We start from the raw sequence: 230,686 nt of genomic DNA on the forward strand, positions 1-230,686 counted from the left end.
GGCCATCGGGAAATATTTTGACTTTTAAAGTTCCTCCAGATTTTTGTTCTAATGATTTCTGAAATTCAAGTATTCCTTTATGTACAGGATGTGTTTGAGGTAAGGTATGCCCTAAATACAAAACCTTTGTTCCATCATATTTTTTACATGAACTTAAACTTGCAACAAATACAGCTAAAAGAATTAATTTATATTTCATTTTTTTGTTCAATTATATTTATGAACTCATCTTGACTTTTTATATCTAAACTTAAAATAGAAATAATAAAAGTCCTGTTCCGAATTGGTCTTTATTTTCTAACTGCTTTTATAATAGCCAAAGCCTTTTTTACATCTTGCTCTAATTTGGGGTAATCTTTACTGGCAATAATATCTTTTGAAATCAATTGCGACCCCATACCAACACAGGTAACACCTGCATCAAACCAGCCTTTTAAATTTTCCGCTGTAGGCGAAACTCCCCCTGTGGGCATAATGCTTGTCCATGGTTGTGGCCCTTTAATGCCTTTTACAAATTTTGGTCCGTACAGATCGCCTGGAAATAATTTGACGATCTCACAGCCTAATTCCTCGGCTCTTGCTATTTCAGTTAAACTACCACAGCCCGGAGACCATAATACTTTTCTACGGTTACAAGCAATAGCAATATCTTCCCTTAATACTGGGGTGACTATAAAATTTGCTCCCAAGGCCATATATAATGAAGCTGCTGCCCCATCGGTTACCGAGCCTACGCCCATGATCATACCCGGTAATTCTTTAATGGCATACTTGGTGAGTTCTCCAAAAACTTCATGAGCGAAATCACCACGTGCCGTGAACTCCATTAAACGTGCCCCACCGTCATAACAGGCTTTTAAAACATTTTTGCTCAGTTCTATATCACTATGGAAAAACAAAGGAATCATCCCTGTGTCTTTCATAGTTTGTGCCACTTCCATTCTTGAAAATTGTGCCATTTTTCTAATTCTTTAATCGTTGATTTGTGTAGTTGCTAAACTGTTAAACCCATAAACGATTCAACAGATCAACATTAATCATATATATTATCTCGCTACGCGTCCTGAAGCATCGCCTCCCATGAGCTTTTCTACTTCTGATACCGTTACTAAATTTGCATCGCCTTTTATCGTGTGTTTTAAACATGAGGCTGCTACCGCAAAATCCAAAGCGTTTTGATCATCTTCCGGATATTTTAACAAGCCATAGATCAAACCTCCCATAAAAGAGTCTCCTCCCCCAACGCGGTCTACAATGTCTGTAATTTGATATTGTCGTGTTTCATACATATCTTTTCCATCGTATAAAACGCCTGCCCAAGTATTGTGTGATGCCGAAATAGAGCCTCTCAAGGTGGTAATGACTTTTTTGGCCCTTGGGAATTTTTCCATCATTTGCTTACAAACCGAAAGAAACGCTTCGGCTTTTACATCATGACCATGTTTGTGAACGTCCAATCCTTCAGGATGAATACCAAAATGCTTTTCGGCGTCTTCTTCATTTCCTAAAATAATATCACAATAAGACGTTATTTCAGTCATTATCTTTTCCCTGTGAGCATCATCACAATATTTCCATAATTTTGCACGATAATTTAAATCTGTAGAAATAGTAATACCTTTTGCGCTTGCGGCTTTAACAGCTTCTAAACAAACATCGGCAGCACCTTGAGAGATCGCAGGAGTAATACCTGTCCAATGAAACCATTCTACACCTTCAAATACAGCATCCCAATCTATCATGCCCGATTCAATTTCTGCTATTGCAGAATGGACCCTATCATATACCACTTTAGACCCTCTAGATACGGCTCCCGTTTCTAAAAAATAGATACCTAAACGGTCTCCACCCCAAACAATTTTATCAACACCAACCCCTCGCTTACGCATTTCCATCATGGCACATTCTCCAATATCATTTTTTGGTAAACGTGTTATAAAATCTACATCAACACCGTAATTTGCTAATGATACTGCTACGTTAGATTCGCCTCCTCCATAAATAACATCAAAATTATTTGCTTGCGAAAATCTTAAAAATCCTTGTGGAGCTAATCTTAACATGATTTCTCCAAACGTGACTACTTTACTCATTTTTATATTTATTAATTTGAAAATTTGAAATATGCTTTTGCATTATTATAGCAAATGTCCTGAACCATTTTTCCTAAAAACTCTATATCATTTGGCACAAGACCTTGATTTACATCTTCAGCTAATAGATTACATAAAATACGCCTAAAATACTCGTGTCTTGGGAATGATAAAAAACTTCTACTGTCTGTTAACATACCAACAAACCGACTTAATAGCCCCATGTTTGATAAGGTATTAAGCTGTTTTTCCATACCATCCCTTTGGTCTAAAAACCACCACCCAGAACCCCATTGCATCTTTCCAGGAATTCCAACTTCACTATAATTTCCCATCATAGTAGCAAAAACTTCATTTTGTGATGGATTTAAATTATACGTAATGGTTTTACTTAAGGCATTATTTAAGGTTAATTTGTTGAATAATTTTGACATCGATTCTGCCTGTGAAAAATCACCAATAGAATCAACTCCCGCATCTAAGCCAATAGTTTCCATTAACTTGCTATTGTTATTTCGCAAAGCGCCTAAATGAAACTGTTGAACCCAACCTTTTTCATGATACATTTTACATAATTTGTACAAAATACATGATGCAAACACATTAGATTCGTCTTTGGAAATAGCTTTATCATTCAACCGCTTTTTGAAAATTGAATTAGCTTCATCTTCAGTAAAATCAAAGGCATAAATTTGCTCTAAACCATAATCTGAAAGTCGGCAACCTAAATCGTTAAAATAATCGACTCTACTTTGAATGGCATTAAATAATTCAGATACATTTGAAATTTTAAACCCAACACATTTTGCTAGTTTCTCAATATAATTTGAAAAGCTTTCCTTTTCAATTAAGATTAAAGCATCAGGGCGAAACGTGGGCAATACTTTAGTGAAAATATTTTGTTTTGCAATTGTCTTATGATGCTCTAAAGAATCGATTGGACCATCAGTTGTACAAATAACTTCCACCTTCATTTGCTCTAATAACTGGGCAGGTGTTTTATCCTTTAAAATAGTATTTGCTTTTTTATAAATAGCTTCGGCTGTATTTGGACTAAGCATATCATCTATATTAAAATAGCGTTTTAACTCTAAGTGTGTCCAATGAAACAAAGGATTTCTTAAAGTATACGGTACTGTTTCTGCCCACTTAAAAAACTTTTCTTTTTCTGATGTTTCGGATCCTGTAATATACATTTCATCTATCCCATTGGCTCGCATTGCTCTCCACTTATAATGATCACCATTAAGCCATGCTTTGGTTATGTTTTGAATAGGTAAACCTTCAGCTATTTGTTTTGCTGATAAATGATTATGATAATCTATTATAGGTAAATTTTTTGCATAGCTATGATATAGCGTTTCCGCAATTTCAGATTGCAATAAAAAATTATCGTTTATGAAATGTATTGAATTCATAAATATGCCTTAATTAAAAGTAATTGTTAGTGGTGTATTAGCTTTTAAAATGAAATTATTTAAGTAATTTTCCCATACCTCTTTTGTTGTAAACTCTCCAGCCTCTTTCCATCCAAAACCTGAGTAAAATGTAGCTATTCCATTTTCAACCTCGACTTCTGCATATAAATTGCTTCTGTCTTTTAAGGTTGTTATATATAATTCAGAACTTAGCATATTATGGTTTGGAACTATAATAGCTGTACCTAATTCTGATTTGCCGTGAGGTTGCCAATATGAAATCCAACCGGCTTCTTTATTCTGATTAGTTTCACCATCATTTTCGTGTAATGTTAATCCAGTATATATAGAATTTACTCCCGAAACTTCTATATCGAACTTAGATAAATTGCTGCCATAATCTAATGTAATATGTTTCTTTTCTGAAATAATTTGACCGTTAGCATCCCAATCACCATAATCTAAAACAAAACTAGTTCTAATAGGCCCTGTAGTTATCGTTTTCCAATTTATAAAATTCTTAGAAATATAAAACGTGGTATCTTGCTTTATAGCTATTCCTCCAATACCTCTACTAGAGCCTACATGAAAATTATCAAGACCTTCACCAGTATCCTCATGATAAGTTCCTGTTTTTTCTGTATATTTTTTATACCATGAATTAATAATAGAATAATCCACTCTTTTCAACCAGGCATCAATTCCACTAGAAAGTGTTCCTTCTTTAAGGTTGTTTTCAAATCTATATTGCGCATTTGGCCCGTAAGTTCTAAACCCTACTTTATTATTTTCCCAAGCGTAATCATCGGTTCTTTCTGGCACAAATCTGGAGTAACAATATTCGATGACTTCTGGCTCAGTAACTTCTTCTGAAAAAACCAACTCAAATTCCTTTGTTGATTTTGCACCTATTTCTGGTTGAAATAATAATACATCTACTTCTCCATCTAAATCTTCATCAACAAATTGCGATACTAAAACTGTTTTCGTCTTTATATCTCTAACAGCAAAGTTCTCAAAAGGTTCACCTTCCTTTAATTTTAAGTCTGATTTATGTATTTCTACAGTTTCAAAAGCACGTGGCACGTCAAGTGAATTTTCAATTGTTAGTCTGTAATTTGGTTTTTGTGCACAACTTAATGTTAGGAAAAAGACTGCTAAAACAAATGGCAATAGTGCATTTTTCATATTAATTTTCGTTAGATGGTTTTCCTATAGTTGCTAAAATTCCGCCATCAACATATAAAATATGTCCATTAACAAAATCACTAGCTTTTGATGATAAGAATATCGCTGCACCAGCTAAATCATTTGGATCACCCCATTTAGCTGCGGGTGTTCTATTAACTATAAAATCGTTAAACGGATGCCCTTCAACTCGTATTGGTGCCGTTTGAGACGTTGCAAAATACCCTGGTCCAATACCGTTAACTTGAATATTATGCTTTGCCCATTCGGTAGCCATGTTTTGGGTTAGCATTTTTAATCCGCCTTTTGCTGCGGCATAAGCCCCAACGCTATTTCTCCCCAACTCACTCATCATAGAGCAGATATTAATCACCTTCCCTTCTTTTCTGGAAATCATGCCTTTTACAACATGCTTAGATACTATAAACGGACTTACTAAATCGATATCAATTACTTCTTTAAAATCTGCAACTTCCATCTCTATTAAAGGCGTTCGTTTTATGATGCCTGCGTTGTTAATCAAAATATCAATTTGACCAACTTCAGCTTCAATCTTAGTAATAGCAGCAATAACATCCACTTCATTGGCTACATTAAATTTATAACCTACGGCGCTGATACCTTCTTTTTGATATTCTGTGACAGCCTTATCAATTTTTTCTTGTGAAGAATTACCGTTAACAATAATGGTTGCTCCTGCAAGACCTAAACCTCTTGCCATAGCCATTCCCAAACCATGGGTACTTCCTGTTACTAAAGCGTTTTTACCTTTTATATCAAACAATGATGCACTCATAGCTTATCTTAATTCTGTTATTTTAGCGACATCCATATCGCCGTAATCTAAATTCTCACCTGCCATTCCCCAAATAAAAGTGTAACTAGATGTACCAGAACCTGAATGAATTGACCATGGCGGAGAAATAACGGCCTGATCATTTTGCATCCAAATATGACGCGTTTCTTGCGGTTGCCCCATAAAGTGACATACAGCTTGGTCTTGTGGAATGTCTAAATAGTAGTAAATTTCCATTCTACGGTCGTGTACGTGTGCTGGCATGGTATTCCAAACACTACCCGTTTTAAGCTCTGTCATTCCCATTTGAAGTTGACATGTATCAACAATACCGCCAATTATCATTTGGTTAACCGTACGATGGTTAGCAGTTTCTAATGATCCTAATTCTATTTTATTAGCTCCAGCCTTACTTACTTTTTTTGTTGGATACGTTTTATGTGCTGGTGCTGAGTTTAAATAAAATTTTGCTGGATTATTTTTATCATCACTTTTAAAAACAACATCCTTACTTCCACTACCTATGTATAATGCATCTTTTAGTGTTAATTGGTATACTTTACCATCAACTTCTACAGTGCCATCGCCTCCTACGTTGATGATTCCTATTTCTCTTCTTTCTAAAAAATAACTTGATTTTAAAGGATCAATGGTTTCTAATTTTATATGCGCTAAAGGCACCGCTGAACCAGCCATATATCTATCATAATGTGTATAAACCAAGACTAACTGGTCTTCTTGCATTAAATTCTCAATTAAAAATTCTTCTCTTAATTGAGTTGTATCGTATGCTTTTACTGCTTTTGGACTTGACGCATATCGTGTTTCATAACTTGTTTTCATATCTAATTAATACTTTAAATTTATATACTTTGTTTAATACCGTACTCTAAACCTCGTAATTCTGCTAAACCTCTTAATCTACCAATACCCGAATACCCTGGGTTTGTTTTTTTATTTAAATCGTCAAGCATTTGGTGTCCGTGATCTGGTCTTACAGGAATAGCAAAATCTGCATAACCTTTTGCTCTTCTTCTTTTTTCTTCTTCTAAAACTGCTTTAACAACGCTATACATATCTACATCGCCTTCTAGATGATTGGCTTCATAAAAATTACCATCTTCATCTCGCTTGGTACTCCTTAAATGTAAAAAGTGCACTCTATCTGCAAAACGTTTAAATATTTGAACCAAATTATTATCAGCTCTAACCCCTAATGAACCAGTGCAAAACGTAATACCATTAGAACGATTTGGAACATTATCAAATAAATACGCATAATCAGCCTCTGTACTAACCACCCTAGGCAAACCTAAGATAGGATAAGGCGGATCATCTGGGTGAATACACATCAACGCCTTATTTTGGGATGCTACAGGAATAATTTCCTTCAAGAATGACACAAGGTTTTCTCTTAATACCGAAGCATCAACATTCTTATAAGTATCTAAAATAGTTTGAAATTGCTCTAAAGTGTAACCTTCTTCAGCACCTGGCAAACCTGCAATAATATTATTTATAAGTTGTGTTTTATTATCTTCTGAAAGATTATTAATATAAATTTTAGCTGCTTTTTGTTGCGACTTCGAATAGCTATTTTCTGCACCAGGGCGTTTTAATAAATAGAGTTCGAAGGCTGCAAAAGCAATGACATCAAAACGTAAGGCTTTGGAGCCATCTTCTACTTGAAACCCTAAATCGGTACGTGTCCAATCTAAAACTGGCATAAAATTATAACAAACAATGCTGATGTTGCATTTTGCCAAATTCTCTATACTTTGCTTATATCTTTCAATATAAGTTTGAAAATTACCAGAACGGGTTTTTATATTTTCATGAACAGGGATGCTTTCCACTACACTCCAAGTTAATCCAGCACTTTCAATAGTGTTTTTCCGTTTCTGAATTTCTTCAACAGTCCATACTTCCCCATTAGGAATATGATGTAAAGCAGAAACAACTCCTGTTGCACCTGCTTGCTTTATATCTGATAAGGATACTGGGTCATTTGGTCCGTACCATCGCCATGTCTGTTCCATAAAATAAGTTATAATATTAAACGCCGCTATATGCGCTAAATCCACCATCGATAGGAATAACTACTCCTGTAACAAATGATGCGCCTTCTCCACACAACCACAATGTTGTTCCTACTAAATCTTCAGGTTCTCCAAATTTACCCATAGGAGTTTGTTCTATAATTTGATTTCCTCGTGGTGTTAAACTTCCATCAGATTTAGTTAACAAACTTCTATTCTGGTCAGTTAAGAAAAACCCAGGCGCTAATGCATTAACACGAATACCTACTTTAGAAAAGTGTACAGCCAACCATTGTGTAAAGTTTGACACAGCAGCTTTAGCGCCACTATATGCCGGTATTTTTGTTAAGGGTGTAAAGGCATTCATGGATGAAATATTTAAAATACTACAACCTTCTCTACCTACCATATCCATTGCAAAAACTTGTGTTGGCAACAACGTTCCAATAAAATTTAAGTTGAATGTAAATTGAATTCCATTGACATCTAAATCAAAAAATGTTTTAAACCCTTCTGTTTTATTTACTAAATCTGAAGCTTCTAAATATGGGTTGCTAGTTGTTCCAAGAGGGTGATTTCCTCCTGCTCCATTTACTAAGATGTCGCATTTACCTAGTTGGCTATTTACAATCCCTTTTGCTGAATCTAAAGATTCTTTTTCTAAAACATTAGCAGCAACACCAATGGCTGTTCCTCCTGTTGCGTTTATTTCATCGGCAACTTTATCAGCAGCTTCTTTTCTTAAATCTAATACCGCAATTTTGTAACCCTCTTTAGCTAAAGCCATTGCTAATGTGCTACACAAAACCCCGCCTGCACCTGTTAAAACTACTACTTTACTCATTTTTTAGTTTCTTACTTAATTATAATAATTTAAAAATAATAGCGTTTTCGTGTACGCACACACAAATATAACAAAAAATATAGTGTACGCACACAAAAAACCCAAAAATAATTATTAAATTGCTTGAAATTATTAGTTACATCAAATCTATATGATTACAATAAAAGATATTGCTAAAGAGGCCAAAGTATCTGAAGGCACTGTAGATAGAGTTTTACATAATCGAGGTGGTGTCTCAAAAAAAACAGAAGCAAAAATTAAAGCAATTCTTGAGTATCATAACTTTAGCGTAAACCCAGTTGCAAGTGCTCTTGCAATGAAAAACAAATACTGCATAGCAGCTTTAATTCCAGAATACAATGAATCAGATTTATTTTGGAAATCTCCTTATTTAGGAATTTTAAAAGGTGCGGATGATCTAAAAACCTTTGGTATTCAAGTAAATAGTTTCTCTTTTAATCAATATAACCCAGATTCTTATTTAAATACGTTTAAAACTTTATTAAAGACAAAACCTGCAGCAGTTATAATGGTGCCCAATTTCTCAAAAGAAACTAAAAAAATTGTTAGTGAACTGGAGGCTCTTAATATTCCCTATTTATTTTTGAACATTGACATAAAAGGCTTCAACAATACTGCTTTTGTAGGACAAGACTCGTATATGGCTGGTTATATTGCCGGCAAACTTATGCACTTAAGTTTACCTAAACCATCCTCCTTTTTAATTATACAAGCTCGATATAATATCACAAAAAATAATGCGGTTTCAAAAAGAATTAAAGGTTTCAATGATTATTTTAATAAAAATAATATTAACTCAAAAACCCAAACTTTAAAAATTGAAAACTTAAATAACTCGTCTGAAACAAAAGCAAAAATAAGTTTATATTTAAAGGAAAATCCAGAAATTAAAGGTGTTTTTGTTCCTTCAAGTAGAATTTATATTGTTGTTGATTGCTTAGAAAACAAGTACATAAAAAATCTAGAACTGATTGGTTTTGATAATACACCACAAAACATTGCGTGTTTGCTAAACGATTCAGTTTCGTTTTTAATATCTCAAAAACCGTTTGATCAAGGGTACGAAGCCATAAGATTATTGGCCGATTATTTACTACAAAATAAAATCCCAAACCAAAAAAATTACCTTCCTATAGATATTCTGACAAAAGAAAATGTAAAGTATAATGAGCGCAAATAAGATCAGTGTTTCTTGAAGTTTAATTTGAAACAAAAAATTACTAATTAAATGTAACTATAATTATATCAAATGGGTTTAAATAATATTAATTGAACTAAAACTTTATTCTTTTAATATTGAAATAAAAAAAGCTTCCAATTCTTTGGAAGCCCTTTCTTTACTAATATCGGGAATTGGAATCAAACCAGTGAGTTATGAGCTTGACGATTATTTATTGAAGCAATTCATTGTATTTATACATTCAGAATATTTTTTATGTATTAATATATTAAAACTAAAAGTTAATAACCTTATCTAGTAAGCATCCGAGCAACTACATCTTTCTTAACTTTAGCCTCTGACATACCTTTGTTGCAAACAAATATATTGTTATGACAAAAAAAGATACGGCATCACGGATGCGCAAGTAACAATTACAGCTTCTGATGTCAATGATGGAAGTAGTGTTGGAAATTTATCAATTGATATTTCTAGTTTTACCTGTGCAAACCTTGGAACAAACAATGTAACTTTAACGGCTACAGATCCAAGTGATGCTGGAAATACTGATACTTGCGTTGCTGTAGTAACAGTTATTGATAACACGCCTCCTGTGGCAGATGTGGCTACTTTAGCGGATATCACAGCGCAATGTCAAGTAACAGCCTTAACGACTCCAACAGCTACAGTCAACTGTGGTGGATCGGTAACCGTAACAAAAGATGCAACACTTCCAATCTCAGCTCAAGGAACAACAGAAGTAACTTGGACTTATGATGACGGTAACGGAAACACATCAACGCAAACCCAAAACGTTATGATTGATGATACGATCTCGCCTGTTGCTATATGCCAAAATATTACAATACTACTTGATGCTACAAATAATGCAAGTATTATAGCTAGTGATATTGATACTGGTTCTAATGATAATTGCGGTTCTGTTAGTTTAAATGCTAGCCAAACAACTTTCACAACAAGTGACATTGGAGATGTAACAGTAACACTTACTGCTACAGACGTTAATGGAAGCATAAACACTTGCGATGCCATTGTTACAGTGGAGGATAATAACTTAGCGATTGATGATTTCAGCCTTACAAATGTTACGATTACACCGAACCCTTTTAACGATATCATTCATATTAAACTTCCACTAAGTTTTAATAATAGTACGTTTGATATAAAAATATTTGATTTAAATGGACGGTTAGTTTTTGAAAAACAATACTCGAGCATTGGTAGCGCTATAAACGTATCTGATTTAAATAAACTAGAACAAGCTACATATCTGCTTAAAATTACGAGTAGAAAAACTGGATATAATCTCATGAAAAGATTGATAAAATTCTAAAGCTTTACTGATTTAATCAATCCAACCAACAACTAAGAGTTGAGTTATTTAATAACTCAACTCTTAGTTGTTTAAACAAATTCAAAAAACTATCTGTAACTCATATTAAATCATCTAATTAGTCATAATAAAAAAAAAACTAAAAGGTAAGCGTATACAATAATTATTGTGCATTTCATCGATTTTATTTGCATTTCATGGAGTTATGATTTACATTTGATGATTAAAGAATTAGTCCCAAACTAAACTTAACCTCTTATGAAAAAAATTACTTTTTTATTAAGGTCTAGTATACTTATTTTAGGTGTATTACTCTCTACAAATATGTTTTCAATTCAAGATCTACCTCCATCATATACTGCTTACTATGAAAATTTTGATTCTAGTAATGGTGGCTGGTCTTTAATAACTTCAACTAATGGATCATGGGCATGGACTAATAGTTTTACAACAACTGATGAAATGGGTGAAGGAAGTTTTTGGAGAAATACTAATTATAATTCTTATAATAGTAACACCAATATTGTTATAGAAAGCCCTCAATTAGATCTTACAGGCTTACAAAATTTAAAACTTAGCTTAGATATAAAATATAATACTGAAAATGACACAGATGGGATGCGTATTTTATATTCTGTTGCCGGAGGGGCTTACACGCTTCTGGGGGCAAGCGGATCCGGCACCAATTGGTACGAAGATACTGTAAGTGCATTAGGTTCTGATGGATGGAATGATGATGGACACTCGTCTTCTCCATCCTTTACACCACATAGTCAATTTAGAAGATCTTCATTAAATTTATCTGATGCTACGTTCTCAAATCAAAGTAATGTAAAATTTAGAATTGAATTCAGTTCAAATAGTTCTACTGAACAAGAAGGCGTTGCTTTCGATAATTTTCTACTGGAAGCAGATCCAACTACGGTATTAAATGATGCTACAACGGCACCTGCAAATATTACAAGTAATCTTAGACTTTGGCTAAAAGCGAATACTGGAATTGCGGTTGCAGATGGTGCTGCTTTAACTAATTGGGAAGATCAGGCTTATGATACAACGCTAGATAAAGAAGATGCCTATGCGGCTTCTTCTCTAGCTCCAACCTATAGAGATAATGCTACTAGAAACATAAACTTTAATCCCGTTGTGGATTTTGACCATAATAATACGGAATACATGAACGGTAAAGGGGGATATTATGCTAAAGAATATTTTGTAGTTATGCATAGTGATGATGTGGTTGATACACAAACAGGAAGTATGAGTCCTGGAAGACAATTTGGTATTGGTGGTCGGTATTCTGATGATTCATTCCACGAAGATCCAACAGGTCTAGGTTTAGGTAGTACATCTTCTAGATATTCAAACGAAATTATATCTCATAACATTAGTTCTTTTCCTAATGGTAATGCTCCTAATGCTGAATCTTGGGGTAAAGCATACACAACCACTACAGATTCCTATCAAAATCATCCATTAATTATAAATGTAAAAACCAACTCTGTTGGAAACTCCACTGAAATATACAAGAATGGAAAACGTATTGACAATACGACGGCATCAACTAGTTTCAATGGTGGTACAGATTTAAATTTTAATGAATTTAGTAATCTTCAATATTTAATTGGTGCAGGACGAAGTGGTATTGCAGGTCGTACTACCTCGCAAATGAATGGTATGATTACAGAGGTTATTTCTTATTCATCACCTAATTCAACTATTAATCAACAAAAAATTCATTCTTATTTAGGTATAAAATATGGAACAACATTGCAAGATCCTGCATCAGCTTTAACAGATCATAGATTAAACGATGTTGATTATATTGATTCCCAAGGCACTGTTATTTGGGATACAAGCGCTGATTTTTCTACCTATAATTATGATATAGCAGGTATTGGTCGTGATGACGCCTCTGTTTTAAATCAAAAACAATCAAAAAGTCAAAATATAGAATCAGATGGAACAGATCCTGTTTTTGGTGGTCCAACTTTAACAAGTGGTTTTCTAACTATTGGTTTAACCAATATTTATGATACCAATAATGATAACATCAGTACAAACCCTACTACATTTAGTGATAGAGCGTTTTTAACTTGGGGAAATAATGGTGCTGATATAAATTTAGCTGCGACCTCAGTAGCGGTTAATATGAGTGCAGGTATTACTTTACCAGCACCTTTGTCAACATCTGTATCATTTGTAGCAATGCAGCGTATATGGAAAGTAGTTGAAACTGGTGGAGATGTACCTTCTGCCAAAGTAAGAATCCCACAAAATGCCATTCGTAATATTACACCTCCAGGTAGCTATTTAATGTTTATTTCGGACACCGGTGTTTTTGATCCTACCGCAGATTATAGAGTTATGACTCCTGATGGCAGTGGAAATTTAGAAGCAGATTATAATTTTAATGCGACCAAATATATAACCTTTGGATACGCCCCACAAATTATTGCAGAACGTTCTGTTTATTTTGATGGCATGGTAGATTATATTGATGTAGAAGATAATTTAGATTTAAACACTACAGAATTTACAATATCTGCATGGATAAAAAGAGATACAGGCACAACTAATGCTTCAGTACTTTCAAAAAGAAATTTCACCAATACCGAAGGCTATGATTTTAGAATTAACAGTACTGGAAGAATACAGTTTGTTATAAACGGTGGGGCAGCGACAATAACATCATCAGTAGCCATCCCAGAAAATGAATGGCATCAAGTGTCTATTATTTATAGTAGTGGAAACGCCACATTATATATTGATGGTGTAGCAGATACATCTGCTACATTACCAGCTCCAGTAGCTACATCTCAAAAATTCTTAATAGCAGCTGCAGATGGTTTTGACCCTAATACAACCGATTATTTTGCAGGTAATATTGATGAAGTACGCGTATGGGACATAGCACTTACTGGTGATCAATTACGTTACATTATGAATCAAGAAATTGTAGATAAAAGTATTACTACCGGATTATCACCTTTACCACTAATACAAGGCTATATACTTCCTACAACAATTACCAATAATGAAATAAGTGCCATTCCTTGGACTGATTTAGCAGGCTACTACCCACTTTCTGTATTCACCTATACCAATACGAACGATATGTCTGGTAATGGTAATCAAGGTGCTTTAAGGAATCTGGATACTGTTGATTACCAAACAGCTCCATTACCTTATGAATCTCAAGGAGCTGGTTCTTGGGATGAAGATGCTACTTGGTTAAATAATACGGTACAAACGCTACCAAACGATTTTTCCATTATCGATGGCACCACACCTATCGATTGGAATATAGTTGAAATTAATAACGATGTTTATTTAGGCGCATCACCAACTGGTGTGAGAGCAAGAGGTTGTTCGCTACAAGGTTTAATAATAAACAGTGGCGATTTACAAGTTAATGGAGACACAGCATTAAATGATGGTATTGGTTTAACAGTAACACATTATTTAAAGCTTGATGGCACCATTGATTTAGAAGGAGAGTCACAATTAATTCAAACAGATCTAAGTGATTTTGACCCTACAAGTTCAGGTACTGTGCAACGCGATCAACAAGGTACGCCGAACACTTATATTTACAACTATTGGTCCTCGCCTGTTGGGCAAACAAATGCTTTAACAAATAATAACGATTATACACTTCCAGATGTGGTTAGCGGCGTTAGCTTTTTAACCTCAGGATATAACGGAACCTCTGCTCCTGCTGTGGCAGATTACTGGATATGGAAATATGCCAATAAAATTGGAGATACCTATTCACAATGGGAACATGTGAGAAGTACCGGTACTTTACTACCGGGCGAAGGGTTTACCATGAAAGGTCCTGGCACGGTTAATCCAAATCAAAATTATGTTTTAACAGGTAAGCCTAATAATGGTGATATCACATTACCTCTTGCCCCTGGAAACGAGTATTTAGTTGGTAATCCTTATGCTTCAGCTTTAGATGCCGATAAATTTATTCTAGATAATATAAGTGTTAACGACGGTGGTACCAATCCCAATACTACGGGTAATGTTATTAACGGTGCCCTTTATTTTTGGGATCATTTTTCCGATAATACCCATGTATTGGCTGAATACCAAGGTGGTTATGCGACCTATACCTTAATAGGTGGCACAAAAGCCATTTCTAACGACTCAAGAATAAATGCAACCGGAGTAGAAGGCACCAAAATTCCTGAGCGCTATATACCCGTAGGCCAAGGCTTCTTTGTGTCGTCCATTATTGATCCAAGCTTGGTTGATGACGGTATTACCCTGCCAGTAGTTGGTGGCGATATCCTATTCAAAAATAGTCAACGGGTATTCAAGAAAGAAAATGTGTCTGGTTCAAATACGGGTTCTGTGTTTGTGAAAAATGGATCTAAAACCAAATCAAAAAATAATAATACCGATGTAGATGCAAGACCAAGAATACGTTTAATGTTTGACTCACCTGATGGTTATCATAGAGAATTATTAGTTGGTGCAGATGTGAAGGCAACAGAAGGTTTTGATTTAGGCTATGATGCGCCTATAGCGGAATCTAATAAAGAAGATATGTATTGGCAATTTGAAAACACTAATTTTATCATTCAAGCCATAGATAATTTTAATCCAGAAAAAGTATTGCCTTTAGGTGTTAAAATCAATAAAGAAGGTATGGCGACAATTAAGATTGAAGCCTTAGAAAACATCGAAGATAATTTTAAGATATATCTTCATGATAAAGCGCTTAACATTTATCAGGATTTGAGAGCATATAATTACGATGTGTATTTAAATGCTGGTGAATTCACGGATCGATTTGAAATCACGTTTAGCAAAGGACTTTCATTGGACACCGAAACCCAGAATTATCTGGGCTTAGAAGTCTATTTTTCAAATGAAAAGAATAGTATCATTATCCACAATAAAGAGTTTAAAACTATTGAATCTGTAGAATTACTGAATATTTTAGGACAGTCTCTTTACAGGTCTGATAAAGACACGTCTATAGATTATATAGAATATCAACTAGACCAGATTAAAACTGGCGCCTATATTATTAGTATAAAAACCAATACTGGAGAAGTGTCTAAAAAGGTATTAATAAATTAGTTAGTTTTAGTTAGTTTGTAGAATCCCAAATCTACATGTTTATTAGCTATGCTTTGAGGAGGTCCCGAATATAATTCGGGACTTTTTTATAATTTTAAATAATTTAAACAACCGGTTATTAAATTATTATGATGATTTTTAAAGAAGAGACGAAGAAATTTAGGATACTTTTTTTATATGCTTTACCAAGGTCTCAAAGTTCACTTTAAACTGGTCGCCAGTAAGCATTTCTTTTAAACTGTAGGTATTTGAAAATAGTTCCTCTTCCCCAACTAAAACCACATAAGGTATCTTCCGCCTATTGGCATGGTTCATTTGTTTTTTCATTTTAGCCGAATCCGGATACAACTCGGCATGGACACCTTGGGCACGTAATTGCTTAATAGCTTTTAGACAGAATAAAGCTTCCTTATCACCAAAATTAATAAACAATACATCCACGGTTTTAGTCACGGTTTTTGGGAATAATCCCAAAGCCTCCAACACGATATAAATCCGGTCCAAACCAAAGCTAATCCCCACGCCACTCATATCCTTCATGCCAAAAACACCCGTTAAATCATCGTATCGCCCACCACCACCAATAGATCCCATGGGTACGGTTTCTGGTGCGGACACTTCAAAAATAGCGCCTGTATAATAGTTTAAACCTCTGGCAAGAGTCACATCCAATTGCAATGAGGCCGTTTGCAAACCAAGTTCTTTAACTGCGGCATCGATGAATTGTAATTCTTCTATGCCTTTTAATCCATCTTTGGATATATTTAAAATACTCTTCAAACTGTCAATTTGAGATTCAAATGAGCCAGATAGCGTAAATAATGGTTGTAGTTTATCAATACCCGATTGTGAGATCCCTTTACTTAGCATCTCTTCTTTAACTTTAGCCTCACCTATTTTATCCAGCTTATCAAGGGCTACGGTGAAGTCAATCAACTTATCACTGGCACCAATAACTTCTGCAATTCCAGAAAGGATTTTTCGGTTATTGATTTTGATGGTAACGCCTTCTAATTTCAATGTCGAAAAAACGGCATCATAAAGTTGAATAAACTCGACTTCCTGCCATAATGAAGCACTCCCCACCACATCGGCATCACATTGGTAAAACTCTCTAAAACGCCCTTTCTGTGGCCTATCTGCTCGCCAAACAGGTTGTATTTGGTAACGTTTAAACGGGAATTCTATTTCGTTTTGGTGTTGTACGACATAACGTGCGAAAGGGACGGTTAAGTCGTAACGGAGGGCTTTTTCCGAGATACTTGAAGTTAATTTATTAGAATCTTTATTATCATAAGCAGCATGATCTGCTTTGGATAAATAATCCCCAGAATTCAAAATCTTAAAAATCAAGCGATCCCCTTCATCACCATATTTTCCCATTAGGGTGTCAGAGTTCTCAAAACTTGGAGTTTCGATCGGTTGAAATCCGAATGATTGAAAAGATGCTTTTATAACTGAAAATATATAATTACGCTTCGCAACTTCTTCTGGATTAAAATCTCTGGTGCCTTTTGGAATACTTGGTTTTTGAGCCATATCAACTACCTGCGGAAGCAGGTATCTTTTTAAGGATTATTAATTCTTTTTTACAGATTCCATATCATGCCATTTAAAACGTGATTGTACAATGCGGAATAACAAAAATAATTAATGCAATCGTCATAGTGAGGGTTTTCATTAGAAAAAAGTGTGACCATCTTTAAATTGCAACTTTATAGTTTAAATATAGTTTTTAAATTTAAGTTTAGGTGGATTATTAACAGATTGCCACGTCCTACGTCCTCGCAATGACGTTTAAAATAGAGTCTAAAAGTTAAAATTATATAGTTAAGTAAAATTCAGATTCGTCATGGCAAGGTACGAAGCAATCTTTTGAATTGAAACTGAATTAAAAACCATTGTTGTCCGATTAAAAATAGTTCGTTTAAAAAAAACCTTTGCGAACACAGGGTTTTCAAGGCTTATAAAAAAGATGGGCTTGCTTTTTGCTATTACTGAAAAATTTTATTTTTTAGAAAGTTACGAATTTAAAGATTACTGTTTATCAATTAGTTACAATCAAGTCTTTGTTCTTGGTTCTAACAGCAAAGCGGTCTTGATTCTTTAATCGGACAATAATGATTAAAAACAGTAAATAAACGAACAGATTACCATGACTTACCAAACCAACCAACAGATTGCCGCGTCCTACGTCCTCGCAATAACCTTAGTTAATCAACTTTTCAAAATACCTGAACAAATCGCCTTTGGTAATGACAGCGCCTTGTTCGATCATTTTAAATTTATCTAGATTTTTGTCATCACTATACGCTTTATCTGCTTGTAAAAACTCCACTTGGTCATCCATTAGGTTTTCACGTAACCAAGCATAGCCTTCATCAGTAGTAATATCTACATCATTTTTTAAATTCAATATGATGGCTTGCATGTTGTTTTCTCCAAGAAAAAACAAATACATGTGTTGCGGTGAGATATGTTCCAAATATTCAGCTTTATTTAAGACACCTTCCCAAATTAAATCACTAAAAACATCCAGCTCCATTTCTGCTAAGTCGGGCTTGTTCTCTTTTAAGTTTGTCCATTCCTCAGCCGTTACAGATTGCGTAGCTAAAAAATTTATAAACTCTTGGTGTAATTCTTCAAATTGCTCTTTGGTAAGTCTACTGTACTTCATAATATTAAATAAAAAATGCGCCCCTTTATTAGGAGCGCAAATTTAAGAATATATCTTGTTTTATCTTAGAACTCATCTTAGAAAATATAACGTAATCCAAACTGCATTTGCCATCTTGATGCTAAACTAGAATCAAAACCAAAAGTTTTGGCATCTGGTCCACCGTTAAAGGTATAAACTGGTTCGCTACCCGAAGTATCGACACCAATTGGAGATAAGTTATTCGGCTGCTCTACCACGCCCCAATCAGAATTGATTAGGTTTCCTATGTTTAAAATATCTAAGCTTAATTGCAAAGTGTTTGTTTTATCGCCACTCACTTTAAAGTTGAAATCTTGTAGAATTTTAACGTCCCAACGACTTCTCCATGGTGCCAAAGCACCGTAACGATCCATATATTGTCCTCTATTCTCACTCAAATAATCGTCTTGTTGAATGTAGCTTTCAAAATCGTTTGCCATAGCCGCACCTCCTGAAAACTGCATTTGTGTAACTTCTGAAGGCGTAGGAATATAAATAAGATCGTTATTTTGGAATGAGCTATCGCCATTTATATTACCTGCATAGGTATAGTTAAAACGACCGCCTTGAGCATATTCAAAAAACGTAGAAATCGTAGTTGCCCACTTATCACTGCCATAAGTCCATTTTTTACTTCCTATCCCAATAAATCTGTGTGTATCACCATATTTAGAATATGAAAGTACATCATTATTAGCATTACCAGAAACGGGATTGAAATCAAATGCATCTCCTGTAATTTCAGCTTCGATGGAGTTGACATCTTTCGCATTTAAATAATTATATGCTAAACTTGTATAAAACCCGTTATTAAACGTTTTTTGAGCTTTTAGGGTTGCATTCCAGATTCTACCTTTATCAGAATTTGTAAATACATAAGCATTTGTAGGTTCGCCAAACTGGTTTAACGATCGGTCTCCTGCGGTATATACCGGCCTGTTATCGCCTGGTGCATTAAGTGTTCCAGAGGGTGCGTTTAAACCCCAGTTTTGCACGTGTGCCCCATTAATATCTTTAGTGTAAGACAGGTCTCCCGTTAATATAAGTCCGCTATCAAATTTGTGGTCTGCTCCAATATTTGTGCGCCATACTTGAGGCCATTTAAAATCTGGATCAACAACTTGATAAAAGAAGAAATCTACACCTTGTACTTGATTTCCTAACCAAACAAAAGGAAAACGTCCTGTAAAAACACCTGTACCTCCTCTAATTTGTGTTTTCGATTCGCCATTTACATCCCAGTTAAATCCAATTCTTGGAGATACTAGAATATCATTTGATGGTAAATTTTCTGAATCTAGCATGGTTGGTTCTCCAGTTGCTGGATCGTAATAGGTAATGCTTGGGGTGTATGTTCCACCAGAAAAATCACTCGTGTTAAACACACCTCCTTTACGTTGAATATTTTCTCTAATTTTATCCTTCGTATCAAAATAAAGCGGTTTATCAAATCGAACGCCGTACGTTAATTTAAAGTCTTCAGTCACATTCCATTCATCCTGTAAGTAGAATGCGAGTTGCCCAACGTTAGTTTCGGCTAAGCCAAACCCTCCTGGATTTCCAGTTCCAGCGCTGCCTAGACTAGCATTTGCTGAAATGGCATCATTAAATAAGCCTTGATAGAAGGCGACTAGGTCTGCTTCTCCTGTAGCGTCCAAATCTCTAAAAGAAGAAATGTCTCCTGTCGGGAAAAACACCCCTTGTGCGCCATAAACCCCTAAGTTAAAAGAGTTATCGAATTCGAATTTTTCAAAAGAAAAACCAACCGTAAAATTATGGTCACCATGTAGGAAGTTCAAATTATTCGTGAACTGAAACACCTTCTGATCTAGTCTGTTATTAATAGAAAAAGGCTCATGTCCAGCAATAATATAATTTTGACCAGCATCTTGAATAGTTATAGATGGTGCTGGTGTTGATAGTGGATTTCTAAAATCGTCAAAATGTGTAAATCCTACCTGAAGTTTGTTAGTAACCGCATCTGATAATTTAGAATTAAGCTCTAATTGAATGGAATTCAATTTATTATTAATTTCATATCCTGCATTTTCAAATTGCAAGGTATTGAAATTTGGACCTCTTACACCTAATGCCGTTGGATGTGCAGGTTTCTCTTTTGAAGCGTTTAAAAAATTATAAATAACCGCTAGACGGTTATTATCGTTAATATTCCAATCCAATTTAAAAATACCTTTTGTCGATTCAGAACCATAAGTAAACCCTTGAATTCGTCCAGGATTATAAGTTTGACCGTCACCAATATTAACCTGTCTTAAAATTCTATCCACGGCATTAAAGTCTGATAACAGTACGTTACTTTCATTCACTGATCCTGTTCCGGTATTAGGAACAAAACCATTAGAACCTAAATCGGTACGATCATCTTTTTCAAAATTCGCAAAGAAAAATAACTTATCCTTTACAATAGGCCCACCAATACTCAAACCATATTGTGTTTGCTCTAATTTTGGCTTCACAACATCTTCACCGTTCACTTTTCCGCCAGTTAAATCTTCATTTCTAAAAAAGCCGTATACAGTTCCATGAAACTCATTCGTTCCACTTTTTGTAACAGCGTTTATCGAAGCGCCTGTAAATCCAGACTGCGTAACATCGTAAGGCGCATTAGATACTGAAATTTGGTCTATCGCATCTAACGAAATGGGTTGTGCATCGGTTTGTCCTCCAACTGTTGGAGCATCTAACCCGAAGGGATTATTAAATATGGCACCATCCAGTGAGAAGTTATTATATTGATCATTTCTACCACCAAAGGAGTTGCCACTTGCCGAAGGTTCTAATCTTGTAAAGTCTGCGGCTGATCTTGAAATGGATGGTAAGCGCGTAAGCTCTCTTCTACCAACACTAGTTTCAGACCCTGTTCTATCACTACCAAAAGTACCCGTTCCGCCAGAACCTTGAATAACGATAGCATCAAGTTGCTCACTATCGGAAATTAAAGTGACATCTAAATTAAATGTTTTACCTAGTGTTAAATAGACATCATTGAATGTTTGCGTTTGGTAACCTACGTAACTAATGGTAATTGTGTAAGGTCCTCCAACGCGAAGGTTTAACATGTTATAACGTCCGTCAATGTTCGACGCAGCACCATCTTTGGTTCCCGTTGGTGTATGAACGGCCACAACGTTTGCTCCAGGTAAAGGAACAGACGCATCATCTAAAATAAGCCCTTTAATGTTTGACGTAGTCACTTGTGAAAAAGCAAGCAATCCGAAAAACAGAAAAAGCATGGAAAGTGTAGTTTTTTTCATTTTTGAGTTAGTTTATAGTTGTTTTAAATCGTGTTATTATGCAAGCATAATATAGTTTAGGTAAAAATAGCACAAAAAAAAGCCACTCTCGAGGAGTGGCTTCAATTAAATTTAAGCTTTTATTAACTATTTGTTAATACTTTAGTTTGCTTGTGCGATAACTTCGAAAGGTAAATCTACAGATACCTCTCTATGTAAACGTACTACGGCTTCGTATTTACCTGTGCGTTTTACATTACCACCAATTACCGTGATGTATTTTTTATCAATAGTCTGACCTTCTTTTTCTAGAGCTGCTGCCAAATCGATATTATTAACAGATCCGAAAAGTTTATCACCTGAACCTACTTTAGATGGTATTTTAATTTCTAAAGCTTTTAATGCTTCAGCTGTTTTATTAGCCTCGTCAACTATTTTCTTTTCTTTATAAGCACGTTGCTTTAAATTTTCTGCTAATACTTTCTTTGCAGAAATTGTAGCTAAAACAGCTTGCTTTTGAGGAATTAAAAAATTTCTACCATAACCGTTCTTAACTGTTACAACATCGTCTTTAAATCCTAAATTTTCAACGTCTTGTTTTAATATAAGTTCCATTGTTATCGGTATTTTTTATTTTAATAAATCTGCTACATAAGGCATCAATGCTAAGTGACGTGCTCTTTTAACTGCAACAGACACTTTTCTTTGATACTTTAATGAAGTTCCTGTTAAACGTCTTGGTAAAATTTTACCTTGTTCGTTTACAAATCTTAATAACCAATCTGCATCTTTATAATCTACATATTTGATTCCAGATTTCTTGAAGCGACAATACTTCTTAGCTTTGTTAGTTTCAATATTAAGCGGAGTTAAATATCTAATTTCTCCGTCTTTTTTTCCTTTAGACTGTTGTTCTATAGATGTTGCCATGATTACGCTTTTTGTTTTAGTTTAGCTCTTCTTCGCTCTGCCCAAGAAATAGCATGTTTGTCCAATGTCACAGTTAAATAACGCATAAAACGCTCATCACGTCTAAATTCTACTTCTAGAGGGTTGATCACTTCACCATCTACAGTGTATTCAAATAAGTGATAAAAACCACTTTTCTTGTTTTGAATAGGGTAAGCTAATTTTTTTAGCCCCCAATCTTCTTTAGCTATCATCTTAGCGCCGTTAGAAACAAGAAAATCTTCGTATTTCTGTACTGTTTCCTTTATCTGATCTTCAGATAAAACGGGATTTAAGATGAAAACAGTTTCATAATGATTCATAAAAATCTATTTTATTGTTAAAAATTGGGTGCAAAAATAATTAAATTTTATGTATATTACAACATTATTCCCTCTCTTATTTAGCATAAAAGGATATTGTTAATATTATGTTAAAACAAACACTTTACCGATGATTTTTGGTTTTTAGCGGAAATTTTCGTACTATTGTCGATATCTTAACCGAAATAATATAAATGTTATGACTTTAAATTGTGTAGTAGTAGACGACTCAGCGATACAAAGGCTCTCCATTGTTAAATTAGTAGAGAATCACCCCTCTCTCAATTTAATTGCAGAGTACAGTAGCGCACTTGAGACTAAAAATGGTCTAAATTCACATCAAGTTGACCTCATCTTTTTAGACATTGAAATGCCAGTGTTAAATGGATTTGAACTATTAGATGTATTAAACAACAAACCCCAAATTATTTTTGTAACCGGTAAAACCGAATATGCTTTTAAGGCATTTAATTACGATGCCACCGATTACTTACACAAACCCATTACCAGAGAACGTTTCAACACTTCTGTAGATAAAGCTTTAGAGCAACACAAGTTGACTTTAGACTTTAATGAAGAAGAAGGTGAACACATCTTTGTAAAAAGTAATCTTAAAAAACGTAAAGTTTATATTAAGGACATTAAATGGATTGAAGCCCTTGGGGATTATGTAAAATTAGTTACAGAAGAGAATAGCTTAGTAGTCTTATCTACTATGAAATCTTTTGAAGCCGAATTACCAGAAGGTAAATTTTTAAGAATTCACAAATCGTACATTGTAAATCTTGATAAAATTGACAGATTTAATAGTAAAAATGTTGAAGTTGGGGCTTATGAGATTCCTTTAAGTAGAAATAAAAAGACCCAGTTGGTTGATGCTTTAAATAATATATAACTAAGCTAAAAACTAATAGTTATCGACATTTAAAACAACTTTAACCGACCGAAAATCTTTAATACTCATGAAGCTATTATTAATTCTAATAATAGCTTCTTTTGTTTTTGATAAGGATTGCTTCTTTGGAATTTTTACCAAAATATTTTTATAAAATTGGTTTCTAATCCTAGAAATAGGGGGTGACTCAGGCCCTAAAACATGTTCTGAAAACATTAATCTCAACGATTTTGCATACCAAATAGATGCAGATTCCACGCGGTTATACTCTTTATGCTTCAACGTGATTTTTATCTGCTTGTAAATAGGTGGATATTTATAATTATAGCGATCGTTCATCTGCTCACTATACATCCCTTCATAATTATTAGTAGATACCTGTTGTAAAATATTATGATATGGGTTATAGGTTTGAATCAACACCTTACCCCTTACATCTGTCCGTCCTGCCCTACCCGAGACCTGAAGCATGAGTTGAAAACTGCGTTCATGTGCTCTAAAGTCTGGAAAATTAAGCATATTATCGGCATTCATAATACCCACCAGTTTTACATGCCTGAAATCCAATCCTTTGGTTACCATCTGTGTACCAATCAAAATATCAATCTCTTGCTGCTCTAAGGCCGTAATTATCTTTTCGTAACCATATTTACCACGCGTGGTATCTAAGTCCATGCGAGCTACCTTAACGTCTGGAAATAGCAGCTTAACTTCTTGTTCAATCTGTTCTGTTCCAAAGCCTTTATTGTCTAACTCAGAACTTCCACATGCTAAACAGTTGCGCAACATGACCATATGATAGCCACAGTAATGACAGCGCAATTCATTTTTATATTTATGGTGTGTCAAGCTCACATCGCAATTGGGGCACTGTGGTGAATTACCACAGGTATTACATTCTATGATAGGTGAAAAACCACGTCTATTTTGAAACAGGATAATTTGATACCCTTCCTGCAAAGTTTCGGTCATTTCTACAATCAGTCGATCGCTAAAATGCCCTTTCATTCGTTTCTTTTTGAGCTGCTCCTTAATATCTACCAGCTCAATATCTGGCATTAAAACATCATTGAACCGCTTGGTTATCTCAACCAAACCATACTTCTTTTCATTTGTGTTAAAATAACTTTCTAAACTTGGAGTGGCCGATCCTAAAAGTGTTTTGGCCTGATGCAAATTAGCAAGTACCACAGCGGTATCTCTGGCGTGGTATCGCGGGGCTGGATCAAACTGTTTAAAGGATTGCTCGTGCTCCTCATCAACAATAATTAATCCTAAATTGTTAAACGGTAAAAATATGGAGGAACGCGCCCCTAAAACGATTCGCGCTTTGGCGGAATTCTGCAACACATTATTCCAAACCTCAACCCGTTCATGTGCCGAATACTTGGAATGAAATACAGCGACTTGTTCTCCAAAATAATTCTGTAAACGTGTTATTAGTTGAGCCGTCAAAGCAATTTCAGGGAGTAAATACAAAACTTGTTCTCCTTTAGCAATGCAATCCTCTATCAATTTAACATACACCTCTGTTTTCCCTGATGAGGTGACCCCGTGCAATAGAGTGACTTGATGGGTTTTAAAAGACACTTTAATGTCCGCTAATGCAGTTAATTGATATGTGTTTAATTTTTTTGTTGATTCATTATCGGCTCCAGAATATTGTACACGGTCCGTTTGAATATGATACTCTTCAAGCAACCCTTTGTCAATTAACGTTTTTATTATAGAAACAGATGCTTTGCTTTGTTGAGATAGATCGGCAACTTTTACAGGTTTTTTCGTGGTGGCCGATATGGAAAACAAGGTCATAATTACCTCACGTTGTTTTGGCGCCCTACTCAAATCATTCAAAAGGTTTTCTAATGCTGTTTCGGAAGCATACTGATTATGTAATTTCACATAGCGAACTAATTTCGGCTTATATTTTTCATACACTTCTTCTTCAACAGAAATCGCATTTTTATCAATTAAATGTTTAATTACTGGGAGTACATTTTTTTTGTCGAGAATGTTTACTAGATCGTTTATTTTTAGTGAAGACTGATGCTGTAAGGCCTCGTAAATTAAAAACTCATCATCTCTTAAAACAGATTCGTCTAAAGAACCATTTGATGATTTGGTTATAACCGTTTCACTTTCTAAGATAAAAGCATTAGGTAATGCCGCTCGCATAACATCACCCAATGTGCACATATAATAGCTAGCAATCCATTGCCACAGTTCCAGCTGTTTGCCATTCACTATTGGCGCTTCATCTAAAATTTGATGAATCTCCTTAGCCTCATAAGCTGTTGGTGCATCACTATGAATAGAAAAGACAATGCCTGTATAGATTTTTGACTTTCCAAAAGGTACCGCAACGCGCATGCCTGCATTTAAAAAATCAGCCTCTGCTAAGGTTACGGAATAGGTAAATAACTTTTGAAGTGGAATTGGAATGATGACGTCTATAAAATGTTGACCCATTACTTTTTACTTGAAGTCGATTTTCTTTTGATACGGTTCATCGCTACATTCAATTCGTAACCTAGCAACAAAATATTTGCATTCAACCAGAAGGATAATAACAAAATAAGTAATGCGCCAATAGAACCATAGAGTTCATTATATCTTGCAAAATATTCAATATATATCCCGAATAAATAGGTGGTAATCAATACAAGGATGGTTGTAAACAAAGCACCTGTTGAAAAAAACCGAGAATGCTTGCCTTCCTTTGTTCCAAAATAATACAAGGTTGCACTTGCCATATAAATCATTATTGACACAAACACAAATTTGCCAATCTTCGTCCAAATAGCACCATAATATTCATCAATTAATCCACTTCTTTCCAGATTATGAACAATATAGATTTGAAAATAACCAAGAACCGCAACGGTTAATATTAATATGAATGCTAAAATTATGGCTACCCCAAAGGCATGTGTGTATTTTGCTAAAATGTTTCGTGACAACTGTTCATGATAGGAGTTTTGAAAACCAGAAAACACAGATGCCACGGCACTTGTCATCAATAACAAGGATAAGATAAAAATGTACGATATGGTATTACTATCTACGGTTGAGCTTATATTTTGAAAGATATTTTCAAAAAAGAATTCTGCTGTATTTGGTGGTAAAAATGATTCTAGAAAACTTTGAAACTGGCTCTTGAATTTATCTCCAGGTATATAGGGAATCACTTTTAAAATGAATAGTAAAAACGGAAATATAGATATAAACAATGAAAAGGCAATGGCACTTGCTCTAATTGAAACTGCCCCACGTACTATACCTAAGGTATATAATTCTAATAAATCATAAACGGAAAGCCCTTGAAAAGCTCTAGGTTTTATTCGCTTTAAAAAAGCTACAATTTTATTTACAATAGGTATTTTTTTTAAAAACCTTTCAACATTGTCATACATATTTAAACTGCCTTCAAACTTAAATCCATATTATGAACAGAGTGTGTGAGCGCACCGCTTGAAATATAATCCACACCACATTCCGCATAATGCCTTATGGTGGTTTCATTTATATTTCCAGAGGATTCAGTAAGACATTTATCTCCTATCATTTTGACTGCTTTTCTAGTGTCTTCGTAATCAAAATTATCAAGCAATATTCTGTATACCCCATCACTCATCAATATCTCTTCAACTTCATGTAAATTACGTGCTTCCACCATTATTTTTAAATTCTTTCCAGTATCTGCTAAATACTGTTTCGTCATCTCAATAGCCTTGGTAATCCCACCTGCAAAATCAATATGGTTATCTTTTAACATAATCATATCATACAAGGCGAACCTATGATTCTCCCCGCCTCCAATAACAACTGCCCATTTTTCTAAAACCCGAATTCCCGGTGTCGTTTTACGGGTATCTAGCACCCTTGTTTTTGTACCTTTTAATAAATCGACAAATTTTTTGGTTTTGGTGGCAATAGCACTCATGCGCTGCATAGCGTTTAGCACTGTTCGTTCGGCCTTTAAAATAGATTGGGAAGATCCTTCTACATACATAACAATATCGCCAAACGTGACCTCTGAGCCATCTTCAATAAGTACATCTAACTTTAAATTCTTATCCACATAGGCAAATACCTTTTTAGCGAAGTTTACACCGCCAATAATACCTTTATCTTTAACCAAAAGTTTAGCTTTTCCTTTGGCATTGTCTGGGATACAGGCCAACGAGCTATGATCTCCATCGCCTACATCTTCCCTAATGGCGTTAGATATTATATATTTTAATTCGGCATCAAATTGCTCTTGTGTAATCATGGTTTAGTATTGTTTCTGCTAAAATAAGAAATACATTTTATTTTAGTTTATGGTTTGTAACAAGATTGTGACTCAATCGTTGCATATAAAATAACGCGTTATGAATTTTATTGAAAAATTTCACGCTTTCATCTATCAAAAAAAAATTTCAACCTGTTCACTTGGAGTACACGTCTCATTCTCGCTGTGGCTTTCATCCCTTCTGGTTTAACCAAATTATCAGGAAATAGATTTACGCTTCTAGACGTCAACAATCCTGTAGGCTTCTTTTTTGAGGCACTTTATAGTACTGGTTTTTATTGGAAATTCCTAGGATTATCACAACTTTTAGCAGCGGTTTGTATTGTTATACCTAGAATAATTTTTTTTGGGCACTGTTGTTTTACCTATTATTATCTGTTAAAAGAATTAAGACCGCTGCGCTGCTAGAATATAGAATCAAGACATGATTTTAACTAATAGATAATCATCGTATAATATATTTATCATTTCAACAAAAATATAATTTTTTATTTCTTATAAAAGACTAAGGTGCAAATCTTAAAAAAACCTTTTGACACATGCCCAATCTATTATTTGGGCTGTTTTACAAATTTCAATCGGACACTATTGATTTTTACCCATTATTATAAATATTAATGTCATTTTATTATAAATATTAATGTCATTATGTTTTCTATTGGTCTTAAGGGGACTCCAAATAATTACCAGCCTCATACTTCTTGCCAATCTCTATTTATTATTTTGGGATTTAGACAAGCTCAAAAAAATTATTGCCCTCATTTTTAAAAAACCTTCTAATAAATAGTAATTTTGATTTATGACGATTAAGCTGATAGCCATAGGAAAAACCGATAACAAATCACTCAATGCCTTGATGGATGATTACATCAAGCGTTTGGGATTTTATATAAAATTTAACTTAGAGATTATTCCTGATTTAAAAAATTCGAAAAACTTAAGTCAAGAACAGCAAAAGCAAAAAGAGGGTGCCCTTATATTATCGAAATTAAAACATGGAGACGTTTTGATTTTATTAGATGAACAAGGCAAAGCACTCGATTCTGTTTCATTTTCAAATTACCTTCAAAAACATATGAATTCTGGCATCAAACAACTCGTATTTGTTATTGGTGGGCCTTATGGTTTTTCGAAAGAGATATATGATAAAGCAAATGGGAAACTGTCCTTATCAAAAATGACATTTTCCCATCAAATGATTCGTTTGTTTTTTATTGAGCAACTTTACAGAGGGTTCACTATTTTAAGGAACGAACCGTATCATCATCAATAATATACATCAAATTAACTAGTGTGTATTATATATCTGTTTGCGTTTTTTAAGCTGGCGCTCTAAATCACTAATCGTTTCTCTCACTGCCACTTCATAATTGTGCTCATTGGAGTTTGCGAAAATACGCGGTCCCGGTAAGCTTAGTTCGATACTACAAATTTTGCCAGAATCATGCTGATTATCATCTTGTTTAAAATAAACGTGCGCACTAATCAAAAATTCATATCTAGTGAAAAGTTTCTCTAATTTATTTTCCGTGAACGTTGTAAGGCTCTCACTTGCATCTACGTTTACATACTGAATATTTACTGTCATATAATTTTTATTTTAATCAAATTTACAAGACTTAAATTTATTTGAACCTGATTTTAATCATTTTTTAACTTAAAGGTTTTTATAACTTCCTTAGCATTTTCCATTGTTATTTCATGACCTTTCTCATTAAAATGAATACGGTCATCCATAAAATAATCTGCTATCATATCTTTTGAGAAATCAATATAATCAAATTCCTTTTCAATACAATAGGCTTTTAATCGTTTCTGAAAACCTTCAATTCTATTCGCGTAATTTTCACCTATAAAATTTATTTCAGTGCTATTAAAACACGGTGAAGGGATACCCACTATAAATTCAATATCATAATGCTTAGCCTGTTTACACATCGCATAGATGTTTGAGATGATAAACTCGTCATTTAGTCCAAACCACAAGTCGTTGGTACCTCCAAAAATTAATATGTGCGTGGGTTTATAATCTGTTAGTGCCGCAGCAAACCGAGATAACATTCCAGTAGTGGTATCCCCATTAATACCCAAATTAACAATGGGAACATTCAAGTTTTTTTCAAGTAAGGTCGTCCATCGCTTAGATGTAGCAACTTCATATCCGTAGGTTAAACTGTCCCCCACGCAAACTAATTTCATAGGCTTCATTTATTCAAAAATAACAGATTCAGAACTAGCAAACCAATCTTTATAAAATTCCTGATGGATTTTTTCAATACGGTTTCTTTTTATTTTTAGCGTGGGCATTACCAATCCGTTATCAACCGACCAATCTTCTTTCATAATGACCACTTTTTCAATGCGTTCATGCTTTTCTAAAGATTTGTTTACGTTTTTGACCGATTCCCTTAAACTCTGGGAAAGCTCATCTTTCGCTGTATTTTTTGAAGATTCCGATAATGTTATTAGAGCAATAGGCTGTGGGATTCCGGTGCCTACAATAAAAATTTGCTCTATTAATGAATTTTCAGAAATCTTCATTTCAATGGGTGTTGGTGAAATGTATTTTCCTTTATCTGTTTTAAACTGATTCTTACCACGCCCTGTAATACTTAAATAGCCCTCATGGTCATATTCCCCAATATCGCCAGTTTTAAGGTAGCCATCTTCAAAAACAGATGCGGTTAATTCTGGTGATTTATAATACCCTGTCATTAAGCATGTATTCTTTACAAGAATTTCACCCTCGCCCGATAATTTAGCCTGGACGCTCATTAATGGTTTACCCACAGTGCCTATTTTATTGGCTCCGGGCAAATTGAAATATGAAACAATGCAGTCTTCAGTCATCCCATAACCTTGCAAAACAGTGATGTCAATTTTTTGAAACCAGCGCATTAAAAAATTCTTGAAACCGACTATCCTCGTGAGTTAAAATAAAACATAAAAACTTAAATTTTACTTAATTCTAAATCTAGGTTTTCTAAAACTTTAGTATCTCCAAGCATGGATGCCGATCTTTTAATGCCCTCTAAAGCCACTAAGCGCTTAGTCCCTTTTTTTAATGATTTTTTATATAATGCTATCGCTTCTTGAGGTCTATTTTGAGCCAACAAAAATTCGGCGTAAAGTTCCGGGGTTGGTTTTAAAATAAAAGGCGGACCATAACTGTAACTTAACTCATCTTGAAGGTGCACCGATTCTTTCAATAGGGCTTCAGCCTCAATCAAATCATTAACCATCCACGATTGCAAGGCTTTTAATTGGACTTTCATAATATTGGACTGATTAATATCAGATTGATCGGGAATGACCCTCGAAGTTGATGCGCATACTGTAAACCCACTATTTATATTATCCACCAATAATGTCTCCTTACTAATCCCTTTTTCCATATCTGCAATAAGGGCATCCAATGCGTTTTTATTACCAGCTTTAAATGCCTGCATACCATCTAAGAAATAATTTTGGGCTCTAACGGCGATGTTTAAATCTGAAACATCAACCTCAATATCAGAAATAGGATGCTCCCAAAGATTTGTTTCCGCTAAGAACGTGCCCTTTAAAAACAGCAGATACATCCTAGCTCGTTTTGATGGGTTTTTATTTTCATAATGTAGCATATCAAAAACCATTTTTTCGGCTTCTTCAATGTGCTTATTTTGAAGATAACCATATTCCAGCCAATGGTACGCATGATAACCTCGGGCATCATTACCCAAATCTCTTAAATTCATTCTATTCACACTGGCCTGATAAGAGTCAATATTAGAAGAAATCACTTTATCCCACATACCTAATGCGACATAAATATGCGACGGCATATGCAACGCATGACTAGCATCTGGAGCTACTTTAGCATACGAATCGGCAACGTTTAAAGCCAAATGGGCATGATCTGGATCATCATATGAATGAATGAGATAATGCAGTGCTCCAGGGTGTTGGGCATTCTCTGATAAGATCTTATTAGCAATATTTGCCCCTAAACCGTATATCGAATCGTTTCTCCCTTCAGACACAGAACCTAAGAGCGATAAAGAATAAAACGCGGCTATTTCATGGTTATTGGGATGCTTTTTATAGAGCGCTTCCATATAATGCATATAATCCTGGTCCCTTTCTTTTTTGGCTGTTTTTGGTTTATATAGTTTTTCTGCCGCATGTGCCAGATCCCGCTCTAATTCTGTTAATTGATTGGTTTTATTTATAGCCTTCATCTTCTTAACCGCAGCAAACCCATTTTCGTAATTTTGATTTTTCCACAGCGGATGATTATACGTCATCGCCTCTCCCCAATACGCCATAACCATAGTGGAATCAATGTCCTGAGCTTTTAAAAATGCCTCTCGTGCATCTTGATACTCAAAACTATGTAATAATAACAGACCTTTTTCAAATTCTGGTATCGCTTCAGTTTTACCAGAAACTTCTAAATTAACTATACCCAAGTAATCTATTTCTGTTTCTTGCTTTTTACAAGCGCTTAGCATAATAATCATTAATAGAACTATCGATTGTCTCATGGCATAATAATATATTTGTTCATTATTAAAACAGCAGGTTTTACTTTAAAGAGAAACTAATTGTTTTTCATAAAGATAAATAAAATAAAACCCAAAATAATACATGTCTATGGAAATCGTTTTTGCCACCAATAATTTGAATAAACTCAAAGAGGTTCAATCTATAATGCCGACACATATTAAATTATTAAGTTTAAAAGACATTGGTTGCTTTGAGGATGTGCCTGAAACTCAAAATACCATAGAAGGCAATGCGATTCAAAAGGCAGAATATGTAAAAACACAATTTGGGCACGATTGTTTTGCAGACGATACGGGGTTAGAGGTAGCTGTGTTAGATGGCTCCCCCGGAGTATATTCTGCAAGATATGCTGGTGCACAAAGAAGCGCCGAAGATAACATGACCAAACTCTTATCAGAACTCCAGAATAAACCAAATCGTTCGGCGCAATTTAAAACCGTCATAGCCTTATCTTTAAATAATGAGCTGCACACATTTACAGGTATTTGTAAAGGGGCCATTATTGAAGAAAAATTAGGAGAGAAAGGTTTTGGTTACGACCCTGTTTTTCTTCCAGATGGTCATAATCAAACATTTGCTGAAATGGATTTGGCCTTAAAAAACACGATCGGTCATCGCGGTAAAGCGATATCGCAACTCATTCATTTTTTAAATAGAGACATCACATAATTTAAATCACAAAAAATTAAAATCCTGTTGGTGGTTAATATTCTTTATGCTACTTTTAATTTATGACAGAGGAATTCATTGCGAAAGAAAATGCAGCCATTGCAAAAGCCTACAAACAGCTATTAAAGGTAAGCTATAGGACACTTAGTGCTGATGATAAAAAACTCATCAGAAGCGCTTTTGAAGTCGCCATAGACGCGCATAGCGATCAGCGTAGAAAATCTGGTGAAGCTTACATTTTCCATCCATTGGCCGTAGCCAAAATTGTAGCCCAAGAAATTGGTTTGGATGCCACATCTATTGCCGCCGCATTGCTACATGATGTTGTTGAGGACAGTGAAACATATACTATTGATGATATTGAGCATTTATTTGGTGAAACCGTTGCCAAAATCGTAAACGGTCTCACCAAAATATCATCGCTTAAAAAGAGTATGGATGTCTCCATGCAGGCAGAGAATTTCAGAAAGATGCTGCTCACTTTAAATGATGACGTACGTGTTATTATCATCAAAATTGCAGATAGGCTCCACAATATGCAAACCATGGATGCCATGCGAAGCGACAAACAGGTTAAAATTGCTTCTGAAACCCTTTATATATATGCCCCTTTAGCCCACAGGATCGGACTGTATAATATTAAAACCGAGCTTGAAGATCTAGCCTTAAAATACACAGAACCTGATGTGTACTTAGATATTTTAAACAAAATAAAAGACAGCAAAGAAGAACAGGATTTATATATTAAAGCATTTAGTAGTGTTATAAAAAACTCCTTAGATAAAGAACAATTTAACTATACCATAAAAGGAAGACCAAAATCTATTTTCTCCATCAGAAAAAAAATGGTAAAACAGGGTGTTTCTTTTGATGAGGTCTATGACAAATTTGCCATTAGGATAATTTATGAAAGTGATGAGGAAAACGAAAAGTTTTTAGCATGGAAAATCTACTCTATAGTTACCGATCATTTTAGACCAAACCCCATACGGTTAAGAGATTGGATCTCTTCACCCAAAACCACTGGCTATGAAGCCTTACATATTACCGTGATGGGTCCCAAAGGACGTTGGGTAGAAGTGCAAATTAGAAGTGAGCGCATGAATGAAATAGCCGAAAAAGGCTATGCGGCACATTATAAATATAAGGAAGAGTCAGAAAAAGAAGATAATTTAGAAAATTGGATCCACAAATTACAAGAAGTTCTTGAAAATCCAGACACGAATGCCGTCGATTTTGTTGAGCAATTTAAACTCAACCTTTATTCAAAAGAGATTTTTGTATTCACACCTGCTGGCGAATTAAAATCATTGCCCAAGGGTGCTACATCTTTGGATTTTGCATTCAGCATTCATACGGAAGTAGGCATGAAAACAAGGGGAGCCAAAGTCAATGGTAAATTAGTGCCGCTAAGCCATGAATTACAAAGTGGTGACCAAGTCGATGTGCTAACCTCTGAAAACGCCAAACCTAACGCCAACTGGTTAGAATATGCTACCACAGCACGGGCACGTAGTAAAATCAAATCAGCCTTAAGAGAAGATAAAAGACTTATTGGTGAAGAGGGGAAAGAAATATTAAGGCGAAAATTAAAGCAACTTAAAATCACACTTAACGAAGAATCCATTAATGAGATGGTGAACTTCTTTAAGTTAAAAACAAGTTTAGACTTATTCTATAGGATTGGTATTGGCACTATAGACAATACGATGCTAAAGGATTATGCCTCTTCTAGAAGTAATGTTTTAATGAGCTTTATTAAAAATAAAATCTCAAGAAAATCACCTATAAAAAAAGAAGATCTAGATAAAGATGAGGTCACAGCAAAATATGACTCTCTGGTTTTTGGAAAAGAAGAAGATAAACTAGATTATAAATTATCTAACTGCTGCAATCCTATTCCTGGAGATGCTGTCTTTGGGTTTTTAACGGTAACAGAAGGCATCAAGGTGCATAAGAAAAACTGTCCCAATGCTGTGAGTCTGCAATCTAATTATGCTTACAGAATTATGACTGCTAAATGGGTAGACTCTACACAGCAAGAGTTTTCTTCACAAATCATTTTAACCGGGATTGACCACATTGGATTAGTTAACGATATAACCAAAATCATTTCTGAAAATATGCATGTTAACATGAATAGCATCAGTTTTGAAAGCAATGACGGTATCTTTTCGGGTAAGATTAATGTGGTGGTTAAAAACAAAACTATGCTGACTAGACTTTTATATAAACTTCAAAAAATTAATGGTATTGATAAGGTTACAAGAGTGTAAAAAAGTGTAAATTTGACACGACATTATGAATGCAAAAGCAGACACGAAAAACCAAGACATAGTAAAAAGCGTATTTACTAGCTTTTTAGAAGGAAATGGTCACCGAAAAACTCCGGAACGCTATGCTATACTTCAAGAAATTTATAATAATACTGAACACTTCGATATAGAATCACTATATCTAAGTATGAAAAACAAAAAATACAGAGTATCACGGGCGACACTTTATAACACTATAGAATTACTTTTAGATTGTGGCTTGGTCAGAAAACATCAATTTGGTCAAAATCAAGCACACTACGAAAAGTCATATTTTGATAGACAGCACGACCATGTTATTCTTACAGATACTGGGGAAGTTATAGAATTCTGCGACCCAAGAATACAATCCATAAAAAAGACGATTGAAGAGGTATTCAACATCGAAATTAATAATCATTCACTCTATTTCTACGGAAATAGAAAATCTCCTGATACTGATCAGGACAAATAACTAATTTTTACAATGGCAGTAGATTTACTACTAGGATTACAATGGGGAGACGAAGGCAAAGGAAAAATTGTTGACGTACTAACATCCAACTACAACATTATTGCTCGTTTTCAAGGCGGCCCAAATGCAGGGCATACCTTGGTATTTAACGGACGTAAACACGTTCTTCACACCATTCCTTCTGGGATTTTTCATGAAGATGCAACAAATTTAGTAGGAAACGGCGTTGTTATTGATCCTGTGATTTTTAAGGGCGAACTTGACAAACTAGAAGAACAGGATGTAGATTACAGAAAATCCCTGGTTATCTCGCGTAAAGCACATATCATTTTACCAACACATCGCTTATTGGATGCAGCAAGTGAAGCATCCAAAGGCAAAGCCAAAATTGGGTCGACACTTAAAGGTATTGGTCCCACCTATATGGACAAAACAGGCAGAAATGGTATTCGTGTCGGTGATTTGGAGTTAAGCGATTGGAAGGAAAAATATAGAGCATTGGCTAATAAGCACGAATCGATGATTGCGTTTTATGATGTGGATATTCAATATAATTTATCTGAACTTGAAAAAGAATTTTTTGATGCGATTGATGTTTTAAAATCTCTAAAATTTATTGATTCAGAAGAATATATCTACCAAGCTCAAAAATCAGGAAAAACAATTTTAGCCGAAGGTGCACAAGGGTCTTTATTAGATATTGATTTTGGAACCTATCCATTTGTAACATCAAGTAACACAACTGCTGCCGGTGCTTGTACTGGTTTAGGGGTTTCTCCTGGACAAATTGGAGATGTCTTTGGTATTTTTAAAGCTTATACCACGCGTGTTGGTTCTGGTCCATTCCCTACAGAATTATTTGATGAAGATGGCGAAACTATGGGACGCATTGGTCAAGAATTTGGTGCTACAACAGGTAGGGCGAGACGTTGTGGCTGGTTAGATTTAATTGCTTTAAAGTATGCTTGTCAAGTAAATGGTGTTACGCAACTCATGATGATGAAAGGCGATGTACTTTCAGGATTTAAAACTCTAAAAGTATGTACTGCCTATAAATATAAAGGTGAGGTTATTCATCATTTTCCATATAATATCGAACCAGAGAATGTAGAACCTATCTATACTGAGCTTGATGGTTGGAAAGAAGATTTAACAGGCATGTCTGAAGCTTCACAGTTACCAAAAGCACTTAATGCCTATATTGAGTTTTTAGAAAAAGCATTGGAAATCCCGATTACCATTGTTTCGGTAGGTCCTGATAGAAAGCAGACTATTTTTAGGCAATAACACTTAAAAATGTATTTTTAAATAAATAATTGAAACGCTCCAACTAATTTTGGAGCGTTTTTTGTTTGGTCATACTCAAGCCATTTTATAATCGTTATTTTTGCACAAACATTTTTTATTTTGAACAAAAACGTATTTCTGTTTTCTATATGTTTTATAGGACTCCTTTCTATATCTAGCTTATTTGCACAAGGGAAAAAGAAAATCCAAATCCCCTATTCTGGATTTTTAACTTTTGATGAAGAAAATTATCCGGGAGCAAAAATATTGACTCGTGATGATTCTCAACAAGTTCATATAGCACATGAAAATATTAATGTATGGTGCGATCGCGCCATTCATTACAGTCAGGAAAACTTCATTGAAGCCTTTGGTAATGTGAAAATGGTGCAAGGCGACACCATAAATATGACCTCTAAATATGTAGAGTACAGTGGTAAAACACAACTTGCTTTTGCCAGTGGCGATGTGGTATTAACAGATCCCAATTCAATAATTACATCAGACACCTTGTATTATGATCGTATGAAACAGCAGGCGTTTTATAATTCGGGTGGCACCGTGGTAAAAGATTCCTCGGGAACTATTACAAGTAGAATTGGCAGGTACTATATGGATCAAAAAAAATACCAATTTGTAAATGATGTTGTTTTAGTGAATAAAGACGCCACCATCCTATCTAATTTTTTTGATTTCTATTCAAATTCCGGTCATGCCTATTTGTATGGCCCTTCAACCATTACAACCTCTGAAAGTGTCACGTATTGTGAAAAAGGGTTTTATGACACTGAAACCAAAACGGGTTACGCTGTTAAAAATTCCAAAATTAATTACGACAACAGAATTATAGAAGGCGATAGTCTGTATTTTGATAATAACCGCAGTTTTGCATCAGCAACCAATAATATTACGGTTACTGATACCATCAATAAAAGTATTATAAAAGGCCATTATGCCGAGGTTTTTAAGGAGAAAGATTCCGTATTTATAACCAAGCGTGCCTTAGCCATAACCATTCAGGAAAATGATTCGGTTTATGTTCATGCAGATAAAATTATGGTGACCGGTAAACCCGAAAATCGTATTGTAAGGGCTTATTATAATGCTAAGATTTACAAATCAGATTTAAGCGGTAAAGCCGATTCCATCCATACCAATCAAAAAACCGGTTTAACACAGTTAATTAATTTAGGACGACTGTCTTCGGGTGATAATTTCTCAATCGCGCGAAAACCTATTTTATGGAATTTTGACAATCAAATGACAGGCGATACCATTCATCTTATTTCTAATCCGAAAACAGAAAAACTGGATTCACTCTTGGTTTTTAATAGTGCTTTCATCATTAGCAAAGACACCATTAGCGAAAATGGATATAATCAAATTTATGGGCAGCGTCTCGTGGGTACCTTCAATGAAGAAAATGCGTTGAGACAAGTAGATATTACAAAGAATGCCGAGTCTATCTTTTATGCACGCAATGACTTGCAGGAGCTCATTGGCATAGATAAGGCAAAATCAGGAAGTATCTCCATCCTATTTGCCGATGGTGATATTGAAGAGTATAGCAGATTTAATCAAATAGATGGAAATACCTATCCCGAATCTGAATTCCCCGAAAGAGAACGACAGTTAAGAGGCTTCGACTGGCGAGATAATGAGCGACCGAATAGTGTTGAAGATTTGTTTAAAGATGATCCACCTCTAGAATTACCAAAAATACAAGGCATCGAAGATTATGTTCCGCAGGAGAATTTCTTCGACGAGGAGTTGATGGCCCGTATCGAGAAAGCCGATGATGAAGCAAAAGATAAAACAGACACTAAACCTAAGGCTTCCAGAAACATTCCCGATCCGGCAACACAATTAAAACAAGATTCATTAAGCCCTAAAAAGGTTATCCCGAAAAAGAAACTTTTAAGACCTAAAAAAGTTAAAAAAGCGCTTGAATAATGCAATCAGATTTCTTTAAATATCAGGCGCAAACGACCCCGCATCCGCTTGCCATGGAAATTTCCCATGCCAAAGGATCTTATATTTACGATACCAATAATAAAGCGTATCTAGATTTTGTGGCTGGCGTATCAGCATGTACGTTGGGTCATAATCATCCAAAAGTGGTCAATGCCATAAAAGCCCAAGTCGATCAATATTTACACGTTATGGTGTATGGTGAGTATATCCAAAAACCTGCCGTAGAACTCACCAAATTATTAGCCACACATTTGCCAGATAGTTTACAGACCACCTATTTAACCAATTCTGGGACTGAAGCTATAGAAGGTGCTCTAAAATTGGCAAAACGAGCCACTGGCAGAAGTGAAATAATTTCCGCACATAAAGCCTATCATGGTAGCACTGCTGGCGCTTTAAGTGTGATGGGATTTGAAACTCGAAAACAAGCCTTCAGGCCCTTAATTCCTGACGTTCGTTTTATTAATTTTAATGCTGAAGCCGATTTAGAACACATCACAGAAAAAACAGCCTGTGTGATTTTAGAAACTATTCAAGGTGGCGCTGGCTTTATAACGCCTCATGAGGATTATCTTGAAAAGGTAAGATTACGATGCACAGAAGTTGGAGCACTTTTAATTTTAGACGAAATCCAATCAGGAATCGGTCGCACTGGTAAATTGTTCGGCTTTGAGCATTACCATTGTGTTCCAGATATATTGGTTATGGGCAAAGGTTTGGGAGGCGGTATGCCCATAGGCGCCTTTACAGCATCCAAGTCATTAATGGATTTACTTCAAGACCATCCTAAATTAGGTCATATTACTACTTTTGGTGGTCATCCCTTAATAGCCGCTTCGGCATTAGCAACATTAAAGGAAGTCATTGAAAGTAATACAATGACAGATACAAAAGAAAAGGAAGCGATATTTCGCAGACAATTAGTGCACCCTTTAATTCAAGAAATACGAGGAAAAGGTCTCATGTTAGCCTTAATTTTACCCTCTGAAACGCTTACTAATGCCCTGATTTTAAAATGTCAAGATGCTGGATTAATATTATTTTGGTTACTTTTTGAACCGAAAGCCGCACGAATCACACCGCCTTTAACCATTTCTAAAGCGGAAATTATAAAAGGATGTGATATAATTATCGATATTTTAAATGAACTCAACCACGAATAAATAACCTAAACCCCTATAAATCAAATTATAAGGACAACCATTTAATAAAATTGCTCTTACTGTTCATTACTTTGTTAAAAACATTTAGCGTTTCAGCAACAAAAACACAAATAGTACCTTAAATTTATTGAGGTACAACACTTACACCCTGCTTATGGAGTTTAGTCATAACGACAACAACAACTTACCACTTACAAAATTTGAATCGATGTTAAAAACAAACCATGTGTTGTTTTTCGATTCAGAAGAATTTGAAAACATTATTCACCATTACCTCAACCAAGGTAAAATTGCCTTAGCTAAAAAAGCTATTAAAATGGGTATGGACCAACATCCTACATCTATTAATTTAAGACTTTTTAGAGTTGAAGTTTATGTGTTTGAAGATAAGTTAATTGAAGCTGAAAACTTGCTCAATGACCTCTATGTTATAGATCCTTTGAATGAAGAAATTTATATTCAGAAAGCTAATATTCTTTCTAAAAAGGATGAGCATCAAAAAGCTATAGATGTCCTAAAGAAAGCTTTAGATATGACAGATGATGTGGTGGATTTGTATTCTTTAATTGGCATGGAATATTTGTTTTTAGATAATTTCAAGGAGGCCAAAGTTTATTTCATGAAGTGCTTAGAAGTAGATTTAGAAGATTACTCGGCGCTATATAACATTATTTATTGTTTCGATTTTTTAAAAGAGCACCAAGAAGCCATTGCATATTTAAACATATTTTTAGATAAAAATCCGTATAGTGAAGTGGCGTGGCATCAACTGGGCAAACAGTTCATGTCCTTAAAAAAGTACAAAAAAGCGCTGGCAGCATTCGATTTTGCCATAATTTCAGACGATACATTTGTAGGTGCTTATTTGGAGCGAGGTAAAGTATTTGAAAAATTAAAGCGTTATGAAGAAGCCATTGAAAATTACACCATAACCTTAACTTTAGATGACCCTACAACTTTTGCTTTATTAAGAATAGGTGCGTGTTATGAAAAACTAAACAATGACGAGCTCACATTACATTACTATGAAAAAGCGGTAAATGAAGACCCTATAATGGATAAAGGCTGGATAGCCATTACAAAATTTTATATTCGTAAAAAAAATTACCAAAAAGCCTTATATCAAATCAATAAAGCGATTAATATCGATACTGAGAACGTTGTATATTGGAAGCTCTATTCGCAAATAAACCAACGTCTAAATTTTTATGAAGAGGCAGAGCGTGGTTTTAAAAAAACCTTAGAACTCGGTAATTACGAATTAAATACCTGGTTGTCCCGTGGTGATTTACTCATCAAGCTTGGAGAACCAGAGGCTGCTATATATAATTTTGAACAGGCCGTAGAATTTTACCCAGACTATGCGGAATTAGAATATAGATTAGCAGGACTTTATTTTACCTTGAATGAGAATGATAAAGGCGCCTTTCATTTAAAAAATGGTTTACGCTGTAACGAAGACTATACCTTTATTATAGACGAACTTTTCCCGGAAGTTCTCAATAAAGTCATGGTAAAAAATCTACTAAGAACAAATCTTTAAGGAAACGTCTTTTTAAAATGTTACCTTTGATTTTTCGATTTAAAATCAAAATATGCAAAGACGTTTTAAAGACTATTTGGTTATTTCCTTTAAGGGATTAGCTATGGGAGCTGCAGATGCAGTTCCAGGAGTTTCAGGTGGTACGATCGCCTTTATTTCAGGTATTTATGAAGAGCTAATTTCTACCATTAGCAACGTGGACATTTCACTTTTTAAAACACTTTTAAAAGACGGTTTCAAAGCCTTTTGGAAACAACTAAATGGCAACTTTCTTTTTGCGCTTTTAACGGGCATCATCGTCAGTTTTGTCTCTTTTATGAGGCTGGCTAAATATTTATTAGAATATCATCCACTACTCATTTGGTCTTTCTTTTTTGGACTGATTATAGCGAGTATTTATTTTGTTGGAAAACAAATTAAAAAATGGACTATCACTACGGTCATCTTCTTAATTATTGGAGCTGCAATTGCCTTCTATATTTCAACACTTCCTGTACTTTCTACTAATAGCAGTCCGTTCTTTTTATTCTTTGCAGGGGCCATCGCCATTTGTGCCATGATTTTACCAGGTATTTCGGGTTCTTTCATTTTAATTATTTTAGGGGCCTATAAGGCTTTAAGCGATGCGCTACATGATTTTGACATCCAGAAACTACTCATATTTATTGGAGGCGCTATTATTGGTTTGCTCAGTTTTAGTAGAATTTTAAAATGGCTATTTAAAAACTATCACGACCTTACACTTGCCTTATTAACTGGTTTTATTTTTGGTTCGCTTAACAAAGTTTGGCCCTGGAAAAAAACCCTCACATGGCACATCAATTCAGAAGGGATTAAAAGACCAATATTACAGGAAAGCGTTTCTCCATTTACATTCGAAGGAGAAAATCAAATCGTTTTTGCCCTTATATTAATGCTACTGGGATTTTTAACTATTTTTATGCTTGAAAAGCTAGGCTCCGAAAATCAATAATGCAAAACACTAGAACGCTTACCGATAAAATTTTTCTGATTCTTAAAGGATTGGGCATGGGAGCTGCAAATAAAGTACCTGGTGTTTCTGGTGGCGTTGTAGCCTTTGTAGCTGGTTTCTATGAAGAATTTATTTATTCGCTGCAAAAATTTAATGGGAAAGCATTCAAACTTTTTATTAATGGCCGTTTCAAGAGTTTCTATACCTACGTAAACGGCCGATTTTTAAGTTTACTGTTTTTAGGAATGATTATAAGCTATTTTAGTGTTTCTAAAGTTTTAGACTATCTCATCCGTCACTATGAGCTGTATGTTTGGAGTGTGTTCTTTGGAATGATTATTGGATCCATTTATTATATCCATAAAGATTTTAAAGAGTGGAACTATAAAACTATTATAGCTATGACTTTAGGTATTATACTTGGTCTCAGTATTAGTTTTCTTAGTCCCGCAACCGAAAATGACAACCTTTGGTTTGTCTTTTTTTGCGGCATGATCAGTGTTTCTGGAATGACGCTTCCTGGTTTCTCTGGGTCCTTTATCTTGATCCTCCTTGGTAATTATGTGCTTTTATTAGTGGATTCGGTCAATGCTTTATATGATACGATTTTTGATGTTTTTGAGGGTAATTTTACTTTTTTCATGGATGTTGAACGTATGCGTTTGCTTAAAGTGTTAGCTGTTTTTACTTTGGGCTCTATTGCAGGACTAGTCACCTTTTCACACCTTTTAAGCTACATTTTAAAAAGACACAAGAACGTCACGCTTTCTGCTATCATCGGTTTTATTATTGGCTCTTTAGGCGTGGTTTGGCCATGGAAAGAGACCATTTATAAAATAAATAGCGATGGGGGTTATTTATATGATTCTGCAGGAGAACGCATTATTAAGAACTACGAACGTTTTATGCCTCAGTTACATACCGAAACTTATTATGCCGTTGCCCTTATTATTTTAGGAATTGGCATTGTTTTAGCACTTGAATGGTATCGTCAAAAAACTAGAAAAGTATGAGAAATTTAGGATTATTGGGCAAGCAGATTTCGTATTCCTTTTCAAGAACATATTTCAAGCAAAAATTTGAAGATGAACAAATAACCGATGTTTCCTATGAAAATTTTGATATTGAAAATATCTCCATGTTTCCTGAGGTTATAAAAAACACCCCTTCGTTAAAAGGGCTAAATGTCACCATTCCTTATAAAGAAGCTGTTATACCCTATTTGGATAAAATTGACAAAAAAGCACGAAAAATTGGTGCAGTAAACACCATAAAAATATCAAAAAAAGGCAAACTTAAGGGCTATAATACAGATTGCTATGGTTTCACCAAATCTATTGAACCCCTATTAAAACCCAGTCATAAAGAAGCCTTGATTTTAGGTACTGGCGGTGCCAGTAAAGCGGTTGCCTACAGTTTAGAACAATTGGGCATTCCTTATAAATATGTATCTCGATCATTAGGCAATACCGATCGTTATACCTACCACACGCTCACAGATTCCATTATTGCCAACGCTCAAATTATTATTAATTGCACGCCATTGGGAACTTTTCCCAATATTAATGAGTGTCCAGATATTCCTTATAAGGCTATCACTGCAAACCATATTCTTTTTGATTTAATTTATAATCCGCAAGAAACCACCTTTTTAAGACTAGGTAAAGCACAAGGTGCGATAACCTGCAATGGTTTAAAAATGCTCAAACTGCAAGCAGAAAAAGCTTGGGCAATCTGGAATTTGCAATAATTTCCCCATTTGAGTTATTAAAAGCCTTTCTTACCTTTTGTAAATACTAGACTTGTTAGTATCTTTAAAGTCTTAAGTACTTTTACGAACCTAAACATTTTTTAAAATGTCTGAAATAAATAAGCCGCAAGAAGAAGAATTTAAAGCTATAGATGAACCAGCTTTGGAATCATTATCTAATGATGAAAAAACGGCATCTTCAGATAGTTCTGAAAATAAAGGGGAATCCATATCTAATGAGAGTGAAGAGAAAGTTATTGAAGATGCGCCTAAAGATGTCGAAAATGAGCAAGTGGTTGATTCTGAAAATAAAGTAGTTGAAGAAGAAAAAGAAGCGGATGCAGATTCAAAAGAGCCCGTAGCCATTGGAAAAGACGAAGCGCATGATGAAGTCATTAATGAAATAGACGATTCCAACGCGGAAGACGCAGAAGATGCTGGCAATAGGGACAGGCATGCTATTCCGGATCAGGACTATGATAAAATGTCTTTGGAAGCCCTCGCTATAGAATTGGAAAAATTGCTTAAAAACGAAAAGGTTCAGGCTATTAAAAAGCAGGTTGATGCCATCAATAGTGAGTTTAAAACAAAATTCCAAGCACTTTTAGATGAGAAGAAAGAAGCGTTTTTAAGTGATGGTGGTAATGCGATTGACTTCTACTATTCATCTCCTGTACAAAAACGATTCAAGGACGCATACAAATCCTATCGAGCAAAGCTAAACGAGCATTACAAGGGTTTAGAGCAAAATTTGAAGCAAAATTTAAGTGATAAACTAGAGATTATCGAGGAATTAAAAGGGCTTATCAATGTTGAAGAAAACATAAATACCACCTACCGGCACTTTAAAGAACTCCAGGAACGCTGGCGCAATACCGGTCCAATTCCTAGAGACAAATACAATAATGCTTGGAACAGTTACCACCATCACGTGGAAATGTTTTATGACTTTTTACACCTTAATAGAGATTTAAGAGATCTCGACTTTAAGCATAATTTAGAGAAAAAGATAAAAATTATTGAACGTGCCGAAGAATTGGCAGAAGATGATAATGTCATGCGTGCCTTTAGGGAATTGCAAGAGCTTCATAAAATGTGGAAAGAAGAATTAGGACCCGTTGGAAAAGAACACCGCGAAGTGATCTGGCAGCGTTTTAAAGCAGCTACTAAGATTATCAATGATAAAAGACAGGTTCATTACCAAAAACAAGATAAAGTATATGAAAAAAATCTTGAAGAGAAGCTTTTAATTATTGACGGTATAAACGAAATAAACGCTCAAGAAATAAAAACACATAGTGCCTGGCAAAAAAGAATTAAAGATATTGAAGCCTTAAGGAATGCTTTTTTTAATGCCGGTAAAGTTCCCATAAAAGTCAATGAAGATACCTGGGCTAAATTTAAAGGTGCTGTTCGGGTTTTTAACAGGCAGAAAAATGCTTTCTATAAAGGGCTTAAAAAAAATCAATACGATAATCTTAACAAAAAGCTAGAGTTAATCAAAATAGCTGAAGATAATAAAGATAGTGACGATTTTGAAGTGACTACACCGCTTATGAAGAAAATTCAAAGCGATTGGAAAAAAATTGGCCATGTACCAAGAAAGGATAGCGACAAAATTTGGAAACAATTTAAAGCAGCCTGTAATCATTACTTTGATAAATTACACGCGAAAAAGAATGCTGCTAGTCAGGAACAATTGGATGCCTATAACAAAAAGAATGAACTTCTGGAGACCTTAAATAACTTTGAACCATCAGGTAAAAAAGAAGCCGATATTGATACCGTTAAGGCAACTATTGGTGAATGGAAACAAATTGGCCGTGTACCACACGATAAACGATACATTGAGAGTAAATTCCATAAGACCATCGATACACTTTTAACCCAATTAAAGTTAGAGAAGAATGAGGTCGAAATGATTAAGTTTGAAAGCAAACTGGATACTATGAATACCGAAGCAGATACCAAACATTTAGACAATGAAAGGTTTTTTATTCGGAAAAAAATCGATGAAGTTAAAGGTCAAATTAATCAGTTGGAAAACAACCTCCAGTTTTTTACCAATGTAAAAGATGATAATCCACTGGTAAAAGAAGTACATAACAATATTAAGACACACAAAGACGCTCTAAAGCTTTGGAAAAGTAAACTATCAAAAATCAAGGAATTATACTAAGTCTTTGATTTTTATTATTTAATAAGGGCATCAATTGTGGCCCTAACGGATTTACTGTTCCAATTAGCTGCCCCACTTTTATCTATAATAATTCGCCCACTTTGATCCATTAAAAAAGTCCTCGGAATACTGTTTACATCAAAGGTGTTTGGGTATTCAGAAAATGGTATATACGTTTCAAATGTATAGCCCTTTTTCAACATAAATTGTTGAGTCACCTCAAAGGTTTCATTGGATACAAAAACAAATTCGATTTGACTACTATAATCATCATAAAGGGCTTGCATACTTGGCATTTCGGCAATACAGGGCGGACACCATGTCGCCCAAAAATTGATTAAAACCACTTTTCCTTTTGTTTCTGAAAAATTAAAGGTTTTACCATTGCTGTCTTTGAGAGTCCAATCGTAATCTGTTATCAATCGCTGTTCCTTTTCTTCAATAGTAGATGGACTTAGCAAAGCTAAACCTTTATGAATAAAAACCTGTATGGGCTTGCGCGTTTGTGGTATGAGTAATAACCCTATGATCACAAAAAATATGATGTTACTTAGTTTAATGTTTTTCTTCTTCATAATATATTAAATAAATACTCCCTGATAGTCGGATTTGAATTAAGGAGCTAACAGCTACATTGGATATCTATTAGATTCAACTATAATAAATCCTTCAAAGCACTTTTCAATTGGTAAAATTTAAAATAGTAGCCTTGTTCTTCTATCTTTTTTGAACTCACCCGCTGACTTTCAAATAACAACACATGCATCTCCCCTAAAATAAGTTTCATAAAAATCTTTGGAATATTAGGCAAAATCAAAGGCTTATTTAATGTATTTGCTATGGATTGCGTTAACTCCTTATTGGTGACCGGGTTTGGTGCTACCCCATTATAAACACCATCCAATCTATGCTGTACCACATAAACGAAAATACACGATAAATCTTCTATATGAATCCACGATTGCCATTGCTGCCCACTACCAAAAGCAGCACCAACACCAAACTTTATAGGTTTTACCATTTGAGGAAGTGCTCCGCCATTATTTGATAATACCAAGCCTATTCTAACTTTAGATACCAAAATCCCTAGCTCCGAAAATCCACCAACAACAGTTTCCCAAGCCGTGACCACCTCCGCAAGAAAAGAATCTCCATTGCCATTATAATTCTCATCGTAAAAATTAATAAGTGAATCTGGATATAACCCAATTGCACTTGCAGAAACCACCTGTTTTACATTATGGTCGATAGATTTTAAAGACTTAACCAATAAATTTGTGGAATCAATTCTACTCGATAGAATCTCTTTTTTATATTCTGGCGTCCATCGTTTGGAAACGGTAGCACCAGCTAGATGAATAATGGCATCAACGCCACTAAAACACTGTTCATCTATGTCGTTGTTATTCGGACTCCAATAAAAAGCCTGATACTTTTCTGAAATCTCGATTTTTGATTTACTCGTGGTTAAATAATTAACCGCGATATCCAATTCATGGCATCTTTTTACTATCTCTTGACCAATGATTCCCGTAGCGCCCGTTATTAAAATTTTCATTTTCAATTTTTGATTAAAGTTACAAAAGGCACTTCCCTTAAACTAAGATTTTAAATAAGGTTTAACATTAGAAAATATATTTTTCAAGGTTTTGACGCTCTCAACATTTCACGCTTCCCTGGAGGACCTTCAAGTCGTTCTACTTTAAAGCCTACACTTTGCATTGCTCTTCGTACGCTACCTTTTGCAGAATAGGTGACTAGCATACCGCCAGGTTTTAAAGCCTTAAACATGTTCTTAAAAATAGCTTCTGTCCATAATTCAGGCTGAACGCGCGCTCCAAATGCATCAAAATAGATAACATTATATAGTGCAACATCTTTAATTTCTGAAAAGAATTTTTGCTGTTTAATCAATGAAAACTTTGGTGTGACCATATATGATTCATCCCAAGGGGATTTATGTATTTTTTTAAAAAGCGTTCTATTGTCTTCAGCATTTAACTCCTTAGCATAGTTTAATTGCTCGATTTCTTCCATTGAAACGGGATAACCTTCTACGCCAACATAATTGATATTCAAATTAAATTTCTCGCTTTCCAGTAGTGTGATATAAGCATTTAAAGCCGTACCAAAACCAATTTCCAAAATCGAAATTTCAGAACTCTTGGTTTTCTCCTTTTCATTTTCGCCAATACAAAAATGATGCAAGCCATGTTTTATAAATACATGATATGCTTCTTGTATAGCGCCATGTTTGGAGTGGTATTGCTCATTCCATTCTGGTAGGTGAATCGTTGAAGAGCCATCACCTGTTATTACAATTTTCCGAATCAAAATTATTGTTTTATTAAAACCCCATCAGCTTCAAATGAATAGGTTTTTTTGGGCAAGGTTATAGCTGCTATTTCTTCAGAACCCTTACCGGCATCTTCGGCATAATGACGCTGTTCATCAACCGAAACTTCTTTAACATATGCTTTTCCGTTAATTATAATGTCTTTTCCAGCGATATCCTTAGGAACAAAAAAACCGTAATCCTTAAACTTAACCATCACCTCATCACCTTCTTCTAAATCTAAAGTCATCCAACAGCCTTTTGCTTGACAAACCTCTTTAACTTTAGCCCGTATTTTAGAATTGATGCTGTCTCCTACAGCCATGGTTTTATAATGTGTAGCCATGGATGCGGCTTCAATAGCATCATCTGGAATAATCTCATTTCCATAAGCTTGATATTCTACTTTGGCAACTTCAATTTCCGTTGGTGTCTCGTCTTTCGTTTTGTCCTTACAAGCATTTAATAATAGAAAACAGGTTAAAACTACTAAAACATTTTTCATTTTATAAGAATTTTAATTTTATAGAATTTGTGTAAATATACCCTTTTTTAAAGACGTTTTTGTGTAAATTTGTAGCACAAAACTACAAACCTATGAATTCTATAATCAATGATATAGAAGTTATTAAATCGGAAACCACTAAAATTAACACGGTTGATTTTAGTAATTTAAAGTTCGGAAAAACGTTTTCTGATCACATGTTAGAGTGTGATTATAAAGATGGTAAATGGCAAGCACCAAAAGTGGTTCCATATGCAGGGATTACTCTACAACCATCTGCCAAGATTTTCCATTACGGACAGTCTGTTTTTGAAGGAATGAAAGCTTATAAGGATGTTGATGGACAGGTGTGGTTATTTAGACCCTTAGAAAATTTTAAGCGATTAAATATTTCATCAAAACGCCTGGCGATTCCAGAATTGCCAGAGTCTTATTTTATGGAAGGTTTAAAAGCACTTTTAGAAGTGGATAAAGATTGGATTCCCAAAAGTGAAGGCAGTTCGCTTTATATTAGACCTTATATATTTGCTACAGGTGAAGGTTTTCACGCCTCCCCTGCCGATGCCTATAAATTTTTAATTTGTACAGCACCCTCTGGATCCTATTTTTCTGGAAAAGTGAAGGTTTTAATTGAAGAAAAATATTCGCGTTCGGCCAATGGTGGTGTTGGTTTTGCAAAAGCTGGAGGAAATTATGCAGGACAATTTTACCCAACACAATTAGCCATTGACAAAGGCTATCAGCAAGTTATTTGGACAGACGATAATACGCACGAGTATATAGAAGAAGCCGGTGCGATGAACATTTTTATTAGAATTAACGATACCTTAATTACTGCACCAACCAGTGACAGGATTTTAGATGGTATCACGCGTAAAAGTATTATTGATCTTGCAAAATCTGAAAACATCCCTGTTGAAGTTAGAAAAATATCAGTTCACGAGGTGGTTGAAGCTGCTAAAAATGGTACCTTAAAAGAAATGTTTGGTGCTGGAACAGCCGCTGTGATCTCTCCTATTTCTGGTTTCGGATATAAAGATGAAGATTTTGATTTACCAGAATTAGAAGATACGTATGCTGATCATTTGAAAAAACGCATTACGGATATTCAAACCAATAAAACGGAAGATCCCTTTGGATGGCGTTATAAAATTTAAACAAAGTTGAAATATAAATAAAAAAAGAGCCGGTTGGCTCTTTTTTTATTGGTCTAAAATGGATTGGATGTTAGGCTTAAAGTAATTTGGTCCTTTTAAAACCTTACCGTCTTCTCTATAAATGGGACGCCCATCTTCGCCTAACTTACTCATATTACTGCGGTGTATTTCTTCAAATACTTCTTCAATTTTATATTGCATACCGTGTTCTATAATAGTGCCGCATAAAATATATAACATATCGCCAAGTGCATCAGCAACCTCAACCAAATTATTGTTATTTGCTGCATCTAAATATTCCTCGTTTTCCTCACGCATCAACTTATAACGCAACATATTTTTAGCTAAGCCTAAATCTGCTTTTGGCGTTTCTCTATGCCCTATTTTAAATGCGGTATGAAATAATTTTACGGCTTCAATTTTATTTTTCATCTACTTCTAATTCATTAAATTTGCATAAAAATAACCATATGTTCAGTAACGGTCAAATCATTTTTGGAGTTTTATTCGCTATCGTCTTCGCCATTGTGATTGGATATGCCTATAGAAAGGATTTAAAACTTCATAAACGCTTTTACTCGGGTAGTATATGGGTTCTCATGGCTTTTATTGCTTTCATATTATTTATTTCGGCTATCAAGTTTTTCTTTAAATAATAGATATCCATGAGTTTCACTAATGAAACTTTACCACTTTTTTTAAGATCTAAAATAAAAAGCTAAATAATTCGAAGCTTTTACTTACATTAGTATGCGTAAATTAGTATTAAACAATTTATATACAAATCAACTTACTTATGAAAATTTTTAAAATTACTTTTTTGATGACTGTTCTTGCATGTTTAACCCTCTCATGTAGCAAAAGCGATGATAGCTCATCAAACGTCGATGAGAATTTAGCTGAACAACAAAATGAAACTGAGAACAGAACTATTCCAACTGCTGAATTGCAAAGTGGTATTCGAATTAAAGATGCAATTTCTAAAACAGGGACGCCGCCATCTCCTAGTGGAAATTTAGATTTTCAAATAAGCACAGATAAACAAGAGGCTTTCCAAGAAGCTGGATTCGATATTAAGTTTTCTACTCTCGATAATATTCAAGGGGTTTATATTTTATTTCAAGATTCAGATGGCAACAAACTAGAAAACTATTTAGACGTTCCCTTATCTGCTCTACAAACTGGAAAATTTGTTCGTACAAAGGAAAAGAAGTCCAATAAACATTATAAATCATCAAAACAACAAAAAACATTAACAGGTGATGATTACACCATTGATGTTGACTTTGACAATATTGCACCAGGTAATTTTTGTTATGAAATTTGCCTTTATGATGGAAATAACAACATTAGCGCTATCCAAACTATCTGTGTAGAGGTAGAAGCTTGGGGAGGAAACTCCGAAATTAGTGGAGAATGGGTTTTTGATAGATCCGCTGATGGTGATGATGAATCAGATTACGAAGTTACATGTCAAAATGGAGGAACTGTAACGGTTACCTACAATGATGATGAAACCTGGACATTAGTACTAAACGCTGATGGAAGTTACTATGAAACATACAAAGGTTTTTATGAAGAGTTAGATTATGAAGCAACAGCATCTACCTGTACAGTTGTTACCAATAAAGTAGACGTTGACGATAAATACACCGGAAACTGGGCATACAATGAAGATAAAGAAACATTAACTATAATTGATTTTAAATACGAGAATTTCCTTGATGCTTCAGAGAATGAAACTTATGCAGATGGTGAAGTTTATTTTGATGGCAATAACACAACAGCAAAAATTATATCTAGTGAATTGGTTATTGTTGACACTTACTTTGACGGCATCGAGACTTATACAGAGACTCTTATTTTCAAAATAAAATAATCTACATTTTACTACTCATTTTAAAAAATCCCCGCATGGGGATTTTTTTTGAGTTCATCTTAATTAAAAATTTTCCCTCTTCAACTTAGGAAAGACACGTTTTCAATTGTTTCATAATAAAATGTTAATTTTTAACGCAACCTTTTAATAACAACTGCATCTAATAGACAACGAACCAAAATAAACAATGAAAATCATTCTAATCATTTCAGTGCTAATACTCATCAATTTGATTTTATTAGCATTCAGCACAAATAAGAAAACAGAATCTTAGTATTTAAGGTTCTGTTTTCTTATTAAATGGAAACTATTGTTTTAATTTACTTCGGGTAAGAAGTTATAGTGTTTACTATAATCTAACATCTGTCCTACAAATGTCTCCGGCTGAGTCACTTTTACTGCAGTAATTTCTCCCTCATCATCTGTCTCAGCTACCAATACAGGATTTACAAAACCACTATAAGGCGCAGATGTAAATTGCTTATTACGTTCTAAAACCTCAGCATGAACTGCCTGATCTACTTTTACACCATACCCCTCAACCAAAGCTTCAACAGCAGCATAATCACCTTCAGATTTAATACGTTGCGTTTCACGTAATAAGTCCCCAAAAAGGGCGTGTAACTTTTCATAATCGGTAATATTGAAATAGGTTTTGCCATCACGGGTTACTTTTTCAATAACATTATCGGCCTTTCCTTTTTCAAATGCCCAAGCAGAAACCCATTGGCGATTGCGCATATGCGCTTCCTCAACATCATCTCCTAGATTCAAACGAATTAACTGAGTCATCAAACCATTACGGATGTAGCCATCATACGCTGCCTGCCCTACCTTTTTCCAATCCTCCACCAGACCTAGCTCTTGCAATTTCGGATTGTATAAATAGTAAAGCCCTACCAAATCGGCACGTCCCTCTTCTAATGTAGATGCGTAATTTCTCAACGTTTCCTTGGTCTCACCGACATCTGGATTTAGTTGTCCGGAGGCATGACCTATAACTTCATGTAAAGCGGTGTGTAACTTATCAGCTAGTTGACCATGTTCTTCTTCCAACTTCAATTCCTCGTCATCATGTACAAACTCTTTTAATCTGCCTGTACTTCCTGCATTATTATAAGCATGGATAATATTCCCTAACGACACGGATTTGCTTCCCACCGCAGCGCGAATCCAATTGGCATTTGGCAAATTAACTCCAATTGGCGTACTTGGTGAAGCGTCCCCAGCTTCTCCAGCAACGTTTACTACCTTGTACGTTACCCCAACAACGTTCTTCTTTTTATGTGCGTCCATCAAAGGCGAACTATCTTCAAACCATTGGGCATTTTCAGATAAAACAGCCATTTTTTTAGACATATCAAAATCCTTCACCTGTACGATAGTTTCGTAAGACCCTCTATACCCTAATGGATCGTTATACACTTCTATAAAGCTGTTTATGTAATCTATATTGCCATCTGTGGCTGCTGTCCATGCCACGTTGTAATCATCCCAAGTTTGCAAATCACCCGTTTTGTAATAATCGATTAATAAACCCAAAGCCTTCGCTTGCGATTCATTTTCAGCAACACCTTCTGCTAATGCTAACCATTTTATAATTTCATCTATAGCAGCACCATAAAGTCCTCCAGATCTATAGACACGTTCTTTTAATGTGCCGTTTTCTTTGATTAACTGCGAATTCAAACCAAATGATAGCGGCTTATCTGGATTGGGAGATTGCTTTCCTTTGTAAAAACGTTCCACATCCTTATTTGTAACATTAGATCCGTAAAAGTTTACTGCCGAAAGTGCTACATTATCAACACCTTTTCCTTGGTTCACTTTTTTAGAGTCTTTAGCGTTGAAAATAACGTCGAAGGCTTCACCTTCTAAAGAGGTATTCGTAGCTGTTAATAATTCTTTAAGATAATCTGACGAAAATTCAGGCTTTAATTTATCATTTGAATAATGATGATGAATACCGTTACTAAACCAAACCCGTTTTAAATAGACTTCAAAAGCCTTCCAGTCTTCTGAATTTTTATCGCCTTGGTAATTGGAATAGATATTCTCAAGCGCTTTTCTTATGGTAAGATTATGCCTGTAGTTCTGGTCCCACATAATATCACGTCCTGCCAATCCGGCCTGCGTTAAATAATAAACCAGTTTTTGTTCTTTTAAAGTTAAATTTTCCCAACCAGGGATTTGATATCTTAATATTTTAATATCGGAAAATTGCTCGACATTATAATCAAATGCCTCGGATTGCTCAACCGTTGCTAATTCTGGTTTCGCTTCAGACATTTTATTGTTACAGGATGTAAAACCCAAGGCTATTACTGCCAATCCAAAAATAAATCTTAGTTTCATGAAATTGCTATTTTAAATTATTCTTAAAAAAATATGATTAATGTGATTTAAATTATTATAAAGATTTTATTAGAAGATAATCAATGAACTCATCTTGACTTTTTGTTTTTAACCGAAAACGAGATAAAATTTGTACAGATGAGATACTTTTTGAAAGGCATAGCATCGCTACGAATAAAAAAAGTAACGAAATATGAGCGAATTTTAGCCGTTTTTTAGGAAACAGAAAAAGTCAAGATGTGTTCAATATTAAATCCTTAATTTTCTAGTAACAAATGTAACAATTTATTAATGAGAATTGAAAAATGTTTATCTTTGATTAACCATTTTTTAAACAACCAACATGAAGCTTTTTAAATACATTTTATTCTTACTATTAATCGCTATAATAGGAACAGCCATTTACATTGCGGTGCAACCCAATGATTTTAGAGTGAGTAGAACGCGAACAATAAAAGCTCCTGCTGCTGTTGTTTATAATAAGGTGATTGATTTTAAGACCTGGGAATCTTGGTCGTCTTGGATTGAAGACAACCCCGATATCAAGATAACATTAGATGAAAAAACAAGTGGTGTAGGTGGGTCATATTCTTGGATTGATGGTAATAGCACTGGTACTATGAAAACCGTTAGCGCCAATCCTCACACTTCCATAACACAAGTTATGAAATTTGACGACATGCCAGCATCAGATGTGGTTTGGGAATTTGAACCCAATAAAGATCGCACTACAGATGTTACCTGCACGATGAGTGGTAACGATTTACCTTTTATGTTTAAAGCTTTTACAGCCTTTTCTGGTGGAATGGAAGCCGAAGTTGGTCCGCATTATGAACGCAACTTAGAAAAACTGGAAGATATAGTTGTAAAAGACATGCAACAGTACAGCGTGACGGTAAACGGACTCACCAATCACAGTGGTGGCTACTACTTATACAACACCACGTCCTGTAAGATAAATGAGCTTGAAACTAAAATGCAAGAGATGTTACCTCAGGTCACGAAATATGCCATGGATAATAATATTACTATGGCTGGCGCTCCTTTTGTAAATTATCTAAAATGGGATGACACTAATAATGCAGTCATCTTTTCGAGCTGTGTGCCCACTACAGAAAAAGTGATTACCACAGATAGCAATATATTAACAGGTCAACTGCTCCCATTTAAAGCCATTAAAACCACTTTAAAAGGCGATTATAGTAATTTAAAGGAAGCCTGGGACAAAGCCATGGCTTACATTCCTGCAAATGGCTTTGAATTTGCAGATAATGGCCCCATGCTGGAAATATATGGTACCAACCCGAAAGAGACACCAAACCCTGCAAATTGGATTACAGAAATCTACATTGCTGTTAAATAAAACATGAAACATCCATAACTAAAACTTGATACCCAAGTGAAATGACTAAATGGATGTCGCATGTGACCAATAAAAAACAATACATATAAACACATGAAAAATATTTTATTGGTTTTTTTTGGTGGTGGTTTTGGAAGCATTTTACGCTATATTATTGGCAAATATCTTAATAATTCTCAAACAGGTATCCCTTATGGTACCTTTGCCGCTAATATTCTAGGAAGTCTATTGATAGGTATTATTTTAGGTATGGCTGCTAAGAATAATGCACTCACCCAAAATCATACCTTACTACTTGCAACTGGTTTCTGCGGTGGTTTTACCACGTTTTCAGCTTTTGCTTATGAAAATCATGTGTTTTTAAAATCAGGGGATTTTACAAGTTTTGCATTATATACTATTGCTAGCTTCATCATTGGATTTCTAGCCGTTTTTTTTGGAATGTATTTAGTAAAATAAAAATGCGTTTTTTAGAAAAATAGGCAGATCTTTTTTTGGAAAGAAATTTTAACTGATTGATATTTAAAGGAGTTACCTTCGACAGGATATCGTTCACAACAAAATTATTGATGAAAAAACTAAAGTTCCCGACTGCCCAAACCATTCTGATTCTAATTGCCATATTGGTCACGCTGTTAACATGGTTCGTCCCTGCAGGAAAGTATGATAGTCTTGCCTATAATGCCACAAGTGATACATTTATCAAAACAAGCTTGGGAAAAACTGTTGAGTTACCAGCCATTCAGGAAACCTTAGAGCATCTCAGCATAAAAATTCCAATAGAGAAATTCACGAATGGGGATATTTATAAGCCCATTAGCATTCCCAATACGTATAACAAACTGGAATCAAAACCACAAGGATTAGCAGATTTAGCACAATCGCCAATAAAAGGAATCATTGCGGCGGCTGATATTATTTTTTTAATTCTGATTATCGGAGGCCTAATAGGTATCATGAATCTCACAGGTGCTTTTGATGCTGGAATTTCGTGGATGGCAAAAGTACTTAAAGGCAGAGAATATTTCCTAATCATAGTCGTAACGATACTTATTGCCGCTGGCGGAACCACATTTGGTCTCGCTGAAGAAACCATGGCCTTCTATCCTATTTTAATCCCCGTTTTTCTTGCTGCTAAATATGATGCTATGGTAGGACTTGCCTGTATTTTTCTAGGTTCAGGGATCGGAACCATGTGCTCTACTGTAAATCCATTTTCTACAATTATTGCTTCAGATGCCGCTGGAATAAACTGGACAACTGGTCTCACTAATCGTGTAATTATGTTTGTTTTGTGCCTTGTTATTACCATTCTATATATTCTGTATTATGCAAAACGCGTCAAAGCAGATCCTGCAAAGTCACTTATTTCTGATCAAAAAGAAGAATTAGAAATCTTATTTGGATTAAATACCATGAATACAACAACAAAATTCACGCCTAGATTGAGACTGATTATTACTGTATTCTCTTTATGTTTCGTTATTATGATTGTGGGTGTATCATTTTTGGATTGGTGGTTTGTAGAAATGACTACAACGTTTCTTGTTGGTGCCATTATTATTGGGGTTATCGCTAGAATAAAAGAAAGCATTTTTGTAGAAACTTTTGCCAAAGGTGCTGCCGAATTATTGGGTGTCGCATTTATAGTTGGTATTGCAAGAGGGGTAACTATTCTTATGGAAGATGGGCTTATTAGCGATACCATTCTATATCATGCCAGCACGGTAACCCAAGGTATGAACAAAGGCGTATTTGCAAATGTTATGCTCTTTATTTATGGAGGCTTGTCTTTTTTCATGCCATCATCATCTGGAATGGCCGTCTTGACCATGCCAATTATGTCACCCTTGGCAGATACTGTAAATATAGGCAGGGAAGTTATTGTTGACACGTATCAATATGGAATGGGTCTGTTCTACTTAATTAATCCTACAGCCTTAATTTTAGCAGCATTGGCTATTGTTAAAATTGGCTTTGATAAATGGTTAAAGTTTATAATACCTCTACTATTCATATTATTAATTACAACCATGGCCTTTTTAACATGGTCTGTTTATTATTAATGATACCGTGCGAATTTGTATAGCAAATTCCTTTAATCAATTCTTCTTAAAAACCTTAACGCCAGCCTCAATTCTAGTTTTTAAATAATTTTCTCGGGGTACAATAGGACAAGAATATGTCTCATTATAAGCGCAATATGGATTATAAGCGGTATTAAAATCAATAATGATAGTATCACTTTCGGGTATTTTGGTATCTATATATCTTCCACCGCCGTAAGTTTCCAACCCATTTGTTTCATCTGAAAAAGGCAAAAATAGATAATCTTCATAGCCTTCTTTTTCCATCAAATCTTCACCTTGATAGATATTGAGTTGATATGCGTTTCCTTTTAATGTAAACGATAGTATGCCATACACACGTTCTTTAGATAATCTATCTGTAGTGGTTTTCATATTAAACCATGGTGAATCTGGAGTTCTTTTAAGAATCGCTTGCACTACATAGGAAGAATCAAATTTAAAAAAGTCTAGGCCTTCAAAAGATTTTCTGTCCTTCTCTTTTAATGGTGATGTAGTGACATCTTTAAACTCGGCATTAATAGTTCTTTGAAAATCAGTATTACCCTTTACAGGTCGCTTATCTTGCGAACAGCTCGCTAAAGAAACCATACCTAAAAACAAGATCATCAAATATTTCATAATATTTTTTAATTCAAAAGTACAACTTATCAATATTTTATATAGATTTGACAAAGCAAAAAACAAACATGTACCATAACATCACAATTTATAGAAAGCAGTGGACTTCTTCAAACCGAAGCCGAGGGACGTGTTATTTATTGTGATGCTAAAAGATACATTTTTACAATATATAAAAGTCCGACCGCAACGTCGGACTTTTTTTGTCCTCAATCCAATTATTTAAACCTCCCATATGATTTAGAAATACACATGAAAACATTATTCACCAATTACCTGAACACCTTTAAAGGGCTCTCAAAAGAAGTTTGGTGGCTTGCGCTCATCACATTAATTAATAGAGCGGGCACTATGGTCATCCCTTTCTTGTCTTTATACTTAACCAAAAGCCTTAACTTTTCTCTAGCCGATGTTGGTTGGATTATGAGTGCGTTTGGATTAGGCTCTGTGGTTGGCTCATGGTTAGGTGGTAAACTTACTGATAAAATTGGTTATTATAAAGTCATGGTTTTTAGCTTGTTTTGCACAGGTATATTATTTGTTGCCTTACAGTTTCTCACCTCATTTGTGGCGTTTTCATTAGGCATTTTTTTAGTAATGTTGGTTGCAGATATGTTTCGTCCGGCGATGTTTGTAGCATTAAGCGCTTACAGCAAACCAGAAAATAAAACACGTTCAGTCACCTTAATAAGACTTGCTATAAATTTAGGCTTTTCTGCAGGACCTGCAATTGGCGGTATAATAATCACAACACTTGGGTATGCTGGTTTATTTTGGGTGGATGGCATTACATGTGTCATCGCGACGTTAGTACTTACCTATGTTTTAAATCCGAAGACTACAAAAACCTTGGACGATGTCAAGACAGAACACCCAAAATCTGCTTATCATGATAAGGCATTCTTAATATTTTTAGTAGCCATGGTTCTTTTTGGAGTGGTGTTTTTACAATACTTTTCAACGATGCCTTTGTATTATAAGGATGTTCACTATTTAACGGAGTTAGATATAGGTTTGCTGTTAGGGATGAATGGTTTTATCATTTTTGTATTTGAAATGCCATTGATTAAATGGCTTGAAAATACCACATTTACGAAATCGGGACTTATGCTTTTTGGAGCCATTCTTACGGGGCTGAGCTTTCTTATTTTAAACCTGAGCTCATGGATTGGGGTTTTAGTCATTGGGATGTTACTAATGACATTTGGTGAAATGATTGCTTTTCCGTTTTCAAACGCATTTGCTATGGATCGCGCTAAAAAAGGAAATCAAGGCGAATACATGGCACTCTATTCTATTGCCTTTTCAATGGCCCATATTTTTGGGCACAATGCCGGTATGCGCATGGTAGACCAATTAGGTTTTGATAACACGTGGTATATCGTTACATTGTTGGCAGGAGTTTGCGTGTTTTTGCTGTTTTTTTTAAGTCAATATTTAAATCGAAAGAAATTATTATGAATTTAAACCAAATAACTATTTCTTCTTTGGATGTTGAAAAAGCAGCTGCATTTTATAAAATATTAGGATTGCGTCTTATTGTAGATTCAGCCCCAAAATATGTTAGGTTTGAGTGTCCTGATGGTGATGCTACTTTTTCTATTCATCAAGTTAAGGAATTACCAAAAGGAAATAGAATTACTATTTATTTTGAAGATGATAACTTAGATGAATGGGTATCTCAGCTACTTGAAAAAGGAATTATATTTTTACAATTGCCAATAAATATGGATTGGTTATGGCGCGAAGCCCATTTACAAGATCCTGATGGTAATCACATAATTTTATTTCACGCTGGGAAAAACAGAAAAAACCCACCTTGGCAAATTGATTAAATAGTATTTATTGAATGGCTTTAATTTCATTTAATTTTACAACATCAGAAAGCACAATTTGGGTCTTTGTTTCACCATAAATTATGAGTTGATCAATAAAGGCTTCCAAGTGCTTCTGATTTTTTAAAACCACTTCCATCACTATATTTTCATCACCCGTGATACGGTAACAATTCAGTACCTCATTATAGGTTTTAACCTTTTCTAAAAATGGTTTTAATTTACCCATAAATGCCCGTAGCGTAATAATTGCCTTAAGTTGATAACCAACTTCTAGTGGAGAAACCATAGTTTTGTAGCCTTCTATAATGCCAAGGTCTTCCATCTTTTTTATACGTTCGGAAACCGCTGGAGAACTAACCCCAACCCTTCTGCCAATTTCCGCAGAGGATAGTCTTGCGTTTTCCTGTAAACACTTTAAAATCTTCCAATTGAGCGTATCTATATTCATCAAAAGAAATTTAACTATAATTAATTAAAATTTAAAGTAAATATACATATTTACTTTAAAACCTAAAGTTGTATCTCATTTCTTGTGACTAATTTTGATAAAATTGCTTTTGAATCATGTCAGCTAACATCCCATCACATTTGTTTGAGATGCCTATTTATAAAAAGGCCATAGAAATTTTTGCTTTATCGCAAAACATTTCTAGATATCTCAATCATGATTTGTCCCATTTGAATTCGGATGGTTCAGAAGATGTAGACATCTATTTTTCTGGTGATATTGTACAACAATCGGTTTCTCTCTTACCAGAAATTGTTAGTGCGGAGTTGGAGCGTTATTCAGAAAGAAAACATTACCATATTGCTTCATTAAAAAGGCTTACCAATAAATTATATAGTAACTCTTATCGATTAGAAAAATCTAACAGCAATGGGAAAGATTTTTTACCCATTTTAAGAAGTGAATTAAAGAAGTTTAGAAAACTTCAGCGCAGTTGGATGTTAACCCTATAATAGCAACTTATTTCTTAGTAAATTTTTGTGCGCAACCTTCTATACATGGATACCAAAGAATTAAATGATTTCCGTCGAGATCATAATAGACCTTCGTTTCATTCAAACCACATTTTTCCGAAGTAATTTCACCATCACTAAAATCGTTGGGCATCTCGGTGTATATACCAGTATGGGTTTCGCCAACATCTGCAGTCATAAAACATAAACTACCGTTAGATTTTACACTACCATCATCAAAAAAATGAATGGTTCTACTACGTGTTAACACTTGTAAAAACACCGCTTCCGTCGCCTGGATCTGTTAATTGTTCAATAAGTTTCCACGATCCAATTAATGACACATCTTTTTTTGGATTGCTATCGTCATTAGAACAACTGACAAACATTAAAACCACAACAAATAGTAAAACAGTCTTCATTTAAAATATTTCAAACCTTATCTATTTTTGAGATGCCATAAATACAAAATGGTTGCGCGATAAATAATCATTTAAAATTACATATTTCTGCGATACTGCCCTCCTACTTCAAAAAGAGCATGTGTAATTTCCCCTAAAGAGCAGACTTTACAAACCTCCATCAGAGCTTCAAAAATATTTTCGTTATGAATCGCTTTCTGCTGAAGTTCCTTTAAAAGATCTTTGGTATCATGCGCTTGATGAAGTTGCTCTAAGGTTTTAATTTGAAACTCCTTCTCTTCTTCAGTGGCCCGAATAACCTCTTTTGGAATGACCGTTGGTGAGCCTTTAGAACTCAAAAAGGTGTTCACCCCAATAATCGGGAATTCGCCATTGTGTTTCAAGGTTTCATAATACAAGCTTTCTTCTTGAATTTTCGAACGTTGGTACATGGTTTCCATAGCACCTAAAACGCCACCACGCTCTGTAATTCTGTCAAATTCCAAAAGCACTGCTTCTTCAACAAGATCTGTTAATTCTTCAATAATGAAAGAACCTTGGATCGGGTTTTCGTTTTTGGCTAAGCCCAATTCCTTATTAATAATAAGCTGAATGGCCATGGCACGACGTACAGATTCTTCGGTTGGCGTTGTAATAGCTTCATCGTACGCATTGGTATGCAAGGAATTACAGTTGTCATAAATAGCATATAATGCCTGAAGCGTAGTACGAATATCATTAAAATCAATTTCTTGAGCATGCAAACTCCTACCCGAAGTTTGAATATGATATTTGAGCATTTGGGCTCTATCATTCGCTGCATATTTATGCTTCATCGCTTTTGCCCAAATTTTACGGGCGACTCTACCAATGACCGCATATTCTGGATCGACACCATTGGAAAAGAAAAAAGATAAATTAGGCCCGAATTTATTTATGTCCATACCTCTACTTAAATAGTACTCCACATAGGTAAATCCGTTAGATAAGGTTAGAGCCAATTGCGTTATGGGGTTGGCACCGGCTTCTGCAATATGATAGCCAGAAATGGAAACCGAATAAAAGTTTCGCACATTATTTTTAATAAAATATTCCTGCACATCGCCCATTAACCGCAAGGCAAATTCCGTAGAAAAAATACAGGTATTTTGTGCTTGATCTTCTTTTAAAATATCGGCTTGTACCGTTCCACGAACCTGTGCAATGGTTTTGATTTTGATATCCTCGTACACCACTTTTGGAAGCACGCGATCGCCTGTAATACCTAGAAGCATTAATCCTAACCCATTATTGGACTCAGGGAGTTCGCCATTATAACTTGGACGTTCTTTGCCTTTATAAAAGGCTGTGATTTTTTCCTCGACTTCATTCTCTAAGCCATTCTCTTTGATGTACAACTCACATTGCTGATCGATGGCTGCATTCATAAAAAAGCCTAACAACATAGGTGCAGGGCCATTAATGGTCATACTTACCGAAGTCATTACATCTGCCAAATTAAAGCCAGAATATAACTTTTTAGCATCGTCCAAACAACAAATAGACACTCCAGCATTTCCGATTTTACCATAAATATCAGGCCGATAATCCGGATCGTTGCCATACAGGGTCACACTATCAAACGCCGTAGACAAACGCTTAGCAGGGAGACCAGCGCTCACATAATGAAACCGTCTATTTGTACGTTCTGGTCCACCTTCGCCAGCAAACATCCTTGCAGGGTCTTCTCCAGTTCTTTTAAAGGGATACAAACCAGAGGCAAAGGGAAATTCACCCGGGACATTTTCTTGCAAACACCATTTTAAAATATCTCCCCAAGCTTGGTATTTTGGTAAAGCCACTTTAGGAATTTGTAAATGTGATAAAGACTCGGTATGCGTTTCAATTTTTATCTCTTTATCTCGAACGTTAAATGAATAGATTGGGTTCTTGTATTTGTTCACTTTTTCAGTCCAACCTGTAATTATTTCCCAGTTATAGGGATCTAAATTCAATTTTATACGATCAAATTCTCCTATAAGAAGTTTTACAAAATCATTATTCTCATTCTGTTCCGAAAGGTTTAGGGATTGTTTAAGAATGGCATCACTATTCAATCCGTGCTTATCAAGAAGCGTTTGCTTTGATTCGCTCGAAAGGATATTAAGGACAGATTCTATAGTTTTATAAATGCCATACAATCGTTGAGCGACTTCAACTTGTTCATCTGACTTTTTATCATAGGCCCGATTGCTTTCTGCAATTTCAGATAAATACCGCGTTCTTGCTGGTGGAATGACGAAAATTTTCTCGCTCATTTCATCAGAAATAGTAAAGGTTGATTTTAAATCAGTTTCCGTCTTATCAACCAACTTATCCATCACCGCTTTGTAAAGCGTATTCATCCCTGGGTCATTAAATTGTGAAGCGATGGTTCCATAAACTGGCAACTCATCTTGAGGAATATCCCAAAGATTATTGTTCCGCATGTACTGTTTTTTAACGTCACGAAGTGCATCTAATGACCCGCGTTTGTCAAATTTATTAATGGCCACTAAATCGGCAAAATCCAACATATCAATTTTTTCTAACTGCGTCGCTGCACCAAACTCTGGCGTCATTACATATAAAGAGACGTCACTATGTTCTATAATCTCGGTGTCTGATTGTCCGATTCCTGATGTTTCCAAAATGATGAGATCATATTCTGCGGCCTTTAAAACCTCAACAGCTTCATGAACATATTTAGATAATGCCAAATTAGATTGACGTGTCGCCAAACTACGCATATACACGCGCGAATTGTTGATGGAATTCATTCTAATTCTATCCCCTAAAAGGGCACCGCCCGTTTTGCGTTTAGAAGGATCTACAGACACCAGTCCTACGGTCTTTTCTGGAAAATCTATTAAAAAACGTCTCACCAATTCATCAACCAAACTTGATTTACCAGCTCCACCTGTACCCGTAATTCCTAAAACAGCCCCACCTAGCCTCCCCGAAGGGGAGGAACTCTTCTGGGAAAATACTTTTTCAAAATCTTCATGATTGTTTTCAGCAAGTGAAATTAATCTAGCAATCGTTTTTACATCTTTTTTCTTCAAATTTTCAAAGACCTTTTTACTCCCCAAACTTATTAACCAAGACGCATCTGTATTGTGATTGACAGAATTTTTTTGTTCCCCTCCTTTGGAGGGGTTGGGGGAGGCTTTTTCTACTAAATCATTAATCATCCCTTGCAATCCCATCTCTCGTCCGTCATCTGGAGAATAAATACGGGAAATCCCATAATCCATTAATTCCTTAATCTCTAATGGTAATATAACACCGCCGCCGCCGCCAAAAATCTTGATATGTTCTGCGCCTTTTTTCTTTAAAAGGTCATACATATATTTAAAATACTCATTATGTCCACCTTGGTATGAGGTTAAACAAATCGCATTAACATCTTCTTGAATAGCTGTATTCACCACTTCTTCAACACTCCTATCGTGGCCCAAATGAATGACTTCGACCCCTGTGGATTGGATGATTCTACGCATTATATTAATAGAGGCATCATGGCCATCAAAAAGAGATGCTGCCGTTACTATGCGAACTTTATGTTTTGGATGATATGGAGTTGCTTGTTTCATTCGTAATGAATCTTAATTTTTAGTGCTGCAATTTACGAAATATTCAAAAAAATATAGCATTTACAGATGATTATCTAAAATTATAAAAATGAAAAAGCAGCTATATAATTTTAGACTAAATTTAGCCTCAAGAAGCGCTTAAAATCAAATGAATACTATCACCATTTTAATTCACTGCAAGGACCAATCTAACATCATTGCCTCCGTGACCAACTTCATTTCGAACAATAACGGAAACATCGTTTATATAGATCAACATGTAGATAGAGAACAGAACATCTTTTTTATGCGATTGGAAAGTGAATTTCCAGATACTTTTGCTATAGAGCAATTTAAAATTACCTTTAAAGAAACCTTGGCCAATACTTTTAATATGAAATGGCGCATGTATTCTTCTGAAAAAAAGCCTAAAATGGCGGTGTTTGTTTCTAAATACGACCATTGTCTGTATGATTTATTGGGAAGGTATAACTCTGGCGAACTGAATTTAGAGATTCCTTTTATTATTAGTAATCACGATGATCTAAAACCCATTGCTGAGGCGTTTAACATTCCTTTTTATCATATTCCGGTAACCAAAGACACCAAAGCTCTGGCTGAAAAGAAACAACTTGACTTATTGGAAAAATTTGATATTGATTTTATTGTGCTGGCACGCTATATGCAGATTATTTCTGAACGTTTGATTGATAAATACCCAAATAAAATCATTAATATCCATCATTCTTTTTTACCGGCTTTTGTAGGTGCGAAACCGTATCATTCTGCCTTTAAGCGTGGCGTTAAAATTATTGGTGCCACAAGTCATTATGTCACGGAAGAACTTGATGCTGGTCCGATTATAGAACAAGATGTTACACGAGTGACACATGCGCATTCCATTCATGATTTAATAGCAAAAGGGCGTGATTTAGAAAAAATTGTGCTAGCCAATGCAGTGAAACTTCATGCCAACAGAAAGGTGATGGTCTATAATAACAAGACGGTTATATTTTCATAATCACCATACTCTAATTCAGATTTTATCATTAATATTTTATTAGGTGTAACCTATAAAATATATCTTTCTTATATTGACAAAAAAACCCAAAATCATGATACGAAAATTTTTAATACTCCTATTGGTAATCAATGTAACTGCTTGTGCAGAATTACAAGAAGTGGTTAGCCAACTGCCTCAAGGTGGCATAGGAAATACCGAAATTGCCTCGGGATTGAGACAAGCCTTAGACTTTGGTATTGACAAACAAGTTACAAAACTGACCCAAACTGATGGATTTTATAAAAATGAACTGGTTAAAATTCTATTACCTCAAGAGCTTCAAAAAGTGGATAAAGCCCTAAGGGATATTGGTTTAAGTAGTCTAGCAGATGAAGGCTTAAAAGTACTTAACAGAGCTGCTGAAGATGCCGTTAAAGAGGCAACGCCTATTTTTATTGATGCTGTCAAAGGCATTACATTTGCAGATGCAAAGCATATTTTACTGGGAAGCGATACGGCGGCTACCCAATATCTAACCTCTAAAACGCAAACCGCGCTGTACAATAAATTTAATCCTGTTATTAAAAACTCATTTAGTAAAGTTGGTGCAGATGAGATTTGGAGCAACTTGATTAACAGATATAATGCCATTCCATTCACATCAAATGTGAATCCAGATTTAACAGATTATGTTACCGATGAAGCGCTCAAAGGCGTTTTTACCATGATTGGTATTGAAGAAAAAGAAATTAGAACAAAAATCTCTTCACGAACCACAGATTTATTGAGGCGTGTTTTTGCTTTACAGGATAGATCTTAACTAAACCTTTATAATTATTAAAAACCAAATGACAACTCATTTGGTTTTTTTATACAAGCCATCAAAAGCTACTGTAATTTCATTGCCGCTGGTTATAGTTTCCCAATATTGCCGTACAGATCCGTCTTCATTTAAGGTCCACGTTACACGATGAATAAAAGGCTTTTGGTCTTTATTCATAGCCTCATCTGTTTTCAAAATCATCTGGTTCCCTTTCCTATTCCCTTTTAGATGCAAACTTCCGCCTTGATTATCAATCCAAATCTGTTCCCATTGCTTCGTTTTAAAATTGAAAAAGCTGTTACTCGTTCCTGTATACTTTCCTTTGGCACTTGTCCAGTTCTCCTGTAGTATGCAATTATCCTGAATTTTTACAATTTTATTTGTCCCTGCCAAAGTACTATCAGGATTAGTTACGGTCCAATTTCCTAACCAAAAGTCAAATTCTGTATGCTTTTCGGTACAGCAATTACAGGGTTTGTTTTGTGTGTTACCGCTACTTGGAAATAGGGTGATGATTAATAAATAAAAAAATATTTTCATAGAATTCGATACTTTGACGGACTCTTAAATTTATGATTTAAATTTTTAAAAATTGAATCCTTAACAATATCTTAAGACAACATCTCAATTAAGCACCATAAAAACTGAATACAGTACATTGTAATAAAAATAAATCCACTATCTTTATAAATATAACCACCTTATTATGAACCGCATAGATCGCATCAAGGACAATCAAACAAAATTAAAGGAGCGCTATAAAATTTTAATAGAAAAGGCTTACAATTTTCGACAAACTGATTCCGCACTGAGTGATATTTCGGAATACAAAGCCATCAAACTTCTTAATAAATTAAACCGCCTTAAGTATTTGTCAAGAGAAAGTCAACAGGTTTCTGCTTAATTTAATATTTCTTTAACCTTTTCGTCACATCTAAAACGCACAAAACCACGTACTTTACTTAAAACATGTTATGAGTACTCATTTTTGTAAAGTTGGAAAAATCAAGCCTAATTTGAATAAATTAATTAGCTTAAAAGAATTAGAAACCATTATTTTGAATTTCGTTGATGACGCCACTAAGGTTGACTATGATGAAGGCTTGAACCTAACGTCTTAAAATACGGAAAGGCTTTAATAAGTCTTGAACCGTACCAAGAAAACATTTCTCCATCTACTAATACTATTTTAGCATTGGGATAAACTTCCTGCAACTCCATTTGATGCTTCATTTTGAATGGATAAGGTTCGCTAGAGAGCAATACCAGTTCAACACCTTTATTAATTTCAGGCTTACTGAAATTAATTTCTGGGTAGCGCTCTAAATTTTTAAACACATTTTCAAATTTGTTTAAATGCATCATGTAATCTATGTATGTATTACTTCCCGCCACCATCCATGGGTTTTTCCAAATAAAATAAACGGTTTTAAAATTAGAATATACTTTGGCTTCATTTTCAAATACATCCTTTTCACTATTGATTCTTTTGATAATTGAATGTGCTACATGTGCTTTATTGAAAATTTTGCCATACATTTTTATAAGTTCTAAACTGTCTTCTACAGAATAAATATCGGAAACGTGAATTGGACAAATGTCTTGGCACATGTCTACAATAGCTTTTGTATTTTCCTCTTTATTGCAAAGAATAATATCTGGGTGTAAGGCTTTAATTTTTTCTAAATGAATTTGCTTCGTGCCACCAACCACGGTTGCATAGGTTCTTATATGATGAGGATGTACACAGAATTTAGTGACCCCAACTAGAGCAGATTCCAATCCTAAATCGCAAAGTAATTCGGTTTGACTGGGTACTAAAGAAACAATACGTTTTGGGATTTCCTTTAAATGGAGGGTTCTGTTTAGTTGGTCTCTCATATTACTCGTTCACAGTCGCAGTAATCAGTTTTATTCGGGGTCACCTGAAACTGGTTACTGCGACTGGTTACTCAAAATCAGTTCCATTTCTTGCTGAAGTTCCTCAGCTTTTAGGCGTGCGGCCTCAGCGAAATTGTCCTTATTAGAAGCATAAATTATGCCCCTTGAAGAATTAATAAGCAAACCAATATTTTCGCTCATTCCAAATTTACAAACGTCTTGTAAGTTTCCACCCTGGGCACCAACACCAGGTACCAATAAAAAGCTATTTGGCACAATTTTTCTAATGTCTGTAAAGTATTCTGCTTTTGTAGCGCCTACTACATACATCAAATTTTCAGAATTTGTCCATGATTTTGAAATTTCCAAAACATGTTTGTAAAGTGATTTTCCTTCGACCGTTTTTGTTTGAAAATCGAAAGCCCCTTCGTTCGAAGTTAAGGCCAACATAATAGTATGCTTATTTTTAAAAGTCAAAAAAGGCTCCACCGAATCTTTTCCCATATATGGGGCAACGGTAACCGAATCAAAGCCCAAATCATTGAAAAATGCTTCAGCGTACATGGCACTGGTGTTACCAATATCACCACGTTTAGCATCGGCAATAGTGAAAATTTCAGGATGGTTTTTATTTAAATAATTGATGGTCTTTTCTAGTGCTTTCCAACCTTTTAAACCATAGGCTTCGTAAAAGGCCGTATTGGGTTTATAGGCTACACACAAATGATGAGTGGCGTCAATAATGACCTTATTGAATTCGAAAATTGGATCTTCTTTCTTAAGAAGATGTGATGGAATTTTTCTTAAATCTACATCTAAACCAATACAAAGAAAGGATTTCTTTTTTTTAATTTGATCTATAAGTTGGGTTGTTGTCATGCCTCCTTAATCCTCCTAAGGAGGAAATTGTTATGGGATTACTCTTTTGTTTTTCTTATTATTCCGATGCTAAATTCAACCAAGCTCTAAAAAGGTTCATTTCCGGCAGCGTGTCTTTCCATTCGAAAAAGCCTCAGATTGGAGTTAAATCACTTCATCACTAGCTTTCAACTTTTCTGTGTTTTCAGCCAATTGTAATTCATCAATTATTTTTTGAATATCGCCATTTACAATATTCGATAAATCGTAAAGTGTTAATCCTATTCTATGGTCTGTGACACGGCCTTGAGAGTAGTTATAGGTTCTAATTTTTGCACTTCTATCACCCGATGATACCATACTGCCACGCTTTGCAGCATCTTCTTCATTCTTTTTAGCCAACTCCATATCGTACAAACGTGATCGCAATACTTTAAAGGCTTTTTCCTTGTTCTTGTGTTGCGATTTTTGATCTTGACATTGCGCTACCAATCCTGTTGGAATATGGGTTAATCGCACCGCAGAATATGTGGTGTTTACCGATTGTCCTCCTGGACCTGAAGAACAGAAAAAATCAATTCGAACATCTTTAGGGTTTATTTCTACATCAAATTCCTCTGCTTCTGGAAACACCATAACCGTTGCTGCACTGGTATGAACACGACCTTGAGTTTCGGTCTGGGGTACGCGCTGTACGCGGTGTACTCCAGCTTCAAATTTTAATGTCCCATAAACATCATTTCCGGTCACTTCAAACTGTATTTCTTTAAAACCACCATTGGTGCCTTCGCTAAAATCGACAGTATCCAATTTCCAACCTCTGCCTTCACAGTATTTGGTGTACATTCTAAATAAATCGCCTGCAAAAATACTCGCTTCATCACCACCAGTTCCTGCACGTAATTCTACCACCGCATTTTTAGTGTCTTCTGGATCTCTGGGAATTAAAAGAAAACGGATCTCATCTTCTAATTTCGGGATGCGGTCTTTGGCTTCATCATATTGCATTTTAGCCATATCTACCATTTCTGGATCGCTACCATCTGCAATAATTTCTTCGGCCTCAGTAATATTATCGGTGAGTTCTATATATTCTTCGCGCTTATCGATAAGCAGTTTTAAATCTTTGTATTCTTTGTTAAGCTGCACGTAACGCTTTTGGTCAGTAATAATATCTGGTTGAATTATTAAATCACTAACCTCATCAAAACGCTGCTTTATTATCTGTAATTTCTCTAACATCTGCCTTTTTTAATTGGGACTCAAAAATACGATAAATTATCAATTTTTAACAGTAAGATTGATTAGTAATCAACGGTTCTAAAAAATATTCTCGACTATTGCTCGTTATAAAAAGTATTATGCAACGATTATTTTCTGTCTTTTTGTTTTATAGACCTTTTATTATGTGGTCTTTCGGTATTAATATTTTGCTGTCATTCATGCAATACAATACGATACCGATACTACTAGTAAAACTATTACTCGTTATCTTCCTATGGTATTTTATAAACCAAACCGCATCTAAACGGAAACTGTTGTTCTATAAAAATTTAGGTGTTTCTACTTTCAAATTATTTTCGCTACTCTTTTTAATTGATCTGTTTTTAAGTGTACCTTTCCTTTTAATTCTCAAAGCATTTAGGTGACATTAGAAATAGATAATGTTGAACTATATTTCAATAACAACTGCATTTTAAATAGCGTCTATTTAAAAGCCGAAACTGGAAAAATTACAGGAATTTTGGGTAGTAATGGAAGTGGAAAAAGCTGCTTACTTCAAATTATTTTTGGAAACCTAAAATCTAAATACAAATTAGTCCGTCTTGATAATAAACCCATTTTAAAACCCTTATATCAAACTCAATTAATTAGCTACCTACCTCAGTATCATTTTATCCCAAACCGCATGCGCATTAAAAATGCTTTCATATTGTTCAAAGTATCTTGGGATAGTTTTATTATTGATTTTGACACTTTCAAAGCAACAAAAGACACAAGATTCAATCTACTTTCAGGTGGGGAGCAACGTTTAATGGAAACTTATATCATTTTAAAAAGTGACAGAAAAATTATTTTATTGGATGAACCTTTTTCTCATTTAGCGCCTTTGTATATTGAAAAAATAAAAACTTTAATTTCCGAAGAAAAAGAACATAAAGCAATCATTATAACGGACCATATGTATCGTCATATTGTGAATGTTTCAGACGCCATTTACCTTATTAAGGACGGTCATACAAAACGCATTAATAACCTGACGGAACTTGAGGATTATAAATATTTAAGCTTTGGTGCTTTAGATTAAAAAAGGAAGCCAACCGACTTCCTGTTTATAACTAAAATTTAACGACTATCCGCATTTAGAAGATCCACAATCTTTACAGGTCAAACACCCTTCTTGATATATTAAATGTTCAGATTTACAATTATCGCATTGTTGTCCTTTAGCTTGAGTTCCATCTTCCACATAACGTTTTAATGCTCGAACTACACCATTTTTCCATGTATTAATAGATTCGCTATCTAATTGTAAACTGTTTATTAAATCGACAATTTTATCTATTGGCATGCCGTGTCTAAGCGTACTGGATATGAGTTTTGCGTAGTTCCAAAATTCAGGATTGAATTTATGCGATAAGCCTTCAATAGTGGTTTTATACCCTCTTTTATTTTTATACTGAAAATCGTAACGCGATGTGCCATCGTCATTTCTATTTTTAATAATTAAACCTTCGTTAACCCAACGCGGAATTAAAATACCATCTTCATCATCCGCAAGACCAGTGAATACCTCATAAGCTTTATCATCTATCAAACCAATAAAAGCAATCCATTTTTCTTTATTATTCTGAAAACGAACTACATCCGCCTTTAAAACTTGAGGACGTTTTATAGGGAATGCCGTTAACTTATTATCTGTTTCTTCTTTCTTTTCTTCATTTGAAATTAAAACGCCTGAACGCGAGCCATCTCTATAAACCGTAACCCCTTTACAACCAACTTCCCATGCTTTTAAATATAAATCGCCAACTAAGTCTTCTGTCACATCATTTGGCAAATTAATGGTAACACTTATGGAATGGTCCACCCATTTTTGTATAGCACCTTGCATACTCACTTTACTTAACCAATCCACATCGTTTGAGGTCGCTTTATGGTATGGTGATTTTTTAATCAACTCATCTAACTCACTTTGCGAAAAGTTTTTAGAAGCATCAATGCCATTTACTTCCATCCATTGTTTAAATCGATGATGAAACACCACGTATTCTTCCCAAGAATCCCCAACTTCATCAACAAAATCTACTCGTCCGTTCTTATCGTTTGGGTTTACTTTTCTTCTACGCTTATAAACGGGCATAAATACAGGCTCAATCCCCGAAGTAGTTTGCGTCATTAAACTGGTGGTTCCTGTAGGGGCAATTGTTAACAAAGCAATATTTCGTCTACCATATTCCAGCATTTCATAATACAATTTACTATCTGCTTCTTTTAAGCGTTGTATAAACGGATTATCTTTTTCACGGTTGGCATCAAAAATTGAAAATGCACCACGTTCTTTTGCTAAGTGTACCGATGCCCTGTAAGCTTCAATAGCAATGGTTTTATGAACTTTTAAAGAAAACGCATTTCCTTTTTCGCTTCCGTACCGAATACCTAAAGCTGCCAACATATCGCCTTCTGCGGTAATGCCAACACCAGTTCTACGACCTTCTTCTGCTTTGCTCTTTATATTCACCCATAAGTTACGCTCGGTTGCTTTAACCTCATCTAATTCTGGATCTGCATCAATTTTTCGTAAAATAGTATCGATTTTTTCAAGCTCTAAATCGATAATATCATCCATAATGCGTTGTGCGTATGCCACATGTTTTTTAAATAATTCGAAATTGAATGAAGCCTTTTCCGTAAAAGGATCTTCGACATAAGAAAACAAATTTATAGCTAGTAATCTACAAGAATCATACGGACATAAAGGGATTTCGCCACAAGGGTTGGTTGATACCGTTTTATACCCTAAATCGGCATAACAATCTGGAATGGATTCTTTAATAATAGTATCCCAGAATAAAATTCCTGGCTCTGCTGATTTCCACGCATTATGTACTATTTTTTTCCAAAGCGCATTGGCTTCAATAGATTTTGATACTTTAGGGGTTGAACTAAAAACAGGGTATTTCTGAGTGTACTGCGTCTCGTTTTTAACGGCTTTCATAAATTCATCATCAATTCTAACTGACACATTTGCACCTGTAACTTTGCCTTGCTCCAACTTAGCATTGATAAAATCTTCAGAATCTGGATGATTGATAGATACCGATAACATAAGCGCTCCTCGCCTACCGTCTTGTGCCACTTCTCTTGTAGAATTTGAATAACGCTCCATAAAGGGTACAAGTCCTGTAGATGTTAATGCCGAATTTTTAACTCCAGAACCTTTAGGACGAATATGTGATAAATCATGACCAACACCACCACGACGTTTCATAAGTTGCACTTGCTCTTGATCAATTTTCATAATACCTCCATAAGAATCAGATTCTCCAGAGTTACCAATCACAAAACAATTTGATAATGAGCCTATTTGAAACGGATTGCCTATACCTGCCATTGGGCTTCCTTGAGGGACGATATATTTAAAATCTTTAATTAAGTTAAAGATGTCGTCTTCATTTATAGAGTTTTCATATTTAGCTTCCACTCTAGCAATTTCCTTTGCTATTCTGCGATGCATATCGTTAGGAGTAAGCTCATAAATATTACCTTTTGAATCTTTTAAGGCATATTTATTTAACCACACGCGAGCTGCTAAATCATCATTTTTGAAGTATTTTAAGGTGGCATTAAAGGCCTCGTCTTGAGTGTAAGTTTTAGGTACGGTTTTGGTGAGGTTTGCTTTCATAAGTTGACTTTCGGTTTTTAGTTCATGGATAGATTGTATAACAAACCATAAATAAACTAAAAATTTTCAACTTAAAACATGATAAAAATCATAAAGTTTACAAGCAAAAACATCTAAAATACTGATTTTCAATTATTTAATAATTTATCAACAGCAAAAAGTTAACAAGTTTTTTAAATAAATATAATAGCGGTTTTTTAAAAATCAACAGCAAAACCAACGCCCAAAAATTGTTTCCATTGTACTCTCGCACCAGCTTCGTCCAACTCTCCTTCAACATCAGACGGCCTTGAAGTTTTCACATCATCATCATAACGGATATGTGACCCCAAAGTAGCTCTGACATAATTATTCACAATAAAATCAAAATCCAATCGCCAATCGACATCAACGTTTCCGAAGTTGTTAAGATAATCGGTGTAAAGACTCAACTGATTTTTAAGAACAATGTTTTCAGCCATTTCCATTTCATAGCTGTTAGTAACTAATATACCAACTTCTTTTCTTATTTGTTCTCCAGAAACGAGCACATTCCCTTCTGCGTCTAATACCGCAGGAGTAACACCAAATGATCCTGCATTGGCTAAATCCTCGTCTAAAACAAAAGTAGCTTTTAAGGTTAAAGGTGAAAAATAAAATGAAAGTTCGTCAATGTGTTTACCATATTCCATGCCGCCCCCAAAAAACAAATAGCCAGGTGCCATAAATCGTGAAATTGGATTTTCTGTATTTGGATATTTAAAACCCTTGGCAAATTGGGTTCTAAAATTAAGTCGGGCCGAAAAAAACCAATGGGCTAATTCATCATTTTTATAACCCAAATTGGAGTTTATCTCAAATAAATCATCCGTTTTTCGAGTCTCTCTATCTTGTTGCTTGTTAATACCATAACGGGCAACAACATTGTTTTTCCAAGAAAAGTATTTATCTTTATAATTAGCTGAAGATTTTAGACCTAAAAGTCCAGAAATTGAATTACTACCACCAGCATTCCAGTTTACAAACGCCACTTCATTAATATCAACTGACGCTTTATTTTTTTGAGTCCACTGAGGGCCAGATACCTTGCTTTTTTTAGCTTTTATAAACAATGAATCTGGTTGCGCACTAACAATTTGGAAAAGGAGACTAAAGAGAATGACTAGCTTGAATTTCATGTTTAGTTGGTTATATTATTAGCAGATTGTAAACAGCATACTATGTCGTGACTATTAAAAATTTCAATAATTAAACTCACCATACTCGCTTTTTATTGTAAGACCTTTGGTTTTAGAAGCTTCTACCCTACCAATAATTTGAGCATTGACTTGAAATGATTTTGAAATTGCAATAATATCATCTGCAATTTCAGGAGAGACGTAAATTTCCATTCTATGCCCACAATTAAATACTTGATACATTTCTTTCCAATCTGTTTTAGATTGTTCTTGAATTAATTTGAACAAGGGCGGAACAGGAAACATGTTATCCTTAACAATATGAAATTCGTCAATAAAATGGAGGATTTTAGTCTGTGCTCCTCCTGAACAATGCACCATCCCATGAATCGTCTCATTGTTGAATTGCGATAATATTTGTTTAATGATGGGCGCATAAGTACGCGTTGGTGACAATACTAACTTTCCAGCATCAATTGGAGCATTTTCAACAGCATCTGTTAATTTCATAGATCCAGAATACACCAGTTCTTCAGGAACTGAAGCGTCAAAACTTTCGGGATATTTTTTGGCTAAATACTTATTAAAAACATCGTGACGGGCGGAAGTTAAACCATTACTTCCCATACCACCATTGTATTCTTTTTCATAGGTTGCTTGCCCAAAACTCTCTAAACCAACAATAACATCACCTGCTTTTATATTGGCGTTATCAATAACATCGCTACGCTTTAACCTCGCAGTTACCGTAGAGTCCACAATAATAGTTCTTACCAAATCACCAACGTCTGCAGTTTCACCACCAGTTGAGTGAATAGTGACACCATATGCCTTTAAATCAGCCAACAATTCTTCAGTACCATTAATTATGGCTGACAATACCTCTCCAGGAATTAAATTTTTATTACGACCAATAGTTGAAGATAGCATAATATTATCGGTGGCACCAACGCAAATTAAATCGTCAATATTCATGATTAAAGCATCTTGAGCAATGCCTTTCCAAACAGAAAGATCGCCAGTTTCTTTCCAATACATATAAGCCAAGGCAGATTTTGTTCCTGCACCATCGGCATGCATCACCAAGCAATAGGCTTCATCTTGCGTGAGATAATCAGGAACAATTTTACAAAACGCCTTAGGAAATAGTCCTTTATCTATATTCTTGATGGCATTGTGAACATCTTCTTTTGAAGCTGATACGCCTCTTTGGGCATAACGCTTACTTATTTCTTGACTCATAACCTTGTATTGATGTGCAAATTTAATTTATTGAATTAAAAAACTCCGATTTATAAAGCGGGATTTTCATGAAATACTTTTTATCTAGTAAATAGTAACTCTCTATATTTAGTAAGTGGCCAAATCTCATCATCAACGAGCAGCTCCAACTTATCACAGTGATACCGTATATCATCAAATAATGGCTTCACATGATTACAATATGCCAAGGCTTTCTTTTCAATATCTTCAATAGTATTGGCGTCTTTTCTAGCGTTGGTCATTTTAGTAACATTGGCATTAATGCCTTCTATATGACTGGAAATTTCTTTTATAAGATTTATTTGTTCCTGTGAAACGCTTTTAAATTTCTCTTCAAAAATTTCCTTTAAGCCTTTCACATTTTCAATTAAAATGTTTTGATACTTGACCGCAGTTGGCACAATATGATTGCGAGCAATATCGCCCAATACGCGACCTTCTATTTGAATGTGCATGATATACGCTTCCATTTCTATCTCATAACGCGCCTCTGTTTCAATTTTGCTCATCACTTGCATCTCTTCAAATAACGCAATTGCTTTTTTTGAAATCCTAGATTTTAAGGCCTCGGGTGTTGTTTTATTATTGCTTAAGCCTCGTTTTTCAGCTTCGTCTTCCCAGGCTTTTCCATAACCGTTCCCTTCGAATAAAATATTTTTAGAGGATTTGATATATTCTCGAAGCACATTAAAAACGGCTTCATCTTTTTTCAAGTCTTTCTTATCAATTAATTTATCAACTTCTATTTTAAAATCCTTTAATTGTTTAGCAACAATGGTATTTAACACCGTCATAGGATTGCCACAGTTTGCTAGCGAACCCACTGCCCTAAATTCGAATTTATTTCCTGTAAAGGCAAAAGGTGATGTTCGGTTTCTATCGGTATTATCCAATAACACGTCGGGTATTTTACCAACTACGTTAAGCTTTAATTCTGTTTTTTCTTTTGGCGATAACTTCCCTTTTGTAACGCCTTCTAGTTCCGAAAGCACTTTTGTTAATTGCTCTCCTATAAACACTGAAATGATTGCTGGCGGCGCTTCATTCGCACCCAATCTGTGGTCATTACTGGCTGAAGCTATAGCAGCTCTTAAAAGTGCTTCGTGTTCATGGACTGCTTTTATGGTGTTAATAAAAAAAGTTAAAAACTGTAGATTACTCATAGGCGTTTTTCCTGGAGCCAAGAGATTAACCCCAGTGTCTGTTGAAAGCGACCAGTTATTGTGCTTACCGCTACCATTAATCCCTGCAAAGGGCTTTTCATGAAACAACACTTTAAAATTATGCTTTAAAGCAACGCGCCCCATGATATCCATTAATAAGGAATTATGATCTACGGCCAAATTGGCTTCTTCAAATATAGGTGCCAACTCAAATTGATTAGGAGCCACTTCGTTATGTCTGGTTTTTACGGGAATACCCAGTAGCATACATTCGGTTTCAAGTTCACACATAAAATTGAGCGCCCTAGCGGGTATAGAACCAAAATAATGGTCATCTAACTGCTGTCCTTTCGCAGAGGTATGCCCCAATAGTGTACGACCGGTCAGCGTAATATCTGGCCTGCTTTGAGCCAAAGCCCTATCGATTAAAAAATACTCCTGCTCCCAACCGAGAGAGCATGTCACTTTTTTAACATGTTTATCAAAATACTTGCATACTGCGGTTGCTGCATCATCTACGGCATGTAAGGCACGTAATAATGGCGTTTTATAATCTAAGGCCTCACCCGTATACGCCACGAAAATAGTAGGAATACACAAGGTCGTTCCATAAATAAATGCTGGCGAGGTAGGATCCCAGGCCGTATAACCACGTGCCTCGAACGTATTTCTTATACCACCGCTAGGAAAACTTGAGGCATCTGGCTCTTGCTGAACCAACTGATCCCCACCAAATTTTTCAATGGCATTCCCACTACCAATGGTTTCGAAAAAAGCATCGTGTTTTTCTGCTGTCGTACCAGTTAATGGTTGAAACCAATGGGTATAATGCGTAACGTTTTTTGACAAAGCCCAATCTTTCATGGAAGAAGATACTTGATCCGCTATATTTCTATCTATTTTTTTTCCGTGTTGGATAGCATTCATAACCCCATTAAAAGCATCTTTGGTTAAATACTGTCGCATGGTGTTCTCGTCAAAAACATTCTCACCAAATAATTCTGAGCGTCGTTTAACCTCCTTGATATTGATGGTTTTATAAGCTAAGGATTCCTTTATGGCATGAAATCTTAAAGTGGACATATGAATAACGTTTAGTTCAATTAATCCCACAAAAATACGGGAGTACATATAGATATTTTTAATTTTAGATAATTATTATTAACAATATTTCAATAATCATATAAAAAAATGATCTTTTTTTAAATTAAACCCCTTAATTATGGGGTATGAATAAAAATATCATTCATTGTTTACAAATTACCCCTATAAAATTTCCAGTATATATATAAACATATATATTTGTAGGATTAACATCAGTATCTTATTTTAAACAATTCATTATGGCAAAATCAAAATTAGAGTATATATGGCTAGATGGTCATGAACCAACCCAAAACATGAGAAGTAAAACTAAAGTTGAAGAAGACTTTAGTGGTAAACTGGAAGATTGTTCTATTTGGTCTTTTGACGGGAGTTCAACAGAACAAGCATCTGGAGGTGCTTCAGATTGTTTATTAAAACCAGTAGCTATTTACCCAGATCCTACAAGAAAGAATGGCTATTTAATTATGGCTGAAGTTTTAAGCGCAGATGGGACGCCGCACCCTTCTAATGCAAGAGCTGCAATTGATGATGATAATGATGACTTCTGGTTTGGTTTTGAGCAAGAGTATTTCTTAATGGACGCTAAAACCGATTTACCTCTAGGTTTCCCTCGTGGTGGATTTCCTGGGCCACAAGGTAAATATTACTGTTCTGTTGGAGGAAGATATACTTGGGGTAGAGATTTTGTTGAAGAGCATGCCGATTTATGTATTGACGCTGGATTAAACTTTGAAGGTATTAATCAAGAAGTTGCTCCAGGACAATGGGAATTCCAATTATTTGCCCAAGGCGCTAAAAAAGCCGGAGATGAAATTTGGATTGCTCGATACCTATTAGATAGATTAACTGAAAAATATGGTTTTTATATTGAGTATCACCCAAAACCTGTAAAAGGCGATTGGAATGGATCTGGTATGCATGCCAATTTCTCTAATACGCTTTTAAGAACTTGTGGCTCTAAAGAAACATATGAGAAAATTTGCGAAGCGTTTAGACCTGTTACCGATGAACATATGGAAGTATATGGCGAGTTTAATGACGAGCGTTTAACTGGTTTGCATGAAACCGCTCACGTTTCTGATTTCTCTTACGGAATTTCAGATAGAGGAGCCTCAATTAGAATCCCAATTATTACAGTTGAAAAAGGCTGGAAAGGTTGGTTAGAAGACAGAAGGCCAGCGTCAAACGGTGATCCTTATAAAATTGCTGGACGTATTATAAAAACTGTTAAATCTGCCAAGGTTTAATCGTTTACATACATATTTTATTTAAAAAAAGCGCTTGGGACTTATTTCCAAGCGCTTTTTTAATACCATCTATTTTATAATCATTTACCGTTTGTAAATACTAAAAACATAAACACGCCGTAGCCTATTACCAAAAAGAAACCTTTATATCTACTTATTTCAAAGCGCTTTGGAAGAAATGCTAATGGAAAAAGTATCAGTGCAAAACCAAGCATCCACAAAATATCATTTGATAAAATTTCTTGTGCCGTTACCGGTATGGGTTTTATCATTGCTGTTAGACCCAATACAGAGGCAATATTAAAAATATTAGACCCAATTAAATTTCCTAAAGAAATGGCTTTCTCCTTTTTGGCTGCCGCAATAATTGACGCCGCTAATTCTGGCACACTGGTACCAAAAGCGATTAACGATACTCCAATTACGGCTTGACTTACCCCAATAGAAATGGCGATAGCTTTAGCGCCTTCAACCAACCATTCACTTCCAAAAAATAAGGCAACGCCCCCAATTAATAGCCAGGTTACAATTTTGAAGTTTGATACGATTGCGAGGGTTTCGTCAACCTCTTCAACCAATTGATCTTTCTTTGCTTTACGGATTAAATAAATAAGGAATAAAATTAATGCCACAAATAAAGCCCCGCCTTCTATTGAAGATAAAAGATTGTCATTTTGCAAAAAATAATATAGTGCTATAGAAAACAGCATCATTACTGGCCAGTTCATTTTAAAAAAGGATTTATCTACCACTATGGTTCCTACCATTGCAGTAATACCCAAAACAAGACCTATGTTAGCAATATTAGAACCCACCACATTATTGATAGCTATTTCTGGAGAACCGGATAATGCAGCTTGTAAGCTCACTAATAATTCTGGTGCAGAAGTGGCAAACGATACTACGGTCATACCAATGACCATTTTGGAAATATTAAATTTAAATGATAAAGCTACAGAAGAACGCACTAGATACTCACCCCCAACGACCAATAAGACAAAACCTAGAATTACCAATAACACACTCATAAAAAAAATTTGATGCGAAGATACTATAAATGAAAAGGAAAATTTAAAGTCAAAAACAAAAAACTGATACTGAAAACTTAAATTTTAGTTAAATAACTATGTATTTAGTTGTATAACTATAAAAATAGTTTTATGTTTGATAAAGCGTTAGGGATAGCAGCAGCATCCTTTTTTATTATTTGAGATAAAAAAGATATAGCGGATAGCCCGACACCACCTAAGTGGTGAAGCGCCCATATATTTAAAGAAAAGGATCATACATGGAAAAATTGACCAACAAAGAAGAAGAGATCATGCATATTTTATGGAAGCTGGAAAAGGCTTTTGTTAAAGATGTACTGGCAGAAATTAAAGATGATAAGCCCCATTATAATACACTCTCTACAATTATTAGAAATTTAGAAGAGAAAGGGTATGTTGCCTATTATGCTTACGGAAAGACCCATCAATACTACCCAATAGTTAGTAAAGAAGATTATAAAAAGCGTTTTATGACGGTGGCTATTGATAACTATTTCAATAATTCTTATAAAAACATGGTATCGTTTTTTGCTAAGGAAGAGAAGATAAGTGTGGACGAGTTAAAGGAAATTATTGCACTTATTGAAAAAACCAAATGATCATGGAATATCTATTAAAAGTTTCCGCGCTTACCATAATATTTTATACATGCTATAAAGTGTTTCTAGAAAGAGATACATTTTTTGAATCCAATCGCTGGTTTTTATTATTAGGTCTACTAAGTGCATTTGTTATTCCTTTTTATATTATTCCAAATTATATTGAATATACACCTGTAGCAACATCAAATTACAGCTTTAATGAAGTGACTGCTGAAACTAATAAAGAATCCTTTTTTAATTTTACAAATTTACTTTTAGGGATTTACATATCTGGAGTTATCGTATTTGCCATACGCTTTCTTATTCAGTTGAAATCGTTAGTAAAACTATTTTACAGAAATACAAGTATTAAACAAGACGGTTTTAAATTAATTGAAACAAGGCAAGCAGAATCTCCATTTTCGTTCTTTCATTATATAGTTTACAATCCTAAAGATTATAGCAGTACGGAACTTAATCAAATTTTAATGCATGAAAAAGTGCACGCCCAACAATATCACTCCATTGATAACTTGTTTTCTCAAATATGCTGCATCTTATTGTGGTTCAATCCGTTAATTTGGCTATACAATAATAATCTGAAACAGAATTTAGAGTTTATAGCAGATCAAACCGCTCATAATAATGCTGAGTGCAAAAAAAGCTATCAATACACCTTACTTAAATCAAGCATTCCTAATTATCAATTAGCGCTAACAAATAATTTTTACAATTCATTAATCAAAAAACGAATCGTTATGTTACACAAATCAAAATCAAAAAAGATCAATCAATTAAAGTACGCTTTAGTCCTTCCTCTTGTGGCTTTATTTTTAATGGGTTTTAATACTCAGGACATTTATGTGAAAAAAGAAAATACTGCTGGTTCTTTAAAAAGCCAACCTCCAATAGTAAAAATCGAAAGATCAAATAAATTGATTTCTGATGATGTTCCAATAATTGAAAACAGTAATGACTTTGTTCCAACTCCAATTAAAAGTCGGGTTTCAACTAAACAATCAAAAGTTATTACGCCAGTTAAAACACCATTGAAAAAAGAAATTGAAACTGTCATTATTATAAAGGGAATGACAGATGCTGAATTAGCGAACATTTCAAAAAACTTTAAAAAACTAGATGTTACTTTAACATTTAAGGGCATAAAACGTAACGGATCAGGAGATATTACGGCTATAAAAATTAATGTTCAGAGTAAATCATCTCAAACTAATTATTATTCAGATTCAGACAAGCCCATAAACCCTATTCAGATCTCTTTCAATAAAGAAAACAATAGCATTTCTATAGGCAACGGACATATATCAAAAAAACACAAATACAATTACGTCTATGCCACTAACGGTAAATTAAAATCTAAAAAAGGACACGGCATTGTCGTAACAAGTTCTGATAATCATAAAGGAGAAAACGAAGTTGAAATAGATGATGACAACGATAATGAATTTGAGTATAAAGTAGAGGTTAATGAAGACGAAGACGGTAAGGATGGTAAAGATGTGGAGGAGGATGAAGCATACGAAATCATATATGAAACAGCCACTGGAAATAACGGAACATTAATGACTGATAATGATGAGGAGGTTTATGAAACTGAAACTAAAGAAGATAATGATAAACAAATAAGATTTGTTAGTAAGACTAATGAAAAGCCTTTATACATTATTAATGGAAAAATTAGTACGAAACAAAATTTGGATGATCTGAAATCAGATGACATTAAAAGTGTTAATGTTATAAAAGGCAAATCTGCTACAGAAAAGTATGGTAAAAAAGCCAAAGATGGCGTTATTGAGATCACTACTAAACAACAGTACTAATTCAAATTAGAAATTTACAGAAAAGGTTCTCAACATACTTGTTCAGAACCTTTTCTTTTTTATCTTACTACAACTTTTTGTATCGCTTTTCCATCCCTAGAATTGAATTGAAACACGTTAACACCAAAGCAAAATTAGAATTTCAATAGAATTTACGAGTATTGAATTTGAAAGGTTGGAAATACACTATTGCTTCGCATAATAAAAAGACCAGCCATCTAAAAAACTAGTGTTATTGGATTTTAACTCCACAAATCCTATATCACAAATACTGGGTGTATCGCAATCTAATTTATTGATGGCAATCTCACCAAACTACAATTGATGTTTAACGGAAAAACAATGCATATATCACATTTTACGATTTTCGTTTTTTTTTACAAATATGCACGTTCATAATAATTAACTCAGAAATTTTGATTAACCAAACTTCTTTAATTATTAAGAAACTTGTCTTCCAATTTAATTCGTTCTATTCTAAGGTCAAGTCAAATAAAAAGATGAAAACATTAAAATAAACACTTTTCTCAAAGAATCTCCCCTTGAGATTCAAAAATTACAGAAAAAACACCCTACAAATGTTACACTTAGTATTAAATAATACGTTTTATTATAACAATTAATAACATTAATGAAGTAAATATGTTATATATTATAATTCAATCTATCTTTCAAGTTATAAATACATATTCAATTTCATAGATTTCTATATAATTGCTTGGTAGACATATCCCGAATTGTATATCTTCAAAGAACAATCAAGAAAACGAATCCTTTATTAACCTTTTAAAACCTGAAAATTATGATAACACTTGCTTTACTTATAATCAATATTCTTTTATTGTTTATATAATCCGAAAATGTAAAACTTAGTCTAGAATAAGTTTTACTATTTTTGTTAGATGCAAAAGCCGTTATTTAAATTTTTAGCAAAGGTGAACAAGATTGTCTTACCAAGTTATTCCAAAAATCAGTTGGATTTGGTCAATGCCACCAAACTACAAATGGCCATTATTGGCTGGCGATGGTTTGTCACTAAAAATGCATTGGATTAATTCGCTCTTCTACCCCTTTGAAATGACTAAGTATTGAGGACTAAGATAATTATCTAACTTTTATCGATGCCTTCAATTGCTTCACATGTATTAGTTAAATTGTTAAAAACGACATCCATAGTGATAAAAATTATCCGTTAAGAGCACATATTTTATATGAATTTAGTTACTTTTGTTTAACCCAATGAGGGATTAACTTAACGCTTTAAAACTTAATTATTATGAAAAAAATTACTTCTTTTTTATTTATGTTCTCAATTGCCTTTATTGGTAGTGCGCAAGTGACGACGTACATTGATTTTGGAGACCCAGCCTCAACCCTAACCACTCCTGGTAATTGGAACAACATCACGACAACAAATCTTTCCGAAGCTGATCTTATTGATAGTGACGGGACCTCAACCGGTGTAGCACTTACAATTGATGACGTATTTGATGATGTCAATCCTAACGGAACTAGTAGCCCAGACGCATCTCTACCGTTTCCTGCTACTGCTACTCAAGATACTTTCTTTGGAGAAAACGTTACTTTTGAAGGCGCTCTTGAGCCAACTGGAGGTTTTATCCTAACTGGCTTGGATGTTGCTAAATACTACTCGTTCCGAATTTTTGCTTCTAGAACTGGTGTTTCCGATAATCGTGAGGCATTATATACCATCACTGGTCTTGCTACGCAGACTGCAACTTTAGACGCAGCAAATAATAGAACTGATACAGCTGATATTTTAAATATCCAACCTAATGTGTCAGGTGAAATTACACTCACGGCAGCTCCTGGTCCTAATAATGATAATGCTAATGGATTTTATTATTTAGGTGCTATAGAAATGATTACCACTGTCGGTACATTTTCAACAAAAGAGAATGTTCTAAATTCTAAAATTAGTGTGTCTCCTAACCCTATACGTAATGACACTAAAATTAGATTTAATCTTAAAAATAGTGCTTTTTTAAATGTTACAATCTATGATGTAACTGGTAGGTTAGTAAGAACGCTTAAAAATGAACAAGCTCCAGCTGGTGATGTTTCAATAGATTGGAATAAATCTAGTGATTCTAATCAAGAGGTGTCTTCTGGTCTTTATTTATTACGAATTAAGGCAGACAATACTACACACACATCTAAATTAATTGTAAAATAGTCAAACCCTATTCTCATTAAACTAAAAATCGCACATAAAATAAAATTTTATTTTATGTGCAATTTTATTTATAAAAAAAACTTCTTAAAACAAAAAAAGCTTTCAAGAGATTGAAAGCTTTGTAAACATTAGTGACCTCGACTGGATTCAAACCAGTAACCTCTTGAGCCGTAATCAAGTGCGCTATTCAGTTGCGCCACGAGGCCGTTTTTGTGGGTGCAAATATACTATTTTTATTAAAACTCTACCAAATATTTTTTCCAAATTTGGATTTCATTACTTTTGAATATGATAAATCAACTATTACTAGAAAAATTTAGTCACCAACTTGATAATTCTATTATTAAAGACATCTCTGAAAACGGAATCATTCAAATATTCCTAAAAAATGATATTGTTATTGATATAGACCAAGAATTAAAGTTTATCCCCCTGTTATTGAACGGTTCAATAAAAATCCTCAGAGAAGATCAAAATGGCAATGAGCTTTTAATTTATTTTTTAGAATCTGGTGAAACCTGCACCATGTCACTCACATGCTGCATGGAAACTTCAAAGAGTAAAATTCGTGCTGTGGCGGAAAAAAGCTCAACCTTAGTCATGATTCCTGTTGAAAATATGCAACTCTGGTTTGAGGGTAATTCCAGTTGGAGGAATTTTATTTTAGAAAGTTATCAAAAGCGGTTTGATGAAATGCTTGAAACTATAGACACTCTAGCCTTCATGAAAATGGATGCCCGTTTGTATAAGTATTTAAAAAATAAAACAGTTATGCATGATTCAAACATGATTAAAATAAAGCATCAAGACATATCGGAAGATTTACATACCTCTCGTGTGGTGATTTCAAGACTTTTAAAAACTCTCGAAAATGAGGGTAAAATTGTATTGAGCAGAAATAAAATTAAAGTCTTATAAAATAGATTCCATCACTAATAATTTAGACACACATAAAAATATTTACTAGGTGTGTTTCATTTATTAATAAACATAAATAGTTGAAATTAACATTTATTACTAATTGAACATCTAAATAGAACATATATTTGCACAAAAAATTACTAGTGATGGAATTTATTTTAAATCCTTGGCCTTGGTATGTTTCTGGTCCATTAATAGCCTTAGTTATGGCTTTACTGCTTTATTTTGGAAAAACTTTTGGCATGTCTTCTAACCTAAGAACCATGTGTACCATAGCAGGTGCAGGAAAAGCATCCAATTTTTTCAAATTCAAATGGAGAGACCAAATTTGGAATTTAATTCTAGTTGTGGGAGCTGTTATTGGCGGATTCATAGCTACTCATTATTTATCAAATAATAGTATCTCAAATTTAAATCCTGAAACTATATCTGAACTTCAAGACATGGGCTTTAAGAACCCGGGTGCCACATTAGTCCCTAACGAAATGTACGGTTGGGAAGCCATAACATCAATTGAAGGTTTAGTTTTATTAATAGTTGGTGGATTATTAGTAGGTTTCGGCACGCGCTATGCAGCTGGCTGTACATCAGGCCATGCCATTACAGGATTAAGCAGTTTACAGAAACCTTCCTTGATTGCTGTTATAGGTTTTTTTATAGGTGGCTTAGTGATGACTAATTTTATTTTACCCCTAATTTTTTAATATGAAATATTTAAAGTTCTTATTGGTTGGTATTTTTTTTGGTGTCGTTTTAGTAAAATCTGAAGCTGTATCATGGTACCGAATTTATGAAATGTTTCGTTTTCAATCCTTTCACATGTATGGCATTATTGGTTCCGCAGTAATATCTGGTATATTATTTCTACAGATCACAAAGCGAGGTTATATTAAAAGCATAGCAGGGGCTGATATATTTGTTCCTAAAAAAGAAAACGGACTAATAAGATACATTTTAGGCGGAAGTATTTTCGGCTTAGGATGGGCACTTATTGGAGCTTGTCCGGGACCTATGTACATATTATTGGGTACTGGGGTTATAAGCATGCTAATAGTTATTAGCGCCGCTATTTTAGGTACATTTATTTACGGAGTATTAAGAGACAAACTGCCTCATTAATATGGATAGCATAGAAATTTTAGGTTACGTTGGTGCACTCATTGTTGGGCTTGTTTTGGGACTCATCGGTGGTGGTGGCTCAATATTAACAGTACCTTTATTGGTTTATTTATTGGGCTACAACCCCATTGTGGCTACAGCTTATTCTTTATTTGTAGTAGGGACTTCATCATTAGTAGGCACTTTTCAGAAATACAAAAAAGGCTTGGTCGATTTTAAAACAGGGCTTGCTTTTTCATTCCCTTCCTTTTTAGCTGTCTATTTGTCCCGTCGTTTTTTAGTTCCAGGAATTCCTGAAAACTTAATGAGTATTGGCAATTTCACATTGACTAAAAGCATGGGGATCATGATATTTTTCGCCTTTATTATGCTTCTTGCTTCTATTTCCATGATAAAAAGCAGGAAAGAGAACGCAGATGAAAACCAAACAAAACAGGCCTATTACAAAACATTTATTCAAGGCGTAATTATTGGTACTGTTACTGGATTAATTGGAGCTGGCGGTGGCTTTTTGTATGTTCCGGCTTTAGTGATTTGGGCAAATATTCCCATGAAAAAAGCGGTAGGCACCTCATTGGTCATCGTGGCAATTAACTCGTTAATAGGTTTCATAGGTGATGTTCAAACATTAGATATAGAATGGGTGTTTTTACTTACCTTTAGCTTAATTTCTGTCGTCGGGATTGTTATAGGCGTGTTTTTATCCAAATTTATAAGTGGTGCCAAGCTTAAAAAAAGTTTTGGTTTTTTTACACTCTTTATGGCCGTGTATATTATATACAAAGAAATTAGTCAGTAGTTTTGTGACAAAAGTCAAAAACCAAATAGTTGATATTTATTATTTTTGAATTATGAAAATAGAACAAATTTATACAGGATGTTTAGCACAAGGTGCTTATTATATAGAATCTGATGGTGAAGTAGCCATCATTGATCCCTTACGTGAAACGCAGCAATATGTTGATAAAGCCAACAGGGGAAATGCAAAAATTAAATACATTTTTGAAACGCATTTCCATGCCGATTTTGTTTCAGGTCATGTAGATTTAGCAAAAAAAACAGGAGCAATTATTGTATTTGGCCCTAATGCCGAAACAGATTATGAGGCTCACATTGCTAAGGACAATGAAATTTTTCAATTAGGTAATATTAAAATAAAGGTATTACATACGCCTGGTCATACTTTAGAATCTTCCACCTATCTATTGATTGATGAAAACGGAAAAAATCATGCTATTTTTTCTGGAGACACCCTGTTTTTAGGCGATGTAGGACGACCAGACCTAGCCATAAAATCTGATTTAACAAAAGAAGATTTAGCGAGTATGTTATACGATTCGCTAAGAAATAAAATCATGACGCTCGATGATGATGTCATCGTATATCCAGCGCATGGTGCAGGATCGGCTTGTGGTAAAAATTTAAGTAAAGAGACCGTTGGCGTTTTGGGCGAACAAAAAAAAACCAATTACGCCCTGCGCGCAAATATGACGCGCGACGATTTTGTTCAAGAAGTTTTAGATGGCATTGCACCACCGCCCCAGTATTTTGCAAAAAATGCGATGATGAATAAATCAGGGTACGATACTTTTGAAAAGGTTTTAAAGAAAGGTGATGTGGCATTAGATGCCGAAGAATTTGAAATAAAAGCAAATCAAGAAGATGCATTGGTTCTGGATGTTAGAACAGAAGGAGAGTTTGTTCAAGGCCATATTCCTAACTCCATTTTTATTGGATTAAATGGCGCATTTGCACCATGGGTTGGTGCTTTAATTACCGATTTGGAACAACCTATTTTATTAGTAGCTCCTGAAGGCAAAGAAAAAGAAACCGTTACCCGGTTGTCTCGCGTGGGTTACGACAACACCTTGGGCTATTTAAAAGGTGGCATAGCTGCTTGGAAAGCAGCTGGTAAGGATGTTGAAACGCTTGAATCCATTTCTACAGAAGTTTTTGAATCACGTTTTAAAAATGAAGATTTAAATATTCTAGATGTTAGAAAAGATGGTGAATATAAATCCATGCATTTAAAAGGTGATCATGTTCAGCATTTTTCATTGGATTATATTAATGATAATATGAATGCCATTGACCAAGACAAAACCTATTATCTGTATTGTGCTGGCGGATACCGTTCTGTTATTGCAGCCTCGATTTTGAAAGCAAGGGGATTTAAAAACTTAGTGGATATTGCTGCTGGGTTTGAAACCTTGAAAAAAACATCATTACCAACATCGAATTTTGTCTGTCCAACAACTTTATAAAATAAATACGACTCTACATATACAAAATCTAAATGTGGTGGTTGCGATATAAGGAAAATGACTAAATCATGATTTTAATGATAAAATAAAAGGCTCTGAAATCAGAGCCTTTTATTTTATACTATTTCTGCGCTTAAGCCAGCTTCGAGAAGCATAGAGCAACGCGGTTTTAAATCATCATACAAGCCTGTTTTTACCGTGCACTTCCCGTTGTGATGCACAATGATTGAACATTGCTCTGCCTGTTCTGGAGTATGCTCGCAAGCATAAATCAATGTTTCTATAACATAATCAAATGTATTGACCTCATCATTAAACAGCACTATTTCATTTTGTGTCATGACTTCTTCTTGAAGTAATAACTCTTCGGAAGATTTTTCTTTAGTACTCATTATTTTAGTATTCAGTTTGCAGTCGCAGTATACAGCAACTCTAAACTATTATAAATTTTCAGTGTGTAACACTTAAATTAAAGCTAATTTAAAAATTTTAAGGAAACCCAATTGTTTCTTTCCAATTTTTCTTCAAATTTTAACATATATTTTTCACAGGCCTCTTGAATAACAGGAATGTCCGTATTGTAGAATCCGCTAAGCAATAGCATGCCCTTTTCATTTAGGCATGTCGCATAGGTTCCTAAATCTTTTAGTAAAATGTTTCTATTGATATTCGCAATAATCACATCGTACTTCTTCCCGTTCAACAAACTGGCGTCACCTTCTAAAACGGTAATATGACTGCAATTATTTCGTTCTACATTTTCAAGACTGTTTAAATAGCACCAGTTATCAATATCTATAGCATCTAGTGGTTTAGCGCCTTTCATCTCTGCTAGTATCGCCAGAACACCTGTACCGCATCCCATATCCAAAACCGATTTATCCTTTAAATCACTATTTAAAATATGCTGAATCATCATATGAGTGGTTTCGTGATGCCCCGTACCAAAGCTCATCTTGGGTTCAATAATGATATCATATTCGGTATCGAACTTCTCATGAAAAGGCGCACGAACTGCGCATGCATTATCAACCACGATTGGATTAAAATTCTTTTCCCACTCGGCGTTCCAATTGACTTGTTCAATATCTTTGAAGCTGTAGGTAATGACAAATTCATTTGAAGTCAAAATTTGAATATCGTTTAAAATACCCTCACGCCACTCCTCTTTTTGAATGTATGCCGATACGCCATTTTCTGTTTCTACGAAACTTTCAAAACCTGCATAGCCTAGTTCTGCAATTAGAATTTCAACGCCTGGTTGCAGAGGTTTTACTTGAAATTCGTAACCTATATATATGGTATTTGACATATTTTTAATTGATATTAATCATTAGAAAGCACCTTATCCTTCACTTTCGGTTTAGCTCCGCGTTAGGGATTGAGGTATTGTTGAAGCTCCTTGCCCGACAGAAATCGGGCAAGAGCGACTACCGAAAGCGCGACCCCGATTTTTCTTCGGGGTAACGCCAAAATTATTTTAAGAGACTATGTTTTAAAACGCGTTTACTATGTCGAAAAAATCGTCGGCATTAAGTGCTGCACCACCAATAAGACCCCCATCTACATCTGGTTTAGAAAAAATCTCTTTGGCATTATTTGGTTTAACGCTGCCTCCATATAAAATAGATACGCTGTTTGCGACATCGTCACCATATTGGTTTGCCAAGGTTTTTCTAATAAACGCATGCATGTCTTGCGCTTGCTCTGGACTTGCTGTTTCGCCGGTACCAATCGCCCAAACCGGTTCGTAGGCCAATACGATATTTTTAAACGCTGCGGCATCTAAATGAAATAAAGCTTTTTTAATTTGGCTTTCTACTACGGCCTCGTGATTATTAGATTTTCTATCGGCCAATTCTTCTCCAAAACAAAAAATGATACGCATATCATTGGCTAATGCTGCATCTACTTTCTTAGCTAGCAACTCATCGGTTTCATTAAAATAAGCACGGCGTTCGCTATGACCTAAAATAACGGTTTCAATACCGATACTTTTCAACATCTTTGCGCTAATTTCTCCTGTGTAAGCACCGTTTTCTGCAAAGTGCATGTTTTGTGCAATAACCTCTACAGCGTAGGTTTTAAAAGCTTCAAACACTTGGTATAGGTTTGTAAATGTTGGCGCCACCATAACCTCGGCCGTTGACGTTTGCTTCTTCGCTTTCAACGCATCGATTAATAATTGGGTTTCTGGAAGATCGTTATTCATTTTCCAATTTCCTGCAACAATTTGTTTTCTCATAATCCTGTGTAACCTCGTAGAATTTAAATTATTCTAGTAAGGAGTTATTTTTTAAATTAGTATTTATATTTTCTATTAATTCTTTATCATCGGCCTTTACAGCATCAAATAAACTAATGTGTCCTTCTTTGTCTATAACCATGTACCTTGGTATCCAGTCTAAATCCACAAATTCTGCAAAGGGACCATCCCACCCCGATTTCATGAAATAGTGCTGACCTTTAATATCGTATTTCTTTATACCTTTTTGCCAAGCTTCAACACTTCTATCTAAAGATAAAAATAAATACGTTGCCTCTTTATATTGGTTTTGTAAGCTTTTTACTTTTGGTAAATTTTTTATACAATCACCACACCACGATGCCCAAATATCGATAACTAAAGTTTTGCCATTGTGAGTTTCTAGAATATTCTTAAAAATGATTTCAGTTCCTTCTAAATTCAGAAAAGGATCATTTAAGGCGGCTTCTGAAAACTGAACAGGATTCTCTTTTTTACAGCCTAATAACACCGTTAACGTTACTATTAAAAAAACTAATTTCTTCATATTTTAAAAATCCTGTTATCTCTTTTTATTTTTCAGAAAAGCCCACTATTCAAGTTTAACTTTAGGGTCTAACCATACGTATATAATGTCTACAAAAATATTGATAATTATGAACAATAGTGCAATAATAAGCACCGAACCCATAATGACTGGCAAATCTAATGTATTTAGCGCGTTTACAATTTCTTTTCCCAAACCATTCCATCCAAAAATATACTCTACAAAAACGGCACCTGCTAACATGGATGCAAACCAACCTGATATGGCAGTTACTACAGGATTAAGGGCGTTTTTAACAGCATGTCTTTTAATAATTTGAAACTCGTTAAGGCCTTTGGCTCGCGCTGTACGAATATAATCTTGATTAAAAACTTCTAAAAGCGAATTTCGCATTAATTGGATCACTACAGCCAATGGCCGGATGCCTAAGACTATAGCAGGGAGTATTAGGTTCTTCCATTTAATATTCATGGTGTTGCCAAAATCATCCAACTCATATAAACTGCCCGTCATTTCCAAATGCGTGTATTCATGTAGAACATACCCAAAAAACCAAGCGAAAAGAATGGCGCTGAAAAACGATGGAATACTCATCCCGAAAGTACTGAATATTTGAATGAACTTATCTATCCACCGGTCTTTATACAAGGCTGAAATAACACCAAGAACAATTCCTAAAACTATAGCAATTACAATGGCTGTTACAGCTAAAACAAAGGTATTGGGTAAAGTTTCGCCCAATACCTGACTCACCTTTTTCCCTTGTTTTGTAAAAGATTCCCGTAAATAAGGGAATTTCAAAACTAGGGTAGTTTGACCTATTGAAAATAAGCTTGTTGCGGCGTATTTATTAGGACGCAGAAAGGTATAGTCTTCACTTTTTTTTGAATGCAATGATATAGGCGATAAATCATTTAAATAATAGAAATACTGGGTGCTGATGGGTTTGTCAAATCCGTACTTTTGTTTGACTGCGGCCAATTGCCCACTATCTTCATTTTGACCTAACATCATTTGAGCTGGATCACCTGGAAGTACGTTAAACAAAAAGAATATGACCGTGACCACTCCAAATAAGGTGAGTAGCGCATAGGTTATTTTATTTATTAGATAACTAATCAAATAGTTTATTTGTTGGTGTGTTTATTTGTTTAACTGGAAACTGTGACTGCTACTGAAAACTATAAGTCCAAATCATCTATATCGTTCCAGTGCTCTTTTTGTTCTATGGTGCCCTTGCCCAATTCTAGAATACCAGGATTTGAACGCACTACGGTTTTTAACGCTTTTTCATCACATAGATACCATTCAAAATCAATATTATAAGCAGCATTTATACGCTGTTTAGTGACTTCGCCAGATGCCGTTAGACCAATGATTTTATATCCTTTTTTCTTAGCTTCTTTCTGTAATGCATTTAGTTTTAAAGCCCCCTCTTTTTCAATTTTCTCTAAACTATAAGACACCACGATAATCAGGTTTTCCTCAGCTAAAAATTGATCTGTCAGATTTTCATCTTCAGTTTCTATAGAAAAATCAACAATGGATGGCTGGTAGCCTTCTTTAATTACTTTAGTATCTACACTTATAAAATCACCTTCTACCGAAGGATATGGGCCATTATTGGTAATTGTTTTTTCTTCACCATTCACGTTAAATTTCCAATAATATTCTATTTCTGGTTTTGGAGCATCTTCTGGAACCGTCATACCTTCATTAATATTAGCGCCTATTTTATAAGCTCTAAAATCCACCGCTGGCAAATGCATTAACACATAATACCCAAACCATAAACTGAAAACAAATCCTAAAAGTGCGATAATTGTAGTTATCAATCTGTTGAAATAAGGCTTGACGTAACGGCTCCCAATTACTAATATTAAAATCAATACAAGTAAGATAACGTCTTTAGTAAAACTTTCCCAAGGGGTTAATTTTAGCGCATCTCCAAAGCATCCGCAATCTTTAACCTTGTCAAAATATGCTGAATAAAAGGTTAAAAACGTAAATAATACAATCATGACCAACAAGCTCCAAATTGTAAATTTTGGTCTATAGCCAATGATAAGGAATATGCCTAGTACAACTTCAAAAACCACTAACATGACGGCTATCATCAACGCGTATGGCTCTAGGAACGGTAGATTTAAAACATCTGCACTAAAGTATTCCTGAAGTTTATAAGAAAAACCAAGGGGGTCGTTCAATTTTATTAATCCGGAAATGATAAATAAAACTCCAACTAACAGTCTTGATATATGAACTAAATATTTCATTTATGCTTCATTTAAGTGAATCAATGCAAATACAGCGTAATTAATCATATCCTGATAATTGGCTTCGATGCCTTCGCTCACTATGGTTTTGCCTTTATTATTTTCTATTGTTTTTACCCTTAGTAACTTTTGCAATATTAAATCGGTTAAACTACTCACTCTCATATCACGCCATGCCTCACCATAATCATGGTTTTTATCTTCCATAAGGCTTTTTGTAATGGCGGCTTTTTCGGTATATAATTCAATAGCCTCTTCCGTGGACAAATCGGGTTGTTCTACAACACCTTTATCCAATTGTATGAGTGCCATAATGCAATAGTTTATAATGCCTATAAATTCACTGCGTTGGCCTTCATCTACCTTTCTTACCTCATTTTGCTGAAGCCCACGAATACGTTGCGCCTTAATAAAAATTTGATCTGTAAGTGATGGTAATCTCAATATTCTCCACGCACTTCCATAGTCTGACATTTTATCGCTAAATAAACGTTTACAGGTGTCTATAACGGCGTCGTATTGTTTTGAAGTATTTTGCATAAATAATATTGAATTTTGCGTAAATTTCGCATAAATTAATTTAAAGTTCAAAGTTTAAGGTTTAAAGTTTTAAACTTAATGCAAACACCCATTAAAACTGTATGAATGACCATAAATTGTAAAGGCCAGCTTATTGATTTATCTACACCAAAAGTCATGGGTATTTTGAATATTACTCCAGACTCTTTTTATGACGGAGGTGTGCATAATAATGAAAAAAGCATATTAACACATACTGAAAAGATGTTAAATGAGGGTGCGACCTTTATTGATGTAGGTGCTTATAGTTCAAAACCTCATGCAGATCAAGTTACTGAAGGTGAAGAATTGAAACGGATTCTCCCCATGGTGGATTCAATTTTAAGAGAATTCCCAGATGCCTTGCTCTCCATAGACACTTTTAGAAGCAAGGTAGCTGCACAATGTGTTGAGGCGGGCGCTGCTTTAATTAATGATATTTCTGCTGGAAAACTGGACAGCAATATGCTACCTACAATCGCCAATTTAAGAGTGCCATATATTATGATGCACATGAAAGGCACTCCGCAAACCATGCAGCAACATACACAGTATGATGATTTGTTAAAAGATGTTTTATTCTATTTTTCTGAACGGATAACTGCGGCCAGATCCTTAGGAGTTATAGATCTAATTGTAGACCCTGGCTTTGGCTTTGCTAAAACTTTAGAGCAAAATTATAAACTATTGAATAATGCTGAACTTTTAAAAATTTTAGATAAACCATTACTTGTTGGCATTTCAAGAAAATCGATGATTTATAAAACGCTTGAATCATCGGCACAAGAAGCCCTTAATGGCACTACCGTGCTGAATACTGTGGCTTTACAAAAAGGTGTTTCTATTTTACGTGTGCATGATGTTAAGGAAGCTGTAGAATGTATTAAATTGACTGGATTGTTAGATTGTTAGATTGTTAGATTGTTAGAAATTATGAAAAAGCTAGTTTTCTTAATTATTTTATCTGTTTTATTATCCTGCGGAAAGGAAAAAATAATTCATTTGCCTGAAATAAGTCATTCTAAAATTACAGATATCCCAGATGTTTCTGCTGCTTATTTGTTTTACGACGAAGCCCAAAAAGATAGTGTTGAATTAAATAGAAAAAACCTGATTAGCACAACAAATTGGTTGGTAAATGTTGATAAACGCTTGTCGCTAAAACAAGTTATTCCGCAAATAAAATTTTTACAGGATAAGAAAAACAATTCAAGCCATAAAAAAGAAAATACTAAAAACTATTTTACATGCAATGATACGAGCAGGAAGAATTTGGGGTTCATAGAATTTACCGATGTGGTTTATCATAAGGAATCTTCTAATGCACTTTTTAAGAATCGTCATGAAGAAATAGATTCAAAATTAGAGATAGGTATTAATTTTTATTCAAACGAAAAGATTCACATTATTAATGCATCGTCAGAGCCTTTTATAATTGAAACGGACTTCAAGGATTTGATTTCAGAATTAAAAAAAATGGATAGGCCGAATTCAAAGGCTTATTTAAACTTCAACGCATCTTTAAAATTTCAAAAATACATCCATTATAAATCTAGTATTTTGAATACGGCATTTAATCATTTAGAGATTTCAAATCATGAATTCATTTATTAACCTTATTTTATTAAATTTACCAAAACCCACCGCCATTGGAAATCTTTAACGACCTCTTAAAATTTAGTGTAGTAGACATTATAGATGTTTTTCTGGTAGCCCTTCTACTCTATTATATTTATAAACTGGTTAAGGGTACGGTAGCCATCAACATCTTTATTGGAATAATCATTATTTATTTAGTCTGGAAGCTCACAGAGTTTCTTAACATGGAATTGCTTACTGGTATTTTTGGTGGTTTTATGAAAGTGGGAATCATTGCACTAATCGTAGTATTTCAACCTGAAATTCGAAAATTTTTACTCATGGTCGGGTCTACTAATTTTAATAGACGACGAAAATTCCTATCACAGCTCAGTTTTTTAAAAACGGAAAACAGTGATGAAACCGATGTTGCCGCTATAATATCAGCAGCCAATAAAATGTCGGCATCCAGAACGGGAGCGCTCATGGTTTTCGAGCGTAACAATAATCTGGATTTTCTGTGTGCATCTGGCGATGCTATGAACATCACCGTATCGCAACCTATTATTGAAAGTATTTTTTTCAAGAATAGTCCATTACACGACGGGGCAATCATTATAAACAATAACATTGTAAAAGCCACACGCGTTATTTTACCTGTTAATAACGAAACAACAATTCCTAAACGTTTTGGTTTAAGGCACAGGGCTGCCATTGGCGTGACGGAAAAAACAGATGCTTTGGCACTTGTTGTGAGCGAAGAAACTGGAAATATTTCGTATTTTAAGGATGGTGAGTTTATTATGTTTGATGATACTCAAGAATTGGCCATGATTATTAAAGAAGATTTATCTTGATGTTGTGTAAAAATTGCGAAACACCCCTGACTACTGATAGTGATTTTCGCAAATCATGTGGAGTAAAAGTGATTCGGAATAGATTAACCGTTAAAAATCTATTTGAAAACTTTACTGAGGCTTAAAAAGCTGCGATTAATATTTAAACAATTTCTTCTTCTTTAATAAATTGTACTTCATATAAATTCCTATAATACCCATTTTCCTTTTGCAGAAGTTCACGATGCGTACCTTGCTCAACAATATATCCGGAATCCATAACAATAATATTATCTGCCTTCTTAATGGTGGCTAGACGGTGTGCGATGACAATAGAGGTTCGCCCTTTCGTAATCTTATCTGTAGCATTTTGGATAAGTTGTTCAGAATAAGAATCCACGGAAGAGGTTGCTTCATCTAAGACCAGAATACTGGGATTAGTGACATAAGCCCTTAAAAAAGATATAAGTTGTCGTTGCCCTGACGATAACATAACCCCACGCTCTTTTACATTGTAGTGATAGCCATTTGGAAGACTTAAAATGAATTCGTCAATCCCGATGTCCTTTGCTGCCTGACGCACTGTATCTTCGGTGACTTCAGGATTATTCAATGTGATGTTGTTTAAAATGGTATCAGCAAACAAAAACACATCTTGCAGTACCACGGCTATTTGCGTACGCAACGATTCTAAAGTAACCTCTTTAATGTTAATGCCATCTATAGATATATCACCTTTATCAATTTCATAAAAACGATTTAATAAATTGATAATAGTCGATTTTCCTGCTCCAGTTGCACCAACAATGGCGACTGTATCTCCAGGTTTCACTTCAAAAGAAATCTCCTTTAAAACCTGTTCATCCTCCACATAGCTGAAAGACACGTGATTAAATTCTATATGACCTTTAAAATGCTCTGCTTTATGAGTGCCCGTATCATCAATTTGCGATGTTGTGTCCAAAACTTTAAAGACACGGTTTGCAGCAACCATACCCATTTGTAGTGTATTAAATTTATCCGCAATTTGCCTTAGCGGTCTAAACAACATGGGAATAAACATGATAAACGCAATGAGATCCCCTTCTGAAACCACACCATTAAGCACGACGTTTAAACCTCCATACCAAGCTACCAAACCTATAGTGATGGATGCTGATAAATCGGCCAATGGGAAAAATATGGAATTGTACCAAACCGTTTTGACCCAGCCTTTTTTATGACGTTCATTAATAGTTTTAAAATTCTGATATTCAATAGCCTCTCGAGTAAACAGCTGCAAAATTTTCATACCTGTTAATCGTTCTTGAACAAACGAATTAAGGTTTGACACTTCGGTCCGTACTTCTTCAAAAGCCTTTTTCATATACTTCTGAAAGATTCGAGTCGCATATAAAAGCAAGGGTAACATCACGAAGACAATAAGACTCAAGCGCCAATTAATATAAGCCATGACCCCAAACACCACAGTCATAGTAAGTAAGTCTCTAAATATCATGAATAGCCCTTGTCCAAAAATATCGGCAATCCGCTCCATATCTGTCACCGCCCGCGTGATAAGGACGCCAACCGAAGAATTATCATAATACTTCATTTTAAAACGAAGTAAGTGATTAAAAAGTTTTACACGAACATCCATAACTAAATTCTGTCCCAACCATGCCGCATAATAAATAAATAGCAACTGAAAAACGGTTTGTAGAACAAGCACGCCTAACATAAGGAGTATGTAAAAAAGGAATCCTTTTTCTTCTTTACTGGCGATACTATCATCAATGGCAAACTTGGTAATATACGGAGTAGCCGCACTAAAAACTGCCAACAAAATCACCAGTATTATTAAACCATAAAACACATTTAAATACGGTTTTATGTATTCAAACAATCTTTTGAATAGTTTAACATCAAATATGTTTTCCTTGTTTTTGCTCATTTATATTTTATATCATCAGGATATTCAACATCTATTAAATATAAGCCTTTTGCTGGCACAGAGAATCCAGCTTCACGCCGATCTTTAGATTCTAATATCGCATGAAAATCTTCTAAAGAGATTTTTTTCAAACCAATATTTATGAGCGTTCCCACGATGGCTCTTACCATATTTCGTAAAAACCGATCGGCTTGAATGGTGAAATGAAGCTCATCACCTACCAGTTCCCAATCAGCTTTCATTATATTGCAATTATACGTTTTTACATCCGTTTTACTTTTTGAGAAGCATTGAAAATCTTTATACTCAAATAAGATTCTTGTAGCCACTTGCATGGCACTCAAATCTAACGGATGCTTCACATAATAAGCGGTATTAAAATTAAAAGCATTCTTTTTTAAACCCACTCGGTATAAATACGTTCTACTAATCGCATTAAACCGCGCGTGGGCATCATCGGTTGCTCTAAAAATTTTATGAATGGCAATGTCTTTTGGTAAAAAAGAGTTCATTTTAAAAACAATATCAGCTTCATCGATTAATTCATTACTGTCAAAATGCGCATACATTTGTTTGGCATGAACGCCAGTGTCCGTACGCCCCGCTCCCATTACAGAAATAGCTTCTTTCAGCAAGGTTGATAGATCCTTTTCAACCAGTTCCTGAACCGAAATAGCATTCGGTTGATTTTGCCATCCGTGATAGGCGGAACCATTATAAGAAAGTTCTATAAAATACCTCAATCTGTTTTAATACTTTTGTTGAAAGCACAAATATAGACAGATTAACGCTGCCATTGAAGTGCATAATCTTAATTAAATATTAAAAGATTTTTAATAGCAATTCATAAAATGACCAAAATCTTATTACTCTCTGACACGCACAGCTATATAGATGATGCCATACTAAAATATGTAAAACAGGTAGATGAAGTTTGGCATGCAGGGGATATTGGTGATTTAAGAATAACCGATGCCATAAAAGAACTAAAGCCCTTAAAAGCGGTATATGGAAACATTGACGATACTATTATTAGACAAGAGTTTCCCGAACATTTAAGATTTAAGTGTGAGGAGGTTGATGTGTGGATGACCCACATTGGCGGCTACCCGGGAGCTTATAATGTGCGCGTTAGGGAAACCATTAAACTAAACCCTCCCAAACTTTTTATTTGTGGCCATTCACATATTTTAAAGGTGATGCCCGATAAAAAATTACACCTGTTACACATGAACCCTGGCGCGGTTGGTAAACACGGTTTTCACAAAGCACGTACCATGTTGCGGTTTACTATTGATGGTGAAAAAATTGATAATCTAGAAGTTATTGAGTTCCCTAAGTAAAAAGACAAAAAGCAGGTATAAAAGCATAGTTTTTTAGCCAATTGAAAAAAATTAACGAGTTCTATGTTAATATTTTCTTAATCCAAGGGATTAATAAGTCAAAATAGCACCAATAGATTCATAAATTGTAGTTTTGCACCTATAATAAAACAGTAAAAATAATTATTTATGAGTTTAGTAAAAGAGAATGATACTGTGAAAGTTCATTACACAGGAAAATTAAGCAATGGTCAAGTTTTTGACAGTTCACTCGAAAGAGAACCGTTAGAAATAACATTAGGTCAAGGCATGTTGATTTCTGGTTTTGAAAAAGGCATGGTTAACATGAAGGTTAGTGAAAAAAAAACAATTAATATCCCTGTTGCAGAAGCCTATGGCGAGGTGCAAAAAGAATTGTTCCATGAAGTAAAAAAAGACCAATTACCAAAGGAAATCACTCCAGAAGTTGGTATGGGATTATCTTCTAAAAACCCAGACGGTTCAGAAGTGAAATTTCGTATTGCCGAGGTTAATGACGACCATATTATTGTAGATGCCAACCATCCTCTAGCAGGACAAGAGTTAGTATTCGATTTAGAACTTATTGAAATAAAATAACCATTTTATTTTAGTGAAAATAAAAAAGTCTGGAGTATTTCCAGACTTTTTTATGCCTTATTCTTTGAAAAATATAAAACCAACGATCCTCGAGGTAGAACCATAGAGTTTAAGTATAAACCTGAATTTGATTAATCTTCAAAATTTAACAGCCTTGATCTCAACAACAAATCATTCTTTTTCATATCCTGCAAGGTCATATTCTCACCTTGTAGGTATTAGGATTAAACAAAATAAACCTACAAGGTTTTGGCTCTAGTTTATTAGTGCCTTGATATTATTGGTTTTTGCCACGAATTACACTCATTAGCACGAATAAATGAGCTTAGCCCATTTAAAATTCGTGGAATGATTGACAAAAATGATATCACGAATAGAGAAATCTAAAGATTTTTCAAACATTAGTGATCATTAGTGTAATTTGTGGCTTAATACTTCAATTTCTTATCTATTATCCTCAGATTTACGATCGTTCCTGCAAGTAGGCTTACTTTTAATTATCTAATGTGTCAAGCATGTTTATCTTGAAGAAATATTACTAAAACAACGCACTAGTAAACTAGAGCCAAGGTTTTTAATAACTAATTGATAATTAAAAGTTTATTAATCGAAACCAGACTATAAGCCAAGTAACCGAATACATGGTTTTATATGGTTGGAGTCAAATACTTTAAAAACAAAAAAAGCCCAAGATCTTCACCTTGGGCTCACGCACTAATACTACTAAGATATTAGGTTTTATCGCAATCGATCTACAGATTTTACGAGATCTTCATCCTTCTTAATGGCTTTATTGGCTAAAGCCAAAAACACGATAGAAATGATAGGAAGAAACATCCCAATACCTTTCTCAGAAACCACAGTTTCTCCAGATACATTTAGAGATTGATACACAAAAAATCCTAGTAAAATAAAGTTTAATATGATGTTAAGTCGCCCCAAAACAAATTGAGACTTCCTATTTTTATACATAAATATAGTAATTAAAGATAAAAGCGCAGACCCTAAAAATAAGCCCAAATATAAAACGTCGTCAAAGGCATATACTTTTATATCATCATTTGTAATCCATAGATAGGAAACGAAAATGAGCCCCGCAGAAACCCCTGCAGCCATTAAAAGATATATAGTTTGAATACGTTGTAACATTTTATTTCTAAATACTAGACCGCAAAAATAATAGTTTCTTTTATAAATTTCACGTAAAAAATTAAAATAAAGTTGTATAATTGCAGTATCAATACTCAACAACCGCAATAACAGGTTGTTAATTCTTCAGATTAAAATTCATTTTTTTCAGAATAACTCAAATTATATTTACAAAATATTTTCAATCCTATATTAATGTTTGAAATTTCACAATTAAAAGAAAAGAAACTTGCTGATTTACAGGAGATTGCAAGTAAACTAAGCGTTCCTAAATACCGTTCACTTAAAAAATTAGATTTAGTTTATAAAATACTAGATATGCAAGCCGCAGATCCTAAAGCGGTAACATCTGTGGTGGATACGCCCGTTTCTTCAGAGAGCAAACCTGAGAAACGAGAAGTAAAGAAACCGAGACAGCGCGTTCAAAAACCTGCAAAAGATGCACCAGCGAAACCTGATGAGACATCACAAAAAAGCACGCCTGTAAGTGCTACGGATGCTAAAGATAATAAACCTGCTCCAGCTAAGGTTGTAAGTAGACCACCCGCACCAAGACCTAAAAAAGAGGAACAAAAGTCGGATACTAAGACGGAGCGTCGCGTTCCAAATGAACGCCCTAAAAACAGCTCACAAAAGTCACCTCAAAAAAGAGATAATAACCCCACACATAAAAATCAAAAAAACGGTAACACCCATGGTAGCAATGCCAATAACGGGAATAAAGATAGTAGAAATCGTTACCGCGAACCAGATTATGAGTTTGATGCTATTATCCAAAGTGAAGGCGTACTAGACGTTATGCAAGATGGCTATGGGTTTTTAAGATCATCCGATTATAATTACCTATCCTCTCCAGATGATATTTATGTATCGCAATCTCAAATCAGATTATTTGGTTTAAAAAAGGGAGATACTGTTTTAGGAAACGTAAGACCACCAAAAGAAGGTGAAAAATATTTTCCATTGATTAAAGTTAATTTAATTAACGGGCAAAAGCCGGAAGTGGTTAGAGACCGTGTGGCATTTGAACATTTAACGCCGCTTTTTCCACAAGAAAAATTTAACCTTGCCGATAGACAAAGTACTATTTCAACACGTATTATGGATTTGTTCTCGCCCATAGGGAAAGGACAGCGTGGTATGATTGTATCTCAACCAAAAACGGGTAAAACCATGTTATTAAAGGATGTTGCCAATGCCATTGCGGCCAACCATCCAGAGGTGTATCAAATGATTTTATTAATTGATGAGCGCCCAGAAGAGGTAACAGATATGCAACGTAATGTACGTGGCGAGGTGATTGCCTCTACCTTTGATAAAGAAGCCCATGAGCACGTAAAAATTGCAGATATCGTTCTTGAAAAAGCAAAACGATTGGTAGAATGTGGTCATGATGTGGTGATACTATTAGACTCCATTACACGTTTGGCAAGAGCCTATAACACCGTACAACCAGCCTCAGGTAAAATTTTAAGTGGTGGTGTAGATGCCAATGCATTACACAAGCCAAAACGTTTTTTCGGAGCAGCTAGAAATATCGAAAATGGTGGATCATTAACTATTATCGCCACGGCACTTACAGAAACTGGTTCTAAAATGGACGAAGTCATCTTCGAAGAATTTAAAGGAACTGGTAATATGGAACTGCAATTGGATAGAAAAATATCGAATCGTAGAATTTTCCCTGCTATCGACCTCACATCTTCAAGTACGCGTCGTGACGATATTTTACTCGATGCAAACACCATACAACGTATGTGGGTGATGCGTAAATACCTTGCAGATATGAATCCTGTAGAAGCCATGGAATTCATTAATGAGCGCTTTAAACAAACCAGAAACAACGAAGAGTTTTTAATATCCATGAACGGATAAAACACAAATCATATTGAAATAAATTAGGCCTTGAATTTTTCGAGGCTTTTTTTATGTTTAATTTTGGGCGTTACCCAAGGGTCGCGCTTTCCGTTCCAATCTTTTGTTCGTCCCTCTCAAAAGGATTTCCTCTGCAATCGCTAACGCAAATTCGCAGTTAACTTTAAACATATTTAACGCGTAACAAACTTCTTTATAAACTTGAATAATTTTATGATATTATTCAATATAAAATAATGGACTGAGGGGAAAATTAACCGACTTATAAATCATTATAATAAAAATTAAATAGACGTATTTCGACACAAAATAGAAGATAAAGAACTGAAAGCTTTGAAGAAGAAATTGATATTTTAAAAAAATAGAATCACAGGTAATATATAGCTCAGACTTAAAACTATCAAGCACCAAATATATAAACCACAAAAAAAGCCTCTCAATTATGAGAAGCTTTTAATATCTATAAATTCAATGATTTATAAAGCAGCGATATGCAATGCTAAACCAGATTTAAGGTTAGCCGCTTTATTAGCATGAATAATGTTTTTCTTAGCCAATTTATCTAACATAGAAACCACTGTAGGAAACATCGCTTCAGCTTCTTTCTTATCAGTTAACTCACGCAATTTCTTAATCGCGTTACGCGTCGTTTTATGCTGATACTTGTTTATTACTCGCTTAGATTCGTTACTTCTAATTCTTTTTAATGCTGACTTATGATTTGCCATGTGTTCTTTTTATTATTAAAATATTGTAGCCCGTAGGGGAATCGAACCCCTCTTACCAGGATGAAAACCTGGCGTCCTAGCCGATAGACGAACGGGCCATTGTTTTTTTGAGTGCGCAAATATAAATGATATGATTTAAACTTGCAAGAGTTTCAAATAACTTACAACGTTTCCATTGCGGATGCAAAAATACAACTATTTTTAAATGTCACAATAGCTACGTAATCTTTTTTTAAAAAAAATTCAATTAGTATGCTTTTGCAAATAACACTCTACCTTTTGAAGGCTTTCCAGAGTATACACAAACACCTTCTTCTGCTTTCATTTCCAACGGAATACAACGTATGGTTGCTTTTGTAAGCTCCTTGATTTTATCTTCAGTTTCATTCGTGCCATCCCAATGCGCAGAAATAAAGCCTGTTTTATTTTCTAAAACATTTTTGAATTCGTCAAAAGTATCTACTTCTGTTAAATGAGAATCTCTAAAATCCAAGGCCTTGTTAAACAATGCCTCTTGAATGTCTTTTAACAATCCTTCAATCTTATCTATTAAATCATCTAAAGCCACCACTTCTTTTGTTAGTGTATCACGTCTGGCAATTTCAACGGTGCCATTTTCTAAATCCCTAGCCCCAATAGCCAGCCTTAAAGGCACGCCTTGCAATTCATGTTGCGCAAATTTAGCACCTGGTCTGTGTGTGGTTCTATTATCAAATTTTATCGAAATGTTTTTTCCCCTTAAATCCTTTAAAATCCCATTAGCCACCTCGGTAATTGCCTCTAAATCTTCTTCACTTTTATATATAGGTACAATAACCACTTGATTTGGCGCCAAACTTGGTGGCAATACCAATCCGTGATCATCACTATGGGTCATGATCAAAGCCCCCATCAATCGCGTGGAAACACCCCATGACGTGGCCCAAACATAATCCTGTTTACCTTCTTTATTGGCAAATTTAACATCAAAGGCCTTGGCAAAATTCTGCCCAAGAAAATGTGAAGTCCCTGCTTGTAAGGCTTTTCCATCTTGCATTAAGGCTTCAATACAATAGGTTTCTTCTGCACCAGCGAATCGCTCGTTCTCGGTTTTTGTGCCTTGAATTACTGGGATAGCCATAAAATTCTCAGCAAAGGTCGCATAGACATTATTCATTAACTTGGCTTCTTCCAAAGCTTCGTTTTTTGTTTCATGTGCGGTATGGCCTTCTTGCCATAAAAACTCAGCAGTCCTTAAAAACAAGCGCGTACGCATTTCCCAACGCACGACGTTTGCCCATTGATTGATTAACAAAGGCAAATCTCTATAGGACTGAACCCATCCTCTAAATGTGTTCCAGATAATCGCTTCGGATGTCGGACGCACGATAAGTTCTTCCTCTAGCTTAGCATCTGGATCTACTCTCAGTTTTCCAGGTTTATCTGGATCGTTTTGTAATCTGTAATGGGTTACAATAGCGCACTCTTTTGCAAAACCTTCAGCATTTTTTTCTTCAGCTTCAAAGAGACTTTTAGGAACGAACAGTGGGAAATAGGCATTTTGATGCCCCGTTTCTTTAAACATTTTATCCAATTCCGCTTGCATTTTCTCCCAAATTGCATAACCATACGGCTTAATAACCATGCAGCCTCGTACAGCCGAATTTTCTGCTAGGTCTGCCTTTACCACCAATTCGTTATACCATTTGGAATAATCTTCTGCCCTACTAGTAAGTTTTTTACTCATATCAATGTTTTGGCACAAATATTGTGACTATGTTAAATGTAAAATAGTTGAGCAAAACTAACTATTTTTGTGATGTGCAACAATAAAATTCTCGAGTTATGCTATATAAAAACTACTTAAAAAGAAAATTACCCTTTTTTACTATTCTGGGCGCGCTCCTTATTTTATCTTCCTGTGGTTCATACCAATATGTAGGCGCAGATAATGATGGGATATATAGCAACACGCCACAACCCGAACCAAGAGCGGTCGCCGTGGTTGAAGTTCCTAACGAAGGCAACAGCAATTATTATAAAAATTATTTCAGAACCAAATCTTTAGAGCTTGAAACGCTTACCGAGAATGGTGACATATTTACTGATATCGATTCATACGAAAGCGAAAATTACATCGAAAATGATTCATTGATCGACAATAGCTATATAGGTTATGCCGGTTGGGGTCAAAACAGTAATGGTGTTACAATTAATTATATAGACAACGGCTTTAATAATATTTGGTGGAATGACCCGTTCATTAGTCCTTGGGGCTGGAACAATTGGGGTTGGGGCAACAGATGGAACAACTGGGGATGGAACCGATGGAACAACTGGGGTTGGAACAATTGGGGCTTTTACGATCCATTTTGGAGCGGTGGGCTTTATGGCGGCTGGGGTTTCAACGCAGGTTGGGGTTATGGCTATAACAGATATGCTTACAATAACGGCTATTACAATAACCGTTATAATAATTATTATGGAAGAAGGGCTTCTTATAGCGCTAGCAGACGCGGAAGCTATGCCAGAGTTAATTCTAACAATGTTAGGTCTGTAAATAGACGTAGCAACGCGGTTAACTCTAGAAATGTATCAAAATACAATACCTCAAGAAGACGATCCACATCTGCAATTGCAAATAGAAATTACAATAGAAGTACATCTGCAAATACGGCTAGACGCAGTAATGGAGTGACAGCAAATAGAAATTATAATCCCAATTCAAGGTCTGCAACAAACTCGGTTAGAAGAACAAGACCTACGACGCCAGCAGGCAACTCAACAACAAGGTCTTCAACAGCAAGACGTAGTAGCAGCACTACTGCACCACGTTCAAGTGGCAACAGTGTCTATAAAAGATCATCATCCTCAAGGAATTCTGGATATACGCCAAGTAGAAGTAGTAGCCCTAGCAGAAGTTCTGGTTCCACAACACGATCGTCTAGCAGCAGCAGAAGTTCTGGAGGTTCTAGATCATCTAGTGGCGGAGGTCGAAGACGCGGATAAATTATTAAATTTTAAAAAAATTCATATGAAGAAGTTAAACTTACTAGTCATAGGGATACTTTCTATGTCCACAATCTATGCACAAGATATCTCAGACGCGTTGCGTTATTCTCAAGATGACATTCATGGAACCGCTCGATTTAGAGCATTAAGTGGCGCATTTGGTGCTTTAGGAGGCGATATGAGTGCCGTAAGCATAAATCCTGCAAGTTCTGCAGTATTTAGCCAAAGTCATGCAGCCTTCACCTTGTCCAATATTGATACAGAAAATAATACCCAATATTTTGACGGTTTAGGCACCTCAAATGAATCAAACTTTGATATTAATCAAGGAGGTGCTATTTTTGTTTTTGCTAGTAAGAGCAATTCCCCATGGCGCAAGATTTCCATGGGCTTTAATTATGAACGGGCCGGTAATTTTGATGATAATTGGTTTGCATTTGGAACGAACACCAACAATCAATCTATAGATCTTTACTTTTTAGACTATGCAGATGGTCTTCGATTAGATGAAATTTCAGCATTCGATGACGAAACCCTTGGAGATGCTTATTTGGAAATTGGTAGTGCCTATGGGTTTGGAAACCAACAGGCATTCTTAGGCTTCGAATCTTTTATTATCGAACCAGATGATATTAATAATGACGCAAATACCACATACTTTTCTAATTTAGCAGATGGTACGTTTAATCAAGATTACTCATATGCATCGACTGGTTATAATGGCAAAATCAGTTTCAATATAGCATCACAATATCAAGACAACCTGTATTTGGGTTTAAATTTAAATTCTCATTTTATCAACTTTAATCGTTCAACATTATTGTTTGAAGATAATGCCAATGCAGGATCTATTATTCGCGATATTGAATTTGAAAATAATCTATCAACAACTGGTAATGGGTTTTCATTTCAACTTGGTGGTATTTTAAAATTAAGCAACGAATTTAGAGTGGGACTAACTTATGACTCACCAACTTGGTATAGTATTGAAGAAGAAACTACTCAGTATCTAGCAACTGTTAGAGATGACGGCGGTGTTAATGCCACACAAGTTATCAATCCTGATGTTGTAAATATCTACCCGAGTTATAAACTAAAAACGCCAGCTAAAGTTACAGGTAGTTTGGCCTATGTTTTTGGTCAAGGTTTATTAAGCTTTGATTATTCAAGAAAAGATTACAGCGCTACAGAATTCAGACCGACTTCTGACGCTTTCCTCGCAGATGAAAACGCAAAAATGAATGATATTTTAACCACTGCGCAAACCTACCGTTTGGGTGGTGAATATAAGCACCAGCAATTCAGTTTTAGAGGCGGCTATCGTTTTGAGGAAAGTCCATATAAAGATGGTGTCACTATTGGCGATTTAACAGGCTACTCTTTGGGACTAGGCTATAGCTTTGGAAGAACGAAATTGGATGTTACTTACGACCGGTCTAGCAGAACTTTTGAAACCCCTTTATATAATGTTGGTTTAACAGATTCTGCCTTTATTGATAGGACAAATTCAAATATCACCTTGTCTTTAAGCTTCAGCATTTAGATTAAAATAAATCCATTTTTAAAAGCCCTTACTTTTTTAGTATGGGCTTTTTTATGTCACGTGTAATTTTTCAACAACAGCAGAGACAAAGCATAAGTGATTAATTGTTTGTTAATTCAAAACATAAGAAAACGGAATTACTTATCTTTGCAGCCTAAAAATCTTGATTTTTTAAGTATGAAAATTGAAAAGAACATAGAAGATTTTGAATCGTTAGGAGATGATCATGTGGGAACCTCACAAAATACACCTATGAGACAGGATGCTTTTAAACTTTCTAATGATGAAAAAATAGATATCATCAAGGATGATATCCGCCATATCATGGAAACTCTAGGCTTAGACTTATCGGACGATAGTTTAAACGGAACGCCCAATCGCGTAGCCAAAATGTTTGTTAAAGAAATTTTTGCTGGTCTTAATCCAGATAAAAAACCAAAAGCCTCAACATTCGAAAACAAGTATAAATACGGCGAAATGTTAGTTGAAAAAAACATTACGGTCTATTCCACTTGCGAGCATCATTTATTACCTATAGTTGGAAAAGCCCATATTGCGTATATCTCCAACGGTACTGTTGTAGGATTATCCAAAATGAATAGGATTGTCGATTATTTTGCAAAACGTCCACAAGTACAAGAACGTTTAACCATTCAAATCGTTAAAGAATTGCAAGAAGTGTTAAATACGCAAGATGTAGCATGTGTTATAGATGCCAAACATTTGTGTGTCAATTCAAGAGGTATTAGAGATGTTGAAAGTAGCACCGTAACCTCTGAATTTGGTGGTAAATTTAAGGAACAGGCAACCCGTAGAGAACTTTTAGATTACATCAAATTAGATACTAAGTTTTAGTTTTACTGTTAGTTGTGAGCTGTTAAGTCGTTTAGCTGAAAACTTGTCGAATACATCCAAAACCATAAACAACTATACAACAAACGACTCAGCAACAATCACCTTATGCATATTTATTCGTTTGAAAACTAGAAGTTTGGAAAGAAGCTATTCAATTGGCTGTTACAACTTATAAAACGACAGACTTATTTCCAAAAGAAGAAAAATTCGGATTAATTTCACAAATGAGACGATGTTCAGTATCAGTATCTTCAAATATAGCTGAGAGTACTGCGAGATTAACCAATAAAGATAAAGCGTATTTTATGACCATAAGTGTATAGCTCAGCTTTAGAATTATTAAATCAAGCCATAATTTCAAAAGAACTTGGATTTATTTCCGAAGAAAACTATAAAAATATTAGATTTGAAGTTGAATCAATAACTAATAAGATTAATGCTTTAAGGAATCATTTTCTTAAAACGTAAACTTAATCGACTCAACGGCTAACGACTTAACAAATTACAATAATGCAACTTTACCAAGAGCAACCTATTAAAATATACAACACCCTTTCTGGCACAAAAGAACTATTTCAACCCATTAACGCAGGTCATGTAGGCATGTATGTTTGCGGACCTACCGTGTACAGTAATGTGCATTTAGGTAATGTAAGAACCTTTATGTCTTTTGATGTGGTGTTTCGCTATTTGAAACATTTAGGTTATAAAGTACGGTATGTTAGAAACATTACAGACGCAGGTCATCTAGAAAACGATGAAGATGCTGGTGAAGATAAGATTACAAAAAAAGCACGTTTAGAACAAATAGAACCTATGGAAGTGGTGCAACGCTACACCGTAGATTTTCATAATATCCTCAATACCTTCAACTTTTTGTCACCGAGCATAGAGCCTACAGCGACCGGACATATTATTGAGCAAATTGAATTAATTAGCACCATTATTGACAATGGATATGCTTACGAAGTCAATGGATCGGTTTATTTTGATGTGCATAAGTTTAACGAGACCCATGATTACGGAAAATTAAGCAAACGTAAATTAGAGGATTTGGTTCACAACACCCGAGAACTCGACGGTCAAAGTGATAAAAAGAACCCACAGGATTTTGCCCTTTGGAAAAAAGCAGAACCCCAACACATCATGCGTTGGCCTTCGCCATGGAGTGACGGTTTTCCTGGTTGGCATTTAGAATGCACTGCCATGAGTACGAAATATTTGGGAGAGCAATTTGATATTCATGGTGGCGGCATGGATTTAAAGTTTCCACATCACGAGTGTGAAATTGCACAAAATGAAGCGGCAAAAGGCGTATCGCCTGTAAATTATTGGATGCATGCAAATATGTTGCAACTAAACGGGCAACGCATGTCTAAATCTACAGGAAACACGATTAATCCAGACGAATTACTTTCTGGAAATAATAGCATATTTACCAAAGCCTATGCCCCTAGCGTGATTCGTTTTTTTAATGCACAATCATCTTATCGCAGTGTATTGGATTTAACAGATGATGGCTTACTAGCCAGCGAAAAAGGCTTTTATAGATTGATGGATGCGGTTAATCTGTTAGAAGAATTAAAACCTTCTGAAACCTCAACACTAGATATCAAGACTTGGAAACAGACCTGTTATGATGCCATGAATGACGATTTTAACTCGCCTATTCTTATTGCACATTTATTTGAAGCTGCCAAATATATCCATCAAATTAAAGAAGGATTGGAAACGGTATCCTCTGAAGATTTAGCCCTGTTAAAAAACACGATACATCGTTTTGTTTTTGATGTTTTAGGACTTGAAAATACTACCAAAAATGAATCTGGAACAGATAAACTTTCTGGTGCTATTTCTGTTTTAATTACTTTAAGACAAGAAGCTAGGGCGAATAAAGATTTTGCTTTATCTGATAAAATAAGAAATGAATTAGCTGCCGTTGGCATTCAGCTTAAAGATGGTAAAGATGGGACAACTTTTTCTGTAAATTAATTTGTTGCTTGTCCTTCAGTCGTTTGTTGTAAAGCTGTTCGACTTATTTTGACTTAACATCTAAACAACATACAAATAACAATAATTGAAAAAACTACTAACAGCACCTTTTTTACTCTTGATAAAAGTGTATCAAACTTTAATATCGCCGCTTATGCCTGCCAGTTGCAGATATAATCCCACCTGCTCCCAATATACTAAGGAAGCCTTACAAAAACACGGTTTATTTAAAGGCGGCTGGTTAGCGATAAAACGCATTTTTAGTTGCCACCCTTGGGGCGGCTCGGGTTATGATCCTGTGCCTTAAAGTTATTGTGAACATAGTAAAACCATCTGATGATTTTCGGTTTTCTTTATTTTGATTTTGTAAAAAATTTCAACTAACTTCGTTTAACGATGGATATAAGCAATTTAAAACACCTTTTATATGCGTTGATTATTGGCCACAAGCTGAAAACCAGCCATACATTTTAGCACTTTCGGTTTTTCCCAACACACAATTCCAATGCTCTAGATTCAAAAAGAGTTAAAAATTTCCCATGTTTTGAAATAATATATTTAAGTATTTGCTTAAATACGTAATTAATTATACATTTGCACCTGTAAAACATATCTCATGAAATTAGAAATAACCTGTACAAGAGCGGAAGCTAACCATAAGCAGTTACAAAACTGTATGGAGACATTGGATAAAATGGAAGGAAGTTTTCAAAAAATGACAAAACTTTTGTCAATTGCTGGGAACGATGTAAGGTTGAAAATTCTTTTTCTCTTAAATACGGAAAATGAATTATGTCCTTGTGATTTAGCAGATATCCTAAAAATGAGTGTACCTGCAATCTCTCAACACATACGCAAAATTAAGGATGCAGGAATTATCTCTTCAAGACGCGATGGTCAAACGCTTTACTATTCATTAAATAGAGATGAAACAGAGATATTTAATAGCATTTTTAAATCTATAGAATTAATTAGAAAAACAGCATAATAATTATTAGAAAAATGAAAACAGAAAAAACATCAAAAAATGCAGCATACACTGGTTTATTTGCTGCTGTAGCATCATCATCTTGTTGTATACCTCCTGTTATAGCATTAATTGCTGGCGTAGGTGGTAGTGCGTCTGCTCTTTCTTGGATGGAACCTTTTAGACCCTATTTAATTGGTTTAGCAATAGTCGCAATTGGCTATGCTTGGTATAATTATTTAAAACCGAAAAATGCTGATGATTGTGGTTGTGAAGTTGATGCAAAATCAAAATAGTTTCAAACCAAAAGATTTTTAGTTGGCATTACTTTGTTTGCAACGGTTTCAATTGCTTTCCCTTATTATGCTCATATTTTTTATCCTGATAATAAGAAAGAAGTGGTTGTAGTCAATCAATCCAATATTCAAACATTAAATTTTGATGTCAAAGGGATGACTTGTGCATCTTGTGAAGAACACGTTAAACACGCAGTTAATGAGTTAGAAGGTATTGTAAATATAAATGCTTCCTATGAAAAGGCAAACGCAGAAGTGGAGTTTGATAATACAAAAACTACTAAAGAGGATATAGAAAAAGCAATAAACTCAACAGGATATAAAGTAATTAATAAAGAAAAAGATGAGTAATAAAACAATAAAATTAAACATCAACGGAATGACTTGTTCAGGGTGTTCATCACATATTAAAAAAGATTTAAACGTTAAAGACGGAATTGTAAGTAGCACTGTAAATCACGAAACAGGAGAAGGGAAATTTGTATATGACACCAATAAGATAAGCCACCAAGATGTTATTAATGCGGTGAATAATGTAGGTAATTATTCAGTTGTTGAAGATGTTGAAAAAGAAGATTGCTGTGTTACAAATTCTGATGATAAAAATCAATTCGATTTAATTGTTATTGGTGGTGGTTCTGCTGCCTTTTCAGCAGCCATAAAAGCCGAAAGTTTAGGCTTAACTACGCTAATGGTTAACAGTGGTTTGGACTTTGGTGGAACGTGTGTCAATGTTGGATGCGTGCCTTCAAAAAACTTAATAAGAGCTGCCGAAATAGCGTATCACGCAACACATTCTAATTTTAAAGGAATTAAACCCAAAGGTGTTGCCATTGATTTTACTCAAATAATAAAAGACAAGAAAGCATTAGTTACCACACTACAGCAACATAAGTATATGGATGTGGTAAGTGATTTTAAATACTTAACAATGCTTAAAGGTTGGGCAGAATTTGTAAATAATAAAACCATTCTTGTAGATGGAAAAGATACATACACCGCAACTAACATCATTATAGCAACAGGAGCGACCACCAACATTCCAAACATTGAAGGCTTAAATGAGGTTGACTATTTAACCAATGTATCTTTATTCGATTTAGAAGCAAAACCAAAAAGCCTAACCATAATGGGTGCCGGCTATATTGGATTGGAAATTGCAATGGCATACAATCGTTTGGGCGTAAAAGTGCATATCATAGAATTTACCGACAGGCCATTACGCAGTCAAACCAACGATATTGCAGATATTTTAGTGGAACAAATGAAAAGTGAAGGGATAGAAATCCTACCAAATTTTAGAGCTATTAAATTTGAAAAAGATGGTGATAATACCATTATTCATTGCAAATGTCCTGATGGTTCTACCACTCAAATAATTGAAAAAGGACATATTGTCGTAGCTACAGGAACAAAACCAAATACATCTAAATTAGGTCTTGAAAATATTGACCTAAAGCTGACAGAAAAAGGACATATTTTAGTTAACGAAAAAATGGAAACTAACGTTTCCAATATTTATGCAGCTGGTGATGTCACCAATACACCGCCTTTTGTTTATACCGCAGCAAAAGAAGGAAGTACAGCAGTAAATAACGCATTTTCTTTATCAAAACATAGTGTAGATTATACATCATTACCTTGGGTAGTATTTACAGATCCTCAAATTGCGGGAGCAGGTATGGATGAAGTAGAAGCCGAAAAAGCAGGCATCCCTTTTGAAGTCTCTAAATTAGATTTAATTCACGTGCCTAGAGCATTGGCCGCTCAAGATACCAGAGGATTTATAAAATTGATTCGAAATACCGAAACGGATAAATTGATAGGTGCTAGGGTAATAGCACCAGAAGGTGGCGAACTCATTCAACAATTAAGTATGGCTATTAAGTTTGGTATAACAGTAAAAGATTTGGCTGAAAGCTTTTATCCATACTTGACACTTGGAGAAGGTATCAAATTAGCAGCAATTACGTTTGGTAAAGATGTTTCTAAATTGAGTTGTTGTTCTAGCTAAAATTTTTGATATGAAAAAAGAGCCACAAAAATTACCTGCCGATTTGATTTTAGATATTAAAATCAGGTTAAAAACCTTAAGTGGCCAAATTAATGGCATTGTTAAAATGCTTGATGATGGAAAAGACCCTGAACAAATAAACATCCAGTTCAAATCCATAGATAAAGGCATTCAAAAAGCACATTATTTACTTTTGGATGAAGTCTATCGAAAAGCATTGGCCATTGGAATTGTAAAAGCTGTGGATTCTTGCCCCGGAAACTGTGGCAATGAAGATAAAATTGAATATTTAAAAAGTGAATTCCCTAATTTGGAATTATCTGATTTGACTAACAAGTTAAAAGAAATCCAAGCCATAGAAACCAGACTTAAAGCGTACAGCGAAAAAAAAGATTAAAAAAAGTTTGGAGACCCCCTACCTCTTGTCGTCATCTTTGTGGTATTAATAATTTAAACTTCAAATAAGATGAAACGACAAATTGAGATTTTTACAGCAGGATGTCCAGTATGCGAACCTGTGGTGCTATTAGTAAAAGAAACAGCAGGAAAGGACTGCGAAATCACACTTCATAATTTAGCAGAGCAATGTGAAAGTAAAATCTGTGTTTCCAAAATGAATGAATACGGAGTAAAAAGGCTCCCTGTCATTGCTGTTAATGGACAACTTTTGGATTGTTGCAAAAATATCCAAATCACAAAAGATGATTTGGTAAATGCAGGAATAGGAAGCTGTTAGATATGGCAATCACTAAATTGAACAAAAGGGCATCAATGGGAACTGCTGTATTTTCAGCAGTTTCCTTAAAACTTTGTTGTTGGGGGCCATTGTTGCTAACGGGAGTTGCAGGAATCAGTGGAAGTTCTGTCTATTTTTCTTGGCTCAATGCCTTGAAACCTTATCTGTTGGTCATTGCATTTTTGTCATTGGGTTTAGCTTTTTATCAAGTGTATAAAAAAAAGAAGGTGGACGATTGTGACAACTGTGAAACTGATAAACCATCATTTTTTAAATCGAAATTCTATTTGTGGTTGGTCACTATGTTTGTTGTTGTGATGACATTGGTTTCTTATTATCCACAAATATTTCACCCAACAGCTACAAAAGAAATTGTTGCAACAAACAATACAGATATTCAATCTGTAAAGTTGAATGTTGAAGGGATGGTATGCTCTGGTTGTGAAGAAAATATCAATCATTCTGTGAACAAATTGGACGGGATTTTTGGAATCAAGACCTCTCACATAAAAGGAACTTCTGAAATAAAGTTTGACACGACTAAAACAACCGTAAGTGAAATAGAAGAAGTGATTAAATCAAAAGGATACACAATTAAAAACAATACTAATGAATAGATTGATTATAATAGCATTGAGTATTTTTTCTACCTTAAAAGTGTTTGCCCAAGGCCCACCAATTACAACTGAAACGCCCATTATGCTTGGACTGGAAGGAAATGGCATTAGAACTTTTGGTAAGTTCATTTCAAAAGAAAATGCGAACATTTATGTGCAACCCATAGCTATTCCTTATAATATCACATCAAAATTTCAGATTGGTGGAATATTTCCATTCAAGTTTATTACCCCTAAAGGAGCAGAAACAACAGGAGGTTTTGCGGATATGACGGTTTTTGCCAAATACCAACTTTACAAAAAGACGGCAAAGCCAAAACATTTAGAGTTTTAGGCTTGGTTAAACAAACATTCCCCACAGGAAAGACATCATCAAGTCCTGCAATTGGTTCAGGGCTTTCTCAAACCTACATTGGTATTGTAATGGGGAAATTAACAACCAAAAAAGGGCTTTATGCCGATTTTGGATATAACATGACCAACAAAGATACTTCTGATGATTTTTTGTATAATTTTTCGCTTGGTGTTCCTTTATTACCCCATAAATATCCACAAAAACAACTAAACACGTATTTAGAGTTTAACGGCAATTATGCATTTGACCCTAAAGTACATACCCTCTTTATATCACCAGGATTCCAATTTATTCCTGGTAGAAGAATTCTATTTGAAACCAGTTTTCAAATAACCGTATTGTAAAAATTGACCTTGATGGAACAATGATTGAATCATTTGATGGCTTTCAACGCCCAATGCATATTGCGATTCAAGAAGATAAAATCTATGTTCCCGAATATACATCAGATACCGTAAAAATTATTGAAAACGGAACTGTTTCAACACTTACGTTAAAAAAAAATACGGATGCAATTGCAGGAATAGCTGTTGATGGAAATACGATTGCCGTTGCTGATTTTTATAATCATAGAATCATTTTCCAACAAGATGATAAAGTAACCATTATAGGTAAAGAAGGACATAATGATGGCGAATTATATTATCCTACAGATGTTGATTTAAAAAATGATTTGATTTCTGTTGCAGATGCATACAACAACCGTGTTCAGGTCTTTGACTTAAAAGGGAACTATGTAAGAATGATCGGTTGGAATGAAAACATAAAAGTAGCCACAGGACTAAAAGTAACTGATACACAAGTCATCATTGCAGATTTTGAAGGCAATAGAGTATTGGTTTACGTATTTAAATGGTAATCTTTCACAAATTGTATCGGACAATTTCAATCAACCAACGGATATTGAAATTGTAAGTAATAAAATGTATGTGGTAAATTATAAAGGGAAAGCTATTTCCATTTTTGAAAAGCAATGACTTTAATAATGAACAAAGGAATTATATTATAGAAAAGCCATACACATTTGCAACTATTCCAAAATATAAAAAATTAGTCTCTGTGTTTATCCGAAACGAAAGTGCTTTTTAATTACCTATGTTTTATACACAAACCGTTAAACAAAACATCTACGCCTTGGGTATCTCCATCAAAATCTCCAATACAAAATTCCAATACTTTTGAACCGAAGAAATTTGTGCGCGCTCATCTGGTGAGTGTGCGCCTTTTATATTCGGACCAAAACTAATCATATCCATCTCTGGGTAATTCTGTCCTAAAATACCGCATTCTAAACCAGCATGACAAGCTGCCACGTGAGGCTTTTCACCATGTAACTTTTCGTAGAGATTTTCCATGACCTTTAAAATTGGTGAGTCCATATTTGGCGCCCAACCTGGGTAATCCCCAGAAAATTCCACCTCGCAACCCGTGAGCTCAAAAGCTGCTCGAAGCGCATTGGCCAAGTCCATTTTTGAACTCTCCACAGATGACCGCGTTAAACAGCCTATTTTAATGCTGCCGTCCTTAACAATCACACGTGCAATATTATTAGAAGTTTCAACCAAATCTAGAATATCAGCACTCATTCTATATACACCATTCCATCCTGCATAAAGTGCTCTAGTCAGTCCTTCTTGAACGCCTAAATCCATGATTTTCGCTGGTGTCTCTACTTGGGACACCACAATATTTAAATCGGGCTCCATTGTTTTTAACTCCTTTTTTAAGAGCGCTTCCATCTGTTTCATTTCTAAAAGAAAGGCATCTTCATGCATGGCATCGATAACCACCACCGCATTACTCTCTCTTGGGATCGCATTGCGCAGGCTACCGCCATCAATTTCTGAAATGCGCAAGCCAAAATTTTCAAAGCCATCAAACAATAAGCGGTTCATAATTTTATTGGCATTCCCTAAGCCTTCATGAATCTGCATGCCAGAGTGTCCGCCCTGTAAGCCCTTTACCGTAATTTTATAACCGGTTTTAAATTCTGGAGTATCTTCTTCATTATAGCTGCGCGTCGCGGTCACATCGATTCCGCCAGCGCACCCTACGCCTATTTCGTCATCTTCTTCCGTATCTAGATTTAACAAAATACGACCACTAAGCAAACCCCCTTTAAGTCCCATGGCACCCGTCATGCCCGTTTCCTCATCTATGGTAAATAAGGCTTCAATGGCTGGATGTTGGATATCGGTACTTTCTAAAATGGCCATGATAGTGGCCACACCTAGACCATTATCGGCGCCGAGTGTCGTACCCTTTGCCCGAACCCAATCGCCATCGACATACATCTCAATGCCCTGAGTATCGAAATCAAAAATAGTGTCCCCATTTTTTTGATGCACCATATCTAAATGCGATTGCATCACAATAGGCGTTCTATGTTCCATTCCAGGACTTGCCAGTTTTTTAATAATGACATTCCCAACTTCATCCTCAAGGGTTTCTAAACCTAGGTTTTTACCAAAATCCATCATAAATGCGATGACACGTGCTTCTTTTTTTGACGGTCGTGGCACGGCGTTTAGATCGGCGAATTTATTCCAAAGTAATTGGGGTTCTAGTTGTCTTATTTCTGAGCTCATAATGGGTTTATATAATTGTTTTCAAAGATAGCAAAATTGGACTGATATTAGCGGCTACTCCTGATTACCTCACTGGTATTTATTTCTATTAGATTCGATGAATGTAAACATTTGAAACGGCATCCTTTTTTGAGGCACGAAAAAAAGATACAGTGGAAAGCAGGAAGAAACCTTTATAGTTATGCCATTGCCATAGGGTACAATTTTTTATTACTTTTGGAACATGCTGAAGAACAAGAAAACGGTAATGGCGCTGTCATTACTTCCCCAATATTTACTCATTAGGCTAGCGGCCGCACATCCTGAATTTGTAGAGCAGTACTACAGTAATGGGGTTTATCAGTGGGTGTCTAAATTATTTAGATATGTTCTGGGGTGGTTGCCTTTTTCGTTTGGCGATTTGGTATATGCTTTTGGAATTCTTTATATGATCCGATGGTTTTATAAAAACAGAAAACGGTTACGTAAAGACACCAAGCGTTGGTTTGTGGATGTGCTTGCAGCAGCAGCTGTTATTTACTTTGCATTTCACATACTTTGGGGCTTTAATTACTACCGATTACCGCTGCATGCCAGTTTGGGTTTACAGGCTGATTATACGACCGAACAGCTTGTGAACGTGACCAACAAATTAATTATCAGGGCCAACAGCATGCATGCAAAAGTATCTGAAAATGACACCCTCAAAGTGGTGATACCTTACCATAAAAGAGCCATTATGCAGCGTGCGCCAAAGGGTTATGACAACTTAAAGCAAGTATTTCCGCATTTGGAATACCACCCAAAGAGTATAAAGAAATCGCTGTTTAGTTACCCGTTGACTTATATGGGTTTTAGTGGCTATTTGAATCCGTTAACGAATGAAGCTCATGTGGATGCATTAATTCCTGCGTATAAATTCCCGACGACATCATCGCATGAGATTGCACATCAATTGGGGTATGCCGCAGAAAACGAAGCTAATTTTATAGCTTTTTTAGCCGCCACAAATCATGATGATATCTATTTTAACTACTCGGGCTACGCTTTTGGTTTACGGTTTTGCCTGAATGAAATATACAATCGAGACCCCTGTTTATTTGAAGACATGGTTGCCGATGTAAATCTTGGTATCTTAAAAAACTATGATGAAGTAAGAAGCTTTTGGGTGGCGCATCAAAACCCGGTGGAGCCTTATTTTAAGTCATTTTACAGCAATTTCTTAAAGGCCAACAAGCAAGATAAAGGGATGGAAAGCTATAACTATGTGGTGGCGCTATTGGTTAATTATTTTGAATCAAAAACGTTTTAACTTTACTCCAAAAGTTCGGCACCTTCTGGAATTTCAAAAATAGCAGTGTCTAGTTGTTCTTTTGAAAGTTTAATGTTTGTAAACTTTAAATCGTTACGCTTGGTGGTTGGTAAATTATTTTCGTAGTTATACCAAGTTAAGGTTTCTGGTAATAGCAAACCTTCAACAGATTGCCAATTGCCATATTTTATAAAATGAAATTCCTTGCTCTTCGCTTTACTAAAGTAAGTGACCGTATAACCCAACCAGACCATTTTATGGGTTTCAGAATCGTAGTATACAATATATTCGTCCTCAGGCGATTCTCCTACGCCACTTTCATATGAAATTTGAATGCCAGGATATGATTGGTCTTCAAAAACTAATGGTGCTACGTCTTTGTAAATAATGCCATCATCACTTAGAATAAAAGGCATGGCGTAAAAATAGAACATCAAATTATAGTAAAACTTAGGCTTTCCTTTGTAAGCAGTGGTGTCTTTGGAATACAACCAAACGTCTTCACCATTAAAACCTATGGTATGTTTTGGCATTTCGATAAGCGATTTTCTGTTTTTTAAGTTGGTTGCAGTTACCTCATCGCCGTTTGGTTTTTCCATAGTGAACACCAAAGATTGCATTGTGTTCCAATTATCCAAACCGCCATGGGCTTCAAATACTTTTGAGATATTTTCTGGATAGATACTGGTAGTGATATCGAGATTTTCTTTGGAATAATCAGTGGGTACAACGATGTTGTTTTTCGAGTTGTTATTGCAGGAGAGTATTGAAATTGCAAAGAGTACTAGAAATATGCGTCTCATTTGTTATATGTTGAATGGTTTTATTATTTGACGAAGTTACAAGAGCATAATTACATAAAAACTATTACTTTTGTTCGATTGCCATGAAAGAAATTACCAGTACGCAAAACGCCTTTATTAAGCAACTTACTCTATTAAAAGACAAGTCGCGCGAACGTAAAAAAACAGGTCTCTTTTTAATTGAAGGGGTTCGCGAAATTTCGCTTGCTTTAAAAGGGGATTATGCTTTGGACACCATTTTGTTTTATCCTGAATTATTTTCTGAAGAACGGCTTAATGACTTTACAAATCAACAAATAACCAGTATAGAAATATCCAAAGACGTTTATCAGAAATTGGCTTACAGAGAAACCACGGAAGGGGTTTTAGCGGTTGCCAGATCCAAACGCAACCACTTAAGCGATTTAAAACTTGATAAGGAAAATCCTTTAATTTTAGTTGCCGAAGCACCCGAAAAACCTGGTAATATTGGCGCTATTTTAAGAACCGCCGATGCCGCAAAGGTAGATGCCGTAATTATTGCCAATCCAAAAACCGATTTATATAACCCGAATATTATACGATCCAGTGTGGGTTGCGTGTTTACCAACCAAATTGCCACAGCAAACACTTCTGAAATTATTGTCTTTTTAAAAACGCAAAACATAAGCGTTTTCTGTGCAGCATTGCAGGCTTCGGTGGCATATCATACCCAAGATTACACATCGGCAACCGCAATTGTCGTGGGCACCGAAGCCACAGGTTTGAGTAACGAATGGTTAGAAAACTCCAATCAGAATATTATTATCCCCATGCAGGGCGAAATAGATTCCATGAACGTGTCGGTTGCAGCAGGAATTCTTATTTTTGAGGCTAAACGTCAACGGGATTTTAAATAACGTCATATGTCAGTCTGAGCGCAGTCGAAGACCTTATTAATTATAAGCACCAATGCATTTCGACTGCGCTCAATGTAACAATTTGTATAAAGCTTTAATAAATATTACATATCGAATACCTAAACAAACTTTAAAATATGTATTTATATTATGTTTATATTCTAAAATGCTCCGATGATTCTTATTATACAGGAATTACAAATAATTTAGAGAAACGCGTAAACAAACATAAATATGGAAAATATAGAGATTGTTACACTTACAAGCGAAGACCAATAGAACTTAAGTTTTTTGAAACTTTTAATGATGTATTACAAGCTATATACTTTGAAAAGAAAATCAAAAAATGGACACGCGCCAAGAAAGAAGCTTTAATTCATGGAAATTTTGATATGCTTCAGATATTGGCTGAGTGTAGAAATGCAACTCATTACAAGTATCTTGGTAAATGAACACTTCGACTGCGCTCAGTGTGACAAATAGTTTTATTTTTGCTTTTCAATAAAATTTCCTGTTTTAAAATTAGAACGCTAAGACGCAAAGTGATTTACTGTAAACTGAAACTGCAAACTAAATACTGAATTAATGACAGCAACCACTCTTTTTTATATCATCATAGCCATAATAATCATCAATTTTATAGCTGATAAAATTTTAGATGCCTTAAATGCTAAACATTACAACGACGCCCTTCCTAAAGGTTTACAGGATGTTTATGATGACACCGAATACAAAAAATCACAGCGTTATAAAGCTACAAATTATAGGTTCGGACTGCTCACCTCAACATTTTCGTTATTGTTAACTTTGGGGTTCTTATTTTTTGACGGATTTGAATTTGTGGATAATTTGGCCAGGAGCTACAGTGACAACCTCATTATAATAGCGTTGATTTTCTTTGGGATTATTATGATTGGAAGCGATATCATTACCACACCTTTTTCATATTACAGTACCTTTGTTATTGAAGAAAAATTCGGATTTAATAAAACAACGGTTAAAACCTTCTTTTTAGACAAAATTAAAGGCTGGCTCATGATGGCGCTTGTTGGCGGTGGTATTTTAGCTATAATTATTTGGTTCTATCAAGTTACAGGAACACATTTTTGGCTATATGCTTGGGCGCTTGTATCTGCGTTTACCCTATTTATGAATATGTTTTACTCTAAACTTATTGTCCCCTTGTTCAATAAACAAACCCCTTTGGAAGCTGGAGGTTTGCGTGATAAGATTTCAGAATACGCGAAGACTGTTGGTTTTAAATTAGATAAAATATTTATAATTGACGGTTCTAAACGAAGTACCAAGGCGAATGCGTATTTTTCGGGATTTGGTAGTGAAAAACGAGTGACGCTCTATGACACCTTGATCCATGATTTGGATGAAGATGAAATTGTTGCTGTATTGGCCCATGAAGTTGGGCATTATAAAAAGAAGCATATTATTTTTAATTTGTTTGCTTCTATTTTATTGACAGGGTTGACGCTTTATGTTTTATCACTGTTTATATCCAATCCCTTATTATCAAACGCTTTGGGTGTGGAAACTCCAAGTTTTCATATTGGACTGATCGCTTTTGGGTTGCTATATGCGCCAATTTCGGAAATTACAGGATTGATTATGAACGTATTTTCCAGGAAATTTGAGTACCAAGCCGATGATTATGCCAAAAACACGTTTAAAGCAGAACCGCTTATTACCTCACTTAAAAAACTCTCAAAAAATAGTTTGAGCAATTTAACACCGCATCCGGCATATGTGTTTATGCATTATTCGCATCCTACATTGTTGGAACGGATTGTTAATTTGAGGAAGTAAGTTTGAATTCCTTTGTCATTTCGACGACTGGAGAAATCGCATCATTTAAGTGGCGCTAAAACTCAAAGTAAAATAGTTTATTGTTTTCGTTTAACTTGACTTTGTAAAAAATTTCGACTAATTTCGTTTCACGTCGGATATAAAACATTAAAACGTATTTCATATCCATAAAAGTTGCCAGTAATGCGGACGAAATCATCAAAAGTTTCCATATAATTCAACTTTTTTGTTATCTTTGCTAAAGTATAACGACAAATAAACTGAATGAAACCAAAATTTGAGGTAGTTTTTCTTGAACAAGCTATTGACTTTATGTCCAAATTGGATGTTAAAGCAAAAAAGAAAATCTATTACAATTTGGATAAAGCGAAACTCGAAAATGACCCAAAACTGTTTAAGAAACTGACAGACGAAATTTGGGAATTTAGAACACTTTATCAAGGAATTCAATACAGACTCTTTGCATTTTGGGACAAAACTGACAAAACCGAAACGCTTGTGTTATCTACACACGGAATGGTAAAAAAAGTAAGTAAAGTTCCAAAATCTGAAATTGAGAAAGCATTGAAAATTAGATCTGAATATTTTGACAAATAAACTTGAAATTATGGCAACGAAAAATAAAAAAATGAAAATGATGACACTTGACCAAATGAAGGACAAGGACATTGGAAAAGTTGGAACAACAGAACGTGACAAATACGAATTTGACCTGCGAATGGAAGTGCTTGGCGATATGATAAAGTCTGTCCGAAAAGAACGAAATTTGACCCAAGAGCAACTCGGAGAATTAATTGGGGTTCAAAAATCTCAAATCTCTAAATTGGAAAGAAATACTAAAAACGTAACTATCGAAACGATTTTAAAAGTATTTAGAGCTTTAAAAGCAAACGTTCGATTTAGTGTGGAAATGAACGAATCGGAATTTAAAGTTGCATAAAGCACTACTGGCAATTGAGTAGACGGGTGACGACTTAAAAGTCGTCACTGCGCCTCTCACACCACCGTACGTACGGGTCTCGTATACGGCGGTTCACCAAATTGAAGTTTGCGTATTATTAATGTAATCTAACAAAGGTTTATACCCTTTTCGTTTAAGTCTAGAGACTGTAATAGTAGTCTTTAGAATAGGACTTTGAGCAACTGCCCAGCCTCCCATTCTTGTTCTACTCCAAGCATAGGCTTGTCCGATTTCTATACCTAATTGAATTAGGTTTTTACGTTTCCGTTCTAGTTTCTTCCAATCGTGCCAAATACAATAGCGCAACCGATTTCTTAGCCACTCATCTAGCTTTTTACTTTTTGCATAGATGTTGGTTAAGCGGTAATTGTTCATCCAGCCTCGGCAGACTTGATTAAGTCGTTCGAGTCGTTCTAACAACGACATGGGTTTGGTTTTCTTGGTTATACTTTTTAGGTTACGTTTAAACTTTGCCCAACTTTTATTGGCTACCACTAGTACATATTGTCCTTTTACACCCTTTTTATAGATGGGTACAAAACCATGCCCGAGTAACTCAAAGTTTACAGGTCTGCGGATGCCACTTTTGGCTTTGTTTATAGGTAATTTAAGTTTATCTTTTAAGAAGACAAACAGTCTATTTCCTATTTGTTTAGCCTCGCTTTTGCTTTTGGCGTAAACGCTAAAATCATCAGCGTAGCGAACATAACGCAAGCCCATGCTTTTCATTTCTTTGTCCAAAACATCTAACATAATATTAGATAATAAGGGACTAATTGGACTGCCTTGCGGGATGCCTTTTCTGCGCTTTTGGAGTTTTCCATCTATTAATATGGGAACTCTAAGCCATTTTCGGATTAATCGCAAAGTGGTCGGACATTTTACCTTGTGGTAAATAAGTTGCAGTAAGATACAGTGGTCTACTTGGTCAAAGAATCCTTCTAAATCAATATCTACAATATCTTGATAACCAGAATTGATATACGTTTGAGCTTGTAATACTGCTTTTTGGATGTTCTTTTGTGGACGGAAACCGTAACTAACGGGTTCAAAATCATATTCAAAATGAACCATTAATTGTTGACTTACCGCTTTTTGAAGCCACCTATCGACTACAGTTGGTATTCCTAATAGTCGGGTTTTACCCTGTCCTTTTGGAATGGTTACTCCTAATATTGAATTTGGATTATAGCTGTTTGTGCGAATAGTCGATAGTATAGTCGAACGGTTTTCTAATATATAAGCGGAAAGCTCCGTTGTTTTCATACCATCTACACCGCTCGCGCCTTTATTGCGCTCCACTTGTCGTGTTGCTTTAAAAAGGTTTGTTGCTGATAATACGTTTTCAATCATAGGTTTAATAATTCGTGTACTCCTGTTGGTTTAAAACTAGGCTAGCTAGGCATCCTAATCGAATTCCAACGTAATTTAATGTTCTGTCCTTCCCTACTTGTGAGACCATCTGAGGTATTGCCTCAACTCGTTTCCCGTAGGTACTATGACCTCTGCTGACTTCTCCAAATAACCAACTCGTAGTTTTGGAGACCTCCCCAGGTAATGACATCTTCTTTCTCTCAATCACTGCCGTATCTACATATTTACCCTTTTGGTGTTCGTTGGGCGTTACAATGATGTGCTTGCTTACCCAAGTAAATATGCCTCTGTATACGATTTCTGTTCGTCAGTACCGAGTTTTGTAGTTCCGCTTCCTTCAGATAGAACCTCACGGTTTTCACCCTTGCGACTTACTAATGCTTCAAGACGTTACTCCTGTACATAAGGGACTTGCACCCTCTAGATTAATTATTTACCTTTCCGTAAATAAAAGATGCCCATGCTGGGCACACACAACGTGTATAAAAAATTGCTGGTGTTGTGCTAAAACAAAGGTCGTTGCACGTTTACTACGTCTGATTTTCCTTCGGAAAATCCTCGCACGCAAACCCGCAACTTTCCATATACAAACACGTTAAACGAACCACTGACAAAAAAACTCTTATTACAACATAAATTAGCAAACAACCGCGTTAACGATTGCAGCGGCATCCTTTTTAAAATTAGCGGCATCCTTTTTAAAATTATTAGATTGTAGACAAATTAAAACCTGAATTCAACAGATTGCCACAGTCGTTCCTCCTTCGCAATGACGCTTTAAAAAGACACAGCGGAAATATTTATATTCACGAATTCCTAAATCTATAATAAGTATGCATGAGTAAAGCGTGTTAAAACGCCCAAAATCAAACAATTACCATAATAGTAGGTAATGCCAAATAAATGATTACCTTTGCCGCTTGAAATAATTCCTCAGAGTGAGGATGTGTTGCTAGAAGTTTAAGTTAAGTATGTCGATTCGCTTCTTATGTAACACCACATAACACAATCGAATACTTATACTAAGAATGAACACATTCCAAGATTTAGGTCTTAATGAAAACCTTTTGCGCGCTATTACCGATTTAGGTTTTGAAAAACCAAGTGAAGTCCAAGATAAGGCCATCCCCATTTTATTAGAATCTGAAACCGATTTAGTGGCATTGGCCCAAACAGGAACTGGTAAAACAGCTGCTTTTGGTTTCCCTATGTTACAAAAAATTGATATTGCCAGCAGAACCACACAAGGTTTAATACTTTCGCCAACTCGCGAACTTTGTTTGCAAATTACCAACGAGATGAAACAGTACGGTAAGTATTGTAAAGGGCTTAATGTCGTGGCGGTTTATGGTGGTGCGAGCATTACGGACCAAGCGCGAGAAATAAAACGTGGTGCGCAGATTATTGTGGCAACACCGGGAAGGATGAAAGATATGATTAGCAGACGTTTGGTCGATATCTCTAAAATACAGTACAGTGTTTTAGACGAGGCTGATGAGATGCTAAATATGGGCTTTAAAGAAGATATTACCGATATTTTATCGCACACGCCCGATGATAAAAATACCTGGTTGTTTTCTGCAACCATGCCCCGTGAGGTAGCAACTATTGCTAAAAAATTCATGAACAATCCACAGGAAATTACTGTTGGAAACAAAAATGAAAGTACAAACACCGTGTCTCACGAATACTATTTGGTAAATTCTAGAGACCGTTACCAAGCATTAAAGCGTTTAGCAGATGCGAATCCAGATATATTTTCTGTAATATTTTGTAGAACAAAACGCGATACTCAAAAAGTTGCTGAAAACCTTATTGAAGATGGTTATAATGCGGGTGCGTTACACGGCGATTTAAGTCAGAACCAACGTGATTTGGTGATGAAATCGTTCAGAAATAAACAAATCCAAATGCTCGTAGCAACCGATGTTGCTGCGCGTGGGATTGATGTCGATGATATTACACACGTTATAAACTACCAATTACCTGATGAAATAGAAACCTACACCCACCGTTCTGGACGTACAGGGCGTGCCGGTAAAACTGGGATTTCTATGGTTATTGTTTCTAAAAGTGAGGTACGTAAAATAAAAAGTATTGAGCGTATTATTAAACAGCAATTTGACAAAAAGGAAATTCCTGATGGGATGGAAATTTGCGAAGTGCAGTTGATGTCGCTTGCAAACAAAATTCACAATACTGAAGTTAACCATGAGATTGATAAATACTTAACCAGTATTAATGAATTGTTCGCTGATACCGATAAAGATGAATTGATTAAAAAATTCTTCTCGGTAGAGTTTACACGTTTCTTTAACTATTATAACAAATCTAAAAACTTAAATGTTGCTGAAGGTTCTAGAGATAGAGAAGGTGGTCGCGAAGGTGGAAGAGATTTTGGTGGCAGTTCTAATTCTACACGCTATTTTATTAACGTAGGCAGTAAAGATGGTTTCGATTGGATGAAGCTTAAAGATTTCTTAAAAGAAGTTTTAGTACTAGGTAGAGATGATGTTTTTAAAGTGGAAGTAAAAGATAGCTTCTCCTTTTTTAATACCGAAAAAGAGCACCAAGAAAAAGTACTTGCTTTCTTTACGGAATATAAGCATGAGGGGCGTTTTGTAAATGTTGAAGTTTCTGAGAATCGCGGCGGCGGTAGACGTAATGATAGACGATCTGGTGGCGGAAGACGCGATGAGAGACGCAGTGGCGGAAGACGTGACGACAGAAAATCAGGATCTGGTAACCGAAGTGAGAGACGCGGTGGTGGTGATTCCTACGGCAAATCGAGACGCTCTGGAAGTGATTCGAACTCTGATAGTGATAGATCAAGACGTTCAGATTCTGGCTCGGGTCCTTCTGTGGCAAGACGTTCAAGACGTAGAGATTAAATAATATCTATAAAAAAACCTTCAAAATTATTTGAAGGTTTTTTTATGCTGTATGGTTCACCAATTTTGGTTTGTAACTTATGTTTTATAGAACTATGAACGGAGACCTGTTAATATTTAGTCAAATTTAATTGCAATAATTTCTTATCTGTGTTTTGTTTAGTACTTTTATAACCAAATTAGCGTTAACTAATTATTACATGAAGAACTACCTACTGCTTGCTTTTTTACTCATTTCTACTTTTGTTATTGCACAAGACAACAACAAAGTTAAGGGTGTAGTGGTTGATGCCTCCAATGATACCTTTTTAGAGAGCGTTAACATTGTAAATCTAAATCAGGTTATTGGTACAACTACCAATGTAGATGGCGAATTTGAAATTTACGCCAAGGTGAATGATACGCTTCACTTTTCTTATTTAGGATTTAAATCGATTCGAGTTCGCGTAACTAACGACTGGTTAAAATTCGGAAGTTCTACAATAGCACTTACCGAATTAGCCTTAGCCCTTGAAGAAGTCGTCGTCAATCAATTAACGCTTACAGGGTATCTAGAAGTGGATATTAAACAAGTGCCCGCAATTAACAACAACTACCGTTATAGTATTTCTGGACTCCCAAGTACAGGCTACGAGGCCAGTTCTCCTGGTACATTGACCAAAATAATAGGCTCTGTTTTTAATCCTGCCGATTTCTTGCACCGTATGTTTGGAAGAAAACCCAACGAATTGCGAAAGTTGAGAAAGATGAAACAGGATGATGAAATCAGGAATTTATTAGCATCCCGATTTGACAGGGAAATGCTTACTGTTTTATTACAGGTAGATCGTGTTGATTTAGATGAAATCGTGAGTCAATGTAACTATTCAAAAGGCTTTATTCAAACCGCTAACGACCTACAAATTCTTGATGCTATTAGCGAATGTTATGAAGAATATAAGTTGTTAAGTAGAGGCCGAAATAACCGATTATGATAATATTGCAGTGCTTATTTGATTATATTATTTAGCAATACCATTCATTTCGCAATAGTCTTGATCCTTTGCCTCTCAAAAACCCGAAGGCTTCTTTTAACAAATTCCATAAAAACCAAAATCTCCAAGAGTTTAAACTCTTGGAGATTTAAAGCTATGTTGTATAAACCTGTAAAGGTTATTTAAGACTTATCCTGATAGCTTCTTAGTTAATACCAATATTACCTTGTGCCACAATAGTTGCAATTTCAGCAGCACTTAAATGAACGTTTACATAACCATCCACAGCTAGGACGTCGTCATAACCAAATGAAGAGCTATCAGGTAAAGCACTAACATTCGTATGACTCATTCCAGTGTCTCCATCAACCTCATTAAAGGTAAATAAAACAGCTCCCGGTGCATTTGCCACGCTACCCATATGAATATGTGCTGGATGTAAACTACCAGCGTCAGTATTAACAATATCAAGAGTAGCAAGAGCTTCACCATTTACACGTTCGTAAAATGTAGCTGTTCCGCTAATACCAGCTCCAGCCACTTCATTTAACGTATAAACTTTGGACGTTCCTGTCAGCTCATTTTGTCCAATATCACCTTGAGCAACCAATGTTGTTGATTCAGAAGCACTTAAGTGCACATTGATATACCCATCAAAGTCTATCAAGTCATCATAAGTTACGGACGTACCATCCTCTAATTTCGAAAATGTAACGGTACTCGTGCCTGTGTTACCATCAACCGTTCCTAAAACAACCGCTACTTCACCACCTTCTGCAGCAGTATTATAGTGTATGTGTGCGGGATGCATCCCTCCTGCAGGTGTTCCCGTAAGATTTAACTCTACAGTAGTAGAACTGTCCTCATTTTCAATAAATTTTGCAGTTCCTGAAATACTTGGGTTTACTACAGATTTTAATTCAAAAGTTTGGGTAGCACCAATAAATACTGTCGCGTCATCATCGCTACTGCAACTTGTTAAAAAAAGAATAGGTAGGATAAGGGTCATTTTAATAAATAATTTTCTCATAACATTATATGTTTTAAATTTAGAGCAAAAAAAATCAAATAGTAAAATATGGATTTGCTCATACAAAATTATCATTTGCTCAATCAAATTGAATAGATATTCTTTTAGTAAATTCATTAAATTTCACTAATTATAAAAACAAAATGAAAAATCTCGTCATATTAACAGGAGCAGGAATGAGCGCCGAAAGCGGCTTAAAAACGTTTAGGGATGCCAATGGTTTATGGGAGGGTCATGATGTTTTGGAAGTAGCAACACCCCAAGGTTTTGAAGAGAATCCAGAACTGGTTTTAGAGTTTTACAACCAACGAAGAAGACAATTATTAGACGTTAAACCCAATACAGCCCATTTGGATTTGGTAAAACTAGAAGAGCGATTTAAGGTCTCCATAATCACTCAGAATGTTGATGACTTGCACGAACGTGCTGGCAGCACAAATGTGATTCACTTACATGGTGAACTGTTAAAAGTGAGAAGTATTGGTGACATACATGACGTAAAAGAATGGCATACCGATTTAAATTTTGGTGATACCTGTGCAAACGGACATCAACTAAGACCCCATATTGTATGGTTTGGAGAGGATGTCCCCATGATTGAGAAAGCCATGACGATTTGCGAAAAGACAGATCTATTATTAATTATTGGTACCTCCATGCAAGTTTATCCTGCAGCAGGTTTAATCAATTACGTTCCAAAAGACACGCCGATGTTTTTAATAGACCCTAGTCCTAATATAAATAATCATAAGAACCTTACTATTATTGCTGAAAATGTGACTATTGGCATGAAAGAATTTTTGAACTGTATTAACTAAACCACTATGGACTAAAGTGCCATAGGTTTTTAAATCTGACTAAAGTCAGCAGTACGTGATTACTCAAGTATAAAAGAATCTGTGTCATTATTTGACTTACGGTGATGCTCTAGATATTCGTTTACCATTTTATCCGTAATATTTCCTGTACTCCAACATCCAAATCCTATTGCCCAAAAGTGCCGTCCCCAATATCGTTGCTTCAATTTCGGAAACTCTTGCTGTAGATTTCTTGAACTTCTTCCCTTTAGCTTTTTTACCAAACCAATTATATTCTGTGATGGACGGTACTCAATATGCATGTGCACATGATCTTTACTAACCACTCCCTTTAATATATTTACTCCTTCCGCATCACAAACCTGTATCAATATTGCTCGACATTTTTTTTCGATATCACCTTCCAATATGGAATAGCGATATTTAGTGCTCCAAACTATATGAACCGTTAAGCGGGAAACAGTATGTCCATTTACTCTTTGTTCTAACATGAAACAAAGGTAGGTTTTTTTAGAAGCTAAAGCGAGATGCACTAAAGTGCATAGTTTTAACTAAATTTGAGACCAATAAAAAGGCTCTAGTTTATTAGTGCGTTGTTTTAGTAATATGTATTCAACATAAACATGTTTGACACATTAGATAATTAAAAGTAAGCCTACTTGCAGGAACGATCGTAAATCTGAGGATAATAGATAAGAAATTAAAGTATTAAGCCACGAATTACACTAATGATCACTAATGTTTGAAAAATCTTTAGATTTTTCTATTCGTGATATCATTTTTGTCAATCATTCCACGAATTTTAAATGAGCTAAGCTCATTTATTCGTGCTAATTAGTGTGATTCGTGGCAAAAACCAATAATATCAACGCACTAATAAACTAGAGCCAATAAAAATCATTTCCTTTTTTTTGAAATTCTAAACAAAAGACCCATTATAGTCAAGTTTTGATTCATTTGCGCTAAAGTCTACCATGTCTATATGTTTTGTATTAACTAAAACCTTATTATCTTTGATTTGCTATGAACTCGACCTTGACCTTCTTCTTGAATACTAGAAAAAAGACAGAAGACTTGTGCAGACCGCTGGAAATTGAGGATTTTACTCCCCAATCGGCTGTATTTGCAAGTCCTCCAAAATGGCATATCGCACATACCACATGGTTTTTTGAAGAAATGATCTTAAAAAAATATGTTTCTAATTACAAACCCTTTGATGATAGTTTTGGGTATTTATTCAACAGTTACTATAATAGTCTAGGAGACCGCATAGAACGCGGTCATAGAGGTTTGATTACAAGACCAAATATTGAAACTGTTTTTGAATACAGAGCCTATGTTGATAAGGCTATGACTGCTTTATTAAACATGTCTGAATCCGAAGCGATTAAAAAACTCACGATATTAGGGGTCCATCATGAACAACAGCATCAAGAACTGTTACTTACCGATTTAAAATACACCTTCTCAAAAAACCCTATCAATCCCAAATATGTCGAGACAAATTTGGTTGAAGATACCTATATTCATTCTGGATGGGTTGACGTGAATGAAGGTATTTATGAGATAGGACATGCTACAGATAACTTTGCGTTTGACAACGAATTAGGCCGTCACAGAGTGTTTTCAGAACCCTTTCAAATATCAAAATCCTTAGTAACAAATGGAGATTATATAGATTTTATTAACGACGGAGGTTATGAGAATTCTAAATATTGGCTGGATGACGGTTGGCATTGGCTTCTAGAAAATAAAATCAAGCACCCATTATATTGGAAACAAAAAAATGACCAATGGCACCATTATACCTTGTCGGGCATAGCATCGATTAAAGAGGAGGCTATACTCGCTCATATTTCATTTTATGAAGCAACCGCATTTGCCAATTGGTCTAAATGTAGACTCCCTACAGAATTTGAATGGGAAATCGCGTCAAGCCAATTAGATTGGGGCAGGCGCTGGGAATGGACAAATTCGGCGTATTTACCTTATCCTAATTTTAAAATAGCAGAAGGCGCCGTTGGCGAATACAACGGTAAATTTATGATCAATCAAATGGTTTTGCGTGGGGCTTCCGTAGCCACTGCAAAACAACATAGTAGAAACACATATAGAAACTTTTTTACCCCAAATACACAATGGCAATTCTCTGGAATCAGACTCGCGAAATAGCAATTAACGACAGTTTAAGGTTAGATGTAGATCAAGGCTTAAGTGCCCAATCAAAATTCTTATCTTCCAAGTATTTCTATAACGAAAAAGGTGATGCCTTGTTTGTTAAAATCATGAATCTCCCTGAATATTATTTAACCAGGGCAGAATTCGACATATTTCAAAATCAAACCGAAGCTTTAATCAAAGCTTTGAAAATTGATAAAGAGATTGAATTTGATCTCATAGAGTTAGGCGCTGGAGATGGTACTAAAACCAAGGAACTTTTAAAATTATTGAAAACGAAACAATTTCAGTTTACCTATATTCCCATTGATATCTCCCAGAATGCCTTAGATAAACTTGAAATTTCCATAAATACGGAACACCCTAATATTAATGTTCATCCAAAACGAGGCGATTATTTTCATGTATTAGAAGATTTAGCCACGTCTAAAAAACCAAAAGTAATTTTGTTTTTGGGTTCTAATATTGGTAACTTAAACGATGAGGAAGCGCACGTATTTATGGAAAATTTAGATCATGCTTTGCACTCTAGCGATAAATTAGTATTGGGTTTAGATCTTATAAAATCCGAAAATATAGTTCTACCGGCATATAATGATGCACAAGGTGTTACACGGGCTTTCAATATGAATCTTTTGGAACGGATAAATGAGGAACTTGATGCTGATTTTGATATAAGTTGTTTTGTGCATGAACCCGAGTACAATGAAAATGAAGGTATCGCTAGAAGTTATATTAAAAGCACAAAACCACAAACTGTTACCGTAAAAGCGCTTGATAAAACGTTCTTTTTTCGTGAAGGTGAATGCATACACACAGAAACATCTCGAAAATATAACGATGCTATATTGAATTCCATATTGAAAAACACGAGTATGGAAATTACAGATAAACTCACAGATTCCAACAACTATTTTGCAGATTACATTTTGAATAAAACTTAAATTTGGCAACAAAAACTGAACATATCGGAATTTTAGGACTTGGCAGTAGAAGCACACAGTTTTATCTGGATATGCTAAATAAAAAATATCACGAAAAATATGGTGACTATCATACATGTCCATTTATTCTCTATAATATCGATTTCAATAGTTTAAATAATTATTTACCAAATAAATTCAACAAGCTAACCCTAGCTCTAAATAAGCACTTAGATGCCCTATTCAATTTACCCATAAAAATTTGTATTATCCCTAATATCACATTGCATGAAGCTTATGACTTTGGTGGTTTTGATTATAAGATACTACACCCCATAACGCTTTGTATTAATTATTTAAAAAAACATCAAATTAAAAAAATCACCCTTTTCGGTTCGTTATACACCATGCAATCTGATTATATAACGTCTAAACTTGCAGCAAAGGGTATTCAAGTATTCATACCTATTGAAGTTCATTTAAAAGAATTGGATACATTGCGAAAAAAAGCATACAACCGTTCTGAAACGCCATCTGACATGAACAGATATCACGATCTTTTGAATAAGTATAGTAATCATTCGCATGTGCTTTTAGCCTGTACAGAATTATCTATTTTATCACATCAAATTGAAAAAATAAACGTCATAGATATGGCAACGCTTCAAATAGATAAAGCTCTCAGCTTAATTAATTAAAATTGTCAAAAAAACATTAATAAAAATTTAAATCATAAACCATGGGAACACCAGATTTTTCTAATTTAAAAGCTGTTTATGTAAACTGCACACTAAAGCAGTCACCTAATAAAAGTCATACAGCAGGCCTAATGAATGTGTCTATGGAAATCATGAAAAAGGAAGGTGTTACTGTTGAACATATTAGGTTTGTAGATCATGATATAGCTTTTGGGGTCTACCCAGATATGACTGAGCATGGCGCCTCTACAGATGAATGGCCAAAACTTTTTAAGCAGATTTTTGATGCTGATATTTTAATATTAGGCACCCCTATTTGGCTAGGAGAAAAATCATCGGTAGCTCAAAAATTTATTGAGCGCATGTACGCCATGAGCGGAAAAACAAATAACAAAGGCCAATATCTGTTTTATGATAAAGTAGCGGGCTGCGTAATTACCGGTAATGAAGATGGTATAAAACACTGTGCCATGGGTATGCTATATGCTTTGCAACATGTGGGATATTCCATTCCGCCACAAGCAGATTGCGGATGGATTGGCGAGGTTGGTCCAGGACCAAGTTATTTGGACAAAGAGAGTGATGCCGAAAATAACGAATTCACTAACCGCAACACCACGTTTATGACCTATAACTTATTACATCTTGCCAATATGATAAAACAGCATGGAGGTTATTCAGCTTACGGTAATTCCAGAAAAGATTGGGATGATGGGAAACGTTGGAACTTTGAAAACCCTGAGTATCGATAATGCTCGGTTCCTTAAAGTCAAGAGCCTTGTTGTTTAAAAGGTTTTTTTTAAGCGACATCTAGCATAATTCAATGACTCTTAATCAAAGTCGAAACGGATTTTTGTCTTTTTTTCTGTTAAACCTGAGTTCAACTCATAAATTTTTAACTGAACTCATCTTTACTTTTTGTGTTTAACCGAAAATGAGATAAAATTTGTCCAGATTAGACACTTTTTGAAAGGCATAGCATCGCTACGGATAAAAAAAGTAACGAAATATGGGCAGGTTTCGGACATTTTTTAGGAAATAGAAAAAGTCAAGATGAGTTCACTATCAATTAGTTATTAAAATCCTGCAAGGTTTGTTTTGCAATTCTAATACCTACAAGGTCAAAATAAGACCTTGCAGGATATGAAAAGAATTATTTGTTGTTGAAATACAAATTGTTAATTTTTTTGAATATGAATTGAACTCAGGTTCTAAAGTCAATTTAAAAAAACCTGCTCAAGCGTTTTATCTCTTTATCATATACTTGATACAGATATGTTTAACATATTTCGACTAAACTTGAAAATTAGTTTACAAATTTATTATTGATCATTCAGCATATTTAAAAAATGATGAAATGTTTTTTTTGTAATGCTCCAATCTGGTGGTTTAATATCTCCCCAAGCTTTAGGCGTATCTGACATGTTAAAATAATTGACTCCCAAAACTTGAGTATTTTTATTCAACACTTTAGCAGCATCTTCTAGCCATTTTGTTTGATAATCCTCAGGCCCTTTCACACCAAACTCGGTTATAAAAAGTGGTTTATCTATAAATTTTAGGCGTTTGGACTTGAGATTAAAAATAGTTGAAAATGATAATTGTTTATTGGGATCTGTAATATTTTTATCTGGTAAGCCATAAATAGCCATACTCATAATGTCAACCACATCATTCCCGGGATACCATTCAATAGAGCCCCTATCTCCAGCCGGTCCCCACACCCGCTTTATATTTGCCGGAAATGCCCCCTTAAACATCATAAAATAGCGGTAGGACTTTATATATGTAATCGGATCTTGACTCTGCCAAGGATAACGTGTAATTGGGATTTCCATTTCATGGGCATATCTTAAATACACTTTCCGTTCTGTATTTAGGATTATTGCATATAGTTTTTCGATCTCACTATCGTACATACCTTCGGTTACGTGTTGAAGGACATTTAAATCATCATCTTTTCCTGGAATTCGAAAGGGCTCAAATGTGACTATGACATCATGATTTCGTTTTATTACTTTATCAAAATCAAGTTGAAAACTTCCATTGTTCAAACTAGAAAAATCAACAAAGAGATGCTCAACAGAAACAGCTAATTCATTATTAAGTAAATTTTGTGGGTCGTATAACCCTATCTCTAATTTACTCTCAATTGTATCTTTCTTGATAATTCGCGGTCTCTTAAAATTATCGGAAGAATAGATTACTTTCCTCTCTTTTTCAATGTGCTTGCTTATGGAGGCCACTAGATTGGCATCAATAGAATCATTGAAGTTGTTATTTGAGCCAAAAACAAAGATTGGTTTATCTAAGAATCTGAGTCTATGAAGCCTTCTTATCAAATCATATTTAATAGAACGGTGTTTAGGATAAGCATCCAATTTTTCTTCAGAATCATTTTTCAATATAACCGAGGCCGCATCTACACTCTTATCGCCAGGGTAATATTCCAAAACACCAGGATACCCAGAGGGCCCCCATAGGTATTTCACTTGAGGAGCATATTTTTGGCATAACGATACTAAATATTCGGAGGCCTTAATGTACTCACTTACATAACCTTGCCAAGGATAGCGTTTGTAGGGTACTTCTATTTCTGGGTTTAGCCTAAAATATACATTCGGACGCTTATTAACTATGGTCGTGCATAATGTTTTAATAACCTCATCATATTTACCTGAATACAAGTCTGCCATTTGATTTTTTCTATATGCCAAAAACATATTGGAACCCCAAGTTTCTATAGTTATAATTAGAGGAATAGTATCATTACTAAATTTCTTCACCTCAACCTTGTCAAAAATAATTCCATTTGGTTGTGCCAATTTGAGATTATAGTGGTAATACAAATCAATTAATCGATTTTTATCCAGATCTTTAAATGAAAATACGGCTAAAACTGGAGATGATTCTGTTTTTTCGAATTTATTGCTGAATCGAATTGTGAGTAAGTCTTTTACAAGACTTTTATGCCTTATTACAAACGGTAAGGTTATAATTGTAACAATCACAATAATTATTATAACTACTTTCTTATATGAAAACGGTTTTTGAATCATAAGTCATTTCACATTGGGTTCTTATCCAATAATTTTTGTTTTACAAATTTATCTTGATATTGAATCCATGACGCGATACGTATTCTAGCTTTATTTATTTCGGCTTTTGAAATTTTTTCAAACAAGTTATTCTTTTCATATGGATCTGTTTTTAAATCAAAAACCTCGATAGATTTGGTTGTTTCATTAAAAATGTATTTGATATCGTTCTTTCTATATCCAAACAAATGATCTGACCATGGTGCAAAGAAAAATGCTTCATTAGACTCCGTTAAAGTTAAATCTCTACCTTGCCATTCTGCAGGAATATCTAGACCTAGAATGGATAGGGTTGTAGAACTCACATCTTTAATAGACGCTATATCGCTGCGCCTTTCTCCTTTAAAAATCTCTGGGTTTATATAATACAATGGAATTCTTACATTCTCCTCATGAATAGAACTGGCATGTCCATAAAAATCATGTTGCCCAAAAGCCTCTCCATGGTCGCCGACTACAACCACTAATGTTGATTCATATAAATTTTTGTCTTTCAGAATTTGTAAAATATCACCGACAAGTTTGTCATTATATTTTATAATATTTAAGTACCGATTTAATTCTATATGATTCACGCCAAAATTTTCTTCTTTATGTGAGAAAAAATATGGATAATGACCTTGAGCAGTCCATATCATCGAGAAAAAATTTTCTGATTTATTTTCATCAAGAAATACTTTGAAACGCTTTGAAAGGCAGGCGTCATCAATAGCGTCACCATCGTTGTAAGAATCTTGCTTAAATTGTTGATTGCAACTTATGGTAGAAAAGTCTTCTATGATATCAAAACCCCTAAAATTCAAATACTCAATACCACTTAGCCAATTAAAATTAGCTGAGGAAAAAAAGGACGTATGATACCCATTATTTTTTAATATTAAGGGTAAGGATGCATGATTAAAATCTGGTTTTTCTTCTGTTATACTTTTGTAAGAAACATATGGATAAATTGACCCTAACAGGGACACCATAGACTTATTTGTAGCTGGAGCATGTGCATAAGCATTATTAAAAATCAATGCTTCTTTAGCGTAACTACTAATATTAGGTGTAATATTATATTTCCCACCATAATCGTCAAAGTAATTAGATCCTGTTGATTCTAGTACTACGTATAGTACATTTTTAATATGATGATTTTTATATTTATTTTCATCAATTCCTATAGTGTCACTAAGGTTTGGAATAAACATTTTATTCTCTTCTGAAAGTTCCATCGTGAAAAATGATGTATTCTGATTGTTTGAAACTAAGGAAGTAGACATCGCTATAATTGCATTATCAGTTTTTCCTCTATTAGTAAAGTTATCCATTGTTAAAGTATTTACTAATAACAAGCCCGTAGCTAGAATTGTTATTGCAATAGCTATATATTTTAAGTAGCGATGCTTTTTAATGATAATAGAAGCATATTGTAAAATCCTAGATAACACCAATACAGATAAGCCCAAAACTATAAAGTTAAAAACTAATTTTAAAGATGAATTTTCTTGCATAAGAGTTACGGCATATTCACTTCCTAAAACATCGGAATAATAGAACCATTCGTAATTAAAAGGTCGCCCTAAGTATCTAACAGTGGTTATATTGGTAAAAGCTATAATAGTTGAAAGCACTATTAAAATAACAAAAATGATATACAGCCATTTTCTTATTATTTTTTTCTTCGCTAATAATGAAATTAATCCTGTAAACACTACAGTTATAATTGTAATGTATAATAAATCACTTAAACTAGCTTTAAACAGTTTTACAAAATTGTATGGGTTAATTAATAACGATTTAGGATTTAATCTAATAATTTCGGTACGCGCAATAACGTGGATTAAGTAAGCGCTCAATCCAATTATTAAAGTTTTATGCACTAACGGAACTTGATTAGTATCCTTAAACCAAAATACTACAACTACATAAATGATTAATAAGATAGCAAGTAATCCTAAAAAAAATAACCACCCATTTTGGACTATTATGGACTCTTTATTGTTAATAGTTTTAATATAATTAGCTACTACACGAACTGGTGTTTCATCTAAAAAAGTCAGGACTTCTCCACTTCTCCAATCCCAGATATCTTGATAAGTTCCAGATTTATTTTTAGTAATCCAAAAGCCGTAATTTACATGCGCCCCTTCGGGCATCATTATAGACACTTTAAATGTATTTTCGCTACCTAATGCCATCGTGCTTATAAGTCTACCGTCTGATAACTCTGTTTTTTCATTCCAAGAAAGTATTTCAGTATTTGAAAAATTTTCGGAATACCATATAAAATTGACAGCGCCTGATTTGGAAGCATGATAAATAATTTGCTTTGTAACCAACTTCGTTTGTGGTAAAGTGTCTGAATTGGATGGTGTTTTTTGTATAACCGAAAATGCGCTAGTAGGAGTCCCTGGAATTTTATTAGCAAAAGCAAAATTACAGCTACCAAGAATTATTAGTATGCCATAAAAATAAGAGCGTATTTTTTTAAATTGTAGCAATCGACTTCATTTAAAATTGATTCATATAGACGAATCTAATCTATTTCCTAAATAAATCAAAATCAAGACGATGAACGAAGATTTTTCTCCTCAATCCATCGGCTCATAAATTTAGTACTTTGCATACTTTGATGCTGTAACATCTGACCTATAAAATTATTTAAACGATTTTCAGTTAACTGTTTAATTCCATTTTCCTGAGCTTTTGTAAATATCTGTTGAAATTGCTTTTGTGAAAATCGATTATTCACTACTTGAAAACCATTTGATTGAGAGGCTTCCCAAACATCCGCATCTTCATATAATTTAATCGCATGATTAGCAAATTCTAATGGATTATCTTCAATAAATCCATTCGCCTCCATCTCTCCAAACATGCCTTCTGCACCAATACGCGTAGTGACGCACGGTGTGCCATTTTTCATGGCATCAATCAACTTTCCCTTTAAACCTGCTCCGAATCTTATGGGTGCTAAACATACTTTCGCCATTTGCATGACAGCATTAACATCTTCAGTAAATCCTTTTATTAAAAACCCTTCTTTGTTGTTATGAAGTTGACTCACTTTTTGTGTGGCATATGCACCATAAATATGCAACTTAGCTTGGGGTGTTTTTTTTCTGATTAATGGCCAAATGGTTTCTTTTAAATATAGAACCGCATTATAATTGGGCTCGTGCAAAAAGTTCCCTATGGTTATAAAATGTTCTCGATTTTCAAATTTTGGAAGTATCTTGATATCGTTTTTAGAAATAGAATCGATCATAAATGGTAAATAAAGCAATAGTGATTCATCCACTTTAAAATGATGCTGTAAAATTTCCATTTCGGCTTCAGAAATTATTAAACTTAAGTCACTTCGATAAATACTGGCAATTTCACGCTTTGCGGTATCACTAAACAAATACGAATTATCAAATGGCTTACCATCCTTAAAAGCTTGCTGCCTCCCTTTTCGTAATCCATGCAAATCTTCAGTATCTAAAATGCGTAAGGCCTTTGGGCAATGTTCCGCAACCCGCCATCCAAATTGTTCTTCCATCATAAACCGATCGAACACGACAACATCTGGATTTAGCACTTTTATAAAATCATCAAAGCTTGAATCATTGAGCGCAATCGACTCTTGATTTACGTTTTCACTTTCTAAATCAAAAGCATTTTGCGTTTTAGCACAAGGGCTTGCAAAGGTTATTTTATAATTTTGGGATTGAAAGACAGCAATCAACTGCATCATCCTGCTACCCGCAGCAGAACTTTTTGGCTCCGGCCATACAAAACCTATGATTAAAAGTGTTTTTGTCACTATTTTGATTTAATTTTATGATGATGATTATGCGATTCTCCCTATTACCGAAATGACTCGAAACCGAAACCGAAACTGCAAACTGAGACTGCCCACTGAATACTGCAAACTGAGACTAATACTGAAGAACTTCCTACTCAGGAACTGGCTCCAAACTATACTTCAATCTTACCATGTTTGCCCAATCCACCATCGATTTTATCTGCGCTTCACTTAGCTTCGCCTCAGAGTGCGTCCATGTATATGAATTTAAAGGCATATCTTTATGCTTAACCATATCGATAAGTTCTTCTAATTTATGATCTTTACGTTTTATGGAATTCCCTTCCCAATTAGACATGTTAAAATGCTTTTTTCCATCCTTCACATGATGTGCTAACCAATAATTTACAGGCGTTATATGGTTATACCATGGATAACGTGTGACATCACTATGGCAATCGTAGCAACTTTCTTTTAAAATAATTTGAATATCCTCTGGTGGATTGGTTTCTGCAAGAAATGCATTAATAGATTGCAAATCGCCCTCATTCCTTTCTGGTCTAAAAAATTGGGCAATTATAAACACTACAACGAGAAACCAAAACCCTTTTTTTATTATCTTCATCATGTCGTGAAACGTTTTCTGTGATAAAAATAATCAAATATTAAATGACAACAGAGGAATTCTATAAAGAGTTAAGCTACGTTGATGCCTCTCGCGCCAATAGACTAAAATATGCCCAATTGGTATTAGATGACATGAGTTTATTCCCTAAACTCATAGACATTCTATGCAGGGTAAATGATAAAGTTTCCTGTCGTGCAGCTTGGGTGCTTGAATATGTGTGTGCCGAATATATTTATGCCATAGTCCCCTATTTAGAACGTTTTACTGACAATCTTAAAACCATTCATTTAGATTCTGCTATTAGACCCGTTGCAAAAATTTGTGAAATGATAGCCAAGGCATATTTCTCTAAAAATTTCAGTGTGATAAAAAAACTACTAAAACCTCTACATAAAGAGCGTATTATTGAAGCTTGTTTTGATTGGTTGATCAATGATGGGAAAGTGGCACCAAAAGCATATGCAATGGAAACCTTGTACCTTTTCGGGTTAGACTATACATGGATTCATCCTGAATTAAAAATGATATTAGAACAAGGTTTTCAGAAGCAAAGCGCTGGTTTTAAAGCACGAGCCAAACGCACACTCAAAAAAATCAATAAGAAGTTAAAATCTTAAAGTTGCATAACTGTTTGTAATTCTGAATCAGAAATTAATAAAAGTTTACTTTTTACCAAACGTGCCGTTAGCGTTTTCCAGTTTTTATCTTCTTCAAAAATAGATTTTAATAGCGTGTGCGCTTTATTAAACTCTTTGTTATTCAATAAGTTTATACCGTACCAATATTTCATTTCTAAATTATCAGGAAATAACTTTTGGGCATTTAAATACAAGGTTTCTGCCTTTTTAGAATTGCCCGCTTCCATGGCCAAATCACCGCGATTCATAAAATCATAAGCTTTATGGATTTTTATTAGACGTTCTAATTCAGCAATTGGGTTGTCATTATCTTCAACGCGTAAATCCATAATAATATCTTCCCACGAATTTCCAGTGGCTTCACCTTTAACAATCAAAATGGCAGCCGATTGCTTTCCGCGAATATCTCCTTTTTCAGCCTCTGCAGCTTTTAATGCCTCCAAAATACGTTCACTAAGTGTTCCTTCTGTGGTTTCAAATGCATTTGCCATAGCATCCCAAACCGTATTATTGAGCATCATATTGGCTTGTACTGAAAAATATTTTCCTTGACGGTGTCCCGCTTCCTCAATACAAGAACTACCGGTGTGCGTCGCAACCTCACCTTTATTATTTAAAAAAGCCACTTGCCTATACATTTCTCCCTCATCATTAGCTAACAAAGCAGATAAGGCTTGATTAGGTGACAACCCCTCTGCCATTAAAGCCAGTCCCTTTGGTCCGTAAGCCGGATTAACAAAAGATTGTGTTGCTACAACGCCAACACCAGCCTTACCGTAAGTAACAACGCTACCCACACTAAACCAATGGCTTTGAACCGCGACACCCATATCACCAGTAATAGAATCTTTTGCTACAATAGAATACGTATGCGCAAATGGCTCTGAATTTTTATAAACCTGTGAAAAAAGAATTTGAAAACCAACTAGAGATAAAAATAGAAATGTATTTTTCATTTATGAATTTTAATCTCAAATATAATAAATTTAGATTTCAATTAAGCTTGTATAATAACACAATAACTTCGGTCTTCTAACTTTCTTTCCTATCTTTGAGACTTCAAAAACTCACAACTCATGTCATTATCATCGCTTAATGCTATATCTCCAATTGATGGTCGCTATAGAAACAAAGTCAACGAATTAGCAGCATTTTTTTCTGAAGAGGCACTTATTAAATACCGTGTACTTATAGAAATAGAGTATTTTATTGCGTTGTGTGAAATTCCTTTACCTCAGCTTGATGGCGTAGATAACAATAAATTTAAAGATTTAAGAGCCATTTATTCTAACTTTTCTACGGAAGATGCCTTAGTTATAAAAAAAATAGAAGCCGTCACCAATCATGATGTTAAGGCGGTAGAATATTTTATTAAAGAAAAATTTGATGCCTTAGGCTTGGCACCTTATAAAGAGTTTATCCATTTCGGATTAACCTCCCAAGATATTAATAATACAGCCATACCGTTAAGCATAAAGGAAGCTATTAACGAGGTTTATGTGCCTGAATATTTAAAGGTTCTCAATACACTTAAATCGTTGGCGAATGATTGGGCAGATATTTCGATGTTAGCCAGAACACATGGGCAACCGGCATCTCCTACCCGATTGGGAAAAGAAATAAACGTATTTGTGGTTCGCCTTGAAGAACAATTTAATTTATTGAATGATATCCCGAGTGCAGCAAAATTTGGTGGCGCAACTGGTAATTTCAATGCGCATCATGTGGCATATCCCGATGTGGATTGGAAAGTATTTGGTGGTCATTTTGTACAGGAAAAACTAGGACTACAACACTCGTTCCCGACTACTCAAATAGAACATTACGATCATTTAGCAGCTCTTTTTGATAGTTTAAAACGTATTAACACGATATTGATTGATTTAGACCGTGATATATGGACTTACGTTTCTATGGATTATTTTAAACAAAGAATTAAGGCCGGCGAAGTTGGTAGTTCGGCCATGCCACATAAAGTCAATCCGATTGATTTTGAAAATAGCGAAGGTAACTTAGGGATGGCAAATGCTGTTTTTGAGCATTTATCTGCCAAATTGCCTATTTCTAGATTACAACGCGATTTGACCGACAGTACTGTTTTAAGAAATGTTGGCGTGCCACTAGCACACACGATTATTGGTTTTAAAGCTACTATAAAAGGATTGGGGAAATTACTTTTAAATGAACCTAAGTTTGCTGCAGACTTGGAGAATAATTGGGCTGTGGTTGCCGAGGCCATTCAAACGATATTGCGAAGAGAAGCTTATCCTAATCCATACGAAGCTTTAAAAGGCTTAACGAGAACCAACGAAAAGATAAACCAGAATTCTATTGCAAACTTTATTGACACCCTAGAAGTTAGCAACACAATAAAAGAAGAATTGAAACGTATTACTCCAAGTAACTATACAGGTATATAAAATTTATGTTAAGCAATAAACAATCTCTAACACTATGCGGGCTAATGGCTATAGGTATTTTTGTTTGCGGAATTTTGGATATTCTGGATAATTTTATTGTATTAACGCTACTTACTATTGTATTTCTCATCATCCTTTTAAACTTACTGTATACAAAATATAAAATGAATGAAAATCATTCAGATATTAAAAATCCTGCTAACAAAAGTTAGCAGGATTTTTAATATCCAATTTTTTATATCTCTTCTTTTATTTGAAGAAATCCACGACACCCTCAAGTTGAGAGGTATCAAAATCTGCAGTCTGTAAAGCACTCACTAAAGTGGCCATTTTTTCAGGACTCATATCATCTCCTAGCACGCGCACAATAGCAAAACCTAATTCTTTTGAGCTTCCAAAAACGATGACCTCATCCGCTTCATCATCATCCCCAATATATTTAACGATGACTTTATTGCCTTTGTCGCTAAACTCCATTAAATCATTGTACTTGTCATCTTTTAAGATGGCTTTTACCTTTGATAATTCCGCATTAAAGGTTTCCGCATTAGTACTGTCTGACTTGTAACCTAGAAAATTTAGTCGGCTTACAGAATTGTAAGCTTCTTTCTGTTCTTCGGTAAATTGAGACTGGTCTAATTTTACCATAGATAATGGAATGTCCTGTGAAATAAAATTACCCGACTCCTGATTGTCTACAAAATAAGTTTGCAAACTTTCACCGCTATTGCAGCTTTCTAAAGTGAAAGCTGCAATTAGGGTTAATAGTAAATATTTGATTGTTCGTTGCATGGTTGATGATGTTATATTATATTTTTTTCTTCTCTAAATGCTTCCCACCTGGAATGTTCATTTTATCTGTAAGCTTAGAGATTTCGTTTAAATCGATGTCTCCTGTAAGTGATACGACTACCGTTTCAATATGTCTTTGTTCGCCGTTAATTTCAACACCATTGCCTTTCATAGCTTTATCGATACCGCTTACAAAGATTAAAAGTTCTTTTACGTGGTCTGCATCTTTGCCTTCCTTAACATAAAACTTAACTTCTGTTCCATCGTCCTTTACTTCCATTAATTCTTCTAATGAACTAGAACGTGATTTTACCCATTTGGTAATGTCTGCTGAAATAGTTTTGTTATCCGTAACAATAGTTCTAAAACTGGTGATGCTTTTCACCATGTCCATATAAGCTCGTGCTTCTGCATCTTCAATATCCATACCCATTTTGGCTATCATTTGAAACATTTTAGGTTTAATAGATACATACGTGACATCTGAGTTATCGCTATATTTTTCAAATATATTGCTCTGTGCCATTCCAGTTATTGGTAACAACATTATTACCATTACTAACACGATCATTTTGTTTTTCATTGTATTTAATTTATTTAAAGTTTTCATTGTTATTAGTTTTTAAAAATTATACTTGTTGCATTTTCAATTTCGTTAAGATACCCCAATGTAGAGGCACCTTTACTAACTTCATTAAGATAGCCAATGGTATTGGCACCTTTATTAAAGCTTTTGGAAATCATTTCTAAAGATTTTGACACTTCGTTAAAAGCTATTTCCGGGTCATTAATAGTACCTAAATTGTCACTAGTATTTATGGCTCCAAAATAGACACCCAACATAATTACTGCAATTGCTGCAACGGATAACCATTTGTAATTGAATTTACTTCTAGTTTTTAATGGCACCGCTTTAGTGTATTGCTCTTGTTGGCTTACTACAAAGTATTCGAACATGGGTTTGTACATTTCTAAGTGAGGCGCTACGGTTTCGTTTACAAAATAGTGTTTTAACCGTTGCTCTTCCTTTAATGAGGTTTCTCCGTTCTCGTACTTCTCAAGTAATTTTTCTATATCATTTAATACCATAATTATGTGTATTAGTTAATTTTTCTCTTATTGTTTTTCTTGCTCTAGATAAGGTTACGCGTACTGCTGTATTGTTCATATCAAGCATTTTGGCAATCTCATCGTAATCGTAATCTTCTATATCCCTTAATTGAATAACCAAGCGTTGTTGCTCTGGTAAATCTCCAATTATTTTTGACACCCAACTTACACTGTCCTTTTGTTCAATCTGTGTTTGTAAGGGTGTGTTTTTTTCTTCATAATTACTATGGACGATTTTTAAATTTTGTGCTTGTTTAGATTTTAATTTATCAAAACAAAAATTCTTTGTCATGGTCATAGAAAAAGCTTCAACATTTTTATAGCCTTGAATCTTTTTTTTATTATTCCACAATTTCAATAATATCTCCTGCGTGGCATCTTCCGCTTCTTCCGTAGATATGAGCAATCGTTTGGCTAAACGAAAGACCTTATCTTTAAAAGGCATTACAATATTTAAAAACTCTGTCTGAGTCATCTTTAATTGGTTTGGTTGCTAAAAAATAGTTAGTTAGGCTATTTGATATTACGACGAACGATAAACTGTTTTGTTACATCTGATTAAAAAAACAATTCGAAATTAAAAAAAGTATGCTTCGCAAATTACACAACATAACTAGAAATACTTGTATTAATAGAACTCTTCAGACACTTAGTTTTTCTTGATTAAAAATAAGTAAGTAAATTTACAGTTTAATAGTATAGAAATATCTAAATTGTTTCGTTTAAGAAAAATACATATGAAACGAGCATGCTAAAAGCATTATCACCCAATGGAATGATTAATAGCGAACAGCATGTGTCCTATAAAAAACAATACATATAAACACATGAAAACTTTGAAGCCCCTAATTATTCTTTTAATAGTATCCTTTATTAGTACAAGTTGCTTTAAGGATAATGATGATAATCTTATTTCTCCAAACGGTGTAAAAGATTTTGTTTGGAAAGGCATGAATTTATATTATCTATATAAAGAAAACATTCCAGAACTGTCAAATGATGCTTTTGGTATTAATACCATTAATAACAGGTATGGTGTTACTGCAAGCTATGAGAGTTTTTTAGAGGGGTTTTCTTCCCCTGAAGCCTTATTTACAAGTTTAAAATACCAACCTGAAACCGTTGACCGGTTTAGTTGGATTGTAGATGATTATTTTGAATTAGAGCGCCAATTTAACGGTATTTCTAAAACTAATGGCATGGAATTCAGTTTATATGCTTCTCCAAATACTTCCAATGGCGTTTTTGGTGTGATTAGACTGGTTCTTCCTAATACGGACGCTGATAATAAAAATTTAAAAAGAGGCCATATTTTTTATGGGGTTGATGGTATCAACCTCTATTATAACTCAGCTACAGATAATAACTTTTCATTATTTAATTCAGACACCTACACCCTAAACCTTGGTGTTGTAAATGATAATGGCACACCAGAAACCGATGACGATACTATTGATTCTAGTGGAGAAAGCATCACGATAAGTAAAGCTGAATACACCGAAAACCCAGTATATAAAACTGATATTTTAAATATTGGGGGAGAGAATATTGGTTATCTTATGTACAATGGTTTTGTTAACAATTTTGAAACAGAACTTAACAATGCTTTTGGAGAATTCAAGTCCAACAATATTCAGCAATTAGTATTGGATCTACGCTATAATCCTGGTGGGAGAGTGAGTACCGCTACCCTTTTAGCAAGTATGATTACAGGGCAATTCACTGGAGATATTTTTGAAAAATTGATCTATAATGATAACTTACAGAATAATAATACAACCTATAATTTTTCTAATAATTTTAATGGTGGAAGCTTAAACAATCTTAATCTCAATAAAGTATATGTACTTACTACTGATAGATCTGCATCTGCCAGCGAAGGTTTAATTAATGGTTTAGACCCATATATAGAGGTTATTCAAATTGGAGACAATACTACTGGAAAAACACAGGCATCCATTACTATATATGATTCAGCCGATTTTGGCAGACAAGGTGCCAACCCAAGTCATACCTACGCTATGCAACCGCTAGTTGCCATTGGTGTAAATAAGAACAATTTAGCCGTACCAAGCACGGGTTTAGTACCAGAAATTCCTTTAAAGGAAGATGCCTTTAATTTAGGTGTTTTAGGTGATGTGAATGAACCCTTATTAGCAGCGGCATTAGCAGAGATCGAAAACGGAACGGGCAAAATGCAGTCTATTACATTTAAAGTACGCACCCCTTTAAAACTATTAAAGGATAGCAATGATTTTTACCCTAATAAAGGTGGAATGATTATAGATTAACGTACTTCGAAATTTTAAATAACTTCATTTGAAAAAACACAAAACCTACTTCAATTGGAGTTCTGGCAAGGATTCTGCATTAGCACTCTACCACTTACTACAAGACGAACATTATGCCGTAGATGAATTAATCACTACGGTTAGCAGTCATTACAACCGCGTATCTATGCACGGGCTTAGAAAAGAGTTATTGATTGCGCAAACCAATGCCCTTAATATTAAAGCGAGTATTATTGAACTTCCAGAAATGCCAAGTATGGCCGTTTACGAGCAGAAAGTGACCGAAATCGTTTTGAGATTGAAAAAAGAAGGCTTTACCTATAGTGCATTTGGCGATATATTTCTTGAAGATTTAAGAAGTTATCGAGAAAATCAATTGGCAAAAGTGGGTTTGAAAACGGTTTTTCCTATTTGGAAAAGAGATACGAAGGAACTGTTAAATGAATTCTTGGACTTAGACTTTAAAACCATTATTGTGTGTGCCAATTCTAAATATTTTAATAAAGACTTTGTTGGTACTATTATCGATAAGCATTTTATTGACAATTTACCAGAAGGTGTGGATCCTTGCGGGGAAAACGGCGAGTTTCACACCTTTTGCTTTGACGGCCCTATTTTTAAAAAGCCGATCCCGTTTACTATTGGTGAGAAAGTATATCGTGAATATGACAATCCAAACACGGACGATGCTATCTGCAAAAGTGATAAATATGGAGTTTGGTATTGCGATTTAATTCCTGAATGATAAAAGACCTGTCAGGTTTTAAAAACCTGACAGGTCTAAATTTAATGAGAACCTAAAATAATTCTAGGTTTAAAGATTTATATTCAATCCTAAATTCACATTTCTACCTTTCGTTGTATATCCTAAAATTTCAAGGTAATCTTCGTTGAACACGTTAGTAAGACTTGCAAAAAGTTTCACTTTATTATTTATTAGTTTCTGACTGAAATATAAATCAACTAAAGAAAACGACTGCAATTCAACATTTTCAAACGTTTCAAAATCCAAATCTGTCCTACTTTCAACAAATTGATAGTTTAGGGATATATAGGTCTTATTAGACAAATTATATCCCAAATTGGCATTGGCTTTATGCTTTGGAACCCGCAAACGAATGCCATTTTTTAATTCTGTAAAGGTATAGTTAGCACTAAGAGAAAAATCTTTAATTACACCAACTTCTGCTTCAAATTCAAAACCTTGAACGGTAGCATCAGCGCTTGCATTTTCATAATTAGACGTGTAAATAATGGTGTTTTCCTCTTTTCTGTTAAAATAAACCCCGTTTACCCGAAATCCTTTTTTAGTGTTATATTCAAAACCGCCTTCCGTAGTTAGGTTTTCTTCAGGCTCCAAATTAGGATTGGCTCCGAAAAAACCAAACAATTGTGATAAATTAGGGGCGATAAATGAGGTCGCATAAGACCCAAAAAATTTGGCGTATCCAGATTTAACAGGAATTGTGTACGACGGATTTAGGCTATACACAAAATGTGAACCATATTCACTGTGATTGTTTAAACGTGCTCCTGCATTTAGGTTTAAACCAAAATCTGAAACATAAACAACATTCAAATATGGATCGGTATTGGTGAAACTTTCATCGGTTGTAAACAAGCTTTTATAATCGGCAAAATTTAGTCCTACTATAGTATAAAGTTTTTCATTAAAAACATATTTATTGAATGCATCCAACACCAGACTTTCAGCTTCATTAGTTGATCCAAATTCAGAAATTGTTTCTCTGTTTATTTTTGCGAATGCTGCATTCACTTGAAAGCTTCCATTGTCATATTCAAACTTAGGCGCTAAGCCAAAACGGGTTTGCTCCGATATATATTTATCATCTGTATCAGCAAATACATATGTTGGTGCAGGAAATCCATCGATATCTGTTTTAAACTTATCATAACTTCCAAATGCGGTAATTTGAAAAGCATCATTTACTTCGTAACTAATTTTTAAATTGGTATTAAACCTTGAAAACGCGTCTTTTTCAAGGTTATTGGATTTTGCTGCCGAAATTCCATCAACAAAACGGTTACCAAAACTTGCTAAATAAGTTAATTTGTTCGAAGTCCCGTTTACGGATACATTATTTGTGAAACTTGACCCATTATAATTTAAATCGTCCTGGGTTTGATTCGTCCCAACAGCAGTCAAAAAACTTCCTGAAATGGTTTTCGCTGAAGCTTTTTTAGTAGTGATATTTATTACGGCTGTGGCTGCTGCATTGCCGTAAAGTGTACTCGCAGCACCTTTAATAACCTCAATAGATTCAACGGTATTTAGATCTAACAAACGTAAATCAAAATCATTGGCAACACCTGATGGATCATTGACTTGAACACCATCAATAAGTACTAATACTTGCCTGTTGTTACCACCTCTAACAAAATAGCCTAAATTTTGACCTTCGACACTTCTACTGCCGTTAATTTCAATACCACTTTTAGTATTGATTAATTCTGAAACCGTTCGTCCTTGGTTATTCTCGATGTCCTTTTTGGAAATTTTAATAACCGTTTTTCCAGAATTTTCGCGTTTTAATTTAAAACGTGAATCAGTAACAACTACTTCTTCTAATTGTTGTACTTGCGTTGAATCGATTTGCTGTTGGGCAGCACCGATCATTGATATACCAAAACACAGTACACCAAAAATGTTTGTTTTTTTGTTCATTTAATGAATAATTACTCGAGAATCGTATAGATCTATACGCAAACTTTTATCCCGAAAGTTTAACTTATTTTGTTTTGAAAATGGCAGGTCTCCTGACTTGCGTCTTCATGCTGGTCTTCCCAAAGAATGTTCTTCAGTGACTTGAAGTTGAACATGAAGCTGAATAGCTTACAGTTGCGGGAACAGTTCTGGAATTAATAATTAATATTGCACCAGATTCCCTTTTAATTCCTTCAGTTAAAACTGAATAAAACCAAATTTCGTTGCAAAAATAAACATTCTGTTTAATCTTTCATTAAAAACATTAAATAATATTACTTTTGAAGCAATTAAAATAGCAACATTGAAAAACTCAATTCTCCTAATATTAATTTTCTTATTGGTTTCCTGTAAAAGCGAACCTAACAAGCAATTCATCGAATCAGATACAGTTCATTCATTAGCCTTAAAATATGCGAAGGGCTTTTCAGTTGTAGATTATAAAACCTTCAAGGTCTTAGAAATTAAAAATCCTTGGCCACAGGCTAAAAAAAGCTATCGCTACGTTTTGATAAGTCATGAAAATGCGGCCAAAACAAGTTTTATGAAAGATGAATACGATGCCATCATTCTTACCCCCATTGAAAAAATAGTGGTGACTTCAACGACACATCTTCCTGCTTTAGAATTATTACATGTAGAACAGACCCTAGTTGGATTTCCTGGAACAGATTTTATTTCATCTGAAAACATAAGACTTCGGGTTGAAAATAAACGGATTAGGGAACTCGGTAAAAATGAAAGCTTAAACACCGAAATTTTATTGGAATTGAACCCAAATGTCGTGATTGGTTTTGGCATTGATGGCAATAACCGCTCCTTAGAGACCATAAAAAAATCGGGGATTCCTGTTATTTTTAATGGCGATTGGGTCGAACATTCGCCACTGGCCAAAGCAGAATGGATTAAGTTTTTTGGTGCTTTATATAACAAGCAAAAAGTAGCCGATTCCATTTTTAACAGCATCGAAAAAGAATATTTAAAAGCAAAAGATATCGCTAAAAATGCAAAAATAAAACCCACTGTTTTAAGTGGTGCCATGCATAATGATATTTGGTATTTACCAAATGGGACCAGTACCGAAGCACAACTTTTAGAAGACGCGTATGTAAATTATTTATGGAATGATACAGAGGGCTCCGGGAGTTTACAACTTAACTTTGAATCGGTCTATGTAAAAGCCAAAGATGCCGATATCTGGTTAAGTCCGTCAAACTATTCCAGTATGGAAAACCTAAAAAACGCCAATGAGCATCACGCGATGTTTAAAGCTTTTCAAAATAAAAATGTCTATTCATTTACAAACACCACAGGGAATTCTGGTGGGGTTTTGTATTACGAATTAGGCATGACTAGACCCGATATGGTGCTTAAAGATCTTATAAAGATCTGCCATCCAGAATTGTTAGAACATTATGAACCCATTTTCTTTAAACGTTTAGAATAATTGTCAGATAGAAACACATATCAAGTTCCGTTTATAGTGTCCATAGCTATTTTAATTGCATGCTTCTTTGTAAACATCAGTTTAGGATCGGTCTCCATTCCCTTAGAAGACGTTTTTAATAGCCTTATTGGAAGTTCGACCCAACAAGATACGTGGCAACATATCATTATAAATTACAGATTACCAAAAGCACTAACCGCTATAATTGTGGGTTCTGGCTTAGGTATTTCAGGACTATTGATGCAAACGTTATTTAGAAACCCATTAGCTGGTCCGTTTGTGCTGGGTATTAGTTCTGGCGCCAGTTTGGGCGTGGCATTGGTTATTTTGGGCTCTGGGTTATTTGGTGGTGTTTTTGCAACATTGTTTGTATCAAAATGGGGTCTTGTTATTGCCGCCAGTTCAGGTAGTTTTTTGGTTTTATTGGCGGTATTAATGGTTTCTATAAAAATTCGGGATACCATGGCCATTCTCATTATTGGACTTATGTTTGCCAGTATCACGGCAGCTATAGTAAGTGTGCTCTCCTATTTTGGTTCCGCCGAAGAACTACAACAATATATATTTTGGGGTTTTGGCAGTCTCGGAAATTTATCATGGGAAGACCTTTTTATTCTATTTGTTATTTATAGTTTAGGTATCTTCATGAGCATCGTATCCATCAAGCCCTTAAACACCTTACTTTTAGGTGAAAATTATGCCAAAAGTTTGGGCTTGGATATTAAAACGAGTCGTTTGATCATCATTATTGCAACCAGTTTATTAGCGGGAACCATTACGGCTTTTGCAGGTCCCATAGCCTTTATAGGGTTAGCAATACCACACATCACCAGACAAGTGTTTAACACCTCTAACCATAAGGTATTATTGCCTGCTGTATTTATTTTTGGAGCTATGGTGATGCTGGTTTGTGATACCATTGCGCAATTGCCTAATAGTGATTTTACATTGCCCATTAATGCCATAACATCCTTGGTTGGTGCACCCGTTGTGATTTGGTTGTTAGTTAGAAAACGGAAAATGGTGTTTTGAAATAGAGAATAGAGAATAGAGAATAGAGAATAGAGAATAGAGAATAGAGAATAGAGAATAGAGAATAGAGAAAATTTATAAATTAGTGGCAGACAAAACACAACATATCATCTTAAAAACTGAAGATTTATCGATCGGCTATGCTTCTAAAAAAGCAAATACCATGGTTGCTTCCCATATAAATATTGAACTACAGAGAGGCGAATTAGTGGGTCTCATTGGGGCCAATGGCATTGGTAAATCGACGTTATTAAGAACCTTGACCCATGTTCAAAATCCATTGGGCGGTTCCATTAAACTCAATGATAAAGATATTTCAACATATGACGCTTTAGATCTGGCAAAAGTGATGAGTTTGGTTTTAACCGAACCCATTGCCTCTAAAAATCTGTCAGTTTTCGAGTTGGTCGCATTAGGCAGGCAGCCTTATACCAATTGGGTGGGGAATTTATCTTCTAAGGACATGGCTGTAATCACGCAAGCCCTTGAACAAACAAATATCGAGGCTTTAAAAAACAAAAAATGTTTTGAACTAAGCGACGGCCAATTGCAAAAAGTCATGATTGCAAGAGCATTAGCCCAAGACACCGATTTGATTATATTGGATGAACCGACGACGCATCTGGATATGTACCATAAGGCTTATATTTTAAAATTGCTTCAAAAATTGGCCAGAGAAACCAATAAGACCATTTTATTCTCATCACATGAAATAGACCTAGCCATCCAGTTATGTGACACGTTGATCGTGATGACTGACGATCGGGTATTTTCAGACGCACCCTGCAAGCTTATAGAGCAAGGTGTTTTTGAAACCTTATTTCCAAAGGATTTAATTGCTTTTGATGAAAAAACGGGGAGTTTTCGGGTGAAAAAGTAAAACATAGCGAGTTGTAGAGAACCGTCCAAAACTTAGTCTTCTTCTTTTTTACTTCCAACTTAAAAAATTATCTTTGATTTTATTTCTTTGATAAATGAACGACAACCTTATTCTTATTCTTGCCATACTTGTATCTGCTGGCATTGGCGCCTATTTAGGTATGCTATTCACAAAACTTAAAAGTAAGGGTGAAAAAAGTACGCTCGAAGAACGCCAAAACCAAATGCGTTTGACTATTGAGGGTTTAAAGGAAAACCTGGCTAAGGTTGAAAGTGAACGGGACGCTATGCGTGATGAAAGAGATGTGTTAAATACCGAATTAACAAGAAAAGATACAGAATACATAAACCTACAACAACAAAGCTTAAAACGCGATGCTGAAATTGAAGAGCGCCAAGAGCAACTTAGAAAGGACTTTGAGCTTTTAGCGACGAGAATTCTTGATGAAAAATCCGAAAAATTTACCCTTCAGAATAAAGAAAACATCAAAAACATTCTAAATCCGCTTCAAGAGAAAATTAAAGTTTTTGAAGAAAAAGTAGACTTAACCCAAAAAGAAAGCATCAGTATGCATTCCGCTCTAAAGGAACAGTTGTTGGGCTTAAAAGACTTAAATCAGCAAATGACCAAGGAAGCCACCAACCTAACCCGAGCTTTAAAAGGGGATAGTAAGATGCAAGGAAACTGGGGCGAATTGGTTTTAGAACGTGTCCTTGAAAAGTCTGGTCTAGAAAAAAATCGCGAGTATTTTGTACAACAAAGTTTTACCCTCGAAGATGGATCTCGCGTACTTCCCGATGTCGTGTTACATCTTCCTGATGGTAAAAAAATGGTGATTGATTCTAAGGTCTCTTTAACAGATTATGAGCGTTTGGTCAATGCAGAAGATGATGACAAGCCTTTGTTTCTAAAAGCCCACGTCAATTCTATTAAAAAACATGTCGATCAACTTTCAGAAAAAAATTATCAGGATTTGTATGATATAGAATCGCCAGATTTTGTGCTCATGTTTATACCTATTGAACCTGCTTTTGCCATTGTAGTTCATGAGGATAATGCTATATATAACAAAGCTTTTGAGAAGAATATTGTAATCGTGACACCTTCTACCCTTTTGGCTACCCTACGTACCATTGATAGTATGTGGAACAACGAGAAACAGCAGCAGAATGCCATAGAGATTGCAAGGCAGGCTGGTGCGCTGTATGATAAATTTGAAGGGCTGGTGAAGGATTTAACAGGTATTGGAAAAAAAATTGATTCGGCCAAAGTAGATTATTCTGCCGCCATGAATAAACTAGTTGAAGGTAAGGGCAACCTGATAACCAGTGTTGAAAAACTTAAAAAGATGGGAGCAAAAGCAAAAAAAGCACTTCCTGAAGCCATACTCAAACGTGCCAACGATAACGAATAATAAAAAAGCGAACCATGAAAACCCTAATTAAAATCAGTATTGCCATAGTATTTATTCTCATCGGATTTTTCAGTTTTGTCTACTTTGTGTATTACAGCGAAGGGGTTAGAGCTGGAAAGTTGGTCAAGTTCAGTAAAAAAGGCGTCCTTTTTAAAACCTGGGAAGGCGAAATTAGTCAAGGGGTTTCAGACTCTCAAATTTTTATTTTTTCTGTAGAAGAAGATGAGTCCCAGGTTATAGAAGACCTAAACGAATTTCAAGGTGACTATGTAAAACTGTATTATTTTGAGCGCTATAAAAAACTGTTTTGGTTGGGAGACACCAAATATTTTATAACCAAAGTGGAAGAAGAAAAAGACTAAATAACATGTTCAAGCACATAAAAGAATCGCAAATTACCATTTCGGAACTCATGTTGCCCTCACACTCTAATTTTAGTGGTAAAATACATGGCGGCTATATTTTAAATTTGATGGATCAAATTGCGTTCGCTTGTGCCTCCAAACACTCCAGACATTATTGCGTCACAGCGTCTGTTAATAAAGTAGACTTTTTAAACTCTATTGATGTTGGCGAATTGGTCACGCTCAAGGCCTCTATTAATTATACGGGAAGAACTTCGATGGTGGTTGGCGTGCGAGTGGAATCTGAAAACATAAGAACTGGAGAAAAGAAACATTGTAATTCGTCATACTTTACCATGGTAGCTAAAGATGAAGATGGTAAAAACGTGCCTGTTCCTGGTTTAATTTTAAATTCCGAAGAATCGGTAAGGCGTTTTTCCAGAAGCATAAAAAGACAAGAACAAATGAAAAACAGATCGAATAATTTTAAGGCTTCTGAATTTAAAATGAATGAGCATTTAAAATTACTTACAACTCAAAATGTAAACGTTGAACTTTAGGCTAAAACTTAAAAATATACCCTAAAAACAGCATTGGGTGTTATTCCTAAAGAATTTTGAACGGTCTCAACAACTTCGTCGTTATTAACACGATAAAAATTATTAATCTGGTTTTCCTTGTCTAAAACGTTCCAGATTGAAACACCTAAATTGGCCTTAGCATTACTTCCTAACTTAAAATTATAAATTGCCGAAACATCTAAACGCACATAATCCTCTAAATTTGAAGCATTTGTTGCTCCAAAATTTACCTCATTATTTATAATGTCATTACCCAAAACTGGTCGCGTTGTTGGCTTACCAGAATGCCAATTTAAGCCTGCCGAAAATTTTAAATTATTAAGCTTATAGGCTGTACCTAGTGTAAATGTTTGGGTTATATCATAATTACTTGGAAAATAATTGGCTTCTAAATCGTTAAAATAGTAACGGTTATACATATAAGAATAGCTTAGCCACGTATTAAACGTATTAAGTTGTTTTCTTAATAAAAAATCTACGCCTTTAACATCATACTTGCCTTTACTTTTAACAAATTCATATTGATTTTGAAACCCTTGACTTTGGGTGGTAATACCATTTACAACTTTATAAAAACCATCAATATCAATCAACCAGCCCTTATTGCTATAGTTTATTCCTGTAGAAATTTGTTTACTTGTAATAACAGGGATATCTTGATTATTTGATAATTGCCATCTGCGCTTTTCTATTCCTAAAAAATCATTCTGAAAATTTATGACTTGCGATGTATTTTGATGCTTATATTCACCTAAAACCTCTAGTGAAAAATACTTGAGAAATTGATGGCTGAAATTGAGTCTTGGCTCCCAAATTGATTGTTTAAATTTGCCAATATAATTATACCTAAGCCCTAGATTTAAATTGGTTTTTTTGTTAAACGATTTATAATCAAATTGATAAAATACGCCATGGGTTCTAAGAACTTCAGAAACCAAATTTCTGAATCGGGGTACATCAACATCATCTAAATTGGTTATCTCTGTCTCTACAAAATGATAACCACCTAAAAACTTGAAGTAATCATTTAATTTATAATTTGTTTTAAGTTTTATGCTCGTTTCAGACACTATATTTTCTTGTAAGAAACGTTGCGAATCCAATACGTTAACATTTACCGCTTTTAATTTATAATCGGTTTCATAAACTTCAAGCTCTGTTTTAAATTTACTGCTCCATGTCCTAATATAATGCAAGGCTCCCGCGATACTTTTTTGTATTAATTGGCTTTCACGAGACTCTAGCTCATCGTTTATTGTGGCGTTTTCATTAAACTGAAGTTGGTTATGCACGTTAATAAAATTAAGTCGAACTTCATCAGCATCACTAATCTTATAAACCCATCTCAAGGAGGTGTCATAAAAATCGAAAGTTTCATCGGTATTTGTTATGGTTGTGGCGTTGGTAGTTACTTCAGTATTTTGTGAAATTCTATCAAAAAACGCAGTATATGTTGGTGTTTCAACAAAATCGCTAATAGATTTTCTTGCGGCAATCTGTATGGATGAAGCATCATTAATTGGAATATCTACAAACCCACTAAGGTTGGTTAAATTAACTTCTGCAACGCCTTCAAATTCATTATTTATATATCTCTCGGTTTGCATAGCAATAGTTCCTGAAACACCATCGGTATAACTCACATCACTTCCGTTTTTTCTTAAAAAAACAGTTTGGGTTATATGTGGATTATACATGGAAATAAGGCCGAAAAAATGACCAGATTGATACATTTTTATGCCATCCCAAAGAATCAGATTTTGGTCATGTGTCCCTCCGCGAATATTAATATTGGAAACCGTTTCATTTATACTTTGTATGCCCGGAAAAGCCTGAACAGACTGTAAAACATCTTCATCTATTAATCCCGGGAGGATATCAAAATCAGAAAAGTTTATTTCATAGGATCCGTCACTTAACTTATCAATTCCGCTGGTGATATAATTTGAAATGATAACCTCTGATAAGGATTGAAAATTTGGTCTTAAAAAAATAGCTTCACAATCTAACCCTGTAAATTCATTTAATGTTATTGTTATGGTTTTATAACCCAAAAAACGAATGGTAATGGGCTGTGCCATATTTTCAATTTTAATTTGAAAAAAACCCTTTTCATCCGTTATGGTAGAATGGCTTAATGTTTGAATAGTTGCTGCAACAAGGGGCTGGAAGTTCGTTTTATCTTTAATATAGCCACAAAACACGAACACTTTTTTAGGTGTAACTAAAACGATGCTTTTGCTCATTATTGAAAATGATAAGCCTGTTTTTGTTTCTAGATAAGTTAGAGCTTCTGTAAAGGATATACGTTTGGAAGGTGGTATTAAAAAAATGTTTTCTATAGTATCTTCGGCATAATTAAATGGCATGTTATAGCGCTCTTGCAGTAAGTTTATAACATGTGCTAATGATTCTTGTTTATTAGTATTTTGCGCATAACTACTAAAAAAAACAAAAAGTAATAAACTAAAGAAAATTATTTTTTTTTTAATTCTACTCGCCATGAATAATTACCAGATTTGAAGTACTCATTACGTAAGTCATATTCATGGGTTGCGTAATCCCAATAAGGGCTTCTTCAAGATTATCATGAGGAAAACCTCCTGTGAACAATCTATTTACATCTATGTTTTTAAAAGTAACTTCAATGTTATATTGCCGTTCTAATTCAGATAAAACCTCTTTAATAGGAATAGCATTAAACTCGCTCATATTATTCGTCCATTTTGGTGAGGCGACCAAAGTTTTTCCGTTTGAAAACTTACCATCCAATATTAGATAGATATCACCAGCTAATAATTGTCTGACTATGGTATCTGAAACAACTTTTACTATGCCTTCAAAGCATTTCACTTCAAAATAATCCTTGCGCTGTTTTACATTAAATTGAGTCCCAACAACCGTTACAATGCCACTACTGGTCTTTACATCAAAAGTTTTTCCTTTCGCTACTTTAAAGTAGGCCTCTCCGTTTAATGTCAAAATCCTGTTTTTATCCCAGTTTCTAGTATTATATTCAATTGAAGATAGTACATTTAACTCAACTTCTGACCGGTCTGGAAGTTCCACACGCGTTTTTTGGCTAGCTAAAGTTTCCACAATTGTGGTGGTGTTGAAAAAAAAGGTAAAGTATACCCCCAATGCAACAACAATAATACTTGCTATCTTCAAAAAAGGGTTTATCCAATTTATTTTTTTCACTGCTTTTTCAGAAGACTTGTATTGCGCTTTTAATGTATTAAAATCATCCATTTTGTGAGCATGAGATGCTTTAAAATACTTTGCACTATCAATTATATATCGATTTAGAAAGGCGTCATCTAGCTTCTCGAATGCTTGTTTTTCAGCATCTGTAAGTGTTTCTTTCAGCCATTTTTTTATTAAGTACTCTTTATCCATCTATCCTTAACTTTAATATATAACAACTTCATCCTTGAATCTCCTGACTATTTTATTTTGAATCCTTGTAATTCTTTCTTTAGAATATTAAACGCACTATAAATTCTATATTCAACGACCTTTTGGGTAACTCCTAAAAGTTCTGCAATTTCACTGTGTTTTTTTCCTTCTACTTTATTTAATAAAAAGGCTACCCGTTGTTCCTCGCTTAAATTTCCTAAAATATTTTGATACTGTTGTAAAAATTGTTCTTTTTCTAAAATAAACTCTGGAGACTCGTTCGTATGATTTTTTGGCTTTTCCAAATGATATTTTAACACTACTTTTTGATGCTTAATATCGTTTAACATCATGTTATTGGCTACAGTATATAAAAACGATTTAGCTTTATTTAATGTGACCTTTTTACAATTATCCCACAGTTTTATAAAGGCATCTTGGGCTTTATCGGCAGGGTTATATTGTTCACCATATTTGTAATACAAGAAGTTTTGCAAGTCTTGTGCATAGGTATTGTAAATACGTTCGAAAACAGCGTCTTCGCAAATATTGTCGTTAAGTTCTTTTGGCAAGGTGTTTTTGGTTTTAAAATCTAAAGTTAGACAAAAAAATTATTAAAAAGTTTCAGGAGATTCAAGGATGAAGTTGTTTCATTACTAAAAGCCCTAAACAGAAAGCCTAACAATCATGAAAATACTGTTAAAAAGAATCTTGTTTTTTTATTTGGCAACATTGCTTGTATTTATTTCTTGCAGAACTGAAGAATCCGAAATTATAGAAACACCACCCGAGGATATTTTAACATCAAACGCTTTGGTAGCAAGTTTAATGCAAAAAACATCAATTAATGATGGATCAAATGATAACATTATTGATTATGCTAATTGTTTCAATGTTAAATTACCCATTACTGTAACAGTAAACGGAGAAGAAATTCCTATAAACTCTGAAGAAGACTTCAAAATAATAGAATACATTTTTGATGATTCTGATGATGATGTAGATGTTCTTACTATTACGTTCCCAATACAAATAATTCTTAACGATTTTAGTGAAGTCATTATAAATAACTATACCGAATTAGCTAGCTATTCCATTAACTGCAATGGCGAAAATGAAGCTGATGACGATATTGAATGTTTAAATTTCAAGTACCCCATAACTGCCTTTCTATATAACGCCAATGATGAAATTATTGACTCTATACAAATAAACTCTGATAGTAATCTATATAATTTTATTAAGGATTTGGATACGTTTGACCTGGTATCTATAAACTTCCCTATAACCGTAGCCCTTTTAGATGGTACTGAATTTATTATTAATAATTTAACTGAATTAGAAAACACCATTAAAGCTTATGAAGATTATTGCGATGAAGATGACGACTATGATTATAATGATGATGATTGTAATAATTGCAACACCAATGAACTGATTGATTTTTTAACCAATTGCCCCGGTTGGACTGTAGATAAATTAGAACGCTATGGTAATGATTATGATGATGCCTATGATGGCTACACATTCAATTTTTTAAATGATGGAACAATCTCCGTTTCTTGGTCAAGCACTACCGTAAATGGCACTTGGACGGCTGCGGGTACAGGAAATAATATTACAGTAACTATAAATATCCCAAGTTTACCATATTGTAATAATGATTGGGTATTACATGAAATATCTGACTATTCTAAAACCAAAATCGATTTAAGAGTTGGTGATGATGATAGGTTAAGGTATTATAACAATTGCAATTAATAAAATAAGCTAGTAGAAATACTTTAATGAAAAAGAAAAATTTCAATTATCAAATGGTTAAGCATTTGATAACTAGCTCAAACTGCTTCAGTTAATAACTGAAGCAGTTATTTAAATTAAAAAGCTATGAAAAAAAAATGGTTTATATTAATAATACTAATCCTTCTAGCTATTGTAAGCTACAATTATATTTATAAAAACCATCGTGACATAGCTAATGAAACATCTCATTTTAAACTAACAGCAGCAGATATATCAAGCGAATTTGCAATAAACCCAACAAATTCTGAAATCAAATACCTCAACAAAACCATAGAAGTAACAGGTACAATAACAAACCTAAACCCCAACAATCTTACCTTAAATAATAAGGTGTTTTGCCAATTTTCAAATCGCATTCAAAAAACACTATCAAACAATTCCCAAATCAAAGTTAAAGGACGTTTTATAGGCTATGACGATTTATTAGAAGAAATCAAATTAGACCAATGTACTATTATACAATAATTTAAAATAATTACTATGAAAACAAAATTACTAACACTATTTTTTTTAGGAATAATAAGTGTAAACGCACAAATAACGCATAATCTAGATTGGAGAATTGGTATCGGAACAAGTATAGATTTAACCATTGATACTGGGGATACTGTTATTTGGACCTGGACCGATAGCGCACCTCATACCGTAACCAATAAATCTGGTAGCGCAGAAGTTTTTGATAGTGGAACAATTACAGGAAATGAAATGACTTATTCCAAAACGTTTACAGTTGTAGGAACAAACCCATACCAATGTGACATTCACCCTGGAAGTATGGCAGGTACAATAACAGTAGAAAATGCTCTAGGAATTGATGATTTTTTATTAAACAGCTTTTCTATTTCACCTAATCCTGCACGTTCTTATATTAAGTTAGATTCACCTTCACAATTAATTATCGATAATGTAAAGGTATTTGATGTTTTGGGAAAAGAAATTTATTCAAAAAATAAATTAGAAGAGCAAATAAATATATCAAATTTTAGCAAAGGCATATATATACTAAAAGTTTCATCCCTAGGAAAAATAAAAACAATCCGTTTGATAAAAATCTAATTTATAAATATCATTTTACTATTAAAACCAATCCAATGAAATATACTTTAATAGCACTTTTTCTTATCCCAATAATAACCTTTTCCCAAAACGATTTATTAGACGAAATTGATTCAGATTCGACGGGTTCAGATTATGCAACGGCCGCCTTTAAAGGGCTAAAGATTGTTAATTTTGAATCCACAAAACTAGTCGCAAAAAAAGACTTCACCTTTATTGTATCGCATAGATTCGGTAGCCTTAAAAATGGTATAGATACCTTCTTCGGTCTTGATGAAGCCGTAACGCGCTTAAATTTTGTTTTTGGAATTACTGATGGATTAAATATTGGTGTTTCAAGAAGTTCTTTTTTAAAGATTTATGATGTTTCCTTTAAATATAGACTCCTTAGACAGAAAGAAGGCGGATTCCCATTTACAGTTGTAGGATATAATTCTATTCTAATAAATACTGCTTTAGATAAGGACAATTTACCTTTACTTGAGTTTAAACATCGCTTAGGATATACCGCGCAATTATTGATATCCAAAAAAATAGATTCTAATTTATCAGTGGAAATAGCACCTACTTTCTTCCATGATAATTATGTAGTGGTTAACGAACAAGATAATTCGCAATTTGCAGTAGGCCTTGGAGGGCGCTATAAACTTACCAAACGCTGGTCCTTAAATGCAGATTACGGTTGGCACTTAAACAGAGTGAGTAATTCCCCGTTCAAAAACCCGTTATCTGTGGGAGTAGATTTGGAAACTGGAGGGCATGTATTCCAGATGCATTTTACCAATGCCCAAGCTATGAACACCAATGGTTTTTTAGGCCAAGGAACTGGCGATTGGGGAGATGGTGATATCTATTTTGGATTTAATTTAAGCAGACAATTTTAATAATTTTAACATTAATACTATGAAAAAGACACTTTACACAGGAATTTTATTATCAGCACTACTTTTTAGCTGTAGCAGTTCTAGTAACGACGATTTAACTGATGCACCAGACCCAAATCCAAATCCTGGAGCTAAAATCACTTACAATGCAAATATTAAATCTATTATGTCTGGTAATTGTACCTCTTGTCATGGGAGTACACCAACAAATGGGGCGCCTATGTCCTTAACAACCTATTCGCAAGTAACAAATGCTGTGCAAAACAGGGGCTTGATTGCAAGGATAAATAGCGTTTCCAATCCTATGCCACAAAACGGATTAATGCCTCAGAACACAAGAGATACCGTTCAACAATGGGTTGATGATGGCCTTTTGGAAAATTAATTTGATGAGATGAGAAAGCTACTATTTTTATTTGCCCTAATACATTTAAATTGCTTTGCGCAAAATAAATACTTAACAAGAACCGGAACCGTTGGTTTTGAGGCATCTGTTGCATCATTTGAAGAAGTTAAAGCAACCAATAGTTCGGCTACGGCAATTATTAATTCTGAAAATAATGAATTTGCAGCTTTAGTTTTGGTAAAAGGCTTCCGATTTAAAAATGCGCTTATGGAAGAGCATTTTAATGAAAATTATGCCGAATCTGATAAATATCCCAAAGCGACTTTTAAAGGAAAAATAATTGGTGAATCAAACAATTATCAAATAGATGGAACCTTGTCATTTCATGGAAAATCCAAACAAATACATGCGATCCCTATAAGGTGTTTAGTCAAAAATGAAATAATTAAAATTTCTGGAGACTTTGATGTTAATGTTTCCGATTTTGATATCAAAATCCCTAAGATAGTTCAGGACAAAGTTTCTGAAAGTGTTCATGTTTCATTTGCTTTTGACCTCAAAAAGAAATGAAGAGGCTGTCTGAAAGCGTTTTTTAATGTCATTCAGAACAATCGCTAAGCATCTTAATTAGTTAATTAATAATCTGAGTTCAATTGATATTCAAAATTCAAAAACTTGAATTTCAACAACAAATAATTCTTTTTCATATCCTGCAAGGTCTTATTTTGACCTTGTAGGTATTAGAATTAAAAAATAAACCTGCAAGCTTTTGAAAACCTTGCAGGTTATTAATGTCTTATCTTTTCTTAGATGCTTCATTTTCATTCAGAATGACACTTTTTAGACAGCCTTTTTTATTTACTTAAATACATTTTCCGTCTGGAATACAAATCGTAAAAGGCATCATCCTTTAAACTATCAATAAACAAAATACTTTCCCCAGTACTTTTCATTTCTGGCCCCAATTTTTTGTTCACATTAGGAAACTTATTAAATGAAAAAACAGGTTGTTTGATAGCATAACCGTCTAATTTTGGTTTAAAGTCAAAGTCGGTTACTTTATTTACACCAAGCATGACCTTAGTAGCGTAATTTACATAAGGCTCTCCGTAGGCTTTCGCAATAAATGGCACTGTTCTAGAAGCTCTAGGATTGGCCTCAATAATGTAAACCATATCGTCTTTAATAGCGAATTGAATATTTATTAAGCCAACGGTATTTAATGCTAAGGCAATCTTATGAGTATGATCGATAATTTGTTGCATTACCAAATCTCCAAGGTTAAATGGCGGTAATAAAGAGTTACTATCGCCTGAATGAATGCCACAAGGTTCAATATGCTCCATGATACCAATAATATAAACATTCTCTCCGTCGCAAATGGCATCAGCCTCTGCTTCAATAGCCCCTTCTAGGTAATGATCCAGTAGTAATTGATTTCCTGGCATCGCACCTAACAATCCAACCACATGTTCTTCCAGCTCCTTTTTATTAATAACAATTTTCATACCCTGACCTCCAAGAACGTAAGACGGCCTCACTAAAATAGGAAAATCCAAAACATCCGCAATTGCTGCAGCTTCATCCGCCGTAGTTGCAATATCAAACTCGGGATACGGAATATTATTTTCTTTCAGTAAATTAGAGAACAGCCCTCTGTCTTCAGCTAAATCTAAGGATTCAAAACTGGTTCCAATTATTTTAACACCATACTTCGTTAATTTTTCAGCAAGTTTTAAAGCGGTTTGACCACCAAGTTGCACAATAACGCCTTCTGGTTTTTCATGCTTTATGATGTCATATATATGTTCCCAAAATACGGGTTCGAAATACAATTTATCAGCCGTGTCAAAATCTGTAGACACAGTTTCTGGGTTGCAGTTAATCATGATGGTTTCATAACCACATTCCGCAGCAGCCAAAACGCCGTGAACACAACAATAATCAAACTCAATGCCTTGACCAATTCTATTTGGTCCAGATCCTAAAACAATAATCTTCTTCTTATCGGTTACTATACTTTCATTTTGAGCAAAACGGTTTCCATCTGCCGTTTCCATATCACTTTCAAATGTTGAATAGTAGTATGGTGTTTTCGCTTCAAACTCTGCCGCACAGGTATCAACAAGTTTGTAAACCCTATTGACACCCATTTCTTCGCGCTTGTTGTAAACCTCACTTTCTAGGCATCCTAACATATGTGCAATTTGTCGATCACCATAGCCCTTTTGTTTAGCCTCTAGCAACAAATCTTTCTGAATGGTATTGATATTAAATGTAGAAATTTCAATTCTCAACTTATGTAATTCCTCATATTGCTTTAAGAACCACATATCAATCTTAGTGATTTCATGAATTCTACTTAGCGGAATTCCCATTAGGATAGCATCATAAATTATGAATACACGGTCCCAGGAGGCATTCGTTAACTTTTCAATAATTTGCTCGTAGTTTTTATTTTCTTTGCCATCTGCACCGAGCCCGTTTCTTTTAATTTCCAAAGATTGGGTCGCTTTATGAAGTGCTTCCTGAAATGAACGGCCAATGCCCATAACCTCACCAACAGACTTCATTTGTAGACCTAAAGTTCTATCGGAGCCTTCAAATTTATCAAAATTCCAACGTGGTATTTTTACGATGACATAATCTAAAGTCGGTTCAAATAAAGCCGATGTTGATTTTGTGATTTGATTTTTAAGTTCATCTAAATGATAGCCTAAGGCTAATTTCGCGGCAATTTTCGCAATAGGATAACCGGTCGCTTTACTCGCTAATGCTGAAGAACGTGATACTCGGGGATTAATTTCAATGGCAATAATATCTTCATTTTCATCAGGACTAACGGCAAACTGCACGTTGCACCCTCCTGCAAAATCACCAATACTACGCATCATGTGAATGGCCATATCGCGCATTCTTTGATACGTTCGATCACTCAATGTCATGGCCGGTGCCACAGTAATCGAATCACCGGTGTGAATCCCCATAGGATCCATATTTTCAATTGAGCAGATAATAACAACATTATCATTCGAGTCCCGTAGCAATTCCAGCTCATACTCCTTCCAACCTATTAAAGCTTTATCAATCATTACCTCATGGATTGGAGAAATCTCTAAACCACGTCTCAAAAGCTCATCAAAATCTTCTTCTTTATACACAATCGCTGCACCATCTCCTCCTAAAGTAAATGACGCTCTAATAACCAAAGGAAATCCAAACTCTTGGGCTATTTCCTTGCCTTTTAAATAAGAGGTTGCCGTAGCTTGAGGCGCCATAGGAATCCCTATTTTAAGCATTAATTCGCGAAACTGCTCTCTATCCTCGGTTATATTAATCGCATCAATATCAACCCCAATAATTTCGACACCAAAATCTTTCCAAATTCCTTTTTCGTCCGCCTCAATGCATAAATTAAGTGCCGTTTGTCCACCCATGGTTGGTAAGACTGCATCAATTTGTGGATGTTCTTTTAAAATTTGAATTAACGATTTGGTCGTGAGCGGCAACAAATAAATATGATCGGCCATGGAAGGATCGGTCATAATCGTTGCTGGATTAGAATTAATCAAAACAGTTTCTATGCCATCTTCGCGTAGCGATCTTAAGGCTTGAGACCCTGAATAATCAAATTCGCATGCTTGCCCGATAATAATAGGGCCAGAACCAATAATTAAAATAGATTTAAGTTGTGAATTTTTTGGCATTGTACGTTGAAGGATTTATATAGTTAACAATATTTTATCTGGTTAGAAGGTATAAAAAAAGGTGTTACACCTAAGCAACACCTTTAAAATATCAATAATGATCAATCATTATTTTTTATGTCTTGTTTCTGTTGAAACAGAAAGTTTTTTTCTTCCTTTAGCTCTTCTACGAGCAAGAACCTTTCTTCCGTTTGCAGAAGCCATTCTTTCTCTAAAACCGTGTTTGTTTCTTCTCTTTCTCTTTGATGGCTGAAACGTTCTTTTTGGCATTGTCTTATTTTTTAAATCTGAATTGTAATTGTTTTATTAGTTTTAGTCTTTATTTAAAACTGAGGGCAAATATACAAAGACTTTTTACTTTGGCAAATGTTATTTTAAAAAAAATCGTATATAAATTTAATGAGAAAAGAGTACAGTATATTTGGCTTAAATGCTATGTTTTTGGCTATTCATTATGAAGATATTTTAATAAAAAATTAGTTTCTTTGCACTCATATAGTAATGTGGACGAGGATACAGAATCAATTCGCGTCGAAAACACCTAAAAGACAACACACACATGTTCAATAAAATCATAAAACTTATTATAGCGGCGGGCATCATTGCCTTTGCTGTTTTTCAATTTACAGAAGGTTTTATAGGGAATGGTATTATGCTTATTCTGCTCTCTTCAATATTTATATTTCTATATTTTAAAAACGAATTTATACTATTGGCATTTTTAAGACTGCGGAAACAAGATTTTGAAGGTGCTAAAAGATGGCTGAACAAGATTAAAAACCCAGAAGCTGCTTTGGTTAAAAAACAACAAGGTTATTATAATTACCTTCATGGCATCATGGTATCTCAAAGCAATATGAACGATGCTGAAAAATATTTTAAAAAGGCTATTTCTTTAGGGCTTTCCATGGATCATGATTTGGCCATGGCTAAATTGAATTTAGCAGGTATTGCGTTTTCAAAGCGTAGAAAAGTAGAGGCCAAAAAATTACTTGCCGAAGCTCAAAAATTGGATAAACAAGGCATGTTGACCGATCAGATAAAAATGATGAAAGACAATATGAAACGTGCCCAAATGCCTAACCAGCACTATGGCACTGGCGGGTCTGCTAGATCACAACGCGGACGCATGCGCTAATATTATTTCACGGTCGTGTAATACCCGTCCTTAGGAATATCTAAGGTATACACTTTTCTGGATTTATTATTCAGATGTGGTTCACGCAACCACGGGTTGTGAAGTTTTAAGATTTTATAGTTAATCCCAAAACTTTTTGCAAGGCTTGAAAAGTCGGTAACAGCGGTATCAATTTCTACTTGATAAGTCGGCACATTACTGTACAGATCTTTTTCCCTAAAATTAAAACCGTATGTTTTGGGGTTAGACAATATTTCCTTTAGAGCCACAATTCTAAAGAGGTAGCGCCCTGTTTCCTCACCTAATAATAAATCGTAATAATCGTTCACCTGCTGCTCTTCTAAACGTCTTGCTACGCCAGTATTTCCGGCATTGTACGCAGCAGCAGCGAGTGTCCATGATCCTAATCCCTCTTTGGCTTCAAGTAAATATTTGCAAGCTACTTCGGTCGCTTTTTCAAGATGATAACGCTCATCAACATTGTCATTAACCTCTAATCCGTTTTCCTTACCCGTGGCTTTCATGATTTGCCAAACACCTCGTGCTCCAGCTGGAGAAACGGCATTACTCAATCCGCTTTCAATAACTGCCAAATACTTAAAATCGTCTGGAACACCATGCTTTTTTAAAATAGGTTCTATGACTGGAAAGTACTTTTTTGCACGCTTAAACATGAGCAAGCCATTAGATTGCCAATAAGTGTTTACTAAAAGTTCTCTATCCATACGTTCCAAAATATCTGGATTTCCAAGTGGCACGGGTTCTCCCGCAAAACTCAAATCATCTGGAACTTGAAGTGCATAGACGTTATAATCATTAATTAATTTCTTCTCGAAATTTTCATCTGTAGGTGCATCTTGTAGGGCATAAATAAATAAGGCTGATAAACTTAATAATCCTACAAATGCCAAGGCTTTCTGTACTATCTTCATCTTTAAAAAGTTTTGTTTAAAGTTATAAAAAATATCTGATTCGCAAGACCTAGTTCCCTAAAATTAACTTGGGCAAGTTTTCGTTAAACCATTTAAACTTATTGAGAATCATAATATGCGTCCCTCCTTTTACGGTTATGCACTCCCCAATGTATTTAATAGGAAACACTGGATCATTATCACCATGGATATGAATCATCTCTTGTGGAAACTCATCTTGATTCCAACACACCATCTGTTCTATGGCCCAACTTAAATACGTAGCATCACTCACTGATAAATATTTTTTGTAGAGTTCTAGACGTTTTTTTACGTTACTTCCAAAGGCATATTTCGAAAACAAATCAATATTTGACGCTAATTGCATGGGCAGTAATTTATAAGCCTTGGTCTTTTTTGCCAATAACATGCGTCTTGGTAATTCGTTGCTCGATTTAACACTAGATACAATAATGAGTTTACGGATGTTTATATGTTTATTCATTTCCTGAACCAAGATCCCTCCAAATGAAACCCCTAATAAAACCACATTATCATGCTTCACTTTTAAAGACAATCGCAAGGCATAGGCACTTAATGATTCTTTAGGTATAGGAATCAACCATTCTAGCAGGTGTAGCTCAAATTGGTTTTTTGGTAATTTGATGTTTTCAAAAATCTTAGGGCTTGCAGCCATACCAGGCATTAAATACACATGTATTATCTCTTGAATCATAAGGTTTTAAGTCCGTTTAAATTTTATAGTCCCGATATTATTTCGTAACTTTGCACTGCAAATTTATATAAATAGTTCCCACTATTTATCACCCCTAAGTAATAAAATATAAGCCATGATTGATGTAGCAGAATTAGTAGATAATGATTTTTTACGCCAGTTTGAAATCAAAGTTGATGACCATCTAGCTAAAATCGAGTACTCCTTACAAGACCGAAAGATTTTTTTAACCAAGCTTATTATTCCTGAACAAATTAAGGATGAAGATTTTAGCAAGGAATTTTTAAAGGCCGTTTTTGAACATATTGAAGCACGTAATTTAAGCGTGGTGCCAACAAGTCCGGAAATAGCAAAATTTGTTAGAGGCAATAGAAAGTACAAACGCATGTTACCTGTTGGATTACGAATCTAACTTTAAACTAAAAGATATAAAAAAATCCAAAATTTTCATTTTGGATTTTTTTGTTTACTGAACTCATTTAAACTTTCTGATTGAGGCGAAAATTAGTCATTTTGTGACCAGATGAAGGCTTTTTTGAGTTGCATAGCATCGCTACGGAACGAAAAAAAGATAAAAAGTGCGTGCAAAAGGACAATTTTTTATTTTTAGCCAAATAAAAAATTTCTTGAAACCGACTATCCTCGAGGCAGAGCCATAGAGGTATTTCGCCGGTTTCATTTTGACCTTTCGGCCAAAAACCGAAATTTTGTATTTTACCTCGCCCGGAAAACCCCGAGGCAGAGCCGTCGGGGAATTATTTAGATTAAAAAAGTTTAAATGAGCTCACTATATAGCTAAGCTTTCTACGAATTCCAATCTTACTAAACCATCATCAATGGCGGTAAGCTCAACCTCATGCAAGGTGTTTACCAATTCTGGGTTCCAAGGTGTTTTTACCTTGACATAGTTTTCAGTAAAACCATGAATATAACCGGCTTTATTTTCACTTTCAAACAAAACGGTTCGTGTACTTCCCAATTGACTTTCATAGAACGCACGCCGTTTTTTAACGGATAATCCACGCAACATTTTACTGCGCTTGGTTCTCACATTGCTTGGAACTATGCCAGCCATATCAGCCGCTTCGGTATTATCACGCTCTGAATAGGTAAACACGTGTAAATACGAAATATCCAAGTCTGTCAAAAAATTATAGGTCTCTAAAAAATGGGCATCCGTTTCACCCGGAAAACCGACAATCACATCCACACCAATACAGGCATGTGGCATGACTTCTTTTATCTTCAATACGCGATCTACATACAATTCACGCATATAACGGCGTTTCATCTTTTTAAGAATCGTATTGCTCCCACTTTGCAAAGGGATATGAAAATGTGGAACAAAAGCTCTAGAATTTGACACTAGATCTATGGTTTCGTTTTTCAGTAAATTGGGTTCTATAGAAGATATACGCAAGCGTTCAATACCTTCTACCTTATCCAATGCTTTCACTAAATCTAGAAAGGTGTGCGCGTGCTTTTTGTTTCCAAATTCCCCTTTACCGTAATCCCCAATATTTACACCGGTCAATACGATTTCCTTAATATTCTGTTTAGAGATTTTGTAGGCATTCTGTATGACATTTTCCAAAGCATCACTTCTGGAAATACCTCGTGCTAACGGAATGGTACAATAAGTACATTTATAATCGCAGCCGTCCTGTACTTTTAAAAATGCCCTTGTTCTATCGCCTATAGAATAAGAGCCTACGTAAAAATCGGCGTCTTCAATCTCGCAGGAATGCACTTCACCAAAATCATTTTTAGATAAATCATTGATATAATCAGTGATTTTAAATTTTTCGGTAGCCCCCAAAACCAAATCTACGCCATGAACATCTGCCAATTCTTGCGGTTTTAATTGGGCATAACAGCCAACCGCAGCAACAAAAGCATTAGGGTTATGCTTTTGCGCTTGTTTTACAACCGTCTTAAAACGCTTATCGGCATTCTCAGTCACAGAACAGGTATTTATGACATAGATATCGGCATATTCCGAAAAATCGACACGATCAAAATCTTCGTCATTAAAATTTCTTGCTATTGTAGAGGTTTCTGAAAAATTCAGCTTACAGCCTAAAGTATAAAACGCTACTTTTTTATTCATTTAGTATTTAAGGTTTCCAAAGAGATAGAAATCTCATTATATTTACCAGATTTCATTTAAAGACTGCAAATTTACAACTAATTACTTACATGATAAAACGCATTTCCAAAAGAACAATAAACTATATATCAGCAGTTTGTATGTCTGTAATTGTAATGTCTTGCGAAAATACGAGCGATAAAAATAATGCACATTTGGTTTTTAGATATAATGAACATAAAAATATAGGTTCATTAGATCCCGCATTCTCTAAAGATTTGGCTGATATTTGGGCCACGAACCAGTTATTTAATGGCTTAGTGCAAATGGACGACAATTTAAATATCAAGCCTTGTATTGCCAAAGATTGGACGATTTCCGAAGATGCCCTCACCTACTCTTTTACAATTCGAAATGACGTGTATTTTCACAAACATGAAGGTTTTAGAAATGATTCTACAAGACCAGTTATAGCCGACGATTTTGAGTATAGCTTCAACCGATTGATTGACAAACAATTAGCTCCCCCTGGGAGTTGGGTATTCAATAAAGTGGACAGTTTTAAGGCGGTTAACGACACCCTATTCCGGATTACTTTAAAACAGGCCTTTCCTGCATTTTTAGGACTGTTGTCAATGAAATATTGTTCCGTTGTTCCTAAAGAGATTGTGACGCTTTATGGTACAGATTTTAGAGCGCACCCTATTGGTACAGGACCGTTTTTATTTAAACGGTGGGAAGAAAACCTGAAACTCATCTTCAGAAAAAACAAGCACTATTTTGAACAGGATAGCAACGGAACAAAACTGCCATACTTAGAGGCGGTAGCCATTACATTTTTACCGGACAAGCAAAGTGAGTTCCTTCAATTTGCGCAAGGTAATATTGACTTTGTATCGGGATTGGATGCCTCCTATAAGGATGAAATATTAACAGCTACTGGCGAACTTCGTCCAAAATATGCGGAACGTGCCAAGATGATTCGTGGGCCGTATTTGAATACTGAATATTTGGCATTCTATATGGATTCTGAAATCCCAGAAATGCAATCTGAGCTTATACGACAAGCCGTAAATTATGGTTTTGACAGGAAAAAGATGATGATTTATTTACGCAACGGGGTCGGCATTCCTGCTAATGGTGGCTTTATCCCAAAGGGGCTGCCGGGTTTTAATGAGACTGTTGGTTTTACCTATCAGCCCGAAAAGGCCAAACAACTTATTGCTCAATTTAAAAATGAAACGGGTCATAATTCACCAGAAATAACGATTACGACAACCAGTAATTATTTGAGCTTTTGTGAATATATTCAACGTGAATTGCAAAAAACAGGACTTATTGTTAATGTAGATGTTATTCCTGCGGCAACCTTAAAAGATGCTAAAGCCAATGGGAAATTGGCGATGTTTAGAGCCAGTTGGATTGCCGATTATCCAGATGCCGAGAATTACCTATCACTCTACTACAGTAAAAATTTTGCACCTAACGGACCAAATTATACCCACTTTAAAAATCAACAATTTGATACTTGGTATGAACAAGCCTTTACAGAAACCGATACTAAAAAACGTGAGTTACTATATTCGAAAATGGATTCATTAATCATGGAAAAAACACCGATAGTGCCTTTATTTTATGATGAAGTGGTACGTTTTACAAGAAAGGAAGTTACTGGTTTAGGTATTAACCCCATAAACCTGTTGGATTTGAGGCGTGTTAAAAAAGCTATTCGAAAGTAACATAATAAATATCATCATCGCCTTTCCCTTTTAATCGTTTGGAAGCGATATATCCAGACTTATTGGTAGCATTCAATACAACACTAATATCATCCTTAACACTATTAATGGGTTGGGGCATTTTTTTTGCTTTTTCAAAGGTGCCGTCAGGATTCATTTTACTGGAATATAAATCAAAACCTCCAAAACCATTGGGTCTATCTGAAGAAAAATACAAGGTATGATCAGCACCCATAAACGGAAACATTTCCCGACTATACGAATTCACCTTAGCACCTAAATTTTCGGGTTTACTAAAGGTATTATCTTCTAGAACATTCACTTTAAAAATATCTGATTTGCCTTTGGTGGTCTGTTTCCCGTCTCTAATATTCGCTATAAAATATAAAGTTTTGCCATCAGCACTAAACGCCGGATGCCCATAAGAATATCGAGGGATACAAAACGGTAACACAGTAAAATCTGTCCATCCTTTTCCTTCAATATATTCACCAACTTTTATAGTAAAATTTGTGACCTTAAAACGCCCTTTGGGTTTGTCGTTGGCATTATAATGCGTCGTTAAATACAGATGTTTACCATCATTTGAAAATGTCGCACTTGTAATATGCGCAATGTCTTCCTTTGGATCAATATCTAGTAATTCTTCATTACTAATTTCACCGCTATCAGATAACAAACCTGTAAAAATGGTTAATACAGGATTCCCACCAACCCTTTTAATTTTTCCCTTTTTGTTTAATAAATAAGAGGTGTAAACCACTTTATTAGATTGATAATATTTTAAGCCATAATGTGGCCTTTCATCATTAATCTTCAAATTGTTGCAGGTATATTTTTCGATCTGGGAACCGCCTAGAAAACAACTTAGCAAACTTAAAATAACAATTAAGAACTTCATTTACAGCTATTTAATTTTGACTAAAGATAATAAAACCTATTTACTCACGTCTATATTGTTTAGTTTCTTCAAAAATGTGCTCTAAGATGGCTTTGTCTATATCTGTAAATTTTATCTTACGTCTGGACATTACAACTTCAGCTACTTCAAAGGCTTTTTTAGTAAGGTATGTTGTAAACCCGTTACTACCTCCCCAACTAAAACTTGGTATAAAATTTCTAGGAAATCCACTCCCGAAAATATTAGCACTTACGCCAACAACCGTGCCCGTATTAAACATCGTATTGATACCACATTTACTGTGATCGCCCATCATGAGTCCACAAAACTGCAAACCAGTTCTAGCAAAACCTTCAGTTTGGTAATCCCATAACCGTACTTCGGCATAATTATTTTTTAAATTAGAGTTATTCGTGTCGGCTCCTAAATTACACCATTCACCAATTACAGAATTTCCTAAATAACCTTCATGACCTTTATTAGAATTTTCGAAAATTACCGAATTAGTAATTTCTCCTCCTACTTTACTACTAGGACCTATAGTAGTTGGTCCATATATTTTAGCCCCCATTTTTATTACAGCAGCTTCACATAATGCCAATGGTCCGCGAATTAAACTGCCTTCCATAATTTCTGCGTCTTTTGCAATATATATAGGCCCTTTACTGGCGTTTAACGTAGTAAACTCTAATGTAGCACCTTCTTCTATAAAAATATTCTCAGGTGCAATACAATTATTACTTGCTGGAATATGTTGTGAACTTCTGTCCTTCGTAATGAGATTGAAATCTTCTTGAATAGCCTCTCCATTTTTTGAGAATATATCCCAAGTGTTTTCTATTTTAATGGTATCGCCCGAGAATTCTAAAGCTTCAAAGGTTTCAAAGTTAATATTGTCTTGTGCTTCTTTTGTATAGAACGCGATTACATCTTCATCTTGAAAAATCACCTGATTCTCAGCTAGATCCCTGATCATTTCTACCAATTCTAGATTAGGAAGATACGAGGCATTAATCATCACATTATCGTCCATTTCAACCATCGGGTACTTATCCAATAGATAATCTTCGGTAACTGTTGTCGTGGTTGTATCTAAAAATCTTTCCCACTTTTCCCTAATTGTTAATATCCCAACACGTATATCGGCCACAGGGCGTGTAAATGTAAAAGGCAGTAAATTATTTCGTGACGGGCCGTCAAACAATATATAATTCATAAAACAGTTAAAAGTGTTATTCTTTATCAAAAGTAGGGTAATTAGATAAAATAAAAAAGCCTTTCAATTAACTGAAAGGCTTTAAATATATTATAATCGTACTAAGCTTATTTTTTAAACTTAGCGTATTTGTTTTTAAATTTATCAATACGACCAGCAGTATCAACTAATTTAGATTTACCGGTATAATATGGATGTGATGTTCTTGAAATCTCCATTTTTATTAATGGATACTCCACACCGTCGACCTCTAAAGTTTCGTTAGTATCTGCAGTAGATTTTGTTAAAAACACATCTTCATTAGACATATCTTTAAATGCTACTAATCTATAATTTTCTGGGTGTATACCTTTTCTCATCGCTAAATGCTTTTATTCTTTTCAATTTTGGAAGTGCAAATTTAAGTATTTTTTACAAATTCACAATGCTTTTTAATAATTTTTATTTACTTCTATAATGTAACGTTTTTCTATCTTTGAATACTAACTTACAAACTAACCTTATAAAATCACATTTTATGGAAAACACTTCAAAATCTATAGCTACTAATTATGGTTTATATTTGGGTGCTTTATTAGCACTACTTACCGTTTTGGCTTATGCTGTTAACCTGGAACTCTTAACGAATACCTGGTATGGCATCTTTATTTTAATAGCAATTATTGTTTTGGGCATCATTTCCGTTGCTAAAGTTAAACAAAACAATAGTGGTTTTGCCTCCTTTAAGGAAGCCTTTACTGCTTATTTTATTACTGTAGTTATCGGTTTAGTTATTAGCACTGCGGTGTCTTATTTGTTATTCAACTTTATTGATACGGGTGCAGCAGACATTTTAAAAGAAAAAACCATTGAAAAAACGGTGCAAATGATGGAAGGCTTTGGAACTCCTACGGATGCCATTGCAGATATGGTTGATGAAATGGAAGCACAAAATCAATATTCGATCGGCAATATTTTAAAAGGTTTAGCAGGTTATCTCGTATTCTTTAGTATTATTGGTTTAATAGTTGCCGCTGCCATGAAAAAAAGTAATCCAGACACAGAATAAATTCAGTATTTTTGACTCATAAATACTTTTGAATGAATATATCTGTAGTCATACCACTACTTAACGAACAAGACTCTTTAAAAGAATTACATGATTGGATTGCAAAAGTTATGCAGTCCAATCATTTTTCTTATGAAATCATTTTTATAGATGATGGTAGCACAGATAAATCTTGGGAGGTCATCACCCAATTGGGAGCTCAAAACCCATATGTTAAAGGTATTCGCTTTCTAAAAAATTTCGGAAAATCCCAGGCGCTTCATGCAGGCTTTGAAAAAGCTAAAGGAGATGTTGTTATCACTATGGATGCCGATTTACAGGACAACCCAGACGAGATTCCAGAACTTTATGATATGATTATCAATGATGGATACGAGTTAGTTTCGGGTTGGAAAAAGAAACGCTACGATTCTGTAATCTCAAAAAATTTACCTTCAAAACTTTTTAATTGGGCTGCACGCAAAACCTCTGGCGTAATCTTAAATGATTTTAATTGCGGTTTAAAAGCGTATCAATTAGATGTTGTTAAAAATATTGATGTCAATGGTGAAATGCATCGCTACATCCCTGTACTCTCTAAGAATGCAGGTTTCACTAAAATCGGTGAAAAAATAGTACAACATCGAGCTAGAAAATATGGCGAAACCAAATTTGGAATGAACCGCTTTATACATGGCTTTTTAGATCTAATTACTATTTGGTTTTTATCCCGTTTTGGTAAACGCCCCATGCACCTATTCGGTGCTTTAGGCTTCATCATGTTTGCTATTGGATTAGGCTTTGCCCTGTATTTAGGTATTGACAAACTGTTCCTAAATCCGTTTGGTAGGCTAATTACACAACGTCCACAATTTTATATTGCTTTAGCGACCATGGTTATTGGTACACAATTTTTTGTTGCTGGTTTTTTAGGCGAAATTATTTTAAGAACAAAACAGGACAAAACACGCTATAATATTAAAGACGAACTCAATTTAGATGGAATACCTTAAAAATGCCGGCGTTTCCTTCAAAATAATAGCTTTTTAAAACATATTCTTTTTCAATTGTTTACTTTTGAAAAAACATTTCTTTTTATAATATGATTCATATAGAACCTAAAATTTTAGACCGAATAAATGCTTGGTTAACCCCAACATTTGATGACAAAACACAAGCGACTATTAAAGAAAGCATTGCTCATAACCCAAAAGATATTCAAGAAAGTTTTTACAAAGACTTAGAATTTGGAACAGGTGGCATGCGTGGCATTATGGGTGTTGGCACTAATAGAATCAATAGATATACGTTGGGAAAAAGCACGCAAGGTTTAAGTGATTATTTACATAAATCATTTCCAAATGAAACGCCAAAAGCGGTTATAGCTTATGATTGTAGACACAATAGCAAATCATTGGCCAAAGTGGTTGCCGATGTGTTTTCTGCAAATAATATTGAAGTGTTTTTATTTGAAGATTTAAGACCTACGCCAGAGCTATCATTTGCTGTAAAACACCTAAACTGTCATTGTGGTATTGTGTTAACGGCATCGCACAACCCACCAGAATATAACGGTTATAAAGTGTATTGGCAAGATGGCGGACAATTAGTACCGCCTCATGACGATGCTATTATTAAAGTTATTAACGATTTAGATTACGCCGACATAAAATTTGAAGCTAACAATAATCTTATAAAGTATATAGGAAAAGATGTTGATGAGGCCTTCATTGAAGCTTCCGTAAAAAATGGAAGCTTTAATACTTCCGCGGAAGCGAAAGATGATCTCAACATTGTGTTCACCTCGCTTCACGGAACATCAATCACCGCTGTTCCAGAAACGCTTAAAAGGGCTGGATATAAGAAAGTGCATCTTGTAAAAGAACAAGAAGTGCCAGATGGTGATTTTCCAACCGTAAAATCTCCAAACCCAGAAGAACCAGCAGCTTTAAAAATGGCTTTAGATCTAGCTAATGAGGTGCATGCTGATATTGTAATAGGGACAGATCCAGATTGTGACAGACTTGGTGTGGCAGTGCGCAATAACGAGAATGAACTCCAACTCCTTAATGGGAATCAGACCATGTTAATGATGACTGCTTTTCTGCTTAAGCATTGGAAATCTGATGGCAAAATCAAAGGCAAAGAATTTATTGCCTCAACCATAGTGTCTACGCCTATGCTCAATAATTTAGCAGCAGCTTATCAAGTAGAAAGTAAAATTGTTTTAACAGGCTTTAAGTGGATTGCAAAACTCATTAAAGATTTTTCTGAACTCGATTTTATTGGTGGTGGCGAAGAAAGTTTTGGTTTTATGGTAGGTGATTTTGTACGGGATAAAGATGCCGTAACGTCAACACTTTTGGCCTGCGAAATTGCCGCCCAAGCAAAAGCAAAAGGAAGTTCTATGTTTAAAGAGCTTATCGATTTATATGTAGAACACGGTTTTTACAAAGAACGCTTGGTATCGATAACTAAAAAGGGTATTGAAGGTGCTCAAGAAATTAAACAAATGATGGTGGATGCACGCGAGAATCCGCTTCAAATCGTTAATGGTTCTAAAGTTATTAAAATTGAAGATTATCAATTATCCATTTCAAAAAATAGAATTACGGGAGAGGAAACCGCTATTGATATTCCAAAATCCAATGTATTAATTTATTATACGGAAGATGGCAGTAAAATAGCCTTGCGCCCAAGTGGAACCGAGCCTAAGATAAAATTTTATATTAGTGTCAATACCTCTTTAGAATCGGCGAGCGCTTTTAAGGAAACCGAAGCCAAATTGGAAGCTAAAATTGATGCCATATTAAAAGATATGAAACTTAATTAATGAAGCATTTTTATAATATTTTAAAATATGCAAAGCCTTATAAAGGGTATGCCATAGGACACATTATTTCTAATGTGTTTTTTGCTTTATTTGGCGCCCTATCGTTCATTGCATTAATTCCGATGCTCGATGTCCTTTTTAAGGAACCCGTTAAAGGAACTGCCAGCATTTTAAAAAAACCTATTTACGAAGGCATTGGCCAATTAGATACGTTTTATAAGGACTTTATGGCGCATCAAATTCATTTATACGCGCAGGACGATAAATCTAAAGCGCTTCTATTAGTAATAGTTTTTATTATTATATTATTCCTACTAAAAAATGTCTTTGGCTATTTTGCCAATTACTTCATGGTATTTTTACGCAATGGTGTGGTTAGGGATATTAGAAATAACGTCTATAAAAAAACTGTCGAATTACCACTGTCTTATTTTTCAGAACAAAAAAAAGGGGATATCATGGCGCGCGTTACCGGTGATGTAGCCACCTTACAATATTCCTTATTACCTGTTTTAGAACTTATTGTAAGAGAACCATTAAGCATCATTTTTACCATTGTTATGATGCTTATAATAAGTGTCAAACTTACCATTTTTGTATTTATATTTATCCCGATTTCTGGCGCTATTATTTCAAGAATTGGAAAGAGCCTGAAGAAAAAATCCGACCGTGTTCAAGTAGAACAGGGCGTGACACTATCTACCTTAGAAGAAACATTAACCGGGCTTCGTATTATAAAAGGCTTTAATGCTCAAGATAAATTTTACAACAAATTCAATGATTCCACATCTCGGTTTTATCACTTTTCAAATAAATTACTTAACCGACAAAATTTAGCCTCACCTGCCAGCGAATTTTTAGGCATCTTGGTGATTTCAATTCTTTTATGGTATGGCGGCCAATTGGTATTGGTTGATAAATCGCTTGATTCCAGCTCCTTTATAGCCTATATGGGATTGGCATATAATATTCTGGTTCCTGCAAAAGCCATTTCGAGAGGGCTCTATAATATTAAACAAGGTAACGCTGCCGCGGAAAGAATTCAGGAAATTATTGATACTAAAAACCCACTAAAAGATAAAGAAAACGCCATTGTAAAAAACAGCTTCGATACCGAAATCGTTTTTGATAATATCTCGTTTAAGTATGAAGACGAATACGTTTTAAAGAATTTCACCTTAACTATTCCGAAAGGGCAATCGGTGGCATTGGTTGGACAATCTGGTAGCGGTAAATCGACTATCGCTAATCTAATTACTCGTTTTTACGATGTTAACCAAGGGCGGGTTTTAATTGATGGGTTAGACATTCGTGATTTAACAACAGATTCATTACGAAGTCAGTTGGGGATCGTTACTCAGGATGCTATTTTATTCAATGATAGCATCAAAAATAATTTAAAGTTAGGCAATGACCAGGCAACAGATGATGATATTATAGAAGCTCTGAAAATTGCCAATGCATGGGAGTTTGTAAAAGACTTGCCACAAGGCATTGAAACTAATATTGGTGATTCTGGCAATAAACTTTCTGGCGGACAAAAGCAACGCCTTAGTATTGCACGTGCCGTTCTTAAAAGCCCACCTATCATGATATTGGATGAAGCCACATCGGCTCTTGACACAGAGAGCGAACGTTTAGTACAAGTGGCTTTAGAGAACATGATGAAAAACAGAACCTCCATAGTAATTGCACACCGGTTATCCACCATTCAAAACGCCAATGAAATTATAGTGTTAAACAAAGGAGAAATTGCCGAACAAGGCAAACATTCGGAGCTTATAGCCAAAAACGGTATTTATAAAAAGTTGGTGGATATGCAAAGTTTCGAATAATTACAAAACCTTATAAATGCAAAAAAGGATAGAGATTTGGGCTTCTATCCTTTTTTTTTGTTCATTGTTAGATTTGGGGCAACTAACAACATAAGTAGGTTTCTGTGACAAACATAATACAAATAAGTAGTTCTCACAAGAAAAAATGTATTTTATCGTAATTAATTCACGCTTAATCGATAAAATATTATATAAATTACTCAATATCAGATTTTTACATAATCAATAAAAATATACTTTTTTTCCTTTAAACTTTTGGTACTTTTAAGTGTCTAAAATGAAAGCGTTTTTGTGAACGACGAAGCACAATTTATAGAAGATTTACAATCTAATTCCAATAAAGAACAAGCCTTTAAAGCTTTAATAAGCCTTTATAAAGAGCGGTTATACTGGCATATTCGTCATATTGTAAAATCTCATGATGATGCTGATGATGTGCTTCAAAACACCTTTATTAAGGTTTATAAAAACATTCAAAACTTTAAAGGGGATAGCAAATTATATTCCTGGATGTATCGCATTGCAACTAATGAATCAATTACCTTTATTAATAAAAATACCAAACGATTACAGGTAAGCAATGAAGATGTGCAACAATTCGCTATTAATAACTTAGCAAGTGACGTGTATTTTGAAGGCGACCAAATTCAATTAAAATTACAACAGGCCATCGCCACCTTACCTCCAAAACAGCAATTAGTATTTAATATGAAATACTTTCAGTCTATAAAATATAAGGATATGGCAGACATTCTTGAAACAAGTGAAGGTGCTTTAAAGGCATCCTACCATATTGCGGTTAAAAAAATCGAAGACTATCTAATCAATAATTAAACTATTAATGAAGATTTAAGTCTTATTGGTAAATGAAAAAGAAACGAATACATAATATCAAGCAGTCAGGATTTAAAACTCCTGAAGATTACTTTTCCAATCTGGAAGATGTGATATTACATGATATAAAACTGAAAGCTAATATTTCAGATGCCGGTTTTAAAATGCCAGAAGCTTATTTAAATTCTATAGAATCGTCAGTAATAAAGAAACTTTCACATGAAGATGGACCAAAAGTTATTCAGCTGTTAAGTAAAAGGAATCTTCTATATGTTTCAGCAATTGCTGCCACTATATTGTTGCTTTTTAATCTATCTATTTTTGAAACCAAATCAAATTGGGATTCCATAGATACAGAGACTGTCGAGAATTATATGTTGAATGAAGATATAAGTGTCTACGAACTAGCGTCATTATTTACAGAAGATGAACTTGCTGAAAACAATTTTATCCAAACTGATATAAATACAGAACAACTTGAAACGTATATTTTGAACCATTCAGATATTGAGGTTTTAATTATTGAATAGAAAACGATATGAAAAAAATAACATGTATCTTAATCTTTTTGCTCACATTCATGACTGTTTCAGGGCAAAACAGAGATAACAAAAGAAATGCTATTAAAGCATTAAAAGTGTCATTTATAACAGAACGTTTAGATTTATCTGTAAATGAAGCAGAGAAATTTTGGCCAGTTTATAATGCCTACGAAGATGAATCCTTAAAAATTAAACATGAAGACCTCAGGCATACCAGAAGAGAGATTAAAGAAACTTATCAAACGATTAACGATGAGAGAGCACAAGAACTTTTGGATAAATTAATAGCATCGGAAAATGCCTTGCATAATTTAAAGAATCAACTTATTGATGATTTGAAGCAGGTCATCTCTCCGCAGAAAATTATATTATTAAAAGTAGCCGAAGAAGAGTTTAACAGAAAGCTTTTTGAACGATTAAAGAAACGGCGTCAAGAATTTAGAAATAAAGATTAAATCGTTTCATTCTTTAAATATCAACTTAGATATTCTGCCTTGTCCAGCTGCATAAGCAATACTGTCATTTAAAAATCGAACGGTATAAAAGCCTTCGTTGCTTAAATGTCTCCAAGTGTTTCCCGCATCACTGCTAAAGTCAATCCCCTTAAAGCCAACAGCCACCAACTCTTTAGCCTTTCTGTTAGGTACATATTGGACACAACTTCTATAACCGGGAGATTTACCGTCTGCAACTACTATCCAGTTTTTACCGCCATCAACAGTCTTCATTTTGTTAGACATATTATTTTCTGGTTTGGTATAATCGCCACCAATGGTAAATCCATTGAGTTCATCATAAAAATCTATAGAGTACATCCCAGTTGTTGGCGTTCCTTGAACCATAGGCGTGTTATAAACCTGCCATGTTTCACCTTTGTCCGGTGAGTGCAAAATTCTACTGGACATGCCTCCTGTGGCAATCCAGGTTCGATTTCCAACTATAGCAATGTTACTATTGCTCGCCGCAAAAGCAGCTTCTCCACTTTTAACTTTCGGTAGTTTACCACAAGGCATTTTAGACCAAGTATTTCCGCCATTTCGTGTTATAATTATACTCATACAATCATCAGTAGGGTCGCCTATAGCAATACCTTCTTGGTCGTTCCAAAACGACATAGCATCATAAAAAACTTTAGGGTGTTTTTCTTTATACGTCAACTTCATATTCCCATCTTCACCTGTTTTATAAAGTAGCGCAGGGTTTTCAATGCTGAGCATAAAAAAATCTGAAGAAGTATGACCCACTGCTCTAAAGTGAAGATCTAAACGATCATGGGTCTGCTTAGAAAGCATCCATTTTTTAGTGTTGACATTATAAAGACCAAACGCGCCATTATTAGCAGCGAAGGCTAAACTTCCATCGTTCAGCAATTCAATCGCTCTAATGCTGAGTAATGAATCTCGTAGTATGGTTTCTATTTCAACAGAATTAATTAGTCTAGGTTTTAATGACACTTCTTTTTTACAAGATAAAATCGAAATAAACATTAAAATGAAAATACGGTACATACGTTTATAATTTGAGTAAAAATACTAAAGCTCTAATGAATTGAGATATAAACACCAAACAAATAAACTTTTAGCGTAACTTTGCACCCTTATTTAAATAAAATGCGATTACACAGAAATTTATGCTTTGCGGTTATTGATGGTCTAACCTTGATTTTTAACGAAGGAAAGTATGCAGACAAAGTCATTCAACAACTTTTAAAACGCGATAAACGCTGGGGTGCACGAGATAGGGGTTTTGTTGCAGAAACCACCTATGATATGGTGCGTTGGAAACGACTTTACGCCGAAATTGCCGAAGTTAAAGAACCCTTTGACAGAGACAACCTTTGGCGTATGTTTGCGGTTTGGGTAACTCTAAAAGGGATAAAATTACCCGATTGGAAATATTTTGAAGGCACACCGCTACGAAAAATTAAAGGCCGTTATGACGAACTTTCTAAAATCAGAAAATTCAAAGAATCCATTCCAGATTGGATGGATGACATCGGACGAAAAGAACTAGGTGATGCGGTTTGGGGCAAAGAAATTACTGCTTTAAACCAACAAGCTGATGTTATTTTAAGAGTCAACACGCTTAAGACAACTAAAGAAAAACTCCAGACTGAATTATTCGATTTAGAAATTGAAACCGAGTTTTTAGATAATCACCCAAGCGCACTAAAATTAAAAGAACGTGCCAATGTATTTCAAACCGAAGCTTTTAAAAATGGCCATTTTGAGGTACAGGATGCGTCATCGCAACTAGTGGCAGAGTTCCTAAATGTAAAACCTGGCATGCGCGTGGTAGATGCCTGTGCTGGTGCTGGCGGAAAAACATTGCATATAGCGTCTTTAATGGAAAATAAAGGACAAGTGATTGCCATGGATATTTATGAGAATAAGCTGAATGAGTTAAAACGCCGTGCCAAGCGAAATGGCGCTCATAATATAGAAAACAGGGTCATTGACTCTACCAAGCCCATCAAAAAACTTTATGACAAAGCAGATCGTGTCTTAATTGATGCGCCATGCTCTGGATTAGGTGTATTACGTAGAAACCCTGATGCTAAATGGAAACTGCAGCCCGAATTTATTGACAAAATCAAAAAGACACAACAAGAGATCTTACAGCAATATTCTAGAATGGTTAAAGTTGACGGCCAATTAGTATATGCAACCTGCTCGGTGTTGCCTTCTGAAAACCAAGAACAAGTTGATACTTTTTTAGGTTCTGAAGCTGGGACTAATTTTTCTTTAGTAAAAGACAAAAAAGTGTTAGCGCATAATTCTGGTTTTGATGGGTTTTACATGGCGCTTTTGGAGCGGAAAGCGTAGTGCCATATTAGTCTGAATTTGTTTCAAATTCTTATGTTGAACTACTAGTTGAGATTCTGAAATAAATTCAGAATGACAATAATTCATTATCTTTGAATAAAGCTCAATGCCATGGATATACAAACAAGAAAACTAGAATTTATCCAAGAGTTCCTTAAAATTCAAAGTGAAGAGGTTATTGAACGTCTTGAAAAACTTTTAAAAAAGGAAAAAAAATCATCATACAGCGATGAAGTAAACCCAATGACTTCTGAAGAGCTAAACAATAGAGTTGCAGAATCTGAAGCTGATTTTGAAAATAACCGCTACAAAAAAAGCTCTGACCTTATAACCAAATACAAATAATGTCATTTCAAATTATTTGGTCTGAATTTGCAGAAATTCAACTTGATGATATTTTTGAATACTACCAAAAATCAGCTGGTATAAATATTGCTAAAAAGCTACTTATCGAAATCATTGACGAACCCAATAAACTTATTGAAGCACCTTACATCGGCCAAAAAGAAGAATTGCTAAAAAACAGAGATATCCATTACCGATACTTAGTCTTTAAAAACTATAAATTGATTTATTCAATTGATGGAGAAAAGCGATTCATCAAAATAGCTGATGTTTTTGATACAAGACAAAATCCACCAAAAATTAAACGTGCTAAATAAATATGGTTTGTTTTAAAATAAAGTCTGACTAGTAATAACCATATCAAAAGAGACTTAAAAAATGAAATTTAATTTTGACAACTTAAAAACTAATCACCTTCTATTAGTTATATTGGTAATAATTTTTTTATTTCCTTTAATTTATAAAATACCAGCTTTTAATGATTTTTTTGATTATTCCAATTCTGGAGAAATAGGAGATACTATCGGAGGAATAACATCTCCTTTTATAAATGGACTATAAGCTATTTTAGTTTTTCTAGCTTTCAAAGCACAAATAAGAGCAAATGAAATTTTTAAAAGTCAAGAATATGCTAGAAACATATTAGAGCAAATAAAAATCATTCAAGAAGACAAAATTGAAATTGAAAAGAATATAATATCATTGACAAATCATTACAAATTTTTATCTCAACCTATTGATATGAAAATTTTAAATGTTATCAATAAAGTAATCTATTTTACATCAGAGATTCGATTAGCATATGAACTTATAGAAATGCATACAGAAGACAAAGATTTTATGTATAGAAAATTATACTATTTGTATGTTATTAGGTATAAAGATTTATTTTCGAACTTAGAAAACCAAATTGAAGAAATCCTGATACATATACACAAAGATTATGAATTTAATGTAGCAGAACTTATGATTGAAATTCAGTATTTAAATGAAAATTTAAGTGATGTAAATAAATACAAGAAATAATCAGTTCTTTTCACATGTTCAAAAATCCTTAATAACTCATAATATGCTGAATTATATTTTTGCTTAAAATTCCACTAAAAAGAAGTAAATTTGCACTTTCTTTAAATACACACAAATCAAGACCTAATGATTCATTTCTTTGGAAACGTAACCAGCAAAGTATTTGCTGTTCAAACAACAAAAGAATTATCAACTGAAACCATTTCGAAATTAACATGGCTTTTTGGCAATCAACCAAAAATAGAACAAGCATCTTTAGATACTTTTTTTGTTGGTCCTCGTGCTGCTATGATAACGCCTTGGAGTACCAATGCGGTAGAAATTACTCAAAATATGGGTATTTCAGATATCATTAGAATTGAGGAATTTGAAGCAGTTTCAGAAGATTTTAAGGATTTCGATCCCATGATTTCTGAGAAATTCAACGGATTAAATCAAGACTCATTTACCATTGATGTTAAGCCTGAACCTATTCTCAATATTGAAGATATTTCAGCTTACAACCAACAAGAAGGCTTATCATTAAGTGATGAAGAAGTTAACTATTTGGAAGGCGTTGCAACAAAAATTGGTCGCCCATTAACAGATTCTGAAGTATTTGGATTCTCACAAGTAAATTCGGAGCATTGTCGCCATAAAATATTTAACGGAACTTTTGTGATTGATGGTGAAGAAAAATCAAGCTCACTTTTTAAGCTTATTAAAGAAACATCTAAACAACATCCAAACGATATTGTTTCGGCCTATAAAGATAATGTAGCTTTTATAAAAGGTCCGAGAGTGGAACAATTTGCTCCTAAACGTGCCGATATTCCAGATTATTACACCACACAAGATTTTGAATCTGTGATTTCGCTTAAAGCGGAAACACATAACTTCCCTACTACGGTTGAGCCTTTTAATGGTGCTGCAACAGGTGCTGGTGGAGAAATTAGAGATAGACTTGCTGGAGGCAAAGGATCGCTTCCTTTAGCTGGAACTGCGGTGTATATGACATCGTATTCGCGTTTGGAAGAAAACAGACCTTGGGAAGAAAAATTTAAAGCTAGAGATTGGTTATACCAAACTCCAATGGATCTTTTGATAAAAGCCTCTAATGGTGCATCAGATTTTGGTAATAAATTTGGACAGCCACTTATTTGTGGTTCGGTATTAACTTTTGAACATAACGAAAATTCAGCTTCGAGTGAATCGGCACCAAGAAAATTGGGCTACGATAAAGTGATTATGCAAGCTGGAGGTATTGGTTATGGTAAAATTGATCAAGCTTTAAAAGACACCCCAAAAACTGGTGATAAAATCGTTATTCTTGGTGGCGAAAATTACAGAATTGGTATGGGTGGTGCTGCGGTATCAAGTGCTGATACAGGTGTATTTGCTTCGGGTATCGAGTTAAATGCGGTACAACGTTCTAATCCAGAAATGCAAAAACGTGCTGCCAATGCCGTTCGCGGCATGGTAGAAAGTGAAGAGAATTTCATTGTTTCCATTCATGATCATGGAGCTGGTGGACATTTAAATTGTTTGTCTGAACTGGTTGAAGATACTGGTGGAAAAATAGATCTAGACGCCCTTCCTGTTGGAGACCCAACATTATCTGATAAAGAAATTATTGGTAACGAATCTCAAGAACGCATGGGCTTGGTTATTGCCGAAAAGCATATAGAAACGCTTAAAAATATTGCTGACCGTGAACGTTCCCCAATGTATACTGTTGGAGAAGTTACTGGTGATAATCGTTTTACATTCGAATCTAAAACTAAAGGCAACAAACCTATGGATTTAGCCCTGGAAGATATGTTTGGCAGTTCACCTAAAACCATCATGACTGATAAAACAGTTGAGCGACATTATAAAAACCCAAGATACAAAACCAAGAATTTACAAATATATTTAGAGCAAGTTTTACAATTGGAAGCTGTAGCTTGTAAAGACTGGTTAACAAATAAGGTAGATCGTTGTGTTGGCGGTAAAGTTGCCAAACAACAATGTGTTGGTCCTTTACAAATTCCGCTAAACAATGTTGGTGTTATGGCACTAGATTATAACGGAAAGGAAGGGATTGCGACGTCGATTGGTCACTCCCCTATTTCTGGATTAATTCATCCAGGAGCTGGTAGTAGAAATTCAATTACAGAAGCTTTAACTAACATCATTTGGGCACCTTTAAAAGATAATTTAGCTTCAGTTTCGCTTTCGGCAAACTGGATGTGGCCTTGTAAAAATGAAGGTGAAGACGCTAGATTATATAAAGCTGTTCAAGCCATTTCAGAATTTTCGATAGATTTAGGAATTAACGTTCCCACAGGAAAAGATTCGCTTTCCATGAAACAGAAATATAAAGATGGTGAAGTTATTTCTCCGGGAACCGTTATTATATCAGCTGCTGGAAATTGTAATGAAATCTCTAAAGTTGTAGAACCTGTTTTACAACAAAATGGAGAAAACATCTACTATATTAATATCTCTCAGGATCATTTTAAATTAGGTGGAAGTTCTTTTAACCAAGTTTTAAATACCATTGGTAATGAAGCTCCAGATGTAAAAAATTCAACTTTTGTAAAAGACGCATTTAATACCATTCAAAATTTAATTAAAGCGGATAAAATTTCTGCTGGACACGATGTAGCTTCTGGTGGATTAATTACTACGTTGTTAGAACTATGTTTTGCTGATATTAATTTAGGTGCAGATTTTGATGTTTCTGCTTTAAATGAAGAAGATTCAATAAAAGTTTTATTCTCTGAAAATTCAGGAATTGTTTTTCAAGGTGATGCTTCAATAGAAACAGTTTTGTCAGAAAATAATATTGCCTTTTTTAATATTGGAACAGTAAATAACTCTGCAACTCTGAATATCAAAAATAATGAAGATCATTTCTCTTTTGATATCGCTAAGATGCGAGATGTTTGGTATAAAACATCCTATTTATTAGACCAAAAACAAACGGCAAACAATTTAGCTAAAGACCGGTTCGATAATTACAAAAGTCAACCTTTACAATATACATTCCCAAAACATTTTACTGGGAAGCTTAATGACGTCATTGCGAACGCAGTGAAGCAATCTCATCCTAATGAAAAGATTGCCGCGTCGCAAACTCCTCGCAATAACGGTAAGCGTCCCAAAGCAGCAATACTACGCGAAAAAGGATCTAATTCTGAGCGCGAAATGGCAAATGCGATGTATTTAGCTGGTTTTGATGTAAAGGATGTGCACATGACCGATTTAATCTCTGGTCGAGAAACTCTTGAGGACATTCAGTTTTTAGGAGCTGTTGGTGGTTTTAGTAATTCGGATGTTTTAGGCTCTGCTAAAGGTTGGGCTGGCGCTATTAAATACAATGCAAAAGCAAATAAAGTTATTAAAGATTTCTTCGCAAGAGAAGATACGTTGTCCGTTGGAATCTGTAATGGCTGTCAACTTTGGATGGAATTGGACCTCATCAATCCGGAGCATGACCTTCATGGAAAAATGCACCATAATGAGTCTCATAAGCATGAAAGTTCGTTTACTTCTGTTAAAATTCAAGATAATAAATCTGTAATGCTTTCTACTTTGGCAGGCAGCACTTTAGGGGTTTGGATTTCCCATGGTGAAGGGAAATTCAGTTTACCTTATACAGAAGACAAATATGAAATAGTGGCAAAATATGGCTATGAAGCCTATCCTCATAATCCAAATGGATCTGATTTTAATACGGCCATGCTATGTGATAAAACAGGTCGCCATTTAGTAACCATGCCACATATAGAGCGTTCAACATTCCAGTGGAACTGGGCGAACTATCCAGAACGTAGAAAGGACGAAGTATCGCCTTGGCTTGAGGCTTTTGTAAATGCCAGATTATGGATTGAAAAGTATTCATAACTAAAATAAACTTTAAGAAATATTTTAGCTTTCTTAATGGCTTCTCTTCAATTTTAAAAGTTAAATTTTATTCATAAAAAATGCGCTTTCATAAAGTGAAAACGCATTTTCGTTGACTAATTTAAATATAAATAAAACTTAAGCAAATGCTACAGTCTCATCAATCTTTTTATAAGCTTTTGTAACCGTTCTTTTCATCAATAACGAAACTATAAAAGCTATTATAAATAAACCTGCAAATACTTTTAATGTAATATCAAGAGATCCTGTGGTATCCTTAACCACATCATAAATTGTAGGGCCAACAACCCCTGCTAATCCCCAAGCCGCTAAAATCATACCGTGTATGGCACCCAACTGTTTTGTACCGAATAAATCTCCCAAAAAGGCTGGAAGTGTTGCAAAACCACCACCATACATGGTAATTACCGTAAATAGAACAATTAAGAATATGAGTTCCGTGGTCATTTGCGGTAGAAAGAAAAATGCCAGTATTTGAAAACCAAAGAAGATGATATAGGTATTGGCTCTCCCTAAATAGTCTGAAAGACTGGACCACATAATTCTACCTAGCCCATTAAACACCCCAATTAAACCAACAATACCAGCAGCTTCCATAGGTGTGTAATTTAATTTCTCTTGCATCATGGGGCTTGCAGCAGAAATAATAGCGATCCCACATGAAATATTTATAAACATCATAATCCAGATGTAATAAAAACGTGTTGTTTTTAAGGCAGCATTGGCATCAATATTTGCCATATCTGCTTTTAAAACTTTACCCTGGCCAGGTTTAAAGCCTTCGGGTATGTAACCTTCTGGAGGGCGTTCGATATATCTAGCAGAAGATAATATCAATATCATGTAAATAACACCTAAAATATAAAAGGCATTTGATACGCCAACGCTATCAAAAAGCGATTGCATCACTGGACCGAATATTAAAGCTGCAAAACCAAAACCCATAATAGCCATTCCGGTAGCTAAACCGCGTTTGTCTGGAAACCATTTTACCAAAGTGCTTACCGGTGTGATATAACCAAGCCCTAAACCAATGCCTCCAATAACGCCATAACATATATAAAAGAGTATTAATGACTCTAATTGAACGGCTAAACCTGAACCTAAAATACCAATACCATAAAACAATCCTGCTGTGGTTCCGCTTACTTTTGGCCCTACTCTTTCAACCCAACGTCCTAAAAACGCTGCTGATAGACCCAATAATAATATAGCGATTTTAAAAGCCCATTTTATAACGCTACCATCCACATCAAAAATATCCTTTACAGGGTTTGTCATTACCGAATATGCATACACCGACCCAATTGAAATGTGGATTCCAACAGCCGAAGCGGCAATTAACCAACGGTTTTTAAGTTTTTGTGTTTTCATGATTATATTTCATTATAGTGTTGTTTATGCCAACACGGCATTAATTTATTTTAACTTCCTTAAAGTAATCTTTAAGAATATTTGTAGCAGCTTGCAGTTCTTCATCGGTATTTTCGCGAGCTTCTTTTAACTGATAATCCGAGCCCAAAGCTTCCCACTTATGGATACCTAATTTATGATAAGGTTGAATTTCAATTTTCTCAATAGTTTTATAATCCTTAAAATGCTTACCCATGGCGTGCAATAACCCTGGCTTATTGGTTATTTCTGGAATTAACACATAGCGTAACCACATTTTTTTACCTGATCCTTCTCTGTGTTTTGCAAAATCGAACGCTATTTGTTTTACGGACTGTCCGGTTATATATTGATAGCCTTCCTCCGTCATGTGTTTAATATCTAACATGACCAAATCTGCATAATCATCAATCAAGCTTTTTGAAAAATGATTTAATATTCTGCCATTAGTATCAATATTGGTGTGAATACCTTCTTCTTTCAGCCTTTTAAAAAATGGAATCAATGCTTTTGATTGCAATAAAGGTTCGCCCCCAGATACGGTAACACCTCCTTTTTTTCCGAAGTAAGACTTCATCTTAATAGCCATTTGTACCAAGTCTTCAACAGGGTACTCTTTACCTCCAGAGGTTTCAATAGAGTCTGGATTATGGCAATACAAGCATTTTAATTTGCAGCCTTGCAAGAATATAACCATACGAATTCCTGGTCCATCGTGAGTCCCAAAAGATTCAATAGAATGTACTCGTAATATGTTTTCGGCAGTTTTGATATGTCAATGTTTTTAAAATAAGCATCTGAAAAAGAAGTTTCATCTTCATAATTCAGATGCTTTCAAAATATTAATATAAACTACATAGATTCGTGGAAAGATCGTGTAATAACTTCCATTTGCTGTTCTTTGGTTAATCTTACAAAGTTGACAGCATAACCAGATACACGAATGGTTAATTGCGGGTATTCTTCTGGGTGCTCCATAGCATCCAACAGCGTTTCCTTATTCAATACATTCACATTTACATGTTGTGCATTTCTTGAAAAATAGCCATCTAAAGTGCTTGCTAAATTTTCTATTTGCTCTTCACTAGTAGCACCTAATGACTTAGGTACTATAGAAAATGTATTTGAAATACCATCTAGAGAATCTTTATAATCAATTTTAGCTACTGAATTTAATGACGCAATAGCGCCATGAGAATCACGACCATGCATTGGGTTAGCCCCTGGTGCAAAAGGGATCCCTTTTGCTCTACCATCTGGTGTTGCCCCAGTTTTCTTACCGTAAGACACATTAGATGTTATGGTTAATACAGACATGGTTGGTTCTGCATTTTTGTATACTGGTAATTTTTTCAATGCGTTGTTAAAGTCGGCAACCGCATTTGCAGCTAAAGTATCTACTCTATCATCATCATTACCATAGCAAGGGAATTCACCTTCAATTTTAAAATCAACAGTTAAACCATCTTCATTTCTAATAGGTTTTACTTTGGCATATTTTATTGCTGAAAGTGAATCTGCAACAATTGATAAACCTGCAATACCATAAGCTATATTGATTTTCGGATTGGTATCAACTAAAGCCATTTGTGCTTTTTCGTAATAGTATTTATCATGCATGTAGTGGATAATGTTCATAGAATCATTATAAACACGTGCCACTTCTTTCATTGCTATTTTGAAGTTTGCCATGACTTTATCGAAATCTAAATACTCACAATTACAAGGTTCGATACCATGAACCATTTGCACTCCGGTTTCTTCACAACGCCCACCGTTAATGGCCAATAATAACGTTTTAGCTAAGTTTGTACGTGCACCGAAGAACTGAATTGATTTTCCTAATTCTTGGTAAGACACACAACATGCAATTCCGTAATCATCAGACCCTCTACTCTTTCTCATTAAGGCATCATTTTCAAACTGAATTGAAGACGTATCAATAGCTACTTTTGCACAATAATCTTTAAAGTTTTGTGGCAGATCTTCAGACCAAAGAATCGTCATATTTGGTTCTGGTGAAGCGCCTAAATTATATAAGGTTTTTAGGAAACGGTATGATGTTTTAGTGACTTTAGTTCTTCCGTCATCAAACATACCGCCGATAGCTTCGGTTACCCAAGTTGGATCTCCTGCAAATATATCATCATAAGCACCCATTCTTAAGTGGCGTACCATTCTTAATTTCATTACAAACTGATCGATATATTCTTGGGCTTCTACTTCTGTAATCAAGCCTTCTTGTAAATCGTTCTCAATATAAATATCTAAAAACGTAGACACATTCCCTAAGGACATTGCTGCACCATCTTGTTCTTTTACAGCTGCCAAATAGGCCATATACGTCCACTGTACAGCTTCTCTTGCCATTTCTGCAGGACGTCCTAAATCTAAATCATATTTAGCACCCAATACAATCATTTCTTTTAACGATCTGATTTGTTCTGAAACTTCTTCACGCAAACGGATGACAGCCTCTGTCATTTGGCCTGTAATATTTTCTAGATCTTGTTTTTTAGATTCAATTAAAAAATTGATTCCATAAAGCGCTACGCGACGATAATCTCCAATTATTCTACCTCTAGCGTAATTGTCTGGTAGGCCAGTTAAAAACCCTAAAGAACGGAATTTTTTAATCTCTGTGGTATACGCATCAAAAACACCATCGTTATGAGATTTCACATATTTTGAAAATAACTCTGTAATGGCATCGTTAGGTTTAATACCATGTTCTGATAATGCTTTTTGAACTACTTTAAAACCTCCAAAAGGCTTCATGGCCCTTTTTAAAAGTTCATCTGTTTGTAAGCCAACAATAACTTCGTTAGCTCTATCAATATAGCCAGCATTAAACGCACTAACTGTTGAAATAGTTTCTGTATCTACTGAGCGTACTCCATTATTTTGTCTTTCTTCTTTAGTAGCTTCTTTACATAAATCCCATAACTTTTGGGTTTTTTGGCTTGGGCCAACTAAAAATTCCTGTGTGCCGTGGTAGGGCGTTATGTTATTAACAACAAAATCTCTTACGTTGACATTTTCAGTCCAAATTCCGTTTTTAAATTGTTTTACTTCCATTGTTTTATCAATTAATATTTTGAAAAAAAAATTCTATGTTCACTTTTAAAAGAACAAAGGTAAATTCAGTTTACAGATAGAAATGTGACATTTGTCAGTTAAACTATGAAAGAGGAGGTTTTTGAAGAAGAAGTTTTTACGAAAACGTTTGAAAAACCAAGAGCTTATTGACAACTATTTACGTTTTAAGCCTCATCACTAAACATAATGCAAAAAGGATATGGTTTAAATTGAATTTCTACGACACTTTTCGGAATTTAATTGCAATTTTCATAAAAAACATCAAATTTCAATTTTTTTTAGGTTGAAGATTTGTATCGTATTTCAACGATGATTTGAAAGAATGCATTGCATACAAATATCTAAATTTTGAATAATGAAGAAGGGTTATGGTTTGGTTATAATCGTGGTGTAATAATACCATTTAGTTCATTATATAATGACGATTATGCAGGAAACCCCGAGAAAACTGGTTTTCTCGGGGTTTCAATAAAACAAATAATCGCTATTAATTAGTTTGTTTTATAGCTGCTTGTGCAGAAACCAATCGTGCGATAGGCACTCTATACGGTGAGCAACTTACGTAATCCATTCCTGTATTATAGCAGAATTCTACAGAACTTGGTTCACCGCCATGTTCGCCACAAATACCAACTTTTAAATTAGGTTTAACACCTCTACCAAGTTCAGTTCCCATTTTGACTAACTGTCCTACACCTTCCTGATCTAAAACTTCAAACGGATCTACTTTCAAAATACCTTTTTCTATATAGATTGGTAAAAATTTACCGGCATCATCACGAGAATATCCAAAAGTCATTTGGGTTAAATCGTTGGTTCCAAAAGAGAAGAAATCGGCCTTTTCCGCAATCAAGTCGGCCATTAAAGCTGCTCTTGGAATTTCGATCATTGTACCCACTAAATACGCAATAGTATCCTGTCGTTCTTCAAAAATTCGGCTTGCTGTATTTCGTATTATTTGCTCTTGAGATTCAAACTCTTTAACCGTTCCGACCAAAGGCACCATAATTTCTGGTTTACAGATAATGCCCCTTTCTTTTAAATTGAGTGCTGCTTCTATAATAGCACGGGATTGCATTTCCGTAATTTCAGGATAGGTAATTCCCAATCTACAACCTCTATGCCCGAGCATAGGATTGAACTCTTCCAATTCTGCCACTTTATTTTTAACCGCTTGTAACGAGATATGCATCTCTTCAGCAAGGTCTTTTTGTGTTGCCAATTGATGCGGCACGAATTCATGTAACGGTGGGTCCAGCAAACGAATAGTAACTGATAGACCTTCCATAGCTTCAAAAATACCTTCAAAATCGGCACGTTGCATGGGAAGCAACTCTTCTAAAGCCTGTTTTCTGCCTTTTACCGTATCGGCTAAAATCATTTCGCGCATTGCTTTTATTCTATCAACCTCAAAAAACATGTGTTCCGTTCTGGTTAACCCAATGCCCTGTGCTCCAAAATTACGAGCGACTTTAGCATCTTTCGGACTATCCGCATTCGTGCGTACTTTCATCACAGCATACTTGTCTGCCAACTCCATAACTTCAGCAAACTCACCACTAAGTTCGGGTTCCATGGTTGCCACTTTACCTTCAATAATATTACCTGTTGAACCGTTTAATGACATCCAATCACCTTCATGATATTCATGGTCGCCCACAGTAAGTATCCTTCTTTTATAGTTAATTTTTAAAGCACCTGCGCCAGAGATACAACATTTCCCCATACCACGGGCAACAACAGCAGCATGTGATGTCATACCACCTCGTGCCGTTAAAATACCTTTGGCAATGTTCATACCTTCCAAATCTTCAGGAGAGGTTTCAATACGAACCAAAATACTGTTTTTGTATTTATCGGCTTCATCTGCAAAAAATACAATTTTACCCGTAGCAGCACCAGGAGATGCCGGTAAGCCCTGTGCAATAACATGAGCTCTTTTTAAGGCTGATGGATCAAAAATAGGATGCAATAATTCGTCAAGCTTATTAGGTTCTAAAAGAAGTAGTGTTTCTTTTTCATCTATCATATTCTCTTTCAATAAATCCATCGCAATTTTAACCATGGCAGCTCCAGTACGTTTACCATTTCGGGTTTGCAGAATCCAAAGTTTTCCATCTTGAATGGTAAATTCCATATCCTGCATATCACGATAATGCTTTTCTAAAGTATCTTGATAAGAATCAAGTTCTTTAAAAATAGATGGCATTAACTCTTCTAAAGACGGATAATTCTCTGCTCTGTCCATTTCTTCAATTTTGGCCAATTCTGCCCATCGTTCCGAGCCTAATTTTGTTATTTGCTGTGGTGTTCTTACACCCGCAACCACATCTTCACCTTGTGCATTAATTAAATATTCGCCATTAAATACATTTTCACCTGTACCGGCATCTCTGGTAAAACATACGCCTGTACCAGAATTATCACCCATATTACCATAAACCATAGCTTGCACGTTTACAGCCGTTCCCCAATCTGCTGGATACCCATTCATGTTTCTATAATAAATGGCGCGGTCACCGTTCCAACTATTAAATACAGCTATGATAGCGCCCCAAAGTTGATCCCAAGGATCTGTTGGAAAATCATGTCCCGTACGTTTTTTAACAGCATCTTTAAAATCGTAAACTAAATCCTTTAAATCTTGAATACTAAAATCGGTATCTAAATCAATACCTCTTTTTTCTTTGAGATGTTCCATAATTTCTTCAAAAGGGTCGATATCTTCTTTTGAAGCTGGTTTCATTCCCAAAACGACACCACCGTACATTTGAATAAAACGTCGGTAAGAATCCCAGGCAAATTGTTCGTTATTGGTCTTTTTTGCTAAACCTAATACAACGTCGTCATTCATTCCTAAATTTAATACGGTATCCATCATACCAGGCATAGAAACTCTGGCTCCCGAACGCACTGAAATTAACAAAGGATTTTCCTTATCTCCATATGAAGTCCCCATTAAAGACTCAATATTTGCAATAGCGGCTTCAACTTCGTCTTTAATCATACCCACTACAGTGTCTTGACCTAATAAATTATATTCTGTACAAACTTCTGTTGTAATTGTAAATCCTGGCGGTACTGGTATACCAATGGCACTCATTTCTGCTAAATTTGCACCTTTACCGCCTAAGAGGTTTTTCATTTTGCTGTTACCATCTGCTGTTTTGTTCCCAAATTTGTAAACTCTTGTTTTTACGTCTTCTAACATGTCCATAATACTAAAATTGTGATAATTAAATCCCAAAGTTATTCCCAATAAAGACTTATTTCAATGATAAAAGTCATAAAATAATAAACATCAATTAGCGATACTATTTTAGCATATTCTCATAATAAGCACGCTATATTTAATATTTACATCTTTTTTAAGCATAATTTGATAATCTTATTTAATTTCATACTTTGCATCTCTAGAAACTTTTTAACAGCAAATGACCGAAGTAACCCGCATTTTCGATTTTCCACATTACCAACTAGAAACCTATAATTTAGAAAAATCCTTAACCACTAAATACGATGGTGAATGGCAATCCATTTCAACTAAAGACTATATAAATCAAGCCAACGCCATAAGCAGAGGCCTGTTGCGATTAGGCATCAAGAAGGACGATAAAGTTGCGGTAATCTCTTCTACAAACAGAACCGAATGGAATATTGTAGACATTGGAGTCCTTCAAACTGGCGCTCAAAATGTGCCTATTTATCCAACCATTGCTGCGGAAGACTATGAATACATCTTGAATCATGCTGAAGCTGATTATTGTTTCGTTTCAGATATTGAAGTGTTAAAAAAACTAAATAGTATTAAATCGAATACGAAACTCAAAGGCGTGTATACTTTTGATGGCATTGAAGGAGAAAATCACTGGAAGGAATTGTTAGATTTAGGTCATGATGAAAGCAATCAAAATGAAGTTGAAGCCAGAAAGGAATCCGTTAAACCTAATGACCTAGCGACCTTAATATACACTTCTGGAACCACAGGAAAACCTAAAGGCGTCATGTTGTCCCATAAAAACCTAGTATCCAATGTTTTAGATAGTGAACAACGTGTCCCTTTTCGCTATGGCGAATCTAAAGCATTGAGTTTCCTTCCAATTTGCCATGTCTTTGAACGCATGATTTTATATTTATATCAGTACTGCGGCGTCGAAATATATTTCGCAGAATCTATTGAGAAAATGAGTGATAATCTCAAGGAAATTAAGCCCAATGTGATGACTGCTGTTCCTAGATTATACGAAAAGGTTTATGATAAAATAATAGCAAAAGGGAGTGACTTAACCGGTGTAAAAAAGGCACTGTTCTTTTGGGCGGTCAATCTGGGCTTAAAATTTGAACCCTATGGACAAAATGGCTGGTGGTATGAAACACAACTTAAATTAGCTCGAAAATTAATATTTAGTAAATGGCAAGAAGGTCTTGGTGGCAATTTGGAGCTTATGGTTTCAGGAAGCGCCGCATTACAACAACGCCTTACTCGTGTTTTTGCAGCTGCTGGATTACCCATCATGGAAGGTTATGGTCTCACCGAAACATCGCCTGTAATATCAGTTAATGATCTTAGAAATGGTGGATTCAGAATTGGTACTGTTGGAAAAATTATCAATCATGTTGAAGTTAAAATTGCAAATGATGGTGAAATTTTAGCTAAAGGTCCAAATATCATGTTAGGCTATTATAAGGATCCAGAAAAAACAGCCGAAGTCATGACTGGCGATTATTTTCATACCGGTGATATTGGCGAAATTGACGCCGATGGTTTTCTTAAGATTACCGATCGTAAAAAAGAAATGTTTAAAACTTCTGGCGGAAAGTACGTAGCACCAGCACTTTTAGAAAATGAATTTAAACAATCACGCTTTATTGAGCAAATCATGGTTATAGGTGAAGGTGAAAAAATGCCAGCTGCGCTCATACAAATTAATAATGAATTTGTAGAGGAATGGGCGAAACGCCATGATTTGAGTTTTCAAAATAAAGACGATTTGATTTCTAATGAGCAGTTGCATGAACGCATTCAGGAAGAAATTGATTCCGCCAATGAGAAATTTGGAAAATGGGAGCAAATTAAAAAGTTTGAAATTACCCCAGATAATTGGACTATTGAGGACGGGCATTTAACCCCTACCCTGAAAATGCGCCGCAAGATTATCAAAGAAAAGTACGCTACACTTATAGAAAAAATATACAGACCTTAAATATTGAGGTTAGTATCAAATTCATTTCTAATAAGTTATATTGATTATAAGATAAAAATAACTTCCAAAATTTATTATTTTATTATGCGTGCATAATAAATTTTTCCTATATTTGGTCACCAACCCATTTATATGAAAGATAAAACCATAGAGTATATTTTAAGAACAACTTGGCTAGCGGTACAGAAAATGTACAACGAGGAAGCTGCGAAGTTTGAAAGTACCATGGCAACGGGATTTACACTGTTAAGTATAGATCCTGAAAAAGGCACGCCTTCAACAGCATTAGGACCCAAAATGGGCATGGAAGCCACCAGCCTTTCAAGAATCTTAAAAACTATGGAGGAAAAGGGTTTAATTGAGAGACATCCCAATCCAGATGACGGACGTGGTGTCATTATTAGCTTAACCGATTTTGGTATTGAAAAAAGAGCATATTCCAAGGAAAAAGTACTGACATTTAATGAGGCTGTAAAGAATCATATTTCGGAAGAAAAACTGAAGCATTTTTATGAAGTCTCAGAAACCATCAATGAATTAATAGCTAACAAAAAGATTTTCAATCAAAAAGAAATATCGAGTTCGAAGATTTAAAATAGAATAGTAGTTTAAAAATATGAGCAAACGTAGAATTAAAAAAGTAGCCATAATTGGTTCAGGCATCATGGGAAGTGGCATTGCTTGTCACTTCGCCAATATTGGAGTAGACGTGTTGTTACTGGACATTGTTCCAAGAGAATTAACAGACGTAGAAAAAGATAAAGGCTTAACATTAGAAGATAAAGTGGTAAGAAACCGTATTGTAAATAATGCGCTAGCCACCTCTTTAAAATCAAAGCCCTCACCCATTTACCATCCAAAATTTGCTAATCGCATTACCACGGGTAATTTAGAAGATGACATCTCAAAAGTGGCACATGTCGATTGGATCATGGAGGTTGTTGTTGAGCGACTTGACATCAAACAGAAAGTATTTGAAAATCTTGAAAAGCATAGAACGCTTGGCACATTGATTACATCCAATACGTCTGGGATTCCTATAAAATTCATGAGTGAAGGACGTAGTGAAGATTTTCAGAAGCACTTTTGCGGTACCCACTTTTTTAATCCAGCACGCTATTTAAAGTTATTCGAAATTATTCCTGGTCCAAAAACATCTCAAGATGTTTTAGATTTTCTAAATATTTACGGTGAAAAGTTCTTAGGAAAAACTTCGGTTGTTGCTAAAGATACACCTGCCTTTATTGGCAATAGAGTTGGAATTTTTAGCATCATGAGTTTATTTCATACCGTTAAGGATTTAGACCTAACCATCGAAGAAGTTGATAAATTAAGTGGTCCTGTTATAGGTAGACCAAAATCGGCCACCTTCAGAACCGTTGATGTGGTTGGTTTAGACACCTTGGTCCACGTTGCCAATGGGATTAGGGAAAATTGTCCGAAAGACGAGCAACTAGAATTATTCCAACTACCAGATTTTATCGGTACCATGATGGAAAACAAATGGTTGGGAAGCAAGACAGGTCAAGGTTTCTATAAAAAGAACGTCTCTAAAGATGGACAAAAAGAAATCTTATCCCTCGATTTAAATACCTTGGAATATCGATCGGCTAAACGTGCGAAATTTGCAACTTTAGAGTTAACAAAAACCGTTGATAAAGTTGTTGACCGTTTTAAAATACTGGTATCTGGAAAAGATAAAGCTGGTAAATTTTACAGAAAAAGTTTCGCGGCATTATTCGCTTACGTTTCAAATAGAATACCAGAAATCACCAATAATTTATATAAAATAGATGATGCCATGAAAGCCGGTTTTGGCTGGGAACATGGTCCTTTTCAAATTTGGGATGCCATTGGTGTCGAGAAAGGCATCGAAATGATGAAAGCAGAAGGTTTAGAACCTGCGGCTTGGGTTAATGAGATGTTGGCATCTGGAAGTTCATCCTTTTACACGGTTAAAAATGGCGCTACCTATGCTTATGATATTCCGAATAAGACACAAGAAAAAATTCCTGGTCAAGATGCCTTTATCATTTTAGATAACATCAGAAAATCGAAAGAAGTTTTCAAAAATTCTGGTGTGGTAATCGAAGATTTAGGTGACGGTATTTTAAATTGTGAATTCCAATCTAAAATGAACACCATTGGTGGTGATGTTTTAGCAGGATTAAATAAAGCAGTCGATTTAGCAGAAAAAAACTTTGAAGGTTTAGTGATAGGAAATCAAGGTGCCAATTTCTCAGTTGGTGCAAATATTGGTATGATTTTCATGATGGCTGTAGAGCAAGAATATGATGAATTAAACGCTGCAGTCAAATATTTTCAAGATACGATGATGCGCATGCGTTATTCTTCAATTCCAACAGTTTCTGCGCCCCATGGTATGTCGCTAGGTGGTGCTTGTGAGTTATCCATGCATGCCGATAAAGTTGTGGCAGCAGCCGAAACATATATTGGTTTAGTTGAGTTTGGCGTGGGCGTTATTCCAGGTGGTGCCGGTTCTAAAGAAATGGCTTTAAGAGCTTCAGATACATTTAATAAAGGGGATGTAGAATTGAATGTATTACAGGAATACTTCTTAACTATTGGTATGGCTAAAGTGGCTACATCAGCTTATGAAGCTTTTGATATGGGCATCCTTCAAAAAGGAAAAGATGTTGTCGTTATTAATAAAGACAGACAAATTGCAACTGCCAAAGCACATGCTATGTTAATGGCAGATGCAGGCTATACGCAACCCGTAAAACGTAAGGACGTTAAAGTTCTCGGAAAACAGGCCTTAGGTATGTTTTTAGTAGGAACAGATGCCATGGAAGCAAGTCATTATATAAGTGAACACGACCAAAAAATAGCGAATAAATTAGCCTATGTTATGGCAGGTGGCGATTTATCTGAACCTACCTTAGTCAGTGAGCAATATCTATTGGATTTAGAACGTGAAGCGTTTTTGAGCTTATGTACCGAACGCAAAACCCTAGAACGTATCCAGCACATGTTGAAGACAGGAAAACCATTACGTAATTAATCCCCACCTAACCTCCCCAAAGGGGAGGGATTTAGGAAATAAAAACAAAATGTATAACTAAAAAACATACCCAAAAAGTTCCCTCTCCTTTGGAGAGGGTTAGGGAGAGGAAAATGAAACAAGCATATATAGTAAAAGCATACAGAACCGCAGTTGGTAAAGCGCCAAAAGGTGTTTTCCGTTTTAAAAGAACAGATGAATTGGCTGCAGAAACCATCAAATATATGATGAAGGAATTGCCAAATTTAGACAAGAAACGAATTGATGACGTTATTGTTGGAAACGCCATGCCAGAAGGTGCACAAGGATTGAATATGGCACGGTTTATTTCATTGATTGGTCTAGATAGTGTAGATGTTCCTGGTGTAACCGTGAATCGCTTTTGCGCTTCAGGAGTCGAAACCATTGGAATTGCAACAGCTAAAATTCAAGCAGGTATGGCAGATTGTATTATTGCAGGTGGTGCTGAAAGCATGAGTTCTGTACCAATGACGGGGTTTAAACCTGAGTTAAACTACGATACAGTTAGAGCCGGTCATGAAGACTATTATTGGGGCATGGGAAATACGGCCGAAGCTGTAGCAAATCAGTTCAAGGTCTCTCGTGAGGACCAAGATGAATTTGCTTTTAATTCACACATGAAAGCTTTAAAAGCACAAGCTGAAGATCGTTTTCAAGATCAAATTGTACCTATAGATGTTGAGCAAACTTATATTGATTCAAACGGAAAGAAAGCCATAAAATCATATACCGTTTCAAAAGACGAAGGGCCACGTGCAGGCACTAGCAAAGAAGCTTTAGCAAAATTACGTCCCGTATTTGCCGCTGGCGGTAGTGTCACGGCAGGAAACTCATCGCAAATGAGTGATGGGGCTGCGTTTGTTATGGTTATGAGTGAAGATTTAGTAAAAGAACTCAACTTAGAGCCTATTGCTAGACTTGTTAATTATGCTGCTGCAGGTGTAGAACCTCGTATCATGGGCATTGGCCCGGTAAAAGCCATTCCAAAAGCTTTAAAACAAGCAGGACTCAAACAATCAGATTTAGAATTGATAGAATTAAACGAAGCCTTTGCCTCTCAGTCATTAGCGGTTATTAGAGAACTGGACTTGAATCCTGATATCATAAATGTTAATGGCGGTGCCATCGCTTTAGGACACCCTTTAGGTTGTACAGGTGCAAAATTATCTGTGCAGTTGTTTGATGAAATGCGAAAACGCGATATGAAAGGAAAATACGGTGCCGTAACCATGTGCGTAGGTACAGGGCAAGGGGCATGTGGGATTTTTGAGTTTCTTAACTAGAAAGACAAGAGAATAGAGAGAAAAGAAAAAGGACAATGTGTGCTAAGCAGAGACATAATTATAAGAATTTAAAAATCTGGAAACTCGGTTTGGAAATTACAAATGATATTTCTGATATGTTGTTAGATTTCCCAAAACACGAACAGTTTGATTTAAGTTCACAGATAAGTAGATGTTCGGTTTCAATGCCAAGTAATATTGCTGAAGGTTCTGCTAGAACAGATAAATCCTTCAGTCATTTTTTAGACATTTCTTTAGGTTCTTCTTTCGAATTAGGCACACAATTATTAGTAGCGCAACATAGAAAATATATAAATAACGAAACATTAAAAATGCTAGAAGAAAAAATAGAAGAATTCCAAAAAATGACCATGGGATTTCAAAATGGTCTCAATTAGAGTCTATTTTCTATTCTCTTTCTTCTCTAATCTAAAAACATAGTAATGGGAGCAACAGAAAAAGAATTATTAAGAGGTGGGCAATTTTTGGTAAAAGAAACCAATTGCGAAGATGTGTTCACTCCTGAAGATTTTTCAGAAGAACAACATATGATGAAAGAAGCGGTTATGGAATTTAACGACCGTGAAATCATTCCACACAAACCGCGCTTTGAGGCGAAGGATTATGCTTTAACCGAAGAAGTTATGCGTAAAGCTGGGGAATTAGGGTTTTTAGGTGTCGCTGTACCTGAAGCTTATGGCGGACTCGGTATGGGATTTGTTTCCACGGTGCTTACCTGCGATTATATTTCTAGCGGAACAGGTTCATTCAGCACCGCTTTTGGTGCGCATACAGGCATTGGCACCCTGCCCATTACCTTATATGGTACGGAAGAGCAGAAACAAAAATATGTTCCAAAATTAGCTACAGGCGAATGGTTTGGAGCATACTGTTTAACAGAACCAGGCGCTGGTAGTGATGCCAATTCGGGTAAAACGACTGCTGAACTTTCTGAAGATGGAAAAAGCTACAAGATAAATGGCCAAAAAATGTGGATCTCAAATGCAGGATTTTGTCGTTTAATGATTGTTTTTGCCCGGATTGAGGACGATAAAAACATCACGGGTTTTATTGTTGAATTTGATAAAGAGCATCCTAATGGAATCGTTTTAGGTGAAGAAGAACACAAATTAGGCATTCGTGCCTCATCAACGCGTCAAGTATTCTTTAATGATACTGTTGTTCCTGTAGAAAATATGTTGGCTGGTCGTGGCGAAGGTTTTAAAATCGCCATGAATGCCCTTAATGTGGGCCGAATAAAATTGGCTGCAGCCTGTTTAGATTCGCAACGTCGCATTCTAACCACAGCAGTACAATATGCCAACGAACGGAAACAGTTTAAAACTCGTATTTCAGATTTTGGTGCTATTAAAGTGAAGCTTGCAGAGATGGCGACGAGTGCTTATGCTGGAGAATCGGCCACTTACAGAGCTTCTAAAGATATTGAAGATCGTATCGCATTGCGTGAAGCGGCAGGAAACTCTAACCAAGAAGCCGAATTGAAAGGCGTTGAGGAATATGCTATAGAATGTTCTATTTTAAAAGTAGCCGTGTCTGAAGATGTTCAAAACTGCGCAGATGAAGGCATTCAAATTTTTGGAGGTATGGGATTCTCAGAAGAAACGCCTATGGAAGCTGCTTGGAGAGACGCTCGTATTGCGCGCATCTACGAAGGCACCAATGAGATTAACCGCATGCTCTCTGTGGGGATGCTCGTAAAAAAAGCCATGAAAGGTCATGTCGATTTATTGGGTCCTGCACAAGCCGTTCAAGAAGAATTGATGGGTATCCCTTCTTTTGATACACCAGACTATTCTGAGTTGTTTTCAGAAGAAAAAGAAATGATCAAGAAGTTAAAAAAGACTTTTTTGATGGTTGCTGGTGGAGCCGTTCAAAAATACGGTCAGAAACTGGAAGATCACCAACAGCTTTTAATTGCTGCAGCCGATATCTTAATTGAAATCTACATGGCAGAATCGGCCATTTTAAGAACTGAAAAGAATGTGAAACGTTCCGGAGAAGCCTCTCAGTCTGTTCAAATAGCGATGTCTAAATTATATTTATATCATGCTGTAGATATTATTGAAGAAAAAGGAAAAGAAAGTATCATTTCCTTTGCAGAAGGTGATGAGCAACGCATGCTACTAACAGGTCTTAAGCGCTTTACCAAATATGCAAACTACCCAGATATTGTAGATTTACGCAAAGAAATTGCCGAAAAAGTAAAAGAAGAAAATAAATATTGTTTTTGAGTATAACTCAAATTTAAGTGACTAATTCAAATAAAAAATGCTCTGAAATTTCAGAGCATTTTTTATCTATATTAAATTGATAATATTATTCGCTCACGGCTTTATAAGCATTAACCTTCCCTTTACCAAAGAACACACTACTTCCATTAGTGCCAATTTTATCTACACTTTTAAATAACTGCTTTTCTACTTCATGCGGATCCATTTCTCCTCCATTTTTTCCAATAATTAATGCAGCTACACCAGCAACATGAGGTGCTGCCATACTTGTACCTTGAGCATAATAAAATGAGGCCCCTCCTCCTCCTGCGCTTAATATCATACTATCAACAGAAAATGAAAAAACAAAGTCACCACCAGGAGCAGCGATATCAACTAATGATCTTCCAGTATTAGAATATGATGCAGAAGTATTTTCTGGACCTGTTGCACCAACTGCTATAACATTGTTTAAATCTGCAGGTAAAACTATAGTAGATCCATTTCCATCTCCATTCATTGCATCATTACCAGCAGAGGTTATTATTGTAACACCATTTTTGTATGCGTAATCGATTGCTCTTTGTTGAGCCAGTACAATCTCTTGAATAAACTTAGAAGGTATTTTCCCTAAAAAAATGCCATCGTCATCATAAAACTTACCGTCTTTATTCAAAGTGGTACCTAAACTCATATTGATTACATCTGCTCCATTATTAGCAGCATACACAATTCCAGCATTTATCCCACTAAAAGATCCCGATCCTGTAAATTCAGATAATACTTTTATTGCCATGATTTCTGCATTAGGTGCTACGCCAATAATCCCATAATCACTATCGGCTCCAGCAGCGGTACCGGCAACATGAGAACCATGATTAAAAAATGATTGACCACCATTTTCTCTAACATACCAATTTTCACCAGGTACAAAGGACATAGAAAGTTCGGTATTTAAATTTGGACTCAAATCTGGGTGGTCTTTATTAATACCGCTATCTAAAATTGCAATTCTCACTTCAGAACCGGTATAACCAGCATCCCAAGCTTCAGGCACATCTATATCATCCAGTCCCCATAAATACCCGTTTTCAAAGAAGAATTCACCATCACCAGGACTTGCTAAAGGATTAACATCTATAGGTTTAATCCAATTTATAGACAAATCAGGAACCACAGACTTTACGGCTGCTATGCTAGATACATTTTTTTCAAAATTAGCTTCGTTAGACTTCATAACCACAATTCCAATTTCTGGAATCGTTCTAATAACTTTTCCATATTTAGAGACAGACGTTATAAAATCACTTGCAAGAGTCTCTGATTTTGATAATACCATAAAAGAACTGTTAGAATTCCCTTTAACATTACCGTTTTTTCCTTGAACGGAAGAATTCGATTCGACCGATGATTCATTCATTTCAATAATTTCATTTTCACAAGAAAACAGAAATGTTGCTAAAAATATTAGCATAATTGGTTTTGATAATTTCATTTTAATTGGTTTAAGATTAATAACTGATTTTTATTAGTAAATTTATATTTGGAGAGAAAATTTTTGTATATCCGTAAACACCCCTATATTGATTAATATTTTGTATATTTAATTGATTCAAAAACAGTTAGCTATGGATATATTTTCTTTTGGGGTTCATTTCACAGATGAAAAGAGTTGCAGGCTTCATTTCAAGGAGCAAAGGGACAAGCAAGGTGTTGTTTGTAAGCGTTGCGGATGTACAGACCACTATTGGCTGATCAATAAATGGAGCTATCAATGTAAATCCTGCAACTCAAGGACATCATTGCGCAGTGGCACCATAATGGAAAGCTCTAAATTGTCATTTCTGGTTTGGTACAAGACCATTTTTTTGATGAGCACCACAAAAAAAGGATTTTCCAGTAAAGAGATACAGCGCCAGTTGGGGCTAAAACGTTATGAGCCAGTTTGGGCAATGGTCCATAAACTGCGTAGAGCAATGGGGGATCGTGATGACAGGTACACATTGGAAGGAATGATAGAAATGGATGAAGGCTATTTTACTATTGAAGCCTCGGAACAAGCACACAAAACCCAAAAAGCAGGTCGAGGGAGCAAAACTAAATCCAATGTTATGATTATGGCAGAAAGCACCATACTGGAAGATATAGAAACAGGAAAAGTAGATAGACAATGCCGTTATTTTAAAGCTAAGGTATTAGAAGACCACAAGGCAGATGGCACAGACCAAAGCTTCAAAGACGCTATTGATGACGAGCAAACTATTATATTTACAGATAAGAGTACTTCATATGTAAATATTGCAGACTATGTAGAAATACATATGACAGAGAAATCAAACGAACAAACCACCAAAGAAACACTCAAATGGGTGCATATAGCAATAAGCAATGCTAAAAGGAACTTTGCGGGAACTTATCATAAAATCAAGAAGAAATATTTGCAATTATATCTGAACGAGTTTGTTTATAAGCTCAACCGCAGGTATTTTGGAGAACGAATCTTTGATAGGCTTATTATTGCTAGCATTACAGCTAATGGACATTAAACGGATATACAAGAAAATTTTCAATAATATATTAATTTAAAATTGAATAATTCAAAATTTCAAATAAATAACAATAATAACCTGCCCAAGTGCAATATTTAGCATGGTTTTGGACAAAAATAAAAAGTCAAAATAATTATATGAAAGTGCAAAACATTCCTAAATTTCGAAACGTTTTTATTTTTATTAATTTAGTGGAAAATATATGATTATGAAAGTTTCATATTTATTATTCACACTATTATCTTATGCTGTAAAAACAGCTCAATCTGAAACATTATCCCCTAAACTAGAAAACGTCTCATGGATTTCAGGCAATTGGAAAGGAGAAGCTTTTGGTGGACAAACCGAAGAAAACTGGAGTGAACCCTCTGGCGAATCGATGATGGCTAACTTTAAACTTATCAACGATAATAAAGTGTCGTTTTATGAAATTGAAATTATCCGCAAATTAGAAAACACGCTCATTCTTCAATTAAAACATTTCATTAACGATTTAAAAGGATGGGAAACAAAAGATGAAACGGTCGATTTTCCTTTAAAAGAAATCACTTCTAATAAAGTTATTTTCAAAGGAAAAGAAGAGATTATCTTTGAAAAAGTGAGTCCGAATGAAATGAACGTGTATTTAAACAAATACAAGGGAGAAGGCTCTATGGAATCCACCAAATTTAATTACAAAAAATAACAAGTTATGAAGTTTTTATATGTGATAATTTTATTCCTAGTCTCGTTTAAAATATCTGCGCAAACTAATCAAAAAATATATAATATTATTGATGCCATTTCCGAAGAGCACCTAAGAATTGATGTAAGAACACTTACCAATTTTGGTACGAGAAACACCTTTAGCGACACCCTTTCAAATACCCGGGGCATTGGTGCTGCAAGACGTTGGATAAAATATGAGTTCGAAACTATTTCTAAACGTTGCAACAATTGCTTAACGGTTTTCTATCAAAAAGATTTTGTTACAAAAGCAGGAAACAGCCGTGTACCACATGATGCCTGGGTGGTAAATGTAGTAGCCATTCAAAAAGGCACAAAGTACCCAAATAGATTTGTCATTATGAGTGGCGATATCGATTCTCGCGCAAGTGATACCATGGATTTTAAAACCGATGCGCCTGGGGCAAACGACAATGCCTCGGGTATGGCAGGAACTATTGAAGTTGCTAGAGTACTTTCAAAATATAAATTTGAAAGCAGTATTGTTTACGTGGGTTTATCTGGTGAAGAACAGGGCCTTTTTGGTGGTGCAGGATTAGCCAAATATGCCAAAGACAATGGTTGGGATATTATTGGGGTTTTAAACAATGACATGATTGGAAACATAAAAGGTATAGATGGCGTGATCGATAACAGAACCTTTAGAATTTTTTCAGAGCCAGTATCCTCTAATGAAACAGAAGAGCAAAGAAAGAGACGTCGTTTTTATGGTGGTGAAGTGGATGGTATTTCTCGCCAATTAGCTCGATATGTATACAAAACCACAAAAACATACATGCCAGAAATGAATCCTATGATGATATATAGGTTGGACCGTTTCGGTCGTGGCGGGCATCATAGGCCTTTTAACGATTTAGGTTATGCTGGTATTAGAATTATGGAGGCTCATGAAAATTACACTCAGCAACACCAAGATATTCGCGAAGAACATGGGATTAAATACGGTGATGTTATTGAACATATTAATTTTAATTACGCAAAAAAACTAACGGCTGTCAATGCCATTAATTTGGCTAGCTTAGCTTCCTCGCCTCCACCTCCTAAAAATGTTGCTATAGGCGGTGTTGTTGAACCCTCGGTCAAATTTAGATGGGAGAAAGTTGATGGTGCGCTTGGCTATAAAATTTATTGGAGAGATACCACCTCACCAACTTGGGATTACAGCAGATATGTTGGCAATATTTCTGAATATACATTGGATGGTATTGTAATTGATAATTATTTTTTCGGCATAGCCTCAATTGGAATAGACGGGTATGAAAGTCCTGTTATATTCCCTAATACTATTTTCAGGGATTAATTATATTTGTTAAAACATCTTAGTATGAAAAAGTATGCGCTATCCGTTTTTATTTTTCTGTTTTTTTACGTAATTGGTCAATCACAAAACCTACTAGCTGAAAAAACTGATTTTACTAGACAAGATACTTTAAGAGGTAGTATTACTCCAGAACGCGCATGGTGGGATTTAACCTATTACCATTTAGACATTAAAGTAGACCCTGATAAAAAATTTATTTCTGGAAAGAACACCATTAAGTACAAAGTTTTAGAGCCCTATCAAGTATTACAAATTGATTTGCAACCTCCGCTAAAAATCACCAAAGTCCTTCAAGATGGCGAATTATTAGAAGTAAAACATGAAGGCAATGCGCATTTTATAAGCCTTCAAAAAAACCAAGAAACAGGCACGCTCAATACCATAGAAGTACATTATAAAGGTTATCCAAAAGAAGCGGTTCAAGCACCTTGGGATGGCGGTATTTCTTGGAAAAAAGATAAAGATGGGAATCATTTTGTAACATCTTCCTGTCAAGGTCTTGGTGCCAGTGTCTGGTGGCCAAATAAAGACCATATGTATGACGAGGTAGATAGTATGCTCATCAGTGTGAACGTACCTAAAAACCTAACAAATGTATCCAATGGAAGACTGCGAGGCGTTGAAAAATTCGATGATAACACAGCTACTTATCATTGGTTTGTAGCTAATCCCATTAATAATTATGGGGTAAATATTAACATAGGTGATTATGCCAATTTCTCTGAAGTTTATGAAGGAGAAAAAGGCGATTTAGATTTAAATTATTATGTACTAAAAGATAATCTTAAAAAAGCTAAAAAACACTTTAAAGATGCTCCAAAAATGATGGAGGCCTTTGAGCATTGGTTTGGCCCCTATCCGTTTTACGAAGACAGCTTTAAACTGGTTGAAGTCCCTTATTTGGGTATGGAACATCAAAGTTCTGTAACGTACGGAAATCAATATCAAAACGGCTATTTGGGAACAGATTTGTCCGGTACGGGCTGGGGACTAAAGTTTGATTTTATTATTGTTCATGAAGCTGGTCACGAATGGTTTGCCAATAATATTACCAATAGAGATGTCGCCGATATGTGGCTCCATGAGAGCTTTACAGCGTATTCTGAAAACTTATTTATAGATTATTATTACGGTAAGGAAGCTTCCTCAGAATACGTGATTGGTACACGTTCCAAAATTCAAAATGACATCCCTATTATTGGATCCTATAATGTTAATAAAACGGGATCTGGTTCAGACATCTATTATAAAGGTGCCAACATATTACATACCTTAAGACAGCTCATTGAAGATGATGAAAAATGGCGACAGATGCTTAGGGGAATGAATAAAACATTTTACCATCAAACCGTAACTACGCAACAAGTTGAAGACTATTTATGTAAGGAAACAGGCTACGATTTAACTGAATTTTTTAATCAGTATCTGAGAACAACCCAAATTCCAACATTGGAATATGCATTGGAAAACAAGTCGCTAAAATACAGATGGACGAATACTATCGAAAACTTTGATATGCCAGTTTTGATTACACTCAATAATAAGGTACAGTGGTTGTTCCCGAAAGCCGCATGGAAAACTATGAATTTGGAATCTGAAAATAATGAGTTGCAAATTGACCCAAACTTTTACATTTACTCGAAAAAAATTTAAACCTAGTGAAATATCCTGAACTTTATTTTAAGACAGATACCGAATGGCGTTCATGGTTGCATGAAAATCATAACGCTGCCAAAGGTGTCTACCTAATATTCTATAAAGTGTCCCATGAAAATGAAAGTATGCGCTGGGAAGAAGCGGTCCGAGTAGCGCTCTGTTATGGCTGGATAGATTCTACTGTTAAAAGTCTGGGTGATGGAAAGCGAAAACAATATTTTACGCCGCGTAATCCTAAAAGTGTTTGGAGTGCGCTCAATAAAAAATATATAAAGGAATTAACTGAAGCTAATTTGATACACGAGAGTGGATTGAAAATTATTACTATCGGCAAAGAAAATGGAAGCTGGTCGGCTCTAGATGCTGTTGAAAAAGGTATTATCCCAAAGGATTTAAAACAGGCTTTTGATATGAATAAGCAGGCTTTTAAAAATTATAAAAACTTCGCACCATCCTATAGAAAAAGCTATTTGTATTGGTTGAATCAAGCCAAACGTGAAGCGACAAGACTTAAACGCATCGCAGAAATTATTCAACTTTGTGAAGCCAATGTTAAAACAAGAGGTTCTTATTAACTTGTTTTGACTTTAGAAAGTTAATGTCAATTAAAACGATCCAACAAAAAAAACATATCACCTATGAATATTCAAAAAGTCACTTTTAAAAATAATAACAATGAACAATTAATGGGCAGACTGGAACTCCCCGTAAATCAATTGCCACACAACTTCGTCATATTCGCACATTGCTTTACCTGCAATAAAAATTTATCTGCTGTCAAAAACATTGGTCGGGCATTGACATCAGAAGGTTTTGGAGTATTGCGTTTTGATTTTACAGGACTGGGTGAAAGCGATGGCGATTTTGCAGATACCAACTTTTCTGGAAATGTTGAAGATTTAATTAGTGCCTCAGATTATCTAACCAAAAATTACGAATCGCCAACATTAATAATCGGCCACTCTTTAGGAGGTGCTGCCGCCCTATTTGCTGCAGCGCAATTAGTTTCTGTTAAAGCTGTCGCAACGATTGGATCGCCTTCTAATCCTAAACATGTGCAACATTTACTAAAGAGCAGCGTCGATGATATTATAGCAAACGGTAAAGCGATTGTAAATTTAAGTGGTAGGGATTTCACCATTAAAAAACAATTTTTAGATGATATCGAATCCAAATCACTGCCTGATACTGTAAAGAAGCTCGATAAAGCACTGCTAGTCATGCATTCGCCGCAGGATACAATAGTAAGCATCATTAATGCCGAAGAAATATATAAGGCTGCCAAACACCCTAAAAGTTTTGTATCGCTAGATGGTGCTGACCATTTACTTATGAATAAGAATGATTCAACATTTGCGGGACGAATCATCTCAAGTTGGGCAAAACGCTATGTAAATATTCCCGAAACAGATACTTTGAAAACCGCGCACCAAGTGATTGCAAGTTTAGATCAGAGTGACGGATTTACAACACAAATGAAAGTGGGCAATCATTATATGACAGCCGATGAACCCATAGCTTTTGGGGGTAATGATTTTGGGCCTACCCCTTACGACTTAATTTCAGCTGGATTATCGGCATGCACAGTAATGACTATACAAATGTATTCAAAACGCAAAAAATGGGATGTCCAAAATGTGGAAGTCCATATCAGTTATGGTAAAGACCATGCTACCGATTGTGAGGAATGCGAAACCGAAACTTCAAAAATTGACACCTTTACCCGTGAAATCAAATTAACAGGGGATTTGGATGATTCTCAAAGAAAAAAATTATTGCTCATCGCCGATAAATGTCCAGTTCATAAAACCTTGCATAGCAAAACTCAAATTATTACAAAACTAGTGGAATGAGATGCATTTAAATACCACTTATAAAACTGCCATAAGGGTCTTTAAACTGAATACCCTCGGTAAACCGGTGCTTGCTTAGCAGTTTATATTCCACCAAGGCCCACAACACGAATTCCTTAACAAAACAACTATCTGCTTTGGTGAGATTTGGTTGATATTCTCCCAACAAATCATCTAATGGTGAAATGGCATCAAGTAAACTTTTATATTCTTTATCACGTAAGTCTTCCAACAATTCAAAACCATCTTTTTGGTTAAAAAACCACGAGACAATATTGTCGTACGGACTTTCTTCATCTTGCTTTTGTAATTTTCCAATCTTTGGGAAAAACTCCGGAAATAAGGATTTAACAGCCTCACCTATTAGATTGTAGGCCACAACAGCAGCACCCTCCTGCTCGCCTTCGTAAACCAACTCCACCTTTCCCGTAATCGACGGGATAATACCTACAAAATCTGATAAGCGAAGTATGGTTGTTTCATCACCAGAAATTAAAGCACGTCGTTCTGCGGTACTTAGTAAATTTTCATATGCCGTAATACTTAATCTAGCACTCACACCACTTTTTGCATCAATAAACTCGCTTTCACGTGCTTCAAAAACAATTTGCTCTAATAAATCTTTAGCTAAATCTGGAACCACAACTATTTGCTTCTGACTTTCCAGTAGCCTTGCCTCTTGTTCGGTAATTAAACGTGCTGTTTCAATATCCTCAGGATAATGGGTTAAGATTTGTGACCCAATTCTATCTTTTAATGGCGTAACGATACTGCCTCTGTTTGTATAATCTTCAGGGTTGGCAGTGAATAAAAACTGGATATCCAGAGGCAACCTCAACTTAAAGCCTCTAATTTGAATATCACCTTCTTGTAAAATATTAAAAAGGGCCACCTGGATTCTTGCCTGTAAGTCCGGTAACTCATTAATAACAAAGATACACCGGTTCGCTCTTGGGATCATGCCGTAATGAATGACGCGATCGTCCGCATAGCTTAGTTTTAAATTGGCTGCTTTTATGGGATCTACATCACCAATAATATCAGCCACGGTCACATCTGGTGTGGCCAATTTTTCAGCAAAACGCTCACTTCGGTGTAGCCATGTTATAGCTGTTTCATCGCCTTGCTCTTTAATCAGCTCAATGGCATATCTGGAAATGGGTTTTAAAGGATCATCATTGATTTCGGAACCTTCAACAACAGGAATATATTCGTCCAATAAATTTAACATTAAGCGGGCCAGTCGTGTTTTTGCTTGCCCACGTAATCCTAATAAATTGATATTATGTCTTGATAAAATCGCGCGCTCCAGTTCTGGGATTACTGTAGTTTGATAGCCATGAACGCCTTCAAATGTGGTTTCTTTATTTTTTATTTTTTCAATTAGGTTATCTCTTAATTCGTCTTTTATGGATTTGCTTGTATAGCCTGCTTGCTTTAATTCGCCTAGTGTATCTATGTTTTTCATTTTCCTCTCCCTAACCCTCTCCAAAGGAGAGGGAACTGTTGTGGGTTTTTTATATAATTTAACTTTATAATTTTACTAAATATTATTAAAGGTGTTTTACGTCATTGGCTCCTCCCCTTCGGGGAGGTCGGGTGGGGCTTACTACCCTCTAATTCTTTTTTTTCTGTTTGTTTCATAATCTTCAAAAATCATTTCACCTAAACCTTTAAGACCCGTGTAAAAGGCTTTCCCTTGATTGGCATGCGTAAACTCTCTTACAAATTGCATGAGGTAGTTGTCTTGTGCTATCATAAAAGTGGTAATGGGAATATGCAAGCGTCTTGCCTGTTGGGCCATAGCATAGCACTTGTTAACAATGTGGGTATCTAAACCGTTACTGTTTTTATAATATTGACCATCTGGCAACCTTAAACAGCTTGGTTTCCCGTCTGTAATCATGAAAATTTGTTTATTCGTATTTCGTTTACGTCTTAATAAATCCATGGCCAATTGCAAACCTGCTACAGTATTGGTATGGTAAGGTCCCACTTTTAAATAGGGTAAATCTTTTATTTCTATTTGCCACGCATCATTACCAAAGACCAAAATATCCAAGGTGTCTTTTGGGTAACGGGTTGTAATGAGTTCTGCCAGTGCCATCGCTACTTTTTTGGCTGGTGTGATTCGATCTTCACCATAAAGAATCATACTATGACTTATATCAATCATGAGTACGGTACTCATTTGGGATTTGTGCAAGGTTTCCTCAACCACCAAATCTTCTTCCGATAATTTGAAATCGGATATGCCGTGGTTAATTTGCGCATTCTTCAAACTCTCTGTCATAGAAACCTTATCTAGAGCATCGCCAAATTGATAATTCCTAAAGTCGCCCGTATGTTCATCGCCCAGACCCGGGCTTTTACTTTTATGATTTCCCTGGCCGCTGCGTTTAATTTTTCCGAAAATATGATCTAAGGCTTGTTGACGAATAGCACGCTCTGTCTTTGCCGTAATAGCCATACCGCCGTGACCATCATTATCAATTTCTTCTCTTATATAGCCTTTCTTTTTAAGGTCTTCAATAAAGTCATCAATAGTATATTCTGACGTGGTGAGTTCATATTCCTTATCCAATTCGCGCAACCAATCAATGGCCTCGTCAAAATCGCCCGAAGTATGGGTTATAAGCTCTTTAAAAATTTCAAAAAGTTTATCGAAAGGGGATTGATTTGGCGCTTCGTAGGTTTTAAAAACGAACCCCTTTCTGTGAGAATTATTTCTTATCATAGTAGGATAAAAATAAAATATTATATATTAAAAAAGAGTAAAGTGCTTATTGTATTTATTTATACTTCAATAACTAGAATAACAGCTTATTCAACGCGTTTTAAACCTTCTAAATCTTCAATTATAATTTGCTTGCCAACTGTACGTATAAGCTTTTCCTTTTTGAACTGAGATAAAACACGTATTGCAGATTCTGTTGCGGTACCCACAATATTGGCAAAATCCTCTCTTGATAATAACACACTCAATGTGCCGTTTGGATTTTTACCAAAACTATCATGTATATAAATTAAGCTTTCTGCAAGACGCTGTCTCACGGATTTTTGTGCCATATTAACAATAATATCATCCGCTTCCTTTAAATCATGCGCCATATCTTTTAGGACATCAAAAGAGAATTTTGGATTTTTTTGAAGATCTGCAATAATCTCACTTTTTGGAATAAAACAAACTTCCATATCATTTAAAGCGGTGGCTTGTAAATTTGAACTTTCATCGCTAATTAATGAGCGCTGGCCTAACAACTGACCCTTTACAACCATTTTAACAATTTGATCTTTACCGTTGGCACTTAATTTTGAAAGTTTACAAATACCATCTTTTACGCAATAAACACCATTTAATATCTCACCCTCTTCAAAAATAACCTCCCCTTTTTTTATAATTTTAGACGTTTTACAACTAGAAATACGCATTAACTCATCCTTTGTTAAAGACTTTAACGAGTTAAACTGCTTAATTATACATTGTTCACACTTACTCATAGTAAAATTTGTTGTTGTGTAAAAATAAAGAAAACATGACATATATCATATTATAAGGCGACTTGTTTTGTACTTTTGTTACAGGTATAAATGAGCAAATTATAATGAGCGATAGCGCATGCTTCCATTGTGGATTAGATGCTTCCAATTCTAATATCACAGCTGATGATAAATCATTTTGCTGTCACGGATGCAAAACTGTTTACGAGATTTTCTCTGCAAATGATTTAACGTGTTATTACGATTTACAACAAGCGCCAGGAGCAACACCAAATAAACTGGTTGGCAAATATCATTTTTTAGATAACACTAAAATTGTTGAAAAATTATTAGAATTTAACAATGATACCACTCAAATTGTAACCCTTTACATTCCCCATGTTCACTGTAGTTCTTGCATCTGGATTCTTGAAAACCTTAATAAATTAAACCCATCTATTGGCGCTTCCTTTGTTAATTTTGGAAAGAAAACCGTGCGCGTTACATACAATAGTGAGATTTATTCGCTAAAGCAATTAGTAGAGTTGCTAGCCAGTATAGGATACGAACCATTTATTAGTTTAGACGACTATAATGTAGGCAAAACACACATCGATAGGTCGTTAATTTATAAATTAGGTGTGGCAGGCTTTGCATTTGGGAATATTATGTTTTTATCGTTTCCTGAATATTTTCAAGTACAAGGTTTTTGGATAGAAACCTATGCCCCACTTTTTAGATGGCTCATGTTTTTCTTCTCGCTTCCCGTTGTTTTCTATTCGGGGCAGGATTATTTTATTTCCGCGTATAAAGGATTACGTGCTCATATTTTAAACATAGATGTTCCCATTGCACTGGGCATTACCGTACTTTTTATAAGAAGTTCGGCCGAAATCATTTTAAATCTAGGTACTGGATTTTTTGATAGCTTAACTGGGCTTATTTTCTTTTTGCTGCTCGGGAAATTCTTTCAGCAAAAAACATATAAGTTCTTGTCCTTTGAACGGGATTATAAATCTTATTTCCCTATTGGAATAACCAAAATTTCATCAGAAGGTAAAGAAACATCTATTCAAGTATATGACATTAAAAAAGGTGACCGTTTGCTCATTAGAAATGAAGAACTGATTCCTGTTGATTGTATATTAATAAAAGGAAAGGCACATATTGATTATAGTTTTGTAACAGGTGAATCTAAAGCAGTTTCAAAACAATCGGGTGATAAACTATTTGCTGGTGGTAAGCAGATGCATGGTATTCTAGAAGTGGATGTTTTAAAAACAGTTGAACAAAGTTATCTCACGCAATTATGGAGTAATGATGTATTTAAAAATAATAAAGAATTAGAGTTTACAAACATTACAAATAGCATTAGTAAACGTTTTACTGTAACGATTCTACTGATAGCCTTTATAGCCACCACCTACTGGCTTTTTATAGATTCTAGCAAAGCGTTAAACGTATTTACCGCAGTCCTTATTATTGCTTGCCCGTGTGCTATTGCGCTTTCTGCACCGTTTACATTCGGAAATATTTTACGCATTTTAGGAAAGAAGAAATTCTATTTAAAAAATGCTCAGGTTATTGAACAATTGGCTAAAATAAACACAATCATTTTTGATAAAACGGGTACTATTACAAACAATGAAACAGATGAAATACATTACGATGGTTCAAAACTATCTGAAGCGGAAGAGATATTACTAAAAAGTACCTTAAGAGGCTCAAACCATCCATTGAGCAGATCGCTCTATCATCTCTTAGATCAGCATAACATTCTAAGCTTAGATACTTATGAGGAGCACTTAGGCAAAGGCATTGAAGCGCAATATAAAACCCAGAATATCAAAATTGGATCTGCGTCTTACGTGGGATATTCAACAGAACCCGCAAACTTAAACACCACAGTACATATTAGCGCTGATAGTGCATATAAAGGAAAATTCACATTTTATAATAAATACAGAACAGGATTGTCGCAATTGTTCAATCAATTAAAAAAAGAATATGATTTAGTTATTCTTTCGGGTGATAATGCAGGTGAGAAGGATAATTTAGCTAAATTACTTCCCACTAAGACCAAACTCCTTTTTAATCAGAAACCAGAGGACAAATTAGAGTACATAAAACATCATCAAAATGAAGGCGCCCAAGTATTGATGATTGGTGATGGATTAAATGATGCCGGTGCCTTAGCGCAAAGCGATGTGGGCATTGCCATTTCAGAAAATGTAAACGTATTCTCCCCTGCATGCGATGCCATTTTAGATGCTTCAAAATTTAATCAGTTGTACAACTATATAAAAGTATCAAAATCGGCTATAAAAATTATTAAATGGAGTTTTGTGCTTTCATTTATTTATAATATTATTGGTCTCTATTTTGCCGTTACTGGTCAATTGGCACCTGTTGTAGCTGCTATTTTAATGCCTTTAAGTTCTATAAGTATCGTAGCATTTACAACAATTACCACCAATATTTTGGGCAAAAAAGTAGATTGAAACTAGAACATGATAAAAGTCATTTTTTTAAAAAACAGATGAAAGTACTTTTGAACCATAACTTCAATTAGGTATGAGTGTTATATATATTTTACTAGCAATAAGTATTATTGTGGCTATAGGCTTTTTTATTGCCTTTATTGTCGCAGTTAGGCATGGTCAATTTGATGATAGCTACACACCATCTGTACGCATGTTATTTGAAGATGAAATTGTTAAGACAAAAACTAATAAAACAATACTAACCAAAAAAGAATAATAATTAAATTATGGAGATGCAACAGTTTCATTACGATAACAAAATTGTTACTAAATTCCTTTATGCTACAATAATTTTTGGCGTGGTAGGGATGGCAGTAGGATTGCTACTGGCTTTTATGTTCCTATTCCCAAACCTTACTGATGGTATTTCATGGTTAAGTTTTGGTCGGTTAAGACCATTACATACCAATGCCGTCATTTTTGCATTTGTTGGGAACGCTATGTTTGCCGGAATTTACTATTCACTGCAACGTTTGTTGAAAGCGCGTATGGCTAGCGACCTTTTAAGTAATATAAACTTCTGGGGTTGGCAACTTATTATTGTCGCAGCAGCTATAAGTTTGCCTTTAGGCTACACAACCTCTAAAGAATATGCTGAATTAGAATGGCCCATCGATATTGCCATCGCGTTAATTTGGGTAATTTTTGGGGTGAATATGATTTGGACCATTTTAAAACGAAGACAACGCCATTTATATGTTGCCATTTGGTTTTATATCGCCACGTTTGTTACGGTCGCAGTGCTTCATATATTTAATAGTTTAGAATTACCTGTTAGTGGCATGAAAAGTTACTCCGTCTACGCGGGAGTTCAAGATGCCTTAGTACAATGGTGGTATGGTCATAATGCTGTAGCTTTCTTTTTAACGACACCTTTTTTAGGGCTGATGTATTATTTTGTTCCTAAAGCGGCCAATAGACCAGTGTATTCTTATCGACTTTCTATTGTGCATTTTTGGTCACTCATATTCATTTATATATGGGCAGGCCCTCATCACCTATTATACACTGCGCTACCAGAATGGGCACAAAACCTTGGCGTTGCCTTCTCTGTAATGCTTTTAATGCCATCTTGGGGTGGTATGATAAACGGATTACTAACACTTCGTGGAGCTTGGGATAAAGTACGAACCGATCCTGTTTTAAAATTTTTAGTCGTAGCCATTACCGGATATGGGATGGCAACATTTGAAGGACCAACCTTATCATTAAAAAGTGTAAATGCCGTAGCGCACTATACGGATTGGATTATTGCTCACGTTCACGTGGGTGCCTTAGCCTGGAATGGTTTTATGGCTTTTGGTATCATTTACTACCTCATCCCTCGATTATTTAAAACAAAAATGTTCTCATTAGGCTTGGCAAATTTACATTTTTGGATAGGCACATTAGGGATTATTATGTACGCCTTACCTATGTATGTTGCAGGCTTCACACAATATTCTATGTGGCAACAGTTCAATCCAGATGGCACTTTAGTGTATGGTAACTTTTTAGAAACCGTTACAGAAATTATCCCCATGTACTGGATGCGTGCCATTGGTGGTACGCTGTATATTATTGGAATGTTCATCTTGGTTTATAATGTTATTATGACTGTAAGACAAGGAAGCAAAGTCGAGGACGAACTTGCACAAACGCCTGCTTTAGAACGTGTCACTAAAAAGCGTACTGCTGGCGAAGGATGGCATACATGGATAGAGCGTAGACCCGTGCAATTAACCCTTTTGGCTACCGTAGCTATTTTAATTGGTGGTGTTATTCAAATTATCCCAACCATTATGGTCAAATCTAATATTCCAACTATTTCTAGTGTGAAACCTTATTCGCCTTTAGAACTGGAAGGGCGTGATATTTACATCCGTGAAGGCTGTGTGGGTTGTCACTCTCAAATGATACGCCCGTTTAGGCATGAAGTGGAACGCTATGGTGAATACTCTAAAGCTGGTGAATATGTTTATGACCATCCATTCCTTTGGGGAAGTAAACGAACGGGACCAGACTTACATCGCACTGGTGCTAAGTACTCAGATAACTGGCACTTTAACCATATGTACGATCCGCAGAGTACCTCATCAGGTTCTATTATGCCACGTTATCCTTGGTTAATTACCGGTAAAAGCAGTTTATTGGATAAGTCTATGACCGAGAAAAAAATGGAAGCCATGGTGACTCTTGGTGTTCCTTATACCAATGAAGACATTGCCAATGCCCAGCAAAACATGTTAGAACAAGGTGCACAGATTGAGCAAAACCTCTACACCGATCCAGATTTTGTGACTACCTATGAAGCAGACAAAAAATATGCTGCTGAAAATGGCGAAGTATTCATAGAAATGAAAAATAGGGAAATTGTAGCGCTTATTGCTTATTTACAGCGTCTGGGAACTGATATCAATGTAGAAACAACTATGAAATAACCATTAAAAAAACTAAAGATTATGTTGAAATTTGTAAAAAATCATATGGAGAGTATTACGGGAATAGAAATTTATCCTGTAATCTCCCTCCTTATCTTCTTCACTTTTTTTGTATTACTTTTTTGGTGGGTCATTACTGCTAAAAAAGATTATATAAAAAGGGTGAGTAACCTGCCATTAGACAACCAAAACAACGATGTATTATGCGACAATTAGTTCCATCATGGGTTCGAATTCCTATAGCCTTCTTTATTATTTTTGGAATTGTAGAATTCTTTATTGATTCTGGGGAAAAACCTGCCTTTATAGAATATCCAGTAGTACTCTTATTTCTGTTTCTTGTACTATTAATCCTTATTGCTATTGAAGCCATTATTGGTGCTCTAGAAAACGTTATGCTTCATAAATTAAATGCTGAAGATAAGGCCCGTTTTTTAGCCCAAAAAGAAAGCAAGTACAAATTTACTTGGCTAAAAGAAACGTATAAGAAACTTTTAGGATCTAAACCTATTGAAGAAGAAGGCGAAATTATACTTGACCATAATTATGATGGTATTAAAGAGTTAGATAACGACTTACCGCCATGGTGGCTGTATGGTTTTTATCTTACCATCATATT

General features: G+C 35.0%; 211 protein-coding genes, 2 tRNA genes, 1 pseudogene and 1 riboswitch (2 of these 215 running past the window's edge). Of the genes and pseudogenes, 122 read left to right on the forward strand and 92 right to left on the reverse strand.

Annotated elements, in window-relative coordinates; genetic code table 11:
• The 9 genes from FAF07_RS01365 to FAF07_RS01405 all read right to left on the reverse strand — a co-directional run.
• A protein-coding gene (locus FAF07_RS01365; protein WP_142783409.1) for a TRAP transporter substrate-binding protein crosses the window boundary here: on the reverse strand, positions 1 to 199 show its 5' end (the start). Its footprint begins 782 nt before the window's first position; 199 of the gene's 981 nt are visible here — the first part of the coding sequence; the start codon lies at positions 197 to 199; its stop codon lies beyond the left edge, outside the window.
• 91 nt (positions 200 to 290) lie between these two features.
• Complete coding sequence (locus FAF07_RS01370; RefSeq protein ID WP_142783410.1) at positions 291 to 959, reverse strand: bifunctional 4-hydroxy-2-oxoglutarate aldolase/2-dehydro-3-deoxy-phosphogluconate aldolase; 669 nt, start codon at positions 957 to 959, stop codon at positions 291 to 293.
• Positions 960 to 1,046: 87 nt separating this feature from the next.
• On the reverse strand, positions 1,047 to 2,093 hold the full coding sequence (locus FAF07_RS01375; protein WP_142783411.1) for a sugar kinase: 1,047 nt from the start codon (positions 2,091 to 2,093) through the stop codon (positions 1,047 to 1,049).
• Positions 2,094 to 2,104: 11 nt separating this feature from the next.
• Complete coding sequence (uxaC, locus tag FAF07_RS01380) at positions 2,105 to 3,511, reverse strand: glucuronate isomerase (RefSeq protein ID WP_142783412.1); 1,407 nt, start codon at positions 3,509 to 3,511, stop codon at positions 2,105 to 2,107.
• A gap of 9 nt (positions 3,512 to 3,520) precedes the next feature.
• Positions 3,521 to 4,699 carry a DUF4861 family protein gene (locus FAF07_RS01385; RefSeq protein ID WP_142783413.1) on the reverse strand — a complete coding sequence of 393 codons (1,179 nt, stop codon included), beginning with the start codon at positions 4,697 to 4,699 and terminating at the stop codon, positions 3,521 to 3,523.
• Between the two features lies 1 nt (position 4,700).
• The gene (locus FAF07_RS01390; RefSeq protein WP_142783414.1) at positions 4,701 to 5,495 is read right to left on the reverse strand and encodes a gluconate 5-dehydrogenase; all 795 of its coding nucleotides are present in this window, start codon (positions 5,493 to 5,495) and stop codon (positions 4,701 to 4,703) included.
• 3 nt (positions 5,496 to 5,498) lie between these two features.
• Positions 5,499 to 6,338 (reverse strand): 5-dehydro-4-deoxy-D-glucuronate isomerase, encoded by an 840-nt coding sequence (kduI, locus tag FAF07_RS01395; RefSeq protein WP_142783415.1) that lies wholly within the window; start codon positions 6,336 to 6,338, stop codon positions 5,499 to 5,501.
• 20 nt (positions 6,339 to 6,358) lie between these two features.
• Positions 6,359 to 7,534, reverse strand: coding sequence for a mannonate dehydratase (gene uxuA, locus FAF07_RS01400; protein ID WP_142783416.1), 1,176 nt, complete (start codon positions 7,532 to 7,534; stop codon positions 6,359 to 6,361).
• Positions 7,535 to 7,550: 16 nt separating this feature from the next.
• Positions 7,551 to 8,378 (reverse strand): SDR family oxidoreductase, encoded by an 828-nt coding sequence (locus FAF07_RS01405; protein WP_142783417.1) that lies wholly within the window; start codon positions 8,376 to 8,378, stop codon positions 7,551 to 7,553.
• A 151-nt stretch (positions 8,379 to 8,529) separates the two neighbouring features.
• Here FAF07_RS01405 and FAF07_RS01410 point away from each other — a divergent pair, with 151 nt between their 5' ends.
• A complete protein-coding gene (locus FAF07_RS01410; protein WP_142783418.1) occupies positions 8,530 to 9,579 on the forward strand; it encodes a LacI family DNA-binding transcriptional regulator in 1,050 nt (349 codons plus the stop codon).
• A gap of 369 nt (positions 9,580 to 9,948) precedes the next feature.
• On the opposite strand, the gene FAF07_RS01415 is transcribed toward FAF07_RS01410, so the two are convergent.
• Entirely contained in the window at positions 9,949 to 10,203 is a 255-nt protein-coding gene (locus FAF07_RS01415; RefSeq protein WP_142783419.1) for a hypothetical protein, read from the reverse strand.
• On the opposite strand from FAF07_RS01415, the gene FAF07_RS01420 reads away from it, so the two are divergent.
• Both FAF07_RS01420 and FAF07_RS01425 read left to right on the forward strand, forming a co-directional pair.
• Entirely contained in the window at positions 10,172 to 10,912 is a 741-nt protein-coding gene (locus FAF07_RS01420; protein WP_142783420.1) for a T9SS type A sorting domain-containing protein, read from the forward strand. The two genes, FAF07_RS01415 and FAF07_RS01420, sit on opposite strands and share 32 nt — an antisense overlap.
• Positions 10,913 to 11,170: 258 nt before the next feature.
• Positions 11,171 to 16,012 carry a LamG-like jellyroll fold domain-containing protein gene (locus tag FAF07_RS01425; protein WP_142783421.1) on the forward strand — a complete coding sequence of 1,614 codons (4,842 nt, stop codon included), beginning with the start codon at positions 11,171 to 11,173 and terminating at the stop codon, positions 16,010 to 16,012.
• A 159-nt stretch (positions 16,013 to 16,171) separates the two neighbouring features.
• Here the strand turns inward: FAF07_RS01425 and hisS are convergent, their stop codons facing one another.
• From hisS to rpsF, 6 genes are all read right to left on the reverse strand, one after another.
• Complete coding sequence (hisS, locus tag FAF07_RS01430; RefSeq protein ID WP_142783422.1) at positions 16,172 to 17,551, reverse strand: histidine--tRNA ligase; 1,380 nt, start codon at positions 17,549 to 17,551, stop codon at positions 16,172 to 16,174.
• 670 nt (positions 17,552 to 18,221) lie between these two features.
• A complete protein-coding gene (locus FAF07_RS01435) occupies positions 18,222 to 18,689 on the reverse strand; it encodes a DUF6495 family protein (protein ID WP_142783423.1) in 468 nt (155 codons plus the stop codon).
• Between the two features lie 77 nt (positions 18,690 to 18,766).
• Entirely contained in the window at positions 18,767 to 21,985 is a 3,219-nt protein-coding gene (locus FAF07_RS01440; RefSeq protein WP_142783424.1) for a TonB-dependent receptor, read from the reverse strand.
• A 141-nt stretch (positions 21,986 to 22,126) separates the two neighbouring features.
• A complete protein-coding gene (rplI, locus tag FAF07_RS01445) occupies positions 22,127 to 22,579 on the reverse strand; it encodes a 50S ribosomal protein L9 (protein WP_142783425.1) in 453 nt (150 codons plus the stop codon).
• Between the two features lie 15 nt (positions 22,580 to 22,594).
• On the reverse strand, positions 22,595 to 22,894 hold the full coding sequence (gene rpsR / locus FAF07_RS01450) for a 30S ribosomal protein S18 (protein ID WP_142783426.1): 300 nt from the start codon (positions 22,892 to 22,894) through the stop codon (positions 22,595 to 22,597).
• Positions 22,895 to 22,896: 2 nt separating this feature from the next.
• The gene (gene rpsF / locus FAF07_RS01455) at positions 22,897 to 23,235 is read right to left on the reverse strand and encodes a 30S ribosomal protein S6 (RefSeq protein ID WP_142783427.1); all 339 of its coding nucleotides are present in this window, start codon (positions 23,233 to 23,235) and stop codon (positions 22,897 to 22,899) included.
• A gap of 199 nt (positions 23,236 to 23,434) precedes the next feature.
• On the opposite strand from rpsF, the gene FAF07_RS01460 reads away from it, so the two are divergent.
• Entirely contained in the window at positions 23,435 to 24,130 is a 696-nt protein-coding gene (locus FAF07_RS01460; RefSeq protein WP_142783428.1) for a LytR/AlgR family response regulator transcription factor, read from the forward strand.
• A gap of 12 nt (positions 24,131 to 24,142) precedes the next feature.
• On the opposite strand, the gene priA is transcribed toward FAF07_RS01460, so the two are convergent.
• The 3 genes from priA to nadC are packed head-to-tail and all read right to left on the reverse strand — an operon-like array spanning position 24,143 to position 28,403.
• Positions 24,143 to 26,599, reverse strand: coding sequence for a replication restart helicase PriA (gene priA, locus FAF07_RS01465; protein ID WP_142783429.1), 2,457 nt, complete (start codon positions 26,597 to 26,599; stop codon positions 24,143 to 24,145).
• Positions 26,599 to 27,543 (reverse strand): YihY/virulence factor BrkB family protein, encoded by a 945-nt coding sequence (locus FAF07_RS01470; protein ID WP_142783430.1) that lies wholly within the window; start codon positions 27,541 to 27,543, stop codon positions 26,599 to 26,601. Before FAF07_RS01470 ends, priA begins: the two co-directional genes overlap by 1 nt.
• A gap of 2 nt (positions 27,544 to 27,545) precedes the next feature.
• Positions 27,546 to 28,403: a carboxylating nicotinate-nucleotide diphosphorylase gene (gene nadC, locus FAF07_RS01475; RefSeq protein ID WP_142783431.1), complete on the reverse strand. Its 858-nt coding sequence runs from the start codon at positions 28,401 to 28,403 to the stop codon at positions 27,546 to 27,548.
• 186 nt (positions 28,404 to 28,589) lie between these two features.
• Between nadC and FAF07_RS01480 the strand changes: the two genes are divergently transcribed.
• Positions 28,590 to 28,832 carry a hypothetical protein gene (locus FAF07_RS01480; protein WP_246067749.1) on the forward strand — a complete coding sequence of 81 codons (243 nt, stop codon included), beginning with the start codon at positions 28,590 to 28,592 and terminating at the stop codon, positions 28,830 to 28,832.
• Between the two features lie 391 nt (positions 28,833 to 29,223).
• Positions 29,224 to 29,697 carry a 23S rRNA (pseudouridine(1915)-N(3))-methyltransferase RlmH gene (gene rlmH, locus FAF07_RS01485; RefSeq protein WP_142783432.1) on the forward strand — a complete coding sequence of 158 codons (474 nt, stop codon included), beginning with the start codon at positions 29,224 to 29,226 and terminating at the stop codon, positions 29,695 to 29,697.
• Between the two features lie 15 nt (positions 29,698 to 29,712).
• On the opposite strand, the gene FAF07_RS01490 is transcribed toward rlmH, so the two are convergent.
• Genes FAF07_RS01490 through FAF07_RS01505 form a run of 4 tightly spaced genes read right to left on the reverse strand, consistent with a single transcriptional unit; the run spans position 29,713 to position 32,950 of the window.
• Entirely contained in the window at positions 29,713 to 30,012 is a 300-nt protein-coding gene (locus tag FAF07_RS01490) for an HPF/RaiA family ribosome-associated protein (RefSeq protein ID WP_142783433.1), read from the reverse strand.
• Positions 30,013 to 30,065: 53 nt separating this feature from the next.
• Positions 30,066 to 30,623, reverse strand: coding sequence for a D-alanyl-lipoteichoic acid biosynthesis protein DltD (locus FAF07_RS01495; RefSeq protein WP_185956496.1), 558 nt, complete (start codon positions 30,621 to 30,623; stop codon positions 30,066 to 30,068).
• Between the two features lie 9 nt (positions 30,624 to 30,632).
• Entirely contained in the window at positions 30,633 to 31,322 is a 690-nt protein-coding gene (locus FAF07_RS01500; RefSeq protein ID WP_142783435.1) for an AMP-binding protein, read from the reverse strand.
• 53 nt (positions 31,323 to 31,375) lie between these two features.
• Complete coding sequence (locus FAF07_RS01505; protein WP_142783436.1) at positions 31,376 to 32,950, reverse strand: hypothetical protein; 1,575 nt, start codon at positions 32,948 to 32,950, stop codon at positions 31,376 to 31,378.
• A 109-nt stretch (positions 32,951 to 33,059) separates the two neighbouring features.
• Between FAF07_RS01505 and FAF07_RS01510 the strand changes: the two genes are divergently transcribed.
• From FAF07_RS01510 to FAF07_RS01560, 11 genes are all read left to right on the forward strand, one after another.
• Positions 33,060 to 33,641 carry a non-canonical purine NTP diphosphatase gene (locus FAF07_RS01510; protein WP_142783437.1) on the forward strand — a complete coding sequence of 194 codons (582 nt, stop codon included), beginning with the start codon at positions 33,060 to 33,062 and terminating at the stop codon, positions 33,639 to 33,641.
• A gap of 62 nt (positions 33,642 to 33,703) precedes the next feature.
• Entirely contained in the window at positions 33,704 to 35,917 is a 2,214-nt protein-coding gene (locus FAF07_RS01515) for a RelA/SpoT family protein (protein WP_142783438.1), read from the forward strand.
• Between the two features lie 25 nt (positions 35,918 to 35,942).
• Positions 35,943 to 36,410 (forward strand): Fur family transcriptional regulator, encoded by a 468-nt coding sequence (locus FAF07_RS01520; protein WP_142783439.1) that lies wholly within the window; start codon positions 35,943 to 35,945, stop codon positions 36,408 to 36,410.
• 12 nt (positions 36,411 to 36,422) lie between these two features.
• A complete protein-coding gene (locus FAF07_RS01525; protein WP_142783440.1) occupies positions 36,423 to 37,697 on the forward strand; it encodes an adenylosuccinate synthase in 1,275 nt (424 codons plus the stop codon).
• A gap of 120 nt (positions 37,698 to 37,817) precedes the next feature.
• Positions 37,818 to 39,650, forward strand: coding sequence for an OstA-like protein (locus FAF07_RS01530; RefSeq protein WP_142783441.1), 1,833 nt, complete (start codon positions 37,818 to 37,820; stop codon positions 39,648 to 39,650).
• Positions 39,650 to 40,834: an aspartate aminotransferase family protein gene (locus tag FAF07_RS01535; RefSeq protein ID WP_142783442.1), complete on the forward strand. Its 1,185-nt coding sequence runs from the start codon at positions 39,650 to 39,652 to the stop codon at positions 40,832 to 40,834. The genes FAF07_RS01530 and FAF07_RS01535 overlap by 1 nt, the downstream gene beginning before the upstream one ends.
• Positions 40,835 to 40,988: 154 nt before the next feature.
• On the forward strand, positions 40,989 to 42,377 hold the full coding sequence (locus FAF07_RS01540; protein ID WP_142783443.1) for a tetratricopeptide repeat protein: 1,389 nt from the start codon (positions 40,989 to 40,991) through the stop codon (positions 42,375 to 42,377).
• Between the two features lie 52 nt (positions 42,378 to 42,429).
• A complete protein-coding gene (locus FAF07_RS01545) occupies positions 42,430 to 43,350 on the forward strand; it encodes a DUF368 domain-containing protein (protein WP_142783444.1) in 921 nt (306 codons plus the stop codon).
• Positions 43,350 to 44,363, forward strand: coding sequence for a DUF368 domain-containing protein (locus FAF07_RS01550; protein WP_142783445.1), 1,014 nt, complete (start codon positions 43,350 to 43,352; stop codon positions 44,361 to 44,363). Before FAF07_RS01545 ends, FAF07_RS01550 begins: the two co-directional genes overlap by 1 nt.
• Positions 44,360 to 45,100, forward strand: a complete 741-nt coding sequence (locus FAF07_RS01555) for a shikimate dehydrogenase family protein (protein ID WP_142783446.1) — start codon at positions 44,360 to 44,362, stop codon at positions 45,098 to 45,100. Before FAF07_RS01550 ends, FAF07_RS01555 begins: the two co-directional genes overlap by 4 nt.
• Positions 45,101 to 45,206: 106 nt before the next feature.
• Complete coding sequence (locus tag FAF07_RS01560; protein WP_142783447.1) at positions 45,207 to 47,279, forward strand: DUF349 domain-containing protein; 2,073 nt, start codon at positions 45,207 to 45,209, stop codon at positions 47,277 to 47,279.
• Between the two features lie 14 nt (positions 47,280 to 47,293).
• Here FAF07_RS01560 and FAF07_RS01565 read toward each other — a convergent pair whose 3' ends face one another.
• From FAF07_RS01565 to FAF07_RS01580, 4 genes are all read right to left on the reverse strand, one after another.
• Positions 47,294 to 47,854: a TlpA family protein disulfide reductase gene (locus FAF07_RS01565; protein WP_142783448.1), complete on the reverse strand. Its 561-nt coding sequence runs from the start codon at positions 47,852 to 47,854 to the stop codon at positions 47,294 to 47,296.
• Between the two features lie 80 nt (positions 47,855 to 47,934).
• Positions 47,935 to 48,837 carry a TIGR01777 family oxidoreductase gene (locus FAF07_RS01570; RefSeq protein ID WP_142783449.1) on the reverse strand — a complete coding sequence of 301 codons (903 nt, stop codon included), beginning with the start codon at positions 48,835 to 48,837 and terminating at the stop codon, positions 47,935 to 47,937.
• An 83-nt stretch (positions 48,838 to 48,920) separates the two neighbouring features.
• Complete coding sequence (gene mnmD, locus FAF07_RS01575) at positions 48,921 to 49,613, reverse strand: tRNA (5-methylaminomethyl-2-thiouridine)(34)-methyltransferase MnmD (RefSeq protein ID WP_142783450.1); 693 nt, start codon at positions 49,611 to 49,613, stop codon at positions 48,921 to 48,923.
• A 2-nt stretch (positions 49,614 to 49,615) separates the two neighbouring features.
• Positions 49,616 to 50,119, reverse strand: a complete 504-nt coding sequence (locus tag FAF07_RS01580) for a DUF4920 domain-containing protein (RefSeq protein WP_142783451.1) — start codon at positions 50,117 to 50,119, stop codon at positions 49,616 to 49,618.
• Between the two features lie 92 nt (positions 50,120 to 50,211).
• On the opposite strand from FAF07_RS01580, the gene FAF07_RS01585 reads away from it, so the two are divergent.
• Entirely contained in the window at positions 50,212 to 51,276 is a 1,065-nt protein-coding gene (locus tag FAF07_RS01585) for a branched-chain amino acid aminotransferase (protein WP_185956497.1), read from the forward strand.
• 45 nt (positions 51,277 to 51,321) lie between these two features.
• Here FAF07_RS01585 and FAF07_RS01590 read toward each other — a convergent pair whose 3' ends face one another.
• On the reverse strand, positions 51,322 to 51,708 hold the full coding sequence (locus tag FAF07_RS01590; protein ID WP_142783452.1) for a pyrophosphohydrolase domain-containing protein: 387 nt from the start codon (positions 51,706 to 51,708) through the stop codon (positions 51,322 to 51,324).
• Positions 51,709 to 52,072: 364 nt separating this feature from the next.
• Between FAF07_RS01590 and FAF07_RS01600 the strand changes: the two genes are divergently transcribed.
• Positions 52,073 to 53,155, forward strand: coding sequence for a hypothetical protein (locus FAF07_RS01600; protein WP_142783454.1), 1,083 nt, complete (start codon positions 52,073 to 52,075; stop codon positions 53,153 to 53,155).
• 315 nt (positions 53,156 to 53,470) lie between these two features.
• Here FAF07_RS01600 and FAF07_RS01605 read toward each other — a convergent pair whose 3' ends face one another.
• Positions 53,471 to 55,510 carry a dipeptidyl-peptidase 3 family protein gene (locus FAF07_RS01605; protein ID WP_142783455.1) on the reverse strand — a complete coding sequence of 680 codons (2,040 nt, stop codon included), beginning with the start codon at positions 55,508 to 55,510 and terminating at the stop codon, positions 53,471 to 53,473.
• Positions 55,511 to 55,853: 343 nt separating this feature from the next.
• Here FAF07_RS01605 and FAF07_RS01610 point away from each other — a divergent pair, with 343 nt between their 5' ends.
• From FAF07_RS01610 to FAF07_RS01620, 3 genes are all read left to right on the forward strand, one after another.
• A complete protein-coding gene (locus tag FAF07_RS01610) occupies positions 55,854 to 56,873 on the forward strand; it encodes an SRPBCC family protein (RefSeq protein ID WP_142783456.1) in 1,020 nt (339 codons plus the stop codon).
• A gap of 93 nt (positions 56,874 to 56,966) precedes the next feature.
• Complete coding sequence (gene crcB / locus FAF07_RS01615) at positions 56,967 to 57,332, forward strand: fluoride efflux transporter CrcB (RefSeq protein WP_142783457.1); 366 nt, start codon at positions 56,967 to 56,969, stop codon at positions 57,330 to 57,332.
• Between the two features lie 110 nt (positions 57,333 to 57,442).
• Positions 57,443 to 58,939, forward strand: a complete 1,497-nt coding sequence (locus FAF07_RS01620; protein ID WP_142783458.1) for a YfcC family protein — start codon at positions 57,443 to 57,445, stop codon at positions 58,937 to 58,939.
• A gap of 36 nt (positions 58,940 to 58,975) precedes the next feature.
• Here the strand turns inward: FAF07_RS01620 and FAF07_RS01625 are convergent, their stop codons facing one another.
• The gene (locus tag FAF07_RS01625; protein ID WP_142783459.1) at positions 58,976 to 59,581 is read right to left on the reverse strand and encodes a DUF1684 domain-containing protein; all 606 of its coding nucleotides are present in this window, start codon (positions 59,579 to 59,581) and stop codon (positions 58,976 to 58,978) included.
• A 252-nt stretch (positions 59,582 to 59,833) separates the two neighbouring features.
• On the opposite strand from FAF07_RS01625, the gene FAF07_RS01630 reads away from it, so the two are divergent.
• Both FAF07_RS01630 and FAF07_RS01635 read left to right on the forward strand, forming a co-directional pair.
• Positions 59,834 to 61,042, forward strand: a complete 1,209-nt coding sequence (locus FAF07_RS01630) for an MDR family MFS transporter (protein ID WP_142783460.1) — start codon at positions 59,834 to 59,836, stop codon at positions 61,040 to 61,042.
• Positions 61,039 to 61,416, forward strand: a complete 378-nt coding sequence (locus FAF07_RS01635; RefSeq protein WP_142783461.1) for a VOC family protein — start codon at positions 61,039 to 61,041, stop codon at positions 61,414 to 61,416. The genes FAF07_RS01630 and FAF07_RS01635 overlap by 4 nt, the downstream gene beginning before the upstream one ends.
• A gap of 7 nt (positions 61,417 to 61,423) precedes the next feature.
• Here FAF07_RS01635 and FAF07_RS01640 read toward each other — a convergent pair whose 3' ends face one another.
• Positions 61,424 to 61,867, reverse strand: a complete 444-nt coding sequence (locus FAF07_RS01640) for an Lrp/AsnC family transcriptional regulator (protein WP_142783462.1) — start codon at positions 61,865 to 61,867, stop codon at positions 61,424 to 61,426.
• A 116-nt stretch (positions 61,868 to 61,983) separates the two neighbouring features.
• Between FAF07_RS01640 and FAF07_RS01645 the strand changes: the two genes are divergently transcribed.
• A complete protein-coding gene (locus tag FAF07_RS01645; protein ID WP_142783463.1) occupies positions 61,984 to 62,379 on the forward strand; it encodes a hypothetical protein in 396 nt (131 codons plus the stop codon).
• 7 nt (positions 62,380 to 62,386) lie between these two features.
• Here FAF07_RS01645 and FAF07_RS01650 read toward each other — a convergent pair whose 3' ends face one another.
• From FAF07_RS01650 to FAF07_RS01655, 3 genes are all read right to left on the reverse strand, one after another.
• Positions 62,387 to 62,650, reverse strand: coding sequence for a hypothetical protein (locus FAF07_RS01650; RefSeq protein ID WP_142783464.1), 264 nt, complete (start codon positions 62,648 to 62,650; stop codon positions 62,387 to 62,389).
• A complete protein-coding gene (locus FAF07_RS18445) occupies positions 62,637 to 62,801 on the reverse strand; it encodes a hypothetical protein (RefSeq protein WP_185956498.1) in 165 nt (54 codons plus the stop codon). The genes FAF07_RS01650 and FAF07_RS18445 overlap by 14 nt, the downstream gene beginning before the upstream one ends.
• A 77-nt stretch (positions 62,802 to 62,878) precedes the next feature.
• Positions 62,879 to 66,394, reverse strand: coding sequence for a methylmalonyl-CoA mutase family protein (locus tag FAF07_RS01655; RefSeq protein WP_142783465.1), 3,516 nt, complete (start codon positions 66,392 to 66,394; stop codon positions 62,879 to 62,881).
• 148 nt (positions 66,395 to 66,542) lie between these two features.
• On the opposite strand from FAF07_RS01655, the gene purU reads away from it, so the two are divergent.
• Both purU and FAF07_RS01665 read left to right on the forward strand, forming a co-directional pair.
• The gene (purU, locus tag FAF07_RS01660) at positions 66,543 to 67,394 is read left to right on the forward strand and encodes a formyltetrahydrofolate deformylase (protein ID WP_142783466.1); all 852 of its coding nucleotides are present in this window, start codon (positions 66,543 to 66,545) and stop codon (positions 67,392 to 67,394) included.
• Between the two features lie 94 nt (positions 67,395 to 67,488).
• Positions 67,489 to 68,196, forward strand: a complete 708-nt coding sequence (locus tag FAF07_RS01665) for a DUF4197 domain-containing protein (RefSeq protein WP_142783467.1) — start codon at positions 67,489 to 67,491, stop codon at positions 68,194 to 68,196.
• Between the two features lie 36 nt (positions 68,197 to 68,232).
• Here FAF07_RS01665 and FAF07_RS01670 read toward each other — a convergent pair whose 3' ends face one another.
• On the reverse strand, positions 68,233 to 68,739 hold the full coding sequence (locus FAF07_RS01670) for a hypothetical protein (protein WP_142783468.1): 507 nt from the start codon (positions 68,737 to 68,739) through the stop codon (positions 68,233 to 68,235).
• A 166-nt stretch (positions 68,740 to 68,905) separates the two neighbouring features.
• Here FAF07_RS01670 and FAF07_RS01675 point away from each other — a divergent pair, with 166 nt between their 5' ends.
• Positions 68,906 to 69,103, forward strand: coding sequence for a Lacal_2735 family protein (locus tag FAF07_RS01675; protein ID WP_142783469.1), 198 nt, complete (start codon positions 68,906 to 68,908; stop codon positions 69,101 to 69,103).
• A gap of 176 nt (positions 69,104 to 69,279) precedes the next feature.
• On the opposite strand, the gene FAF07_RS01680 is transcribed toward FAF07_RS01675, so the two are convergent.
• The 3 genes from FAF07_RS01680 to prfA all read right to left on the reverse strand — a co-directional run bounded on the left by FAF07_RS01680 (position 69,280) and on the right by prfA (position 72,180).
• On the reverse strand, positions 69,280 to 70,080 hold the full coding sequence (locus FAF07_RS01680) for an ABC transporter substrate-binding protein (RefSeq protein ID WP_142783470.1): 801 nt from the start codon (positions 70,078 to 70,080) through the stop codon (positions 69,280 to 69,282).
• A 54-nt stretch (positions 70,081 to 70,134) separates the two neighbouring features.
• The gene (pyrF, locus tag FAF07_RS01685; protein ID WP_142783471.1) at positions 70,135 to 70,959 is read right to left on the reverse strand and encodes an orotidine-5'-phosphate decarboxylase; all 825 of its coding nucleotides are present in this window, start codon (positions 70,957 to 70,959) and stop codon (positions 70,135 to 70,137) included.
• 144 nt (positions 70,960 to 71,103) lie between these two features.
• A complete protein-coding gene (gene prfA, locus FAF07_RS01690; RefSeq protein WP_142783472.1) occupies positions 71,104 to 72,180 on the reverse strand; it encodes a peptide chain release factor 1 in 1,077 nt (358 codons plus the stop codon).
• Positions 72,181 to 72,583: 403 nt separating this feature from the next.
• Between prfA and FAF07_RS01695 the strand changes: the two genes are divergently transcribed.
• Positions 72,584 to 73,246: an ATP-binding cassette domain-containing protein gene (locus tag FAF07_RS01695; protein WP_142783473.1), complete on the forward strand. Its 663-nt coding sequence runs from the start codon at positions 72,584 to 72,586 to the stop codon at positions 73,244 to 73,246.
• A 45-nt stretch (positions 73,247 to 73,291) separates the two neighbouring features.
• On the opposite strand, the gene FAF07_RS01700 is transcribed toward FAF07_RS01695, so the two are convergent.
• From FAF07_RS01700 to FAF07_RS01715, 4 genes are all read right to left on the reverse strand, one after another.
• Positions 73,292 to 75,844: an adenosylcobalamin-dependent ribonucleoside-diphosphate reductase gene (locus FAF07_RS01700; RefSeq protein WP_142783474.1), complete on the reverse strand. Its 2,553-nt coding sequence runs from the start codon at positions 75,842 to 75,844 to the stop codon at positions 73,292 to 73,294.
• A gap of 197 nt (positions 75,845 to 76,041) precedes the next feature.
• Complete coding sequence (locus tag FAF07_RS01705; protein ID WP_142783475.1) at positions 76,042 to 77,001, reverse strand: DUF3078 domain-containing protein; 960 nt, start codon at positions 76,999 to 77,001, stop codon at positions 76,042 to 76,044.
• Between the two features lie 63 nt (positions 77,002 to 77,064).
• Positions 77,065 to 78,243, reverse strand: a complete 1,179-nt coding sequence (locus tag FAF07_RS01710) for an AIR synthase related protein (protein WP_142783476.1) — start codon at positions 78,241 to 78,243, stop codon at positions 77,065 to 77,067.
• 80 nt (positions 78,244 to 78,323) lie between these two features.
• Positions 78,324 to 80,510, reverse strand: coding sequence for a glutamine synthetase III family protein (locus tag FAF07_RS01715; RefSeq protein ID WP_142783477.1), 2,187 nt, complete (start codon positions 80,508 to 80,510; stop codon positions 78,324 to 78,326).
• A 260-nt stretch (positions 80,511 to 80,770) separates the two neighbouring features.
• Between FAF07_RS01715 and FAF07_RS01720 the strand changes: the two genes are divergently transcribed.
• A complete protein-coding gene (locus FAF07_RS01720) occupies positions 80,771 to 81,781 on the forward strand; it encodes a glutamine synthetase beta-grasp domain-containing protein (protein WP_142783478.1) in 1,011 nt (336 codons plus the stop codon).
• Between the two features lie 80 nt (positions 81,782 to 81,861).
• Here FAF07_RS01720 and FAF07_RS01725 read toward each other — a convergent pair whose 3' ends face one another.
• Positions 81,862 to 82,809, reverse strand: a complete 948-nt coding sequence (locus FAF07_RS01725; protein ID WP_142783479.1) for a calcium/sodium antiporter — start codon at positions 82,807 to 82,809, stop codon at positions 81,862 to 81,864.
• Positions 82,810 to 83,069: 260 nt separating this feature from the next.
• Here FAF07_RS01725 and FAF07_RS01730 point away from each other — a divergent pair, with 260 nt between their 5' ends.
• The 4 genes from FAF07_RS01730 (at position 83,070) to FAF07_RS01745 (ending at position 87,446) form a co-directional block, all read left to right on the forward strand.
• Positions 83,070 to 83,429 (forward strand): BlaI/MecI/CopY family transcriptional regulator, encoded by a 360-nt coding sequence (locus FAF07_RS01730; protein ID WP_142783480.1) that lies wholly within the window; start codon positions 83,070 to 83,072, stop codon positions 83,427 to 83,429.
• Between the two features lie 2 nt (positions 83,430 to 83,431).
• On the forward strand, positions 83,432 to 85,249 hold the full coding sequence (locus FAF07_RS01735) for a M56 family metallopeptidase (RefSeq protein ID WP_185956499.1): 1,818 nt from the start codon (positions 83,432 to 83,434) through the stop codon (positions 85,247 to 85,249).
• Positions 85,250 to 86,184: 935 nt separating this feature from the next.
• Positions 86,185 to 86,304 (forward strand): SsrA-binding protein, encoded by a 120-nt coding sequence (locus FAF07_RS01740; RefSeq protein ID WP_394344963.1) that lies wholly within the window; start codon positions 86,185 to 86,187, stop codon positions 86,302 to 86,304.
• Positions 86,305 to 86,525: 221 nt separating this feature from the next.
• Complete coding sequence (locus FAF07_RS01745; protein ID WP_142783483.1) at positions 86,526 to 87,446, forward strand: T9SS type A sorting domain-containing protein; 921 nt, start codon at positions 86,526 to 86,528, stop codon at positions 87,444 to 87,446.
• Between the two features lie 132 nt (positions 87,447 to 87,578).
• On the opposite strand, the gene FAF07_RS01750 is transcribed toward FAF07_RS01745, so the two are convergent.
• Positions 87,579 to 87,652: transfer RNA gene (locus tag FAF07_RS01750), tRNA-Arg, on the reverse strand.
• A gap of 82 nt (positions 87,653 to 87,734) precedes the next feature.
• On the opposite strand from FAF07_RS01750, the gene FAF07_RS01755 reads away from it, so the two are divergent.
• The 5 genes from FAF07_RS01755 to FAF07_RS01775 all read left to right on the forward strand — a co-directional run bounded on the left by FAF07_RS01755 (position 87,735) and on the right by FAF07_RS01775 (position 91,750).
• Entirely contained in the window at positions 87,735 to 88,364 is a 630-nt protein-coding gene (locus FAF07_RS01755; RefSeq protein ID WP_142783484.1) for a Crp/Fnr family transcriptional regulator, read from the forward strand.
• 149 nt (positions 88,365 to 88,513) lie between these two features.
• Positions 88,514 to 89,071 carry a YeeE/YedE family protein gene (locus tag FAF07_RS01760; protein ID WP_142783485.1) on the forward strand — a complete coding sequence of 186 codons (558 nt, stop codon included), beginning with the start codon at positions 88,514 to 88,516 and terminating at the stop codon, positions 89,069 to 89,071.
• Between the two features lies 1 nt (position 89,072).
• The gene (locus FAF07_RS01765) at positions 89,073 to 89,486 is read left to right on the forward strand and encodes a DUF6691 family protein (protein WP_142783486.1); all 414 of its coding nucleotides are present in this window, start codon (positions 89,073 to 89,075) and stop codon (positions 89,484 to 89,486) included.
• 1 nt (position 89,487) lies between these two features.
• Positions 89,488 to 90,285 carry a sulfite exporter TauE/SafE family protein gene (locus FAF07_RS01770; RefSeq protein WP_142783487.1) on the forward strand — a complete coding sequence of 266 codons (798 nt, stop codon included), beginning with the start codon at positions 89,488 to 89,490 and terminating at the stop codon, positions 90,283 to 90,285.
• A 52-nt stretch (positions 90,286 to 90,337) separates the two neighbouring features.
• On the forward strand, positions 90,338 to 91,750 hold the full coding sequence (locus FAF07_RS01775; RefSeq protein WP_142783488.1) for an MBL fold metallo-hydrolase: 1,413 nt from the start codon (positions 90,338 to 90,340) through the stop codon (positions 91,748 to 91,750).
• Positions 91,751 to 91,866: 116 nt separating this feature from the next.
• Here the strand turns inward: FAF07_RS01775 and FAF07_RS01780 are convergent, their stop codons facing one another.
• From FAF07_RS01780 to FAF07_RS01810, 7 genes are all read right to left on the reverse strand, one after another.
• A complete protein-coding gene (locus FAF07_RS01780) occupies positions 91,867 to 92,142 on the reverse strand; it encodes an ATP-dependent Clp protease adaptor ClpS (protein WP_142783489.1) in 276 nt (91 codons plus the stop codon).
• 83 nt (positions 92,143 to 92,225) lie between these two features.
• Positions 92,226 to 93,062, reverse strand: coding sequence for a 50S ribosomal protein L11 methyltransferase (gene prmA / locus FAF07_RS01785; RefSeq protein ID WP_142783490.1), 837 nt, complete (start codon positions 93,060 to 93,062; stop codon positions 92,226 to 92,228).
• A gap of 183 nt (positions 93,063 to 93,245) precedes the next feature.
• Positions 93,246 to 93,995: a triose-phosphate isomerase gene (tpiA, locus tag FAF07_RS01790; protein ID WP_142783491.1), complete on the reverse strand. Its 750-nt coding sequence runs from the start codon at positions 93,993 to 93,995 to the stop codon at positions 93,246 to 93,248.
• A gap of 28 nt (positions 93,996 to 94,023) precedes the next feature.
• Positions 94,024 to 94,542: a TlpA family protein disulfide reductase gene (locus FAF07_RS01795; protein ID WP_142783492.1), complete on the reverse strand. Its 519-nt coding sequence runs from the start codon at positions 94,540 to 94,542 to the stop codon at positions 94,024 to 94,026.
• A 45-nt stretch (positions 94,543 to 94,587) separates the two neighbouring features.
• Entirely contained in the window at positions 94,588 to 95,664 is a 1,077-nt protein-coding gene (locus tag FAF07_RS01800) for an ABC transporter permease (protein WP_142783493.1), read from the reverse strand.
• Between the two features lie 59 nt (positions 95,665 to 95,723).
• Positions 95,724 to 96,818 carry a BT_3928 family protein gene (locus FAF07_RS01805; protein WP_142783494.1) on the reverse strand — a complete coding sequence of 365 codons (1,095 nt, stop codon included), beginning with the start codon at positions 96,816 to 96,818 and terminating at the stop codon, positions 95,724 to 95,726.
• Positions 96,819 to 97,358 (reverse strand): DUF1599 domain-containing protein, encoded by a 540-nt coding sequence (locus tag FAF07_RS01810; protein WP_142783495.1) that lies wholly within the window; start codon positions 97,356 to 97,358, stop codon positions 96,819 to 96,821.
• 105 nt (positions 97,359 to 97,463) lie between these two features.
• Here FAF07_RS01810 and folP point away from each other — a divergent pair, with 105 nt between their 5' ends.
• Genes folP through FAF07_RS01825 form a run of 3 tightly spaced genes read left to right on the forward strand, consistent with a single transcriptional unit; the run spans position 97,464 to position 99,811 of the window.
• Positions 97,464 to 98,288, forward strand: coding sequence for a dihydropteroate synthase (gene folP / locus FAF07_RS01815; protein WP_142783496.1), 825 nt, complete (start codon positions 97,464 to 97,466; stop codon positions 98,286 to 98,288).
• A 21-nt stretch (positions 98,289 to 98,309) separates the two neighbouring features.
• The gene (locus FAF07_RS01820) at positions 98,310 to 98,990 is read left to right on the forward strand and encodes a hypothetical protein (protein ID WP_142783497.1); all 681 of its coding nucleotides are present in this window, start codon (positions 98,310 to 98,312) and stop codon (positions 98,988 to 98,990) included.
• Between the two features lie 35 nt (positions 98,991 to 99,025).
• On the forward strand, positions 99,026 to 99,811 hold the full coding sequence (locus FAF07_RS01825) for a diadenylate cyclase (RefSeq protein ID WP_142783498.1): 786 nt from the start codon (positions 99,026 to 99,028) through the stop codon (positions 99,809 to 99,811).
• A 142-nt stretch (positions 99,812 to 99,953) separates the two neighbouring features.
• Here the strand turns inward: FAF07_RS01825 and FAF07_RS01830 are convergent, their stop codons facing one another.
• Both FAF07_RS01830 and truA read right to left on the reverse strand, forming a co-directional pair.
• Positions 99,954 to 101,723, reverse strand: coding sequence for an ABC transporter ATP-binding protein (locus tag FAF07_RS01830; RefSeq protein ID WP_142783499.1), 1,770 nt, complete (start codon positions 101,721 to 101,723; stop codon positions 99,954 to 99,956).
• Entirely contained in the window at positions 101,720 to 102,466 is a 747-nt protein-coding gene (gene truA, locus FAF07_RS01835; RefSeq protein WP_142783500.1) for a tRNA pseudouridine(38-40) synthase TruA, read from the reverse strand. The genes FAF07_RS01830 and truA overlap by 4 nt, the downstream gene beginning before the upstream one ends.
• A gap of 108 nt (positions 102,467 to 102,574) precedes the next feature.
• Here truA and FAF07_RS01840 point away from each other — a divergent pair, with 108 nt between their 5' ends.
• Both FAF07_RS01840 and FAF07_RS01845 read left to right on the forward strand, forming a co-directional pair.
• The gene (locus tag FAF07_RS01840) at positions 102,575 to 103,066 is read left to right on the forward strand and encodes a metallophosphoesterase family protein (protein WP_142783501.1); all 492 of its coding nucleotides are present in this window, start codon (positions 102,575 to 102,577) and stop codon (positions 103,064 to 103,066) included.
• Positions 103,067 to 103,234: 168 nt separating this feature from the next.
• Complete coding sequence (locus FAF07_RS01845; protein ID WP_142783502.1) at positions 103,235 to 103,663, forward strand: FKBP-type peptidyl-prolyl cis-trans isomerase; 429 nt, start codon at positions 103,235 to 103,237, stop codon at positions 103,661 to 103,663.
• A gap of 738 nt (positions 103,664 to 104,401) precedes the next feature.
• Here FAF07_RS01845 and FAF07_RS01850 read toward each other — a convergent pair.
• Positions 104,402 to 104,812, reverse strand: a complete 411-nt coding sequence (locus FAF07_RS01850) for a DUF4293 domain-containing protein (protein ID WP_142783503.1) — start codon at positions 104,810 to 104,812, stop codon at positions 104,402 to 104,404.
• A gap of 195 nt (positions 104,813 to 105,007) precedes the next feature.
• On the opposite strand from FAF07_RS01850, the gene rho reads away from it, so the two are divergent.
• Positions 105,008 to 106,687 (forward strand): transcription termination factor Rho, encoded by a 1,680-nt coding sequence (gene rho / locus FAF07_RS01855; protein ID WP_142783504.1) that lies wholly within the window; start codon positions 105,008 to 105,010, stop codon positions 106,685 to 106,687.
• Between the two features lie 476 nt (positions 106,688 to 107,163).
• Here rho and rpsT read toward each other — a convergent pair whose 3' ends face one another.
• The 3 genes from rpsT to proS all read right to left on the reverse strand — a co-directional run bounded on the left by rpsT (position 107,164) and on the right by proS (position 109,141).
• Positions 107,164 to 107,415, reverse strand: coding sequence for a 30S ribosomal protein S20 (gene rpsT / locus FAF07_RS01860; RefSeq protein WP_142783505.1), 252 nt, complete (start codon positions 107,413 to 107,415; stop codon positions 107,164 to 107,166).
• Between the two features lie 26 nt (positions 107,416 to 107,441).
• Positions 107,442 to 107,513, reverse strand: a tRNA-Glu gene (locus FAF07_RS01865).
• A gap of 149 nt (positions 107,514 to 107,662) precedes the next feature.
• Positions 107,663 to 109,141: a proline--tRNA ligase gene (proS, locus tag FAF07_RS01870; RefSeq protein ID WP_142783506.1), complete on the reverse strand. Its 1,479-nt coding sequence runs from the start codon at positions 109,139 to 109,141 to the stop codon at positions 107,663 to 107,665.
• A gap of 98 nt (positions 109,142 to 109,239) precedes the next feature.
• Here proS and FAF07_RS01875 point away from each other — a divergent pair, with 98 nt between their 5' ends.
• The 16 genes and pseudogenes from FAF07_RS01875 to FAF07_RS01945 all read left to right on the forward strand — a co-directional run bounded on the left by FAF07_RS01875 (position 109,240) and on the right by FAF07_RS01945 (position 120,640).
• Complete coding sequence (locus FAF07_RS01875) at positions 109,240 to 110,403, forward strand: hypothetical protein (protein ID WP_142783507.1); 1,164 nt, start codon at positions 109,240 to 109,242, stop codon at positions 110,401 to 110,403.
• A gap of 25 nt (positions 110,404 to 110,428) precedes the next feature.
• Complete coding sequence (locus tag FAF07_RS01880; protein WP_142783508.1) at positions 110,429 to 111,949, forward strand: OmpP1/FadL family transporter; 1,521 nt, start codon at positions 110,429 to 110,431, stop codon at positions 111,947 to 111,949.
• A 177-nt stretch (positions 111,950 to 112,126) separates the two neighbouring features.
• A complete protein-coding gene (gene folE / locus FAF07_RS01885; protein WP_142783509.1) occupies positions 112,127 to 112,804 on the forward strand; it encodes a GTP cyclohydrolase I FolE in 678 nt (225 codons plus the stop codon).
• A 155-nt stretch (positions 112,805 to 112,959) separates the two neighbouring features.
• A complete protein-coding gene (locus tag FAF07_RS19005) occupies positions 112,960 to 113,127 on the forward strand; it encodes a four helix bundle protein (protein WP_317130319.1) in 168 nt (55 codons plus the stop codon).
• Positions 113,120 to 113,272 (forward strand): four helix bundle protein, encoded by a 153-nt coding sequence (locus FAF07_RS19010; RefSeq protein ID WP_317130320.1) that lies wholly within the window; start codon positions 113,120 to 113,122, stop codon positions 113,270 to 113,272. The genes FAF07_RS19005 and FAF07_RS19010 overlap by 8 nt, the downstream gene beginning before the upstream one ends.
• 42 nt (positions 113,273 to 113,314) lie before the next feature.
• The gene (gene cysS / locus FAF07_RS01895) at positions 113,315 to 114,796 is read left to right on the forward strand and encodes a cysteine--tRNA ligase (RefSeq protein WP_142783510.1); all 1,482 of its coding nucleotides are present in this window, start codon (positions 113,315 to 113,317) and stop codon (positions 114,794 to 114,796) included.
• Between the two features lie 85 nt (positions 114,797 to 114,881).
• On the forward strand, positions 114,882 to 115,103 hold the full coding sequence (gene yidD, locus FAF07_RS01900) for a membrane protein insertion efficiency factor YidD (RefSeq protein WP_142783511.1): 222 nt from the start codon (positions 114,882 to 114,884) through the stop codon (positions 115,101 to 115,103).
• Positions 115,104 to 115,412: 309 nt separating this feature from the next.
• On the forward strand, positions 115,413 to 115,784 hold the full coding sequence (locus tag FAF07_RS01905; RefSeq protein ID WP_142783512.1) for an ArsR/SmtB family transcription factor: 372 nt from the start codon (positions 115,413 to 115,415) through the stop codon (positions 115,782 to 115,784).
• Positions 115,785 to 115,798: 14 nt separating this feature from the next.
• A pseudogene (gene merTP, locus FAF07_RS01910) lies at positions 115,799 to 116,410 on the forward strand (mercuric transport protein MerTP).
• Positions 116,403 to 118,073 carry a mercury(II) reductase gene (gene merA, locus FAF07_RS01915; protein WP_142783513.1) on the forward strand — a complete coding sequence of 557 codons (1,671 nt, stop codon included), beginning with the start codon at positions 116,403 to 116,405 and terminating at the stop codon, positions 118,071 to 118,073. The pseudogene merTP (FAF07_RS01910) and the gene merA overlap by 8 nt, the downstream one beginning before the upstream one ends.
• Positions 118,074 to 118,083: 10 nt before the next feature.
• Positions 118,084 to 118,470: a metal-sensing transcriptional repressor gene (locus tag FAF07_RS01920; protein WP_142783514.1), complete on the forward strand. Its 387-nt coding sequence runs from the start codon at positions 118,084 to 118,086 to the stop codon at positions 118,468 to 118,470.
• A 69-nt stretch (positions 118,471 to 118,539) separates the two neighbouring features.
• A complete protein-coding gene (locus tag FAF07_RS01925) occupies positions 118,540 to 118,809 on the forward strand; it encodes a thioredoxin family protein (protein ID WP_142783515.1) in 270 nt (89 codons plus the stop codon).
• Between the two features lie 2 nt (positions 118,810 to 118,811).
• Positions 118,812 to 119,426 carry a mercuric transport protein MerTP gene (gene merTP / locus FAF07_RS01930; RefSeq protein WP_142783516.1) on the forward strand — a complete coding sequence of 205 codons (615 nt, stop codon included), beginning with the start codon at positions 118,812 to 118,814 and terminating at the stop codon, positions 119,424 to 119,426.
• Positions 119,419 to 119,760 carry a hypothetical protein gene (locus FAF07_RS01935; protein ID WP_142783517.1) on the forward strand — a complete coding sequence of 114 codons (342 nt, stop codon included), beginning with the start codon at positions 119,419 to 119,421 and terminating at the stop codon, positions 119,758 to 119,760. The genes merTP (FAF07_RS01930) and FAF07_RS01935 overlap by 8 nt, the downstream gene beginning before the upstream one ends.
• Before the next feature lie 2 nt (positions 119,761 to 119,762).
• Positions 119,763 to 120,125, forward strand: a complete 363-nt coding sequence (locus FAF07_RS01940; protein ID WP_142783518.1) for a hypothetical protein — start codon at positions 119,763 to 119,765, stop codon at positions 120,123 to 120,125.
• A gap of 20 nt (positions 120,126 to 120,145) precedes the next feature.
• A complete protein-coding gene (locus FAF07_RS01945; protein ID WP_142783519.1) occupies positions 120,146 to 120,640 on the forward strand; it encodes an NHL repeat-containing protein in 495 nt (164 codons plus the stop codon).
• 268 nt (positions 120,641 to 120,908) lie between these two features.
• Here the strand turns inward: FAF07_RS01945 and FAF07_RS01950 are convergent, their stop codons facing one another.
• Entirely contained in the window at positions 120,909 to 122,369 is a 1,461-nt protein-coding gene (locus tag FAF07_RS01950; RefSeq protein WP_142783520.1) for an aminoacyl-histidine dipeptidase, read from the reverse strand.
• 223 nt (positions 122,370 to 122,592) lie between these two features.
• Here FAF07_RS01950 and FAF07_RS01955 point away from each other — a divergent pair, with 223 nt between their 5' ends.
• Complete coding sequence (locus tag FAF07_RS01955; protein ID WP_142783521.1) at positions 122,593 to 123,660, forward strand: DUF3810 domain-containing protein; 1,068 nt, start codon at positions 122,593 to 122,595, stop codon at positions 123,658 to 123,660.
• Positions 123,661 to 123,662: 2 nt separating this feature from the next.
• Here the strand turns inward: FAF07_RS01955 and FAF07_RS01960 are convergent, their stop codons facing one another.
• Positions 123,663 to 124,463 carry a DUF6503 family protein gene (locus FAF07_RS01960; RefSeq protein WP_142783522.1) on the reverse strand — a complete coding sequence of 267 codons (801 nt, stop codon included), beginning with the start codon at positions 124,461 to 124,463 and terminating at the stop codon, positions 123,663 to 123,665.
• A gap of 83 nt (positions 124,464 to 124,546) precedes the next feature.
• Between FAF07_RS01960 and FAF07_RS01965 the strand changes: the two genes are divergently transcribed.
• The 5 genes from FAF07_RS01965 (at position 124,547) to FAF07_RS01985 (ending at position 128,099) form a co-directional block, all read left to right on the forward strand.
• Positions 124,547 to 125,341: a TrmH family RNA methyltransferase gene (locus FAF07_RS01965; protein ID WP_142783523.1), complete on the forward strand. Its 795-nt coding sequence runs from the start codon at positions 124,547 to 124,549 to the stop codon at positions 125,339 to 125,341.
• Between the two features lie 137 nt (positions 125,342 to 125,478).
• On the forward strand, positions 125,479 to 125,793 hold the full coding sequence (locus FAF07_RS01970; RefSeq protein WP_142783524.1) for a GIY-YIG nuclease family protein: 315 nt from the start codon (positions 125,479 to 125,481) through the stop codon (positions 125,791 to 125,793).
• A gap of 133 nt (positions 125,794 to 125,926) precedes the next feature.
• Complete coding sequence (locus FAF07_RS01975) at positions 125,927 to 127,159, forward strand: M48 family metallopeptidase (RefSeq protein WP_142783525.1); 1,233 nt, start codon at positions 125,927 to 125,929, stop codon at positions 127,157 to 127,159.
• Positions 127,160 to 127,423: 264 nt separating this feature from the next.
• Positions 127,424 to 127,756 (forward strand): type II toxin-antitoxin system RelE/ParE family toxin, encoded by a 333-nt coding sequence (locus FAF07_RS01980; protein ID WP_142783526.1) that lies wholly within the window; start codon positions 127,424 to 127,426, stop codon positions 127,754 to 127,756.
• Between the two features lie 10 nt (positions 127,757 to 127,766).
• Complete coding sequence (locus FAF07_RS01985) at positions 127,767 to 128,099, forward strand: helix-turn-helix domain-containing protein (RefSeq protein ID WP_142783527.1); 333 nt, start codon at positions 127,767 to 127,769, stop codon at positions 128,097 to 128,099.
• 93 nt (positions 128,100 to 128,192) lie between these two features.
• On the opposite strand, the gene ltrA is transcribed toward FAF07_RS01985, so the two are convergent.
• Positions 128,193 to 129,473 carry a group II intron reverse transcriptase/maturase gene (gene ltrA, locus FAF07_RS01990; protein WP_142783376.1) on the reverse strand — a complete coding sequence of 427 codons (1,281 nt, stop codon included), beginning with the start codon at positions 129,471 to 129,473 and terminating at the stop codon, positions 128,193 to 128,195.
• A 1,049-nt stretch (positions 129,474 to 130,522) separates the two neighbouring features.
• Here ltrA and FAF07_RS02000 point away from each other — a divergent pair.
• Positions 130,523 to 132,385, forward strand: a complete 1,863-nt coding sequence (locus FAF07_RS02000) for a DEAD/DEAH box helicase (protein WP_142783529.1) — start codon at positions 130,523 to 130,525, stop codon at positions 132,383 to 132,385.
• 200 nt (positions 132,386 to 132,585) lie between these two features.
• Entirely contained in the window at positions 132,586 to 133,359 is a 774-nt protein-coding gene (locus FAF07_RS02005) for a carboxypeptidase-like regulatory domain-containing protein (protein ID WP_142783530.1), read from the forward strand.
• A gap of 205 nt (positions 133,360 to 133,564) precedes the next feature.
• Here FAF07_RS02005 and FAF07_RS02010 read toward each other — a convergent pair whose 3' ends face one another.
• Positions 133,565 to 134,389 (reverse strand): hypothetical protein, encoded by an 825-nt coding sequence (locus FAF07_RS02010; RefSeq protein WP_142783531.1) that lies wholly within the window; start codon positions 134,387 to 134,389, stop codon positions 133,565 to 133,567.
• 143 nt (positions 134,390 to 134,532) lie between these two features.
• On the opposite strand from FAF07_RS02010, the gene FAF07_RS02015 reads away from it, so the two are divergent.
• Positions 134,533 to 135,207, forward strand: a complete 675-nt coding sequence (locus FAF07_RS02015) for an SIR2 family NAD-dependent protein deacylase (RefSeq protein WP_142783532.1) — start codon at positions 134,533 to 134,535, stop codon at positions 135,205 to 135,207.
• A gap of 59 nt (positions 135,208 to 135,266) precedes the next feature.
• On the opposite strand, the gene tnpA is transcribed toward FAF07_RS02015, so the two are convergent.
• Positions 135,267 to 135,698, reverse strand: coding sequence for an IS200/IS605 family transposase (gene tnpA / locus FAF07_RS02020; protein ID WP_142783533.1), 432 nt, complete (start codon positions 135,696 to 135,698; stop codon positions 135,267 to 135,269).
• 556 nt (positions 135,699 to 136,254) lie between these two features.
• On the opposite strand from tnpA, the gene egtB reads away from it, so the two are divergent.
• The 4 genes from egtB to FAF07_RS02040 are packed head-to-tail and all read left to right on the forward strand — an operon-like array spanning position 136,255 to position 139,758.
• Positions 136,255 to 137,379 carry an ergothioneine biosynthesis protein EgtB gene (egtB, locus tag FAF07_RS02025; protein WP_394344964.1) on the forward strand — a complete coding sequence of 375 codons (1,125 nt, stop codon included), beginning with the start codon at positions 136,255 to 136,257 and terminating at the stop codon, positions 137,377 to 137,379.
• A complete protein-coding gene (locus FAF07_RS02030) occupies positions 137,346 to 138,329 on the forward strand; it encodes an L-histidine N(alpha)-methyltransferase (protein WP_185956500.1) in 984 nt (327 codons plus the stop codon). The genes egtB and FAF07_RS02030 overlap by 34 nt, the downstream gene beginning before the upstream one ends.
• A gap of 2 nt (positions 138,330 to 138,331) precedes the next feature.
• Positions 138,332 to 139,006 carry an aspartate/glutamate racemase family protein gene (locus FAF07_RS02035; protein WP_142783535.1) on the forward strand — a complete coding sequence of 225 codons (675 nt, stop codon included), beginning with the start codon at positions 138,332 to 138,334 and terminating at the stop codon, positions 139,004 to 139,006.
• A 41-nt stretch (positions 139,007 to 139,047) separates the two neighbouring features.
• Positions 139,048 to 139,758: a flavodoxin family protein gene (locus FAF07_RS02040; protein WP_142783536.1), complete on the forward strand. Its 711-nt coding sequence runs from the start codon at positions 139,048 to 139,050 to the stop codon at positions 139,756 to 139,758.
• A gap of 570 nt (positions 139,759 to 140,328) precedes the next feature.
• On the opposite strand, the gene FAF07_RS02045 is transcribed toward FAF07_RS02040, so the two are convergent.
• The 4 genes from FAF07_RS02045 to FAF07_RS02060 form a co-directional block, all read right to left on the reverse strand.
• Positions 140,329 to 142,017, reverse strand: coding sequence for a glycoside hydrolase family 26 protein (locus tag FAF07_RS02045; RefSeq protein ID WP_142783537.1), 1,689 nt, complete (start codon positions 142,015 to 142,017; stop codon positions 140,329 to 140,331).
• Between the two features lie 56 nt (positions 142,018 to 142,073).
• A complete protein-coding gene (locus FAF07_RS02050; RefSeq protein ID WP_142783538.1) occupies positions 142,074 to 144,590 on the reverse strand; it encodes a sulfatase in 2,517 nt (838 codons plus the stop codon).
• A gap of 62 nt (positions 144,591 to 144,652) precedes the next feature.
• Positions 144,653 to 145,897 (reverse strand): glycosyltransferase family 4 protein, encoded by a 1,245-nt coding sequence (locus FAF07_RS02055; protein WP_142783539.1) that lies wholly within the window; start codon positions 145,895 to 145,897, stop codon positions 144,653 to 144,655.
• 133 nt (positions 145,898 to 146,030) lie between these two features.
• Entirely contained in the window at positions 146,031 to 146,504 is a 474-nt protein-coding gene (locus FAF07_RS02060; RefSeq protein WP_142786515.1) for a heme-binding domain-containing protein, read from the reverse strand.
• 44 nt (positions 146,505 to 146,548) lie between these two features.
• Between FAF07_RS02060 and FAF07_RS02065 the strand changes: the two genes are divergently transcribed.
• Entirely contained in the window at positions 146,549 to 147,124 is a 576-nt protein-coding gene (locus FAF07_RS02065) for an adenylosuccinate lyase (RefSeq protein ID WP_142783540.1), read from the forward strand.
• On the opposite strand, the gene FAF07_RS02070 is transcribed toward FAF07_RS02065, so the two are convergent.
• Positions 147,121 to 148,101, reverse strand: coding sequence for a DUF1028 domain-containing protein (locus tag FAF07_RS02070; RefSeq protein ID WP_142783541.1), 981 nt, complete (start codon positions 148,099 to 148,101; stop codon positions 147,121 to 147,123). The two genes, FAF07_RS02065 and FAF07_RS02070, sit on opposite strands and share 4 nt — an antisense overlap.
• A gap of 120 nt (positions 148,102 to 148,221) precedes the next feature.
• On the opposite strand from FAF07_RS02070, the gene purB reads away from it, so the two are divergent.
• The gene (gene purB / locus FAF07_RS02075) at positions 148,222 to 149,565 is read left to right on the forward strand and encodes an adenylosuccinate lyase (RefSeq protein WP_142783542.1); all 1,344 of its coding nucleotides are present in this window, start codon (positions 148,222 to 148,224) and stop codon (positions 149,563 to 149,565) included.
• Between the two features lie 249 nt (positions 149,566 to 149,814).
• On the opposite strand, the gene FAF07_RS02080 is transcribed toward purB, so the two are convergent.
• The 4 genes from FAF07_RS02080 to FAF07_RS02095 are packed head-to-tail and all read right to left on the reverse strand — an operon-like array spanning position 149,815 to position 151,942.
• Complete coding sequence (locus FAF07_RS02080; RefSeq protein ID WP_142783543.1) at positions 149,815 to 150,357, reverse strand: DUF4252 domain-containing protein; 543 nt, start codon at positions 150,355 to 150,357, stop codon at positions 149,815 to 149,817.
• A 16-nt stretch (positions 150,358 to 150,373) separates the two neighbouring features.
• Positions 150,374 to 150,967 carry a DUF4252 domain-containing protein gene (locus FAF07_RS02085; RefSeq protein WP_246067750.1) on the reverse strand — a complete coding sequence of 198 codons (594 nt, stop codon included), beginning with the start codon at positions 150,965 to 150,967 and terminating at the stop codon, positions 150,374 to 150,376.
• A gap of 5 nt (positions 150,968 to 150,972) precedes the next feature.
• Complete coding sequence (locus FAF07_RS02090) at positions 150,973 to 151,446, reverse strand: hypothetical protein (RefSeq protein ID WP_142783544.1); 474 nt, start codon at positions 151,444 to 151,446, stop codon at positions 150,973 to 150,975.
• Positions 151,433 to 151,942 (reverse strand): RNA polymerase sigma factor, encoded by a 510-nt coding sequence (locus FAF07_RS02095; protein ID WP_142783545.1) that lies wholly within the window; start codon positions 151,940 to 151,942, stop codon positions 151,433 to 151,435. Before FAF07_RS02095 ends, FAF07_RS02090 begins: the two co-directional genes overlap by 14 nt.
• 352 nt (positions 151,943 to 152,294) lie before the next feature.
• Here FAF07_RS02095 and FAF07_RS02100 point away from each other — a divergent pair, with 352 nt between their 5' ends.
• Both FAF07_RS02100 and FAF07_RS02105 read left to right on the forward strand, forming a co-directional pair.
• Positions 152,295 to 153,758, forward strand: coding sequence for a S41 family peptidase (locus FAF07_RS02100; RefSeq protein WP_142783546.1), 1,464 nt, complete (start codon positions 152,295 to 152,297; stop codon positions 153,756 to 153,758).
• Between the two features lie 28 nt (positions 153,759 to 153,786).
• On the forward strand, positions 153,787 to 154,503 hold the full coding sequence (locus FAF07_RS02105) for a Dph6-related ATP pyrophosphatase (protein WP_142783547.1): 717 nt from the start codon (positions 153,787 to 153,789) through the stop codon (positions 154,501 to 154,503).
• A 69-nt stretch (positions 154,504 to 154,572) separates the two neighbouring features.
• Here the strand turns inward: FAF07_RS02105 and FAF07_RS02110 are convergent, their stop codons facing one another.
• Entirely contained in the window at positions 154,573 to 156,444 is a 1,872-nt protein-coding gene (locus tag FAF07_RS02110; protein WP_142783548.1) for a TonB-dependent receptor plug domain-containing protein, read from the reverse strand.
• Between the two features lie 65 nt (positions 156,445 to 156,509).
• A riboswitch (cobalamin riboswitch) is annotated at positions 156,510 to 156,717 on the reverse strand.
• 70 nt (positions 156,718 to 156,787) lie between these two features.
• Between FAF07_RS02110 and FAF07_RS02115 the strand changes: the two genes are divergently transcribed.
• The 6 genes from FAF07_RS02115 (at position 156,788) to FAF07_RS02140 (ending at position 162,160) form a co-directional block, all read left to right on the forward strand.
• A complete protein-coding gene (locus FAF07_RS02115) occupies positions 156,788 to 157,930 on the forward strand; it encodes an ABC transporter substrate-binding protein (protein ID WP_142783549.1) in 1,143 nt (380 codons plus the stop codon).
• A complete protein-coding gene (locus tag FAF07_RS02120; protein WP_142783550.1) occupies positions 157,931 to 158,962 on the forward strand; it encodes a FecCD family ABC transporter permease in 1,032 nt (343 codons plus the stop codon).
• Between the two features lie 85 nt (positions 158,963 to 159,047).
• Positions 159,048 to 159,842 carry an ABC transporter ATP-binding protein gene (locus FAF07_RS02125; protein WP_142783551.1) on the forward strand — a complete coding sequence of 265 codons (795 nt, stop codon included), beginning with the start codon at positions 159,048 to 159,050 and terminating at the stop codon, positions 159,840 to 159,842.
• Between the two features lie 94 nt (positions 159,843 to 159,936).
• Positions 159,937 to 161,256, forward strand: coding sequence for a DNA recombination protein RmuC (gene rmuC / locus FAF07_RS02130; protein WP_142783552.1), 1,320 nt, complete (start codon positions 159,937 to 159,939; stop codon positions 161,254 to 161,256).
• A gap of 14 nt (positions 161,257 to 161,270) precedes the next feature.
• Complete coding sequence (locus tag FAF07_RS02135; protein ID WP_142783553.1) at positions 161,271 to 161,618, forward strand: 6-phosphogluconate dehydrogenase; 348 nt, start codon at positions 161,271 to 161,273, stop codon at positions 161,616 to 161,618.
• Positions 161,619 to 161,623: 5 nt separating this feature from the next.
• Entirely contained in the window at positions 161,624 to 162,160 is a 537-nt protein-coding gene (locus tag FAF07_RS02140; protein WP_142783554.1) for an acyl-CoA thioesterase, read from the forward strand.
• 8 nt (positions 162,161 to 162,168) lie between these two features.
• Here FAF07_RS02140 and FAF07_RS02145 read toward each other — a convergent pair whose 3' ends face one another.
• The 3 genes from FAF07_RS02145 to FAF07_RS02155 are packed head-to-tail and all read right to left on the reverse strand — an operon-like array spanning position 162,169 to position 166,152.
• Complete coding sequence (locus tag FAF07_RS02145; RefSeq protein ID WP_142783555.1) at positions 162,169 to 164,685, reverse strand: TonB-dependent receptor; 2,517 nt, start codon at positions 164,683 to 164,685, stop codon at positions 162,169 to 162,171.
• A complete protein-coding gene (locus tag FAF07_RS02150) occupies positions 164,675 to 165,580 on the reverse strand; it encodes a FecR family protein (RefSeq protein WP_142783556.1) in 906 nt (301 codons plus the stop codon). Before FAF07_RS02150 ends, FAF07_RS02145 begins: the two co-directional genes overlap by 11 nt.
• Before the next feature lie 47 nt (positions 165,581 to 165,627).
• Positions 165,628 to 166,152 carry an RNA polymerase sigma factor gene (locus tag FAF07_RS02155; RefSeq protein ID WP_142783557.1) on the reverse strand — a complete coding sequence of 175 codons (525 nt, stop codon included), beginning with the start codon at positions 166,150 to 166,152 and terminating at the stop codon, positions 165,628 to 165,630.
• Between the two features lie 115 nt (positions 166,153 to 166,267).
• Here FAF07_RS02155 and FAF07_RS02160 point away from each other — a divergent pair, with 115 nt between their 5' ends.
• From FAF07_RS02160 to FAF07_RS02185, 6 genes are all read left to right on the forward strand, one after another.
• A complete protein-coding gene (locus FAF07_RS02160) occupies positions 166,268 to 167,341 on the forward strand; it encodes a hypothetical protein (RefSeq protein ID WP_142783558.1) in 1,074 nt (357 codons plus the stop codon).
• A 126-nt stretch (positions 167,342 to 167,467) separates the two neighbouring features.
• Complete coding sequence (locus FAF07_RS02165) at positions 167,468 to 167,848, forward strand: OB-fold protein (RefSeq protein WP_142783559.1); 381 nt, start codon at positions 167,468 to 167,470, stop codon at positions 167,846 to 167,848.
• Between the two features lie 15 nt (positions 167,849 to 167,863).
• Positions 167,864 to 168,439, forward strand: coding sequence for a T9SS type A sorting domain-containing protein (locus FAF07_RS02170; RefSeq protein WP_142783560.1), 576 nt, complete (start codon positions 167,864 to 167,866; stop codon positions 168,437 to 168,439).
• Between the two features lie 35 nt (positions 168,440 to 168,474).
• Positions 168,475 to 169,323: a DUF5777 family beta-barrel protein gene (locus FAF07_RS02175; RefSeq protein ID WP_142783561.1), complete on the forward strand. Its 849-nt coding sequence runs from the start codon at positions 168,475 to 168,477 to the stop codon at positions 169,321 to 169,323.
• A gap of 19 nt (positions 169,324 to 169,342) precedes the next feature.
• A complete protein-coding gene (locus FAF07_RS02180; RefSeq protein WP_142783562.1) occupies positions 169,343 to 169,708 on the forward strand; it encodes a hypothetical protein in 366 nt (121 codons plus the stop codon).
• Positions 169,709 to 169,717: 9 nt separating this feature from the next.
• Positions 169,718 to 170,239 (forward strand): YceI family protein, encoded by a 522-nt coding sequence (locus tag FAF07_RS02185; protein ID WP_142783563.1) that lies wholly within the window; start codon positions 169,718 to 169,720, stop codon positions 170,237 to 170,239.
• Positions 170,240 to 170,523: 284 nt separating this feature from the next.
• Here the strand turns inward: FAF07_RS02185 and carB are convergent, their stop codons facing one another.
• Both carB and rpmH read right to left on the reverse strand, forming a co-directional pair.
• Positions 170,524 to 173,376 (reverse strand): carbamoyl-phosphate synthase large subunit, encoded by a 2,853-nt coding sequence (gene carB, locus FAF07_RS02190; protein WP_142783564.1) that lies wholly within the window; start codon positions 173,374 to 173,376, stop codon positions 170,524 to 170,526.
• A 108-nt stretch (positions 173,377 to 173,484) separates the two neighbouring features.
• The gene (gene rpmH / locus FAF07_RS02195; protein ID WP_034059443.1) at positions 173,485 to 173,646 is read right to left on the reverse strand and encodes a 50S ribosomal protein L34; all 162 of its coding nucleotides are present in this window, start codon (positions 173,644 to 173,646) and stop codon (positions 173,485 to 173,487) included.
• Positions 173,647 to 173,935: 289 nt separating this feature from the next.
• Between rpmH and FAF07_RS02200 the strand changes: the two genes are divergently transcribed.
• Positions 173,936 to 174,514, forward strand: a complete 579-nt coding sequence (locus tag FAF07_RS02200) for a tetratricopeptide repeat protein (RefSeq protein WP_142783565.1) — start codon at positions 173,936 to 173,938, stop codon at positions 174,512 to 174,514.
• Between the two features lie 2 nt (positions 174,515 to 174,516).
• On the opposite strand, the gene FAF07_RS02205 is transcribed toward FAF07_RS02200, so the two are convergent.
• Both FAF07_RS02205 and FAF07_RS02210 read right to left on the reverse strand, forming a co-directional pair.
• Positions 174,517 to 175,446, reverse strand: coding sequence for a lytic transglycosylase domain-containing protein (locus FAF07_RS02205; protein WP_142783566.1), 930 nt, complete (start codon positions 175,444 to 175,446; stop codon positions 174,517 to 174,519).
• 49 nt (positions 175,447 to 175,495) lie between these two features.
• Positions 175,496 to 176,161 carry an alpha/beta hydrolase family protein gene (locus FAF07_RS02210; RefSeq protein ID WP_142783567.1) on the reverse strand — a complete coding sequence of 222 codons (666 nt, stop codon included), beginning with the start codon at positions 176,159 to 176,161 and terminating at the stop codon, positions 175,496 to 175,498.
• Positions 176,162 to 176,276: 115 nt separating this feature from the next.
• On the opposite strand from FAF07_RS02210, the gene FAF07_RS02215 reads away from it, so the two are divergent.
• Positions 176,277 to 176,573, forward strand: a complete 297-nt coding sequence (locus FAF07_RS02215) for an N-acetyltransferase (protein WP_142783568.1) — start codon at positions 176,277 to 176,279, stop codon at positions 176,571 to 176,573.
• Positions 176,574 to 176,948: 375 nt separating this feature from the next.
• On the opposite strand, the gene mtaB is transcribed toward FAF07_RS02215, so the two are convergent.
• On the reverse strand, positions 176,949 to 178,271 hold the full coding sequence (gene mtaB / locus FAF07_RS02220; protein WP_142783569.1) for a tRNA (N(6)-L-threonylcarbamoyladenosine(37)-C(2))-methylthiotransferase MtaB: 1,323 nt from the start codon (positions 178,269 to 178,271) through the stop codon (positions 176,949 to 176,951).
• Positions 178,272 to 178,411: 140 nt separating this feature from the next.
• Here mtaB and FAF07_RS02225 point away from each other — a divergent pair, with 140 nt between their 5' ends.
• A complete protein-coding gene (locus FAF07_RS02225) occupies positions 178,412 to 179,989 on the forward strand; it encodes an ABC transporter substrate-binding protein (protein WP_246067751.1) in 1,578 nt (525 codons plus the stop codon).
• Here the strand turns inward: FAF07_RS02225 and FAF07_RS02230 are convergent.
• From FAF07_RS02230 to FAF07_RS02240, 3 genes are all read right to left on the reverse strand, one after another.
• On the reverse strand, positions 179,976 to 180,890 hold the full coding sequence (locus FAF07_RS02230; RefSeq protein ID WP_142783571.1) for a TolB family protein: 915 nt from the start codon (positions 180,888 to 180,890) through the stop codon (positions 179,976 to 179,978). The two genes, FAF07_RS02225 and FAF07_RS02230, sit on opposite strands and share 14 nt — an antisense overlap.
• Positions 180,891 to 180,930: 40 nt before the next feature.
• Positions 180,931 to 182,106: a GlmU family protein gene (locus tag FAF07_RS02235; protein WP_142783572.1), complete on the reverse strand. Its 1,176-nt coding sequence runs from the start codon at positions 182,104 to 182,106 to the stop codon at positions 180,931 to 180,933.
• 107 nt (positions 182,107 to 182,213) lie between these two features.
• Positions 182,214 to 182,465, reverse strand: a complete 252-nt coding sequence (locus FAF07_RS02240) for a type B 50S ribosomal protein L31 (protein WP_142783573.1) — start codon at positions 182,463 to 182,465, stop codon at positions 182,214 to 182,216.
• A gap of 158 nt (positions 182,466 to 182,623) precedes the next feature.
• Here FAF07_RS02240 and FAF07_RS02245 point away from each other — a divergent pair, with 158 nt between their 5' ends.
• The 7 genes from FAF07_RS02245 to FAF07_RS02275 all read left to right on the forward strand — a co-directional run bounded on the left by FAF07_RS02245 (position 182,624) and on the right by FAF07_RS02275 (position 189,632).
• Positions 182,624 to 183,154 carry a DUF4199 domain-containing protein gene (locus FAF07_RS02245; RefSeq protein WP_142783574.1) on the forward strand — a complete coding sequence of 177 codons (531 nt, stop codon included), beginning with the start codon at positions 182,624 to 182,626 and terminating at the stop codon, positions 183,152 to 183,154.
• A gap of 32 nt (positions 183,155 to 183,186) precedes the next feature.
• Positions 183,187 to 184,146 (forward strand): glycosyltransferase family 2 protein, encoded by a 960-nt coding sequence (locus FAF07_RS02250; protein ID WP_142783575.1) that lies wholly within the window; start codon positions 183,187 to 183,189, stop codon positions 184,144 to 184,146.
• Between the two features lie 89 nt (positions 184,147 to 184,235).
• Positions 184,236 to 185,966, forward strand: a complete 1,731-nt coding sequence (locus tag FAF07_RS02255) for a phospho-sugar mutase (RefSeq protein ID WP_185956501.1) — start codon at positions 184,236 to 184,238, stop codon at positions 185,964 to 185,966.
• On the forward strand, positions 185,966 to 187,801 hold the full coding sequence (locus FAF07_RS02260) for an ABC transporter ATP-binding protein (RefSeq protein WP_142783576.1): 1,836 nt from the start codon (positions 185,966 to 185,968) through the stop codon (positions 187,799 to 187,801). The genes FAF07_RS02255 and FAF07_RS02260 overlap by 1 nt, the downstream gene beginning before the upstream one ends.
• A 291-nt stretch (positions 187,802 to 188,092) precedes the next feature.
• Complete coding sequence (locus FAF07_RS02265) at positions 188,093 to 188,635, forward strand: RNA polymerase sigma factor (protein WP_142783577.1); 543 nt, start codon at positions 188,093 to 188,095, stop codon at positions 188,633 to 188,635.
• 32 nt (positions 188,636 to 188,667) lie between these two features.
• Positions 188,668 to 189,165 (forward strand): hypothetical protein, encoded by a 498-nt coding sequence (locus FAF07_RS02270; protein WP_142783578.1) that lies wholly within the window; start codon positions 188,668 to 188,670, stop codon positions 189,163 to 189,165.
• A gap of 8 nt (positions 189,166 to 189,173) precedes the next feature.
• A complete protein-coding gene (locus FAF07_RS02275; protein ID WP_142783579.1) occupies positions 189,174 to 189,632 on the forward strand; it encodes a hypothetical protein in 459 nt (152 codons plus the stop codon).
• A 6-nt stretch (positions 189,633 to 189,638) separates the two neighbouring features.
• Here FAF07_RS02275 and FAF07_RS02280 read toward each other — a convergent pair whose 3' ends face one another.
• Complete coding sequence (locus FAF07_RS02280; RefSeq protein WP_142783580.1) at positions 189,639 to 190,685, reverse strand: WD40/YVTN/BNR-like repeat-containing protein; 1,047 nt, start codon at positions 190,683 to 190,685, stop codon at positions 189,639 to 189,641.
• 102 nt (positions 190,686 to 190,787) lie between these two features.
• Between FAF07_RS02280 and FAF07_RS02285 the strand changes: the two genes are divergently transcribed.
• From FAF07_RS02285 to purL, 5 genes are all read left to right on the forward strand, one after another.
• Positions 190,788 to 192,002 (forward strand): RsmB/NOP family class I SAM-dependent RNA methyltransferase, encoded by a 1,215-nt coding sequence (locus tag FAF07_RS02285; protein ID WP_142783581.1) that lies wholly within the window; start codon positions 190,788 to 190,790, stop codon positions 192,000 to 192,002.
• Between the two features lie 111 nt (positions 192,003 to 192,113).
• Positions 192,114 to 192,347, forward strand: a complete 234-nt coding sequence (locus FAF07_RS02290; RefSeq protein ID WP_142783582.1) for a hypothetical protein — start codon at positions 192,114 to 192,116, stop codon at positions 192,345 to 192,347.
• Entirely contained in the window at positions 192,347 to 192,664 is a 318-nt protein-coding gene (locus FAF07_RS02295; protein WP_142783583.1) for a type II toxin-antitoxin system RelE/ParE family toxin, read from the forward strand. Before FAF07_RS02290 ends, FAF07_RS02295 begins: the two co-directional genes overlap by 1 nt.
• Positions 192,665 to 193,049: 385 nt before the next feature.
• Complete coding sequence (locus FAF07_RS02300; protein WP_142783584.1) at positions 193,050 to 193,373, forward strand: hypothetical protein; 324 nt, start codon at positions 193,050 to 193,052, stop codon at positions 193,371 to 193,373.
• Positions 193,374 to 193,499: 126 nt separating this feature from the next.
• Positions 193,500 to 197,243: a phosphoribosylformylglycinamidine synthase gene (gene purL, locus FAF07_RS02305; protein WP_142783585.1), complete on the forward strand. Its 3,744-nt coding sequence runs from the start codon at positions 193,500 to 193,502 to the stop codon at positions 197,241 to 197,243.
• Positions 197,244 to 197,381: 138 nt separating this feature from the next.
• Here the strand turns inward: purL and FAF07_RS02310 are convergent, their stop codons facing one another.
• The 4 genes from FAF07_RS02310 to ppdK form a co-directional block, all read right to left on the reverse strand.
• Positions 197,382 to 198,638, reverse strand: a complete 1,257-nt coding sequence (locus FAF07_RS02310; protein WP_142783586.1) for an L-lactate MFS transporter — start codon at positions 198,636 to 198,638, stop codon at positions 197,382 to 197,384.
• 40 nt (positions 198,639 to 198,678) lie between these two features.
• Positions 198,679 to 199,353, reverse strand: coding sequence for a pyruvate formate-lyase-activating protein (gene pflA, locus FAF07_RS02315; RefSeq protein ID WP_246067752.1), 675 nt, complete (start codon positions 199,351 to 199,353; stop codon positions 198,679 to 198,681).
• A gap of 155 nt (positions 199,354 to 199,508) precedes the next feature.
• Complete coding sequence (gene pflB, locus FAF07_RS02320; protein ID WP_142783588.1) at positions 199,509 to 201,734, reverse strand: formate C-acetyltransferase; 2,226 nt, start codon at positions 201,732 to 201,734, stop codon at positions 199,509 to 199,511.
• A gap of 508 nt (positions 201,735 to 202,242) precedes the next feature.
• Entirely contained in the window at positions 202,243 to 204,972 is a 2,730-nt protein-coding gene (ppdK, locus tag FAF07_RS02325) for a pyruvate, phosphate dikinase (protein WP_142783589.1), read from the reverse strand.
• Between the two features lie 217 nt (positions 204,973 to 205,189).
• Between ppdK and FAF07_RS02330 the strand changes: the two genes are divergently transcribed.
• The 6 genes from FAF07_RS02330 to FAF07_RS02355 all read left to right on the forward strand — a co-directional run bounded on the left by FAF07_RS02330 (position 205,190) and on the right by FAF07_RS02355 (position 213,540).
• Entirely contained in the window at positions 205,190 to 206,959 is a 1,770-nt protein-coding gene (locus tag FAF07_RS02330; protein WP_142783590.1) for an AMP-dependent synthetase/ligase, read from the forward strand.
• 132 nt (positions 206,960 to 207,091) lie between these two features.
• Positions 207,092 to 207,553 (forward strand): MarR family winged helix-turn-helix transcriptional regulator, encoded by a 462-nt coding sequence (locus tag FAF07_RS02335; protein ID WP_142783591.1) that lies wholly within the window; start codon positions 207,092 to 207,094, stop codon positions 207,551 to 207,553.
• A 22-nt stretch (positions 207,554 to 207,575) separates the two neighbouring features.
• Entirely contained in the window at positions 207,576 to 209,984 is a 2,409-nt protein-coding gene (locus FAF07_RS02340) for a 3-hydroxyacyl-CoA dehydrogenase/enoyl-CoA hydratase family protein (protein WP_142783592.1), read from the forward strand.
• 113 nt (positions 209,985 to 210,097) lie between these two features.
• Positions 210,098 to 211,288 (forward strand): acetyl-CoA C-acyltransferase, encoded by a 1,191-nt coding sequence (locus FAF07_RS02345; protein ID WP_142783593.1) that lies wholly within the window; start codon positions 210,098 to 210,100, stop codon positions 211,286 to 211,288.
• Between the two features lie 35 nt (positions 211,289 to 211,323).
• Entirely contained in the window at positions 211,324 to 211,686 is a 363-nt protein-coding gene (locus tag FAF07_RS02350; protein ID WP_142783594.1) for a four helix bundle protein, read from the forward strand.
• Positions 211,687 to 211,731: 45 nt separating this feature from the next.
• Positions 211,732 to 213,540 carry an acyl-CoA dehydrogenase family protein gene (locus FAF07_RS02355; RefSeq protein WP_142783595.1) on the forward strand — a complete coding sequence of 603 codons (1,809 nt, stop codon included), beginning with the start codon at positions 211,732 to 211,734 and terminating at the stop codon, positions 213,538 to 213,540.
• An 85-nt stretch (positions 213,541 to 213,625) separates the two neighbouring features.
• On the opposite strand, the gene FAF07_RS02360 is transcribed toward FAF07_RS02355, so the two are convergent.
• Complete coding sequence (locus FAF07_RS02360) at positions 213,626 to 215,014, reverse strand: S8 family peptidase (RefSeq protein ID WP_142783596.1); 1,389 nt, start codon at positions 215,012 to 215,014, stop codon at positions 213,626 to 213,628.
• A gap of 133 nt (positions 215,015 to 215,147) precedes the next feature.
• Here FAF07_RS02360 and FAF07_RS02365 point away from each other — a divergent pair, with 133 nt between their 5' ends.
• From FAF07_RS02365 to FAF07_RS02390, 6 genes are all read left to right on the forward strand, one after another.
• Complete coding sequence (locus tag FAF07_RS02365; protein WP_142783597.1) at positions 215,148 to 216,065, forward strand: IS1595 family transposase; 918 nt, start codon at positions 215,148 to 215,150, stop codon at positions 216,063 to 216,065.
• Positions 216,066 to 216,276: 211 nt separating this feature from the next.
• Positions 216,277 to 216,753 carry a DUF6265 family protein gene (locus FAF07_RS02370; protein ID WP_142783598.1) on the forward strand — a complete coding sequence of 159 codons (477 nt, stop codon included), beginning with the start codon at positions 216,277 to 216,279 and terminating at the stop codon, positions 216,751 to 216,753.
• Between the two features lie 6 nt (positions 216,754 to 216,759).
• Positions 216,760 to 218,094 (forward strand): M28 family metallopeptidase, encoded by a 1,335-nt coding sequence (locus FAF07_RS02375; protein ID WP_142783599.1) that lies wholly within the window; start codon positions 216,760 to 216,762, stop codon positions 218,092 to 218,094.
• A 24-nt stretch (positions 218,095 to 218,118) separates the two neighbouring features.
• Positions 218,119 to 219,768 carry a M1 family metallopeptidase gene (locus tag FAF07_RS02380; RefSeq protein WP_142783600.1) on the forward strand — a complete coding sequence of 550 codons (1,650 nt, stop codon included), beginning with the start codon at positions 218,119 to 218,121 and terminating at the stop codon, positions 219,766 to 219,768.
• 5 nt (positions 219,769 to 219,773) lie between these two features.
• The gene (locus FAF07_RS02385; protein WP_142783601.1) at positions 219,774 to 220,346 is read left to right on the forward strand and encodes a YdeI/OmpD-associated family protein; all 573 of its coding nucleotides are present in this window, start codon (positions 219,774 to 219,776) and stop codon (positions 220,344 to 220,346) included.
• Between the two features lie 63 nt (positions 220,347 to 220,409).
• Positions 220,410 to 221,624: a bifunctional alpha/beta hydrolase/OsmC family protein gene (locus tag FAF07_RS02390; protein ID WP_142783602.1), complete on the forward strand. Its 1,215-nt coding sequence runs from the start codon at positions 220,410 to 220,412 to the stop codon at positions 221,622 to 221,624.
• Positions 221,625 to 221,631: 7 nt separating this feature from the next.
• On the opposite strand, the gene FAF07_RS02395 is transcribed toward FAF07_RS02390, so the two are convergent.
• From FAF07_RS02395 to FAF07_RS02405, 3 genes are all read right to left on the reverse strand, one after another.
• Positions 221,632 to 223,092 (reverse strand): MoxR family ATPase, encoded by a 1,461-nt coding sequence (locus tag FAF07_RS02395; protein WP_142783603.1) that lies wholly within the window; start codon positions 223,090 to 223,092, stop codon positions 221,632 to 221,634.
• Between the two features lie 141 nt (positions 223,093 to 223,233).
• Positions 223,234 to 224,361 carry a vWA domain-containing protein gene (locus FAF07_RS02400; protein ID WP_246067753.1) on the reverse strand — a complete coding sequence of 376 codons (1,128 nt, stop codon included), beginning with the start codon at positions 224,359 to 224,361 and terminating at the stop codon, positions 223,234 to 223,236.
• An 86-nt stretch (positions 224,362 to 224,447) separates the two neighbouring features.
• Complete coding sequence (locus FAF07_RS02405) at positions 224,448 to 225,125, reverse strand: Crp/Fnr family transcriptional regulator (protein ID WP_142783604.1); 678 nt, start codon at positions 225,123 to 225,125, stop codon at positions 224,448 to 224,450.
• 104 nt (positions 225,126 to 225,229) lie between these two features.
• Here FAF07_RS02405 and FAF07_RS02410 point away from each other — a divergent pair, with 104 nt between their 5' ends.
• The 5 genes from FAF07_RS02410 to FAF07_RS02430 form a co-directional block, all read left to right on the forward strand.
• Positions 225,230 to 227,605, forward strand: coding sequence for a heavy metal translocating P-type ATPase (locus tag FAF07_RS02410; RefSeq protein WP_142783605.1), 2,376 nt, complete (start codon positions 225,230 to 225,232; stop codon positions 227,603 to 227,605).
• Positions 227,606 to 227,678: 73 nt separating this feature from the next.
• Positions 227,679 to 227,864 (forward strand): cbb3-type cytochrome oxidase assembly protein CcoS, encoded by a 186-nt coding sequence (ccoS, locus tag FAF07_RS02415; protein ID WP_142783606.1) that lies wholly within the window; start codon positions 227,679 to 227,681, stop codon positions 227,862 to 227,864.
• Positions 227,865 to 227,874: 10 nt separating this feature from the next.
• Entirely contained in the window at positions 227,875 to 230,067 is a 2,193-nt protein-coding gene (ccoN, locus tag FAF07_RS02420) for a cytochrome-c oxidase, cbb3-type subunit I (RefSeq protein ID WP_142783607.1), read from the forward strand.
• A 21-nt stretch (positions 230,068 to 230,088) separates the two neighbouring features.
• Positions 230,089 to 230,283, forward strand: coding sequence for a CcoQ/FixQ family Cbb3-type cytochrome c oxidase assembly chaperone (locus FAF07_RS18750; protein WP_142783608.1), 195 nt, complete (start codon positions 230,089 to 230,091; stop codon positions 230,281 to 230,283).
• Positions 230,271 to 230,686 carry the 5' end (the start) of a cbb3-type cytochrome c oxidase N-terminal domain-containing protein gene (locus FAF07_RS02430; RefSeq protein WP_142783609.1) on the forward strand. 457 nt of this gene lie beyond the right edge of the window, so only the first 416 of its 873 coding nucleotides appear in the window; it begins with the start codon at positions 230,271 to 230,273; its stop codon lies off the right edge, out of view. Before FAF07_RS18750 ends, FAF07_RS02430 begins: the two co-directional genes overlap by 13 nt.

The organism is Changchengzhania lutea, from assembly GCF_006974145.1.
Taxonomy (GTDB): domain Bacteria; phylum Bacteroidota; class Bacteroidia; order Flavobacteriales; family Flavobacteriaceae; genus Changchengzhania; species Changchengzhania lutea.

What these genes read in the sequence shown, in the direction of transcription:
- FAF07_RS01935 (WP_142783517.1), top strand. Translation starts at nt 119,419, where the DNA reads ATGAATAGATTGATTATAATAGCATTGAGTATTTTTTCTACCTTAAAA.
- FAF07_RS01490 (WP_142783433.1), bottom strand. Translation starts at nt 30,012, where the DNA reads ATGACAGTAAATATTCAGTATGTAAACGTAGATGCAAGTGAGAGCCTT.
- merA (WP_142783513.1), top strand. Translation starts at nt 116,403, where the DNA reads ATGAGTAATAAAACAATAAAATTAAACATCAACGGAATGACTTGTTCA.
- FAF07_RS01645 (WP_142783463.1), top strand. Translation starts at nt 61,984, where the DNA reads ATGTCAGCTAACATCCCATCACATTTGTTTGAGATGCCTATTTATAAA.
- ppdK (WP_142783589.1), bottom strand. Translation starts at nt 204,972, where the DNA reads ATGGACATGTTAGAAGACGTAAAAACAAGAGTTTACAAATTTGGGAAC.
- rpsR (WP_142783426.1), bottom strand. Translation starts at nt 22,894, where the DNA reads ATGGCAACATCTATAGAACAACAGTCTAAAGGAAAAAAAGACGGAGAA.
- FAF07_RS01875 (WP_142783507.1), top strand. Translation starts at nt 109,240, where the DNA reads ATGCTATATAAAAACTACTTAAAAAGAAAATTACCCTTTTTTACTATT.
- uxaC (WP_142783412.1), bottom strand. Translation starts at nt 3,511, where the DNA reads ATGAATTCAATACATTTCATAAACGATAATTTTTTATTGCAATCTGAA.
- FAF07_RS02215 (WP_142783568.1), top strand. Translation starts at nt 176,277, where the DNA reads ATGATTGATGTAGCAGAATTAGTAGATAATGATTTTTTACGCCAGTTT.
- FAF07_RS02225 (WP_246067751.1), top strand. Translation starts at nt 178,412, where the DNA reads ATGTCTGTAATTGTAATGTCTTGCGAAAATACGAGCGATAAAAATAAT.
- folP (WP_142783496.1), top strand. Translation starts at nt 97,464, where the DNA reads ATGACCATAAATTGTAAAGGCCAGCTTATTGATTTATCTACACCAAAA.
- FAF07_RS01705 (WP_142783475.1), bottom strand. Translation starts at nt 77,001, where the DNA reads ATGAAATTCAAGCTAGTCATTCTCTTTAGTCTCCTTTTCCAAATTGTT.
- FAF07_RS02235 (WP_142783572.1), bottom strand. Translation starts at nt 182,106, where the DNA reads ATGAATTATATATTGTTTGACGGCCCGTCACGAAATAATTTACTGCCT.
- FAF07_RS02380 (WP_142783600.1), top strand. Translation starts at nt 218,119, where the DNA reads ATGAAAAAGTATGCGCTATCCGTTTTTATTTTTCTGTTTTTTTACGTA.
- FAF07_RS02405 (WP_142783604.1), bottom strand. Translation starts at nt 225,125, where the DNA reads ATGAGTAAGTGTGAACAATGTATAATTAAGCAGTTTAACTCGTTAAAG.
- FAF07_RS01640 (WP_142783462.1), bottom strand. Translation starts at nt 61,867, where the DNA reads ATGAATATAGATACGCTCAATTGGAAGATTTTAAAGTGTTTACAGGAA.
- FAF07_RS02370 (WP_142783598.1), top strand. Translation starts at nt 216,277, where the DNA reads ATGAAAGTTTCATATTTATTATTCACACTATTATCTTATGCTGTAAAA.
- purB (WP_142783542.1), top strand. Translation starts at nt 148,222, where the DNA reads ATGTCATTATCATCGCTTAATGCTATATCTCCAATTGATGGTCGCTAT.
- FAF07_RS01755 (WP_142783484.1), top strand. Translation starts at nt 87,735, where the DNA reads ATGATAAATCAACTATTACTAGAAAAATTTAGTCACCAACTTGATAAT.
- FAF07_RS02060 (WP_142786515.1), bottom strand. Translation starts at nt 146,504, where the DNA reads ATGAAGATAATAAAAAAAGGGTTTTGGTTTCTCGTTGTAGTGTTTATA.
- pflB (WP_142783588.1), bottom strand. Translation starts at nt 201,734, where the DNA reads ATGGAAGTAAAACAATTTAAAAACGGAATTTGGACTGAAAATGTCAAC.
- crcB (WP_142783457.1), top strand. Translation starts at nt 56,967, where the DNA reads ATGAAAAATATTTTATTGGTTTTTTTTGGTGGTGGTTTTGGAAGCATT.
- FAF07_RS01535 (WP_142783442.1), top strand. Translation starts at nt 39,650, where the DNA reads ATGCAATCAGATTTCTTTAAATATCAGGCGCAAACGACCCCGCATCCG.
- FAF07_RS02010 (WP_142783531.1), bottom strand. Translation starts at nt 134,389, where the DNA reads ATGAGAAAATTATTTATTAAAATGACCCTTATCCTACCTATTCTTTTT.
- FAF07_RS02270 (WP_142783578.1), top strand. Translation starts at nt 188,668, where the DNA reads ATGAAAAAGAAACGAATACATAATATCAAGCAGTCAGGATTTAAAACT.
- purU (WP_142783466.1), top strand. Translation starts at nt 66,543, where the DNA reads ATGAATACTATCACCATTTTAATTCACTGCAAGGACCAATCTAACATC.
- FAF07_RS01370 (WP_142783410.1), bottom strand. Translation starts at nt 959, where the DNA reads ATGGCACAATTTTCAAGAATGGAAGTGGCACAAACTATGAAAGACACA.
- FAF07_RS02390 (WP_142783602.1), top strand. Translation starts at nt 220,410, where the DNA reads ATGAATATTCAAAAAGTCACTTTTAAAAATAATAACAATGAACAATTA.
- FAF07_RS01600 (WP_142783454.1), top strand. Translation starts at nt 52,073, where the DNA reads ATGAAAATTTTTAAAATTACTTTTTTGATGACTGTTCTTGCATGTTTA.
- FAF07_RS01515 (WP_142783438.1), top strand. Translation starts at nt 33,704, where the DNA reads ATGACAGAGGAATTCATTGCGAAAGAAAATGCAGCCATTGCAAAAGCC.
- FAF07_RS02310 (WP_142783586.1), bottom strand. Translation starts at nt 198,638, where the DNA reads ATGAAAACACAAAAACTTAAAAACCGTTGGTTAATTGCCGCTTCGGCT.
- FAF07_RS02015 (WP_142783532.1), top strand. Translation starts at nt 134,533, where the DNA reads ATGAAAAATCTCGTCATATTAACAGGAGCAGGAATGAGCGCCGAAAGC.
- hisS (WP_142783422.1), bottom strand. Translation starts at nt 17,551, where the DNA reads ATGGCTCAAAAACCAAGTATTCCAAAAGGCACCAGAGATTTTAATCCA.
- rlmH (WP_142783432.1), top strand. Translation starts at nt 29,224, where the DNA reads ATGACGATTAAGCTGATAGCCATAGGAAAAACCGATAACAAATCACTC.
- FAF07_RS02360 (WP_142783596.1), bottom strand. Translation starts at nt 215,014, where the DNA reads ATGAAATTATCAAAACCAATTATGCTAATATTTTTAGCAACATTTCTG.
- FAF07_RS02275 (WP_142783579.1), top strand. Translation starts at nt 189,174, where the DNA reads ATGAAAAAAATAACATGTATCTTAATCTTTTTGCTCACATTCATGACT.
- FAF07_RS02350 (WP_142783594.1), top strand. Translation starts at nt 211,324, where the DNA reads ATGTGTGCTAAGCAGAGACATAATTATAAGAATTTAAAAATCTGGAAA.
- FAF07_RS01820 (WP_142783497.1), top strand. Translation starts at nt 98,310, where the DNA reads ATGAAAAAGCTAGTTTTCTTAATTATTTTATCTGTTTTATTATCCTGC.
- FAF07_RS02210 (WP_142783567.1), bottom strand. Translation starts at nt 176,161, where the DNA reads ATGATTCAAGAGATAATACATGTGTATTTAATGCCTGGTATGGCTGCA.
- FAF07_RS01945 (WP_142783519.1), top strand. Translation starts at nt 120,146, where the DNA reads ATGATTGAATCATTTGATGGCTTTCAACGCCCAATGCATATTGCGATT.
- FAF07_RS02260 (WP_142783576.1), top strand. Translation starts at nt 185,966, where the DNA reads ATGAAGCATTTTTATAATATTTTAAAATATGCAAAGCCTTATAAAGGG.
- FAF07_RS01955 (WP_142783521.1), top strand. Translation starts at nt 122,593, where the DNA reads ATGCTGAAGAACAAGAAAACGGTAATGGCGCTGTCATTACTTCCCCAA.
- FAF07_RS01960 (WP_142783522.1), bottom strand. Translation starts at nt 124,463, where the DNA reads ATGAGACGCATATTTCTAGTACTCTTTGCAATTTCAATACTCTCCTGC.
- FAF07_RS01670 (WP_142783468.1), bottom strand. Translation starts at nt 68,739, where the DNA reads ATGAAAATATTTTTTTATTTATTAATCATCACCCTATTTCCAAGTAGC.
- FAF07_RS02145 (WP_142783555.1), bottom strand. Translation starts at nt 164,685, where the DNA reads ATGGCGAGTAGAATTAAAAAAAAAATAATTTTCTTTAGTTTATTACTT.
- FAF07_RS01505 (WP_142783436.1), bottom strand. Translation starts at nt 32,950, where the DNA reads ATGAGACAATCGATAGTTCTATTAATGATTATTATGCTAAGCGCTTGT.
- FAF07_RS01410 (WP_142783418.1), top strand. Translation starts at nt 8,530, where the DNA reads ATGATTACAATAAAAGATATTGCTAAAGAGGCCAAAGTATCTGAAGGC.
- FAF07_RS02180 (WP_142783562.1), top strand. Translation starts at nt 169,343, where the DNA reads ATGAAAAAGACACTTTACACAGGAATTTTATTATCAGCACTACTTTTT.
- FAF07_RS02410 (WP_142783605.1), top strand. Translation starts at nt 225,230, where the DNA reads ATGAGCGATAGCGCATGCTTCCATTGTGGATTAGATGCTTCCAATTCT.
- FAF07_RS02330 (WP_142783590.1), top strand. Translation starts at nt 205,190, where the DNA reads ATGACCGAAGTAACCCGCATTTTCGATTTTCCACATTACCAACTAGAA.
- purL (WP_142783585.1), top strand. Translation starts at nt 193,500, where the DNA reads ATGATTCATTTCTTTGGAAACGTAACCAGCAAAGTATTTGCTGTTCAA.
- FAF07_RS01520 (WP_142783439.1), top strand. Translation starts at nt 35,943, where the DNA reads ATGAATGCAAAAGCAGACACGAAAAACCAAGACATAGTAAAAAGCGTA.
- FAF07_RS01565 (WP_142783448.1), bottom strand. Translation starts at nt 47,854, where the DNA reads ATGAAGAAGAAAAACATTAAACTAAGTAACATCATATTTTTTGTGATC.
- FAF07_RS01550 (WP_142783445.1), top strand. Translation starts at nt 43,350, where the DNA reads ATGCAAAACACTAGAACGCTTACCGATAAAATTTTTCTGATTCTTAAA.
- FAF07_RS01590 (WP_142783452.1), bottom strand. Translation starts at nt 51,708, where the DNA reads ATGAAAAATAAAATTGAAGCCGTAAAATTATTTCATACCGCATTTAAA.
- carB (WP_142783564.1), bottom strand. Translation starts at nt 173,376, where the DNA reads ATGCCAAAAAATTCACAACTTAAATCTATTTTAATTATTGGTTCTGGC.
- FAF07_RS02340 (WP_142783592.1), top strand. Translation starts at nt 207,576, where the DNA reads ATGAGCAAACGTAGAATTAAAAAAGTAGCCATAATTGGTTCAGGCATC.
- FAF07_RS02290 (WP_142783582.1), top strand. Translation starts at nt 192,114, where the DNA reads ATGGATATACAAACAAGAAAACTAGAATTTATCCAAGAGTTCCTTAAA.
- FAF07_RS01850 (WP_142783503.1), bottom strand. Translation starts at nt 104,812, where the DNA reads ATGTTACAACGTATTCAAACTATATATCTTTTAATGGCTGCAGGGGTT.
- FAF07_RS02365 (WP_142783597.1), top strand. Translation starts at nt 215,148, where the DNA reads ATGGATATATTTTCTTTTGGGGTTCATTTCACAGATGAAAAGAGTTGC.
- FAF07_RS01710 (WP_142783476.1), bottom strand. Translation starts at nt 78,243, where the DNA reads ATGAGTCAAGAAATAAGTAAGCGTTATGCCCAAAGAGGCGTATCAGCT.
- FAF07_RS02345 (WP_142783593.1), top strand. Translation starts at nt 210,098, where the DNA reads ATGAAACAAGCATATATAGTAAAAGCATACAGAACCGCAGTTGGTAAA.
- prfA (WP_142783472.1), bottom strand. Translation starts at nt 72,180, where the DNA reads ATGTTAGAGAAATTACAGATAATAAAGCAGCGTTTTGATGAGGTTAGT.
- FAF07_RS02395 (WP_142783603.1), bottom strand. Translation starts at nt 223,092, where the DNA reads ATGAAAAACATAGATACACTAGGCGAATTAAAGCAAGCAGGCTATACA.
- FAF07_RS01795 (WP_142783492.1), bottom strand. Translation starts at nt 94,542, where the DNA reads ATGAAGAAATTAGTTTTTTTAATAGTAACGTTAACGGTGTTATTAGGC.
- FAF07_RS01745 (WP_142783483.1), top strand. Translation starts at nt 86,526, where the DNA reads ATGAAAAAAATTACTTCTTTTTTATTTATGTTCTCAATTGCCTTTATT.
- FAF07_RS02200 (WP_142783565.1), top strand. Translation starts at nt 173,936, where the DNA reads ATGTTCAATAAAATCATAAAACTTATTATAGCGGCGGGCATCATTGCC.
- FAF07_RS02335 (WP_142783591.1), top strand. Translation starts at nt 207,092, where the DNA reads ATGAAAGATAAAACCATAGAGTATATTTTAAGAACAACTTGGCTAGCG.
- FAF07_RS02375 (WP_142783599.1), top strand. Translation starts at nt 216,760, where the DNA reads ATGAAGTTTTTATATGTGATAATTTTATTCCTAGTCTCGTTTAAAATA.
- FAF07_RS01555 (WP_142783446.1), top strand. Translation starts at nt 44,360, where the DNA reads ATGAGAAATTTAGGATTATTGGGCAAGCAGATTTCGTATTCCTTTTCA.
- FAF07_RS02040 (WP_142783536.1), top strand. Translation starts at nt 139,048, where the DNA reads ATGGGAACACCAGATTTTTCTAATTTAAAAGCTGTTTATGTAAACTGC.
- FAF07_RS02175 (WP_142783561.1), top strand. Translation starts at nt 168,475, where the DNA reads ATGAAATATACTTTAATAGCACTTTTTCTTATCCCAATAATAACCTTT.
- FAF07_RS01585 (WP_185956497.1), top strand. Translation starts at nt 50,212, where the DNA reads ATGAATTCTATAATCAATGATATAGAAGTTATTAAATCGGAAACCACT.
- FAF07_RS01675 (WP_142783469.1), top strand. Translation starts at nt 68,906, where the DNA reads ATGAACCGCATAGATCGCATCAAGGACAATCAAACAAAATTAAAGGAG.
- rpsT (WP_142783505.1), bottom strand. Translation starts at nt 107,415, where the DNA reads ATGGCAAATCATAAGTCAGCATTAAAAAGAATTAGAAGTAACGAATCT.
- FAF07_RS01760 (WP_142783485.1), top strand. Translation starts at nt 88,514, where the DNA reads ATGGAATTTATTTTAAATCCTTGGCCTTGGTATGTTTCTGGTCCATTA.
- FAF07_RS02185 (WP_142783563.1), top strand. Translation starts at nt 169,718, where the DNA reads ATGAGAAAGCTACTATTTTTATTTGCCCTAATACATTTAAATTGCTTT.
- pflA (WP_246067752.1), bottom strand. Translation starts at nt 199,353, where the DNA reads ATGGTTATATTCTTGCAAGGCTGCAAATTAAAATGCTTGTATTGCCAT.
- rplI (WP_142783425.1), bottom strand. Translation starts at nt 22,579, where the DNA reads ATGGAACTTATATTAAAACAAGACGTTGAAAATTTAGGATTTAAAGAC.
- FAF07_RS02000 (WP_142783529.1), top strand. Translation starts at nt 130,523, where the DNA reads ATGAACACATTCCAAGATTTAGGTCTTAATGAAAACCTTTTGCGCGCT.
- tnpA (WP_142783533.1), bottom strand. Translation starts at nt 135,698, where the DNA reads ATGTTAGAACAAAGAGTAAATGGACATACTGTTTCCCGCTTAACGGTT.
- FAF07_RS01780 (WP_142783489.1), bottom strand. Translation starts at nt 92,142, where the DNA reads ATGAGTACTAAAGAAAAATCTTCCGAAGAGTTATTACTTCAAGAAGAA.
- FAF07_RS02005 (WP_142783530.1), top strand. Translation starts at nt 132,586, where the DNA reads ATGAAGAACTACCTACTGCTTGCTTTTTTACTCATTTCTACTTTTGTT.
- FAF07_RS01425 (WP_142783421.1), top strand. Translation starts at nt 11,171, where the DNA reads ATGAAAAAAATTACTTTTTTATTAAGGTCTAGTATACTTATTTTAGGT.
- FAF07_RS02240 (WP_142783573.1), bottom strand. Translation starts at nt 182,465, where the DNA reads ATGAGAAAAGGTATACACCCAGAAAATTATAGATTAGTAGCATTTAAA.
- prmA (WP_142783490.1), bottom strand. Translation starts at nt 93,062, where the DNA reads ATGTCAAATACCATATATATAGGTTACGAATTTCAAGTAAAACCTCTG.
- FAF07_RS02110 (WP_142783548.1), bottom strand. Translation starts at nt 156,444, where the DNA reads ATGAACAAAAAAACAAACATTTTTGGTGTACTGTGTTTTGGTATATCA.
- ccoN (WP_142783607.1), top strand. Translation starts at nt 227,875, where the DNA reads ATGGAGATGCAACAGTTTCATTACGATAACAAAATTGTTACTAAATTC.
- FAF07_RS02355 (WP_142783595.1), top strand. Translation starts at nt 211,732, where the DNA reads ATGGGAGCAACAGAAAAAGAATTATTAAGAGGTGGGCAATTTTTGGTA.
- FAF07_RS01980 (WP_142783526.1), top strand. Translation starts at nt 127,424, where the DNA reads ATGAAACCAAAATTTGAGGTAGTTTTTCTTGAACAAGCTATTGACTTT.
- FAF07_RS02230 (WP_142783571.1), bottom strand. Translation starts at nt 180,890, where the DNA reads ATGAAGTTCTTAATTGTTATTTTAAGTTTGCTAAGTTGTTTTCTAGGC.
- tpiA (WP_142783491.1), bottom strand. Translation starts at nt 93,995, where the DNA reads ATGAGAAAACAAATTGTTGCAGGAAATTGGAAAATGAATAACGATCTT.
- FAF07_RS01545 (WP_142783444.1), top strand. Translation starts at nt 42,430, where the DNA reads ATGCAAAGACGTTTTAAAGACTATTTGGTTATTTCCTTTAAGGGATTA.
- FAF07_RS01375 (WP_142783411.1), bottom strand. Translation starts at nt 2,093, where the DNA reads ATGAGTAAAGTAGTCACGTTTGGAGAAATCATGTTAAGATTAGCTCCA.
- FAF07_RS01610 (WP_142783456.1), top strand. Translation starts at nt 55,854, where the DNA reads ATGAAGCTTTTTAAATACATTTTATTCTTACTATTAATCGCTATAATA.
- rpmH (WP_034059443.1), bottom strand. Translation starts at nt 173,646, where the DNA reads ATGCCAAAAAGAACGTTTCAGCCATCAAAGAGAAAGAGAAGAAACAAA.
- FAF07_RS02245 (WP_142783574.1), top strand. Translation starts at nt 182,624, where the DNA reads ATGGAAAACACTTCAAAATCTATAGCTACTAATTATGGTTTATATTTG.
- FAF07_RS02170 (WP_142783560.1), top strand. Translation starts at nt 167,864, where the DNA reads ATGAAAACAAAATTACTAACACTATTTTTTTTAGGAATAATAAGTGTA.
- FAF07_RS01580 (WP_142783451.1), bottom strand. Translation starts at nt 50,119, where the DNA reads ATGAAAAATGTTTTAGTAGTTTTAACCTGTTTTCTATTATTAAATGCT.
- FAF07_RS02085 (WP_246067750.1), bottom strand. Translation starts at nt 150,967, where the DNA reads ATGAAAACTTTAAATAAATTAAATACAATGAAAAACAAAATGATCGTG.
- FAF07_RS02205 (WP_142783566.1), bottom strand. Translation starts at nt 175,446, where the DNA reads ATGAAGATAGTACAGAAAGCCTTGGCATTTGTAGGATTATTAAGTTTA.
- FAF07_RS01725 (WP_142783479.1), bottom strand. Translation starts at nt 82,809, where the DNA reads ATGAGTGTGTTATTGGTAATTCTAGGTTTTGTCTTATTGGTCGTTGGG.
- FAF07_RS01700 (WP_142783474.1), bottom strand. Translation starts at nt 75,844, where the DNA reads ATGAAAGCAAACCTCACCAAAACCGTACCTAAAACTTACACTCAAGAC.
- FAF07_RS01810 (WP_142783495.1), bottom strand. Translation starts at nt 97,358, where the DNA reads ATGCAAAATACTTCAAAACAATACGACGCCGTTATAGACACCTGTAAA.
- FAF07_RS02070 (WP_142783541.1), bottom strand. Translation starts at nt 148,101, where the DNA reads ATGAAAAATACATTTCTATTTTTATCTCTAGTTGGTTTTCAAATTCTT.
- FAF07_RS02150 (WP_142783556.1), bottom strand. Translation starts at nt 165,580, where the DNA reads ATGGATAAAGAGTACTTAATAAAAAAATGGCTGAAAGAAACACTTACA.
- FAF07_RS01635 (WP_142783461.1), top strand. Translation starts at nt 61,039, where the DNA reads ATGAATTTAAACCAAATAACTATTTCTTCTTTGGATGTTGAAAAAGCA.
- FAF07_RS02030 (WP_185956500.1), top strand. Translation starts at nt 137,346, where the DNA reads ATGGCAATTCTCTGGAATCAGACTCGCGAAATAGCAATTAACGACAGT.
- FAF07_RS02135 (WP_142783553.1), top strand. Translation starts at nt 161,271, where the DNA reads ATGAAAACCCTAATTAAAATCAGTATTGCCATAGTATTTATTCTCATC.
- mtaB (WP_142783569.1), bottom strand. Translation starts at nt 178,271, where the DNA reads ATGAATAAAAAAGTAGCGTTTTATACTTTAGGCTGTAAGCTGAATTTT.
- FAF07_RS01975 (WP_142783525.1), top strand. Translation starts at nt 125,927, where the DNA reads ATGACAGCAACCACTCTTTTTTATATCATCATAGCCATAATAATCATC.
- ltrA (WP_142783376.1), bottom strand. Translation starts at nt 129,473, where the DNA reads ATGATTGAAAACGTATTATCAGCAACAAACCTTTTTAAAGCAACACGA.
- FAF07_RS01655 (WP_142783465.1), bottom strand. Translation starts at nt 66,394, where the DNA reads ATGAAACAAGCAACTCCATATCATCCAAAACATAAAGTTCGCATAGTA.
- FAF07_RS01540 (WP_142783443.1), top strand. Translation starts at nt 40,989, where the DNA reads ATGGAGTTTAGTCATAACGACAACAACAACTTACCACTTACAAAATTT.
- FAF07_RS01665 (WP_142783467.1), top strand. Translation starts at nt 67,489, where the DNA reads ATGATACGAAAATTTTTAATACTCCTATTGGTAATCAATGTAACTGCT.
- FAF07_RS02090 (WP_142783544.1), bottom strand. Translation starts at nt 151,446, where the DNA reads ATGGTATTAAATGATATAGAAAAATTACTTGAGAAGTACGAGAACGGA.
- FAF07_RS02285 (WP_142783581.1), top strand. Translation starts at nt 190,788, where the DNA reads ATGCGATTACACAGAAATTTATGCTTTGCGGTTATTGATGGTCTAACC.
- FAF07_RS01625 (WP_142783459.1), bottom strand. Translation starts at nt 59,581, where the DNA reads ATGAAATATTTGATGATCTTGTTTTTAGGTATGGTTTCTTTAGCGAGC.
- FAF07_RS01510 (WP_142783437.1), top strand. Translation starts at nt 33,060, where the DNA reads ATGGAAATCGTTTTTGCCACCAATAATTTGAATAAACTCAAAGAGGTT.
- FAF07_RS01805 (WP_142783494.1), bottom strand. Translation starts at nt 96,818, where the DNA reads ATGAAATATTTAGTTCATATATCAAGACTGTTAGTTGGAGTTTTATTT.
- priA (WP_142783429.1), bottom strand. Translation starts at nt 26,599, where the DNA reads ATGGGTCAACATTTTATAGACGTCATCATTCCAATTCCACTTCAAAAG.
- FAF07_RS18750 (WP_142783608.1), top strand. Translation starts at nt 230,089, where the DNA reads ATGTTGAAATTTGTAAAAAATCATATGGAGAGTATTACGGGAATAGAA.
- FAF07_RS01495 (WP_185956496.1), bottom strand. Translation starts at nt 30,623, where the DNA reads ATGAAATTAGTTTGCGTGGGGGACAGTTTAACCTACGGATATGAAGTT.
- rho (WP_142783504.1), top strand. Translation starts at nt 105,008, where the DNA reads ATGTTTGAAATTTCACAATTAAAAGAAAAGAAACTTGCTGATTTACAG.
- FAF07_RS01570 (WP_142783449.1), bottom strand. Translation starts at nt 48,837, where the DNA reads ATGAAAATTTTAATAACGGGCGCTACGGGAATCATTGGTCAAGAGATA.
- ccoS (WP_142783606.1), top strand. Translation starts at nt 227,679, where the DNA reads ATGAGTGTTATATATATTTTACTAGCAATAAGTATTATTGTGGCTATA.
- rmuC (WP_142783552.1), top strand. Translation starts at nt 159,937, where the DNA reads ATGAACGACAACCTTATTCTTATTCTTGCCATACTTGTATCTGCTGGC.
- FAF07_RS01765 (WP_142783486.1), top strand. Translation starts at nt 89,073, where the DNA reads ATGAAATATTTAAAGTTCTTATTGGTTGGTATTTTTTTTGGTGTCGTT.
- FAF07_RS01950 (WP_142783520.1), bottom strand. Translation starts at nt 122,369, where the DNA reads ATGAGCTCAGAAATAAGACAACTAGAACCCCAATTACTTTGGAATAAA.
- pyrF (WP_142783471.1), bottom strand. Translation starts at nt 70,959, where the DNA reads ATGACAACAACCCAACTTATAGATCAAATTAAAAAAAAGAAATCCTTT.
- FAF07_RS02400 (WP_246067753.1), bottom strand. Translation starts at nt 224,361, where the DNA reads ATGATAAGAAATAATTCTCACAGAAAGGGGTTCGTTTTTAAAACCTAC.
- rpsF (WP_142783427.1), bottom strand. Translation starts at nt 23,235, where the DNA reads ATGAATCATTATGAAACTGTTTTCATCTTAAATCCCGTTTTATCTGAA.
- FAF07_RS01880 (WP_142783508.1), top strand. Translation starts at nt 110,429, where the DNA reads ATGAAGAAGTTAAACTTACTAGTCATAGGGATACTTTCTATGTCCACA.
- FAF07_RS02255 (WP_185956501.1), top strand. Translation starts at nt 184,236, where the DNA reads ATGATTCATATAGAACCTAAAATTTTAGACCGAATAAATGCTTGGTTA.
- FAF07_RS01605 (WP_142783455.1), bottom strand. Translation starts at nt 55,510, where the DNA reads ATGAAACTAAGATTTATTTTTGGATTGGCAGTAATAGCCTTGGGTTTT.
- FAF07_RS02295 (WP_142783583.1), top strand. Translation starts at nt 192,347, where the DNA reads ATGTCATTTCAAATTATTTGGTCTGAATTTGCAGAAATTCAACTTGAT.
- nadC (WP_142783431.1), bottom strand. Translation starts at nt 28,403, where the DNA reads ATGATTACACAAGAGCAATTTGATGCCGAATTAAAATATATAATATCT.
- FAF07_RS02140 (WP_142783554.1), top strand. Translation starts at nt 161,624, where the DNA reads ATGTTCAAGCACATAAAAGAATCGCAAATTACCATTTCGGAACTCATG.
- FAF07_RS01775 (WP_142783488.1), top strand. Translation starts at nt 90,338, where the DNA reads ATGAAAATAGAACAAATTTATACAGGATGTTTAGCACAAGGTGCTTAT.
- FAF07_RS01630 (WP_142783460.1), top strand. Translation starts at nt 59,834, where the DNA reads ATGAAAACATTATTCACCAATTACCTGAACACCTTTAAAGGGCTCTCA.
- FAF07_RS01730 (WP_142783480.1), top strand. Translation starts at nt 83,070, where the DNA reads ATGGAAAAATTGACCAACAAAGAAGAAGAGATCATGCATATTTTATGG.
- FAF07_RS01390 (WP_142783414.1), bottom strand. Translation starts at nt 5,495, where the DNA reads ATGAGTGCATCATTGTTTGATATAAAAGGTAAAAACGCTTTAGTAACA.
- FAF07_RS18445 (WP_185956498.1), bottom strand. Translation starts at nt 62,801, where the DNA reads ATGAAGACTGTTTTACTATTTGTTGTGGTTTTAATGTTTGTCAGTTGT.
- FAF07_RS01680 (WP_142783470.1), bottom strand. Translation starts at nt 70,080, where the DNA reads ATGAGAGACCAACTAAACAGAACCCTCCATTTAAAGGAAATCCCAAAA.
- FAF07_RS02160 (WP_142783558.1), top strand. Translation starts at nt 166,268, where the DNA reads ATGAAAATACTGTTAAAAAGAATCTTGTTTTTTTATTTGGCAACATTG.
- FAF07_RS01840 (WP_142783501.1), top strand. Translation starts at nt 102,575, where the DNA reads ATGACCAAAATCTTATTACTCTCTGACACGCACAGCTATATAGATGAT.
- FAF07_RS01460 (WP_142783428.1), top strand. Translation starts at nt 23,435, where the DNA reads ATGACTTTAAATTGTGTAGTAGTAGACGACTCAGCGATACAAAGGCTC.
- FAF07_RS02065 (WP_142783540.1), top strand. Translation starts at nt 146,549, where the DNA reads ATGACAACAGAGGAATTCTATAAAGAGTTAAGCTACGTTGATGCCTCT.
- uxuA (WP_142783416.1), bottom strand. Translation starts at nt 7,534, where the DNA reads ATGGAACAGACATGGCGATGGTACGGACCAAATGACCCAGTATCCTTA.
- FAF07_RS01770 (WP_142783487.1), top strand. Translation starts at nt 89,488, where the DNA reads ATGGATAGCATAGAAATTTTAGGTTACGTTGGTGCACTCATTGTTGGG.
- FAF07_RS01560 (WP_142783447.1), top strand. Translation starts at nt 45,207, where the DNA reads ATGTCTGAAATAAATAAGCCGCAAGAAGAAGAATTTAAAGCTATAGAT.
- FAF07_RS01435 (WP_142783423.1), bottom strand. Translation starts at nt 18,689, where the DNA reads ATGAAGTACAGTAGACTTACCAAAGAGCAATTTGAAGAATTACACCAA.
- FAF07_RS02080 (WP_142783543.1), bottom strand. Translation starts at nt 150,357, where the DNA reads ATGCAACGAACAATCAAATATTTACTATTAACCCTAATTGCAGCTTTC.
- FAF07_RS01500 (WP_142783435.1), bottom strand. Translation starts at nt 31,322, where the DNA reads ATGCGCTGGTTTCAAAAAATTGACATCACTGTTTTGCAAGGTTATGGG.
- FAF07_RS01920 (WP_142783514.1), top strand. Translation starts at nt 118,084, where the DNA reads ATGAAAAAAGAGCCACAAAAATTACCTGCCGATTTGATTTTAGATATT.
- FAF07_RS01905 (WP_142783512.1), top strand. Translation starts at nt 115,413, where the DNA reads ATGAAATTAGAAATAACCTGTACAAGAGCGGAAGCTAACCATAAGCAG.
- FAF07_RS01830 (WP_142783499.1), bottom strand. Translation starts at nt 101,723, where the DNA reads ATGAGCAAAAACAAGGAAAACATATTTGATGTTAAACTATTCAAAAGA.
- FAF07_RS01735 (WP_185956499.1), top strand. Translation starts at nt 83,432, where the DNA reads ATGGAATATCTATTAAAAGTTTCCGCGCTTACCATAATATTTTATACA.
- FAF07_RS02280 (WP_142783580.1), bottom strand. Translation starts at nt 190,685, where the DNA reads ATGTACCGTATTTTCATTTTAATGTTTATTTCGATTTTATCTTGTAAA.
- cysS (WP_142783510.1), top strand. Translation starts at nt 113,315, where the DNA reads ATGCAACTTTACCAAGAGCAACCTATTAAAATATACAACACCCTTTCT.
- FAF07_RS02165 (WP_142783559.1), top strand. Translation starts at nt 167,468, where the DNA reads ATGAAAAAAAAATGGTTTATATTAATAATACTAATCCTTCTAGCTATT.
- folE (WP_142783509.1), top strand. Translation starts at nt 112,127, where the DNA reads ATGAAAATTGAAAAGAACATAGAAGATTTTGAATCGTTAGGAGATGAT.
- FAF07_RS01525 (WP_142783440.1), top strand. Translation starts at nt 36,423, where the DNA reads ATGGCAGTAGATTTACTACTAGGATTACAATGGGGAGACGAAGGCAAA.
- FAF07_RS01845 (WP_142783502.1), top strand. Translation starts at nt 103,235, where the DNA reads ATGAGTTTAGTAAAAGAGAATGATACTGTGAAAGTTCATTACACAGGA.
- FAF07_RS01720 (WP_142783478.1), top strand. Translation starts at nt 80,771, where the DNA reads ATGGCAAAATCAAAATTAGAGTATATATGGCTAGATGGTCATGAACCA.
- FAF07_RS01965 (WP_142783523.1), top strand. Translation starts at nt 124,547, where the DNA reads ATGAAAGAAATTACCAGTACGCAAAACGCCTTTATTAAGCAACTTACT.
- FAF07_RS01620 (WP_142783458.1), top strand. Translation starts at nt 57,443, where the DNA reads ATGAAAAAACTAAAGTTCCCGACTGCCCAAACCATTCTGATTCTAATT.
- proS (WP_142783506.1), bottom strand. Translation starts at nt 109,141, where the DNA reads ATGAGTAAAAAACTTACTAGTAGGGCAGAAGATTATTCCAAATGGTAT.
- FAF07_RS01470 (WP_142783430.1), bottom strand. Translation starts at nt 27,543, where the DNA reads ATGTATGACAATGTTGAAAGGTTTTTAAAAAAAATACCTATTGTAAAT.
- kduI (WP_142783415.1), bottom strand. Translation starts at nt 6,338, where the DNA reads ATGAAAACAAGTTATGAAACACGATATGCGTCAAGTCCAAAAGCAGTA.
- FAF07_RS02100 (WP_142783546.1), top strand. Translation starts at nt 152,295, where the DNA reads ATGAAAACTTTGAAGCCCCTAATTATTCTTTTAATAGTATCCTTTATT.
- FAF07_RS02250 (WP_142783575.1), top strand. Translation starts at nt 183,187, where the DNA reads ATGAATATATCTGTAGTCATACCACTACTTAACGAACAAGACTCTTTA.
- FAF07_RS01440 (WP_142783424.1), bottom strand. Translation starts at nt 21,985, where the DNA reads ATGAAAAAAACTACACTTTCCATGCTTTTTCTGTTTTTCGGATTGCTT.
- FAF07_RS01405 (WP_142783417.1), bottom strand. Translation starts at nt 8,378, where the DNA reads ATGAGTAAAGTAGTAGTTTTAACAGGTGCAGGCGGGGTTTTGTGTAGC.
- FAF07_RS01715 (WP_142783477.1), bottom strand. Translation starts at nt 80,510, where the DNA reads ATGTCCACTTTAAGATTTCATGCCATAAAGGAATCCTTAGCTTATAAA.
- FAF07_RS01385 (WP_142783413.1), bottom strand. Translation starts at nt 4,699, where the DNA reads ATGAAAAATGCACTATTGCCATTTGTTTTAGCAGTCTTTTTCCTAACA.
- FAF07_RS02095 (WP_142783545.1), bottom strand. Translation starts at nt 151,942, where the DNA reads ATGACTCAGACAGAGTTTTTAAATATTGTAATGCCTTTTAAAGATAAG.
- merTP (WP_142783516.1), top strand. Translation starts at nt 118,812, where the DNA reads ATGGCAATCACTAAATTGAACAAAAGGGCATCAATGGGAACTGCTGTA.
- FAF07_RS01970 (WP_142783524.1), top strand. Translation starts at nt 125,479, where the DNA reads ATGTATTTATATTATGTTTATATTCTAAAATGCTCCGATGATTCTTAT.
- FAF07_RS01925 (WP_142783515.1), top strand. Translation starts at nt 118,540, where the DNA reads ATGAAACGACAAATTGAGATTTTTACAGCAGGATGTCCAGTATGCGAA.
- FAF07_RS01985 (WP_142783527.1), top strand. Translation starts at nt 127,767, where the DNA reads ATGGCAACGAAAAATAAAAAAATGAAAATGATGACACTTGACCAAATG.